This is a genomic window from Chryseobacterium formosense (genome assembly GCF_900116415.1).
Lineage (GTDB): Bacteria > Bacteroidota > Bacteroidia > Flavobacteriales > Weeksellaceae > Chryseobacterium > Chryseobacterium formosense.
Genome location: NZ_FPAP01000002.1, coordinates 749730 through 980415 on the forward strand (window position 1 = coordinate 749730; position 230686 = coordinate 980415).

At 35.2% G+C, this 230686-nt stretch carries 209 protein-coding genes, 20 tRNA genes and 1 pseudogene (2 of these 230 only partly in view); 134 read left to right on the plus strand and 96 right to left on the minus strand.

Features of this window, described 5'->3' with window-relative positions:
* From BM371_RS09700 to BM371_RS09715, 4 genes are all read right to left on the minus strand, one after another.
* Positions 1-794 carry the 5' portion of an HAEPLYID family protein gene (locus BM371_RS09700; protein ID WP_034673826.1) on the minus strand. The gene continues 16 nt to the left of window position 1, outside the view, so the window shows 794 of its 810 coding nt (coding positions 1-794); it begins with the start codon at positions 792-794; its stop codon lies off the left edge, out of view.
* A gap of 325 nt (positions 795-1119) precedes the next feature.
* Positions 1120-2397 (minus strand): sensor histidine kinase, encoded by a 1278-nt coding sequence (locus BM371_RS09705; RefSeq protein ID WP_034673828.1) that lies wholly within the window; start codon positions 2395-2397, stop codon positions 1120-1122.
* Positions 2394-3071 carry a response regulator transcription factor gene (locus BM371_RS09710; RefSeq protein WP_034673830.1) on the minus strand — a complete coding sequence of 226 codons (678 nt, stop codon included), beginning with the start codon at positions 3069-3071 and terminating at the stop codon, positions 2394-2396. The genes BM371_RS09705 and BM371_RS09710 overlap by 4 nt, the downstream gene beginning before the upstream one ends.
* A 120-nt stretch (positions 3072-3191) precedes the next feature.
* Positions 3192-3680, minus strand: coding sequence for a hypothetical protein (locus BM371_RS09715; protein WP_034673832.1), 489 nt, complete (start codon positions 3678-3680; stop codon positions 3192-3194).
* A gap of 134 nt (positions 3681-3814) precedes the next feature.
* On the opposite strand from BM371_RS09715, the gene BM371_RS09720 reads away from it, so the two are divergent.
* Positions 3815-4993: a DUF4861 family protein gene (locus BM371_RS09720; protein ID WP_034673833.1), complete on the plus strand. Its 1179-nt coding sequence runs from the start codon at positions 3815-3817 to the stop codon at positions 4991-4993.
* 9 nt (positions 4994-5002) lie between these two features.
* Complete coding sequence (gene pelA, locus BM371_RS09725) at positions 5003-6025, plus strand: pectate lyase (protein ID WP_228376706.1); 1023 nt, start codon at positions 5003-5005, stop codon at positions 6023-6025.
* 240 nt (positions 6026-6265) lie between these two features.
* On the opposite strand, the gene BM371_RS09730 is transcribed toward pelA, so the two are convergent.
* From BM371_RS09730 to BM371_RS09800, 15 genes are all read right to left on the minus strand, one after another.
* Positions 6266-6520: a hypothetical protein gene (locus BM371_RS09730; RefSeq protein ID WP_034673835.1), complete on the minus strand. Its 255-nt coding sequence runs from the start codon at positions 6518-6520 to the stop codon at positions 6266-6268.
* A 50-nt stretch (positions 6521-6570) separates the two neighbouring features.
* Complete coding sequence (locus BM371_RS09735) at positions 6571-9045, minus strand: glycoside hydrolase family 95 protein (protein WP_034673837.1); 2475 nt, start codon at positions 9043-9045, stop codon at positions 6571-6573.
* A gap of 222 nt (positions 9046-9267) precedes the next feature.
* A complete protein-coding gene (locus BM371_RS09740; protein ID WP_034673839.1) occupies positions 9268-10173 on the minus strand; it encodes an alpha/beta hydrolase in 906 nt (301 codons plus the stop codon).
* Positions 10174-10316: 143 nt separating this feature from the next.
* Positions 10317-11216, minus strand: coding sequence for an alpha/beta hydrolase (locus tag BM371_RS09745; RefSeq protein WP_034673842.1), 900 nt, complete (start codon positions 11214-11216; stop codon positions 10317-10319).
* Positions 11217-11277: 61 nt separating this feature from the next.
* Positions 11278-11619: a cupin domain-containing protein gene (locus BM371_RS09750; protein ID WP_034673844.1), complete on the minus strand. Its 342-nt coding sequence runs from the start codon at positions 11617-11619 to the stop codon at positions 11278-11280.
* Positions 11620-11829: 210 nt separating this feature from the next.
* Positions 11830-12567 (minus strand): rhamnogalacturonan acetylesterase, encoded by a 738-nt coding sequence (locus tag BM371_RS09755; RefSeq protein WP_034673846.1) that lies wholly within the window; start codon positions 12565-12567, stop codon positions 11830-11832.
* A gap of 106 nt (positions 12568-12673) precedes the next feature.
* Positions 12674-13648: a pectinesterase family protein gene (locus BM371_RS09760; RefSeq protein WP_034673849.1), complete on the minus strand. Its 975-nt coding sequence runs from the start codon at positions 13646-13648 to the stop codon at positions 12674-12676.
* A 303-nt stretch (positions 13649-13951) separates the two neighbouring features.
* Entirely contained in the window at positions 13952-14851 is a 900-nt protein-coding gene (locus tag BM371_RS09765) for an alpha/beta hydrolase (protein WP_034673851.1), read from the minus strand.
* Positions 14852-15252: 401 nt separating this feature from the next.
* A complete protein-coding gene (locus tag BM371_RS09770; RefSeq protein ID WP_034677053.1) occupies positions 15253-16914 on the minus strand; it encodes a glycoside hydrolase family 28 protein in 1662 nt (553 codons plus the stop codon).
* A gap of 108 nt (positions 16915-17022) precedes the next feature.
* Entirely contained in the window at positions 17023-18669 is a 1647-nt protein-coding gene (locus BM371_RS09775) for a glycoside hydrolase family 43 protein (protein WP_034673853.1), read from the minus strand.
* 282 nt (positions 18670-18951) lie between these two features.
* Positions 18952-20211 carry a glycoside hydrolase family 88/105 protein gene (locus BM371_RS09780; protein WP_034673856.1) on the minus strand — a complete coding sequence of 420 codons (1260 nt, stop codon included), beginning with the start codon at positions 20209-20211 and terminating at the stop codon, positions 18952-18954.
* Between the two features lie 55 nt (positions 20212-20266).
* On the minus strand, positions 20267-21712 hold the full coding sequence (locus tag BM371_RS09785; RefSeq protein ID WP_074958669.1) for a polysaccharide lyase domain-containing protein: 1446 nt from the start codon (positions 21710-21712) through the stop codon (positions 20267-20269).
* A gap of 16 nt (positions 21713-21728) precedes the next feature.
* Positions 21729-22754: a pectinesterase family protein gene (locus tag BM371_RS09790; protein WP_034673858.1), complete on the minus strand. Its 1026-nt coding sequence runs from the start codon at positions 22752-22754 to the stop codon at positions 21729-21731.
* A gap of 93 nt (positions 22755-22847) precedes the next feature.
* Positions 22848-24677 (minus strand): RagB/SusD family nutrient uptake outer membrane protein, encoded by a 1830-nt coding sequence (locus BM371_RS09795; RefSeq protein ID WP_034673861.1) that lies wholly within the window; start codon positions 24675-24677, stop codon positions 22848-22850.
* An 11-nt stretch (positions 24678-24688) separates the two neighbouring features.
* On the minus strand, positions 24689-27697 hold the full coding sequence (locus tag BM371_RS09800) for a SusC/RagA family TonB-linked outer membrane protein (RefSeq protein WP_034673862.1): 3009 nt from the start codon (positions 27695-27697) through the stop codon (positions 24689-24691).
* Between the two features lie 872 nt (positions 27698-28569).
* Here BM371_RS09800 and kduI point away from each other — a divergent pair.
* The 8 genes from kduI to BM371_RS09840 all read left to right on the plus strand — a co-directional run bounded on the left by kduI (position 28570) and on the right by BM371_RS09840 (position 38803).
* Positions 28570-29406: a 5-dehydro-4-deoxy-D-glucuronate isomerase gene (kduI, locus tag BM371_RS09805; protein ID WP_034673864.1), complete on the plus strand. Its 837-nt coding sequence runs from the start codon at positions 28570-28572 to the stop codon at positions 29404-29406.
* An 8-nt stretch (positions 29407-29414) separates the two neighbouring features.
* Positions 29415-30197: a gluconate 5-dehydrogenase gene (locus BM371_RS09810; protein WP_034673865.1), complete on the plus strand. Its 783-nt coding sequence runs from the start codon at positions 29415-29417 to the stop codon at positions 30195-30197.
* A gap of 18 nt (positions 30198-30215) precedes the next feature.
* Complete coding sequence (gene uxaC, locus BM371_RS09815) at positions 30216-31613, plus strand: glucuronate isomerase (RefSeq protein WP_034673869.1); 1398 nt, start codon at positions 30216-30218, stop codon at positions 31611-31613.
* A 323-nt stretch (positions 31614-31936) separates the two neighbouring features.
* Positions 31937-32941, plus strand: coding sequence for a sugar kinase (locus BM371_RS09820; RefSeq protein WP_034673870.1), 1005 nt, complete (start codon positions 31937-31939; stop codon positions 32939-32941).
* 232 nt (positions 32942-33173) lie between these two features.
* A complete protein-coding gene (locus BM371_RS09825; protein ID WP_034673871.1) occupies positions 33174-33833 on the plus strand; it encodes a beta/alpha barrel domain-containing protein in 660 nt (219 codons plus the stop codon).
* A 151-nt stretch (positions 33834-33984) separates the two neighbouring features.
* Positions 33985-35520 carry an MFS transporter gene (locus BM371_RS09830; protein WP_034673872.1) on the plus strand — a complete coding sequence of 512 codons (1536 nt, stop codon included), beginning with the start codon at positions 33985-33987 and terminating at the stop codon, positions 35518-35520.
* 193 nt (positions 35521-35713) lie between these two features.
* Complete coding sequence (locus BM371_RS09835; RefSeq protein ID WP_034673874.1) at positions 35714-37177, plus strand: tagaturonate reductase; 1464 nt, start codon at positions 35714-35716, stop codon at positions 37175-37177.
* A 6-nt stretch (positions 37178-37183) separates the two neighbouring features.
* On the plus strand, positions 37184-38803 hold the full coding sequence (locus BM371_RS09840) for a UxaA family hydrolase (protein ID WP_034673877.1): 1620 nt from the start codon (positions 37184-37186) through the stop codon (positions 38801-38803).
* Between the two features lie 286 nt (positions 38804-39089).
* Here the strand turns inward: BM371_RS09840 and BM371_RS09845 are convergent, their stop codons facing one another.
* From BM371_RS09845 to BM371_RS09890, 11 genes and pseudogenes are all read right to left on the minus strand, one after another.
* The gene (locus tag BM371_RS09845; protein WP_074958672.1) at positions 39090-39434 is read right to left on the minus strand and encodes a hypothetical protein; all 345 of its coding nucleotides are present in this window, start codon (positions 39432-39434) and stop codon (positions 39090-39092) included.
* A gap of 6 nt (positions 39435-39440) precedes the next feature.
* A complete protein-coding gene (locus BM371_RS21000) occupies positions 39441-39707 on the minus strand; it encodes a DUF6705 family protein (RefSeq protein ID WP_394334188.1) in 267 nt (88 codons plus the stop codon).
* On the minus strand, positions 39707-40381 hold the full coding sequence (locus BM371_RS09850; RefSeq protein ID WP_316931457.1) for a DUF6705 family protein: 675 nt from the start codon (positions 40379-40381) through the stop codon (positions 39707-39709). The genes BM371_RS21000 and BM371_RS09850 overlap by 1 nt, the downstream gene beginning before the upstream one ends.
* Positions 40318-40974 carry a hypothetical protein gene (locus BM371_RS09855; protein WP_131430882.1) on the minus strand — a complete coding sequence of 219 codons (657 nt, stop codon included), beginning with the start codon at positions 40972-40974 and terminating at the stop codon, positions 40318-40320. Before BM371_RS09855 ends, BM371_RS09850 begins: the two co-directional genes overlap by 64 nt.
* Before the next feature lie 338 nt (positions 40975-41312).
* Complete coding sequence (locus tag BM371_RS09860) at positions 41313-41732, minus strand: hypothetical protein (RefSeq protein WP_131430884.1); 420 nt, start codon at positions 41730-41732, stop codon at positions 41313-41315.
* A 74-nt stretch (positions 41733-41806) separates the two neighbouring features.
* Positions 41807-42136: pseudogene (locus BM371_RS09865) on the minus strand (DUF6705 family protein); the annotation flags it as partial.
* Positions 42115-42381 (minus strand): DUF6705 family protein, encoded by a 267-nt coding sequence (locus tag BM371_RS21005; RefSeq protein ID WP_034673891.1) that lies wholly within the window; start codon positions 42379-42381, stop codon positions 42115-42117. The pseudogene BM371_RS09865 and the gene BM371_RS21005, both read right to left, overlap by 22 nt.
* Positions 42382-42398: 17 nt before the next feature.
* A complete protein-coding gene (locus BM371_RS09875; RefSeq protein ID WP_131430886.1) occupies positions 42399-43169 on the minus strand; it encodes a hypothetical protein in 771 nt (256 codons plus the stop codon).
* Between the two features lie 253 nt (positions 43170-43422).
* Positions 43423-44040, minus strand: a complete 618-nt coding sequence (locus tag BM371_RS09880) for a DUF6705 family protein (protein ID WP_034673894.1) — start codon at positions 44038-44040, stop codon at positions 43423-43425.
* Between the two features lies 1 nt (position 44041).
* Positions 44042-44662: a DUF6705 family protein gene (locus BM371_RS09885; protein ID WP_316931458.1), complete on the minus strand. Its 621-nt coding sequence runs from the start codon at positions 44660-44662 to the stop codon at positions 44042-44044.
* Positions 44663-44674: 12 nt separating this feature from the next.
* On the minus strand, positions 44675-46219 hold the full coding sequence (locus BM371_RS09890) for a hypothetical protein (protein WP_034673897.1): 1545 nt from the start codon (positions 46217-46219) through the stop codon (positions 44675-44677).
* Positions 46220-46336: 117 nt separating this feature from the next.
* On the opposite strand from BM371_RS09890, the gene BM371_RS09895 reads away from it, so the two are divergent.
* Positions 46337-46573: a helix-turn-helix domain-containing protein gene (locus BM371_RS09895; protein ID WP_051882598.1), complete on the plus strand. Its 237-nt coding sequence runs from the start codon at positions 46337-46339 to the stop codon at positions 46571-46573.
* On the opposite strand, the gene BM371_RS20540 is transcribed toward BM371_RS09895, so the two are convergent.
* Positions 46557-46706 (minus strand): hypothetical protein, encoded by a 150-nt coding sequence (locus BM371_RS20540; protein WP_165571765.1) that lies wholly within the window; start codon positions 46704-46706, stop codon positions 46557-46559. The genes BM371_RS09895 and BM371_RS20540 overlap by 17 nt on opposite strands.
* A gap of 355 nt (positions 46707-47061) precedes the next feature.
* Positions 47062-47547, minus strand: coding sequence for a hypothetical protein (locus BM371_RS09900; protein WP_034677057.1), 486 nt, complete (start codon positions 47545-47547; stop codon positions 47062-47064).
* A 255-nt stretch (positions 47548-47802) separates the two neighbouring features.
* Here BM371_RS09900 and BM371_RS09905 point away from each other — a divergent pair, with 255 nt between their 5' ends.
* Positions 47803-48597 carry a hypothetical protein gene (locus tag BM371_RS09905; RefSeq protein WP_131430890.1) on the plus strand — a complete coding sequence of 265 codons (795 nt, stop codon included), beginning with the start codon at positions 47803-47805 and terminating at the stop codon, positions 48595-48597.
* A gap of 336 nt (positions 48598-48933) precedes the next feature.
* Here BM371_RS09905 and BM371_RS09910 read toward each other — a convergent pair whose 3' ends face one another.
* Positions 48934-49251 (minus strand): nuclear transport factor 2 family protein, encoded by a 318-nt coding sequence (locus BM371_RS09910; RefSeq protein WP_034673901.1) that lies wholly within the window; start codon positions 49249-49251, stop codon positions 48934-48936.
* A gap of 21 nt (positions 49252-49272) precedes the next feature.
* On the minus strand, positions 49273-50064 hold the full coding sequence (locus BM371_RS09915) for an SDR family oxidoreductase (protein WP_034673902.1): 792 nt from the start codon (positions 50062-50064) through the stop codon (positions 49273-49275).
* A gap of 131 nt (positions 50065-50195) precedes the next feature.
* Here BM371_RS09915 and BM371_RS09920 point away from each other — a divergent pair, with 131 nt between their 5' ends.
* Positions 50196-50582 (plus strand): winged helix-turn-helix transcriptional regulator, encoded by a 387-nt coding sequence (locus BM371_RS09920; RefSeq protein WP_034673904.1) that lies wholly within the window; start codon positions 50196-50198, stop codon positions 50580-50582.
* 134 nt (positions 50583-50716) lie between these two features.
* Here the strand turns inward: BM371_RS09920 and BM371_RS09925 are convergent, their stop codons facing one another.
* Positions 50717-51745, minus strand: coding sequence for a LacI family DNA-binding transcriptional regulator (locus BM371_RS09925; RefSeq protein ID WP_034673905.1), 1029 nt, complete (start codon positions 51743-51745; stop codon positions 50717-50719).
* Between the two features lie 351 nt (positions 51746-52096).
* On the opposite strand from BM371_RS09925, the gene BM371_RS09930 reads away from it, so the two are divergent.
* Complete coding sequence (locus BM371_RS09930) at positions 52097-52705, plus strand: hypothetical protein (RefSeq protein WP_034673908.1); 609 nt, start codon at positions 52097-52099, stop codon at positions 52703-52705.
* On the opposite strand, the gene BM371_RS09935 is transcribed toward BM371_RS09930, so the two are convergent.
* The 4 genes from BM371_RS09935 to BM371_RS09950 all read right to left on the minus strand — a co-directional run bounded on the left by BM371_RS09935 (position 52700) and on the right by BM371_RS09950 (position 57799).
* Positions 52700-52945, minus strand: a complete 246-nt coding sequence (locus tag BM371_RS09935) for a hypothetical protein (RefSeq protein WP_034673910.1) — start codon at positions 52943-52945, stop codon at positions 52700-52702. The genes BM371_RS09930 and BM371_RS09935 overlap by 6 nt on opposite strands.
* Positions 52946-53112: 167 nt before the next feature.
* Positions 53113-54534, minus strand: coding sequence for a D-xylose transporter XylE (xylE, locus tag BM371_RS09940; protein ID WP_074958677.1), 1422 nt, complete (start codon positions 54532-54534; stop codon positions 53113-53115).
* 188 nt (positions 54535-54722) lie between these two features.
* Positions 54723-56051, minus strand: coding sequence for a xylose isomerase (gene xylA, locus BM371_RS09945; protein WP_034673912.1), 1329 nt, complete (start codon positions 56049-56051; stop codon positions 54723-54725).
* A 260-nt stretch (positions 56052-56311) separates the two neighbouring features.
* Entirely contained in the window at positions 56312-57799 is a 1488-nt protein-coding gene (locus tag BM371_RS09950; protein WP_034673915.1) for a xylulokinase, read from the minus strand.
* 299 nt (positions 57800-58098) lie between these two features.
* Between BM371_RS09950 and BM371_RS09955 the strand changes: the two genes are divergently transcribed.
* From BM371_RS09955 to BM371_RS09970, 4 genes are all read left to right on the plus strand, one after another.
* Positions 58099-58854 (plus strand): DUF434 domain-containing protein, encoded by a 756-nt coding sequence (locus BM371_RS09955; RefSeq protein WP_051882600.1) that lies wholly within the window; start codon positions 58099-58101, stop codon positions 58852-58854.
* An 80-nt stretch (positions 58855-58934) separates the two neighbouring features.
* Positions 58935-59585, plus strand: a complete 651-nt coding sequence (locus BM371_RS09960; protein ID WP_034673917.1) for a hypothetical protein — start codon at positions 58935-58937, stop codon at positions 59583-59585.
* A gap of 80 nt (positions 59586-59665) precedes the next feature.
* Positions 59666-59983, plus strand: coding sequence for a hypothetical protein (locus BM371_RS09965; protein ID WP_034673919.1), 318 nt, complete (start codon positions 59666-59668; stop codon positions 59981-59983).
* Entirely contained in the window at positions 59980-60765 is a 786-nt protein-coding gene (locus BM371_RS09970; RefSeq protein WP_034673921.1) for a TatD family hydrolase, read from the plus strand. The genes BM371_RS09965 and BM371_RS09970 overlap by 4 nt, the downstream gene beginning before the upstream one ends.
* Positions 60766-60820: 55 nt before the next feature.
* Here BM371_RS09970 and deoD read toward each other — a convergent pair whose 3' ends face one another.
* A complete protein-coding gene (gene deoD, locus BM371_RS09975; protein WP_034673923.1) occupies positions 60821-61531 on the minus strand; it encodes a purine-nucleoside phosphorylase in 711 nt (236 codons plus the stop codon).
* Between the two features lie 354 nt (positions 61532-61885).
* Between deoD and BM371_RS09980 the strand changes: the two genes are divergently transcribed.
* The 29 genes from BM371_RS09980 (at position 61886) to BM371_RS10110 (ending at position 78421) form a co-directional block, all read left to right on the plus strand.
* Positions 61886-62527, plus strand: coding sequence for a hypothetical protein (locus BM371_RS09980; RefSeq protein ID WP_228423579.1), 642 nt, complete (start codon positions 61886-61888; stop codon positions 62525-62527).
* A gap of 118 nt (positions 62528-62645) precedes the next feature.
* Positions 62646-63779, plus strand: coding sequence for an AAA family ATPase (locus tag BM371_RS09985; RefSeq protein WP_034673924.1), 1134 nt, complete (start codon positions 62646-62648; stop codon positions 63777-63779).
* Entirely contained in the window at positions 63752-64495 is a 744-nt protein-coding gene (locus BM371_RS09990) for a hypothetical protein (protein ID WP_034673926.1), read from the plus strand. The genes BM371_RS09985 and BM371_RS09990 overlap by 28 nt, the downstream gene beginning before the upstream one ends.
* The gene (locus tag BM371_RS09995) at positions 64486-66879 is read left to right on the plus strand and encodes a hypothetical protein (RefSeq protein ID WP_034673927.1); all 2394 of its coding nucleotides are present in this window, start codon (positions 64486-64488) and stop codon (positions 66877-66879) included. The genes BM371_RS09990 and BM371_RS09995 overlap by 10 nt, the downstream gene beginning before the upstream one ends.
* A complete protein-coding gene (locus tag BM371_RS10000) occupies positions 66869-68581 on the plus strand; it encodes a hypothetical protein (protein ID WP_034673928.1) in 1713 nt (570 codons plus the stop codon). The genes BM371_RS09995 and BM371_RS10000 overlap by 11 nt, the downstream gene beginning before the upstream one ends.
* The gene (locus BM371_RS10005; protein WP_034673930.1) at positions 68574-69590 is read left to right on the plus strand and encodes a tetratricopeptide repeat protein; all 1017 of its coding nucleotides are present in this window, start codon (positions 68574-68576) and stop codon (positions 69588-69590) included. Before BM371_RS10000 ends, BM371_RS10005 begins: the two co-directional genes overlap by 8 nt.
* An 872-nt stretch (positions 69591-70462) precedes the next feature.
* Positions 70463-70530 (plus strand) — tRNA-His (locus BM371_RS10015).
* Positions 70531-70620: 90 nt separating this feature from the next.
* Positions 70621-70694 (plus strand) — tRNA-Ile (locus BM371_RS10020).
* Between the two features lie 9 nt (positions 70695-70703).
* A tRNA-Arg gene (locus BM371_RS10025) sits at positions 70704-70777 on the plus strand.
* 8 nt (positions 70778-70785) lie between these two features.
* A tRNA-Lys gene (locus tag BM371_RS10030) sits at positions 70786-70862 on the plus strand.
* 1 nt (position 70863) lies between these two features.
* Positions 70864-70937, plus strand: a tRNA-Arg gene (locus BM371_RS10035).
* Positions 70938-71135: 198 nt separating this feature from the next.
* Positions 71136-71207 (plus strand) — tRNA-Pro (locus BM371_RS20545).
* Positions 71208-71213: 6 nt separating this feature from the next.
* Positions 71214-71286 (plus strand) — tRNA-Glu (locus BM371_RS10040).
* A gap of 5 nt (positions 71287-71291) precedes the next feature.
* A tRNA-Met gene (locus BM371_RS10045) sits at positions 71292-71365 on the plus strand.
* Between the two features lie 6 nt (positions 71366-71371).
* Positions 71372-71443, plus strand: a tRNA-Asn gene (locus tag BM371_RS10050).
* Positions 71444-71757: 314 nt separating this feature from the next.
* Positions 71758-71839: transfer RNA gene (locus BM371_RS20550), tRNA-Cys, on the plus strand.
* 174 nt (positions 71840-72013) lie between these two features.
* Positions 72014-72100: transfer RNA gene (locus tag BM371_RS10055), tRNA-Tyr, on the plus strand.
* A gap of 84 nt (positions 72101-72184) precedes the next feature.
* A tRNA-Glu gene (locus BM371_RS10060) sits at positions 72185-72257 on the plus strand.
* A 237-nt stretch (positions 72258-72494) separates the two neighbouring features.
* A tRNA-Leu gene (locus BM371_RS10065) sits at positions 72495-72568 on the plus strand.
* Positions 72569-72636: 68 nt separating this feature from the next.
* A tRNA-Phe gene (locus BM371_RS10070) sits at positions 72637-72709 on the plus strand.
* 6 nt (positions 72710-72715) lie between these two features.
* Positions 72716-72788 (plus strand) — tRNA-Gln (locus tag BM371_RS10075).
* Between the two features lie 146 nt (positions 72789-72934).
* A complete protein-coding gene (locus BM371_RS10080; protein ID WP_034673932.1) occupies positions 72935-73420 on the plus strand; it encodes a ribonuclease H-like YkuK family protein in 486 nt (161 codons plus the stop codon).
* Between the two features lie 93 nt (positions 73421-73513).
* The gene (locus BM371_RS10085) at positions 73514-73885 is read left to right on the plus strand and encodes a cyclic-phosphate processing receiver domain-containing protein (protein WP_074958682.1); all 372 of its coding nucleotides are present in this window, start codon (positions 73514-73516) and stop codon (positions 73883-73885) included.
* Positions 73885-74457, plus strand: a complete 573-nt coding sequence (locus BM371_RS10090) for a DinB family protein (RefSeq protein WP_034673934.1) — start codon at positions 73885-73887, stop codon at positions 74455-74457. Before BM371_RS10085 ends, BM371_RS10090 begins: the two co-directional genes overlap by 1 nt.
* A 161-nt stretch (positions 74458-74618) precedes the next feature.
* Positions 74619-75017, plus strand: a complete 399-nt coding sequence (locus BM371_RS10095) for a phosphoesterase (RefSeq protein WP_394334186.1) — start codon at positions 74619-74621, stop codon at positions 75015-75017.
* A gap of 97 nt (positions 75018-75114) precedes the next feature.
* The gene (locus tag BM371_RS10100) at positions 75115-75660 is read left to right on the plus strand and encodes a 3'-5' exonuclease (protein ID WP_034673936.1); all 546 of its coding nucleotides are present in this window, start codon (positions 75115-75117) and stop codon (positions 75658-75660) included.
* Between the two features lie 107 nt (positions 75661-75767).
* Positions 75768-76316, plus strand: coding sequence for a 3'-5' exonuclease (locus BM371_RS10105; protein WP_034677068.1), 549 nt, complete (start codon positions 75768-75770; stop codon positions 76314-76316).
* Between the two features lie 429 nt (positions 76317-76745).
* Positions 76746-76805, plus strand: a tRNA-OTHER gene (locus BM371_RS20555).
* A 518-nt stretch (positions 76806-77323) separates the two neighbouring features.
* The gene (locus BM371_RS10110; protein ID WP_034673938.1) at positions 77324-78421 is read left to right on the plus strand and encodes a slipin family protein; all 1098 of its coding nucleotides are present in this window, start codon (positions 77324-77326) and stop codon (positions 78419-78421) included.
* A 53-nt stretch (positions 78422-78474) separates the two neighbouring features.
* On the opposite strand, the gene BM371_RS10115 is transcribed toward BM371_RS10110, so the two are convergent.
* Entirely contained in the window at positions 78475-78921 is a 447-nt protein-coding gene (locus BM371_RS10115) for a VOC family protein (RefSeq protein ID WP_034673940.1), read from the minus strand.
* Positions 78922-79285: 364 nt separating this feature from the next.
* Between BM371_RS10115 and BM371_RS10120 the strand changes: the two genes are divergently transcribed.
* The 3 genes from BM371_RS10120 (at position 79286) to BM371_RS10135 (ending at position 83490) form a co-directional block, all read left to right on the plus strand.
* Positions 79286-80803 (plus strand): TROVE domain-containing protein, encoded by a 1518-nt coding sequence (locus BM371_RS10120; protein WP_034673941.1) that lies wholly within the window; start codon positions 79286-79288, stop codon positions 80801-80803.
* A gap of 150 nt (positions 80804-80953) precedes the next feature.
* Complete coding sequence (locus BM371_RS10125; RefSeq protein ID WP_034673943.1) at positions 80954-81610, plus strand: hypothetical protein; 657 nt, start codon at positions 80954-80956, stop codon at positions 81608-81610.
* A gap of 1688 nt (positions 81611-83298) precedes the next feature.
* Positions 83299-83490: a hypothetical protein gene (locus BM371_RS10135; RefSeq protein ID WP_034673947.1), complete on the plus strand. Its 192-nt coding sequence runs from the start codon at positions 83299-83301 to the stop codon at positions 83488-83490.
* Between the two features lie 9 nt (positions 83491-83499).
* Here BM371_RS10135 and BM371_RS10140 read toward each other — a convergent pair whose 3' ends face one another.
* A complete protein-coding gene (locus tag BM371_RS10140; protein ID WP_051882602.1) occupies positions 83500-84111 on the minus strand; it encodes a helix-turn-helix domain-containing protein in 612 nt (203 codons plus the stop codon).
* Between the two features lie 204 nt (positions 84112-84315).
* On the opposite strand from BM371_RS10140, the gene BM371_RS10145 reads away from it, so the two are divergent.
* The 3 genes from BM371_RS10145 to BM371_RS10155 all read left to right on the plus strand — a co-directional run bounded on the left by BM371_RS10145 (position 84316) and on the right by BM371_RS10155 (position 92436).
* Positions 84316-84963 (plus strand): hypothetical protein, encoded by a 648-nt coding sequence (locus BM371_RS10145; protein WP_034673949.1) that lies wholly within the window; start codon positions 84316-84318, stop codon positions 84961-84963.
* Between the two features lie 274 nt (positions 84964-85237).
* Positions 85238-87247, plus strand: a complete 2010-nt coding sequence (locus tag BM371_RS10150) for a flotillin family protein (RefSeq protein WP_034673950.1) — start codon at positions 85238-85240, stop codon at positions 87245-87247.
* 377 nt (positions 87248-87624) lie between these two features.
* A complete protein-coding gene (locus BM371_RS10155; RefSeq protein ID WP_034673951.1) occupies positions 87625-92436 on the plus strand; it encodes a DNA repair ATPase in 4812 nt (1603 codons plus the stop codon).
* A gap of 38 nt (positions 92437-92474) precedes the next feature.
* Here the strand turns inward: BM371_RS10155 and BM371_RS10160 are convergent, their stop codons facing one another.
* Together BM371_RS10160 and BM371_RS10165 are read right to left on the minus strand one after the other, a co-directional pair.
* Positions 92475-92804 carry a hypothetical protein gene (locus BM371_RS10160; protein ID WP_034673953.1) on the minus strand — a complete coding sequence of 110 codons (330 nt, stop codon included), beginning with the start codon at positions 92802-92804 and terminating at the stop codon, positions 92475-92477.
* Between the two features lie 20 nt (positions 92805-92824).
* Positions 92825-93244 carry a transposase gene (locus BM371_RS10165; protein ID WP_034673954.1) on the minus strand — a complete coding sequence of 140 codons (420 nt, stop codon included), beginning with the start codon at positions 93242-93244 and terminating at the stop codon, positions 92825-92827.
* A 744-nt stretch (positions 93245-93988) separates the two neighbouring features.
* Here BM371_RS10165 and BM371_RS10170 point away from each other — a divergent pair.
* Positions 93989-95524, plus strand: a complete 1536-nt coding sequence (locus tag BM371_RS10170) for a SulP family inorganic anion transporter (RefSeq protein WP_034673956.1) — start codon at positions 93989-93991, stop codon at positions 95522-95524.
* A gap of 295 nt (positions 95525-95819) precedes the next feature.
* Here BM371_RS10170 and fusA read toward each other — a convergent pair whose 3' ends face one another.
* A complete protein-coding gene (gene fusA, locus BM371_RS10175) occupies positions 95820-97886 on the minus strand; it encodes an elongation factor G (RefSeq protein ID WP_034673958.1) in 2067 nt (688 codons plus the stop codon).
* Positions 97887-98474: 588 nt separating this feature from the next.
* Here fusA and BM371_RS10180 point away from each other — a divergent pair.
* The 7 genes from BM371_RS10180 to BM371_RS10210 all read left to right on the plus strand — a co-directional run bounded on the left by BM371_RS10180 (position 98475) and on the right by BM371_RS10210 (position 104646).
* A complete protein-coding gene (locus BM371_RS10180; protein ID WP_034673959.1) occupies positions 98475-99149 on the plus strand; it encodes an HAD family hydrolase in 675 nt (224 codons plus the stop codon).
* A gap of 2 nt (positions 99150-99151) precedes the next feature.
* A complete protein-coding gene (locus tag BM371_RS10185) occupies positions 99152-99976 on the plus strand; it encodes a phosphoribosyltransferase family protein (RefSeq protein WP_034673961.1) in 825 nt (274 codons plus the stop codon).
* Positions 99966-100520 (plus strand): TerD family protein, encoded by a 555-nt coding sequence (locus BM371_RS10190; protein WP_034673963.1) that lies wholly within the window; start codon positions 99966-99968, stop codon positions 100518-100520. The genes BM371_RS10185 and BM371_RS10190 overlap by 11 nt, the downstream gene beginning before the upstream one ends.
* Before the next feature lie 8 nt (positions 100521-100528).
* Positions 100529-101698, plus strand: coding sequence for a toxic anion resistance protein (locus BM371_RS10195; protein WP_081874526.1), 1170 nt, complete (start codon positions 100529-100531; stop codon positions 101696-101698).
* A gap of 39 nt (positions 101699-101737) precedes the next feature.
* Positions 101738-102661, plus strand: a complete 924-nt coding sequence (locus tag BM371_RS10200; protein ID WP_034673965.1) for a hypothetical protein — start codon at positions 101738-101740, stop codon at positions 102659-102661.
* 215 nt (positions 102662-102876) lie between these two features.
* Complete coding sequence (locus BM371_RS10205; RefSeq protein ID WP_034673966.1) at positions 102877-103488, plus strand: TerD family protein; 612 nt, start codon at positions 102877-102879, stop codon at positions 103486-103488.
* A gap of 108 nt (positions 103489-103596) precedes the next feature.
* The gene (locus BM371_RS10210; RefSeq protein WP_034673969.1) at positions 103597-104646 is read left to right on the plus strand and encodes a TerC/Alx family metal homeostasis membrane protein; all 1050 of its coding nucleotides are present in this window, start codon (positions 103597-103599) and stop codon (positions 104644-104646) included.
* Positions 104647-104766: 120 nt separating this feature from the next.
* Here BM371_RS10210 and BM371_RS10215 read toward each other — a convergent pair whose 3' ends face one another.
* The gene (locus BM371_RS10215) at positions 104767-105768 is read right to left on the minus strand and encodes a catalase family protein (protein WP_034673970.1); all 1002 of its coding nucleotides are present in this window, start codon (positions 105766-105768) and stop codon (positions 104767-104769) included.
* A gap of 76 nt (positions 105769-105844) precedes the next feature.
* On the opposite strand from BM371_RS10215, the gene BM371_RS10220 reads away from it, so the two are divergent.
* From BM371_RS10220 to BM371_RS10245, 6 genes are all read left to right on the plus strand, one after another.
* Positions 105845-106375 (plus strand): FKBP-type peptidyl-prolyl cis-trans isomerase, encoded by a 531-nt coding sequence (locus BM371_RS10220; protein ID WP_228376707.1) that lies wholly within the window; start codon positions 105845-105847, stop codon positions 106373-106375.
* Positions 106376-106465: 90 nt separating this feature from the next.
* Positions 106466-107416 carry a hypothetical protein gene (locus BM371_RS10225; RefSeq protein ID WP_034673972.1) on the plus strand — a complete coding sequence of 317 codons (951 nt, stop codon included), beginning with the start codon at positions 106466-106468 and terminating at the stop codon, positions 107414-107416.
* A 120-nt stretch (positions 107417-107536) separates the two neighbouring features.
* Complete coding sequence (locus tag BM371_RS10230) at positions 107537-108109, plus strand: helix-turn-helix domain-containing protein (RefSeq protein ID WP_034673974.1); 573 nt, start codon at positions 107537-107539, stop codon at positions 108107-108109.
* An 86-nt stretch (positions 108110-108195) separates the two neighbouring features.
* A complete protein-coding gene (locus tag BM371_RS10235) occupies positions 108196-109662 on the plus strand; it encodes a serine hydrolase (protein WP_051882604.1) in 1467 nt (488 codons plus the stop codon).
* A gap of 69 nt (positions 109663-109731) precedes the next feature.
* The gene (locus BM371_RS10240) at positions 109732-110142 is read left to right on the plus strand and encodes an Rrf2 family transcriptional regulator (protein WP_034673976.1); all 411 of its coding nucleotides are present in this window, start codon (positions 109732-109734) and stop codon (positions 110140-110142) included.
* Positions 110143-110254: 112 nt separating this feature from the next.
* Positions 110255-110908, plus strand: a complete 654-nt coding sequence (locus BM371_RS10245) for an NAD(P)-dependent oxidoreductase (RefSeq protein ID WP_034673978.1) — start codon at positions 110255-110257, stop codon at positions 110906-110908.
* A gap of 152 nt (positions 110909-111060) precedes the next feature.
* Here the strand turns inward: BM371_RS10245 and BM371_RS10250 are convergent, their stop codons facing one another.
* Entirely contained in the window at positions 111061-112077 is a 1017-nt protein-coding gene (locus BM371_RS10250) for a M23 family metallopeptidase (RefSeq protein WP_051882606.1), read from the minus strand.
* Positions 112078-112298: 221 nt separating this feature from the next.
* On the opposite strand from BM371_RS10250, the gene BM371_RS10255 reads away from it, so the two are divergent.
* From BM371_RS10255 to BM371_RS10280, 6 genes are all read left to right on the plus strand, one after another.
* Positions 112299-113339: an NAD(P)H-dependent glycerol-3-phosphate dehydrogenase gene (locus BM371_RS10255; protein ID WP_034673980.1), complete on the plus strand. Its 1041-nt coding sequence runs from the start codon at positions 112299-112301 to the stop codon at positions 113337-113339.
* Between the two features lie 168 nt (positions 113340-113507).
* The gene (gene mqo, locus BM371_RS10260; protein ID WP_051882607.1) at positions 113508-115013 is read left to right on the plus strand and encodes a malate dehydrogenase (quinone); all 1506 of its coding nucleotides are present in this window, start codon (positions 113508-113510) and stop codon (positions 115011-115013) included.
* 87 nt (positions 115014-115100) lie between these two features.
* Positions 115101-115496, plus strand: coding sequence for a hypothetical protein (locus BM371_RS10265; RefSeq protein ID WP_034673983.1), 396 nt, complete (start codon positions 115101-115103; stop codon positions 115494-115496).
* An 18-nt stretch (positions 115497-115514) separates the two neighbouring features.
* On the plus strand, positions 115515-116159 hold the full coding sequence (locus BM371_RS10270) for a DUF1684 domain-containing protein (protein WP_034673986.1): 645 nt from the start codon (positions 115515-115517) through the stop codon (positions 116157-116159).
* A gap of 2 nt (positions 116160-116161) precedes the next feature.
* On the plus strand, positions 116162-116647 hold the full coding sequence (locus BM371_RS10275) for a GNAT family N-acetyltransferase (protein WP_034673988.1): 486 nt from the start codon (positions 116162-116164) through the stop codon (positions 116645-116647).
* Between the two features lie 67 nt (positions 116648-116714).
* On the plus strand, positions 116715-117524 hold the full coding sequence (locus tag BM371_RS10280; RefSeq protein ID WP_034673992.1) for a glucose 1-dehydrogenase: 810 nt from the start codon (positions 116715-116717) through the stop codon (positions 117522-117524).
* Position 117525: 1 nt separating this feature from the next.
* On the opposite strand, the gene recO is transcribed toward BM371_RS10280, so the two are convergent.
* From recO to BM371_RS10300, 4 genes are read right to left on the minus strand one after another with little or no spacing between them, the layout of a single operon-like run.
* A complete protein-coding gene (recO, locus tag BM371_RS10285) occupies positions 117526-118212 on the minus strand; it encodes a DNA repair protein RecO (RefSeq protein WP_034673994.1) in 687 nt (228 codons plus the stop codon).
* Positions 118212-120461: a type IX secretion system anionic LPS delivery protein PorZ gene (porZ, locus tag BM371_RS10290; RefSeq protein ID WP_034673996.1), complete on the minus strand. Its 2250-nt coding sequence runs from the start codon at positions 120459-120461 to the stop codon at positions 118212-118214. The genes recO and porZ overlap by 1 nt, the downstream gene beginning before the upstream one ends.
* 3 nt (positions 120462-120464) lie before the next feature.
* Positions 120465-121415 (minus strand): bifunctional metallophosphatase/5'-nucleotidase, encoded by a 951-nt coding sequence (locus tag BM371_RS10295; protein ID WP_034673999.1) that lies wholly within the window; start codon positions 121413-121415, stop codon positions 120465-120467.
* Positions 121415-122170 (minus strand): 5'-nucleotidase C-terminal domain-containing protein, encoded by a 756-nt coding sequence (locus BM371_RS10300; protein WP_034674000.1) that lies wholly within the window; start codon positions 122168-122170, stop codon positions 121415-121417. The genes BM371_RS10295 and BM371_RS10300 overlap by 1 nt, the downstream gene beginning before the upstream one ends.
* 107 nt (positions 122171-122277) lie before the next feature.
* Between BM371_RS10300 and dapA the strand changes: the two genes are divergently transcribed.
* The 4 genes from dapA (at position 122278) to BM371_RS10320 (ending at position 124483) form a co-directional block, all read left to right on the plus strand.
* Positions 122278-123150 (plus strand): 4-hydroxy-tetrahydrodipicolinate synthase, encoded by an 873-nt coding sequence (gene dapA / locus BM371_RS10305; RefSeq protein ID WP_034674002.1) that lies wholly within the window; start codon positions 122278-122280, stop codon positions 123148-123150.
* Between the two features lie 277 nt (positions 123151-123427).
* Positions 123428-123925: a GNAT family N-acetyltransferase gene (locus BM371_RS10310; RefSeq protein ID WP_034674004.1), complete on the plus strand. Its 498-nt coding sequence runs from the start codon at positions 123428-123430 to the stop codon at positions 123923-123925.
* 52 nt (positions 123926-123977) lie between these two features.
* Positions 123978-124202 (plus strand): lysine N(6)-hydroxylase/L-ornithine N(5)-oxygenase family protein, encoded by a 225-nt coding sequence (locus BM371_RS10315; protein WP_228376708.1) that lies wholly within the window; start codon positions 123978-123980, stop codon positions 124200-124202.
* Entirely contained in the window at positions 124184-124483 is a 300-nt protein-coding gene (locus BM371_RS10320) for a type II toxin-antitoxin system RelE/ParE family toxin (protein WP_034674009.1), read from the plus strand. The genes BM371_RS10315 and BM371_RS10320 overlap by 19 nt, the downstream gene beginning before the upstream one ends.
* A 28-nt stretch (positions 124484-124511) precedes the next feature.
* On the opposite strand, the gene recG is transcribed toward BM371_RS10320, so the two are convergent.
* The 6 genes from recG to BM371_RS10350 all read right to left on the minus strand — a co-directional run bounded on the left by recG (position 124512) and on the right by BM371_RS10350 (position 133272).
* Entirely contained in the window at positions 124512-126596 is a 2085-nt protein-coding gene (gene recG / locus BM371_RS10325) for an ATP-dependent DNA helicase RecG (RefSeq protein ID WP_034677083.1), read from the minus strand.
* Positions 126597-126808: 212 nt separating this feature from the next.
* The gene (locus BM371_RS10330; protein ID WP_051882611.1) at positions 126809-127342 is read right to left on the minus strand and encodes a thioredoxin family protein; all 534 of its coding nucleotides are present in this window, start codon (positions 127340-127342) and stop codon (positions 126809-126811) included.
* A 21-nt stretch (positions 127343-127363) separates the two neighbouring features.
* Entirely contained in the window at positions 127364-128875 is a 1512-nt protein-coding gene (locus BM371_RS10335; protein ID WP_034674011.1) for a peptide MFS transporter, read from the minus strand.
* Positions 128876-128914: 39 nt separating this feature from the next.
* Entirely contained in the window at positions 128915-129910 is a 996-nt protein-coding gene (locus BM371_RS10340; protein ID WP_034674013.1) for a PDDEXK nuclease domain-containing protein, read from the minus strand.
* A 67-nt stretch (positions 129911-129977) separates the two neighbouring features.
* The gene (locus tag BM371_RS10345; protein WP_034674015.1) at positions 129978-131486 is read right to left on the minus strand and encodes a peptide MFS transporter; all 1509 of its coding nucleotides are present in this window, start codon (positions 131484-131486) and stop codon (positions 129978-129980) included.
* Between the two features lie 133 nt (positions 131487-131619).
* Positions 131620-133272: a peptide MFS transporter gene (locus BM371_RS10350; protein ID WP_034674017.1), complete on the minus strand. Its 1653-nt coding sequence runs from the start codon at positions 133270-133272 to the stop codon at positions 131620-131622.
* Between the two features lie 84 nt (positions 133273-133356).
* Between BM371_RS10350 and BM371_RS10355 the strand changes: the two genes are divergently transcribed.
* The gene (locus BM371_RS10355; RefSeq protein WP_051882612.1) at positions 133357-133617 is read left to right on the plus strand and encodes a DUF2281 domain-containing protein; all 261 of its coding nucleotides are present in this window, start codon (positions 133357-133359) and stop codon (positions 133615-133617) included.
* 348 nt (positions 133618-133965) lie between these two features.
* Here BM371_RS10355 and BM371_RS10360 read toward each other — a convergent pair whose 3' ends face one another.
* Complete coding sequence (locus BM371_RS10360) at positions 133966-136095, minus strand: S9 family peptidase (RefSeq protein WP_034674018.1); 2130 nt, start codon at positions 136093-136095, stop codon at positions 133966-133968.
* Between the two features lie 116 nt (positions 136096-136211).
* Here BM371_RS10360 and BM371_RS10365 point away from each other — a divergent pair, with 116 nt between their 5' ends.
* Together BM371_RS10365 and BM371_RS10370 are read left to right on the plus strand one after the other, a co-directional pair.
* Positions 136212-136685, plus strand: a complete 474-nt coding sequence (locus tag BM371_RS10365) for an SGNH/GDSL hydrolase family protein (RefSeq protein WP_034674019.1) — start codon at positions 136212-136214, stop codon at positions 136683-136685.
* An 11-nt stretch (positions 136686-136696) separates the two neighbouring features.
* The gene (locus tag BM371_RS10370) at positions 136697-136888 is read left to right on the plus strand and encodes a DUF6496 domain-containing protein (protein WP_034674020.1); all 192 of its coding nucleotides are present in this window, start codon (positions 136697-136699) and stop codon (positions 136886-136888) included.
* Positions 136889-136962: 74 nt separating this feature from the next.
* On the opposite strand, the gene glgP is transcribed toward BM371_RS10370, so the two are convergent.
* Entirely contained in the window at positions 136963-138627 is a 1665-nt protein-coding gene (glgP, locus tag BM371_RS10375; RefSeq protein WP_034674021.1) for an alpha-glucan family phosphorylase, read from the minus strand.
* Between the two features lie 326 nt (positions 138628-138953).
* On the opposite strand from glgP, the gene BM371_RS10380 reads away from it, so the two are divergent.
* Together BM371_RS10380 and BM371_RS10385 are read left to right on the plus strand one after the other, a co-directional pair.
* Positions 138954-139751 (plus strand): hypothetical protein, encoded by a 798-nt coding sequence (locus tag BM371_RS10380; protein WP_034674022.1) that lies wholly within the window; start codon positions 138954-138956, stop codon positions 139749-139751.
* Between the two features lie 135 nt (positions 139752-139886).
* Positions 139887-141986, plus strand: coding sequence for a T9SS type B sorting domain-containing protein (locus BM371_RS10385; RefSeq protein WP_034674023.1), 2100 nt, complete (start codon positions 139887-139889; stop codon positions 141984-141986).
* A 50-nt stretch (positions 141987-142036) separates the two neighbouring features.
* Here the strand turns inward: BM371_RS10385 and BM371_RS10390 are convergent, their stop codons facing one another.
* The gene (locus BM371_RS10390) at positions 142037-142396 is read right to left on the minus strand and encodes a nuclear transport factor 2 family protein (protein WP_034674024.1); all 360 of its coding nucleotides are present in this window, start codon (positions 142394-142396) and stop codon (positions 142037-142039) included.
* 58 nt (positions 142397-142454) lie between these two features.
* Here BM371_RS10390 and BM371_RS10395 point away from each other — a divergent pair, with 58 nt between their 5' ends.
* From BM371_RS10395 to BM371_RS10405, 3 genes are all read left to right on the plus strand, one after another.
* On the plus strand, positions 142455-143045 hold the full coding sequence (locus tag BM371_RS10395; RefSeq protein WP_034674025.1) for a DUF1572 domain-containing protein: 591 nt from the start codon (positions 142455-142457) through the stop codon (positions 143043-143045).
* A gap of 66 nt (positions 143046-143111) precedes the next feature.
* Positions 143112-144458, plus strand: a complete 1347-nt coding sequence (gene mtaB / locus BM371_RS10400) for a tRNA (N(6)-L-threonylcarbamoyladenosine(37)-C(2))-methylthiotransferase MtaB (RefSeq protein ID WP_034674028.1) — start codon at positions 143112-143114, stop codon at positions 144456-144458.
* 57 nt (positions 144459-144515) lie between these two features.
* Positions 144516-146018 (plus strand): FMN-binding glutamate synthase family protein, encoded by a 1503-nt coding sequence (locus tag BM371_RS10405; protein WP_034674030.1) that lies wholly within the window; start codon positions 144516-144518, stop codon positions 146016-146018.
* A 53-nt stretch (positions 146019-146071) separates the two neighbouring features.
* Here BM371_RS10405 and BM371_RS10410 read toward each other — a convergent pair whose 3' ends face one another.
* Entirely contained in the window at positions 146072-146803 is a 732-nt protein-coding gene (locus BM371_RS10410; RefSeq protein ID WP_034674032.1) for a hypothetical protein, read from the minus strand.
* A gap of 55 nt (positions 146804-146858) precedes the next feature.
* Between BM371_RS10410 and BM371_RS10415 the strand changes: the two genes are divergently transcribed.
* Positions 146859-147302, plus strand: coding sequence for an RNA-binding S4 domain-containing protein (locus BM371_RS10415; protein ID WP_034674035.1), 444 nt, complete (start codon positions 146859-146861; stop codon positions 147300-147302).
* A gap of 22 nt (positions 147303-147324) precedes the next feature.
* Here BM371_RS10415 and BM371_RS10420 read toward each other — a convergent pair whose 3' ends face one another.
* A complete protein-coding gene (locus tag BM371_RS10420; RefSeq protein WP_034674037.1) occupies positions 147325-147840 on the minus strand; it encodes a shikimate kinase in 516 nt (171 codons plus the stop codon).
* 116 nt (positions 147841-147956) lie between these two features.
* Between BM371_RS10420 and BM371_RS10425 the strand changes: the two genes are divergently transcribed.
* From BM371_RS10425 to BM371_RS10435, 3 genes are all read left to right on the plus strand, one after another.
* Positions 147957-148029: transfer RNA gene (locus tag BM371_RS10425), tRNA-Lys, on the plus strand.
* Positions 148030-148064: 35 nt separating this feature from the next.
* Positions 148065-148147: transfer RNA gene (locus BM371_RS10430), tRNA-Leu, on the plus strand.
* A gap of 81 nt (positions 148148-148228) precedes the next feature.
* A tRNA-Lys gene (locus BM371_RS10435) sits at positions 148229-148301 on the plus strand.
* Between the two features lie 89 nt (positions 148302-148390).
* Here the strand turns inward: BM371_RS10435 and panC are convergent.
* A complete protein-coding gene (gene panC, locus BM371_RS10440; RefSeq protein WP_034674039.1) occupies positions 148391-149239 on the minus strand; it encodes a pantoate--beta-alanine ligase in 849 nt (282 codons plus the stop codon).
* A gap of 167 nt (positions 149240-149406) precedes the next feature.
* On the opposite strand from panC, the gene BM371_RS10445 reads away from it, so the two are divergent.
* The 8 genes from BM371_RS10445 (at position 149407) to BM371_RS10480 (ending at position 159600) form a co-directional block, all read left to right on the plus strand.
* Positions 149407-150177 (plus strand): glycogen/starch synthase, encoded by a 771-nt coding sequence (locus BM371_RS10445; protein ID WP_034674040.1) that lies wholly within the window; start codon positions 149407-149409, stop codon positions 150175-150177.
* An 11-nt stretch (positions 150178-150188) separates the two neighbouring features.
* On the plus strand, positions 150189-151757 hold the full coding sequence (locus tag BM371_RS10450) for a DUF4270 family protein (protein ID WP_034674042.1): 1569 nt from the start codon (positions 150189-150191) through the stop codon (positions 151755-151757).
* Positions 151758-151784: 27 nt separating this feature from the next.
* Entirely contained in the window at positions 151785-153638 is a 1854-nt protein-coding gene (gene glmS / locus BM371_RS10455) for a glutamine--fructose-6-phosphate transaminase (isomerizing) (protein WP_034674044.1), read from the plus strand.
* 108 nt (positions 153639-153746) lie between these two features.
* Positions 153747-155159 (plus strand): T9SS ring complex lipoprotein PorK/GldK, encoded by a 1413-nt coding sequence (porK, locus tag BM371_RS10460; protein ID WP_034674046.1) that lies wholly within the window; start codon positions 153747-153749, stop codon positions 155157-155159.
* Positions 155160-155217: 58 nt separating this feature from the next.
* Positions 155218-155910, plus strand: a complete 693-nt coding sequence (gene porL / locus BM371_RS10465; protein WP_034674048.1) for a type IX secretion system motor protein PorL/GldL — start codon at positions 155218-155220, stop codon at positions 155908-155910.
* Positions 155911-155950: 40 nt separating this feature from the next.
* The gene (gene porM / locus BM371_RS10470) at positions 155951-157540 is read left to right on the plus strand and encodes a type IX secretion system motor protein PorM/GldM (RefSeq protein ID WP_034674050.1); all 1590 of its coding nucleotides are present in this window, start codon (positions 155951-155953) and stop codon (positions 157538-157540) included.
* 17 nt (positions 157541-157557) lie between these two features.
* Positions 157558-158496: a type IX secretion system ring subunit PorN/GldN gene (gene porN, locus BM371_RS10475; RefSeq protein WP_034674052.1), complete on the plus strand. Its 939-nt coding sequence runs from the start codon at positions 157558-157560 to the stop codon at positions 158494-158496.
* A 54-nt stretch (positions 158497-158550) separates the two neighbouring features.
* Positions 158551-159600: an NAD(P)/FAD-dependent oxidoreductase gene (locus tag BM371_RS10480; RefSeq protein WP_034674054.1), complete on the plus strand. Its 1050-nt coding sequence runs from the start codon at positions 158551-158553 to the stop codon at positions 159598-159600.
* A gap of 15 nt (positions 159601-159615) precedes the next feature.
* On the opposite strand, the gene BM371_RS10485 is transcribed toward BM371_RS10480, so the two are convergent.
* The gene (locus BM371_RS10485) at positions 159616-160008 is read right to left on the minus strand and encodes a hypothetical protein (protein WP_034674056.1); all 393 of its coding nucleotides are present in this window, start codon (positions 160006-160008) and stop codon (positions 159616-159618) included.
* A 294-nt stretch (positions 160009-160302) separates the two neighbouring features.
* Between BM371_RS10485 and BM371_RS10490 the strand changes: the two genes are divergently transcribed.
* The 7 genes from BM371_RS10490 to BM371_RS10520 all read left to right on the plus strand — a co-directional run bounded on the left by BM371_RS10490 (position 160303) and on the right by BM371_RS10520 (position 169739).
* A complete protein-coding gene (locus BM371_RS10490; protein WP_034674057.1) occupies positions 160303-160692 on the plus strand; it encodes a hypothetical protein in 390 nt (129 codons plus the stop codon).
* A gap of 189 nt (positions 160693-160881) precedes the next feature.
* The gene (locus tag BM371_RS10495; protein ID WP_034674058.1) at positions 160882-161964 is read left to right on the plus strand and encodes an efflux RND transporter periplasmic adaptor subunit; all 1083 of its coding nucleotides are present in this window, start codon (positions 160882-160884) and stop codon (positions 161962-161964) included.
* Positions 161965-162055: 91 nt separating this feature from the next.
* The gene (locus tag BM371_RS10500; RefSeq protein ID WP_034674060.1) at positions 162056-165250 is read left to right on the plus strand and encodes an efflux RND transporter permease subunit; all 3195 of its coding nucleotides are present in this window, start codon (positions 162056-162058) and stop codon (positions 165248-165250) included.
* Complete coding sequence (locus BM371_RS10505) at positions 165237-166679, plus strand: TolC family protein (RefSeq protein WP_034674062.1); 1443 nt, start codon at positions 165237-165239, stop codon at positions 166677-166679. Before BM371_RS10500 ends, BM371_RS10505 begins: the two co-directional genes overlap by 14 nt.
* A 392-nt stretch (positions 166680-167071) precedes the next feature.
* A complete protein-coding gene (locus BM371_RS10510; protein ID WP_034674064.1) occupies positions 167072-167770 on the plus strand; it encodes a hypothetical protein in 699 nt (232 codons plus the stop codon).
* Positions 167771-168442: 672 nt separating this feature from the next.
* Positions 168443-168628: a hypothetical protein gene (locus BM371_RS10515; RefSeq protein ID WP_034674066.1), complete on the plus strand. Its 186-nt coding sequence runs from the start codon at positions 168443-168445 to the stop codon at positions 168626-168628.
* 10 nt (positions 168629-168638) lie between these two features.
* Entirely contained in the window at positions 168639-169739 is a 1101-nt protein-coding gene (locus BM371_RS10520) for a glycine-rich protein (protein ID WP_051882614.1), read from the plus strand.
* 240 nt (positions 169740-169979) lie between these two features.
* Here BM371_RS10520 and BM371_RS10525 read toward each other — a convergent pair.
* Together BM371_RS10525 and BM371_RS10530 are read right to left on the minus strand one after the other, a co-directional pair.
* A tRNA-Ser gene (locus BM371_RS10525) sits at positions 169980-170066 on the minus strand.
* Positions 170067-170126: 60 nt separating this feature from the next.
* The gene (locus tag BM371_RS10530) at positions 170127-171143 is read right to left on the minus strand and encodes an asparaginase (protein ID WP_034674067.1); all 1017 of its coding nucleotides are present in this window, start codon (positions 171141-171143) and stop codon (positions 170127-170129) included.
* A 55-nt stretch (positions 171144-171198) separates the two neighbouring features.
* Here BM371_RS10530 and BM371_RS10535 point away from each other — a divergent pair, with 55 nt between their 5' ends.
* Both BM371_RS10535 and BM371_RS10540 read left to right on the plus strand, forming a co-directional pair.
* On the plus strand, positions 171199-171870 hold the full coding sequence (locus BM371_RS10535) for a TrmH family RNA methyltransferase (RefSeq protein ID WP_034674069.1): 672 nt from the start codon (positions 171199-171201) through the stop codon (positions 171868-171870).
* A gap of 27 nt (positions 171871-171897) precedes the next feature.
* A complete protein-coding gene (locus BM371_RS10540; RefSeq protein WP_034674071.1) occupies positions 171898-172434 on the plus strand; it encodes a hypothetical protein in 537 nt (178 codons plus the stop codon).
* Here BM371_RS10540 and BM371_RS10545 read toward each other — a convergent pair.
* The 3 genes from BM371_RS10545 to tsaD are packed head-to-tail and all read right to left on the minus strand — an operon-like array spanning position 172431 to position 174611.
* Complete coding sequence (locus BM371_RS10545) at positions 172431-173126, minus strand: RsmE family RNA methyltransferase (protein WP_034674073.1); 696 nt, start codon at positions 173124-173126, stop codon at positions 172431-172433. The two genes, BM371_RS10540 and BM371_RS10545, sit on opposite strands and share 4 nt — an antisense overlap.
* Positions 173127-173184: 58 nt before the next feature.
* A complete protein-coding gene (locus BM371_RS10550) occupies positions 173185-173595 on the minus strand; it encodes a hypothetical protein (protein ID WP_034674075.1) in 411 nt (136 codons plus the stop codon).
* Entirely contained in the window at positions 173595-174611 is a 1017-nt protein-coding gene (gene tsaD, locus BM371_RS10555) for a tRNA (adenosine(37)-N6)-threonylcarbamoyltransferase complex transferase subunit TsaD (RefSeq protein ID WP_034674077.1), read from the minus strand. The genes BM371_RS10550 and tsaD overlap by 1 nt, the downstream gene beginning before the upstream one ends.
* Before the next feature lie 4 nt (positions 174612-174615).
* On the opposite strand from tsaD, the gene BM371_RS10560 reads away from it, so the two are divergent.
* The 5 genes from BM371_RS10560 to BM371_RS10580 all read left to right on the plus strand — a co-directional run bounded on the left by BM371_RS10560 (position 174616) and on the right by BM371_RS10580 (position 181655).
* Complete coding sequence (locus BM371_RS10560; RefSeq protein WP_034674080.1) at positions 174616-179406, plus strand: translocation/assembly module TamB domain-containing protein; 4791 nt, start codon at positions 174616-174618, stop codon at positions 179404-179406.
* A gap of 135 nt (positions 179407-179541) precedes the next feature.
* Positions 179542-180012: an Lrp/AsnC family transcriptional regulator gene (locus BM371_RS10565; RefSeq protein ID WP_034674082.1), complete on the plus strand. Its 471-nt coding sequence runs from the start codon at positions 179542-179544 to the stop codon at positions 180010-180012.
* 68 nt (positions 180013-180080) lie between these two features.
* Positions 180081-180470, plus strand: coding sequence for a hypothetical protein (locus BM371_RS10570; RefSeq protein WP_034674083.1), 390 nt, complete (start codon positions 180081-180083; stop codon positions 180468-180470).
* A 236-nt stretch (positions 180471-180706) separates the two neighbouring features.
* Entirely contained in the window at positions 180707-181234 is a 528-nt protein-coding gene (locus tag BM371_RS10575; protein WP_034674085.1) for a TetR/AcrR family transcriptional regulator, read from the plus strand.
* 4 nt (positions 181235-181238) lie between these two features.
* Positions 181239-181655: a nuclear transport factor 2 family protein gene (locus tag BM371_RS10580; RefSeq protein ID WP_034674087.1), complete on the plus strand. Its 417-nt coding sequence runs from the start codon at positions 181239-181241 to the stop codon at positions 181653-181655.
* Positions 181656-181849: 194 nt separating this feature from the next.
* Here BM371_RS10580 and BM371_RS10585 read toward each other — a convergent pair whose 3' ends face one another.
* The 13 genes from BM371_RS10585 to BM371_RS10645 form a co-directional block, all read right to left on the minus strand.
* Positions 181850-182794: a transketolase family protein gene (locus tag BM371_RS10585; protein ID WP_034674088.1), complete on the minus strand. Its 945-nt coding sequence runs from the start codon at positions 182792-182794 to the stop codon at positions 181850-181852.
* 85 nt (positions 182795-182879) lie between these two features.
* Positions 182880-183731, minus strand: coding sequence for a transketolase (locus BM371_RS10590; RefSeq protein ID WP_034674090.1), 852 nt, complete (start codon positions 183729-183731; stop codon positions 182880-182882).
* A 221-nt stretch (positions 183732-183952) separates the two neighbouring features.
* On the minus strand, positions 183953-185527 hold the full coding sequence (locus tag BM371_RS10595; protein WP_034674092.1) for a sodium:solute symporter: 1575 nt from the start codon (positions 185525-185527) through the stop codon (positions 183953-183955).
* 451 nt (positions 185528-185978) lie between these two features.
* Positions 185979-186260, minus strand: coding sequence for a GNAT family N-acetyltransferase (locus tag BM371_RS10600; protein WP_074958685.1), 282 nt, complete (start codon positions 186258-186260; stop codon positions 185979-185981).
* Between the two features lies 1 nt (position 186261).
* Positions 186262-186660, minus strand: coding sequence for an OsmC family protein (locus BM371_RS10605; RefSeq protein WP_034674093.1), 399 nt, complete (start codon positions 186658-186660; stop codon positions 186262-186264).
* Positions 186660-186878 (minus strand): (4Fe-4S)-binding protein, encoded by a 219-nt coding sequence (locus BM371_RS10610; protein ID WP_228376709.1) that lies wholly within the window; start codon positions 186876-186878, stop codon positions 186660-186662. The genes BM371_RS10605 and BM371_RS10610 overlap by 1 nt, the downstream gene beginning before the upstream one ends.
* Before the next feature lie 5 nt (positions 186879-186883).
* On the minus strand, positions 186884-187417 hold the full coding sequence (locus BM371_RS10615; protein ID WP_034674095.1) for an NADPH-dependent FMN reductase: 534 nt from the start codon (positions 187415-187417) through the stop codon (positions 186884-186886).
* Between the two features lie 2 nt (positions 187418-187419).
* Positions 187420-188292 (minus strand): subclass B3 metallo-beta-lactamase, encoded by an 873-nt coding sequence (bla, locus tag BM371_RS10620; RefSeq protein WP_051882616.1) that lies wholly within the window; start codon positions 188290-188292, stop codon positions 187420-187422.
* Between the two features lie 19 nt (positions 188293-188311).
* Positions 188312-189211 carry a pirin family protein gene (locus BM371_RS10625; protein WP_034674096.1) on the minus strand — a complete coding sequence of 300 codons (900 nt, stop codon included), beginning with the start codon at positions 189209-189211 and terminating at the stop codon, positions 188312-188314.
* A 100-nt stretch (positions 189212-189311) separates the two neighbouring features.
* Positions 189312-189629, minus strand: a complete 318-nt coding sequence (locus BM371_RS10630) for a GNAT family N-acetyltransferase (protein ID WP_034674097.1) — start codon at positions 189627-189629, stop codon at positions 189312-189314.
* 227 nt (positions 189630-189856) lie between these two features.
* Positions 189857-190732: a pirin family protein gene (locus tag BM371_RS10635; RefSeq protein WP_034674100.1), complete on the minus strand. Its 876-nt coding sequence runs from the start codon at positions 190730-190732 to the stop codon at positions 189857-189859.
* A gap of 172 nt (positions 190733-190904) precedes the next feature.
* Positions 190905-192308 (minus strand): MFS transporter, encoded by a 1404-nt coding sequence (locus BM371_RS10640; RefSeq protein WP_034674102.1) that lies wholly within the window; start codon positions 192306-192308, stop codon positions 190905-190907.
* Between the two features lie 81 nt (positions 192309-192389).
* Positions 192390-192824, minus strand: a complete 435-nt coding sequence (locus tag BM371_RS10645) for a GNAT family N-acetyltransferase (RefSeq protein WP_034674104.1) — start codon at positions 192822-192824, stop codon at positions 192390-192392.
* Positions 192825-192916: 92 nt separating this feature from the next.
* Here BM371_RS10645 and BM371_RS10650 point away from each other — a divergent pair, with 92 nt between their 5' ends.
* Positions 192917-193792: an aldo/keto reductase gene (locus tag BM371_RS10650; RefSeq protein ID WP_034674106.1), complete on the plus strand. Its 876-nt coding sequence runs from the start codon at positions 192917-192919 to the stop codon at positions 193790-193792.
* A 95-nt stretch (positions 193793-193887) separates the two neighbouring features.
* On the opposite strand, the gene BM371_RS10655 is transcribed toward BM371_RS10650, so the two are convergent.
* Genes BM371_RS10655 through BM371_RS10670 form a run of 4 tightly spaced genes read right to left on the minus strand, consistent with a single transcriptional unit; the run spans position 193888 to position 197143 of the window.
* Positions 193888-195225 carry a UDP-N-acetylmuramate--L-alanine ligase gene (locus BM371_RS10655; RefSeq protein ID WP_034674108.1) on the minus strand — a complete coding sequence of 446 codons (1338 nt, stop codon included), beginning with the start codon at positions 195223-195225 and terminating at the stop codon, positions 193888-193890.
* Between the two features lie 9 nt (positions 195226-195234).
* Positions 195235-195669, minus strand: a complete 435-nt coding sequence (locus BM371_RS10660) for a hypothetical protein (RefSeq protein ID WP_034674110.1) — start codon at positions 195667-195669, stop codon at positions 195235-195237.
* Between the two features lie 9 nt (positions 195670-195678).
* Positions 195679-196485, minus strand: coding sequence for a lysophospholipid acyltransferase family protein (locus BM371_RS10665; protein WP_034674112.1), 807 nt, complete (start codon positions 196483-196485; stop codon positions 195679-195681).
* Between the two features lie 28 nt (positions 196486-196513).
* A complete protein-coding gene (locus BM371_RS10670) occupies positions 196514-197143 on the minus strand; it encodes an NUDIX hydrolase (protein ID WP_034674114.1) in 630 nt (209 codons plus the stop codon).
* 253 nt (positions 197144-197396) lie between these two features.
* On the opposite strand from BM371_RS10670, the gene BM371_RS10675 reads away from it, so the two are divergent.
* The 6 genes from BM371_RS10675 to BM371_RS10700 all read left to right on the plus strand — a co-directional run bounded on the left by BM371_RS10675 (position 197397) and on the right by BM371_RS10700 (position 202865).
* Positions 197397-198215 carry a hypothetical protein gene (locus BM371_RS10675; RefSeq protein WP_034674116.1) on the plus strand — a complete coding sequence of 273 codons (819 nt, stop codon included), beginning with the start codon at positions 197397-197399 and terminating at the stop codon, positions 198213-198215.
* Between the two features lie 171 nt (positions 198216-198386).
* Complete coding sequence (locus BM371_RS10680; RefSeq protein ID WP_034674118.1) at positions 198387-198788, plus strand: hypothetical protein; 402 nt, start codon at positions 198387-198389, stop codon at positions 198786-198788.
* A gap of 11 nt (positions 198789-198799) precedes the next feature.
* A complete protein-coding gene (gene csgH / locus BM371_RS10685; RefSeq protein ID WP_034674119.1) occupies positions 198800-199531 on the plus strand; it encodes a curli-like amyloid fiber formation chaperone CsgH in 732 nt (243 codons plus the stop codon).
* Between the two features lie 12 nt (positions 199532-199543).
* Positions 199544-199954, plus strand: a complete 411-nt coding sequence (locus BM371_RS10690) for a curli production assembly/transport component CsgF (protein ID WP_034674122.1) — start codon at positions 199544-199546, stop codon at positions 199952-199954.
* 26 nt (positions 199955-199980) lie between these two features.
* On the plus strand, positions 199981-201348 hold the full coding sequence (locus BM371_RS10695) for a CsgG/HfaB family protein (RefSeq protein WP_034674123.1): 1368 nt from the start codon (positions 199981-199983) through the stop codon (positions 201346-201348).
* Between the two features lie 11 nt (positions 201349-201359).
* On the plus strand, positions 201360-202865 hold the full coding sequence (locus BM371_RS10700) for a carboxypeptidase-like regulatory domain-containing protein (RefSeq protein WP_034674124.1): 1506 nt from the start codon (positions 201360-201362) through the stop codon (positions 202863-202865).
* A gap of 207 nt (positions 202866-203072) precedes the next feature.
* Here the strand turns inward: BM371_RS10700 and BM371_RS10705 are convergent, their stop codons facing one another.
* The 4 genes from BM371_RS10705 to BM371_RS10720 form a co-directional block, all read right to left on the minus strand.
* Positions 203073-203720 (minus strand): response regulator transcription factor, encoded by a 648-nt coding sequence (locus BM371_RS10705; RefSeq protein ID WP_034677096.1) that lies wholly within the window; start codon positions 203718-203720, stop codon positions 203073-203075.
* 437 nt (positions 203721-204157) lie between these two features.
* Positions 204158-205717 (minus strand): Rne/Rng family ribonuclease, encoded by a 1560-nt coding sequence (locus BM371_RS10710; protein ID WP_034674125.1) that lies wholly within the window; start codon positions 205715-205717, stop codon positions 204158-204160.
* Positions 205718-206008: 291 nt separating this feature from the next.
* Complete coding sequence (locus tag BM371_RS10715) at positions 206009-206299, minus strand: HU family DNA-binding protein (RefSeq protein ID WP_034674127.1); 291 nt, start codon at positions 206297-206299, stop codon at positions 206009-206011.
* 142 nt (positions 206300-206441) lie between these two features.
* The gene (locus tag BM371_RS10720) at positions 206442-207113 is read right to left on the minus strand and encodes a response regulator transcription factor (protein WP_034674128.1); all 672 of its coding nucleotides are present in this window, start codon (positions 207111-207113) and stop codon (positions 206442-206444) included.
* Positions 207114-207291: 178 nt separating this feature from the next.
* On the opposite strand from BM371_RS10720, the gene tssO (BM371_RS10725) reads away from it, so the two are divergent.
* The 8 genes from tssO (BM371_RS10725) (at position 207292) to BM371_RS10760 (ending at position 217276) form a co-directional block, all read left to right on the plus strand.
* Positions 207292-207822: a type VI secretion system TssO gene (gene tssO, locus BM371_RS10725; protein WP_034674130.1), complete on the plus strand. Its 531-nt coding sequence runs from the start codon at positions 207292-207294 to the stop codon at positions 207820-207822.
* Between the two features lie 24 nt (positions 207823-207846).
* Positions 207847-208365, plus strand: a complete 519-nt coding sequence (gene tssO / locus BM371_RS10730) for a type VI secretion system TssO (protein WP_034674132.1) — start codon at positions 207847-207849, stop codon at positions 208363-208365.
* A gap of 36 nt (positions 208366-208401) precedes the next feature.
* Positions 208402-209313 (plus strand): PKD domain-containing protein, encoded by a 912-nt coding sequence (locus BM371_RS10735; protein WP_034674134.1) that lies wholly within the window; start codon positions 208402-208404, stop codon positions 209311-209313.
* Between the two features lie 49 nt (positions 209314-209362).
* On the plus strand, positions 209363-211762 hold the full coding sequence (tssR, locus tag BM371_RS10740; protein WP_034674136.1) for a type VI secretion system protein TssR domain-containing protein: 2400 nt from the start codon (positions 209363-209365) through the stop codon (positions 211760-211762).
* A gap of 96 nt (positions 211763-211858) precedes the next feature.
* Positions 211859-212362 carry a DUF4280 domain-containing protein gene (locus BM371_RS10745; RefSeq protein ID WP_034674138.1) on the plus strand — a complete coding sequence of 168 codons (504 nt, stop codon included), beginning with the start codon at positions 211859-211861 and terminating at the stop codon, positions 212360-212362.
* A 17-nt stretch (positions 212363-212379) separates the two neighbouring features.
* Positions 212380-215406 (plus strand): M23 family metallopeptidase, encoded by a 3027-nt coding sequence (locus BM371_RS10750; RefSeq protein WP_051882618.1) that lies wholly within the window; start codon positions 212380-212382, stop codon positions 215404-215406.
* A gap of 27 nt (positions 215407-215433) precedes the next feature.
* Positions 215434-216234: a hypothetical protein gene (locus BM371_RS10755; protein ID WP_131430892.1), complete on the plus strand. Its 801-nt coding sequence runs from the start codon at positions 215434-215436 to the stop codon at positions 216232-216234.
* A gap of 88 nt (positions 216235-216322) precedes the next feature.
* A complete protein-coding gene (locus tag BM371_RS10760; protein WP_131430894.1) occupies positions 216323-217276 on the plus strand; it encodes a hypothetical protein in 954 nt (317 codons plus the stop codon).
* A gap of 77 nt (positions 217277-217353) precedes the next feature.
* Here the strand turns inward: BM371_RS10760 and BM371_RS10765 are convergent, their stop codons facing one another.
* The gene (locus BM371_RS10765; RefSeq protein ID WP_034674142.1) at positions 217354-219147 is read right to left on the minus strand and encodes an endonuclease; all 1794 of its coding nucleotides are present in this window, start codon (positions 219145-219147) and stop codon (positions 217354-217356) included.
* Between the two features lie 275 nt (positions 219148-219422).
* Here BM371_RS10765 and BM371_RS10770 point away from each other — a divergent pair, with 275 nt between their 5' ends.
* Positions 219423-220223 (plus strand): T9SS type A sorting domain-containing protein, encoded by an 801-nt coding sequence (locus BM371_RS10770; RefSeq protein ID WP_034674145.1) that lies wholly within the window; start codon positions 219423-219425, stop codon positions 220221-220223.
* Positions 220224-220317: 94 nt separating this feature from the next.
* Here BM371_RS10770 and BM371_RS10775 read toward each other — a convergent pair whose 3' ends face one another.
* Positions 220318-220845, minus strand: a complete 528-nt coding sequence (locus BM371_RS10775; RefSeq protein WP_034674148.1) for a DUF4136 domain-containing protein — start codon at positions 220843-220845, stop codon at positions 220318-220320.
* A 1-nt stretch (position 220846) separates the two neighbouring features.
* Positions 220847-221029 (minus strand): DUF5522 domain-containing protein, encoded by a 183-nt coding sequence (locus BM371_RS10780; RefSeq protein WP_034674149.1) that lies wholly within the window; start codon positions 221027-221029, stop codon positions 220847-220849.
* 31 nt (positions 221030-221060) lie between these two features.
* Here BM371_RS10780 and BM371_RS20740 point away from each other — a divergent pair, with 31 nt between their 5' ends.
* The 7 genes from BM371_RS20740 (at position 221061) to BM371_RS10815 (ending at position 227968) form a co-directional block, all read left to right on the plus strand.
* Positions 221061-221390, plus strand: coding sequence for a hypothetical protein (locus BM371_RS20740; RefSeq protein ID WP_034674151.1), 330 nt, complete (start codon positions 221061-221063; stop codon positions 221388-221390).
* Positions 221391-221451: 61 nt separating this feature from the next.
* On the plus strand, positions 221452-222357 hold the full coding sequence (locus BM371_RS10790; RefSeq protein ID WP_034674153.1) for a 1-aminocyclopropane-1-carboxylate deaminase/D-cysteine desulfhydrase: 906 nt from the start codon (positions 221452-221454) through the stop codon (positions 222355-222357).
* 62 nt (positions 222358-222419) lie between these two features.
* Positions 222420-223475, plus strand: a complete 1056-nt coding sequence (locus BM371_RS10795; RefSeq protein ID WP_034674155.1) for a glucosaminidase domain-containing protein — start codon at positions 222420-222422, stop codon at positions 223473-223475.
* An 89-nt stretch (positions 223476-223564) separates the two neighbouring features.
* A complete protein-coding gene (hemL, locus tag BM371_RS10800; RefSeq protein ID WP_034674157.1) occupies positions 223565-224848 on the plus strand; it encodes a glutamate-1-semialdehyde 2,1-aminomutase in 1284 nt (427 codons plus the stop codon).
* A gap of 288 nt (positions 224849-225136) precedes the next feature.
* Positions 225137-226381: an amidohydrolase gene (locus BM371_RS10805; protein WP_394334189.1), complete on the plus strand. Its 1245-nt coding sequence runs from the start codon at positions 225137-225139 to the stop codon at positions 226379-226381.
* Positions 226382-226397: 16 nt separating this feature from the next.
* Positions 226398-227051 (plus strand): ankyrin repeat domain-containing protein, encoded by a 654-nt coding sequence (locus BM371_RS10810; protein WP_034674161.1) that lies wholly within the window; start codon positions 226398-226400, stop codon positions 227049-227051.
* A 71-nt stretch (positions 227052-227122) separates the two neighbouring features.
* Positions 227123-227968 carry a helix-turn-helix domain-containing protein gene (locus BM371_RS10815; protein ID WP_034674163.1) on the plus strand — a complete coding sequence of 282 codons (846 nt, stop codon included), beginning with the start codon at positions 227123-227125 and terminating at the stop codon, positions 227966-227968.
* A gap of 63 nt (positions 227969-228031) precedes the next feature.
* On the opposite strand, the gene BM371_RS10820 is transcribed toward BM371_RS10815, so the two are convergent.
* From BM371_RS10820 to BM371_RS10830, 3 genes are all read right to left on the minus strand, one after another.
* The gene (locus tag BM371_RS10820) at positions 228032-229204 is read right to left on the minus strand and encodes a hypothetical protein (RefSeq protein WP_034677101.1); all 1173 of its coding nucleotides are present in this window, start codon (positions 229202-229204) and stop codon (positions 228032-228034) included.
* 214 nt (positions 229205-229418) lie between these two features.
* Positions 229419-230456: a hypothetical protein gene (locus tag BM371_RS10825; protein ID WP_034674165.1), complete on the minus strand. Its 1038-nt coding sequence runs from the start codon at positions 230454-230456 to the stop codon at positions 229419-229421.
* An 87-nt stretch (positions 230457-230543) separates the two neighbouring features.
* A protein-coding gene (locus BM371_RS10830; protein WP_034674167.1) for a hypothetical protein crosses the window boundary here: on the minus strand, positions 230544-230686 show its 3' portion. The gene runs 1039 nt beyond the window's last position; the window shows 143 of its 1182 coding nt (coding positions 1040-1182); its start codon lies off the right edge, out of view; the stop codon is at positions 230544-230546.

The window sequence follows — 230686 nt, forward strand, 5'->3', positions numbered from 1 at the left end:
AATCTAAAGAAAGAAGAAATACCTTCATCCTGATGTGAAAGCGGAATTCCAGTAACGATGCCTACAGCAAAATGAGAATCCAGTTTAATTTTAGCCTGTGGACGAAGCGTGACTAACATTTTCCCGTGACTGATTTCCTTGTTAACTTCCATTCCGATAAAATGACCTGAATTGGGTAAAGAATACATCACTGAGCTATTGATTTCCCAATCTACAGGAGTTCCGCTTTCGCCAAATTCATGCTGAATTTTTGGATAGGTATAAACCAATGTATGAATATTTGAACCCCACTTTTTTGCTGCCACAAAAAACGGACTGTACACCAAACCTGTAATGAATTTTCCTTTTCCGTAATTTTTAAAATCATTGAATTCTACTACTTGTGTATAGCCAATTGCCATCGAAGTTTTAGCCTTTTCTGAAACGAAAAATGTGTATTGTGCCGAAAATCTGATTCCATCCAAACGGTTTCCAGGGATTTGCTCTTTAGAAGAACCTTTTTTTGGACTGAAAAACGAAAAATCTGTTTCTACCTCAAGACCTAATCTATTGATAGGAGCGAATTCGTATTCTGCTAAAAATCCGTTTTCTCTGTAATTTTTTCCGCCTGAAAAATCGGCTCCCAAATTGAATTCTTTTTCACCTTTTCTGGCTCCGAGATCTCTCACCAAATCCTGAAAAATGGGTTCAGCATGAGAAACTTTTACAGGGTTTGACTGGGTTTGAGCCACTGCTGAAAAATTTCCTAAAAAGGTAATAATTCCTGCTAATAAGATTCGTTTCGTTGTTTTCATACTGCAAATCAACAGTACGAATCGGGAAAATTTTTGGAAGAAATCTGGAAAGAAACGGGAATTTTCTTTAAAGTAAAAAGTAAAAGTAAAAAGTAAAAAGTAAAAAGTAAAAAGTAAAAAGTAAAAAGTAAGTTTTTGATAAACTCAAAACTGAGTTACAGATTAAAAAAAATTTATCTGCGTAATTTGAAAAATCTGCGAGAAAAATCTTAAACAAGTTGCTCCAAAAGAATAATATCTGTGTAGAAAGACATTATTAAAAAAGTTTCGCTTCGGAGGAGCGCTATCTTTAAAGGTTTTCAAATTAAAAAATAATTAATGATCATTAAAAATTCACTGAAAATTTGTGCATTCCGTTTTTAAAATCATACCAAACCGAAAAATCATATAATTCTGCAATCGCTTTTACAATCGCCAATCCTAAACCGCTTCCTGATTGATGTTCTTCAGATTTTTGAAATCGCGTGAAAATTTTCTCTTGATTTAAAGATTTTTCAGCTCCAGTATTGAGAACGCTCAATTTTTTTGAATCAACGATAATCTCCACTTTTCCGGATTTTATATTATGAAAAATCGCATTTCGCAACAGATTGGAGATCACAATATTCATTAATGCAGTATCGGCATTTACTGAAAGCTCATTATTTTCGGTGAAATGAATTTCAACTTGTTTAAAATCTGCAATATCTTGTAAATCGTCTATGTTTTTTCGGACAATATCATTCACTTTAACTTCCTGGTTGTCAAAAAACTGTTTATTTTCAATTTTAGTGAGAAGAAGAAGAGATTTATTAAGACGAACCAACCGTTCAATAATTTCCATGATCTCGGCAATTTTTTCGGCTTGATTTTCTGTGAAATCTTCTTTTTCAATTAATAATTCCAATTTATTGATAGCAATTGCTAAAGGTGTCTGAAGTTCATGGGAAGCATTTCCAATAAACTCCTTTTGCTGTTCGTAGCTTTTCTCGCTGTATTGTAGAAGAGTTGTTACCGCATCCTGTAAATCGCTGAATTCTTTAGTTTTGGTTTCCACTTTAGGGAAAGTTTTGCTGATTCCCAAACGGTAATTTTTCAATTCGTGCAGAAGTTCGTAAAATGGTTTCCAAAGTCTCTGTAATACCAAATTATTTAGAATCAAAATACTGAAAATCAGAAGAACGTACAATCCTGCTGCATCCCAAAGAAGTTCTTTAACTAGGTCATCTTCCTCGACCATATTATTGAAAATTTTCAATTCATAAAAATTTCCATTCTGCTCAAAAACGGTAGTAAGAATTCTTACCGGTTCAAGCTCAGGAGCTTCGTCGTCGGCATCCTGAGCATAAATTTCAGTGTCTTCGTACGTATCTTTAAAATTGAGTGCTTCTTTTTTGCTGATGGGATTCACAGAGAAAAATCCTTCATCAAAAGTCTTCTGTTGGAGAATTGATGGGTCTTTTTCAGCCTTAAAAACAATCTGACGTTTGTAATTTTCCAGTTCTTCATCTACACTATCCTTGATTTCATCGAGCATATTAAAATAAAAAATGACTGACCAAAAACTGACGATCAGTAAAAGGTAGCCCATCAGATGAAGGATAGATTTGTTGAGCAGCTTCATTTTTCAATTAATTTATAGCCGATTCCGTAGACCGCCTCTATTTCTATGTCAGCGTTGGATTGCTGAAGTTTTTTTCTTAAGTTTTTGATCTGATAATAGATGAAATCAAAATTATCTGCCTGATCAATGTGGTCGCCCCAAACGTGTTCTGCCAAAGCGGTTTTTGTGACCAGTCTTTTTTTGTTGAGGAGAAAAAAATGAAGAATGTCAAACTCTTTCCGGTTCAGCGTGATTTTTTCTCCATCGACGAAAAAGATTCTTTCGGTTAAGTCCAGTTCAGTATTGGCCAGTTCAATGCTGTTTTTACCATCCTGATTTTTTCTTCGTAAAACCGCTTTTATTCTAGCGTTAAGTTCGGCATTATGAAAGGGTTTCGTTAAATAATCGTCGGCTCCGAGTTCCAATCCTGTTAGTTTATCATCCAGAGAATCTTTTGCGGAAATAATGATAACATTTTCCGATTTTCCCATGTCTTTTAATTGTTGGAGAAGTTGCAGACCATTTCCGCCGGGGAGCATGATATCCAGTAAAATACAGTCGTACGAATACACCGCAATTTTTTCGCTGGCTGACTGATAGTTTTCTGCAGTTTCGATAAGAAACTGCTCCTGAATCAGAGAATCATGAATTGATTTTAAAAGTTCTTTTTCGTCTTCTACAACAAGGATCTTCATACAACAAAGGTAGAAAATGATTCTGGAAAGAGTTGGGAATTTAAAAACACCACTATTATACTGTTAAATTTTAGTTTGTAATATAATAGTAAAAATCATCATTTATATTTACAAAATTCATCATCTTTGGATATTATTGATTTTCTCTAAAAAAAACCTAATCTCTTCATATTTCTGCGTTCCAATCAATAATTTTTTACTGTCTTTAAAGACGAGCTGAAGTCCGATATTTCCTGAAATGTTGTACGCTTTTCCTTTTCCAAATAATCCGATTCTTAATCCCCAACCTCCATATTCGCCGATTGGAGAATATTCTCTAATGTACGCTTTCTGAATAGTTTTCCATGGAAAATATTTAAACTGTAAATGAAACGGAAAAAGTCGCACTCTGATTCCAAGTTCGTCGATTTTTGTTTCAAGTTTAATGATGAAAAATAAAATAAATACAATTGCTGTCACAGCAAATGAAGCAATCAACTCACCAGAGGAAAAATACTGTTTATTTTCAATGTAATTATAAACGGTAAATCCGATGGCGAAAATGATAATCAGCCAAAGCCACCATTGTCTGAATCTTTGTTTTTCATAGAATACAGAGCTCTCTTTCATAGGAATAATTTTAGATAAAATTAAATAATTTCTCCGAGTTGGTTCGTTATTTTTCTTTTAAGAAAGATTTAAGGTTTAAAAATGAAATTATAAGAAGAATATTTTTACTTTTGAGAAAATAACATTTCATGTTTATGAATAAAATGTCAATAGCAGGATTAAGTTGTGCAATCGTTTGCATTAGTGCGAGTTTTTTGAATGCACAGACTTCAATTCAGGTGAAAAATACTCAGGATTTTGCAAGAAATGAGATTGTTTCTCTTTCAAAAGTGCAGCTGAAATCGTTTTTGGGAAAAAATAAAGCGGAAGATTTAAGAATTAAAGATGCTCAAAATAATAACCTTGTCATTCAGTGGGTCGATAATGACGGCGACGGAAAAAATGATGAACTTCTTTTTCAGGCAAAAGTAGATGCAAAAAAGACCAATTCTTACACCATCATTGCTGATTCAAATACACCAATTCCTGAAAGTAAATTAACAACATATTCAAGGCTTGTTCCGGAAAGAGTAGATGATTACACCTGGGAAAATGATAAAATTGCGTTCAGAGTGTATGGTCCAAAAGGTCAGGCTGAAGCTTTAGCCGGAGTGAAAGGTAGTACACTTTCGAGTGGTATCGATATTTGGTTTAAAAGAACCGAAAAATCGGTCATTAATGAATGGTACAAAGGGTATTTGACTGATCCGATGTATTATCACAAAGACACGAGAGGCGAAGGTTACGATCCTTATCACGTTGGAGATAGCCGTGGAACAGGGGGGATCGGAATCTGGAAAGACGAAAAACTGCAGGTTTCTAAAAATTTTACAAGCTCTAAAACGATGGCTGAAGGTCCGTTAAGAACTGTTTTTGAACTGACGTATGCACCGTGGAGTGAATTTGGAGTGAAAGAAACCAAAAGAATTTCTCTTGATTTGGGTTCGAATTTTTCTAAGTTTGAATCGACTTTTGAAGCTGAAAAGCCAGTTCCCAATTATACGGTCGGAATTACTTTACATAAAAATGAAGGCGAAACCAAGCTGAATGATAAAGGCGGATATTATCTGCATTGGGAAAAAATTGATGATGCATTTGTAGGAGAAGGAATTGTAATCGATCCAAAAATTGTGCAGAAATCTGTTGCCCATAAATCTGAAACTCCCGACCAAAGTAATTTGCTGGTTGTTACGAAACCTCAGAAAAAACTGACCTATTACGCAGGTTTTGCATGGCAGAAAAGCGGACAGATTCAAACTCAGAAAGATTGGGAGAACATCTTGGAGAAACAGGCAAAAATTGTTGCCAATCCTTTACTCATTATCGTTAAATAAGTTTTAAAAATGATTAAATCAAAACTTTCAATTGCCGTATTTTGTCTGATATTTTCAGGAATTTCGGCGCAGGTAAAAGATACTTTGGCCGAAAAAATGCTGGTTTACCAGCTTCCGAACGGAGGTTGGGGGAAACATACAAGCGATAAGCAAAACGTGGATTACACAAAAAAAATAGATCCTAAGCTTTTAAAAATAATAAAAGCCACAGATAATGATTTTGCTACGATTGATAATAGTGCAACTTCAAAGGAAATCAATGGCTTAATTAAAGCCTATCAAACGACTAAAAATCCGGCATATTTAAAATCAGCAGAAAAAGGAATTGAATATTTGCTGTCAATGCAGTATGAAAACGGTGGTTTCCCACAATATTTTCCGAACTCTGCGATTTACAGAAAGCAAGTAACGTATAATGATAATGCGATGATTAATGCATTAAATATTCTGTACAATATTGCGGAAGGAAAAGAAGGGTTTGATGTGGTTGATTTAAAATTGAAGGAAAAATCAAAAATAGCCGTTCAGAAAGGTCTTCAATGTATTCTTAAAACTCAGGTTATCCAAAATGGTAAACTCTCAATCTGGGCAGATCAATACAATGAAAAGACTTTAAAGCCTGAAAAAGCGAGAGCTTTCGAACCTGTTTCCTTAGCAACCGGAGAATCGGTGCACATTATTTTGTTCTTAATGAAACAAAATTTAACGCCTGAAATTGAAAAATCAATAAGAGCTGCGGTAAAGTGGTTTGATGAAAGCAGAATTAAAGGTTATACTTATGCCGTCTCACGAGAAAGCGGAAAAGCCATCCGTACTTTGAGTAAAAAAGAAGGTTCGTCAGTTTGGGCGAGGTTTTATGATATTCCGACCAATAAACCAATTTTTGGTGATCGTGACGGAAGTGTGAAATTCAATTATGAAGAAGTTTCCGAAGAGCGTAGAATGGGCTACAGCTGGTACAATGAAGCGGGAACAAAATTGATAGAAAGTGATTTCCAGAAGTGGCTGAAGAAAAATAAATTGCCACAATAAAATATTAAACCTCATAGGTTTTTAAAACCTATGAGGTTTAAGTGAAAAGTAATCCTGATATTATTAGCATCAGGATTTTTTTGTCTACCACAGATGGAACAGATTTACACAGATTTTTATGCTCAGTCATCTCTAAATATTCGTGCATTTGTGGCAAAAGTTTATTTCAGCCACTTCCGACGTTTAGCCCAATCTAAAAGAATCTGTGGGAAATATTATTTCACGTCAAACTCTTTTTTGTTATTTTTTTGAAAAATCGGTCACAGCAAAATAAATGACGTAAAGCCAGCCCAAAATTCCATGAATTATTGCCCAAAGTAAAGATTTGTTTCTATCCCAAGAGGTTACCACAGCAATCACAGAACCCAGACTGATTCCTGTCTGGGTAACGGTGTTTGTCACTTGGTTTGTAGATTCTAAATCTGTAGATGTCTGTGCTGTAATAAAGCAAAATGTTATTAGGAGGAATGTGAATGAAAAGATTTTTTTTGTCATTAATAATGAATTTAAAAGAACAAAAATAATTATTTGAGATTATTTAAAAACTACTTTACCTCAAAAGTATAAACTCCACCTTTTTTCGTTTCAAAATCAAAAACCTGAGTTTCCGGAACCGGATAACCTTTCAGTTCTGCTTTTTCTGAAATTAACGGCGTTTTAATTAAACTTACCTGATAGTATTCATTCGGGTTTTCACCATTCGCCTCAGTTAAATTACTTTTAGATTTAAATTGGATGTCCTTCGCCGTTCTGATTCTGGCATTTCCTCCCAAAGTTGATTTTACTACTAGTTTTGTCAGCTTGGAATTTTTCCAGTCCATATCGATTTCAAAACCGCCTCTGGCTTTCAAACCTTTTACAGATCCGGTTGGTAAAGCATCAGGAAGTGCAGGCAAAAGATAAAGATAACCGTCATAACTTTGCAAAAGCATCTCTGCAATTCCTGAAGTACAGCCAAAATTTCCGTCGATCTGGAAAGGCGGATGTGCATCCAGAAGATTAGGATACGTTCCGCCGGATTCCCCTTTATTATCGGTAGGAGCAGGTGATAATTGATCTGAAATTAATTTAAAAGCACGGTTCCCGTCAAGTAATCTTGCCCACCAATTCACTTTCCATCCCATCGACCAACCTGTTGATTTGTCACCACGATAAGTCATTGAATTTTTTGCAGCTTCCGTTAAATCAGGATTTCTGAACGGCGAAATCTGTCCTGAAGGAAACAGTCCGTACAAATGTGAAATATGTCTGTGCTTATCGTTAGTCTTGTCCATATCTTTCAGCCATTCCTGCAACTGAGCGTATTGCCCGATCTGCATCGGTGGAAGTTTAGACAAAGCTGTTTTCACATCATCAGAAAGGTTTTTATCTTCATTTAAAATTTTGGAAGCATTAATAAAATTATTGAACACATCAAAAACCAACTGGTTATCCATTGTGGTTCCTGCAGTAATTCCAACACTTTTTTGATATGTATTTTCCGGTGACATCGATGGCGAAACTATCAAGTAATTCCCCGAAGAATCAGGCTGAAGAACATCTAAGTAAAATAGTGTGCAACCTTTTAAAATCTGATAATTTTTCTTTAAAAATTCCTTGTCTCCGGTGTATAAATAATGGTTCCAAACATGTTGCGTCAACCAGGCTCCACCCATCGGCCACATTCCATAAAAGCCGCCGTCAACAATTCCGGTAATTCTCCACAAATCGGTGTTGTGATGCATATTCCAGCCTCTTGCGTGATACATTTCTTTGGCAGATTCTTGTCCTGTTACCGATAAATCCTGAATCATATCAAACAAAGGCTCGTGCATTTCGCTGAGGTTGGTATTTTCTGCAGGCCAATAGTTCATTTCTGTATTAATATTGACCGTGTATTTGCTATCCCAAGACGGATTCAGCTGATAATTCCAGATTCCCTGAAGATTCGCGGGCTGAGTTCCCTGTTGCGACGAAGAAATCAAAAGATAACGCCCAAACTGGAAATACAGAGCCACCAAATCCGGATCGCTTGAGCTTCCGAATTCTTTGATTCGTAGATCGGTTGTTTTTTGCGCCTGATCTGTCGTTCCTAAATTTAAACTGACACGGTTGAAATATTTCTGGTAATTTTCAACATGGCTTTTTAGCTCATCATTATATTTTTTGTTTAAGGCTTTATTTAAATGTTCCGTAACTCTTGTATCCTGATTTCCCGAAAGATCATTGTATTTTTTGAAATTGGTTGCAATCGAAACATAGATCACAACTTCATCGGCTCCCGAGATATGCAGCTGATCCTTTGTTGAGGTTAATTCTCCGCCTTTTAAAACTGGAAATGCGACGGTTTTAAAATTAATTTTTCCAATCTTATTGTCCACCGAACCGCTTGTTCCATTAATAACCAGTTGATTTTTATCTGTAAAAATTGAATTGATTTTGTGTGGAGTAGAGGCATTAATAGAAAAATTCAGGCTTCCTTTTTTGCTCGACGACAATTTAATCATGACCACATTATTAGCAAACGATGAGAAAATTTCACGCTTGTAAGTCACACCATTTACCTCGTAAGAGACTGTGCTTACCGCTTTTTCGATATCTAACGACCTTTTATAATTTTTAAAATTTTCGTGCCCTTTAAAATCTAAAAACAAATCGCCCATCGTCTGATACGGCATTCCGTAGTTGAGATCTTTTGGAGCAGCTCTGGGATAGGTTCTGTTGGATAGATTTTGGGCTTCTTCGAACTGACCGTCATTCAATAATTTTCTTATTTTCTGTATGCTGTCGAATGTGTTTTTCGGAACATTATTTCCCGGTTCTCCTGCCCAAATTGTTTCTTCATTCAGCTGAAGATGTTCCTGAATCGCACCCCCAAAAACCATTGCTCCCAATCTTCCGTTTCCGATGGGTAAAGCTTCATTCCAGTTTTCCGCGGGTTTATTATAAGTTAATTTTAAATTTTGCTGAGCATACGATGAAACAGAAATAACCGTTCCGCAGGCCAGTAAAAAGATTTTATATTGAATATTCTTTAGCATTTTTTATTTTTTTTGAGTTTTTTTAACCACAAAAGCATCAGAAGATTTTTTAATGTTTTTAGTAGTTCAAACGTTGGCAAAACGATTAGTAAAATTTTACATTTTGTAAACTTTTGAATTTTCTATTTTTATTAGAAATTTCTTTTGAATCTTTTGTGGTAAATATATTTTTAGATTTAAATAAAAATCTTTACGTGATATTTTAATATGACTCATTACCAATTACTTATTGCTAATAGTTTTAAGCCAGTCTGCACAAATCTTTTTCCAGTTATCTGTCAGTTCAGTTTTGTTGGAAATTCCGATACTGTGTTCTCCTTTTGGAAAAATAAACAGAGCACCTTTTACTTTATTTTTAATCATCGATTCATAATACAAAATACTGTTGATGACTGGAACGGAATTATCGTTTTGAGCATGGAATAAAATTGTAGGCGGCGTTTTTTCTGTCACCCGATTCTGCATGGAATATTCTTTGATTTTTTCTGCAGAAGCATTTTCTCCCAATAGATTATCCCGGCTTCCTTTATGCGCAAATTCACCCAAGTCAATGACCGGGGAAACTAAAATTGCAAAATTTGGCACTGTGGAAATTGTTTGCCAATCGCCTTTTAATTCAGTATAATCGGTGGAAATATTACTTGCCATTGCGGCTAGATGTCCGCCTGCAGAAGTTCCCAAAACCCCGATTTGGTCGGGCGAAATCCCATATTGAGAAGCATTTTTTCTGATTAATTTTATGGCAGCCTGAATATCCTGTAACGGACCGATTTCTCTTTGTTTTAAATCCGGAGAAGTAGGCAAACGGTAATTCAGGACAAAAGCTGAAATTCCTAAAGTATTGAGCCATTTTGCGTAAGAATATCCACCCAAATCATAAGTCAAATGTCTGTAACCCCCGCCGGGAATCACAATGATTGCCATCGGTTTTCGTTCTTCTTTTGCCGGAAGAAACGCAAACAGTTCCGCTTCCTGAATCTGAGTGATTCGGCCTTCTTTTTCTTCAATGGTGTTTAGTTTTAAACCTTTAGAATTGGGCATTTCACCTTTCGGCCAGACGGTTATTTTTTGCTGGGCAGAAATTTGAATTCCAAGAAATATAGATAAAATTAGGATGAAATTTTTCATTGATTTAACAATTTGGTTGCTGTTGTTTTTTTGTTAATCGCAATGGCGCAATCTTTTTAGATAAAATATTGTTCTTGAGGTGCAAAATACTTCGACAAGCCCAGTGTGACATACTTAAAGCATTTAAAATTACTCATTACCGATTACTTATTACTAATGGTTTCAAGCCAGTCTGCACACAGCTTTTTCCAGTTTTCGCTCAGCGCATCTTTATCAGTAACAAAAAAACGGTGTCCGCCTTTCGGAAAAATGAATAATGAACCTTTCACTTTATTTTTCGTCATGGCTTTATAATACAGAATGCTGTTCATCGGTGGAACGGCAGTATCATCCTGATTATGAAACAAAATCGTGGGCGGTGTTTTTTCAGTCACCCGGTTTTGCATCGAATATTCCGTGATTTTTTCTGTGGAAGCATTTTCTCCAAGCAAACTTTCACGACTTCCTTTGTGAGCATATTCGCCAAAATCAATCACCGGACAAAACAAAACCGCAAAATCTGGAATCGTAGAAATGCTTTTCCAATCGCCTTCTAATTCTGTATAATCTTTCGTAATATTGCTGACGCTTGTTGCTAAATGTCCACCCGCTGAAGTTCCGACAACACCCAGAAGATTTGAAGAAATCTGCCATTCTTCAGCATTTTTTCTAATGTATTTAATCGCAGCCTGAATATCCTGTAACGGAGCAATTTCTCTTTGAATTAAATCGGTAGAGGTTGGCAATCTATAGTTTAAAACGAATGCAGAAATTCCCTGAGTATTCATCCATTTGGCAATCTGAAAAGCGCCTTCATCGTAAGTCAGTTTTGAATATCCGCCACCTGGAATGATAATAACTGACATCTGTTTTCTTTCTTTTATGGGAGGAAGAAATGCGAAAAGTTCGGGTTCTTTCAGTTCTGCAAGGATTTTCTTTTTCTTGGTTTTTGAAGCTAATATTTTTGAATTGGGCATTTCACCTTTCGGCCAGAACATCAGCTTTTCCTGTGCGGAAAATTCACTGAAAAGGAAGATGATGAGTGAAAAAAATACTTTTTTCATTGGTGGCTAAATTATAAACCTCATAGGTTTTTAAAACCTGTGAGGTTTGATTTTGTAAATTTTAATCTTTCAAAAAATCTTCCCTAAACGGTGTAAAAGCATCAATCAATTTTCCTGCTTCTAAACATTTTACACCATGAAAAATATTTGGCTGGGCAAAAAATCCGTCGCCTTGTTGTAAAATTTTAACCTCTCTATCAACGGTTACTTCAAATTTTCCTTCCGCTACATATGTAATTTGTGAATGAAAATGTTGGTGTAATGTTCCGATAGCATCTTTTTCAAATTTTACAATGACCATCATTACCTGAGAATTGTATCCGACAAACTGTCTGGAAACACCGTCTCCTAAATCTTCCCACTCGGAATTGCCGTCGAAAAATGGTTCTTTTTTGAAATTCATTTTTATGTTTTTTGAATTTTAATAATTACTTAAATAAAACGTACACTTTGTCATTCCGGAGGAATCTAAGCATTGGAATATCGCTTAGATTCTACGCTACACTTCGTTTCGCTCTGAATGACAAACTTTGTGTTACTTATCTCTTGAAAATTTAAGATTACAGATTTTTTTAAAATTCACTTGTGGAAATCTGTGCGATCTGTAGGAAATTTATTTAATATATTTCTCCAGACCTGTCTTCAGATTTTTTAAAGATTTTGTTGCCAGTTTTGCAACTGTTTCTGCTCCTAATTTTGATAAATGGGTATCATCAGCTTTGTCCTTATCATAATACGGGTTTTCGCCGGCTTTAAAGTGAAGATGCAACAGTTTCGATTTTTCCGGACCAGCTGCAATTTCCATTTGTTCGGTCAGTAACTGCATATCAACAAAAGCAACTTTCATGTCGTCTGCAACCATTCTTACCACTAATGGATAATCTGTGTGAGTATCAATTAAAACACCGTTTTCGTTGAAGTTTCTTCTTGTAATGGAAGTCATCAAAATCGGTGTTGCGCCTTTTGCTCTTGTTTCATTCACGTATCTTTCCAGATTGGCTCTGTACTGCGTATGTGGATTGGTAAATTTGGTAGAATCTTTTAATTTCTGATCGTTATGCCCAAACTGAATGATAACAAAATCCCCTTTTTTCAATTGTTTTTCTACTTTGTCCCATCTTCCTTCTGTTCTGAAACTCTTTGAACTTCTGCCGTTCATAGCGTGGTTCTGAATTTCAATTCCGGTGGTCATAAACTGTCCTAATACCTGTCCCCAACCGTGTTCAGGATTTCTGTCAGGATTGTCTTTATTCGACATTGTGGAGTCACCAATCAGGAATAAGGTTGATTTTTTTTGTGCAAATGTGAATGTTGAAATTACAATGCTTAGAATTAAAAGTATTTTTTTCATTTTAAAATTAATTTGTTTGGAGATGCTTCGACAGGCTCAGCATGACATCGCTAATATTAACTGCTATATTTAAATAGTTTTGAGATTATTAATTACTCATTACCAATTACTTATTACTCATCTCCGGTTTCCAGTCACCTAAAATATTTTTAATGGTATATTTTTTTGCTTCTTTTTTTGTGAGCTGATGTGACCACGCTACACGGTTTTCTGTTTTTCCACCTTCACCTTTACTTCCGAACTCTGCATAATAAGCGGTTTTGTCTTTATCAGGAAACATTTTATCGCCTTTCCACGGATTCCAGCCTTCGGGAACGATGTGATTTCCCATTTCGGTATTGATAAAAACTGTTTTTGCATATGGTCGCCAAGGTCTGCCCAAAAATACTTTGTTGATGCCTTCTTTGGCGATCAATTTACAATCGAAAAATACATATCCGAATTCTTTGCTTTGGTCTGTGGATGCAGCAGTGATATAAGAATTGGCTAAACTTTTAATTGTGCAGTTTTTAAACACAACGGTTGCCGAACCAAAAAGGAAGTCGGTTGTTCCTTCTATATAACAGTTTTCGTAGAATTGTCTGCTGTGATTTCCGCCTGTGTAAACCGTATCCTGACAACCCAAAATATTGGAATTTTTGACGATAAAACGATCACCTTCCACATGAAGCGCAACAGCCTGTCCCTGATTGCATGAAGCATTTTTTATGGTCAGATTTGAAATTTTAACATCATCTGACATCACCAAAAGTGTGTAGGAATTGAATGTGGTCATTTTTTCATTCAAAGCATCCGTCTTACCGGAATAATCATCGTTGGTAATGATGGTGTTTTCCTTGTTTTCCCCTTGTAAAGTGATTTTATGTTTTGAGGATGGAATAACTATTTTTTCGTTGTACGTTCCGGTTTTTATTTTAATTAAAGCTTCGCCCGGTCCCAAATCTCTGATGGAAGTAATGGCTTTTTGAATGGAGGTGAATTGCGCGCTTCCGTCTTTTGCAACGGTAACAGTGATGTATGGGTTTTGCGCCAATATAAAATTGGTAGCAGAAATGAGAAGTATTAAAAATAGTTTTTTCATAAAAAATTAATTTGATTTTAATGTTCTTTTGTCTTAAAACAAAAGAACCAAAAGTTCAAGGCTGGATTTTTCCACTAAAAATTTAAAATAAATCCTAAAATTTCCAAATTTACTCTATACTTTCGTCGAACCACTTCGCTAGGTTTCGGGCGGAGAATACAATTAGAAATATTAAGAATATTTTTTGCCGCCACTCAAACAGTGAAAATTTTTTAACGGATTTAATTTAAATTTTCTTAACGTTCCAAACTCCTAAGCCAGTTAAATGGTGCAACTAACCTAAACCTTTGCCTCAATCTCACATTACTTCAACGTTTTATCCAAAAAATCTACTGTCAGATTCAAAGTTTCTGTGAACCAAGGTTCAGCAGACCAGAATGAATGAGGTGTATCTTTGATCTCGTGAAATTCTGTGAACGTTCCATAGCTTTTCAGTTTTTTCATCATGTCATCTCTTCCCGCGTGAAAACGGGGTTGTGAAGAATTAATAAATAGAGTAGGAGGCGTATTTTTGTCCACAAATTCTAATGGTGAGGCTTCATTCCAGTTTTTAAGATTTACATTTCTGTCGCCACCCAACCAAAAAGAAGCATACGTACTTTCCTCAGCTTCGGGATGGATGAACGAAACAATTCCGTCTACATTCACGATCGCTTTTATTTTTCCTTTTGATTTCACACCTACCAAAGTTGCAATCTGTGCACCTGCTGATTCGCCCAAGATTCCAATTTTCTTGGTATCAACAGCATATTTTCTGTTTTTCTTTAAAAACTCAATAGCATTATTCACATCATCAATCGCTGCAGGATATTTTGCGACTTCACTTAAACGGTAGCCGACAGCAATCGCCACATAACCTTTTGAAGCCAATTCCTGAGCCATATATTTCTCATTCTCTTTACTTCCTGAAATCCAACCTCCACCATGAATCAAAGCGATTCCCGGATATTTTTTGGTTTGATCTTTAGGATAATAAATATCTGCTTTTAATGATAATCCGTTCACATTGGCGTACTCCACATCTTTTTCAACGGTAATATTTGTTGGCGTTGCACGGTTGAGTGGTGTGACAAAAGGATATTTCTTTTTAAATTTCTCGTATGTTGCTTCATTTGTGTAAGGAGTAGCATTCGGCTTTGTCTGACCGAATGCTTTTGCTCCTACAAAAAAAACAAAAAGAAAATATAGTTTGTAAAAACTCATTTTTAAATTTTTTATTAACCACAAAAGTCACAAAAGATTTTTGCAGTTTTTAAGTTTAAAACTTTTAAAATATTTAGTTCAAAAAAGCTTGTGCTCTAATTTTTAACCGAAAAGTTTTTGACACATTAGAAACCTTGAAGTTTTCCTGCTTTGAAAAAATTTAGAACACATAGTTGAAAAATTAAAATTTTTCCTGTGTGCTGAATTCTCTTCAAAATTTCAATCTAATATTCTTAATCTTGATAGGATTGCATCCTATCCTTTAGAAAATCGTCCCTTTGGGACTTTGATTCCAAAGCTTCGAATTTATTCTGAGCTCCTCAAATCCCAAAACCCGAAACGCGTATCCCGTAAGTGAATCCCGCATCACGAATCTCAAATCTCAAACTTCAAATCTCAAATTACTTCACTGCATTTTTCGCAATCTCTTTCGAAATGCTCAATTGCTCGCCTTTTACATCTTTAGGAAGTTTTACGGCTGTGGTTTTCGCTCCCAAAACTTTGATGGTTGGTTTTTGATCTGATTCTAGTTTCAAGGTAGAAAGATCTATATTTTTACTGTTCAAGATGGTTGTTCCTGTTCCTTCAGTGTATTTTAATTTTACATTCTTCAACTGAATTCCGTCTGCGTCTACAATGGTTAAGCCTTTTTTGGTGTCAAACTGAGAATCTTCAATCACAATATTCTTCAGATTCATTTCTGCCAAACCGAAAAGCGTAATGGCTTCATCAGAATTGGTTGCGGTAATATTTTTAAAATAAATATTTCTGAAAACCGGAGTTTCTTCTGTTACAGGATACACTTTTTCCGGAGCTTTGTTGCCCTCTGCTTTTTGTCCGTCTTCCAAAACCGGAGAAGCTCCTTCGTAGAACATATTGAAACCAATCGTCTGCGTAGGAATGTTAATCATGTCAATATTTTTGATATAAATATTTTCAACAACACCGCCTCTTCCACGAGTCGTTTTGAAACGAAGTCCGATATCAGTTCCGATAAAAGTACAGTCTGAAACGTGCATATTTCTCGCTCCACCCGACATTTCGCTTCCGATTACGAAACCTCCGTGACCGTGATAAACAACGTTATTTTTAATGATAACGTTTTCAGTAGGCATTCCTCTTTTTCTTCCATCTTCATTTTTTCCTGATTTAATGCAAATGGCATCGTCTCCAACGTCAAAAGTATTGTCATAAATCAGAACATTTTTACAAGATTCCAAATCTACACCGTCACCGTTTTGAGAATACCAAGGATTTCGAACCGTAAGATTTCTTAAAATTAAATTAGAAGTCATCAAAGGATGAAGATTCCAGGCCGGAGAATTCTGGAAAGTAGGGCCATCCAATAAAACCTGGTCGCAACCCACGATGCTTACCATTACCGGACGAAGGAAATCTTTCACAGATTCCAGTTCAGATTTGTTGATTTTGTCAGGAACATTGAAACTTGAGCTGCTCTCAAATCCTTTTTTATAGCTTTCTGAAGGATACCAAGTTTTTCCGTCTTTAGAAACAATTCCTCCTGAAGCGACGAATTTTTTCCATTCAGTTTCAGATAATTTTCCTTTTTTTACGGCTCTCCAAGCATCACCGCTTCCGTCGATTACCCCTTTTCCTGTGATGGCGATGTTTTTAGCATTTCTAGCAGAAATCGGAGACTGACAACGAATTGTATTTAATCCTTCAAAACTTACGTCTATCAAAGGATAATCACTTTTGTCTTTGCTGAAAACAATCATCGCGCCTTCTTCTACGTGAAGATTGATGTTGCTTTTTAATTCAATTGGTCCAGTCAGCCACATTCCTCTCGGAACAACCAATTTACCACCACCTTTTTTTACTAAGGCATCGATTGCTTTTTTGAAGGCTTCTGTGTTTTTGGTTTTTCCGTCTGCAACTCCGCCGAAATCTTTGATGGAAACCGTATTGGCTGCGAAAGAAGTTTCTACGACTTTCGGCATAGTAAATTCAATTCCTTTGTAAATATCTGTATTTTGAGCGTAGAACTGGCCGGAAAACAACATTGCCGCAACAAGACCTACGATTTTAAATGACTTCTTCATAATGATATCCTTAATTTTTTTTGTTTTTAACCTCCCACAGATTTCACCGATTTTTTTTAAAATTAAGTGCAATCATCTCCGAAAATCTGTGCTGTCTGTGGGAATATTTTAATTTTTTGTTACTCTAAAATATTCAAAATCTGCGTAGCCACCGCGATTGGCTTTCTGTGTACTTACAGAATATAAACCGACTTTAGCACCAATCCATTTTCCGGGTTTTGCCTGAAACGGTTCGCCAACGTTGATGAAATTTTTTCCGTTTTCGCTGTAACTGAATGTGCAGATTCCGTTGGGTTCATTTACGTTTACTTTAAGATAAGCTTCGTTTGATGATTTTAATTTAGTTTCAAATAAAATCTTTTCTTCACCACCTTTTTCAGCCTTTTCGGCTTTTCTCAACTGAATATAATATCCATCGGTTTTATTCGTGATGACAATAGATGCGTGATCCATTCCCATTACTAAAAGCCCCGCAGTTTTTCCTTCTTTGGCATCTTCGGGAGTTAATTTAACTTTTGTTGAAGCCGCAAAACTTGGAGCCGGAAATTTTTGAGTTAAAAGATTCGGAACATTCCAAAGATTTTTATCGTTTTCACCCATTTTCATGGAGAATAATCTCAGGAATTTCTGTCCGGGAAGCTTCGATGACCAAACAATGTTCTCATTAGCGCTCCATTGCCATTGTAACCCTAATTTTTCGCCATCAAACTCATCCGTTTCTGCTGGAGTTATCACAGGATAGGTTTTCCCAACGTTTGGTCTTTTATATGTTAAAACCGGCTCACCGATTCCGTTTTTATCGTTATCGATCCCCATTACAGGCCAGTCTTTTTCCCATTTCATCGGCTGCAAATGCACGATTCTTCCTCCTGCATCCACATCCTGAAAATGATAGAACCAATCTTCTCCTGAAGGCGTATCTACCCAAGCTCCCTGATGCGGACCGTTTATTTTTGTTTTACCTTGTTCAAGAACGATTTTCTCTTCATAAGGACCATAAATATTTTTTGATCTTAAAACCAATTGCCAACCTGTCGCCACACCTCCCGCCGGAGCGAAAACGTAGTAATAGCCGTTTCTTTTGTACATTTTTGGACCTTCAACCGTTGGATGAGCATCATGACCATCAAAAATATGAACGCCTTTATCCAAAACTTTTGTACCTTCAGGATTCATTTTATTGATGGAGAGCAAACTTTTTACTCCGGCGCGGCTTCCTGCCCAACCGTGAACTAAATAGGCCTGTCCGTCTTCGTCCCAAAAAGGACAAGAATCAATCAAACCTTTTCCTTCCATCACCAAAACCGGTTCGTCCCATTTTCCAAGCGGATCTTTAGTTTTTACCATATAAATTCCGTAATCGGGATCTCCCCAATAAATGTAGAATTCTCCTTTGTGGAAACGGATACTTGGTGCCCAGACTGCATCTCCACGTCTTGGAACTGAAAAATGTTCTTTAGGTAAAACATCCTGAATGGCGTAGTTTACCAATTTCCAGTTGACCATATCTTTTGAGTGAAGAATCGGTAATCCCGGAGCTTCGTTGAAACTTGAAGCGGTCATGTAATAATCTTCTCCAACACGGATTGCATCTGGATCTGAATAATCTGCGTATAAAATCGGGTTCTTATAATTTTTTCCCTGATCGGCAGACCAAACTTCGGAAACGTATGGTTTTTCCTGTGCATTCAGATAAGTTGAAGCAATAGAAAATGCTGTGATGGAGAGTATATTTAAAATTTTGTTTGTCGTCATAAAATCAGATTCATTTCGTTTTAACGCTAAGAGCGCAAAGATTTTTTAATGGCTTACTGCATATTTTTTGGTCGCAAAGGCAGAACTACGTTCGTAAACCTGCAGTTTATACTCAGCAAAGGCTAAATGTTTTTAGTTGAACTTTGAGTTTTAAACCATTAAGAATTTATTAAGAAGTTTAGGAAATTTAAGTTGAGCTTCGCTTTAAGCTGCATGCTTAATAAAATCTATGATTTTAATCTTAAAAAATCTTACCCCTTTAATTCTCTTAATGTTTCAAATTTATTTTTCAAATTCTAAACTTGCCAAGATAAACGGCCCTGTTCCTTTTCCGTCATTTGAACGGATTTGCTCGTTTACGTAATATTCGTAAGAGCCGTCTCTGTAAGGTTTTCCTCCCAAACCTGCAACAGCACAACATTTATTTAAATTTACAACTCCGTTTTCATCAACTGTAATCAGATTTTTGATGATTCCATCGTAGCCTTTTTTAGCAGCAGCTTTATATGATTTTGGCAGGTAACCTTTGTTCACAGATTTAATCATCGTGTAGACAAACATCGCTGAAGCAGTCGCTTCTTCATAATTTCCGTTTGCCAAAGGTTTATCTAAAACCTGGTACCAAAGTCCTGATTTTTTATCCTGATATTTGATAACAGCGTCTGAATACGACTTGATGTAAGAAATAATTCTCGCTCTTCCCGGATGATTTTCAGGTAAATAATCAAGAACATCTACCATCGCCATTCCGTACCAACCCATTGCTCTTCCCCAAAAATTCGGTGAAAGTCCTGTTTCTTTATTTGCCCAGGCCTGTTCTTTGCTTTCGTCCCAAGCGTGATACAATAGACCTGTTTTTTTATCTAAAAGATTTTTCTGAACCGAGTCAAACTGCATCACAATATCGTCATACGCTTTCTGAGCGTCTGCACCTTTTGTGAAATCTTTTGTGTAATGTGTGTAGAAAGGCATTCCCATATACAATCCGTCTAACCAAACCTGATAAGGGTAGATTTTTTTGTGCCAGAAAGATCCTTCATTGGTTCTTGGCTGTCCGTCGATTTGTAAACGTAAAGTCTGAAGTGCTTTCAGGTATTTGTCTTTTTTCTCTTTTTCATAAAGATAAAGAAGAACATTTCCGCTGTTCAGCATATCGATATTGTACTTATCTAAATCATAGGTAAGAATTGTCCCATCTTCTTTAATTAAAGTTTCACCAAAACCGCTGATGTAATCGTAATATTCTTTTTTACCGGTTTTCATGTAGAGTTGTTCTGCGCCGTCTAAAACGATTGCAGAAGGATAGGTCCATTTCGGGCTTTTGCTGAAATCCAGCATCCATGCTTCAGGGAATCTCTGCATTTCGGAAAGCATCATCCTTTCAGACCATTTTAAGTTGGTTGGAACTACTTTTCCTGCTTGCGAAGTTTGTTTTGCCGGCTTTGTTGCTGCTACAGTTTTAGTCTGGGCACAAGCCAGAAATATTCCTGATCCTAAAGCAGCAAATGCCAATACTTTAATTTTATGGTTAATGAAATTCATTTTATATATTTTAAAGTTATTTTTCTGTTTTAATTTAATTTTAGTAAAAATACTATTATTGTTTTTTGATAATATCCTGCACAATACTGTGGGTGTAAACCTCGATATTATCGTAGTTTTTGTCTAAATCTCTTCCGTTGGCATTTGCTTTTTTAGGATCAAGATGATGCTTGGTTTCCCATTCATCAGGCATTCCGTCATTATCTGAATCGGGAAGCGCTTTTCCAGGTTTTAAATCCGGAAATCCACCGACATCTTTTTGAGAATCGATGATTCCGTTTTTGCTTCCCAGCGAACCTTCATAAGTGAATGTTCCGTTTTTTACATCTTTTAAAACTCTCAAATCGACTGCATCTCTCGCGAAACTCGAGCCACCGATCTGCAGTATTTTTTCATAAGCATCTTTCGGAGAATCTGTTTTTACATTATTCTGAATATCGTGTGGCTGATTGATTTTAATTGAATTTTTATCTGCATCTGTAAGATTATAGGCTTTATTCATCTGGTTGAAAACTCCTTTTTCCCAATTGTCTGCGGTTACTTCAGGATTGCCTTCAGAAATATTTCCGCTGATATAATATTTTCCCCAAATGTTGTATACTTCAGCTTCAGGTTTTGTATTTTTATCGATAGCAACGATTCTTTTCTTGGTTAAAGTTGCAGGCCCAGGTTTGTAGTAGTTATTAACAATGTTGACGTTCATTCCTTCTCCGCCATAAACATTGTTGTGTCCCCAATTGTAAATGACATTATTTCTGAAATCCGTTAAATCGGTTAAGGCAAATTTACTTCCTGCATACTCTCCCAATCTTGGATTACGGCTATCGTGATTCGCATAAATATTATGATGAAAAGATGCGAATTTTCCACCTGCGATTCCACCATATCCGTGAGCGCCTTTCTGGTGGGCAGAATTTCTTAAGCTTTCTGTAATCACACACCATTGAAGCGTCGTGTTTTCATTGACGTAAATAGAAACCGTCTCATCGGTAGACCAGCTCATCGAACAATGATCTACCATTAAACCTTTCATAAATCTTGCCCCTAAAGCATCACCTTCAAACTTTTTCTGATCTCCCATTCTGAATCTCATAAAACGGATAATCACATTGTCTGCTGCAACGAAAGTTTCATAGTTTGCAACCGTGATTCCGTCTCCGGGAGCGGTTTGTCCGGCAATGGTAACGTTGCCTTCTTTTATTCTTAAAGGAGATTCCAGATAAATGGTTCCCGATATTTTAAAAACAATATATCTTGCGCCTTTTTGTTCTACAGCATATCTTAAAGTACCTTCAGAGCCATCATCTGTTAATTTGGTTACGAATAAAACTTTTCCGCCTCTTCCTCCGGTTGTAAATCTGCCAAAACCTTCTGCTCCGGGAAAGCTGATTGTTTTTCCTGAAATCACGGTTTCGTTCTTATCTGACGGAGCAGACTGAGCAGTACAGTTTTGTAAGGTGAAAATTGCAAATATTGAAGCTATAATAAAAGCTGTTTTCATAATTCTTTGATTTGGCTTATTTTAAAGCTTTTTTGAAATTCCAGTTATCTTTTCCGGAAAGAATATTTTTTGAAGAATATTTTTTACTTTGCTCCTTTGTCAGCTGATTTGACCATGAAGCTCTTTTTGAAACATTGGCTCCGGCACCTTTAGAACTGTATTCTGCATAGAAAGTAGTCTTCTCAGCATCGGGTTTTGCCCAGTTGTGCCATCCTTCTTTTTTTATTGTGGAATCGATTGCGCAGTTGACGTAAACTGTTTTTGCAAATGGCCTCCAAGGCCGTCCCAAATATACAGAATTTGGTTCAGCATCTCCTGTTACATTACAGTTAATAAATACATAACCGAATTCGTTTCCTTCAATTGTAGAAGCTGCAGTAACGTAAGAAGCATTTTTTTTAGAATAAATGATGCAGTTTTCAAAAACAGCAGTTCCGGCTCCGAAAATATAGTCGGTAGTTCCTTCAATATAGCAGTCTTTAAAATAATTTCTTGAAATTTTAGTTTTATCTAAAGCATCTTGTGCACCTTTTGTATAAAGTGTATCCTGAAATCCTAAGAATTTACAATTTTCAAAAGCAATTCTGTCACCTGTTGTTAAAACGGCAACGGCTTGTCCGACCGGACCTGCATCGTTTTGAAACGTAATATTCTTTGCCGAAAAATCATTAGAAAAGATAAAAAGACTCGATGAACCTGTAGTTCCTATGTTTTTACCTTCTGCATTTTGTTTTGAAGCATGATCTCCGTAAACAAGAATGGTGTTTTCAGGATTTTCTCCAATTAGTATGATCGGGTTTTTTGTATCTGAAACAGTGATTTTTTCTCTGTATGTTCCCGGTTTTACAATAATTTTTGTTCTTACCGATGTTCCTTCGCCAACAGCGTCAATTGCCTGTTGAACCGTCGTAAAATTGCCTTTTCCGTCTTTCGAAACGATGATGGTTTTTTCATCTTTCATCTTGAAAGAAAGAAGACTGATAATGACTGCGGAGAAAATAGATAAGAATGTGATTTTATTTTTTAAACCTGAAATCTGCATATCTCTGAATTTTTCTTTGAAGAAAAGTACAGACCTTCTCCCGGAAGGAGCAAGTCTGTACTGAAAATTAATTAATATGAATGTATATTTTTACTAATAACCATAATCTTGTGTAAGAGCAGGATTATTCTGTATAAATTCGAAATAAATTGGCAGAAGTTCTCTCTTATTTGCCTGGAAATATTGTGCATAACCGGCAGAAGGATCATTTACATACGTTGGTAAAACTCCTGATCTCCAAGCAATTTTCTTATATCCTGCAGGTATTGTGGTAGATTGGCTTGGTACATAGAATACATCAGCTTTTGCTACTCCGGTATTTGTAAATACGTCAATAGTGGTAATATTTTGCTGAGCTGTTTTTGTAGGATCGAATGCGGAAGTTTTATAGTAAATATCCAAAGGAACATTTGCATAAGCACCGACTCCGTTGATAAAATCAGTCAATTTCTGTTTTGTTTCGGCAATTTTAGTTGCTAACAAGTTCCATCTGATTAAGTCGTATTTTCTGATTCCCTCAGAACCTAATTCCAGCATTCTTTCTTTAACGATATAATTAAAGAAGCCAACTTTATCTGTAGGAATTGTTCCTACCTGTCCCAGATTTCCTGCATACGCTCTGTTTCTTACCGCTTTTACTGCATTAATTGCATCAGCAGAAGGAGCACCGTGGATTTCATTATCAGCTTCAGCGAACATCAGCATGACATCAGAAAGTCTTAGTAAAGGCCAGTCAACCGCCAATGTCTGGGAAGGACCTGTAATGTTTGTCCATGATTTTCTGTATTTAGAATCTGTGAATGAGTTTGCAGCTACCAATTCAGCCTGATTTGAAGCATTCACAGTGAAGATTCCTACATTCATGTCTCTTCTTAAATCATATTTTGTAAACTCGTAGAAGTAGGTTGGTAATGCATTGATTCCGCCGCCGCCTTTCCAGCTTGAGTTATCATGATGTTTAAGACCGTTGTAATATCCGATTTTAGAGTCTGTTCTTGTACCTCCTCCGAAAGCTCCGACAGCAAAAATAACTTCGTTGGTAGCGTCCTGAGAATTGGTGTGAAGTGCTCTGAATACGCTTTCATAACTAGGATTCAATGCATGTTCTCCTGTATGATTCATAATATCTTTGCACTCGTCATAAGCGATCTGATAATATTTTTGAGGATTAGAACCCTGCATCATCTGTTGTGGGCTTCTTCTTAAAGACCATCCTGCTCTTGCCAAAGAAATTCTTGCTCTTAGTCCTTTTACAAATCCTTTTGAAATTCTGTTACTTGTCGTTCCGCCTTCAGATCTCCATGGTACTAGCGTTGAAGCCTTTGCCAAATCTTCTATAAGCTGATCATAAATAATATCGCGATCTGTTTTTGGCTGGTTTTGTTCAGCTACATCAGATGCAGGAACAAGATAAAAAGGAACGTCGCCCCAGTTTCTGATCAGTTCATAATAATACTGAGCTCTAAGAGTCAATGCTTCACCCAAATATCTATCCATTAATTTTTTATCATCTACAGATCCTGTCTGGTAAACAGGTGATAATGGGATGTTCTTAATCACTAAATTGGCACGTTCTATTCCTGTATATAATTTTCCGAAAGGATTATTAAGTTCCGTATTTGTAGTACATGCTCCGAAAGTGGCAACTCCTCTTCTGTCATTACAGTTGTAGCTTCCGGATGTTCTGAAATCGTCACCGGACTGAGGAATAATTAATGATAATCTTTGCCCATAACCATCATCACCCCCAAGCTGGGAATAAACTCCCACTAAAGCTGAAAATGTATCTGCAGTACTGTCAAATTGCTGCGCTTCAGAAATACTTGAAAGATTTTCAGGATTAAGAAAATCACTGCAGGAATTCGTAAAGAAAAGTGTTCCCGCAAGACAAGATAAAATAAATATTGATTTGCTTTTTTTCATTTTTAAATTTTTTAGAAAGTGATATCTACACCTGTTACAAAGAAACGGCTTCTCGGGTATGCTGCGTAATCTACACCCGGAGTCAAAGGATTTCTTCTTGTACTTGCTTCAGGGTCATAGCCTGAGTACCCGGTAATTACGAATAAGTTGTTTACCGTTGCATATAATCTGAAGTTTTTCACACCAATCATTTCTAAAGATCCTTTTGGTAATGTGTATCCTAAAGTTACGTTGTTTAATCTTAAGAATGATCCGTCTTCAATTCCGTAAGAATGAAGAATGTATTGTCCTGTTGGCGGAGTCCACATCGTTGTGTTAGCATTTAAAGCGGCTAATTGGGTCGGGTCTGTAACTTTCACACCGTCGTTATCAAACCATCTCCATCGGTCTGCAACAGCAGCATCCATATTGTTATCTCTATAAAGATATTGAGTAGTATTTTCGATTTTGTTGGCGTTGTACACTTTATTTCCTACTGAGAAATTAAAGAATAAACTCATATCGAAATTTTTATATCTGAATGTCTGGTTGAAACCTCCGTAGAATTTTGGAAGTGCGCTTCCTAATTCCTGTCTGTCTGCGTCGGTAATCTGTCCGTCTCCATTCAAATCTCTTAATTTAAGATCTCCCGGTTGTACAGCTTTTGCTCCCAAAGCAATTGCGCTGCTGCTCGGAACTCCTGCTTTTAATGTATAAACCTTGGTTGATGCATTGTAATCGAAATCAGAAATTTCATATCTTCCTTCAGTTACATATCCGTAATAAGTTCCTACTGAGCTTCCTACTTTAGCAATAAAGTCGAAACCTCCGATTCCTCCTGACTGAACTAAGTAATAATCCTGGCCTGCAGCTGTACCGCTACCTAAACTTAAAATGGTATTTTTATTGGTAGAAATGTTGGCATCTATTTTCCAACCAAAATTTTCCTTATCTATAACAGATCCTCCCACGGTAAATTCAAGACCTTTATTTCTGGTTTTTCCTGAGTTTTGAAACTGGTTTGCATATCCCGGGAATGGAACTTTTGCCAACACCAATAGATCTTTGGTATCTGTGATATATCCGTCTACGCTACCATAAAGTCTTCCTTTGAAAAATTCAAAATCAATACCTGCGTTTTTAGAAACAGTAGCTTCCCATTTCACATTAGGATTGGTTTGGGTTGTAGAAACTGCAGCACCCGGTGTAACGGATGTTCCGAATACATACCCGTTGTTTGCGTTGATATTATAGAAGTTTGCCCAAAGATAAGAGGTAATTCTATTATTCCCCGATAGACCATAGCCTACACGAAGTTTTAATTCATTTAGCCAGTCAACATCTTTCAGGAATTTTTCTTCTTTAACTTTCCATGCCAATGAAGCAGCAGGGAAGTATCCCCATTGATTTCCTTTCATGAAAACATTCGATCCATCAGCTCTTACTGATGCGGTAAAGATGTATTTATTGGCGAAAATGTAATTTACACGGCCAAAGAATGATGCTAAACGGTCTGGAGCAATTACAGCAGTTCTTGCTGCATCCTGAATCAATCCCGGAGGTGGCGTTGCCGCTGCAATATTGGCAAATGCCTCATTAGGAAGGATCGATTTTGGAAACCATTTTACATAATTGGTACTCGATTCTCCATCGGTTTGTATAATTTCCTGACCTAAGAGAACATCCAGTTTATGCTGACCAAATTTCTTGGTATAATTTAATGTATTGGTATTGGTAATTCTTCTTGTCTGAGATCGGTCAAGCTGTACAATCGGCATATCGGCATTTGCTCTTGCCTGTGCAGTCACAGTACCCCAAAACTGATTAGTAGAAATATCTCTTTGTACATAACCTACAACACTTCTGAACGTCAAATCTTTCGTAATGTTATAGTTAAGATAAGCATTCAATAATAAGTCATTGATTCTGTGATCTCTTACCTCGTTATCATTTAAAAGAAGAGGGTTTACCAAGTTGGTGTTGGTGGCATAGCTTGGATCAAAATCATCAACAGGAACCGTAGAACCTCCTTCAAAAGGTTGGTATCTTACAGAGTTTCTCAATCTGTTATTACTCTGAGAGCCGCTGCTGGAAGTTCCCACACCGTTCGTTAAAGATCTTCCGTATCTTGCGTTGATTCCGAATTTAAGTTTTTTACTGATGTCATAGTCATACTTAAAGTTGGCCATGCTTCTTTTGAAGCCAGAACCAAGCATAATACCATCTTCATCCACATGATTTAAAGTAAAAGAGAATGCAGACTTTTCAGACCCTCCGTTTACGCTAAGATTATGAGTGAAGTTAAATGCTTCATTGCCAAATAATTCATCCTGCCAATCTCTCCTCTGAACCGATTTGTATTTTTCTAATTCCTTATAGGTACTACCATATCTGGTATTAAAAGCAATATCATCAGCATCACCTATAACGCCATTCTTTTTGTATAATTCATATTGATACAGTACAAACTCGTAAGGATCTAATACATCAAGTGTATTCATGATTTTTCTTACTCCGGTAAAACCATTGTAATTAATGGTGGTAATTGCTTTTTTACGACCACTTTTAGTAGTAATTAGAACAACCCCGTTTGCACCTCGCGAACCATAGATAGAAGTAGAAGAAGCATCTTTTAACACTTCGATAGATTCAATTTCTTTTGGGGAGAGAATAGTCATGGCGTTATCCATTTGGATGCCGTCAACGATATATAATGGAGCGTTACTTCCGGTAATGGATGTTCCGCCACGGATGGTAATATCTACATCTCCGCCGGGTTTTCCTTCACTAGCCTGAACCTGAACTCCGGCAAGTCTTCCTTGGATCGCTTCAGCGGCCGAGTTTACCGGCATATCTTTTAAGGCTTCTCCTTTTACAGATGAAACGGCATTGGTAACATCTTTTTTCGATACTTTATTGTACCCTACCAAAACCACCTCGTCGATTTTGGTTTCTTTCTCTTTTTCCTGAGCCATAGCGAGTACAGGAATAAGGAAAGCAGTTAAATATAACCACTTTATTGATTGTACTTTTTTATCCATTTACGTATCCTTATATAGTTTAATTTTGGGTTGAGAAATGTGTTGTTTCTCTTTAGTTTTTGTGGATTTTTAAGTAATTCTGTTTTTCAGCAAATATTTTAAACTTTCTACGCTGTTTAGAGTGCAATCGATTGCGTAATTTTTTACAATAAAATATCTTGGCTTCTAAACTAATATTATTTTTGATTACGCAAAGAAAAAAATGTTATTTTTTTATTAATTTGATTATTTAATTTGTTAAGAATAGCAAAATATTACTTGATGATTTTAATTTATGTTGTTGATAATCAGGATTTTATTTATGTTATTAAATGCTTTAAATAGAAGCTAAAAAAGATTGTAAATTATAATGTTTAAGTTTCGAAAATCTATTTTTTTTGTTTAATTTTCATTTTTTTTATTCGAAAAAATTCCCAAAAACTATAACCAAAAACTAAATTTGTATTAAAAGTGTGATTTTTATCATCTTTTTTGTAGCTTAAAACTTGTGTATTTTATAAATGATAAAAAAATAGCTAAAACGTCAAACTATTTTCATTTTATATTATATATGATTATATAAATGATATTTGGGACAGTCAGAGTCAAATTATTGGCATGATTTTATTTTAATGGATGCTTTGCACTAAATTTAGGTGAAAATATGCTGCAATTTCTACTTGTAAAGTATAAGTTATAAAAATATTTTTAATTTTATTAATCTGTAAATCAATGTTTTGTAAATTTAAATTAAATTTTTGTTAACAGGTTAAATATAATTTCTATATTAGACCACAAGTATTTCTGTAAAATTTTAGTGTAATTTTATGCAATCGATTACGCAATGTTTAACAGGTTTTTTAAAACCATAATTTAAGTTTAAAATCTAAAGTATGACAAAATCAGAATTTCGATACGCCCATCATCCGGAAGATGTAAAAAAATATACAACTGAAGACTTGAGAAGGGAGTTTTTGATGGATGGTTTATTTAATGAAGATCAGATCAATGTAGTATATTCTATGTATGATAGAATGATTGTTGGTGGTGTAATGCCTGTAAAAAGTGCATTAAAGCTGGAACCGACAGATGATCTAAAAGCTGAAAATTTCTTAGACAGAAGAGAATTGGGAATCATCAATGTAGGGGCAGCCGGAAAGGTGACCGTTGATGGTGAAGTTTTCGAACTGGGAAATAAGGAAGCTTTATATATCGGAAAAGGAGCAAAAGATGTTGTTTTTGAAAACGGAAATGAAGGTCAGACTTTATTTTATTTCAATTCTGCGCCGGCTCATCATTCTTATCCTACAAAGAAAATTACCAAGAACGAAGCTGAAATTGTAGAATTGGGCGAAACAAAATACGCAAATAGAAGAACAATCAATAAACTAATTGTAAATAGCGTATTAGAAACTTGCCAGCTGCAAATGGGTATGACCGAATTGCACGAAGGAAGTGTTTGGAACACGATGCCTTCTCATACGCACACCAGAAGAATGGAGGCTTATTTCTATTTTGATCTGGAGGAAGGTCAGGCGGTAAGTCATTTTTTGGGACAACCGAACGAAACCCGTCATATTTTTATGAAAAACAATGAAGCGGTATTGTCTCCGGAATGGTCGATTCACTCAGGGGTTGGAACTTCCAACTACACATTTATCTGGGGAATGGCAGGAGAAAATATGGATTATGGCGACATGGACGCTGTTAAAACTAACGAACTAAAGTAATTTTCTACATGAATTTATTCGATTTATCCGGTAAAGTTGCCGTTGTTACAGGCGGAACTCACGGATTAGGAATGGCAATGGCAGAAGGTCTTGCCGCTGCAGGTGCTGAACTGGCAATCACAAGTACAACACCGTCAAAATTAGACGAAGCGCTGGAATATTATCATTCTAAAGGATACAAAGCAACTGGCTATATTTTTGACGTAACCGACGAACTGGAAGCCGCTCAGAAGGTAGCCCTAATGGAAGCTACTCATGGAAAAATAGACATCCTTGTCAACAATGCAGGAATCATCAAACGTATTCCGGCGGTTGATATGGAAGTGGAAGACTTTAGAAAAGTAATCGATGTAGATCTTACCGGGCCTTTCATCATGTCCAAATTAATTGGAAAGCACATGATCAAAAGAAAAGCTGGGAAAATCATCAATATTTGCTCAATGATGAGTGAGCTGGGTCGTGATAATGTAGTAGCGTACGCTTCTGCAAAAGGCGGACTGAAAATGCTTACCAAAAATTTAGCAACAGAGTGGGCGAAACACAATATTCAGGTAAACGGAATCGGTCCCGGATATTTTGCAACGTCTCAAACAGAACCAATAAGAGTGGACGGAAATCCGTTCAACGATTTTATCATCAGCAGAACTCCGGAAGGGAGATGGGGTAATCCTGAAGATCTTGCAGGAACGGCTATTTTCTTAGCTTCAGACGCAAGTAAGTTCATCAACGGACAGATTATTTACGTTGATGGCGGGATTTTAGCAACCATCGGCAAGCCTTCAAACGAGTAACGCAAGAATTTTACAAAAATGAAATCTTTTATTACAGATAACTTTTTATTACAGAATAAATACGCTGAAGAATTATACTTCAACTACGCAGAAAAGCAGCCGATTATTGATTATCACAATCATTTGATTCCTAAAGATATTGCAGAAAACACAGTTTTTGAAAATATTTCAAAGGTTTGGATTGCTGGTGACCACTACAAATGGAGAGCAATGCGTACCATGGGCGTGAACGAAAAATTTATTACCGGAGATGCTTCAGATAAAGAAAAATTCGAGGCTTGGGCTAAAACAGTTCCGTATACGTTGAGAAATCCGTTGTATCACTGGACGCATTTAGAACTAAAAAGATATTTCGGAATTGATGAATTGTTAAATGAAAACAACGCTTCAGAAATTTACGACAACATCAGCGCTCAGCTTCAGACTCCGGAAAAATCGACAAGAGGTTTATTGGAAATGATGAATGTAGAATCTCTGTGCACGACGGAAGATCCTACCGATATTCTGAATTACCATCAGGATTTGGCAAAAAGCGACTGGAAAGTAAAAGTAAGCACAGCATTTCGTCCCGATAAGGCGATTTTAATTGAGAACCACAACTTCGCAGATTATATTGCTAAATTAGGCGAATCGGCAGGAATTGAAATCAATTCTTACCAGACTTTATGCGATGCTTTGCTGAAAAGAATCGAATATTTCCACGAAAACGGATGCAGATTGTGCGACCACGGATTAAACAATATTTCTTTCGAAGAGGCTACCGAAGCAGAAGTTTCAACAATTTTTGCTGATAAATTAGCTGGAAAAGTTATTGCTGAGAAGCAAGTAAATCAATTTAAAACAGCCATTCTTTTATTCTTAGGAGAAGCTTACCACAAATTTGGTTGGGTACAGCAGTTCCACTTGGGAGCGTTGAGAAACAACAACGAAAGAATGCACAGAATTTTGGGGCCGGATACGGGTTGGGATTCTATCGGTGACTTCGTTCAGGCTGAAACTTTGTCTAAATTATTAAACGCTTTAGACGGAAAAGATAAATTAACGAAGACCATTTTATACAACTTAAATCCTGCCGACAACGAAATTTTCGCAACCATGATTGGGAATTTCAATGATGGAAGTATCAAAGGAAAAGTACAGTTCGGTTCAGGATGGTGGTTTTTAGACCAGAAAGACGGGATGATCAAGCAGATGAATGCCCTTTCAAACATGGGATTAATCAGCTGTTTCGTTGGGATGTTAACAGATTCCAGAAGTTTCTTATCTTTCCCGAGACACGAATATTTCAGAAGAGTGCTTTGTAATTTATTCGGAGAAGAAATGAAAAACGGTGAATTACCGGACGATATGGAACTTATTGGAAAAACAATTTCCGATATCTGTTACAATAATGCTAAAAATTATTTCGATTTTTAAATTTAAATAAAATTAATCTCTCGCAGATTGAGTAAATTTTGCAGATTTAAAATGATCTGCGTCATCAGCTAAATCTGCGAGAGATTCAAAATATTTTTAAACCATTAAGGAAATTAAATTATTAAGTTTAAGTCTAAGATTTAGTAAGCATCATGCTTAAAGCATAGCTCAACTTAAAAAATCTTCAAATCTTCAAAACCTTAATGGTTTAAAAAATTCAAAAAAAAGATTATTTTTAACTTAAACTTATTGATCTTTAATTTTCAATATATTCAACTTCAAATCTTTTGTGCCTTTTGTGGTTTAAAAGTGAACTAAAAGTTATGGGTAAAATACTTACTTTCGGTGAAATCATCATGCGACTTTCGCCTCCCGGAAACAGAACCATGAAGCAAAGCCATGAAATGGAATTTTTCTTCGGCGGAACTGAGCTCAATGTCGCTTCTTCATTGGCAACAATGGGTTGCGAAGTGAAACACGTAAGCTCTGTTTCAGATGATTTTGTTGGAGAATCGGCGCTTTCTTTTGTAAAAAGTTTCGGAATTGACACCAATTTTATTTCTAAAAATGAGCATCCTTTAGGGTTGTACTTTTTAGAAGTGGGATCATCGGTTCGGGCAAGCAGAATTGCTTACAACAGACTGAACGGTTCTTTTGCCAACATCGAATCAGAGAAAATCGACTGGAAAAAAGCTTTGGAAAGTTGTGATTATTTTCACTGGACAGGAATCAGCCCAGGAATTTCAGAATCAGCTTACGAAACTTTAAAAGAAGGTTTATTGACCGCCCGTGAAATGGGAATTGAAGTGACCACCGATCCGGCTTACCGTTCCAATCTTTGGAAATATGGCAAAAATGGAAACGAAGTTTTGAAAGAATTGGTTTCTTTATCAACCATTTTCATCGGTGGTGTAAATGAAATCAACGAAATCTTAGGAACACAGTTTTCATCAGATAAAAATGGATTTTTGGAAGCTTGTAAAGAGTTAAAAAATCAATGTACATCAATCCACAAAATTTTCGACAAAATAAGAATTGGTGTTACGGCGAGTTCTCAACAAACTCAGGGAAGAGCTTTAGTCAACGGAAATTATTTTGAAACTAAATTTTTAGAAATTGACAATGTAGTTGACAGAATCGGAACGGGTGACGCTTTTGCAGCAGGTTTAATTTATGGTTTAAAAAATTTCGACGACGAAAAAGCATTAAACTTCGCCAACGTAGCTTGCGCCATTAAACACACTATTTTAGGCGATATCAACTATTGCAGCGCACAAGACATCCTCGAAGTAATGGCCGGAAATTCCGGAGGAAGAATAAAAAGGTAGTTGGTTTGGCTAATGGCTTTTAATAACTAAAATAAACTAAAAACGTTTGTGTTTTTGGCTGAGTGAAACGCCTTTGCGAACTTAAAAATATATATCAAGGTTTAAAAAGGAAATCTTTGCGGACTTTGCGTTAAAAACAGAAGATTAATATAAAAGTCTTTAAAGGAACAGCACACTAAAGGATGCATTTCATCCCATCAAAAATTATTTTTAAACGAGATAATTCGACAAAATGACAAAAATTCAAACCGTTACCAACGCCATCATCAATCAGGGGATTTTACCCCTGTATTACAATGCTGATGAAACGGTAACTATAGACATATTGAAATCGCTTTACAAAGCAGGAATTCGTGCGGTGGAATACACAAGCCGTGGTGAAGCTGCATTAAGTAATTTCACAAAAATGGTAGAAATCCGTAATGCGGAAATGCCGGAAATGCTTTTAGGAATCGGAACGATTAAAAATCTACAACAGGCTGAAGAATATTACAAAGTTGGGGCAGATTTCTTTATCAGTCCCGGTTTTGTGGCGGAAGTTGCAGAATTTTTAATTCCAAAAGATGTATTGTACAGTCCGGGTTGTATGACACCGACTGAAATTATCACAGCTGAAGCCGCAGGAGTAACGTTTATCAAATTATTCCCTGGAAATGCTTTGGGTGCAGGATTTATGAGTGCGATTAAAGATGTTTTCCCAAATCTGAAATTTATGCCAACTGGCGGAGTAGATACAACGAAAGAAAGCATCGAAAGCTGGTTCAAAGCAGGAGTTTCGGCAGTGGGAATGGGAAGCAAATTGGTGAGTAAAGATTTGATGGCTGCCAAAGATTACACAACCATTGAAAATGAAACGAAGAAAGTTCTGGAAATTATCCAAGCTTTAAAATAATAATGAAGAAGTTATAACGCAAATAAAAAGACTTTGAGAGCTTAGCTGAGTGAAACGCCTTTGCGAACTTAAAAACAGTTAGTAGTCAAAAAATCTTTGCAAACTTTGCGTTAAAAATATTTTTAAACAAATAACTAAATTCTAAACAAGTATGAGTTCGGTTAAGTCTCTTAAACCAAGTACATTCAGATGGACGATATGTTCGTTACTGTTCATTGCCACGACCATCAATTATTTGGATCGTCAGGTTTTATCATTAACGTGGAAAGATTTTATTGCTCCGGAATTTCACTGGAACAATAATGATTACGGAAATATTACCGCATTATTTTCCATTTTCTATGCAGTAGGAATGCTTTTCGCAGGAAAATTCGTAGACTGGATGGATACCAAAAAAGGTTTCCTTTGGGCAATCGGAGTTTGGTCTGTAGGTGCTGTTTTACATGCATTTTGCGGAATTGCAACCGCTGGAATCCTTACCGGAGACTGGTTTGCAGGTTTCCACGGTTCTAAAGAATTAATTGGAACGGTTTCTAATACAGGTGCAATTATCAGCACGAGTGTAACACTGTTCATATTTGCACGTTTTGTGTTGGCAATTGGGGAAGCTGGAAATTTCCCGGCAGCGATTAAAACCACCGCTGAATATTTTCCTAAAAAAGACAGAGCTTTATCCACAAGTATCTGGAATGCAGGAGCTACGGTTGGAGCTTTGGCAGCACCAATTACAATTCCATTCATTGCAAAATCAATGGGTTGGGAATGGGCGTTCATCATCATCGGAGCGTTAGGATTTGTTTGGATGGGACTTTGGGTTTTCTATTACAAAAAACCCCACGAGCATCATAAAGTAAACGAACATGAGCTGACTTATATCAATCAAGATCAGGAAGATGCGGTTGTCGAAGAAAATGCTGTTCAGACGGAAGAAAAAAAATTCACGTTCAAAGAATGTTTTAGCTACAGACAGACTTGGGCATTTGCTTTTGGGAAATTCATGACAGACGGTGTTTGGTGGTTCTTTTTATTCTGGACTCCGGCTTATTTAAGCTCCGTTTACGGAATGGATTCCACACAAAGCGCATTGCCGTTATTCGTATTGTACATGATAACTCTACTTTCGATTATTGGAGGCTGGCTTCCAAAATATTTTGTAGAAAAGAAAGGAATGAACGCGTATTCAGGAAGAATGAAAGCTATGTTGATTTTCGCATTTTTTCCATTACTGGCTTTATTGGCACAACCTTTAGGTTCAGCAACCTATTGGATTCCGGTTTTAATCATCGGAATTGCAGGGGCAGCACACCAAGCTTGGTCGGCAAATATATTCTCAACCGTAGGCGATATGTTCCCGAAAAAAGCCATCGCAACCATCACCGGAATTGGCGGAATGGCAGGAGGAATCGGATCGTTTATCATTAATAAATCTTCAGGAGTTTTATTCGATCATGCTCACAAAGCTTGGTCAACAGTTGACGGAGTTCCTTTGTTGGAAAAATATCCTCAATACATCAATGAAAGATTACCGGACGGATTCTTCGAACAATTGGAAAAATCAGGAGCTGTAGTTGTAGACGGAATTGACAAAGGATACATGATTATTTTTTCAGTCTGTGCAGTTGCTTATCTTATTGCGTGGGTTGTAATGAAATCATTGGTTCCTAAATATAAGGTGATCAATAAATAGAATTTAAATTTTAAAAAAATCATTCTTAAAGGTTTTTTAGAAAATAAAATTTTAAACAGACTAAAATAGATAAAAAGCAAACTGGTTTTATATTGCTCTTAGCTGAGTGAAACGCCTTTGCGAACGAAAAGTATACAGCATTTTGTCCAAAAAACCTTTGCGGACTTTGCATTAAAAAATCATCAACAAGAAGATGGAAAATCAGACAAAACAACAATTAAACCGCCAAAACAGCGGACTCAATACAAAATTACCAATCAAAATCGTACAGTTCGGAGGAGGAAACTTCATGCGAGGATTTACAGATTATGTGATTGATAAATTAAACAAAGAAGCAGATTTCACCGCAGGAATTGTCAACATACAGCCTACACCAAACGGTTCGGTTCACAAACTGGAAGAACAGGGAAATTTGTACACTTTATTCTCAAGAGGAATTAAAAAAGGTGAAATCGTTGATGAAAAATGTGTGATTTCGGCAATTCAGAAATCAATTAATCCTTATACAGATTATAACAGCTTTTTGGATTTGGCTAAAGAAGAGGAACTCGAATTTGTATTTTCAAATACAACCGAAACCGGAATTGCTTACGACGAAACTGAAAATACCTACGAAGGTTCGCACAAAAATTTCCCAGCGAAAGTAGCGGTTTTACTTCATGAAAGATACAAGCATTTCAACGGAGCAGCAGATAAAGGGTTAAGAATTATTCCTTGTGAACTGATTGAAGATAATGCTTTTGTTTTAAAAGGTATTATTTTAAAATATGCAAAACTTTGGAATTTAGAAGAAGATTTTGTGCAATGGATTGAACAAAGTAATTACTTTCATAACACGTTGGTAGACAGAATTGTTCCGGGTTATCCAAAAGATGACGCTGCGACGTATGAAGATCAGTTGGATTATGAAGATCCGATGATGGTGGTTTCTGAAACATTCCTTTTATGGGTGATTCAGGGAGGTGAAGATTTAAAGCAGAGAATCCCTTTCGATCAAATCAACGAACAGATCTTGGTGGTGGATGATATTCAGCCATACCGTTTGAGAAAAGTGAGAATTCTGAATGGCGGACATACATTGATGTTGGCTCCGGCCATTTTAGCAGGAAAAGAAATCGTAAAAGAAGCAATCGATGACCAGTTTATCGGAACTTTTTTAAGCGAATCTATATTTAATGAAGTCAATCAGACTTTAGGTTTAGATGAAACTGAACTGAAAGAGTTTGCGGAAGAAGTTTTCGACCGATTCAGAAATCCTTTCATCAAGCATCATCTGGCAAGCATCGCTTTATATTTTGTTTCTAAATTTAAAGTAAGAGTGGTTCCGAGTTTGTTGACGTATGTTGAAAGAAATAACAAACTGCCACTGAATTTAACATTCTCGCTGGCAAGTTTAATCAGATTCTATCAGGGAAGTTTTGGTGAAAAATCTCTTCCTCTGAATGACGAAGAAGCCATCGTAAACAGATTCAGAGAAATCTGGAAAAACGAAGATTACGAAGTTGTTTCAGAACAAGCGTTGAGCGAAAAACTGTTCTGGGATACCGACCTTACACAGGTTGAAGGCCTGAAAGCCGCAGTAGCAAAAGCATTGTACGAAATCGATCACAATGACATGGAAACTGCCTACAAAAATTTTATTCAATTTTATTCTTAAAAAATCATGCAAAAGAAAGTACTGAAAGTAAATCCTAAAGACAACGTTATTGTAGCGTTGATGGATTTGCCTGCCGGAGAATCGGTGCACTTAGACGGTACAGATTATACGATTCTTAAAGATATTAAAGCAAAACATAAATTCGCTGCCGTAGATTTTGAGGATGGCGACCATATCATCATGTATGGCGTGATCGTTGGAAAAGCCAACCAATCCATCAGACAGGGCGAAGTAATTACCACCGAAAACGTAAAGCACCAAAGTGCAAAAGTAGTCGGCAAAACCGAAACTTTAGGCTGGACACCACCTAACGTGGACAAGTGGAAAGACCGTACCTTCATGGGGTATCACCGTGAAGACGGACAGGTAGGAACAGAAAATGTATGGTTATTTTTCCCTTTGGTATTCTGTGAAAACAAGAATATCGAAACACTGAAGGATATTTTCGAAAAAGAACTGCTTCACGATAAAGCCAGCAAACATCAATTGTTACTGCGTTCGTTACTGAATGGCGGTGCCACTGCTGATGTTGCGGTGGAAGAGGAAGAACCGGATACAAGAGTATTTAAAAATATAGACGTTAGATTCATCACGCACCAAGGTGGCTGTGGCGGAATTCGTCAGGATGCTGAAGCATTGGGAAGACTGTTCGCAGGATATGTCAACAACCCGAATGTTGCGGGAGCTACGGTTCTTAGCTTAGGCTGCCAGAATCTTCAGGTGCAGATTTTCATGGATGCACTTCACGCTTTGGCTCCGAATAACAAAAAACCGATTGTCGTTTACGAACAGCAAAAATCAGGAACGATTGATGAAATGCTGACTGGCGTTATCAAAGATTCTTATGAAGGCATTAAACAAGCTAACAATATTGAAAGAAAACCTGCACCCATCACAAAACTGAACATTGGTTTAGAATGTGGTGGTTCAGACGGTTTCTCAGGAATTTCTGCCAACCCAGTTTTAGGCGAAGTTTCTGATATTATGGCGGCAGTGGGCGGAACAACCATGTTGGCCGAATTCCCTGAATTGTGTGGAGTAGAGCAAGAACTGGTGAACCGTTGCATCAACGATGAAGACGGTGTAAAATTCCTGAAGCTGATGAAAGATTTTGAAGCCTCTGTGGTTGCGGCAGGATCAGGATTTGATATGAATCCGTCTCCCGGAAACATCAAAGACGGTTTAATTACCGATGCCATGAAATCTGCAGGAGCTGCCAAAAAAGGCGGGGCTGCACCAATTGTAGAAGTTCTCGATTTTACAGAATATGCCACAAAACCAGGTCTGAATCTTTTGTGTACTCCCGGAAATGATGCCGAATGTACAACGGCTTTAGTTGGTTCAGGTGCAACAGTTGTACTTTTCACTACAGGTCTTGGAACTCCGATGGGAAATCCTATTTCGCCGGTTGTGAAGATTTCTTCCAACACGGTTTTGGCAGAAAAAATGTCAGACATTATTGATTTTAATGCAGGTACCGTAATCAGCGGAGAAAAAACAATTCCCGAAGCCGCAGATGAACTTCTGGAACTCATCATCAACGTAGCCAGCGGCAAAGTAAAAACCAAGGCTGACGTTCTGAATCAGAATGATTTCATTCCATGGAGACGAGGAGTCTCTCTGTAATGGGTTAATTATATTAAATATTAGGGTTGAAAATGCTTCTTGCTTCGGTGAGGGGCATTTTCTTTTGTTGATAATAATAAAAATTAAAAAAATCCGCTTCATTTGTGAGACGGATTAATTTACTAATTCAACCTTATTGGGAATCTCAAAATGTAGTTTTCCGACATAAAAACTAGCATGATTTCCTTTAAAAGAATTTAATCCGTTCTAGTATATTTTTATTGTGGGTGTTTCTTCTTGACTCCAAAATTGATATTCTCTTTCTAATTGTATATTTAAAAAAGTTTTAATCATCAATGTGATACCGAGAAAGCTCAATTTCATTAGGCAGTAAACATAATGGTTCATTTTCCATGGCAGAATGTTTACAAGAAAAATAAATTTTGTTCAATTTAATTTTTATTTTATCATCAATATTGTTATAATAAATATCTGCATAAAAATATTTCAGATTAGTATCTCTCAATTGTCCTCCTAAAGAATTTTCATCTGCTCCCATCATAAAACTCCCATATTGATCCTTTTCTTTTTTATCTTTTTGGTAAAATGTATTGATAGGCGGAGCATTTAGGTTATCAATAAGAACAATATTATCTTTTATTATTTTAAAAGTAGAAATCATTCTATCCATATACCATCAATAGTAGCTTTTATTATCTTCTGATGTGAAAAGAAATTGAACTTTCTGAAGTTTTAATATAAAAAACAAGTCATTTTCTTTATAATACCAAGTTCCAATATATGGATTATATTTACCTTCTCTATCTTCAAAATAATCCCCTCTCTTTAAATCTTTATTTATATACCATTTACTATATTCAAAAACCCTTTTTATAGGAAATTTTTTGTCCAGTAATACAACTGTAAAAGAAAATAAATAATAAGAAAATATTTTTTTGCATATTACTGTTTTGTAAGAATCATCTCCATCGGGAACGTACTTCCTCCTTGTGGCATTTCAGCAGGAACCTGTACACCTGTCTTTTTATAGATTATTATACTGTGTTCCCTTTCATACATATTCATTTTGATTTGGGTTGAGGACAGACTTTCCAAGATCACCTCAAAACTTTTGTATTTTTTGTAATCTTCAAAGGCAATAGATGCTATTTGAGAGTGACAGTTTAATATAAACATAACTTTCATTCCATAATCACTTGATAAATTGTTATCAGAAGAAGTATCAGCTATTATAATCCCGTTTTCTTTATAAATATAATACCCCACTAAACGATCTCGATAATAATCATTATTTCCGATTTCATGGTAATGATGTTTTACCTGTTTTATCAATGTTAGGAGGAATTCTTTATTTCCACTTGTCCATTTCCAAGTCCCTACGTAGTTATCCATAATGTTATTAAGATCCTTTCTATAATAGTCTCCTGAGCTACGGTCAAAGTAAGAATCACAATCTGTAGAATTTACAATATGGCTTTGTGCTTTGCATTGCACAGACAAAAATATAATAGTTGATAATAAGAATATTTTTTTCATAAGAATTGTTTTAAATATTAAGGTTGAGGACATGGAATTTTCTGTATGGTTCCGTCTGGATTTAGTGTTAATTTCTTCCATTGACTGTTTTCATACTGATACAAAAATACTGAATTTCCACTGCCAAAGTCTTTAGTGTTGAGTACTTTCATCAGCATCTTTTCTGCCATATCTGCGGTATAGTTTTGCTTTGTATTGAGTTTCCCCTCTGTTTCATATATTTCTAAAACGGTTTTCTCTGCTAATGCTACTCCTTGCTTAGTGTCTAAATCTAATCCGTAAAAAAGGGTATCTAATGCCGTGAGATCCTGCATCCTTAACGCATAAGATGTACCATTGTAATTAAACAAAAACATAGAGAACTCATTCTTACGGAAAGGCTCTAAAAGTTTATAGTGTTTGTAGAAAGTAACCATATCCGGATAAGAAAAAATAGGAAGACCTGAAGGATGATTGTGCATTCCCGCTATATCATAGCTGCCTATAGGATTTTCGCTTCTCATGGTGCCATCAGCCTGATAGTTTGGCGAGCTTTGGGTAATGGAATATGATATTTTCCCCTTGAATTTCTCTACAATTACACTTGTTTCGTGTACATCATGGTCTATGGTTACCCTCTTTTTAATACTGTCCATTTTATGTTTAATTGCAGGATCATCGGTTTTTTCTTTCAACCTTTCGCAATCTGTTTTAGGTTCTTCTATAGGTACATTCGGCAAGGTAGGCAAGCCAATAGCACACCCATTTTCGTCAACCATTCCTGATGAGGGTTGTGTAGGGTCTGTAGGTATTTGTACAAACTGTTCGGGAGTGTAGCCTATTCCTAAGCAAAAAACCTCTTTTCAGAGGTTTAATACTTCTTATGGCTTTGTTAGAATAATTTCTTCAGGTAAAGGCTGCGGAATTCCTGTATCATAATATGGGCAATTTACTGTTTCTATTTCATTATGAAAATAATATTCTAAATTCTATATTGTTTCGATATTATTTGTGAAGTTAATTTACTCAATTTTTAATCGTCCAGTTCTTCTATTTTTACTCTCCCGGCTTGATAAATTAGTTTAGCTGCATGGTAAAAATACTTTTTATGATTATATTTATCCATTTTAGAAAAACAATAGGCAAAATAATTTTCCTTTTTATTATTTCTAAAAATAGTAATTGAAGTACCATCTCCATCCAAACAAGTTGTCACTAAAGTATCTTTGGCATTATCTGAGAGTGGATATAAAACTTTTGAATCAATCTTTAAAACGGCATCTTTTATAGTTTCATATTCTCTTCTTGACAGTTTTCGGTTGTAATATTCATTTTTACTTTCCACAGCCACTCTCATTTTTGAATTCTTAATCTTTTTTATAGGTTGAATGGTTATTCTAATTGTATTACCAATTATTATTGAATTAGAGTGTACAAGCTCAATCCTTTCCAAATGATTTTGAGAAAAACAATATGTGTAAGTGAACAGACACAAAAAAAATAATGTATTTACAATTTTCATATTCATTACTGCTTAGTAAAAACCATATCCAACGGAAAAGTAGAGCCTGTATATAAAGTTCTCGGTTTTGTAGGGCTTACATAAGAACTGTGTTGATCTATCTTACCTTTAAATCTCATCTGGGTTGGGGAAAGTTTTTCCAGCCTTACGGTGATCATTTTTTCCTTTTTAACGTCTATAAACATTGCTGTTCCTACTAATTGAGTGTCACATTCAGTACTAAATGAAACATTTAGACCAAAATCACTTTGAAGATCATCCCCCGATGTATCCGCTATCACCACTCCATTTTCTTTATAAATATAATATCCTACTAATCGATCTTTATAATAGTTATAAGTATGTTGTAATGAAACTTTGTCTGTTTAATTAAAACTAAAGTCATTTCTTTGTTTCCAGAAAACCATTTCCAAGTACCAACATATTGAGGGTAGATATTGCTAATATCTTTTAGGTATGTATTTCCATCTGAATCATTATAATCTGTATAATTACATCTTTCAACTAAATCGATAATATTTGTTTGTCCTTTACAAGATAAAGTGAAAACTGTTATTATTAATAAAACTATCTTATTCATAATGTTAATTTTTGAATTTATAAAGGACAATCATCTTGTCCAACTGTTCCATCAAGGTTTAATTTAAGTTTTGCCCAACGCTTAGTGGTTTTATCTTTACGATACAAATGTACACCGTTTCCACTTCCAATTTTAGGATCATTAAGGACTTTCATTAGTATTTTTAAAGCTTCAACTTCTGTATAATCTTTATATTTATCAAATCCTTTTTTTTCATATATTTCATACAATAAATCATTAGCTTTTTTTTCTTGTTCTGTTGTAGGATCCGCCTCCGTACCCTGATTAAGACCTGCAAACAAAGCATCTAATGCTGTAGTGTCACTCATTCTAAACGCATATTCTATACCATTAAAATTGACCACATAGTTAATATAAGCATTTTTTCTTGCCGGAGCAGAAATTTTATATCCGACATAGAACGTAAGAATATCTCCAAACTGTGGTACCGGGAAAAAACCTTCATAGTGATTATGTGCTGCAAGAATATCCCAAGTTTGAAGTGCTATTTCTACTGCAACAGCCCCTGCAATACCCGTCTCTTTAGGTTGGGTAAAAACCTTATGTTTTAGTGCTGCGCCTCTCTTCGCTATAGTAATTCCTGTCTCATGATGATCCCTATTCGGTGTTGATAAGGCTACACGGCTTTTAAGACTATCAAGCTTAGTTTGAATGTATGGAGTTTCCGAATTTTCCTTCAGTACTTCGCATGGTGTTCTCTCGTCTATATCAATTGGGTTATTCGGTAAAGTAGGCAAACCAATAGCACACCCATTTTCGTCAACCATTCCTGTTGAGGGATTTGTAGGGACTTGTACGCATGGTGCAGGAATGAAGTAATTTCCCAATTCCTAAACAAAAAAACCTCTTTTCAGAGGTTTATGTTCTTATTGCTTTATCAACTCTACTTTATTAGGCAATTCAAAAGTAGGTTTCCCTACATAGAAACTATCAGGATTTCCTTTCGTTGAAATCATTCTGTTGTAATGAAATTTTTATTTGGGTGTTAATTTATAGAACTTTTAAAACGATAAACACATACTAATTATCACTTTTATACCGAGAAAGCTCAATTTCATTAGGTATTAAACATAATGGCTCATTTTGCATTGCAGAATATTTACAAGAAGAAATTTTGTTCAATTTAATTTTTATCTTATCATCAATGTTGTTATAATAAATATAGGCATAAAAATATTTCAGGTTGGTATCTCTCAATTGTCCTCCTAAAGAATTTTCATCTACTCCCATCATAAAACTACCATATTGATCCTTTTCTTTTTTATCTTTTTGGTAAGATGTGTTGATAGCCGGAGCATTTAGGTTATCAATAAGAACAATATTATCTTTTATTATTTTAAAAGTAGAAACCATTCTATCCATATACCACCAATAGTAGCTTTTATTATCTTTTGATGCGAAAAGAAATTGAACCTTCTGAAGTTTTAATATAAAAACCAAGTCATTTTCTTTATAATACCAAGTTCCAATATATGGATTGTATTTACCTTTTTTATCTTTAAAATAATCTCCTCTCTTTAAATCTTTTCCTTTAATTATATACCATTTACTATAATCAAAAGTTCTTTTTATAGGAAATTTTTGTCCTGCAATGTAACTGTAGAAAAAGATGAATAATATAAAAATATTCTTTTGCATATTATTGCTTTATCAACTCTACTTTGTTAGGTAATTCAAAAGTAGGTTTTCCTACATAGAAACTATCAGGATTTCCTCTGGTTGAAATCATTCCGTTGTAATATATTTTTATTGTATTGAAAGTTCCATTAACAGGATTTACAGGGTGTATCTCTGCATTAGTGGTTATATTCAATGGAATATCCTTTATTGAGCCTGTTAAATATAGTTCATTCATAAAATACGTAAGACTGAATGTTCCGTATTTTTTAGCATCGATACTACTTATATTCTCAAAACTTGTAATTATAGGCGCATTAAGGTTATCTACTATAACCGTCCCGTTTTTAATATATTTATAGGTGATTAAAAGCTCATCCGAATATGCTTTTCTTATATTCTCATAAAACATTGGTACTTTTTGAATCTTTAGAATCAAAGTTTTTTCACTTCCTTCATATTTCCAAGTGCCTATATAAGGATTAAGTTGATTATAGCTATCTTTTACATAATCTCCTTTTTGACGAAAATAATCTTCATTAAAGGTATCCTGAAATGTCAAAGTTCTTAAAATGGATTGTTGCTGTGCTTTGCACGAATAATTCATAAGTATCAGTGTAAATATTACGATATATCTTTTCATAGTTTTAATTTTTTAAATGCAGTTTGAAGTTTTTAAATCATCATTTTCATCGAGATAATGCTTCTTCCAATTCTTGAAATTCGCATCACTTTCATACAGATCAATTCCTGCTCCAACACCTGAATCTTTTATTAATTTTAATAAACCTTTTATTTGCTGTTTTTTAGTCATATTATATTTTATATCTTTTTCGAAAATAATATTAACATATTCTTCATTATTCTTTATATAATTAGCAAAATCAATAATAGCCTGTTTATTGGTAAGCTTTATGGCAAATGTACCTCTTTCGGAGGTTACATACATACCTAGTTCGTGAGTGGGTGCTGTTGAATTTTCTACCAATTGAGCTAAAGCATAAAAATCTGTCATAGAAAATACGCTAAGCGTTCTTAACGATGGAATACTCATTATATTAAGATGACAATGCATGAATCCTGTTATATTAGGCGCTCTATTCCAATCAAAATCTAATTTTACAAAAGAATTTCCATTAGAATCTACACCTCCAAAGGTCTTATTTCCATAATTAGGATTATCATTATACATCGTAATCCCAGCTTCAGCAAGACCATTTGCATCTTGTTTTAATTCCAGCATTTTGCTTTGAAATTCTGTATTTTCCCCCTTTATTGTAAGATCACCACATGGAGTTTGCGGTTTCACATTCGGCAAAGTAGGCAAGCCAATAGCACATCCGTTTTCGTCAACCATTCCCGATGAGGGCTGTGTAGGGTCTGTAGGTATCTGTATACAGGGTTGTGGGGTATTGTTTTCTGGTGGACAATCTGAGCATTCACCCCCTCCGCCGGTACTACCGCCTCCGCCAATAGGACCCGGGATTTGCTCGATCGTTTCATCTTTTACATCTGCGCAGGTGTAGCTGGATATGGTATAAGCCGAAGGCGGTGTGCCTCCCGGATTGGTAAGGTATTCGCAACTGTGAAAATTAGACCCGTCATGTGCACCCGAGCTGCAGGCAATCCAAATTGTTTCTGTTGTCCACCCGCAAGATAATCTTGCAAGCTGCCCATTCCCGTTAAAAGTTCCTGCCGTAAGCTCGGTAATGGTAGTATAGTCTCCGGAATAAAAATAATATCCTTTGCTGATGTTTTCCTTTTCCTGCGGGGTGAGATGATAGGTTACCAAAAACTCCCGGTAAGTACCATTAGCAAAAGGAACCAGTAAAAGATTTTCCAGAGGAGCATCTGCAGGTGCATTCTCTTTTTTAATATTAAAAGTGTAGGTATGAAAGTTTGGCCCGTTCTCTATGTAGATCACACTTTCTGTGTCTATGGAAACTCCGTTTCCATAATCTACCACTCTTCCGTTAACAAGGGATTTAGAGTTTTTGAAAGCTGTTTTTGCCTTTTCAAGTTCCGGAACTAAGATGCTTCTGTGCTTACTTTCATTTAAGGAAATCCTCTTCGAGGTAAGCTGAAATTTTGAGCTGTTGTTAAAAGTTTCCTTTTCTGGGAACTGGTCAGTTCTGCAGGAATACGTCGAGAGAGCGACCAAAAATATCAGGCAGAGCCTGAGAAATAGATTTCTTTTCATAAACATTTGATGTTTTTAAGTGGTTAAATATATAAATAATTCACAAACATATAAAATATCTTTAATTATGGCAAATAAGCCACAATCATTTTTTTATAAATTCTCAACCTTTGCTTTGTGAAAGCAAGCATAGACAAACATTTTATCATATTATTTGGACAAAATCTTAGGAAAATAAGAGAATCCAAAAAAATAAGTATGCAAAATCTTGCTGATGCTATCAATGTAGAATATTCACAAATTAGTAGAATAGAAAGAGGGCTTATAAATACTTCTATTGGAGTTGCTTTCGCCATCTCTCAAGCGTTGGAAATAGATATCAAAGAGCTTTTCGATTTTAAAACGGAAAAATAAAAATATATTCTTTTTTACATTCTTTGTCCCAAATTCCACGTTCCCAACCCCAACCGACACGTCCAAAACCGATCCTGACACGTTTCGAAGAAGTCCCGCCACGTCCCATAAAGCTTCCGATACGTTGCACCACCTCTCAAGATACGTTTATCAGAAGTCCGTCGGGGTTCCAAAAGTCTCCGATGTGGTTCAAGATACATCAGGAAACGTTACTCAACCTATCCCGACAGGTAAAAGATAGGTTGGGAGAGGTGTTTTACCTATCCCGACCTATATTGAAAGTATCCCGATGAGTCAACAACCGCTCCCGATCCTTAATGAACGTCTCCGGTTGGGTGAAAGACGTCTCCTAAGCTATCCGAGACGTATCTGAAGGAGTAAAGAACCTATCCCGAGTATTCAAGAACGTATCGAATATATTAAAAGACGGTTTGAAAGCATAAAAATACCCCTCCGTTTCAATGGGAGGGGTGGCTGGTTGTTGCTTTTTATTTTTTCTCCTCGGGTGGAACCGTAGAGGTTGAATTTTTCACAAAGAACTGTTTCAGATCTTTGTACTTGTCTTCAAATCCCGTCGCTGACGTTCCTGCTTTGTAAGTCGTGAAAGAATAATCTACCAACGCCGACTGATAGTTGTCGTAATCATGAAGTGTTTTGGCATTATTAAGTCTTGTAATCACGCTTTCGAGCCTGCTGATCATGGCTTCCATGTTGTTTCGGGAGGTGTGATCTCTGTTGAATTCTTCCCAGTCGACTTCGGGAGAACTCAGGTTCGCCTGACTGTTGTTGTAGTCGTAGACCTTATTGACAAAGAGTTTGTTTTGCTCGTTGATGCTTCCGTATTTTTTACGGTCTTCAGGTGAAAGGTTGACTGTAATTTCAGCAAGAGCTGTTTCCAATGCCGCGATGGCATCCTGTGCCGCAGTGATCTTTGCACTGCTCAAATGGGTGGAGTTCAAATTTGTTAATCCCATCATTTTTGATTTTAAAGGTTAATACTATATGAATAAAATCGTGTGTTTTTTATTTGGGAGAACTAAGATATAAAAAAACAACAAGTGAAGAGGGGAAATATTGAAAAGATTTTGATAGTCAGTGGTTTGTGTTATGAGGAGTATTGTATGTAACCTTTACTGCAGATAGGGTTATTTATTTTCATGATATATTCTTATTTTTAAAAATTAAAAACCAGAAAATTGAAAAACCTTTTTTGTATACTGACATTTCTTATGATGTTTAGTTGGGGTAATGCTCAAATATTTAAGCTGAAAAGAGACGCATCTTTTATTGAAAATTATCAGATAGAGATTACTGCTAAAAAGAATTACATGTTTATTTCTAATAATGGTTTGGTAGAATTGCCTTTTGGTGAAATTAAGGAGATCTCCAAGATAAGGATTGTTGATCTTGATAAAGATGCTGTATATGATTTATATTCTGAAGAACTGAAAATTAAGGAAAACGAATTGCATTTTTCATCAGGAAAGCAGATTGAGGAAGTTGTAGTTTCAGGTAAGAAAAATGAGACCGTTATTGGGATTGATGCGAAAGGAGGATTGATGAAATTATTCAGCTTACCAAACTCCAGTAAAATTGTAGAAATTCCTGAAGTAGGCAATTATTATGAAGGCAAGAAAATTAAGAAAATAAGGTATTATTTTACAGGTGGAAATAATACGCTTTATAATGTTAAAACCGATAAGATGGATACCCGTATTATTCCAATTTTATATACTTGTTTGTCAGTTAGCTGTAAAGATAAAAGGCTGTTAATCCCCGAAATGGAAGTTGGCTTTACTGAAAACAGCAAATATCTTGAGATCAATCTTAGTCATCATCATATTTTCATTGATGAAAGCTTTAAAAATCTATACATAGGATATATTGCTCTTGATTATCATGTTGTAAAACAAAAAAAGGTAGAAAAAATCGGTCACAATAAGTGTTACAATAATTTCCCAGAATTAAATTCCATCAAAGAAATAACATATCGATGTCCTGTGATTTCTGTTGTTATAGAGTGATGATTTCCTCTTCGAGGATTTCCTGATATGAATTTGGTGAAAGAACTATCTTTTTTTCAACCGAAACTCCGGTAGAATCCTATAGCGCAGATTTGTAATCCCTGCTTTTTTGCAATATGTTTTATAATTAATGGAAGATAATAGCAGCTGACATAGTATTCATATTTTGTGTTGTCACGTATTGCAAATCCGGTACATCAGGATATGCCACGGTTTGGACAATATGGTGAAATTTCAATTTGATATATCATTATAAAACATGATCAATTCAAAAAAAGGGACTGACATTTCAACTTCAGTCCCACATAAAAAAAATTGGTTTTTGAGGTATGAGCATTATTCTGTTACTTTTAAGCTCTGGATTTTTCCGTCAGCCATTGTAAAGTGGAATTTTAATACAAGCGGACTGCCCGGAAATGTTCCTGCAATTTTTGCCGACAAAATATATTCTTTTTCATCGTAAGCTACCGGCTCCATCGTTGCTTTATAGTCTCTGTTGGATTTATCGATCCACTTTTCGATTTCTGCTTTTCCGATATGGGTTTTGCCTTCATCAAACACTTGCGCATCTTCAGCGAAACAGTTGGCATAAGCTGAACTGTCAAATTCGTTTTGGGTCTTTACTAATTCTTCTATTACTTTAGGTAAGTTCATCGTATTATATTTTTAAGGTTATTAAATAGTTGGTACGGTCCCGCCGTCGATCACGTATTCGGTTCCGGTTAAATAGTTTGCTCTTGGTGACACAAGAAAACCTACAAATTCAGCGACCTCTTTTGGTTCGGCAGGTCTGCCAAAAGGAATTCCGCCCAGCGCATCCATTACGCCTTGTTGCGCTTCTTCTAGGGTACTGTTGGCATTTCTTGCAATTTCGCCCAACCAGGCTTCTGATGCCGAAGTATTGATCCATCCCGGTGAAACCGTCAATACCCGAATGCCTTTTGGAGTTACTTCGTTTGAAAGACTCTTGCTATAATTTCTCAAGGCTGCTTTGGAAGCGGCGTATGGCAAAGTAGAATCATACAAAGGAAGTTTACCCTGAATAGAAGCAATGTGGATGATCACGCCACTTTTTCTTTCAATCATTTGAGGTAGAAATCCCCTGTCTAACCGCACGGGAGCAAGTAAATTAGCCTTAAAGGTAGATTCCCAGTCTTCATCCGATAATGCATTAAAGCCACCGGCAGGTGTTGTTGAAGAACCGAGGTTGTTAATCAGAATATCCAGTCGGCCATACGCAGACATTATTTCACTGATTACTTTCTGTGTTCCTTCAGCAGTACTCAAATCAGCAGCAATGAAATGCAGATTTCTGTTTTCTTCTTCCGGTGCATTTCTTGCGGAAATGATCACTGTTGCGCCCGCTTGCAAAAGTCTTTCTGCAATAGCTTTTCCGGCTCCTTTTGTACCTCCTGTTACCAAAGCAATTTGGCCTGATAACTCATTGTTGAAATTAAACTGTTCCATTTTTTAAAATTATTTATAGGACAAAATTGGGGTATAAAAACAGTTTGTACAAGTACGGATTTACGATTCAGATAGGGATAAATTATTCCCCTATTGTACAAATCGGAACATAGGTTTACATTTGCTTTATTATGTATGAGCGAAAAATAATACCCAACTTAAATTGCGGACTTGACCTGATCGGTGAAGTTCTTTACGGTAAGTGGAAGATCCGTCTGCTCTGGTTTATTGATCAGGGACATCAGAGACCGAGTGAACTGCAGCGCAAAATTCCCGATGCTACACGGCGGGTTTTAAATATTCAGTTAAAAGAACTTGAAGATCATGAATTGATTACCAAGAAAATCTATCCTGTCGTACCCCCAAAAGTGGAGTACAGTCTTACCGAATTGGGAAAGAGTGTTATTCCAGTCATTTTGCAGCTGGGAATGTGGGGTGACCAGAACGAAACGCATTTGCGTACGGTTATTCTAAAGCGTCTGAACTCAGAAAGTGAATCTCTTCGTCTGGAGGAATGAGTATATATTGATAGCGCTTCGTGAATTATGTGATAATGCCGTATTAAATTGAATGCAGAATTCTTCTCATTTGGAATGGAATTTTACTAATGGAAGAAGGAATGATTTCTGGGTGTAATAAATATGATAATGAACTACTCCCTTTTTGAAGACTTCCTTATACAGATTTTCGGAGCCAATACTACTTTCTTTTCGATTGAAACACCAGAAGAATTATCTTTAATATGATCAATAAAAACCTGCCCTGCTTTATTCCCCATGATAAGCGGAGTCTGATCCATCGAGCTCATCGGAAGCTCCATAAACTGGGTGAAGGGCTCATTTGAAAAACCTATAACAGCCACTTCCTGCGGAATTTTTATTTTACGTTTCTTCAATTCCTGACAAGCGCCGAGTGCTGCAAAATCACTCGCAGAAAATATAGCATCAGGAATCGATTTTCTTTTCCATAATGTTTTGATGGCTTCAATTCCTGCATCGATGGAGCTTCCTGTAGAAATAATATTTTCTTCTTTTACAGCTAAGTTATGGTCAATAAGTGCCTGTTTGTAACCATTCAGACGGTTTTGATAGATCTCAAGATTAAGGTCTCCCGCAAAATGACAGATGTTTTTATAGCCTTCAGAAATAAGATGTTCCGTAGCTTCATAGCCGCCGCGGTAATCATCGATTGTTACGGTACTGATTCCCGGAATATCTTTTTTACGGTCAAAAAATATGATAGGCGTTCTTGAAGTATTCAGAATATGCTCAATATGTTCTGTATCTACAGTCGTTCTCGAAACTGACATGAAAATTCCATCCACCTGAGCATTTAGTAAAGTATTCAAATGTTTTTTTTCAATATTCACATCTTCATGGCTCTGACAGATGATCACATGGTACCCAAATGGAGAAAGTTCTTCTTCAATTCCCCGAATAACGGACGAAAAGAAATTGGTATTTATAAATGGTACGATGATTCCTACGTTTTTTGTTTCACCGCTTTTAAGGGCTTTAGCAAGATTATTCTGTTTGTAGTTCATTTCCTTGGCGGTTTTCACTACAAGTTCTTTGGTTGCCTGGCTAATTCTCGGGTGGTTGTTCAGCGCTCTTGAAACAGTAGCCACACTTACGTTCAGCTTCTTCGAAATATCATAAATGGTGGCGTTTTTTTTTGTCATAGGTATTCTGGAATAATGTTAAAATTCCCTTTGATAATCCTTTGCAGAATGCTTGTAAATTTAATCAAATTCAGCAAACCGGAAACTTTAAAACTATTTTTTATGAATTATTTATGAATTTATCAATAAAAACCGATAGGCTTTTGATAAAACGGTAGAATTGTGAGGTGAATTCGTAGAATTACTGAAAATTTTTAGATTTTCGTATAAAACTGTAAAATCTATTTGAAGAGGTTCTATCTTTGAGATTTAAAAATCAGAACAAAATATTAACGAATTAAAATTTACGGATCATGGCAACAAATTTTAAAGTATTCTAATAACAAAGTTTATCAAATAACAATATGCAATATGAAAAAATTGACACTCTACCTTATCTTATTACTCCTCTTTACAGGATCTTGTTTATATTCTCAAAAGGCTGTCAGTAAAGACAATTTTACCTTTCAGGTACAAAAAGAAGAAGGCGATCTCAACAACGATAAAATCGATGATAAAATTATGCTGGAAATGGATCTGGATGACGAAACCAGACCGTTGAGATTACAGATATTCCTGTCCCAACCGGATAAGAAACTTAAACTTGTGGTTTCCTCTACAAAAATCATTGAAAGTCAGTATCCGGTGAATAAAAAAGGAGAACATAACGGCAATACGATTCCGGATTTTTTTATTGAAGAGGGTGTCTTAAAAATGCTTACTGACATTAATGATAGAAAAAGCAGTTATGAATTCAGACTGAAGCAAAATAATTTTGAGCTGGTTAAAATATCAAGGGTATTATGGGATGGAAAAGAGACCACCTCCGAAACAGAAATAGATTTAATAAAAGGAACTAAAAGTGAATATGATAGAGATTTTAGCCCAAACAAAAAAAATATAAGAAACACTCAATTAAAACCAATCAAAACTTTGCCAAAAATACAGGACTTGAGTTTTTCTGATCTAGAAAAATTATAAAACCTGAAGATCCTTAAACACATTAAAAACAGCCTCAATAAGTCCTTTTTCTACAACAGAATCTGAAGAGAAATCTGGAAGGATCGCCCGTAATTCACCTTCATCGTCCCGTTCGAAAATGATTTCATGACCATTGATATCTACATAAAATTTGTAGCCGTAGGTAAAAGTGGCAAGTCTTCCGTTGAAAAGGTATTCTTGACCCTTATATGTTACCGGTAATTCAAATTGATGTTCCATTAATTTTCGTTTCTATTCTCTTAAATTCTGAGCAAAGTTCGGTATTTAAACAGAGATTCTTACAACAAATTAAAACAGAATTTTTTATAATCTATTTCATTATTAAAATAAAAGAGCACCGAAAAAATCGATGCTCTGAACAAATTAATTATAAGACTAGAGTATATTTATTTTTCCCAAACCTTCTCGATTTCTTCGAGAGATTTGCCTTTCGTTTCAGGAACCCATTTCCAGACGAAAATTAGTGAAAGAACACTCATGATACCATAAAAACCGTACGTGAATGCTCCGCTGAATTCCATCATAAAAGGATAGGTTGATGAAATAAAATAATTTGCTGCCCATTGTGCAGCAACAGCCACGGCAATCGCACTTCCTCTGATTTTATTAGGGAAAATTTCAGAGATCAAAACCCAACAAATCGGCCCCCAAGACATCATAAACGATGCTGTGTAGATGATGATGAAAACCAGAGTTGCAAAGCTTATAATTTCAAGATATGAGAAAATGGCAATGGCAAACATTCCGATCGCCATCCCTACAGAACCTACAATTAATAAAGGTTTTCTTCCCCATTTATCGACCGTATAAATAGCGATGACCGTAAAAATTACATTCACCAATCCCATCACAACGGTCTGTAGCATCGAAGCATCTTTGTGAACGCCCATACTTTCAAAAATTCTTGGGGCATAATATAATGCTACGTTAATTCCCACGAATTGCTGGAAAACAGAAAGTAAAATCCCGATAACGATCACCGTTTTTCCGAAAGCGAAAATCTCACTTTTATGTTCGGCAACAGTGCTTTTAATTTCGTTAAAAATTTCTCTTCCACGGGCTTCACCATTGATTTTAGTTAGTATTTTAAGGGCTTCTTCATCTTTATTGATTAAAGTTAAATATCGTGGAGTTTCAGGAACCAAGAACAGCAAAATTCCAAATAAAGCAGAAGGAATGGTTAAAGATAAAAACATATATCTCCATCCGATTTCATTGATCCACTCTACGGTTTGTCCGCTTGCAATTCCCCAGTTTACAAAGTACACCACGAGCATCCCGAAAATTATGGCAAACTGATTCAGAGAAACCAGTTTACCACGTATTTCGGCAGGTGCAATCTCGCCAATGTACATCGGGCAGACCGCTGAAGCAAGTCCTACACCGATCCCACCAATGATCCTATAAAAATTAAATGCCAGCAAAACACCCATTGAGTGTTCGCCGTGTTTGAAAAATAAAAATTCGGGATACGCTGCTCCTAAAGCACTAATGAAAAATAAGAATGCAGAAAGCATCAGCGATTTTTTTCTTCCCAGTTTTGTTGAGATAAATCCGGATATTGCGCCACCGATGATACAGCCGATCAAAGCACTGGAAATCGTTGCTCCATGTGCTAAAGAGCTCAATCCTAAAGGAATAATTAAATATTCCTGAATCGATTTTTCAGCTCCCGAAATTACTGCGGTGTCATATCCAAACAAAAGTCCGCCCAAAGTGGCAACCAAAGTCAGTACGGTCACATACATCATGTTGATTTTGGCTTTTGTATTCGAAGAATACTGCGGACCGGAATCTATTATTTGCATAGTTTGATTTAGTTTTTAATTGTTGTTATTTTGGGTTTTACGCAAAGGCGCAAAGATTTATGCTTTAGGGCGCAAAGGTTTTATCTTCGATAAAATTTAAGATATTTCCTTGCTGAAAATCTATGATTTTCTTGCGCCTTAAAATATTTTCAAAGTAAAAAAACTTGCGCCTTTCCAATTAACCAATATTATAAATACTGATTGATTAAGCTTTCAAGATATTCCTGCTTACCGCTTTCTCTACCTACTTCTCCAAGTCCGTTTGCGTGAGATGCCAAATCAGTTAAAGAAAGTTTTCCGTCTTCGAAATCTTTTCCTTTTCCGGAATCGAATGAAGAATATCTGTTGGCTCTGATTTCTGTATATTTAGATTTTTCTAAAATAGCATCTGCAGCTAAAAATGCTCTTGCAAAATTGTCCATTCCGCTGATGTGAGCAATGAAAATATCTTCCAGATCGGTTGAATTTCTTCTGATTTTAGCATCGAAATTCACACCTCCACCTTGGAAACCTCCAGCCTGAATAATAACCAGCATCGCCTGAGTCATTTCATACAGATCAACCGGGAATTGGTCGGTATCCCAACCGTTTTGGTAATCTCCTCTGTTGGCGTCAATACTTCCTAAGACATTGTTATCAGCCGCAACCTGAAGTTCGTGCTCGAAAGTGTGTTGTGCTAAAGTAGCGTGGTTGACTTCAAGATTTAATTTAAAATCGTTTAGAAGATCATACTGACGAAGGAAATTCAAACACGTTGCAGCATCAAAATCATACTGATGTTTTGTAGGCTCCATTGGTTTTGGCTCGATGAAGAAAGTTCCCTTGAAACCTTGAGAACGCGCGTAATCTTTTGCTAGGTGTAAGAATTTTGCCATGTGCTCCTGCTCACGTTTCATATCGGTATTTAATAAAGACATATAACCTTCACGGCCACCCCAGAATACATAGTTTTCTCCACCTAATTTAATCGTCGCATCCAAAGCATTTTTTACCTGACCTCCTGCATATGCCAAAACATCAAAAGAAGGATTCGTTGCCGCCCCATTCATAAATCTTGCATTTGAGAAGCAGTTTGAAGTTCCCCACAATAATTTTACACCAGAAGCCGCCTGCTTTTCTTTAGCATAATCGGTGATGAATTCCAGTCTTTTCGTTGATTCTGTGAAATTATCTGCTTCATCAATCAAATCATAGTCATGGAAACAGTAGTAAGGAACGCCTAATTTTGTGAAAAATTCGAAAGCAGCATCCATTTTTTCAGTTGCTCTTTGTTTTGCATCGGAAGCAGTTAGCCAATCAAATTGCTGTGTTCCAACTCCGAATGGATCGCCACCTGTTGCGCAGAAGGTATGCCAGTAAGCCGTTGCAAACTTGAAATATTCTTTCATTGCTTTTCCACGAACCACTCTGTTTTCATCATAAAATTTGAATGCTAAAGGATTATCTGATTCTCTTCCTTCAAACTTTATTTTTTCAATTCCTTTGAAATATTCTTTGTTTCCTAATGTAACTGACATATTGATATATTTTAATTTTTCTTGATTTTTTTTGAATTTATCCTTGTGTTTTATTTAGGTAGCTTTTGACTACGCCGAAAGCAATTTTATTTTTTATGGCAGCTTTTCCGCCTTCCACTCCCGCTTTTTTCTGAAAAAACCAGCGCATCCCCCATCCTTTTTTTCAGAAAAAGAGCTCCGTTCAAGTCGGGCTGCGATTTGTGATCGTTAAAATGAATCACTAATAATTGAATCTAAAGCTAAAAGCCAATTGCCATTCGCTAATAGCTATAGATTACTTGCTCCAATTTATTTTTCCATTTTCCATAGCTTTCTCTATACTGATCCATGTTTTTAAAATCAGGAATGTACGTTGTGGTAATATCTTTTTCCGTTAAAATATCGGTCAATGTATCAAATGCTCCCGCACCAATTGCCGCTGCTCTTGCTGCTCCGGTAGAACCTGTTGTATCGAAAATTCTAATTTCGGTGTCCAGTAGCGTTGCAATCGATTGCGCAAACAATGATGAACGAAATAAATTATCCCCTCCGGCTTTGATGATTCCTTTTTGCAATCCGTCGTTCATTAAAATTTCAGTTCCGTAAACGAAAGAATAGGCGATACCTTCCAAACCAGCTCTGAACAAATGAACACTTTTATGACGGTTGAAATTCACATTATAGGTAGAAGATCCAATGTCTTTATTTCTTAAAACTCTTTCAGCACCATTTCCGAATGGTAAAACGATAATTCCGTCAGATCCGATTGGAACTTGTGAAGCCAAATCATTCAGTTCCTGATAAGAATGTCTCTTCTGATCCACCTGATGACGCAGCCAGCTGTATTGAATTCCTGCACCGTTTAAGCAAAGCATTTTTCCGATTCTGGGTTGTTCTTTTGTGTGATTGATGTGCGCAAAATTGTTGACTCTCACCGATTCTTTCGAATGAATATTATTGGTCACCCCATAAACAACTCCTGAAGTTCCTCCTGTTGCAGCGATTTCTCCCGGATTCATTACGTTTAAAGATAGTGCATTATTCGGTTGGTCTCCCGCTCTGTATAAAATAGGAATTCCTTCTGGCAATCCGCTTTCTTCTGCTCCCTGTTTTGAAACAACGCATTGCACACTGAAATTATCAACAACCTTTGAAACCAAAGATTCGTCAATTCCCCAATGATTCAAAAGAGTTTTTGAAGGCTGATGTTTTTGAAAATCCCAAAGCACTCCTTCAGATAATCCTGTAACAGTCGTTGTTGCTTCTCCGCTTAATTTTAAAGCGATAAAATCTCCGGGAAGCATAAATTTCCAAACCTTTTCGTAAACTTCAGGTTCATTTTCCTTTACCCATTTCAGTTTTGAAGCGGTAAAATTTCCTGGGGAATTAAGAAGTTTATTCATACAAACTTCTTCGCCCAAATCGTTAAAAGCATTATCTCCGGTTTCTACAGCACGACTGTCGCACCAGATAATCGATGGGCGCAAAACTTCTTTATCTTTCCCTACCAAAACCAAACCGTGCATCTGGTAAGAAATACCGATTCCTTTGATTTGATTTTTGTCGATGTGGCTTTCTGCAATAATCTTTTGAGTCAGAATTCTCAGATTTTGCCACCAAGCTTCCGGATCTTGTTCTGCCCAACCGATTTTTGGTGAATCTATCGGCATTTCTGTTTCCGGATATTTGGCGTGAGCAATTACTTTACCCTGCTCATCAACAATCGAAGCTTTTAGAGAAGAACTTCCAACATCGTATCCTATAAACATTTTTTTGATTTAATATTTGTTCGTTGCTAAATGTAATAATTTTATAATATAAATGATACTTTATTTTAAAATTCATAATTTTTTATGATAATTATAATGCGTAAATATTTGTTTTAAAGGTGTTTCAGATAAATGGTGTTATCTTATTATTTATGATAAGATAATTTACTTTTCATAATTTTTACGTTAAGAATCTTCCCGAAAAGGATGGGTAAACGATAGATTAGGTTAATCGATTGCTCAAAATGATATATTAAAATAAATTCTATCAGATAAAATGGAAAATATTATTTTTGAGTATGAACAACAGGAATCGCGGCAAAAACACAGGTGACGATACTTTATTCGAATCTGAGAAGCAGATTGAGAAATTGAAGTATGCTCTTCAGGATATGCAGTATTTATTGAGCCGAAATTATGCGGAAAAAGCTTCTTCAGAATTGGTAGGAAATCATTATCGTTTGAAAACCCGACAAATTCAGGCCTTACGTGGAGCTTCTGCTTCGGGAATTCAAATGCAGTACAGAAAATCTAAGGAACTTAAAATTTTAGATTTGATAGATAGAACTGTTTATCTTGATGGCTTCAATGTTTTGATTTTACTGGAAAGTTTGCTTTCCGAAGCTTATATTTTTAAAGGATCAGACGGTTGTTTTCGGGATCTTTCAGGTGTGCATGGAACATATAAAAGAGTCAATCAGACTCAAAAAGCAATTGAATTGATTGCCGTATTTTTTCAAAAATCTCAGGTAGAAAAACTGATCTGGATTTTTGATAAGCCAGTTTCCAACAGTGGTAGAATTAAACAAATTATTTTAGATTTTGCTGGGGAAAAGAATTTGAGTTGGGAAGTAGAACTTCAATTCAATCCCGATAAATTTTTAGTAGAAAATGCAGAAATTGTAGTTTCTTCCGATGCATGGATTTTAGATCATTGCAAGAATTGGTTTAATCTTGTCGGGTATTTAATTAAGGAAGAAAATCTTTCTGTTAATCTTATAAATTTAAACACAAACGGCACAAATGATTTCACCAATAATACAAATAAGATATGATTATATTTTTTGAGAATAGTAATTTCATTAATATAAAAAATCGTGGAGATTGTTGTCATTAGTGTTTTAAAATAAAAATCATGAAATTATTTCAAAAATTCCTTCCATTATTTTCAGAACAATGGCGGGAAAAATATCAGGCGATTTTAGCTGAGGAACATTTACAAAATCTAAATGAAAATATTAAAAAGTTTAAAGAGCAAACTTTAGATTGGGATCTACCTTTTTTTATTGAAGAAATAAAAATTGACCGTGGTGAAAGTTTCGGCTTATTCATCAATATTTTAGAATCTGAAAATTCGGATGAGGTCAAAGCAAAACAATTAGAAGAAATTCCTTTTGAACATTGGCTGAATATTTTAGGGCAACGATTAACTTCGGCAAGTCTGCGTGATGAAAATGGGATTCCACCATTGAAAAGTTTACTGATTGAAGCTTGTGAAAAACCTTTTAACAACGAGATAACTATTGCCCAAAGAGCCTGGGAAAAGCATGTCGGAAGATTAGACGATCAGTTTTGGGGTGAAGCAAAAGGAAATAATCAGCAGAAACAAAAGGCTCTTATGGAAAAGATTAATTATATTTTAGATCATAAAACCTGGTGGAATATTTTCTTTCACTATAAACACGAGTTAGTTTTTGAAGTCCGAGAAAAAGAAGGTTATGGGATTCGTTGGAGTCATGGCGGAAAAAACTTGATTGGTTTTTTGGAGGGTTTTATTAATGAGTAATTTACTACGTAAAAAGATTGCGTACCATGTTGGTAATTTTGAACCCAAATTTCAGCTAATCATCTTAAATATTTGCTAACATGAAAAACACTTACAACAAAGGAACTTTCAGAAGCTTCGAATACGGTAAAATCGGACCTTATTTAAAAAAACATGGAAATAAAAAATGGAGGAGAACTGAAAAATCTGAAATCGAAAATCAGCTTAGTGAAAACTTTAAATTTTTTAAAAAAAGAAAGAAAAGGCGGAAATTAATTTGGGCTAAAATCACAAAGGAAATCTATGGCAAAACACATTCAGAATACAAAAGTTTTTATTCTGAAAAATCTTTTAAAGATTCAATAAAAAGAGCGAGTGTAACAAGATATTTTTTAATACATAAAACAAATAAAAAATGAACACATTTATCGATATTGGTATCAACTTAACCAATAAACAATTTTGCAACGAACACGAAGAAATCATCAACCGAGCCCTCGATAATGGAGTCGAACAAATGATTCTCACAGGAACAAGCGTTCGAGGAAGCAAAGAGTCGGCTGAAATCGCAGAACATTATCACGATGTTCTCTTCTCAACAGCAGGAATTCATCCACACGATGCAAAATCTTTTAATAACGAAAGCATTAATGAATTAAGAAAATTATTGAAACAAGAACACGTAATTTCCGTTGGAGAATGTGGATTGGATTTTGACAGAGATTTTTCACCAAGACTCATTCAGGAAAAATGTTATCGTGCCCAACTGGAATTAGCAATCGAAATTAGTAAACCACTTTTTCTTCACGAAAGATCAGCTTTCAAAAGATTTAACGAAATCACCGACGAATATTTATCCAAACTTCCGAAAGCAGTGGTTCATTGTTTTACCGGAACTTTAGATGAAGCAAAAATTTATTTAGATAAGGGATTTTACTTAGGATTCACCGGAGCAATAAGCGACACCAACAGATTTAAACATTTGGAAGAAGTCATCAAATATGCTCCGCTAGAAAGAATGATGATTGAAACAGATGCTCCTTTTATGCTTCCGAAAAATATGCCGAGAATACAAAGCCGAAGAAACGAGCCGAAATTTTTGCCTTTTGTTGCCCAAACCATTGCCCATCTCAAAAAAATAAGTATTTCTGAGGTTGCAAATGAAACTACAGAAGTCGCAAGAAATTTTTTCAGAATATAAAAAAGAGCTCTACTCACAAAGTAAAGCTCTTTTTATTTATAATAATTGATTCTTATTAAATCACTTTCAAAGCAGCTTCCAAAGCCAGTTCAATCATTGGTTTCAACGCTTTTTCTCTTTCGTCTGCCGATATAAATTCTTTGGTTGGAATGATATCAGAAACGGTAAGAATAGTCGCTGCATTTTTACCTAAATGTTTTGCATTGGCAAATAATCCGAACGCTTCCATTTCTACAGCCGGACAATTGTATTTCGTAGCAATTGCAGGAATTGCAGGATCTTTTCTGTAAAAAATATCGCTGCTGTGAATGTTGGTTGCCTTAACATTTAAAGATAATTCTTTCGCTGTTTCATTAATAATGTCAAAAATATTTCCCTGATGCGAAAATATTTCTTCTTCAAATCCCCAAGCATATTTTGCATAGGTACTTTCGCTGGCTGCATTTTCCACATTCAGAATGTCAAAAAGTTTTACATCGCTGGAATATCCGCCGCAGGTTCCGATCCTGATAATCGTATCAACTTCATACTCTGTGTACAGTTCAAAAGAATAAATTCCGATGCTTGGAAATCCCATTCCGCTCGCTCCCACAGAGATTTCTTTGCCTTTGTAAGTTCCGGTGTAGTAAAAAATACCTCTGGTCTGGCTCACTAATCTTGCATTTTCAAGAAAGTTTTCAGCGATATATTTTGCACGAAGCGGATCTCCGGGCTGCAAAACAACTTTTGCGATCTCTCCTTTTTTGGCACTGATGTGTACACTCATATTTTTGATTTAAATTTTAGCAAAGATAAAAATTTTGACCGTCACAGAAAGAAACATTAGAATCTGCATTCAGTTTGTCGAGATAGAATCAACCAAATGATTATACCTTATTTTCTTTGTTTTTAGGAGATGTTTCCTGCTCTCCGTACTCGCTATTTTCTAGAATCGGCGGCGGCAAAGCCGCCGCCGATTCTAGAAAATGAGCTCAGACAAATACTTCGATCAGGGCTATGAACAATCGGTCTGGTCATTTACTATTAGTCTTAGAAAAAAATTGTTTTTTCTTCAGAATATTTTGAAAAAATCACGTTTAAATTCATAAATACATAAAGAAAATAATTTTATTTTTGTTAGATGATGAAAACCAACTCCCCACTTTTAGATACTTTATTTTTGCTTAGAAAGGAAGAGTGCATTACGATTTTCACAGACATTCAGGAAATCTCACAAAAGGAAGAACAGGATGCTGCCGATTATTTTGAATCCGAATTCGAGAAGGAACGTTTAGAATTTTTATCCGATCAGATCAACTGTGACCACAAAACGGCGGTTTGGGCGGCAAAAGTTCTGTATCATAGTGCGCAATTATATTTGATAAGAGAAAATACGGCGAAAGATTTAAACAAATTAATTCCATCATTTAAAGGAAAAAGAGATGTTTCGGCGATATTGTCTGCTGATTTATTATTAAGATTTTTACCGCAGATTATTTCTGTTTTGCAAAATGCAGATCCCGAAGATACTTTGATAAAAATGCTTGAAAATATTTTAAGACAGTTTCATTATTCAGGAATTGGTTTTGATCTGGATTTGGAAAATATAAATTGGGAAGAAGAGCTGAAAGACAAAACCTACCGAAAATTATATCTTGAAAGAATTGTGGAAAACAAAGCCTACAAGCTTGCAGAAATTCCATACATCAACCAACTGCTGATTGCAGAATTTGGAATGTATAAAGAAATTTTTTGGAAAGAACTAAAAATAATAAGCAATTAAGTTTTTTTATTTCTTAGCTGAGTGAAATCGAAGATTTGACAAAGTCAAACGCCTTTGCGACCTTAAAAAACAGTTAGCCGTTAAAAAATAAGAAGCCACAAGTAAAAAACAATAATTAATGACTCAACATATAGAAAAATTAAACACGGTTCTTACCTACGTTAAAGACACTTTTGTCGGAAAAAATGATGTGATAGATTTATTGGGAATCTGCCTTTTAGCAAGAGAAAACGCCTTTTTGTACGGACCTCCGGGAACCGCAAAATCTGCCATCGTAAGAACGTTGGCAAAAACCGTAAAAGACGGAAAAAATTTCGAATATTTGTTGACACGTTTCACAGAACCGAATGAGATTTTCGGACCTTTTGATATCAGAAAATTAAAAGAAGGTGAATTGTTGACCAACACAGAAGGAATGATGCCTGAAGCGTCAATGGTCTTTCTGGATGAGATTTTCAATGCCAATTCAGCAATTCTGAATTCCCTTTTGATGGCTTTAAATGAAAAGATTTTCAAAAGAGGAAAAGAAACAAAAAATCTTCCTGCGTTGATGTTCGTGGGAGCGAGTAACGTCCTGCCCGAAGACGAAGCGTTAAACGCTTTGTTCGACCGTTTTCTGATTAGAATTAATGTTGATTATGTGCATCCCGATCTTCTTCAACAGGTGCTTTTGGCCGGAAGAAAGTTGGAAAATAACATCGAAACAGAAAATCCCGAAATCCTTTCAAACGAAATCAGAGAGCTTCAGAATTTGTGTAAAACGATTGACTTAAAACCGATTTATGAAGTATATTTAAATACAATTATCAATCTTAGAAATACTGGAATTGCTATTTCCGACCGTCGAGCCGTTAAACTTCAAAATCTTATCGCTGCGAGTGCTTTAATTTGTGGCAGAAATGAAGCGATTCTTTCGGATTTATGGGTATTGAAACATATTTGGGATACAGAAGAACAGATCGAAATTTTAGAAGGAATTATCAACAGAACGATTGAAAAAGATGACAATCCTAAATCGCATCCACAAGCGTTGCAAAACAAAACTCCGAATCCGGAAGAAGTAATGAAAGACGTAAAAATTCTGGTTGAAAAATGGGATAATGAAGCCTTGAGTTTTGAAGAGCAAAATGTCATCAAAGATAAATTGAGATACCTTCAAACCCGTTGCGATTGGATCAGAAATCCTGAGCAGAAACAATATATTCAACAAGAAATCGAAAGTCTATGGCAAAAGATTCTCCAAACGGTATAAAAGAATTTTGGGCGGAAATTCCCCGAATTGACGAAGATTTTTTAGGCTCGATTCGTGATTGGAAAAATGTTCAGATTGCTTTGGAAGAAGACGTAATCTGGCTGAAAGGTTTTACCGATGAACAAGCTGTTTCTTCAGAAATTCAACAGTTACCGAATTTTTTGCTGTATGAATTAAGAGAAGGTCTTTTATTTCGAAAAGATGCTTTGGTTCCAAGTAAGAAAGTGAGAACGGCTTTGCTTTGGACACCGATTGATAAAGCTTTGCGATTAACTTTTCCACCATCAAATCAGAATTTTTTCGGAATTGATGAAAAGATTGAACTTCATTTAAAACCAAGTGAAGAAGAGCAGCCTGCAACGGCTTTATTAAGTTCAATGGCTGAAATTAAAGAAACGATTATCGCTTTACCAAAATTCAAATTAGAAAAATTGGATTGGATTGTTATTAATGATAAAGCATTATTTATAGGAAATCCTTTATTGAGCTTTCCGGGAAAAACATATTGGACGAAAGACGGACATCTTTTACCGACAGGTTTTGATTTTGAGTTTAAAAATTTGAGTTCTTTATTACAAAGAAAATATAATGCAGGACAGGATCAATGGCTTTTATGGAATGAAAACGGAAGTGTTTTAAATCTTAACAAAGATGATTTCCGGAAATTGTCTGTAAGCTCATTTCGTCTGACTGAAAAAGCAAAAGAATGGATGTAAAAGATTATTTCCAATCATACGAAGATTATTTCTGGGAGTGGACAACTGATGAGGATATTCCTGATGTTTCCAGATATAATGAAAATAACCTTATTTCAATTCCGAATGTAGGGGCGATTGCTTACAGACCTTATGTGATGGAAATTTTAAAAGAATTGAAAGATCAGGGATTTCCGCCTTTTGGTTCATTACTTCTTGTTTTGTATGCAATTCAGGATGGATATTTAAACCTTGATGGAGTTTTTTTTTATTTGAATAGACAAAAAAATGTATCACCGGAAATAGCTTTAGATATTGAGCATACGATTAAATTTTTAGAAAATTTAAGTCAGCTGGGAAGTTCATTTAAAAAAGGACAGAATAAAATTATCCTTCTGCGGACTATTTTTGGAGATTGTCATAATAAGGTTTCCGCGATAAATTCCGGGTTAATTTTAAAAATATTTGATACAAAGCCTCATATAATTGCTGAAGCTGCAAATAAAAAAGATTTAACTCCGGTTGCTATTAGCAGGGATATTAAAACTTTAGCTTTACTTCAACATAAATTCCCAACGAGAGAATCTATCATTAACGCAATGAAAGGCTTCATTGATATTCCCGAACTGGAAGATGAAGTTGTAAAAGAAGAAACCAACGTCGAAACCGATAAAGATTTTATTCAGGAATTAATTGAAGAACCGAAAACTTTCCAGATAGGAAGTTTGATTAAAAGAATCTGGAGTGGTCTGAAAATCCCGATGCGTCATCTTTCTCCTGGCGAACAGCCGATCGGAGGAATTTCTGATATGACCAACAAAAGCGATTTCAACAGAATGCTTTTGTCGGAATTTGCCAATGAAGATGAAGTTTTCATGAATCGTGTTGCAAATAATGAAGCATTATATATTCAACGGGAAATTCCACCTGAAGAAAATATTTTTGAAAGAATTATTTTGATTGATACTTCCATAAAAAATTGGGGAACTCCGAAAGTTTTGGCGTTTGCATCGGCGATTGCAGTGATTAAGCATCCGAAAGCGAATTCGGAATGTAAAGTTTTTGCGTTGGGACAAACGAATATCCCGATTTCGTTGGATAAAGTAGATGAGGTCGTTGAAAATCTGAATCAGGTGAGTCCGGTTCTGGAAGTTTCTTATGCGCTCGAAAAGTTTTTTAATGAAGAATATACAGAAAAGGATCTTGAAGTTTTTTTTATCACTCATCAGGAAAATTTGGTCAATCCAAATCTTCAAAAAGTTATTCATGAAAACAGAGACCGACTGAAATTTTTGGTGACAACTTCTTCGGATGGCGAACTGAATTTTTATAAACATCATAAAGGAACAAGAAAACATATTCAAAAAATAGTTCTTCCGTTACAGGAATTATGGGTAAATCCACCGCAAAGAAGACAAAAAAGAGAAAATAATTCATCAAAAAATTGGAAAAGGACAGATGTTCCAATGAATTATCCGATTCTATTTCCGACCCCAGTTAATAAAATTGCGACATTTTTATATGAAGGAGAGTTTTATATTTTAAGCAATAAAAAACAATTATTAAGAACATATCTGTCGGATAATTATTACAATAAAAATTATTACGATCATTATAAGATCCATCGTGGCTGCGAAGTTTTATTTGAAGATATTTCTGTAAAGCCAAAGGGTCAGTTTGCTTTGGCGAAAAACAGACAACAGCAATTTATTCTGTGTCAGTATCATCCAGATAAAAGAGTGATCTCGAAGTTGAATTTGAATACAAAGGAATATTCTGAACTGTACTTAGCGGGATACGAGATTTCATATCATTATAAATTAATATATTTTGACAAGGAATTTTATTTGCATCACAAATACATTTCTCATAATTATAGAATAAATATTGATGGTAATATTTCTTTAGAAAAGGCTTTTGATGGTGATGGTAATATAGATAAAAATACACCAAAAGTTGAAGCCGAACTTTATAAACTCGAGAATAATGGCATTAAGATTTTAAACAATTTCAGCAATATAGGAATCAATGCAGAAAAAAATCTGGTGATTTCAAATAATGAATTGAATAAATTACACGACGATTCATTGACGTTATACAGAAATAGGCATCAGATAAAGATTTTTGCGAATCAGAATAAAAACAGGTTTACTTTTTCTGATGGAAGCGAGGTTATCACAGATTCTCGCGGAATGCTGACTTTCAAAAGCAGCAACAAAAACATCCCGGAATTCTATATTCCATCGACGGAATATGGGTTTTTGGCGTTGGCAACGCATACGGAATTCGGAGGTTCAGAATATTATCTGCCGCAAAGCACATTATTAAAAATGAAAAAAATGGAAGATATGTATGCTGAATGTTTAAAAAGATTTATCGATCAAATTTGGGAATATGGAGCTTAGAATAAAACCTTTTCCGAAAAATAATTTTCCTAAAAAAGGACTTTTAATAAAAGGTTCTTCATCTTTGACCTGGCTTCATGAGATGGAAATTTTAGAGGTAGATTTAGGCCAGGTTCGATCTTTTCCGATTCCTTCTCATGAACCCAATGTTTTATATGGTTGCTTTTTAATTTTTCAAAATAATGCTCCCAATGAAGTCGGGAGAAATTCTTATTTTCAATGCATTGATCATCAATTTTTTATTCCTGAAAACACCACTTTTTATCCAAAAATAAATCCTGAAGACTGGCAAAATGTTGATGCTGAGTTTCTGATCATGCATCCTGAGTTCGGATTGGTAAAATTAAATGAAGAAATCGACTGGATTCCATTAATTCAAAATCCGAAACAATCTGAAGATAAAATCCAAAAGCCATCTAACGGTGTAAAAATTCCTCAGAAAATTGAGAGTTACACGGTTGAAATGGATGATGAAAAAGTTTTGGAAGCACTTCAAAAGCCACAAACTGAAGAAGAATGGATGAAAGATCTTCCTTTCGATATGAAAAAGGTGATGGCTGGAAACAAAAAAGAGATTGAAAAATACTTAAGTTATATCGAAAAATATCCTGACAGAGTAGTAGATCTTGGAGTTCCAGTTGATGTAATGGGGACTTCCAGAGGTGATGGTTTTGCAAAATTTAAGTTTGAAAATACCTGGTTCGGAAAATTATTCGGTGGAGATTCTGAAGATGGTACAAACTCGACCTATTCTCAAAAATACCGATGGATATTTTGGGTGTTTTTGATTGCCATTGGATTAGTGAGATTATTCATGTTTTTTAATAAAGAAGAACCTGTACAAAATGCTCCAATAGCTTCATCAGAAAAGGTTTCCGAAATAGATAAAAATGAAATAGCTCCTGTTATGGGTTATCAATCAGGTGTTACAGATATTGATATGAAGATCGATTCGATGTATGGAAAAAAAAGGAGAGAGCTTTTTGATGAGCATATCGTAGCATCTACATTTATGATGAGTTCTAACGGAGAAAATTATAAAGATTATCTGAAAAAAGGAGGAAGACCTTTGCATGAAGTTCAGAAAGAAATTTTAAATATTAATAAAAGGGTTGATTTTGCAAAAGATTCTCTAAAAACAGTGTACAACAAAAAAATTGTAAAATATTTAGCTCAAAGCGAAGAAAAATACAAGAAAATAATTACAGATTCTCTTAAAAAAGTAAGTTCAGGAAAACCAGCCGATCAAGGAATTGTCAAAACGATCCTGAAAAAGAAACAGGTATTGATTGAAGATTCATTAGGACGACTTTACGGAACAAAAGAATATATCGAACCGCCAATTGATCCTAATAAAGCAAAAAAAGTGGAAACACTTGAAAAGGAAAAGCCTTACTCAAAACATAACATCTCTTTTTCGGAAATTATTTGGTTAATCATTTTCATGACGGGCGTTGTCGGGCTGTATAATTTCATCGTAAAAAGAAGATCTTTGAATATCGGAGGGAATAATGTTCCAAGTGGGATTAAAATTTTTCTCGTCATTGTACTTGTTGCGATGCTGGCGTATATTTTCTATCCTTTGATCGAAATGTTCGGCTACAACTGGTTTGTTTGGATTCTCATTATCGGTGTTGTGTTGCTTCTTTACCGTCTTTTTAGTGAAGACAAAACCATTTTAAAAACAGATAAAGATGAATAGGCAGAAGTTTACAGACAAATTCATGGCGGCGTTTTTTATTCTGGTAATTATCAAGATTATTGGGATTTTTGCGCAGCTGTTTCATCAGAGTTTTTGGAGTGTTCTAGGTACTTTGGCGATTTTTGCTATCGTTGCTTTCATCATTTTTATAGTGCTTCTTCGTTTGGAAGACAAAGAAAAAACCGGGAATCCGCTTGGAAGAAAAGGTCGCGGTGGAAGTTCTTATGTTGAGACCTCACTTTTCGATAGGATCAGAAATAAATACGAAGATCTTGCCCAAAAATATCTCGATGAAAAGGATTATAAAAAGGCAGCAAAAGTATATATGAATCTTCTTCGTGATAATTATCGTGGTGCAAAAACTCTGGAAGAAGGAGGTTTTTATAATGAAGCCGCTGTGATTTATCTTAAGAAATTGAAAAATAAGTCTGAAGCGGCAAACTGTTATGAAAAAGCAAAACAATACAGAAAAGCAATTGATTTGTATAAAGAGCTCGAACAAAAAGAAAAAGTAGGAGATCTGTACAGACAAATCAATGACATAAAAAATGCAAATACTTATTATCAAATGGTTGTAGACGATTATGTAAATAACAATCAAATGGTAAAAGGTTCTTTGATTTATCGTAAAAAAATGGAAATGCCGGACGAAGCACAGAAAATTTTATTGAAAGGCTGGGAAGAAGATCGCGATGCATTCAATTGTCTGAACAATTATTTCGCTAATATTTTTGAGATTAAAAAACTCGATCAGCAAATTCAGGAATTGTACAAGAAAACACCTTCGGATAAGAAGATTACCTACCTTGAAGCGATAAAATATGAGTTTAAAAAAGATCCGAAACTTCAAAATACAACAAGAAATATCGCCTACGAAATCATCGCAGAAAAAGTTGCCACCCGTTCGGAGATTGTTAACGAATTGAAACATTTCAATCCCGATGATGAGGTGATTTTGAAAGATATTTCGAGGTATAAAACAGGACGGAATAGAATGTTTAGGAATTAGAAGTAAAAAAATACGCTTCTGTCATTGCGAACCGAAGGTGAAGCAATCTAAATTAAATAAACCCATTTTATGCTCAAGATTGCTTCCTAGCTTTACTTCTCGCAATGACAAAATTAACAACTATTAAGAAAAACATTTATCTTTGCACCAATAAAATTATGACAATACAAAGAGCACATATCAGTTTGAATCTATGCGATCGCCCTGTACTAAAGGGATCGTTTGGATATGAATGGATGATATCGGATGAGGCGAAATGTGCTTGCTTTGAAAATTATTTACTGTAAACTCGTAAAAATTTAATCAAAATACTGCAGAAACGCCTCGATGATCGGGGCGTTTTTTGTGTTTTTAGGGCAGAAATTATTTAGAATGAAAAAAAATAACCATAAAAGTGAAAATTATTTAAACAAAAATGAACAATTAATAAGAAAATAGAGCGTGATCAATAACCCGATGAGAGACAGTCATTTAGGTATTTAAGACATCTGCAAAATATTGCGGACGGAAATTCTCTATTCTAAATTTAAATGATAATTAATTGATTTTCAAATAGTTGATTGAAAAATAAATTTGTGAGTTAAAAAATTTCATCCTTACTTTGCAACCGAAAATTAAAAGCAACACGTTTTTAATCTTTTCAAAAAAACAATTTTAAACAACAAGAATAAAATGAAACAATTACATAACATATCTAATTTATCTTCAAGACAGCGCGGTGTAGAGCCGATGGGACAAGGATATGCTTGTATTATTCTTCTTGATAGTGAATTTGTGGATAAAAGGTGCTTATATAAATGGGTCAGCTAATATAGCGACACGTCAAAAAATATAAAGCGCCTCCCAAAAAGAGGCGCTTTTTTTATGGTTTCTTTAGCTTATTTGGTAAAGCGTCGGTTTGTGGCACCGGAGAACAGGGTTCGATCCCCGGAGATACCCAAAAAAGTGAATGGTGAATAGTGAATATTGTTTCACAAGTGAATTAAAAATTGACAAGCAAAGCGAATTGACGCTTCACCATTCACTAAATAATCTCATAGCTCAATGGGTTGGAGCGTCGACCTGATACGTCGAAGGTTGAAGGTTCGAGTCCTTCTGGGATTACAAAGATAAAATCTCATGGCTCAATTGGATAGAGCGTTGGTTTACGACACCAAAGGTTGAAGGTTCGAATCCTTCTGAGATTACAAAATACAATCTCATGGCTCAAATGGTTAGAGCACCGGTCTTTTAAATCGGGGGGTGAAAGTTCGAATCTTTCTGGGATTACCAAGGTTCCGTAGCTCAATTGGATAGAGCATGGGTTTTCTAAACCCAGGGTTACAGGTTCGAGTCCTGTCGGAATCACAAAAATGGTCTATTGAGGTAATGGCTAACCTGCCTGACTGTCTCTCGGGCACTGCGAGTTCGAAATGCAAAGCATTCGTGAATTCAAAAGAAAAAATATATGTGATGATGAACAATCTCGCATAGACCGCAAAGGTTCACGGAAAAATTCCGACCCGACTGTCTCTCGGAAAAGAATTTTGAAGTGAATCTGCAAAACTGGAAAGATAACGGTGGTTGTTTACCCGCCTTGGACGCGGGAGGTCATAGGTTCGAACCCTATTTTCCAGACAATTTGCTCCATTCGTCTAATGGTTTAGGACGGCTGCCTTTCGAGCAGTAAATAAGGGTTCGATTCCCTTATGGAGTACAAACGATTTCGTAGCTCAATAGGTTAGAGTATCGGTTTCATAAGCCGAAGGTTGAAGGTTCGAGTCCTTCCGAAATTACAAAATGATTCTGTAGCTCAATGGTAGAGCACCGGTCTGTTAAACCGGAAGTTGAAAGTTCGAGCCTTTCCGGAATCGCAAAAAAACTAAATGTTAATTGTTTCAAAGAGAGAGAAAAAGTTTGTCGAGAGCAGAAGATCTTTACGCCAAAAACACAATATAGACAGGCTTTTTCTTAACTCAAAAAATGAAAGGTTGGAAGATGGATGAAGGATAGAAGTTTAAACATAATATAAATTTTTAGGTAAAATAAAGTTTGTCAAAGCGTAGAAGTTCTTATATCAATAAAAAAATTAAGACAGGCTTTATTTTTTAATTAAAATTTAAATGATAAAGAATAATCATAAAGGTGGAAAATTATTCATTGACCATTACTGATTACTCATAAAAACGATGGTTCGCCGAAGTGGAAGAGTCGGGGCGGTCTGCAAAACCGTTGTGAAAACTGAGTGGGTTTGAATCCCATAACCATCTCAAATAACTAAAATGAGATTAGTTCCGAAGAAAAAATAAAAGTTTGTCGAGCGTAGAAGTTCTTATATCAAACTAAAAATTAAAGACAGGCTTTGTTTTTCTTCACAAATTAAAAATTAAAAAGTTAGTTGGGAAATATTACTCTTTACCAATTACTTATTACTCATGAAAAAGGGAAGTACGCCGAAGTTGGAGAGTCGGGGCAGACTGTAAATCTGTTGTTTCATTGCTGAGTAGGTTCGAATCCTACTACTTCCACCAACACCGCTGATAATGTAATGGCAGCATGCAGGAAATGTACTCTTGTTGTTCAGGTTCGACTCCTGGTTGGTGGTTTTATAAAATGCTCTATTCGTCTAACGGTTCAGGACGCCTGCCTTTCGAGCAGAAAACAAGGGTTCGATTCCCTTATAGAGTACAGAAAAGTGAATAAGTGAATCGTGAATTTTGCTGCGCAAGTGAATTTTAAAAATTGAGAGCAAAGCGATTGTCCATTCACAATTCACAAAAGAATAGGTTAAATGGAAAAGAGAAAAGTTTATCGAGCGCAGAAGATCTTTACGAATATAACAGGCATAGTTTATAAATATAGACAGGCTTTTCTCAGACCTAATTTTATAAATGATAGTTGATCAATTATCATCTATAAAAATTCGCGGGAATGGTGGAAATGGTAGACACACTTGATTTAGGCTCAAGGTTTTGGGGGTTCGAGTCCCTCTTTCCGTACAAAAAGAATAATTGATAAAAACGGCAATAGTATCATTTATAACTTATCAATTATCATTCATAAACTTGGAAGAGTGGTGTAGAAGGTCTGCACGTTAGTCTGAAAAACTAAAGGTACAGGTTCGATTCCTGTCTGTTCCACAAAACTGATTCATAGTGTAATTGGTCAGCACACAAGACTTTGACTCTTGTTGTTCAGGTTCGAGTCCTGATGAATCAACAAAAAGCTGTATTAAAAAACTTGTTTTCTTAGCAGAGTGAAACGCCTTTGCGAGCCATAAAAACAGTTAGTAGTAAAAAAAACTTTGCGCACTTTGCGTTAAAAACAATATTTAAACAAAAACAAATTTAAAACATGTAGAAAAAATGGAAACGCAACAACAAACATGGCAAAATATGACTGGGAAAATTTTCCAACACTCTATCACACAGCTGGTAGAAGAAGCCATCATCCGCGAACAGGCAAATGGACACCGACTGAAAGTGTGTGTGGGTTCAGACTCCCACGTTTATGGTGATGCCATTAATTATGCTACGGCAGTTGTCGTTATTCGTGAGGGAAAAGGAGCGTTTACCTTTATCAGAAAAGAAAGAGAAATACAGAATATCAGTATCAAAGAGCGAATGTTGAACGAGGTCAACAAATCTGTAGAAATCGCCTACGCCATTTGCTCTATTCTGGAAAATTATGATGTGGAAATGGAGGTACACGCAGACATTAACACCGACCCGGATTTTAAATCCAATGTCGCTTTGAAAGACGCAATGGGATATATTCTGGGAATGGGTTATATATTTAAAGCAAAACCTTACGCATTTGCAAGTTCAAATTGTGCTGATATGATGGTGTAATGAAGTGTGAAGCGGGATGAGGGGAGATGGAAGGCTAAAAACTTTCCAATTATTTCTATCTTCCCAACTCCATCCAAAAAAATAAATAAAGCAATGGAAATAACAAAAAGATTACTATTTCTGGATGATATAAGATATCCGATTGAGGCGTATCAATATACAAAACAGGATATTTTCCTCAGAAAAGACTGGCATATCGTTCGAAATTATGAGCAATTTGTCAACAGGATTTTGGAAAAAGGACTTCCGGAAATGATTTCTTTTGACCACGACCTTGCTGATGAACATTATTTGGAACCAGATTCTCAAGAATTTGTTGAAAAAACAGGTTACGATTGTGCAAAATGGTTGGTAGAATATTGTATGGATAACTATTTAGACTTACCAAAATTCTCCTGCCACTCAATGAACCCTGTTGGAAAGGCAAATATTGAAGGTCTTTTAAACAATTTTAAAAAATTGTAATGGATATTTTTAGATTAATTCAGGATATAAAAAGGCATTTGAAACTCAGTTTTGATGAGGTCGACAGATGGTTTGATAAAGATAAAGAAACGTTGAACTTTCAGCCTTCAAATGGAGGTTGGACGATTCAGCAGATTTTAGAACACATTTATCTGACGAACTTTTATTTGTTGATTCTTATTGAAAAAGGTTCAAAAAAAGCAATACGTAATTATCAAAATCTTGATTTAAATATTGAAATAAAAAATTACAGTTTCGATCAAAAAAAGTTTGAAAAAGTAGGTGAATACGGAGCTTTTGAGTGGATCAGACCGGAACACATGGAGCCGAAAGGAGAATTAAATTTAAATGAAATCAGAAGTTTAATTTCACAGCAATATGATCAATGTTTAGATTATTTAGACTTGATGAAAAACGGAGAAGGTCTCCTCTGCAAAACAACCATGACAGTGAATGAATTGGGAAAAATCAATGTGTATGAATACATTTATTTCCTTTCACTTCACGCCCAAAGACATGTTACTCAGATGAAGAATAACGAATTAGAAACAATTAAAAATTTAAAAAAATGAAACCAAATATATTTTTCACAGCAGACCATCATTTTGGTCATGAAAACATTATAAAATTTTCCGAAAGACCTTTTGAGTCTTTGGAACACATGAACGAAGAACTCATCAAAAGATGAAATGAGAAAATCGGAGAGAATGATATTGTCTACCATTTAGGCGATGTGAGTTTAGGAAAACCGGATGTTACAAAGGATATTTTAGATCGATTGAATGGCAAAATCCATTTGATAAAAGGCAATCACGAATATTCTGCACTTAGGGTTTCGGATAGATTCGAATGGATTAAAGATTATCACGAACTTTCCATAGAAGATGAAGAAGCAACTCAAGGCAAACAGAAAATTATTCTTTTCCATTACGCCATGCGAACCTGGAATGGCTCACACCGTGGAATTTGGCAACTCTACGGTCATTCCCACGGAACATTGCCGGATGACGAAAAGGCATTAAGCATTGACGTTGGAGTCGATTGTCATAATTTTTATCCGATTTCTTACGAAGAAGTCAAGGAATTGATGAAAACAAAAACATGGACGCCACCGTTTGCTCCGAGAAATTAATAAGCTGGAAGTCTGAAGCTGGAGGCTGGAGGTATTTTCGTGCGGTAGAAAACTTCCATCCTCTAACTTCCTGCTTCCATCCTTTAAACCAAAAAACATGAAAACAACAAATCAAATATTAATCGTCGACTTAGAAGCCACTTGCTGGGAAAACGACAGAATTCCCGTCGGACAAAAAGTCGATATTATAGAAATAGGAATTTGCGAATTAAACAGAACAACAAAAGCAATTTCCAAGAAACAAAGCATTTACGTCATTCCGGAAAGGTCTAAAATCAATAAATTTTGTACGGATCTTACAGGAATAACTCCAAAACTGATAGAAGAAAAAGGAATTCATTTCGAAGAAGCCTGCGAGAAAATACGGGATGAATATGACTCAACCTCGTTTACATGGGCAGGTTTTGGAAATTTTGATAAAGAGCAGATCATGGAACAGTGTGATTATCTCGGCATCGAAAATCCTTTTTCAGAAAATTATATTAACATTATGCATCAGTTCAAAGCCTATAATGGACTTTACAAAATGATGGGTTTAAAAAGAGCTCTTAAAGCTATGAATATGGATTTTGAAGGAAATCATCACAGCGGAGCAGACGATGCGTATAATGCAGCCAGGATTTTAAGAAAGATTTTGGAATAATAATTTTGGTAGGGAAGATGGATGATAGAAGCGGGAAGTTTTTGCAGTACGTAATTTACTTCCAGCCTCCAACTTCAAACTTCCAACCATTTAAACCATTTAAAAAAGTGAAAACAACAGACAACATATTAATTATAGACCTCGAAGCCACGTGTTGGGATGACCGCCCGCCGAGAGGTCAGGAAAGTGAAATCATAGAAATCGGTGTTTGTATCATGGATGCAAAAACCGGTAAGATTTCACAAAATGAAGGAATCTTAGTGAAACCTCAATACTCAAAAGTGAGTCCGTTTTGTACAGAACTGACTTCCATTACACAGAAAATGCTTGATGAAGAAGGCATTTTACTCGAAGATGCATTAGATATTCTACGAGCAGAATACGATTCTGAAGACTTGACTTGGGCAAGTTATGGAAACTATGATCTGAATATGCTTCAGAATCAGGCAAGAAGATTCAATGTCGATTATCCTTTGAGTGATGATCATATTAATGTGAAAACATTATTCGGAGAACTGCATCCGACCGTCAGAAAAAGTGTCGGAATGGCAAGAGCTTTAGGCGAACTGAATTTTAAGCTTGAAGGTACCCATCACAGAGGTGTGGATGATGCTAAAAATATTGCAAAGATTTTACATTGGTGCTTGCAACAATAGTAATGTAACAATTTAACAATATAGAAATATAACAATGGCTTCCTTGGATAGAGGGAGCTTTTTTTATAGTTATCCTGTCATTGCGAGAAGCGAAGCGACGAAGCAATCTCAATAAATAACAATGGATTGCTTTACTTTCAGTTCGCAATGACAAAAAAATCACATTAAAATTTTCTACGCAAAAACACTGCGTAATAACCTTCTTACTTTGCATCATCAAAATGAGAGAACACTAAAATTTTGAAAAACAAATTTTAGTCAAAATATCAGGCAAGTCTTGTTGAGTGTTTCTGTATAGCACCATTGCAGGAGATTTTGTTAAGTAACATTATTTTTTTCTGTTCAACTTGACTTGAAGGTTTCGGAATTTTCCAAAAAATTTCACATCGCTCTATAGGTTGAAGGTTCGAGTCCTTCTATTTCCAAAATGGAAATATAGTTCAATTGGTAGAACAATAGATTTTAGCACAGGTTCGAATCCTGTCTTCACTTCGGGTGAAGTAGCTCAGTCTGGTTAGAGCACTACACTATTAATGTAGGTTGAAAATAGACTTAAAATCTATTTTTTATTAGAGTTTGAATGTCTCGTTAAAAATATTCACCATGGGAAAATTGGAGTTTTTTTCAGTTGTTGAATCAACGTTTTGAAAGAGCTTGTAAGAAAATATTTTTTCTGAAAATAAAATTCAGTTGAAGAATAGTCAATAATTGGACTGAATTTTCTAAGAAGGACGATTTTCCGCGTGAGCGATGGTAACGGATACCCCGCAGTGAAGAGCCGAAAGGCAATGAACGAGGAGTAGAAGTGAACGTAGCGACCCAAGTTGTTGCTTTCAGCGATGGCAAGGGACACGCCCAAGATCTGATTCATTAGAAAATAAGTTTAAAATGCTATTCTGAAATGAATGGAATTTTGTGAAAAACTTTTCTTCCGCCATTTTTGGAAGAGAAAATCTCAGTTTTTCCTTTTTTTAATTAAAATTAATAACCTTTAAAATATAAAAACGATGATAAAGAATGTACAAATTAAAGCATATCAGATTGGTTTGGTTTTCAAAAACCGAAACTTAATTGAGATCTTAAAAGAAGGAAATTACTGGCTTTTCGGTAATAAATCTGTAGAAATTTTTGAAACAAAAGATCAGTTTAAAACGGGAAATGATCTTAATCTTTTACTGAAAAATGAAAACCTCAAAAACTTACTTGAAGTTATTGAAGTAAAGGACGGTGAAATTGTTTTAGTAAAGGAAAACGGAATCTTCAAAGAAGTGTTGAACGTTGGTCAATATGCTTTTTGGAAAGGAATTGTGAATAGAGAATTTCAAAAAATAGATTTGACAAAAGTTGAAATCACAGAGAAAATTTCTAAAACAATTCTGGAAAATATGAAGTTGAAAAACTACACAAGAAAGTTTGTTGTGACGAATCAATATAAAGGATTATTGTTAATTGACGGAAAATTATCCAAAGTTCTGGAAGCCGGAACTTACTATTTCTGGAACAACGAAATTTCTGTTGAAGTAAAAGCCATCGATATGCGTATGCAGCAAATGGAAATTGCTGGTCAGGAACTTTTGACCAAAGATAAAGCGATGCTGCGTATTAATTTCTATGTGCGTTTTCAGGTAGAAAACATCGAGAAAGCGTTGATGGAAAATAAAGAATACGATAAGCAATTATATATTTTGATGCAATTGGCTTTGCGTGAGTTTGTTGGAGCTTTGACGTTGGATGAATTACTGTTGAAAAAAGATTCTGTAGGAAAAGAAATTCTTGAAAATCTTGGAAACAAAGCCGAAGATCTAGGTCTGAAAGCTTCTGATGCCGGAATCCGTGATGTGATCTTAACCGGAGAAATGAAAGAAATCATGAATCAGGTTTTGATCGCCGAGAAAAAAGCTCAGGCCAACAGCATCATGCGTCGTGAAGAAACAGCTTCCACAAGAAGTTTGCTGAACACCGCAAAATTGATGGAAGAAAACGAAGTCCTGTGGAAACTGAAAGAAATGGAATATATGGAGAAAATCGCCGACAAAATTGGAGATATCACCGTTTCCGGAAACAGCAATATTCTTTCTCAGCTGAAAGAGATTTTTGCGAAATAAAACTAATAACCATTATTATAAAGGCAGGTTTTGAGAAATCAGAATCTGCTTTTTTATTTCTTCTCCAGCCATTCCTCATAAGAAAGCACGCCCAATTCCGGTTTTCCGTCACCTTCCAAAATCGAAATAAACTCCAGTTGATTTCCATCCGGATCATTAAAATAAATCGCCAAAGCCGGCATCCATGCAAAAACCATTGGCTCATCAATTCCGTCTTTTAAAAAATTGTAAGGTTTTAAATTTTTATTTTTTAAAAACTCAATAGAATAATTCAAAATATCTTCTTTATCCACAGAAAAAGCAAAGTGCCTTGTCTGCAAATTTTCTTTTTGCTCCCACAAACCAAGCATGGCTTCTTTATTTTTTCCAATCCATAAAAATGCAATCGGACGGTTTCCATCATGATGAGCAAATTCCAAACCTAAAACTTCAGTATAAAATTTTATTGAGTTTTCTAAATTACTTACCTGTACGTGAGTTTCATATAATCCTTTTATCATAGTTTTATTTTAATAAGACAAAGCTAAACAACGGATTTCCAAAAACTTCAAATTAGCAATTCCTTTATGTAAAATGAATGATAGATATATTTTATTCATTACATACTCAACAGCATCTTTGTCATTCCGTAGAAATCTCAACAATACTTTTAATAATGAAACCGAGATTCCTACGGAATGACAAACTTTATGGTATTGTGATGTTTGAAAACTATTAAGCGATTAATTAATCAAAAAAATTAAAACTTTTTCACAAATATTTTAACTACGCAAAAACACTGCGCAATACTATTCTTACTTTGCATAAGAAATCAGAGAGGAAGTGATAATCCTCCAAAAATGTTTAACAAAAAAAACAGTAACCATGAAATTTAATTTTTTAAGAAAAGAGAATAAAGTAGTCATGAACTACGAAGGTGCAAAAGCTTATACAATGACACCTGCAGAAGAACTATACAGTGCTGTTGTTACAACTGGATTATCAAACGCAACCTATGAAAAGGGAAATGACAGATTGGCGAGAATCCAGTCTCTGATTCAGAAAAACGATCCTGAATTCGTTGCAAAATTGGCGGTCTATGCAAGAAAAGATATGTATTTGCGTTCGATTCCATTGGTTTTGACGACTGAACTGGCGAAACAAGCTTCAGGTACAGACTTGGTAAGCAAAACAGTTAACGGCGTTATCCAAAGAGCTGATGAAATCACAGAATTGCTGGCTTATTACCAATTGGCAAACGAAAGAACAGAAACAAAAAAGCTGAACAAACTTTCAAAACAAATTCAAAAAGGTTTGGTAAAATCTTTCAACAAATTTGATGAATACCAGTTCGCAAAATATAATAGAAAAGCTGAAGTTACTTTGAAGGATGCCTTATTTCTGGTTCACCCAAAAGCAAAAGACGAAAATCAACAGGCAATTTTCAACAAAATCGTAAACGATTCGTTGGAAACTCCATACACTTGGGAAGTTGAACTTTCAGTGTTGGGTCAGACAAAATTTGCAGATGAAACAGAAAGAAAATTAGCTTTCAAAAACAAATGGGAAGAATTGATTTTCAGCAACAAATTGGGTTATATGGCAACGTTGAGAAACTTGCGAAACATCTTAGAAGCCAAAGTTTCATCAGATGCGATGTATAAAGTGTGCAACTATTTGTCGGATGAAAAAGCGGTGAGAAATTCAAAACAATTGCCATTTAGATTTTTGGCGGCGTATAGAGAATTGAAAACGATCGATTCACCTTACTTGTCGTCAATCTTGGAAGCATTGGAAGATGCGGTAATGGTGAGTGCAAAAAACATCAAAGGTTTTGGTTTCGATACTTCGGTGGTGATTGCGGCAGACGTTTCCGGATCGATGCAACAACCTGTTTCTCCGAAATCTAAGGTGTTGTTGTACGATATCGGTTTGTTGATGTCGATGATGTTGCAGTCACAGTGCAAAAACGTGATTTCAGGTATGTTTGGTGATACTTGGAAAAGAGTTCCGATGCCTAAAAACGGTATCTTGAGAAACGTTGATGCTTTCTACAAGCGAGAAGGTGAGGTTGGTTACTCCACAAACGGTTATTTGGTGATCGAAGATTTGCTAAACAGACGTGAAAAAGTGGATAAAGTAATGTTGTTCACCGATGCTCAGCTTTGGGATAGCAACGGAGGTAGAAATTCTTTTGAAAACTCATGGAATCAATACAAAAGTTTCAACCCAAATGCAAAATTGTATATTTTTGATTTGGCGGGTTACGGAAAACAGCCGTTGGATGTCAGAAAAAATGATGTATACCTTATCGCAGGTTGGTCCGACAAAATTTTCGATGTATTGAACGCTTTGGAAGACCGAAAATCAGCAGTAGAAATGATAAAAAAAGTAGTGCTGTAAAAGGCACTGCTTTTAAAAATAAAAACTAATAACCAATTTTTTTAGGAGCTATTTCCCGCTTTCCACTATATCTTTTTCGCCAACGCTTTTTTCAAGCCATATCAGAAAAAGGATGTCGTTGCAATCGGGGCTAATAAATGTAAGATAATTATGATAAAACTCATTAACACAATAGAAGTTAGCCCATTAAAATATTCTAAAGAAGAATATGAACTGCCTGAAGCCTCTGATTATCCAGATGCAGACGATTGGTATAGAAAATGGGAGGAAGTGATTTCTAAATTAGACCTTGGTTTTCATACTATAAAAAAAGATTCTTATTTAGTTGACATAAAAACCATAGATGAAGAAAATTTACAAATGATTTTAGAAACAAATCTTCAGGAAATTGATTTAGAGAAGTTCGAGGATGAAGTTCCTATTTTTGATGGAGGCATTGTTTTGACACAGAATGATAAAATACTTATTGAACCAAGTTGCTGTGGAGATATAGGAAATATAGATGAGTGGCAAAGAATTTTAGATAATAAAACTTCCGATTGGTCAGATTTATGGATAGGTCACCCTTGGATTTTTTATAGAAAGCAAAACGGAAAAGTTCAATTTTCAGATTATTCAGATTTAAACTTAAAAGAATTTACAGATATAAAAGTAATATTCGAAGTTGATGAATTCGAATTGAAAAATGAATTAGATAAAATGAAAAAACACCAAATAAAATTTAAACATAGAATTACAGAAATTCTAAAAAAGATGAAAATTGATAATGCGGAAAAAATTTCAGAATTAATGACAGGAGTAAAATAACCGACATAGGAAATGTAGGCGTTAAGAAAATAAGCTATGCGAACGTTAAGAAAATTCTACTGTTTAAAGCGCAACACAAATTTAGAATTGAAAAATAAATATTGAATTCGCGCAAGTTTTAGAATTTTTAGAGAGTATAGATTATTTTTAGCCGGAGTTTCCAAGTCTTGAATTTTTGGTTCTTTTGCTTCAAGGCAAAACGAACAAATATAAATAAAGAGTTTTGAGATTGCTGCAATGACCTAAAAATAAACCGATGCCGTAAGAAAAGAAATCCTTCGACTTCCAATTGAAAATGAGTCTTTTCGCTAGATTGCTCGGTTTTATAACCAATGTCGTACAATAAGAGTTCCATCGTCAAACTTAAAATTTGAACAACATTCAAAAACTCTTATAACTTGTTACTTGTTTTTTTTAATTTAAAATAAAATATTAACTGCGTAAAAAGAATGCGTACTAATGCAATAATTTTGCTCCAACAAAAAACAATAGCCATAAAAATTTAAAAATGTAAGTGTTGTAAAATAGAATTTCTTCGTTTAGGGACAGCAATACAGGTTCAAATCCTGTTTCCGAAATTCGGGATGGCGTAATTGGTAACGCTCTGTCAGTAAGTCTCTGTTTGATTTTTTACCTTACTTTAAAAAATTATCGATGCCGTAAGAAAGAGTTCCTTCGAATCCAAATTGAAAAAAGTCTCTTTTAAATTTTTGCTCGATTTTAAAATTATTAAAAATCAAGTGTCGTTTTAGAATCATACTTCGAGATTGAATAAACATTGGGTCGCAGGTTCGAGTCCTGCCTGTTCCACGAAGGAAGAGTAGCTCAGTTGGTAGAGCAAATGAACTGAAAAGGATTCTATAATTTTACCTTGATTAAAAAACAAAGAGTGCCGTAGAAAAGGCTTACTTCGATTAAAATTTAGACCTCAAAATCTATACAAAAGTGCAATTTCCTGAATAACAGTAAGGATCAGATGCATGTCTGTCTTTTCGCCTTTTGCCTCTTTTTTTAACAAATTATAAATCATATCAAGTGTCGTAGTATAGAAATACTTCGTTCCAGGCTTAAGATATAAGTTCAAGTCCTGTCTGTGAAAACGGTCGTCTAATGGTAGGACGTAAGCGTAAAGTGTCTGTATGAAATTTACCTTGGTAAAAATAAAGAGTGTCGTAGAGAAAACTTACTTCGGTAAATCTTATGATCTTGGTTCAACTCCAAAATAAACCTGAAAACGGTTTATGTAGTTTTCTTGCCCTTTATCTCTTTTTTTATTTTTAAATAAAAACAAGTGCCGTAGAATAGTGTTACTTCGCTCATCACGACGGGGTCGCGGGTTCGAATCCCGCCTCTTCCACATTTTCAAAACACAAAAATTATATAGGAAGAGTAGCTCAGTTGGTTAGAGCACGACAATACGCTTTTTGATTGTTGCCTTGTTTTAAAATATAAAAGTGTCGTAGAGAAAGGTTACTTCGTCCACATAGGGGAGGAATAGCGAAGTCGGTTATTCCGGCAAGGCTATCCGGTTCGATTCCGGTATGACATACCCCGCTCTTTTCTCGTTTTTTACCTTTTATTAATCTTATCCTTTCTAAAATTTGGAAAGGATTTTTTATAAAAAGAAATGATGTTTTGTGTTTTTTTAGTCATAAGTTTGTGAGATAAAAAAATAAAATAATAACATTATGGAAAATAAAAAAAGTGGCACCTTCTTCTTTGCCATTATCGCTATTATTGTAGGAATTGCTCTGTGGAAGCAATTTGATTTCAAAACAATGACTTTTGAAAATGTAGGATTAGGGATTGTTTATCTTATTACTTTCTTATTCTCAATCTTTTTTCTGATTAGAAATACTTCGAAAAAAGAAAGTAAATAGTTTTTGTATTTATTTAACTCTTCGCTCAAGAACTTCAATCCTTTCCAAAATATTGGAGAGGATATTTTTTTGGTCAAATGAGAGATATCCTGCTATTTTATAAATCTCTTTTTCTGAACTAAATTCTTCCTGAATTGCCGAAAAATACTTTAAATTTCCATTTTCTTTGAGGAGCAAGGTCTCAGAATTTTCTTCTCTAATATTCGCTTTCACCAAAAATAGATAGTCGCCAATGTTGTAATTCGATAAAAGCAATGTATTTTCGGTGAATTCATAGATTAAATCGATATTTGCTAATGCTTTTTGCAGTGAATTATATTTGGTGTTGTTTTCAATATTATTTTCCTGATAAGGTAATTCTGTGTTAAAAGACAATTGAAATTTTTCAAAGTTTTCAGGCTTGTTTAAATCATCAACAGTTAAAGGAACGGTTAAGAATTTATCTAAATCAAGATTAAAGTAATGAACTACAGTGAGTAGTGTTGATATTTTAGGTTCGGAACGCCCTTCTTCATAGGCTCCGATAACTCCTCTGTTCAACTCAAATAAATCTGCGAAAGCTTGTTGGCTTAAACCTTTTGCCTGTCTTATTGTTTTAATATTAGCTCCAAAAAAACTCATGGGTTCTAATCTTTTTTGCAAATGTAAGATAAATTTTAATTAAATTGCTAATAATATTTGCAATTATAAATAATTTTATTATATTTGTGTACAATCGAAAATGATTAGCTATAAAAATTTATTATTTAGATTGATTTGTAATAGATATTTAATCTAAAATGGATATTCATTACTAATAATTAAAACTTTAAAAACACATCACGTATGACCTTTCAGGAATTTTTAACAACAGCTTTTTCGCCGGTCAACACCGTTTTAAGTGTGCTGCTTATATTGGCGGTTATTTATTGGCTTTTTACGATTATTACAGGTTTGGATATTGATATCGGACTTGATGCTGATTTAGATATTGACACAAGCGCGCCTGATGGTCACGTTCATATTCCTGATGATCCTTCTGCATGGATTCAGTTCTTGAAATTCCTGAACCTCGATATTGTTCCGATTACGTATTTTCTCACCATATCACTTTTTCTCACCTGGCTGGGTTCAATTTATCTCGAAGTTTTTACTTCTTTTGAAATCTGGGTTTCAGCACTCTTGGTTATTCCGATGTTTGTAATAAGTATGGTGTTAACGAAATGGATTTTAAAACCACTTAATCCTTTTTTCAGAGAAATCAATCATAAAGGTGAGACTTCGCATGACTTTTTAGGAAGACAGGGCAGAATGAAATCAACAATTCATGGAAGTAAAATAGGAATTCTCGAAGTTTTTATCGGAAGCGATCCAATGACTTTAATGGTAAAAAGTAAAGGCGGCGAAAGAATCGAACACGGAACAACAGTATATATCGTTGACGAAGCGGCTGGAAGAAAATATTATTATGTAGCAAAGGAAATTAAATTTTAAAAATAAAATCACAAATAAGATTTCAACTATTATTCTGTAACAGAGTGTTTGTCATTCCGCAGGAATCTCAGCATATCGAAAGTTAATTATTTAGATTCCTACGGAATGACAAAGCAAGTGGTAAGAAAGTAATCCTTTTGCTGAGTGAAATCGAAGATTCGACGCAGTCAAACGCCTTTGCGAACGAAAATATACAGAGTAATAATAAAAAATCTTTATGGACTCTGCGTTAAAAAATTAAACACAAAAATTAAAATAAATAAACTATAAAAATATGAATACACCTTTAATTGTAGGAATCGTTGTCATTGTGGTGGCGACCATCGGGTTAATTTTCTGGATTTTATCAATGTATAAAAAAACCGTTCAGGGAATTGTTGTTTTGAGAACAGGTTATGGAGGTACGAAAGTTTTCTTCAATGCGGGAATTGTGATCCCGGTTATTCACAGAATGGAATCAATGGATATCTCTGTTAAAAAACTGGAAATTGCCAGAGAAGGTAGAGCGGGATTGATTTGTAAAGATAATATGAGAGCCGACATTCAGGTAGCTTTTTTTATCAGGGTTAATAAATCGGTGGATGATATTGTGAATGTTGGCCAGACGATCGGTTGTCAGAGAGCTTCGGATATCAATACTCTGAGAGAATTATTTGAGGCTAAATTTTCGGAAGCATTGAAAACAGTCGGTAAAAAATTTGAATTTATAGAACTGTACGAAGCGAGAAGCGAATTCCGTCAGGAAATTCTGGATATCATCGGAACTGATCTGAATGGATACGTTTTGGATGACTGTGCGATCGATTATTTAGAGCAGACGAAAATTGAGAATTTAGATAAAGATAATATCCTGGATTCTGAAGGGATTAAAAAAATTACTGAATTAACGGCAACGCAAAATATTAAAGCCAATCAGGTTCGAAGAGACGAGGAAAAAACAATCACAAAGCAGAATGTTGAAGCCCGTGAAGCGATTTTAGAATTGGAAAAGCAGTTGGCTGAAAAAGAAGAATCTCAAAAAAGAGAAGTTGCCAATATCAGAGCCCGTGAAAATGCTGAAATTCTGAAAGTTGATGAAGAAGAACGTTTGAAATACGAAACTGTTCGAATTGCAACCGAAGAAAAACTTCAGATTGCAGAAGAAAATAAGCAAAGACAGGTTGTTATTGCTGCTAAAAATAAAGAACGTGCCGATTTGGTGGAAACGGAAAGAGTGCAGAAAGACAAAATGTTGGAAGCGACCGAAAGAGAAAGAATAGTTTCTCTGGCTCAGATTGAAAAAGAAAAAGCAATAGAATTAGAAAAGAAAAATATTCAGGATGCGATCCGTGAGCGTTTGACCATGGAAAAAACAGTGGTTGAGGAGCAACAAGTGATTAAAGACTTGGAGGCTTTCAAAACTGCCGACAGAACAAAGCAGGTGGAAATCACTTTAGCCACTCAGGAAGCTGAAAAAAAATTGATTCAGGAAACCAAAGCTGCAGAAGCAAGAAAATTAGCTGCTGAAAAAGATGCTCAGAAATATGTTATCGAAGCTCAGGCGAAAAGAGATGCTGCTGAAAAAGAAGCTGAAGCAAGAAAAATTATTGCTGACGCAAAAGCAAAAGAAGAAGCAACGGTTGGCTTATCTGAAGCTCAGGTTCTTCATGCAAAAGCTGATGCAGCAGAAAGACAGGGAATTGTGGAAGCGGTTGTTATCGAGAAAAAAGCAGATGCAGTAAAGAAAGAAGGAATTGCTCAGGCAGAAGTTATCAAAGAAAAGGCATTGGCAGAAGCAGCCGGAATTACCGAAAAAGCAGAAGCAATGAAGAAACTGAATGATGCAGGAAAAGACCACGAAGAGTTCAGATTGACTTTAGCAAAAGAGAAAGAAGTGGAGTTGGCTCAAATCTCAATTCAGAAAGATATTGCACAGGCTCAGGCCGGAGTTTTAGCGGAAGCATTCAAATCTGCAAAAATTGATATTGTTGGTGGAGATAACACATTCTTTGATAATGTCGTTCGTCAGGTCTCTGCTGGTAAAGGTTTAGATAAATTCATCAGTCACAGTGAAAACGCAACATTGGTCAAAGAAAATCTTTTGGGTGATGGCGAAAACATCATCGGGAAAGTAATGGGAATGGTTGATAAATACAATATTTCTTTCGAAGATATTAAAAACATGAGCATAGCAAGTCTTATTTTCAAATTAAACGGAGTTGCCAATCAGCAGGAAAGAGGTCTTCTCGATAGAGCAATGGATATGGCAAGAAATTTAGGCATCGACCAAAAGCCAATCAGATAATTGAAAGTTGTACGAAGTCCCGAAGGAACAGCCTTTTAAAGAATAGGATGAAATTCTATTAAATTATATTGCTAAAACTCTCATTGTGTGATTTTCAATGATGCTTTGAGAATTTTTTAATCTAAAGGTAATTTAGATTTACAATAAATTCAATAGGAACGGGCTTTAGCCCGTTCACAAAAAAGGTTAATTCATTTGGCTTTAGCCAAAACTTATTTTCAACAACTTAATCAAAGCCTTTGCTGATTGAAATCGAAGATTCGACGTAGTCAAACGCCTTTGCGAACGAAAAATTACATACAATATTTTAAAAAAAATCTTTGCGAACTTTGCGTTAAAAATAAATCATCTCAAAGAATAACATCAAACAAAAAAATATGTCAGGACAATTAAATTCAGGGACATACGAAATCATACAGAACCGTCTGAATGAGCAGAAAAACGACCTCACTCAAAGGCTTCACAAGCTGAACGAAAACCGTAAAGAGATTTTCGGCGGCGTAGATTTTTCACTCATCGCTAACGAAAGAATCTCTACGGAGCATAATTGCGTTGCTAAAGATATTTTTTCACTGAAAGATATTTTGATTTTCGGATCTAATGCGCATTTGGGTTTGCAGACAGAGATTAATATCACTGATGTTTTTTCAATCTATGAAATCAATAACGACCGTTTTGAACCACAGGATTCTTCCTTAATCGGAGATGAAATTTTTATTGAGGAATTTAAAAACCTGTATAAATATTACAGAAACACCTTTTTTGCACGCTTTCATTTTACCGAAAACTATTTGTACATGGTTTTCCAGTTGTCTGAAAGTCCATCGGATATTAAAGCATTCAAATGGCTGATTAAAGACAATCGGCTGACTTATGTTGATTCGAGAAGTGCTTCGGAAGTAACGTATCCGCCGCAACATGGTTTTGCATGGACAAAAGCAACCAGAGATATGCAGCGAAGCGGAAAATTTCCTCACGTTTCTTTGGCTGATAAAGTTTTTGTGGAATCCATTGGTGGAGATTTAACCATAAAAATCGAAGATAATACCGATACCGGAAAGGGAATTTATTCTGAAGATGTCATTCATAAAGATCAGAATCTTGATGATGCGGAAATTCATTTTTGTGACCTTGATAATTTGGTTTTATTTAAAATCAAACCTTATCAGGAAACCGAAAGATATTTTATTTACAATCACAAAGAGAAAACGGTTTCAAGAGTTGATACTTTAAAACATTCAGCAGTATTGCTCCCGGAAAATCAAGGCGTCTTGTTCTCAAACGGTTATGCTTTGCAGACGGGAGGTTTAAAGGTGATCTCTCAGGATGTAAACCGACTACATTATCTGAAAACGATTCAGGAGCCGAATGGTGAAAATTTCATGTATGTTTTCTACGATGATAAAACAAATAATTATCAGCTGATTTCGTATAATATTATTACCCAAACGATTGAAACACCGATTCGTTGTAGCGGATATTCCGTTTTAAATGACGGAAAATTGGTCTATTTAAGAGAAAGTGTAGAAACGACGAAGCATCATTTAGCCCAAATCTGGCAGACTCCCTATTCTAAAGAGTTGCTTCCGAATACGGAAAAATCAGACACGCTTCTTTACAAAATCGGGAATAAAGATATTGTGAGAGTCATGGCGGAGAGTCAGGAACTGATTACGCTTTTAAATAAAAAAGATTCTTACAGCGGACTGTACGATGATATCGTTAAACTTTCCACGACCATTTTAGATGCATATTATTTTCTTGGAGATGATGAGGTTGAAAATCTCGATCAGCCTTTAAAAGAAATCCGAAATATTGCTCATTCAGCAATCAATGAATATGAAAAAGTTGTTGAACAGAAGAAAAATACAGGGGAAGCCGTTGAAAAAATCAAAACAGCCTGTGAGAAAATTTTAGAGGATACCAAAAGAATCAACTATTCTCAATTAACGGAATATATCGACATGCTCTCCCAAATCAGGGCTTTGCGTGGTGAAATTACCGGAGCAAGGGATTTAAAATATGTAGATGTAGTCGTTCTCGATTCTTTGGAAAAATCATTGGCTGAAAGATCTGAAGAACTTTCGAATGCCTGTGTAAACTTTCTGCTTCAGGATGATGCGCTGCTTCCTTATCAAAACAGAGCACAGCAGATTTCTGAAAATATTATCAATTTACAGAAAGCGATTGATGCAAAACCAATTGAGGAGGAAATCAATAATCTATCCGGACAGCTCGAACTTTTGGTGGATATTGTCAACAATTTACAAATTGAAGACACTTCACAATCAACGCAGATTATTGAAAATATTTCGGTAATTTTTGCGAGATTAAATCAGGAACGATTAGAACTTTCAAAAAGGAAAAGAGAAATTTCCGGAAAAGAATTGTCTGCTGATTTTCAGGCGCAGATGACTTTGTTTGATCAATCGGTGATTAATTTTCTCGAACTGTCTCAAACTCCAGAAAAATGTGATGAATATTTGACTAAACTTTCCATTCAACTGGAAGAAATGGAAACAAAGTTCGTTGATTTTGATGAGTTTATCCAGAATATTGGCGAAAAGCGAGAAGAAGTTTACGGTCATTTTCAAAATAAAAGAGTTCAGTTAACGGAATCCAGAAATAAACGTACTCAAAGTTTATACGATTCTGCACAACGAATTTTAAAATCTGTACAGACAAAATCTGAATCTTTTGATTCAGAAAACGAAATCAACGGATATTTTGCAACCGATTTAATGGTTGAAAAAGTCCGTGATATTTCCAGACAGTTGATGGAAATGGAGGATTCTGCAAAAGCGGAAGAAATTCAGACTTTACTTAAAACTTCACAGCAGGAATCGGTCAGAAAGCTTAAAGATAAAAAGGAAATCTATGCAGACGGAGACAATGTGATTGCTTTGGGTGATTATAAATTTGCGGTCAACCGTCAAAAATTAGATCTGACTTTGGTGATGAGAAATGCCCGGTATTATTATCATTTAACAGGAACTGGATTTTATGAGCCGTTAAATTTTGAAGCCATTTCAGAGTACAAAGAAGTCTGGAATCAGGAATATGTTTCCGAAAATCAACATGTAAAAAGGTTTGAATATTTGGCTTGGAATGTTTTTTCGCAAAATAAAAATATCAATACCGAAGAGCAAAACCGAAATGCAATTCAGCAGTTTATGACTGAGCATTTTGGAGAAGGTCTGGTGAAAGGAATTCATGACGAGGATGCGTTGATGATTGTTTCGAAACTTCAGCAGATGCACAATGAATTGGGATTGATGCAGTTTACGCCATCCGAAAGAGCTTTGGCGCAGTTGTTTTGGTATTTTCTGAATCAGGGAAAAAAAGAATATTATCAAAAGCAGTTTGAAGCAGCGAATTTAATTTCAAAATCATTTACAACGGATAAAGGTTTTCAGTTTCTCAACGAAGAATTATCAAATGAAATAAAATTGTTTGCTCAAAACAATCATCTTTTTGCTGACGTAAATTATTTGAATGTCGCCATTTATCTTAAAAGAGAAAATAAATCAGCGTTTCTGGTTTCTGAAAAAGCAGGTTTGCTGTATGAATCATTTTTAAAAGATTTAAAGGAAAAAGGAAAAGATTTAGAATTTATTGACCAGCTGAATGCTTTAAAGCAGTATCCTGCAGCTTGTTTTTCCATTGCGGAAAGTGCTTTGAATGCATTTTTATTTAATTCAGAATCAAAATTTGAAGATGATGTTAAAAAAGAAACAGCAGTATTTTTCGTAACGCAGACTTTTGATGCTAAAAATATTCTTCATATCGCTTATGAAACTTTTTTAAAGGGTTTAAAATCATTAGAAAAAAATGTAGATTATGCTTTGAATTATTATGAATTCAGTTTCCGTTTATCCAATTTCAATGAAGTGGTGGTTCCAAAATACAAACAGCTTCAGGAATTAAAAGCAAAATGGGTCAATGACAAGAAGAAAGCCCTGAAAATCGATACTTTCAAATCTCAGGTTTTAAGTTCGTTTGTAAGAAACAGACTAATCAATTATGTTTATTTTCCTTTAATCGGAGCTAATTTAGCCAAGCAATTGGGAACAGTCGGCAACGACAAACGTACCGACAGAATGGGAATGTTGCTTTTGGTTTCTCCTCCGGGTTATGGAAAAACTACGTTAATGGAATATATGGCAGACCGAATGGGATTGGTTTTTATGAAAATCAATGGTCCGTCAATCGGTCACGATATTGTCTCTACAGATCCGAATGAAGCGAAAAATGCAGGAGCAAAACAGGAGCTCGAAAAACTGAACTTGGCTCTGGAAATGGGCGACAACGTCATGTTGTATCTTGATGATATTCAGCATTGTAATGCTGAGTTTTTGCAGAAATTCATTTCTTTAGCCGACGGACAAAGAAAAATTGAAGGAATTTACAACGGTGAAAGCAAAACTTATGATTTAAGGTCAAAAAGATTCTGTTTGGTGATGGCCGGAAATCCATACACGGAAAGTGGCGAAAAATTCAAAATTCCGGATATGTTGGCAAACCGTTCCGATACGTATAATTTGGGAGAAATTTCGGGCAGTAAAACTGAATTGTTTGATTTAAGTTTAATTGAAAACGCTTTAATGTCTAACGATTATCTTACTCGCCTGACTCATTTCGGGATGGAGAATCTTTACGATCTTTACTACAGTATTCAATCCAATTCGCCGAATGTAAATCTGGCGGGAAATTTCAGTTCAAATGAAATTTCAGATTTCAGAAAGGTTTTAGAAAACACGTTGAAAGTGAGAGATGTTGTTTTAAAAGTAAATAAACAGTACATCGCTTCCGCTGCAATGTCTGATGAATACAGAAATGAACCGTCTTTCAAACTGCAGGGATCATACCGAAATATGAATAAGCTGATCACGCAGATACAGCCCATTTTAAAAGATGAAGAAGTGACTCAGATTGTTTTAAATCATTATCAGAATGAGTCTCAGACTTTAACAACCGGAGCCGAATCGAATATGCTGAAACTAAAAGAATTGATGAATCTGATTTCCGAAGATGAAAAGCAAAGATGGGAAGAAATTAAAAAAACTTTTGCCAAAAATAAAATGATAAAAGGTCTCGGTGATAATGACAGAATGACGCAAGTGATTGCTTTATTGGCTCAGTTCAGTGAAGGTCTTGACGGTATAAAAGACGTTCTCCGTCGGGATTAATCAAAAAAAACACTGCAAAAATGCAGTGTTTTTTTATTTTAATTAGCCAATTCTTTTTCAAGAATTTTTTTCCATTTAGAAAATGTTGTGCGGCTAATGTTGTATTTTCTAGACATAAAACTTGTAGAAAGATTGTGTTTTTTCTGATAATTCAGAAGTTTCAGCATGGTTTTCTTGTCATAAGTTTTAAGTTGCTGATTGGTTTTCGCGGTCTCTTTACATTGCTTGAAAAGACGCTCGTTCAGCTTTAAAACCTCTTCTGTAGAATCAAGTTTCTGTAGTTGTTCGCGCACTTTCGGGCATTCCAGCTTTTCGGGATGATTCATTTTCAGGAGATCCTGATAAATTCTGTTGTAATTAGGTCTCATAAAATATAATGTTTTGGTGGTTATCTTTTCTTTTGAATCCAGCGATGCAGAGTGCTTTTTGGGATCGAATATTCTTTGATCACTTCAGCTTGAGTCATTTCTCCGGATTCAATTCTGTTCAGGATAAAATCTTTGATTTCCTGAGTGTAGATGTTTTTTCTGAATTGTGGGGTGGTATCACTCTTGGGGGTGGTGTTTTTATTTGCTGCAGCCGGTGGAGCATATAAAATGAGATGCGAACTGTATAATCTGAAAAAATCATATTCGAGCAATTTGCTCCATCGCAGTAAAATGTCAGTTCCTATAGACTGACTTTCATATACATTTTCAACGAACTCTTCATCTTTACCAAGAAAATTGCAGATTCTTTCGATCGGTATATTTTTGTGATCTACCATTTCCTTAATGTACTTTCCTATATGTATATTTTTATATAACATTTACTAATAATAACTTATTTTTAAATTAATCGTATTTAAAGAGTAATAGATAGTTTGCAGAGCCGGAAAAGAAATATTTGGGAATTATTTCTTTTTTGTTTTGAAAATGCTCAAAGTTCAGGCTGTCTCACTACTTTACAATGTTAAATTATTTATTAACTGTAAAAATATGATTTTCAGCAATTTGTGTTTTTGTGATTGGTGGGTGAAACAAGTCCGTATATTTAGTTATTGTCTCAAATAATGTTTTTAAAGTTGTATTAATACTCAAAATAGTGATTTAATACGTACTTATCCAAGATTTACAATATTAAAATACTACTTTAGCGTAATAATCAATTATTTAACATAATATTTTTACTCAAAATTCAAATATGCATTAATATTTGCCTTGTTTGTGTTTCAAAATTAAGAAAAAATAATCAATAAATCACTATTAAAGTTTTTTATTAATATTAATAATATTTAATTTATTTTGAAAAGAGTCTGTTAAAATGCCCTGAATGAAAGAAAATAGTAATCCATATATTGTGTTTCTTGTAGATTTCCAATGACATACAATTCATTCTTTGATGAAAATTGTACTTCATGAATTGATAAGTAAATCGTAAGCAGTATTTTTGTCGAATAGAAAATTTAGGATTAAATTATACTCTCTGAAAAATGAATGATGGTTTATAAATGTACTTTATTTTATTTTAATAAGTAATTTCTATTTTTCTTGTCAATATTATAATATTAAAAATGGGTGTATTGTCTTTATTCGACTTTTCGAAGAAAATTAATTATAAAAATGAACTTCTTGCCGGTCTTACCGTCGCAATGACGATGATCCCCGAGTCGCTTTCATTTGCAATTTTAGCTGGTCTTTCTCCATTGACAGGTTTGTACGCCGCCTTCATGATGGGATTGGTCACCGCAATCTTAGGCGGACGACCAGGAATGGTTTCTGGTGGAGCAGGAGCAACCATTGTCGTTCTGATTGCTTTAATTAAAACTCACGGAATAGAATATCTCTTCGCAACAGTCATTCTTGCGGGTATTTTCCAAATGTTGGTTGGAATTTTCAAGCTGGGAAAATTTGTAAGATTAATTCCGCAGCCAGTTATGTATGGCTTTTTAAACGGTTTGGCGGTCATTATTTTTATGGCGCAGGTCGAACAATTTAAAATTATCGATACAAACGGAGCGGTAAGCTGGCTTCAGGGTTCTTCCTTATATATAATGTCGGGATTGGTTGTATTAACGATTGCGATTGTCTATTTTTTTCCAAAAATAACCAAAGTCATTCCGGCTTCTTTAGTTGCTATTTTAGTTGTTTTCGGAGTCGTTTTAGGTTTTGGAATCAATACGAAAACCGTTGCAGACATCGCTCACATCAGTGGTAGTTTACCCAATTTTCATATTCCAAGCATTCCATTTTCATTAGAAACTTTACAAATTATTTTTCCTTATGCCTTAATTATGGCAGGAGTTGGTTTAATTGAATCCTTATTAACACTATCAATGGTTGACGAAATCACCAATTCAAAAGGAAGTGCAAATAAGGAATCAGTTGCTCAGGGTTTAGCCAATATTACCAACGGTTTTTTCGGCGGAATGGGTGGTTGTGCAATGGTTGCACAGACTTTGGTGAACTTAAATGCCGGCTCAAGAGCCAGACTTTCCGGAATTATTGCATCAATTACTATTCTAATTATCATTTTAGTCGGAGCTCCGTTTATCGAAAAAATTCCGATGGCGGCTTTGGTTGGAGTAATGATGATGGTTGCGATCAGTACTTTTCAATGGGTTTCGATTCGTATTGTCAATAAAATGCCAAAATCCGATATTTTTGTCGGAATGACTGTTGCTCTAATTACCATTATTCTTCATAATTTAGCTTTGGCAGTTTTGGTTGGTGTCATTATTTCAGCCCTGGTTTTTGCATGGGATAACGCAAAAAGAATTCGTGCCAGAAAGTATATTGACGAAAATGGAATTAAGTACTACGAAATTTTCGGACCTCTATTTTTCGGTTCTGTCACTACTTTTACAGATAAATTTGAACCCACAAACGATCCCGAACAAGTCGTTATCGATTTCAAAGAAAGCCGAATAGTCGATATGAGCGCAATTGATGCAGTGAATAAGCTTTCAAAAAAATATGCAGAACAGGGAAAGAAATTACATTTGAAACACTTAAGCGAAGATTCAATCAAAATGCTAAAAAACGCTGAAGCTGTAATCGAGGTAAACATTCAGGAAGACCCGACGTATAAAGTAATGCCTGAGAAGTAGGCTTATTGTAGAGTGGGAGTATTTGAGAGTTTATTTGGGTTTGGTGTTGGATTAAGTAAACTTAGAAGAGTATTGCAAAAATATTCGTGAAAATTAGTGAAATTCGTGGCAAATAATTTTGCTGGATGTTGGAAGCTGAATGATAAAAGTTTAAAATTACCACGCAAACATCTGTTAAAATCCGAGCAATCTGTGGGAAACAAAAAATATCTGCGCACTCTGCAAAATCCGAGAGAGAAAAGATAACATTATAAACCAAACAAGGACTGCAAAATAAATTTACAGCCCTCGTTTTTTAGGTTACTAATGTATTCGCAATGAAATCGGGCACCAAAGCATAGTGCGACAACTTCATGCTGATCGAAGCTCTACCGCTCGTCAACGTTCTCAGATCAGAAATATATCCAAAAGTAGAAGCCAAAGGAACTTCTGCAGTGAAAATTTTTCTTCCTGATTTTTCGTCAATCGAAGTGATCATTCCTCTTCGTTTATTGATGTCGGCGGTCACGACTCCGGTATATTCTTCAATACTTTGAATTTCAACCTGCATAATGGGTTCTAAAAGTTTAGGCTTGCAACTTTTTGCAACCCCTTTGAAGCCATCTCTGGCAGCAAGCTCAAAATCAAGAGCTTTGGAATCTTCAGAGTGAGTCGACCCGTCCAGAAGCGTAATTTTCATGCTTTCCAAAGGGTTTCCGCTTAAAGTACCATGTTCCATCGCTTCTCTGAACCCTTTTTCAATCGACGGAATATATTCACTCGGAATAACACCGCCTTTTATCTGATTAATAAATTCCAAACCGGTTTCATTATCATCTCTAGGTCCGATTTCAAATGTAATGTCTGCAAATTGTCCGCTTCCACCAGTTTGTTTAACCAATTTTTCCCTGTGTTTTTTGGTCTCAGTTAAAATTTCCTTGTACGAAACTTTAGGTTTTCCTTGGTTAATTTCAATGCCGTGATTCAACCGTATCTTTTCTAAAGTAACCTCAAGATGTAATTCACCCAAACCGCTCAACAAAGTTTCTCCCGTTTGTTTGTCTCTTTCAACAACCAACGACGGATCTTCTTCCTGAATTTTCGATAAAACCAAGCCGAAAGATTTCTCATCAGCATTTGTTTTAGGTTCAATCGAAACCCGAATTACTGGAGTGGGAATCGTAATGGATTCAAGCAAGATAGGTTTTTCAAGACCTGATAAAGAATCTCCGGTTTTCGCATCTTTTATTCCGGTTAAAGCCACGATGTCACCTGCTTTTCCTTCTTCAATCGTTGTGGTTTTGTCCGACTGCATCTGCAAAATCCTTGAAATCCTGAAATGTTCATCCGTTCTCACATTCTGAACTGTATCACCCGATTTTATACTTCCTGAATAAATTCTCAGCATCGCCAATTTGCCCATGTGTTTATCAATCACGACTTTGAAAACCAATCCTGAAAAAGTTTCTTCTTCATTTCTTTCAAGCTCGATTGTTTCTTCCGTTTTCGCATCTTTTCCTTTGATAGAAGGTAATTGATTCGGAGCAGGAAGATAACTTGCGATCGCATCAAGCAAAGGCTGAACTCCTTTATTTTTAAAAGCAGAACCACATAAAACAGGAACTACAGCTCTTGACTGACAGGCTCTTTTTATCGCTTCAAAAATCATTTCTTCAGAAATTATCGTTTCAGAATCCATGAAATTTTCAAAGAAATTTTCATCAAATTCGGCTAAAGTTTCCATTAATTTGAGTCTGAATTCATCAGCTTCCGCTTTATGATTTTCAGGAATTTCCTTCTCAATAATGGTTTCTCCGTTTTCATCGATCCAATACAACGCTTTTTGTTTTATTAAATCGATGACGCCTTCAAATTGGTCTTCTGCATCGATTGGAATTTGTAAAGCCAAAGGAACTGCATTCAATTTAGTTTTTATTTCATTTAAAACAGCAAAAAAATCAGCTCCGATTCTGTCCATTTTATTAATGAAACAAATCTTGGAAATTCCATGTTTTTCCGCTTGGAACCAGACGTTTTCCGTTTGTGGCTGAACTCCCGAAGAAGCGCAGAAAACCGCAACAACGCTGTCCAAAACTCTTAAAGAACGCTCAACTTCTACCGCAAAATCAATGTGACCCGGAGTGTCAATAATGTTGATATTGAAAACATTCTGATCTTTTTTCCATTGAGTAGAAATTGCAGCCGATGAAATGGTAATTCCTCGGTTTTTCTCCTGAATGTCTTTATCCATCGTAGTATTTCCTTCATCTACGTTTCCTATTTTGTGGATCATTCCGGTATAATAAAGTAATCTTTCAGTTAATGTCGTTTTGCCGGCGTCGACGTGTGCTATAATCCCTATATTTCGTGTATTGTATTTCATTTTGTTAAATTTAAATTTTTGATTTTTAAACTTCTAAAATAATGTTGATTGATGTTTTTTTTGAATTTTTTGACGCAAAGATTTAGTTCTAATAAAACCTTGAGTTTAAAAGAAAATTTTCAAAACTTTATCACCGAACAACAGAAGTTTTTAGAATGTAAAAGCTGAAATAGGGTAGCGAAAAAGACCTATCTGAACAGATAGGCCTTCGTTATATTTTTGTTTTTATAAGGACGATCGTTATTCAGATAAATATTCAGTGCTACCAAAGTACACAGCTCTGATAGGATTGCTTAAAGTTATAATATTTATCATTTTTGTTGACATTGTTGATTGTTAATCGGTTGCGAAATTAGAAAAAAAATTTAAAAGGCAAAGAATTTTTAAAAAAATATTTTCAAAAGTAAAAATAAGATCTTAATCGTCTTTAATAAAAATCTTAAAAAATCTTAAAAAAAATCAAGATTGAATGAAAAATTTTATCTTTGAATTTAATTGAATTTAAAACACAAAACGATGATTAAAAACAGTGTAACATTTAAACAAAATCTTTTTCAATAAAAGCTAAATCTCTTAACTTAAATTATTTTGAAAACAGATATCGACATTCAGAACCATGATCATTTTTCTTTTGATCTTTGGCTTACTCTCATCAAATCTCATCCCGAATTCAAAGCAAAAAGAGTTGAGCTTTTTTCTTCATTTTTTGACGTGAAAAAACCGATAGATGAAGTTGCGAAAACGGTAAAATATTATGATGATCTTTGTAATTCGATTAATGAACTAATTGGCGGTAACGTTGATACTTTTGAGATTTATTTATTGATTTTAGCTTCGTTGAAGGTTGATTTAAAACAAATAAACAAAGAGATTTTAAACGAATTTTATCAGAAAAGTGAAGACTTATTTTTAGAATATAAACCTGTTGTGATTTTTGAAAATATTCATCAGTTTTTTGATGAAATTAAAAATCAGGGAAAAACAATTAATATTCTCAGCAACACAGGTTTCATCAAAGGAATCACGATGCGCAAATTTCTGATGAATGAAAATCTTGATCAGTATATTGATTTCCATATTTATTCGGATGAAATCAACTGCTCAAAACCCAATCCGATGATCTTTCAGGAAGTAAGAAACTTAATGAAAAACAAGGATTTGGAATTGGAAAAGATTTTGCATATCGGTGATAATCCGATTGCTGATTACAAAGGCGCAAAAGATTTCGGATTCAGTGCACACCTACTCAAACACAAAATATAATTATGAACAAACGTTATAGTTTACATAAAATAGATTCTGCAGATCAGTTTACTTTCTCGCCTGCAGAATACAGCTATTTCAAATATGGCGATAAGTTTTATGCGGAAAAGTTTGCAAAAGAACTTTTTGATGGTTTCATTGCGCATCATCCTGAAATTTTAGAGACAGACAAAGAAATTGTGGTGTTGCCAAGTCCGTACATGGCTATCCCGACCGCTTCCAATTTCCTGTGTTTTTATTTCAAAAAACACCTCGATTTCTATCTTTTTCAGAAAGGAAAAAAGTCGAGCATTATTTCAAAAATCAACAGAAATCATACGTACACGACAGATTACGGAACTTTAAGTTTTGAAGATCGTAAGAGTTTGATTGCTAATGATACTTATTATCTGGATAAAGATTTTTTAAGAGGTAAACTCTGCATTTTTATCGATGATATTAAAATCACGGGAAGTCATGAATATACGGTGAATAAAATCCTTAATCAATACTCGGTGAATGCTGATTTTCTTTTCATGTATTATGCCGAACTGATTAATCTGGAAATTGACCCGAAAATTGAAAATTTCTTCAATTATTATACGGTGAAAAATGTTCAGGATGTGGTGGATGTGATGTCTAAAGAAAGTTTTCAGTTCAATACGAGAATTGTAAAGTATATTTTAGGCTTAAATTCCGAAAATTTTGAGTATCTTACCTCAAATGTAAAAAAACAACATGCTGATGATCTGATAGAGCTTGCAATAAGCAACAATTATCATTTAATAAAAGAATACGAAAATAACATAAACACTTTAACACAAACAGAAATCTATTATGGCAATTAACTTACAGAAAGGACAAAGAGAAAATATAAACGCACCAAAATTTACGATTGGTTTAGGATGGGACGTCAACAATACTTCTACAGGTGGGGCTTTCGACCTTGATGCATCACTTTTTTTATTGGGTGACAACAAAAGACTGGTTTCAGACAATCACTTTATTTTTTACAATAATTTAGAATCTCCGGATAAAGCCGTGATTCACTCTGGTGATAACCTTACAGGTGACGGTGACGGTGATGATGAGCAAATAAAAATTGATTTAACTAAAATCGATGCAGCTGTAAAAGAAATTTCTGTGGTAGTAACGATTCACGATGCAGATACGAGAAGACAGAATTTCGGACAGGTAAGAAATTCTTTCATCCGAATTTTTAATACAGATACCAACGAAGAAATTTTGAAATATGAATTGGATGAAGATTTCTCTATCGAAACTGCCGTAGAATTCGGAAGAGTCTACAACAGAAACGGAGAATGGAAATTTGAAGCTGTAGGAAGCGGGCAAAGAGAAGGTCTTGAGAAATTTGTATCAATGTATCAATAATTAATGTTATGGATAATCAGCAGAATAACCCAAACGATCCGTTAGGATCAATTGAGCCTTTAAAAAGTTTTGATCCAACGCCTTCAACAAATCAGTCGCTACAGCCTGATCCTGCAGCTCCCGCAGTTTTGATCGACCGTGATGGAAATGTAAACTTAAATCAGATGCAGGAACAGGATCGTGCAAAGTACGAACTTGTTGCCAATTCTATTGACGAAACAAATCCGGGATCTATTGTAAATTTCGGGTCAGAATTACAAAAAACGCTTGCCAACCAAAGTGATAGCTTTTTAGGAAATGTAAGACGTTCGAATTCTGGAGAAGTAGGAGAATTAATTAATAACTTGTTGATTGAATTAAATTACGTTGACGTAGATGAAATTAACAACGGCGGAGTAAAAGGTTTTTTAAGTAAAATTCCATTTATGAAAAAAATGCTGACTCAAGTTGATAATCTTTTTGCTAAATATGATAAAATTACAAGCAATATCGACCAGATTTCGCATAAAGTAAACGCCGGAATTATTACTTCAACGAAAGATAATGCGGTTTTACAGACAATTTTCGACAGCAATGTGAATTCAATTAAAGCCATTGAAGATCTGGTAATTGCTGGAAATTTAAGAATGGAAAAAGCTGCTTTGGAATTGGCTCAAATGGAAGCGAATGTTCAGAATTTTGCCGATTATCAGATTGCTGACAAAAGAGATTTTATCAACAGATTAGACAGAAGATTGGCAGATTTGAAGGTTGTACGTTTGATTATGATGCAGTCTCTTCCGCAAATCAGATTGGTACAGAATAACAACGTTTCGATTGCTGAAAAAGCGCAAACCATTTTAACAACGACTCTGCCGGTTTGGAAAAATCAGCTTTCTTTGGCAGTTGCGATGCACAGACAACAGCAGAATATAGAAATTCAACAGAAAGTTTCGCAAACAACTGAAGATATTCTAAGAAAAAACGCGGAGCGTCTTGGTCAGAATTCAAGAAATGTAGCGAGAGCAAACGAACAGACTATTGTTTCAGCTGAAACGTTGAAAGAAACAACGGCTATGCTGATTAATACATTGAATGAAGTAAAACAGATTCAGAAACAGGGTACAGAAAGCAGAAGAAAACTGGATCAGGATCTTCAGACTCTGGAACACGAATTAAAAGCAAACATCAGAGGTTAATAAGAGGATAAAAAGGTGAATGAGGAGGTTACAATCATAATGTCTCAAAGCAAAAGAAGATTAACAAGGCTTAAACTTCTGGCTAATTTCTTTGAAAATGTTGATATTATTGCGATTTACATCAAAACGGATATCATTCATAATTTATTTAATGAAAATCAGACATTAGATTACAACAAACTTGAACTTTTTCATCTGCAATACACCGACAGTCTGATAGAATTGTTAACCAAGATAAAAAAGAAAAAGGAAAACGATTCGCTGGCTGTTATCAACGAGATTAATATCAATAACCGATATATTGAGGCTTTCGAAGAAAAAAAGAACGACAGTTTTGAAACCGACAGAAAAATCTACAGCGGAATTTTTTCTGAACATCTGAAAAATCTTTACAAAGATCTTACAGAAGACAGAGCCATGCTGAACTGGAATGATGTGTTGTATTTTCATAAGAAATATGCTGCAGAATTTTACAGAACAGAGTTTGATGAAGAGAAACTGAAGCCTAATTCTGTTCCGTTTTACCAATATCAGGATTACTGTATTGAAAGAAAACTGTTGGGTAAACTCAATATTCAGAATTTTAAAGTTCGTTTTGTATGCGGTTATCGTGTGGAAAGAGATGAGTATGAGTTATTTAAAATCTTTCAGTCTGATGAGCATTTCGTTTTCAATGTAGAAGAAAAAAAGATGTACTTAATTGATGATGAGGATTTAGAATCATTAAATACCAATGAAAATGAATCCAATCAGATTTCAATTATCAATCAGCTGAAAAGAAAGAACGAAGATTTGGAAGAAACTATGGAGTTTAAGAAAAAATCACTCTCTGAAGACGTTGAATTGGTACTGAAAGATTATCTCAGAAATCTCGAAAGCATTGATATTATGAGCAAAATATTTGATGTAAACGAAGAAACGAATATTCTTCGGGCAATGCTCAATTTGAATATAAATAATTAAAAAGTGAATGGTCAATTGTGAGATGTGAATTTTACAATCATTCCTTTAAATTAAAACAAAAAACAAAAAATTTAAATATGCAATTTCCTTTGCTGAGTAGAACGCCTTTGCGAACGGAAAATATGCAGAACAAATTTTAAAAAATTTTTGCGGACTTTGCGTTTAAATTTAACATTTAAGTAAAGATTCAAAAACAAATAAAACAAAATATAATAATGGCTATTAACTTACAAAAAGGACAAAGAATAAACCTTACCAAAGAAAACGGAACGACACTTTCCCAAGCTTGTGTAGGAATAAACTGGGGTGCAATCGAAAAGAAAAGTTTCTTCGGTGGAACTTCAAAAGAAGCAGTAGACTTAGATGGAAGCTGCATTTTGTATGATTCAAACAAGAATGCAACAGAAGTAATCTATTTCGGGAATTTAAAATCTAGAAACGGATCTGTAAAACACAGTGGTGATGATTTAACAGGTGATGTAAACGGTGATGACGGATTGGATAATGAAGTAATCACAGTAGATTTTTCAAACTTAGATCCTGCAGTGGAGCACGTTGCAATGGTTTTGCACAGCTACAGAGGTCAGGATTTCGGAACGATTCCTTTTGCATCGATCAGAATTTATGAAGGAACTCCAACAAATGTAAGAGAAGTTTTTGCTAAATATGATATTGCAAACGATAAATCTTTCAGCGGTCACGTTTCAATGGTGATGGGAGTATTTTATAAGAGAAACGGTGAATGGAAATTCAACGCAATCGGAGATGCTACTTCAGATAAAAAATTAGAACAGACGGTTCAGACTGTTCAGCAAAAATATTTGTAAGAATATTAAAAATTTATCTGAAATTATATTATTTTAGACAAATCATAATGAGCAATAGCTGTATATTTCATAGCTATTGCTTTTATCATATAATAAACAAAATTAAAAGTGGAACAACATCAAAGTATTTTAGAACTGCATCCCGGGTTGGTCTGGGGATTTGCGATAACGGTTGTTATCATGTTACTTCTCGATTTAGGAGTTTTCAACAAGAAAAGTCATGAGGTTTCTTCCAAAGAGGCAACCATTTGGTCAATTGTCTGGATCTCGCTGTCAATGGTTTTTTCCGGAGTGGTTTACTGGGTTTTCAACACCGATGGATCTCCCCAAAGTCACGCTTTGGCTGTGGAAAAATTCACGCAGTATCAAGCGGCATATTGGATTGAGAAAGCACTATCGGTAGATAATCTCTTCGTATTTATCCTCGTTTTCGGGTTCTTTAAAGTGCCTAAATTCTTACATCACAAAGTTTTATTCTGGGGAATTATAGGGGCACTTATTTTCAGAGCAATCTTTATTTTTGCTGGAGTTGAATTAATTGATTTGACGTATTTGCCGGAGATGAATGTTTTTGGTCATGCAGTAAGAATCAATGTTGTAATGACACTTTTTGGGTTGTTTCTTATTTATGCAGGAATCAAATCTTGGGGTGACGGCGGAGACGATGACGATGAAGATTACAGCGATACAGCAGGTGCAAAACTGATCAAAAGTTTCTGGAAAGTTTCAGATAATTATGATGGTGACAAGTTTTTTACTGTTCAAAACGGAATCAAAATGGCAACACCACTTTTGGTCGTTGTAGCAGTAATCGAATTTACCGATGTACTTTTTGCTGTAGATTCTATTCCTGCGATTTTTGCGATATCCAATGACCCATTCATCCTTTATACATCAAATATTTTTGCAATTTTAGGATTAAGATCATTGTATTTCTTGTTGGCCAACTTCATTCACATGTTTAGCAAGCTTCCATATGGCCTGGCTATTATTTTGGCGTTTATCGGGGTTAAGATGCTTATTGCTCCATGGTATCATATCACATCTCCGGTTTCATTAGGAATTGTGGGCGGAGTGTTGGTGCTTTCGGTGCTTATTTCAATCATGTTCCCTGACAAGAAAGATGATGAAGAAAAAGAAAAATTAGAAGAAAATTAATAAACTGAAAGGCTTTACACATCGTAAAGCCTTTTTTATTTGGTTATTGTGAAATTCACCATTCACTTGCGAGGCAAAAATTCACCATTAAAAATTCCAGCAACTAATAACCACCAACCATTATTTATACTTCAACAGCTTATTAATCTTCTTCCTCGTTTGCAAAGAAACTTTATACGCTTCATCTCTCAGTTTCTGTATTTTCCCGACCGGCTGAAAAATTTCCGCACTTTCATACGGATTGAATGATAAAAGTTCATTCTCACATCCTTTTGGGTTGAGCAATGAGTTTTTTTCGATTTTAATTTCTCCTATTTTAATGGATGGCGAGTTTTTCCATTCTACATTGAGTTTGTTGATCGGCTGATCTTTTAAATCATAGCAAAACTGAATGAAAACATCTGCCAGATAATCATTAGAAATGCAATAGTTTTCGACCGACTGCTTTACTTTTGATCTTTTTCCGAAGTTTTTCTGAACATTTTTTGGGCATACTTTAATCTTAATCATTTTATCATCAAAACGATAAGCTCCAACTGAATGATAATCAAATGAAAGTATAAAGTTGTTCTTGTTTAAAACAAACTTCCAGACATTTTTCAGAAATGAAGGATTCAAGGTTGACGGAATGATCTTATAAATCTGTTTTAAAATAGAAAACCAATTGCTCCATTTTTTCAGAAAAAACCGATTGACAGAAGTGAAAAGCTTTAAAAATACCGAAACAGAATCGATAGGAAACAAAGGAAAATTTACCAATGGGTAATTGGAAATCGTTCTTCCCGATTCATCTTTTATCTTGATCGAAAAACCATAAGCAGGAATATCTTTTCCACTTTTTTTAATTTTTAAATGAGCATTAGACAATCGTGCAATAATTTCGTACTTCTCGCTGTCGAACACATGTTTCAAATCTTGTGGAATATCTTTGCTGATTATAAATTCACCTTTTAAGACAGCATAGGTTTTTGCATGAGCATTTCTGGTTGCATAATTGACATCACTGATTAAAGATGAGTGTTCTACAAAATCGGCAATGCTCTTTTTGGCTTCTTCAAGGAGTTGTTTTTCTTCATAGCTGAGTTTTTCAAAGTTCTTATTATATCGTAGCGGATTTGGCATATATTTTAAAAACTCAATGATAACGCCAAGTTTTTAATTCTACGTTACGAGAATATTAAACATTTTTTAATGTTCTATGTATTTTAAACAGAGGCATTGGGAAGACTCAAAATTACTTCTGACTTCCATCATCCTGCTTCCAGCCATAAACCCTATCTTTGTAAAAAAAATTATGGGAGTAGCAGATATGTTATTTAAACGTAAAAAAGAATTGGCAGAAAAAAACCTGAAAGACGGTCAGGAATATATGGCTGAATATGGGAAAAGAGAAACCGTTGTACAGTTGCCGAGTGGATTACAATACGAAATCATCACAGAAGGAGAAGGAGCAAAACCAGGTCCGAAATCAACAGTAAAATGCCATTATCACGGAACTACAATTACCGGAAAAGTTTTCGACAGTTCTGTAAAGCGAGGAACTCCGGCTTCATTTCCTTTGAACAGAGTTATTAAAGGGTGGACGGAAGCATTGCAATTAATGCCCGTTGGAAGCAAATGGAAACTGATAATTCCACCGCATTTGGCGTACGGAGATCAGCAGATCAGCAAAGAAATCGGGCCGAATTCTACACTGGTTTTTCAGGTGGAATTATTAGAGATCAAATAATTTAGCTTAAAAATAAATTAAAAAATCACCTGATTTCAGGTGATTTTTTTTATTTGTGCTATCTTAGTAATATGATGAAACTCGACTGAAATGAAAAAAATATACTGTTTATTTGCTGCTTTTATTCTGATGACTTCGTGTGTTTCAAAGAAAAATCAGACCATCAAACAAAATATTTTGACGTTGAGAGACAGCTATTGTAAAGCACCTTTCAAGTATAATTATGAAGAAAAATTGCCTTCATACAATTCAGATTCTATTATTTCGGCTAATCAACAACTAAAAACTATTTTTTCTGATCAGAGTATTTTGGTTTTAAATGCTTTGGATAATTTGGATGAAGTGAATGAAATCATGAAGCTTAAAAAAGATTCTTCATTAACTTCTCAGGTTAAAGTTCTGCAATTGAAAATGAAAATAAACAGCAAAATTACCATTGCTCTGACAGAATTGGATGCAGTTGCAGCCGAATTTGATTGTGAAGGAGAACGTGTTGCACAAATCGGAAATTATGTAGATAATCTGAATGATTCCAGAAATAATAAGCTTATTTTATACTCTATCGCAGCCGGAGCTGTTGCGTCAATTGCAGGCGGAATTGTGAAAGATGATGCTTGGAGCAGTGCAATTGATATTTCCGGTGGTGCTTTGGGAGCTGGTTTTGGTCTGGCAACTTTAAATCCTAAAGGTAAAAAAGTAGAATTTATTCATCAGAGAAATTTGTTGAGAGACATTTGGCATGAAAAACTTGAATCTCCCAATTTCCCACCTTTTATTTGGTATATGTACAGCGAGAAAAGGTTTTCGAATAAAGAAAAACATTCCATTATTTCGAGTATGAAAGAAAGATGGCTGCATTACCAGTTTGACGATGATAAAAATGCGGCAGATCAATCGGTAATTTTCAAAGATGGAGGTCTCTACAGAGCAGATGACCTTCATAATCGGGCTGCAATGCTCAATCAAATGCAGTCGGCAACTCGTACCATTAATCAGATTATTAATTACCTGCTTTTAGATTTAGATAAATTGATTTTATAATTTTGAAGATCATTTTCTAAACTTCAAATTTTCGTTTGAAAATTTTAAACTATTAAATTTTTAAGCATATTGATTAATAGAGATTTGAATCTGTAATTTTGCTTTAATCTATTTTAAAGAATGTCGGAATTAAAAAAAATCAGAGAACAACAAAATCTGACTCAGGAAGAATTAGCTGAAAAATCTGGAATTTCTGTAAGAACGATTCAAAGAATTGAAGCTGGAACAGAGCCGAAAGGTTATACACTGAAAACTTTAGCCGCAACGCTTGGTATTTCTGAGAAAGATTTATTGATTCCGGAAATTATAATTGAAGAAGATGTCATTGAAGAAGAAATAGTTTCCATAGAAAATAAAGAAGTTTCCAACTTTACACTTACTAAAATTATCAATATCTCTTCGCTTCCTTTTTCGTGGCTTCCGATTGCTAATTTTTTGCCTCCAATCCTTATCATGTTATTTACAAAAGAAAGAAACCCGATCGTAAAACAAATTATTTCTCTTCAGATATTTCTGGCGGTAATCTGTCCGATTATTTTTATGATTGTTGCTTTTTTAAAACTAGGTAAAACTTCAGTTCTTGTCACAATGATTGTTTTAGCGCTCATCAATGTATTTATTATCCTGAGAAATGCTTACGAAATAGATAATAAGAAATGTCTTTATTTTAAGCTGAATTTCAATTTATTATAAATTTGAATTGCGATTGTCGGGTAATTGTCGGGTTCATTTTCTTACTTAAAATTAATTAATTCTGAATCTTTGCCAAAAATTTTAAAATGATAAAGCAGTTCAGATTTTTTTTATTGATCGTATCCTTTTTCATCATTAATCTAAATGCGCAGATCGATAAAAACTCACCTCTATTTATTGAATTAAAAAACCAGGACAGCCTGTTTTTCGAGCGAGGATTTAATAATTGCGATATAGCTTATCTGGAAAAGCATGTTGATGATCAGCTTAAATTTTATCACGATAACGGTGGTTTTCAGGATAAAAAATTATTTCTTGAAAGAACAAGACAAAATATCTGCTCAAATCCTGTTCAAAAACCTATCCGAAAAGTTATTGAGAGCAGTTTGGAAGTTTTCCCCTTGTACAATAATGGAGAATTGTATGGTGCAATTCAGACAGGAGAGCATCAGTTTTTTATCCGTGAAAAAAATAAAGAGGATGTTTTGGGAGGTCAGGCAAAATTTACAACGGTTTGGACGAAACAAAATAGCGATTGGGTCATGAGTGATATTCTCAGTTATGATCATGGTGAACCGGGTAAAAAACAGTTTACGGATAATTTCGAGCAATTACTGAAAGACAATCGTATCCAAACTTTAGGTTTAGGAATTATCGAAGATGGAAAACTGACGGAAATTAAAGTTTATGGAAAATTAAACGATAAAACTTCAGCCTCTTACAATAGTCTTTTTAATGTCGCTTCATTAACAAAACCAGTGACTGCAATAACAATTTTGCGATTGGTAAGTCTGGGCAAATGGAATCTTGATGAGCCTCTTGATAAATATTTTGTTGATCCTGATATTGTAAAAGATCCGAGACATAAAAAGTTAACGACGAGATCGATTTTGAGTCATCAGACAGGTTTTCCAAATTGGAGATCGATGAATAAAGATAACAAACTTTATTTCGATTTTGAACCCGGAACAAAATACCAATATTCCGGTGAGGGATTCGAATATTTAAGAAAAGCTGTTGAAAACAAACTTCACAAAAGTATTGAAGAACTGGCAAAAGAAATTATTTTTCAGCCTTTAGAAATGAAAGATACAAGTTACATTTGGAATGAAAAAAAGTTTTCCGAAAGAATGATTGTCGGTTATGACAAAAACGGAAAGCCTTATGATATTGTAAAAAATAAAACTTCAAATGCAGCCGATGATTTAATCACAACAGTAGAAGATTACGGGAAGTTTTTGACAGCTGTGATGAACAATGACCTATTGACTTCAAGTATTTTTGAACAAATGAAAACCGGGCAAGTAGAAACTAAAAAAAATAAATCTTTCGGTCTGGGCTTTGAAATTTACAATCTAGGAAACGGCGAAACAGCTTTGTGTCACGGTGGTTCTGATCAAGGAGTTAATACCATTTTTTTTCTTCTGCCAAAAACAAAGAAAGGGCTTATAATCTTTACAAATGTTGAAAACGGTTATAAAATATACGAACCGATTGTTAATCATTACTTAGGAAATGCGGGTAAAAAGATTGTTGATATTGAAACAAGATAATTAAATGAAATTTAATTGTAATTAATTTTGTTACATTTAAAATATTTGTATCTTTGCTGAATAATTACAATGAACAATACAAGGTTTGCTACGGCAATACATATGATGACCTTATTGGCAGAAAGTCCGCTAGAGTGGCTCACTTCCGAATGGATGGCGGGGAGTATTAATATTAATCCGGTAATTGTTCGTAAAGAAATAGGAGTTTTAAAAGAAGCGGGCCTAATTGTAAGCAGACAAGGGAAAGTAGGAGGATCTCAGTTATCCAAAAGTGCAGATTTAATAAGCATTTCTGATATTTACTTAGCCGTAAAGAATACTGAGGTTTTAGGGAAGAAAAATAATAATCCGAATCCTGTCTGCGCTGTTGGAAGAGAAATAAATACTCATCTTAATAATTTATTTTCGGAGACAGATCAATTGGTTTTACAGTTTTTAGGAAATAAATCGTTGAAAGAATTCAGCGAACAATTCAAATAAAATTTTTTTAACCATAATTGTAACAAAATTTATTACATTTTAGTTTAAATATAAAATAATATCAAATGAAACCGAAAGGTTCGTGAATTCCTTTAAAAATAAATAAAAAAGTATGAACAAAAAAGTAGCAGTAATCGGAGCAACAGGTTTCGTAGGAACGCAGGTCGTAAAAGAACTTTCAAACAGAGGTTATGAGGTTGAAGCTATTGTAAGAGATGCATCAAAAGTAAACGAAACTGAAAAAGTAAGAGCAAAAAGCATCGACGTAAATAATGTTGAAGATTTAGCGGAAGCTTTAAAAGGAAATGATGCCGTAATTAATACGTTCAACGCAGGATGGACGAATCCTAATCTTTATGATGACTTCCTGAACGGATCAATCAATATCGAAAAAGCAGTTGAAAAATCGGGGGTAAAAAGATTTATTACCGTTGGTGGAGCAGGAAGTTTGTTCATCGACGGAAATCAGTTGGTTGATGGGCTGGATTTTCCTGCAGATATAAAACCGGGAGCAACGGCAGCAAGAGATTATTTAAATAAAATCAAAGAAAATAAAACATTAGACTGGACTTTCTTCAGTCCCGCAATCGAAATGCATCAGGGAACAGCAGGAATAAGAACCGGAAAATACAGAACCGCTCTTGAGAATCCTGTTTTCAATGAAGAGGGTAGAAGTGTGCTTTCTGTAGAAGATGTTGCAGTCGTTTTGGTAGATGAATTGGAGCAAAACAATCACATTCGTGAAAGGTTCACTGCAGCTTATTAATTAAAAATTTTGCTTTAGAGTTTAAGAAAAGAGCCACGAAGTGGCGACTTTCTAAAGCATCGGGTAAAACCCGATGAATAAATATGACAATCAGAAACAGTTTCGGCGGTACCAAAGGTGCCGCCGAAACTTATACTAACAATAAATAAAAATTATAAATTCATAAATAATTTAGGATTTACAGGGGCATTGTTTTTATGCACTTCATAATGCAAATGTGGGCCTGTAGAACGTCCTGAATTTCCGGATTTAGCAATAACCTGCCCTACTTTCACTTTATCATTTGTTTTTGCTACCAGTTGCGAAAGATGCCCGTAAAGTGTTGCCAAACCATTTCCGTGGGATACAATTATGCAATTTCCGTAACCGCCTTTTTGCCCTGCGAAAATCACTTTTCCTGCTGCTGTAGCCATAACATCAGATCCGAAAGGAACAGCGATATCCAAACCTTTGTGAAACTGCATTTGGTCGGCTTCTGCAGGAGCATTGTTTTTTTCAGCCGGAACTTTAGAAGCAACGGTATTTTTTCCCATTGAATTTGTCGAAGAAGAACTTGGCGCACTTGGAGTTTTCATAGTAACCATTACTTTGACTTCTCTTTTATTTCCGTAGCTGTCAGTCAATTCTACGATTTTTTCTACCGGTTCAGCTTTTACTTCGGGCTTTGGAGTTGTTGTTGCAACTTTTGAAGCTGATTCTGCAACAGGTTTTACAGAAGCATAGACTGTTTTAAAAGGGATCGGGTTTTTTCTGATTCCGAAATTTGATGAAATATAGCCTTCGGTCGGCATTCCCAAAGGAACCTGCATTAGTTTTTGCTGAAGATCCATCAGATATTGGCTATATCTGTTTGATTGTTTTGCCAGATAAATTGAATTTGAGATACTGTCGTTATCAAGAACCATCAGTTTTTCGTTCTTAATGTCTTTTGATTTCAGAAAAGAGTTTAGTTGGGAAACCGTTTGATCTACCAGGCTGAGATCGGTCTTCATTTTCAGATAATCAACGCTGTCTTTCTCTGTATTGATCTTTACCAAATTTACTTCATAATTTTTGTCGTCTTTCTCCGAAAACAATTTGGCAATGAAAATACTTTGTGCAAAAACGATAAATAAAAGTCCTCCAATAAGAACGGTTACTTTCTTTTTGCTTCCTAAAAATTTCTTCATTTTTCTTTCTCTTAGAATTAAAAAGGTTTTAAGGGTGCAAATTTAGTTAAAAATAAACTTTGGTCATTATTCTTAACAAAAATTTATAAATACTTGTAATAAACGGATTTTTATATATTTAATTGTGTGCGAATGTTAAAATTTATAAAATAGGATATAATTCTGTGGCATAATTTCTGATATTTCACGGTTTTAATATATTTGCAGTTCACATCTCAATTATGGCGAAAAAGAAAACCAACTCAGACTCCGCATCATCGAAAAAAACAAAAAATGACGTTGCAGTTGGCGTTGTAGGAAGCGGAAGTTTTGCAACAGCAATCGTAAAAATGCTTGTTGAAAACTGTAAAACTGTGCATTGGTGCGTAAGAAATGAATTTGTAAAAGGAGCGATTGAGCTTAGAGGTCACAACCCTACTTATCTTACGGCGGTTAATTTTAACCTTAAAAATTTAAAGCTTACAACCGATGTCAATGAACTCGTTTCGGCTTGTGATGTTGTAGTTTTGGCGACACCATCGATTTATCTTTCAGATACTTTGGATAAGATGAATTGCGAATACAAGGATAAAATCTTCGTTTCCGCAATCAAAGGAATTATTCCGAAAGTGAATGATGTGGTTGCACATTATCTGAAAGAAGAATTCCAGATCGGCTTCAGAAATCAGGCGGTTATTGCAGGACCTTGTCACGCAGAAGAGGTTGCCATGGAAAGACTTTCTTATCTTACGGTAGCTACGGTAGAAGACGAAACTTCACAAAAATTGGTTGATATTTTCAATTCAGATTTTATAAAAGTTCATTCGAGTAAAGATATTTTAGGGAATGAATACAGTGCGATTCTTAAGAATATTTTTGCCATCGGAGCCGGAATTGCAAGCGGTTTAGGCTACGGAGACAACTTTACGGCAGTTTTTGTTTCAAACGCAATCCGTGAAATGGAAATTTTCCTTGAAGCGATTTATGAAGCACCAAGAGATGTTAACGAAAGTGCTTATCTTGGCGATTTACTTGTTACGGCTTATTCATTATTCTCAAGAAACAGAAACTTAGGAAATCTTATCGGAAAAGGATATACGGTGAAATCTGCGATACAATCAATGAACATGGTTGCTGAAGGATATTATGCTGCAGATTCTATTTATAAAACTTCAAAGGATAAGGGTCTTAAACTTCCAATTATTGATACAATCTACGGAATTCTGTATGAAGGCAAAAATGCTGAAAAACAGTTTAAAAAATTGACGACAAAGCTGAATTAAAATCTTAAATTTAAAAATATACAAACATCAGTACATCATACTGGTGTTTTTTTTATGAATACAATTAAATTTTCATTGATTTTTTCTAAAAATAAATCATGGTAAAAATCATCGTTTATAGGGTTTAATCTAAAAACTTTTCCCGAAATTCGTAGTAAATTTCACAGAATGCCACATAGAATTACGAACAGAACTCCGAAGCCTAAGTACGATGTTGTGCTTATCGGAGGCGGAATTATGAGTGCCACTTTAGCCACTTTACTTCATGAATTTGATCCTAATTTAGAGATCGCCATTTTCGAAAGGCTCGGAAGGTTTGCTAAAGAAAGCACCGCTGCCTGGAATAATGCAGGAACGGGTCACTCCGCGTTTTGTGAGCTTAACTATACTCCGGAAAATGAAGACGGAACAATCGATATTTCAAAAGCCGAAAAAATTGCTGAACAGTTTGAGGTTTCAAAACAGTTCTGGTCTTATCTGATTGATAAAAATTATATTGAAAAACCACAGGAGTTTATCAATTCTTGTGCGCATATGAGTCTGGTTTTTGGTGAAAAAGATACGGAATATCTTCGCAAGAGACACGAAGCTATGAAAGGTTCACCCTTATTTTCAGATATGGAATTTTCTACCGATCACCACAAACTCAGAGAATGGATTCCTCTGGTCATGAGCAAAAGAAATCAATCTGAAGTTTTGGCAGCTACCAAAATGGATTTAGGAACTGATGTGAATTTCGGAAGCCTAACAAGAAAAATGGGGCGTCATCTTCTCGAAGATTCTCATGTGGAAGTTTTTCTTTATCACGAGGTAAAAGATGTCGATCCGCGAGAAGACGGGAAATGGGAAATGAAAGTGAAAGACCGTATCAACAGACATAAACAGGAAGTTGTTGCTGATTTTGTTTTCATCGGAGCAGGAGGGTATGCATTGCCGCTACTCGACAGTTCAGATATTAAAGAAAGCGAAGGTTACGGTGGTTTTCCGGTTTCAGGGCAATGGCTCGTCACGCATAATCCGGAATTGGTAGAAAAACATCAGGCAAAAGTTTATACTCAGGCTACTGTTGATGCACCGCCAATGTCTGTTCCGCACTTGGATTTAAGGATTATTGATGGTAAAAAAGCTTTGCTTTTTGGTCCGTTTGCGGGATTTTCTACTAAATTTTTAAAAGAAGGAAGCTATCTTGATTTACCGGAAAGTGTTAATACTAAAAATCTCCGTTCGTTATTCGGGGCTTGGTGGCACAATATTCCTCTTACAAAATATTTGGTGCAGCAGGTAGCAATGACCAAAGCCCAGAGAATACAGCATTTAAGAGAATTTGTAAAAGATGCTAAAGAAGAAGACTGGGAACTGAAAGTTGCCGGACAACGCGTGCAGATTATCAAAAAAGATGATCGATATGGCGGAAAGCTGGAATTTGGAACCGAGGTTGTTGTCAATGATAAAGGAACAATTGCTTCTCTTTTAGGTGCTTCTCCCGGAGCTTCAACGGCGGTATATGCAATGCTGAATGTTTTGGAAAAATGCTTCCCTGAAAAACTTCATGGCGAATGGAAAGATAAATTATTAGAAATGATCCCGTCATACGGACAAAAACTATCCGAAAATCCGGAACTGACAAAGCAAGTCAGAGCATACAGCAAGGAGAAATTAGAATTAAAACATTAAAACATAGGTAATCAGTAATGAGCAATAAGTAATTTTGCAGTTCGTTATTGCTCATTCCAATTACTCATTACTTATTATCAATAAATCATGGCAGAAGTTATTGTAAAACCAATTATTTCAAAAGAATTGCTGGAGTCTCTTCAGACAAAAATTGAAGAAGAGAAGCAGGTGATTGTGCACTGTTGTTTTCCTGCATCGCCATTTTTGGGAAATCTAATCAGGATTTGGAATACAACCGTTCTCATCGACCAGAATTCTTCCCACAAAAGTAAACTGATACACGCAGAAAATATCAGTATTTTTCCAAACTGGACGCCCGTTCCGTTTATGAAAGATTTTTGGTTCACTTTGGTTTTTTCCGGATTGCCAAAAGATTGTACAAGTTTTGATTTTAAAGAAGAAATTCCCGAAGAGGGAGGTTTTTTTGTGAAGTCAATTAAGCGAAATTCATCAGATATTTACAGGATAAAAATTTCTGAATAGATTTAAATTAAAACTAAAATGAAGAAGATTATATTCATTCTTTTTGCTGTTTTTCCGTTATTAATGTTTTCTCAGAATAAGAAAAGCACTGATTCATCAAAAAATAATTCAAAAGAAATTAAAGAAATCAAAAAATTCCAAACTGATTTAAATAAAGAATATCTCGACAAAAAAGAAACACCTTTGCGTGGAGATAATTATACCAATTTTAAGCAACATCCGTTTTTTCCAATCGATCTGAAATATCGTGTTAGCGCAAAATTTGTAAAGAATGAAAAACCTGAACCCTTTGACTTACCAACTTCTTCGGGAAAAACAAAACCTTATCAGGAGTTTGGGAAGGCAACGTTCGATCTTGACGGAAAATCATATACTCTTACAATTTACCAAAGTTTAGATCTTATGAAAATGGAAAAATATAAAGACCATCTTTTTCTTCCTTTTCGGGATGCTACAAATAATAAAGAAACATACGGCGGCGGAAAATATATGGATTTAACAATACCGAAAGGAAATACAATTGTCCTGGATTTTAATCAGTCATATCAACCTTTCTGCGCTTATAATGCCTACGATTACAATTGCCCGATTGTCCCTGAGGAAAACAAACTCTCTGTAGAAATTAGGGCAGGAGTGATGTACAACGATATTTATCATCATTAATTATGGTTGAGTTAAAGTTTTTTGAACCAAAAAATCTTTCTGAGCTTGATTATGAGCTTGATGAAATTCAGTCGCAGTTTTCTGCATTGCCAAAGCAGGCTTTAGAAAGAATTGAAGCCAGAAACCAGAATGAAGATTTTTTCGCTTATCCTGTTACTATTTTTTATGATGAAAAAATTGCGGGTTTTTGTGTCTTAGATTTTGGAGATGATAAATTTGAAATGACTGATAATCCTGATTCGGTTTTGCTTCGTGCATTATCAGTAAACCCCGAATTTCAGGGCAAAGGAATTGGTCAGTCGATGATGGCAATACTCGACGATTTTATAAAAGAACATGACAGAGATTGTAATGAAATCGTTTTGTCGGTTAATGAAACGAATAATTTAGCCTTTCAAATTTACCTGAAAACAGGATATGTATTTAATGGTAAAAGAATCAACGGAAGAAGCGGACCCCAACTGGTGATGTCTAAAGTTTTAGATTAAATTAAAAACCAAACAAAGAGTTTGGCGTGATACTTTCAATTGATTTTAAACATTATTAAATCACATTATGGAAGTTTCATTAAGAAATCAGGTTGCTGTCATTACCGGAGCATCCAGCGGAATCGGAACCGGAATCGCAAAATCGATTGCTTCAGCCGGAGCAGTGGTAATTATCAATCATTCATCTGAAAAATCTAAAGATGAAGCCCAAAAAGTTTTAGACGAAATTCAGGAAACCGGCGGAGAAGGAATGATCTATCAGTGTGATGTTTCTAAAGAAGATGAGGTGGTGAAAATGTTTTCTGATGTCATATCAACCTATGGAACTGTTGATATTTTAATTAATAATGCAGGAATTCAAAAAGACGCAAAGTTTATCGATATGACGCTTGAAGATTGGGATACGGTAATGGGAGTAAATCTTCGTGGGCAGTTTCTTTGTTCAAGAGAAGCTATCAAAGAATTTCTAAGACGAGGAATCGATAAAACCCGTTCAGTTGCCTGCGGAAAAATTATTCATATCAGCTCGGTTCACGAAATTATTCCTTTGGCAGGTCATGCCAATTATGCTGCAAGTAAGGGTGCGATAAAAATGCTGATGCAGACTTTGGCTCAGGAACATGGTGCGGATAAAATTCGTGTAAATTCTATTTGTCCCGGAGCAATTCAGACTCCGATTAATAAGGAAGCCTGGGAAACTCCTGAAGCGATGAATGATTTATTAAAATTAATTCCATACAACAGAATCGGTCAGCCTGAAGATGTGGGAAATATGGCCGCTTTTTTGGCGAGCGATCTGGCAGATTATATTTCGGGAACAAGTATTTTTATTGATGGTGGGATGACAAGCCTTGAAAGCTTCTCAAGCGGCGGATAATTTATTCAAAAATCTGCTGAATAATCTCAAGTGAATTGGGTGTTTTGAAATCGGTAATATGGTAATGGTAATATACCAGAATACTGTCTAAAAAGTTTTTCCTCAGAGCTTGTGGAATTTTAATCTCATAAGGATTTTGTGCGGATAAAATTAGCTTCCAAAGCAACGAGCTTTCACTGTCGAAAAAATGATGAGTCCCGATAGGTGAAAAAGTTCCGGTTTCGGGATCAAGGTAATTGTCTTTTCCTAAAAGCGGTGAAACACCCTGAATTTTTAAAATTTTAATTAAAAAAATAAGATGTGAACGATAGTTTTGCTGACCAAGCTGATGAATAAATTCGTCAACTGCACTAAAAAGCAATGGATTTTTATGCTCATTTCTTAAAATCTGATTCAGAAAATCGGCTATAAAAAAAATGACAGTATTGGCTTTAATATCAGTATAGATATCACTTACTTCGGTCATTTCAAATTTTGAAACAGTCTGAATACCTGTATTTCTTCCTGTATTAATGGAAAAATTAAGCTTATTCAATGGAAGTAAAAATGCTTTTTTCTTGTTTTTTTTGCTGTAAATTCCTTTTAGAAAATAAGTCTGAAAACCATCTTCTTCAGTGAAGCAATGGAGAACAGCATCGTTTTCTCCATATTTTATGAATGAAAGTAGAAATCCGTTCTGAGAAGTCATTAATTTACTACGGCTATTTTCGCTGTAGCTTTGTCTGAACCGTCTTCGTTGGTCATCAGAACAAAATAAATTCCGGAAGCCACTCTTTTTCCTTTTAGATTATTAAGATTCCATTCATAATATCCTGTTCTTGCTACTGCAGAATGTACCAGATTTCCGGCAGCATCAGTAATTCTGATGTTTGTTTTCTCTGCTAAACCTTTGATTGTTACATTTCCTTTAAACTGGGAATAAACTACAGGGTTTGGATAAACCAAAACATTACCGAAATTTGAAGTGACATCTGCAACATTTCCCTGATACGTTACAATTCCGTCAAAAGTAACAAAATAAACTTTTCCTGTTTTTTTGTCAACCTTAATATCTGTTACGGTATTGGTAGGGAGTGGAGAATTGTCTTTGGTAAAATGCATGATGGTCTGTTCTCCTGAAGCCGATAAATAATAAACGCCACCATCTTCTACAGATATCCATTTTTGGTTCCCGCCGTCAACCTCTACCTGTAAAATCGTTGAATCTCTGAAAAGCTCTTCAGCAAGTCCGTTTTGTTCGATAACAATGGCTTCCAGTTGCGGATCATTTTTCGCTTCTGAAACTGCATTCGGAAGAATTCTTAAGCCTAATTCTGTTCCGATCCATGCATCACCGGATTTATCCATCGCAAAAGAAACTGTGTTTGCAGGAATATTATTGGTTTGGTCTAAATAATATTGAGTATCATCTGAGAAAGTTGCTGTTTTTTTGGTGTCATAAACCAAGAAATTGGCTGACCTTGGAATGGGAATCCACAATAGATCATTGTTGAATACAGGGTATTGAATCCCTGCACTCGTGTTCAGGTCTTTTACTAAAAAGTCGTCTGTCGCTCGGTCATAAAAAGCTAAACCTGATCCCGGACCGGAAAACGCCAGTGTAGAAAATATATTATTCTGATCATCTGCTGTAAAACCAACAGGTCTTCGACCGTATCCGCTGTCTGAACCCATTGTATAGCGTTTTACAAATTCAAAATCTTTGGAAGATGAATTGTATTTCATTTTATAAACGCCATAGCTTGGATTAAATGTATAGTTCGAAAAGAACACATCTCCGGGATTCGCAGGATCTGCAAAAGCATCAACCACATTAAAAGGTCCCGTATTATTTATAAAATAGGATGAATATACCCACTCTGTTCCTGTGTAATAATAAAAACCGGGATTTCTTGGGTTGTCTTGTGGCTCATTGTAACCATTCGCTCTGATTCCCGTGGAAACCAAAAGCTGATTATCATTAAATAATCTTATTTTGTAAGCATAATTAAAGTATGGTCCATCTGGTTTATATACGATGTTATCTTCAGTTTTAACACCCGATAAAACTGTTCCTGCAAATATTTTTGAACCAATTGTAGTAGCAGTATTACAGTCTTCACCGACAGTTGTATTTCCCGTAGGAGCTCCGTTGGTATTGTAGGTGTAAATTCTTGCTCCGTCAGTTACAATAATATTGTTTGCCGTTAAAACAACATCTTTTACGCCCCCGAAATTCTGAACGATGGGTGTTGCAGTTCCGTTATTGTAAACGTAAGTTGTATTTGCAGATGAGAATGCTAAAGCAGACTCCGAATCGATATCTATGAAATTTCCCGGCATTTCTGTTGTCCACGTGGAGAAAACAGGAAATGTTGTGTTTAATTCATGCGTTTTTAGCCCTGTATTGGTCACAGAAAAAACTTTATTTCCGAATATGGTTGCTTCGTTACTTGCTTCAAAAACGCCTCCGGTTATAAAGAATGCAGAATCGTTGAATTCTTTCTTTTTGAGATCAAAAATAGAAACTCCGTATCCGACAGAAATTACAGCTCTGTCGCCGGTTATTGAAATATGATTGATTTTTTTGCTCGCATTATATCCTGTCGCAATCGGAATATCTACAACATACGTTACACCTTGTGGAGTAATAACATCTAAAGATCCGTTTTGATAACCCACTAAACCTATTTTGGTTTCCGGATTATAATCGAATGCAGAAATTTTCACATCGTGAAGGCCGTTTGCTTTAGAAAGCTTAGTGATTTCTCCTGTGGAAATCGTATAATAAAAAATCCCGTTTTCTGTGGCGGCAACGATTTTTCCGTTATCTTCCTTTATCGACAGAACATTATTGTAAGAGAACATGTCTGCCCATTTTTTTGAAGAAATATTCTGCGCTTTTACAAACTGTAATGCTGCGAAAATACCAAAAGAAAGTAGTGAGATTTTTTTCATATACTATGCTATTATACTGCTGTCTATTGCCTGATTGTTCCAGGAAATTTGTTTTACGTTTTTATTTTGATCAAAAAAGAAATCGAGCCTGCCTAGAAGAAGTCCGGCCCAACCAACCTGGTTGACCAAAACCTTTTTACCTTGTCTGTTGGTGAAGGTTTCAGGTTCAGGAAAGAAAGTATGGGTATGACCGCCTAAAATTAAGTCAATATTCTCGGTTTGTGCGGCTAAAATTTTGTCACAAAGTTTTTCGGGCTCTCCTTTGTAAGCATATCCGATATGTGAAAGGCAGATTACCAAATCACATTTCTGCTCATTTTTCAGATAATTTGAATAATGTTGCGCAACATCAATAGGATTATTCCAGATGGTTTCGCCGTACTGTTTTTTTCCAACCAGACCTTCGAGCTGAATTCCCACTCCGAAAATTCCTACTTTGATTCCGTTTTTGTTGAAAATTTTATACGGTGAAGTTTTTCCGTCTAAAATGGTGTTTTTAAAGTCGTAATTCGAACAGATAAATGGAAATTTAGCATTAGGTAAAACCTTTAGAAATCCATCTAAACCATTGTCGAAGTCATGATTTCCCATGGTGGAAGCATCATATTTCATCATCGACATCAGTTTAAATTCCAGTTCGCCTCCGAAAAAATTAAAGTAAGGCGTTCCCTGAAAAATATCTCCCGAATCCAGCAATAAAACATTGCTTTCCTCATTTCTGATTTTCTGAATTAAAGTTGCTCTTCTCGCAAAACCACCCTGATTAGGATTTTTTGTATAGCTTGAGTCGAAAGGTTCGATTCTGCTGTGCTGGTCGTTAGTATGAAGAATCGTCAGTTTTTTGGCTTCTTTGAATGGATTTAAATCTAAACTTTCCGCCATCATCAAATTTGGAGCTAAAGACATTGCTAAAGTTCCGCCACCTACTGTTTTTAAAAAACGCTTTCTATCCATTATTTCTTCCCGATAAAATTTAAACGAACCTCTTCTTTCGGATTGATCTGCTGATTTTTTTTAAAGTAGTCAATAAATAAATCTCTCAGCTTAATTCCTGTCGGAATTGATTCTCCTTTGCTGAAAAACTTCATATTATCACCACCTAAAGCTAAATAATCAGAGGTTGCCACATAATAATCCTGATTCGGATTTACCGGCTTTCCATTGATTAAAGTTTTAGCAACCTGCTTGTTTTGAGTTTCAATATATAAATGAGAAACCGGATTATTGGTTTCATTTTGAGCATAATAATCAAAAAGCCCCTGCAAATCTGAACCTTTGAATTTTACAATAATCACTTCATTTTCGAAAGGCATTACTTCAAAAACATTTTTCAGCATGATATCGCCTTTCCCAATTGTCGTTCTAATTCCTCCGATATTGATCAGAGCAGCATCTACATTTTTGTTCAGATTGGCTTTCGCCCAAACATCAGCTCCATCAAATGTAAAATCGGCTAAAAGATTTCCCAAATTACTGTTGTCACCCTCTTTTGTAAGATCAACTGCTGTGTAAGAGATTTTCTGATTCATCTCTTTATTGAGTTTTTCAGTATAAGGCGCGATAAATTTGGCAAATTCCTCGTCATTCTTCAGCTCATTATTAATGGAAATGTTTTTCTGAGTTTCAACATTGGCTACCTGTAACGAAGTCGTTTTGCAGGCAGTAAGCGAAACCAAAGCAATTCCTAGTAATAAGAATTTATTTTGCATAATATCTTTTAGTATATGCAAATATAATTATATGTATAATAAAACATCAGTAATTATTCTAAATTCTTATCTTAAATTATTAAATTTGGAGAAAATAATTTTAACAGATGAGCATTTTAAAAGGAGTTGGTGTAGCATTAGTTACACCCTTTAATGAAGATTTATCCGTTGATTTTGACAGCTTGACAAAACTTGTTGAGTACAATATCGAAAACGGAACCAATTATTTAGTTGTTTTGGGAACTACAGCAGAAGCTGCAACGCTTTCAGCTGAAGAGAAGAAACAGGTGGTAGATCACATCATTAAGGTAAACAGTAAACGTCTTCCGCTGGTTTTGGGAATCGGTGGCAATAATACGCTTGAAGTTAAAAAACAGATTGAAGAAACAGATCTTTCAGATTTTACGGCTGTTTTATCGGTTTCTCCATATTACAACAAACCTAATCAGGAAGGGCTTTATCAGCATTATAAAGCGTTAGCTTCTACAGGGAAAAATATTATCATTTATAACGTTCCGTCAAGAACAGGACAAAATTTAGAAGCTGAAACAACGTTACGTTTGGCAAATGAATTCCCAAATTTATTCTTAATTAAAGAAGCTGCACCCAATATTCTTCAATATTTTGATATTTTGAGAAAAAAACCAGAAGGTTTCAATTTGGTTTCCGGGGATGACGAATTTACACTTCCTGTAACTTTAGCGGGCGGTGCAGGAGTGATTTCTGTAATTGCACAAGGTTATCCGAAAGAATTTTCAGCGATGGTTCAGTTGGCTTTTGATAAAAAAGTAGACGAGGCTTATGAGATTCACAACAAGTTGGTTGAAATTACAAGACTGATTTTCGCAGAAGGAAACCCTTGCGGAATTAAAGCGGTTTTAGCAGAAAAGGGAATTGTTAAAAATTATCTAAGACTTCCTTTGGTGCCTGCTTCAGAAGGACTTTATGCTAAAATTAAAGCTGAAATGGCGAAAATTTAAGAAAGTCAATTGTCAATATGTCAATTGTGAATTTTTAAATTTATAATAAAATTAAAGTGAAAAGTTTAATGCTTTTCACTTTTTTAATCTTAATTCTAAAATATTAAACCACAAAAGTCACAAAAGTTCATAGAGTTTTAATTAATTATCACTTAAAGTTCAAAAAGCGTTATGTTTTTTAAAGTTAGCTATCCGTTTTGTGAACTTTTAAAAGGAAATCGTTACAACTTAAATATTTAAAAAAAAACTTTTGTGACTTTTGTGGTAAAAAAATAAAATGAAATTAATCAAAGCAACCGAAGAAAATATTCCTTTAATTCAGGATTTAGCCAAAAGATCCTGGGAAAATGCCTATGCCGAAATTCTTTCAAAAGAACAGATGAATTATATGCTTGAAACCATGTATTCAGAAACTGAAATTTCAGAACATTTAAAAAATCCTCATTACCATTATTATCTTGTTTTTGATGAAAATTCAAATGAGTACGACGGATTCCTAGGCTTTGAAAATCATTATGAAGAAAACACGACAAAACTGCATCGAATTTATTTAGTTCCGGAAAGCAAAGGAAAAGGTTTAGGAAAGAAAACGCTTGATTTTCTAAACGAAAAAGTAAAAGAAAGTGGTGATAATCGAATTATTTTAAATGTAAATAAATACAATTCAGCGCAAAAATTCTACGAATCCCAAGGCTATAAAATCTATGACGAAGGCGTTTTTGATATCGGAAATGGTTATGTAATGGATGATTATTTGATGGAGAAAATATTGTAAATGTTTGATTATCTTATGCTAAAAGTTGTAAATTTGAATTAAATATATTGAAATGAATGCTGCAGAAATAAAATTAGATTTGATTAACAGAATTGCAAATTTGAAAGATTCAAAACTCATAGAAGAAATTAAAAATCTTTTAGATTTCGAGCAAGATAATACTGTTTTTCAATTAAATGAAGAGCAAAAGTCAAGGCTTTTAGATGCTCAGAAAGATGAAATCCTAGACGAAGATGAAGCAAATAATGAAATTGAAAAATGGCTTCAAGAAAAATAAATTGGACGAAAGAAGCCAATATTGAAAGAAAAGATATTCTTGAGTTTTGGATAAATCACAATAAATCTAAGACATATAGTATTAAACTAAATAAGCTCTTCATTAAAGTTCTCAAACAACTTGCAGATAACCCGATGATCGGTCGCGAAACAGATTTTCAAAATGTAAGGGTGAAAATTATTAGAAATTATCTGATTTTTTATGAATTTTCAGAAGTTCAGATTAAAGTTTTGTCAGTTTGGGATGGTAGAAGAGATGACAAGAACCAAAGAAACTTTTAAGCTGTTTATTGAGTATAAAGGTTTGGTCTTACGAAATCTTACTCCACTTATTTTTTCCTTTATAATTCTGCAGATAATAATTCTTAATAATCATATTTTCAGGTCTTGAAAGATGAGGGTCGGCTTCCAAAATTTTTTCAACCATTTTTTTTGTGGCTTTAATAATGGGCGCATCATTCACCAGATCAAGTCTTTTAAAATCAACGACACCGCTCTGTTGAGTTCCCAAAATATCTCCCGGACCCCGCAATTGCATATCGACTTCAGAAATTTTAAAGCCGTCATTCGTTTCAACCATTGTTTTAATTCTGGTTCGGCTGTCGCTCGATAACTTATCGGAAGTCATTAGAATGCAATAGCTTTGTTCAGCACCTCTTCCAACTCTTCCACGAAGCTGATGAAGTTGCGAAAGTCCGAATCTCTCAGAACTTTCAATAACCATTACCGAAGCATTGGGAACATTAACTCCAACTTCAATTACGGTTGTTGCAACCATAATCTGAGACTTTCCTGATGCGAAATAATTCATTGCGGCATCTTTTTCATCAGGTTTCATCTTCCCGTGAAGCATCGTCACATTGTAGTTTGAAAAATTATCCATCACATTTTCCAAACCTTCCATCAGATTTTTATAATCTAACGTTTCAGATTCTTCAATCAGTGGATACACAAAATAAATTTGTCTGCCTTTTCGAATCTCTTCATGACAAAAATGATAGACATAAGCCTGGTCTTTTTCTCGTCGATGAGCCGTAATAATTGGTTTTCTTCCGATTGGCAATTCATCAATTACCGAAACATCAAGATCAGAATAAAAACTCATCGCCAAAGTTCTCGGAATCGGAGTAGCGGTCATCACCAAAATATGAGGCGGAATTTTATTTTTAGCCCAAAGTTTAGCTCTTTGAGCAACGCCAAACCGGTGCTGTTCGTCAATAATTGCCAGTCCAAGATTTTTAAACTTCACCTTATCTTCCAGAACCGCATGTGTTCCTACCAAAATAGAAAGTTCACCATTCTCAAGCTCTTCATGAAGTATTTTTCTAGCGGAAGCTTTCACAGAACCCGTCAAAAGACTGACTTTAACTTCCGTATCTTTTAATAAATCTTTTATTCCGTTGTAATGTTGTTGTGCAAGAATTTCTGTCGGTGCCATTAAACAGCTTTGAAATCCATTATCTAAAGCAATCAGCATCGTTAACAAAGCCACCATTGTTTTTCCCGAACCAACATCGCCCTGCAAAAGTCGGTTCATCTGAATCGGCTTTTTCATGTCTATTCTGATTTCCTTCAATACTCTTTTTTGTGCATTGGTCAGTTCAAAAGGAAGATGATTTTCGTAAAATCCGGTAAAATAATCGCCCACAATCGGGAAAGGATTTCCAATGGATTGTGTTTTATGATGAAGTTTTTTTAAAGCATAACCCAACTGAAAAAAGAATGATTCTTCAAATCGCAATCGGTTGTCTGCTTTTTCAAAATGTTGTTGGTCTTTCGGAAAATGAATGTTCAGAAAGGTATGTTGCCTCGATAAAAATTGATAGTGACGAATCATGTATTCCGGAAGGTTTTCCTGAATCAGATTCGGTATTTCTTTGCAAATATTCCTTAAAATGTTTTGAAAGAATTTCTGGTTTAAACCTCTTTTGCTCAGTTTTTCAGAGCTTGGATAAATGGGTTTTAATCTTGTTTCGGTTTCTTTATTTTCCTCCGCTTCAATTTCCGGATGCGGCATCGAAAACTGATTGTTAAAAACATTGATTTTCCCGAAAATATAAACTTCCCGATTAATGGGAATCTGTTCTTTCAGCCATTTTGAATACTGAAACCAAACCAGATCCATCGTTCCGGTATGATCATTGAATTTTGCTGAAAGCCTTTTTGTTTTTCCGGTCTGAATTTCCTGAACAGAAGTAATTTTTCCTTTTAACTGAACTTCAATAGTGCTTTCCTGAAGAGTAGAAACTGTAAAAATTTTACTTTTATCTAAATATCGGATCGGATAAAAATTTAGAAAATCTTCTACGATAGAAATTCCCAACACATTTTTAATGAGTTTGGCGCGATCGGAACCGATTCCTTTGACAAATTCTATGGGAGTTTCTAAAGTCAGAAAATAATTTTTGAAGCACGAATTTCGTGAAATTTCAGGAATAAAAAAAGCTTTCAGATGTGAAAGCCTTGTTTTTGTTTTGCTCTCGCTGATTATGCGGATGCAGCATATTTTATTGATTAATCTGCCACGAATACACAAAATAATTAAGAAAAGGATTCGTGCATTCGGGGCTGTACCAATTTAAAGCTAAAAGCTATCAGCCAAAAAAATTAGTCTTTTATCTTTGATTTGAATTTCTTCTGATAATCTTCCCATTCTTCACGGGTTTTAATTTTTTTATACAGATCACCGGAAATCAATGAAAGATAGGGTTCTAATTCTTTTGCAGATAATTCGCCCTGCAAAATTGTAATAGGGCTTCCGTTTTCATCAAGAAAAACCGTACTTGGGACGGCATTTACATTCATATATTGAGTAAACTCATGAAGCGAATTTCTTCCTTTCTTATGAGTTGTATTTTCATTGGAGAACTTTCTACCGAAAATTTCGATGGTTCTTTTATCTTCGGCATCAAATTTTACAGGATAATAATTTTCATTTAAAAATTCAGCAATAATGGCATGTCCGTATGTTTTTTTATCCATTATTTTGCATGGGCCGCACCAATCAGCATAAAAATCAATCAGTATTTTCTTGGGCTGAGTTTTCTGTGCGTTTAATGCTTCTTCAATCGTCATCCATTTTACTTGTGAAAAGGCAAAAAAAGATTGGATGATAAAGATGAATGCGAATATTTTTTTCATAATTGTTTTAATATTAATTCATTAGCGAACTTCCTGCATGAGTTTTTTCACCCACGGTGCAATCAAAATTAATACCACACCGGCAATTACCGCGTAAAGTCCGAGTTGTTTGTAACCTTCAGTATAGGTCATTAGAGCGTCATAGTTTGTTGAACCTTCTTTTGCATCAGCCAAGCCGGCTCCGATAATTCCCGCAACGTATTGCCCGTAAGCTGAAGCGAGAAACCACATTCCCATCATCATTCCCTGAAGATTTTTTGTGGAAAGTTTAGTCATAATAGACAATCCGATAGGAGAGAGGCATAATTCCCCCAAAGTGATGACCAATAAAGCCAATGTGAAGAAATTTAATGAAGTAATTCCCTGTAAATCGGCAAATAATCTTGTGGCAAATAAAACGTAATATCCTAATCCTAAAAAGATGAAACCAAGACCAAATTTGATGATTGTATTCGGTTCAATTTTTCTTTTACTCATCCAGATCCATAATAACCCAAGTAACGGAGCGAGGAAAATAATGAAAAATGCCCCCCCTGAATTATTGACTCCATTCGGATCTAATCCGAAAAGGTCTTTATTTAAATTTTTGGCTGCGAAAATACTTAATGAACCCCCACTTTGCTCATAGATTCCCCAAAATAAAATAGAGAATATGATAAAAATCAAAGCTGCCCAAAGTTTGTTTCTTTCAGCGGTCGTTACTTTTGACATTTCAAAGAAGAGATAAATCAAAGTTAATGGCCCTACTGTCCACATGAAGTAGTCTGTATATTGTGGAACAGAAACCATTTTCATAATAATCGGAACAAAAATCAGGGATAAAATATAAACTCCATATTCTTTCCATTTTGGCATCGGCGCAGATTTTACTTCTTGTAACGGATGTCCCGGCTGAAGCCCGATTGTTCCTAAGGTTCTTTGAGTGAAAACGAAATTAATTAAGCTAATGACCATTACAATTGCCGCTAATCCGAAGGCGATATTCCATCTTATTCCTTCTGAAATAATGCTTCCAAAAAGTTCTCCTTTACCGATAGCAATGCATAAATATCCGCCTAGTAATGCACCGAGATTGATTCCGGCATAAAACAGCGAAAATCCTGCATCTGCTCTTGAATCATTGGTCTTATAAAGCTGACCTACCATTGAGGAAATATTTGGCTTGAAAAAACCGGTTCCTACCACGGTAAATGCAATTCCTAAAAAGAAAAATTGGTGTGGATCTGCAGCGAGAATTAAACTTCCGACAATCATTAATAATCCGCCCCAAAAGAGTGATTTTCTAAATCCTAAAATTTTATCAGCAAAAAGCCCGCCTACAAAAGTGAAGGCATAAACAAATGCCTGTGTTGCACCATATTGAAGATTGGCTTCTTTTTCATGGAAATTTAATTGGGAAATCATGAAGAAAACGAGCATTCCGCGCATTCCGTAGAAGCAGAACCGTTCCCACATTTCGGAGAAAAATAATGACCAGATTTGTTTTGGATATTTTCCTTTGAAGTTTTGTATTTCGTCGAGCGTTAAGTTCATGAGTGAAAAGTAATTTATAATGAGTAAATGAGAATAATTTTATAATTCTGAGTTTTTGTCTTGTTGATCGAGTTCAAAACGTATTCTATCCTGATCAATAATTTGTTTCAATTCTTCTTCTTTTGGAAGATAAAGCAAATATTTGCTTGCAAAAAGATTATTTTGATCGTTGAGCACAGAGTATTTTACAATCGTTTCATCTTTTTCTGAACATAAAAGAATTCCTATGGTTGGATTGTCACCTTCGCCTCTCTTCAAATCATCATACATTCTTACGTACATATCAATTTGACCAATGTCCTGATGCGAAAGTTCTCCTGTCTTCAAATCAATGATAACAAAACATTTAAGAATGTAATTGTAAAATACCAAATCAATATAAAAGTCTGATGTATCTGTGGAAATATGCTGCTGTCTTGCAACAAAAGCGAAACCTTTTCCGAATTCTAAAAGGAACTTTTGAATGTGATCTATAATTCCTGTTTCAATTTCTTTTTCAGAAATTTTTTCACTGGGTTTTAATCCTAAAAATTCAAAAATGTAAGGGTCTTTTAAAACGCTTTGAATAGTTTCTGTAGAAGTTTTTTTATGTTCTAAAACTCTTTCGTAAGCTAATGAATTAATTTGTCTTTTTAAATCTCTGTAATTCCAGTTGTTTTGTATGGATTCATTAATATAATAATTCATTTTGTCTGAATTATCTAATTTTATTAATAGCCTATAATGTGTCCAACTCAATTGTTGACGCAATGCGTCAACAATTGGAAATGCGGTATAAAACTTTCGCATATTGGAGAGATTCGTATAATCAAAACCTTTTCCGAATTCTAAAGTAAGTTTCTTAGAGAGATTTTTAAGGATAAATTTTCCATATTCAGCCCGTTCTTTGCCTTTTTGTTCGTTTTCAATAATGAGTTGTCCGATTTGCCAGTAAGTGAGCAGTAGAGTAGAGTTCGCAATCCGAAAAACCTTTTCGCGCGACTGAATAATAATTTCCTTTATGGATTGAAATAAAATATCTTCGGAAATTTCCATCTTACGAATGTAAAAAAAAACCTCTGAAAAAATCAGAGGTTTAATTATTATTTTGAAATAATGTTATTTATTTTATTCCGTGCATTTTCTTTTCAAGCCATCTGCTGATAACGAAAAGGATTAAAGCAGCTACACCACACATAATAACGAAAACGATGAAGAAATCGAATAAATCTGTGATCTGGAATCCCATGAAAGATGTTGTTTTTGGAGCTTCTCCGCTTTCTCCACCTCCGGGAATTAATGCTGATAATGTTCCTGCAAATTTGTTTGCCGCAGCATTTGCCAAAAACCATGTTCCCATTAATAAAGATGAGAATCTTACAGGTGATAGTTTAGAAACCATCGAAAGACCAATTGGTGAAAGACAAAGTTCTCCCATTGTATGGATTACATAAAGACCAATTAGCCAGAACATGGAAACTTTATCCATCATTCCTAATCCGTAAACTGCATAAGCAATTACCAAATATCCAAAAGATATTAAAGCTAAACCATAAGCCATTTTCTTTGGTGATGAAGGCTCTTTACCTCTGTTACCCAATCTCAACCAGATAGATGAAAATAAAGGAGCTAAAAGTAAAATCGCCAATGCGTTTACCGACTGGAAATAACTTGCAGGCATCTCCCATCCGAAAAGATTTCGGTCTGTTTGTCTGTCTGCGAAAATCGTTAGTGATGCACCAGCTTGCTCAAAAGCTCCCCAGAAGAAAATTACGAAGAATGCCAAGATGAAAATTACGATAATTCTGTCTTTTTCGTCTTTTGTAAGGCTTTTATCAGTTAAAACAATCAGTGGCATAAGAATCATCGCTCCGTAAATGAGGTAGCCGATGACATCCAAATCACTGTTGAACATTGTTTTAAAGTTCATTAAAAAGAAAATTAAACCAATAGATCCAATTACCATTCCCCATTGTGCGATTCCGAATTTGTTTGTAGGCAATCCGATTGGTTTGTTGTCAGCATCTACAAGGACTTTGTTTTTAGAGATAATAAAAGTAACAAGACCGATCAACATACCGATTCCTGCTGCCAAAAATCCCCATTTAAAATCAACTTTTTCAGCTAAAGTACCACAAATAAGCGGTGACATAAATGCTCCAAGGTTGATACCCATATAGAAAATCGTGAACGCAGAATCTACACGACGATCTCCTTGAGGATAAAGCTGCCCAACCATTGTCGAAATATTTGGTTTAAAGAAACCATTTCCAATAATCAACATTGTTAATCCCATCCACATCAAGGTTACAGCACTTGCTCCGGTTGCCGAAGCACTGAAAAATAGGATGAACTGACCAATTGCCATTAATATTCCGCCAATTTCAATACTTCTTCTGTTTCCTAAGTATCGATCTGCCAAATATCCTCCCAATAATGGAGTTAAATAAACGAGACCGGTATAACTTCCATAGATTTCGGAAGCTTCTGCATCTCCCATCAAAAGCATTTTAGTCATGTATAGAACGAAAATAGCTCTCATTCCATAATATGAGAAACGTTCCCACATTTCAGTCATAAACAAAAGGTAGAGTCCTTTAGGGTGACCTTTTGCTGTTTTTGCTGTATCCATATGTAATTGTTAAATTTCTGTTAAGACCCACAAATATAGTTTTTTTTGGGTTTTTGGCAAGATTTTAATTTTATTTTTAAAATAAAAAAGCCACAGAATTATCTGCGGCTTACTATTTCGAATTTTTAGAAGTTTAATTTACTCCCTTTTCTTTCATAATTTTATTCAATCTTTTTAGGATTGAGAGTCCAAGTAAGGTAGCTAAAAGTAATAACCCAAAGTTCACGATAAAGAAATTAGCTTTGTTGTCATAATCATACCAGAAGCTTGCTAAAACACCCGAAAGTTTGTTTCCAATTGACGTTGAAAGGAAAAATCCACCCATCATCAATGCTGTTAATCTTGGCGGTGAAAGTTTAGAGACTAAAGATAATCCCATCGGAGAAAGACATAATTCGCCGACTGTAATAACTCCATACGCTGCAACCAGCCACAAAGCTGAAACTTTTACCCAACCATTTTGTCCTGCATAAACTGCTCCGACCATTACTAAGCACGATAAAGCCGAGATAAATAGTCCCAAAACGATTTTCGACGGTGTACTTGGCTCTTTTCCTTTTTTGCGAAGCATCATGAAAAATGCAACAACAACAGGAGTCAATAAAATCACCCAACCCGGATTAATCGACTGGAATAGTTCTGTATTGTAAAGATTCACTGTTTGTGAAGGATTTGCTTCTAATTTCGTTTTGTCAGATTCAGAAACATTTCTGAAATAAATATCTTTTCCTTGCTCTTTTTGAGGTTTTCCGGAAGCATCTTTTACTGTTTGATACTGATCGTCGTAAACCGAAACTTCTTTATCCTGATAATCCTTTTTATCAACTAAGAAAATTGCTTCTAAAGGTTTTTCTACTGCTGCAGGAACAGTTCTTTCGGTATAATAATTTGCCCAACGTGTTAAAGCGGTTCCGTTTTGTTTGAAAACAGCCCAAAACATTAAGCTTACTGCAAAAATTGCCAATAATGCGCCAATTGGCTTTTTATCATCCGCATTTGCTTTTACATAAAGCATGACGTAAAAGTAAATTACAGGAATACAAGCGAAAATAAAGGCATCTGTGCTATCACTACCAAAAATATTATTTGGAATAAACCATCCGATCAATCCAAAAATTACAGCCGGTAAAAATACTTTTACCAAAACATCAGAAATTTTAGTATCACCCTCCTGTGCAGGCTTTAAAATATTTGCCTGAATGATATGTCTTTTTCCAATCGTGAAAACTAAAAGACCGACAAACATTCCTACTCCGGCAGTCATGAAAGCAGGTCCCCATCCGTATTTATTTCTCATAAAGGCAGCGATAATGTTGCAGACAAAAGCCCCAATATTAATTCCCATATAGAAAATATTGTAACCTGCATCTTTATTGGCTTTGTAAGGTTCTTCGTTGTATAAATTCCCTAAAAGTGTAGAAATACTTGGTTTGAAAAATCCGTTTCCGATTATGATTAAAGCTAAAGAAGCGTAAAACAGAGGTAGTTCTTTAAAAAAACCAATTCCGAGATAACCTAATCCCATCAAGAATCCGCCAATGTAGATTGCTTTGATGTATCCTAAAACTCTGTCGGCTAAAAATCCACCTAAAAATGGTGTTAAATAAGTTAATGCGATAAAAGTTCCGAAAATATCATCAGCGCTTTTATCATCAAAAGCCAATCCGCCTTTTTCACTGTCGATCATGTACAGCACAAAAATTCCGAGAATCAGATAATAGCCGAAACGCTCCCACATTTCTGTAAAAAATAGATAGGGAAGCCCTTTAGGATGTTTGGTTTTCATGTATAAGATTTTTACAATTTCACAAATATAAAATTTTAAAAACAATATTTGAATTTTATTAACTTTGAGTAAAATTTAAATGAGATGGAAATTAGCATTAAAGAGATAGAGCAAAATTTAAAATCTCTCCCGAAAGAATTTTTAGGACAGGTGAATGATTATATTGAATTTTTGAAGTCAAAATATTCAGAAGCGAAAACAGAAAGAGATTGGGCTGATAATTTAACGGATTCTCAAAAGCAATCAATTAACAAAGGATTTGATGATATAAAAAATGAGAAAACCTATTCTCATGAAGAAGCAAAGGAAAAAATTAAACAATATCTTTTAGAAAAATCAAAATAACATGGAAGTTGTTTGGTCTGAAGAGAGTTTGCAATATTACTTTCGTATTTTGGATTATTTACTTGAAAAATGGTCTTTATGAGAGATTGAAAATTTTGAAAGTAGATTTGAAGATTTAATTTTGAGATTAAAGAATCATAAAGAAATTTGTCCTAAGTCATTACTTTTGAATTATAGAAGGTGTTTGATTGATAAAAACAATTCGCTTATTTATCAGGAAGTTAATAATGTGATTTTTTTGGTTGCTATCATTGATAATAAAAGTTCACACAGTTACTAAATAAAAAAATCACTCAAATTCTGAGTGATTTTTTACTTCCAGCGTCCGTCTTCCAACTTCCACCATTATTAAAGGTTTTCCAAAATAAAATCAGTCATTTTCTGATAAAGCTGCGGTCTCGTCTGTCCACCGTAAATTCCGTGGTTTTTATCAGGATAAGCCATAAATTCAAACTGTTTTTTGTTCTGAATCAACGCTTCAGAAAATTCCATGGAATTCTGAAAATGTACGTTATCATCGGCAGTTCCGTGAATTAATAAGAATTTCCCTTTTAATAAATTCGCATAAGTTGTTGGTGAATTTTCATCATATCCTGCAGGGTTTTCCTGTGGGGTCAACAAAAACCTTTCAGTGTAAACAGAATCATAATATCTCCAGTTCGTAACCGGTGCAACGGCTATTCCTGTTTTAAAAACATCCGCACCTTTTGTCATTGCTAAACTCGCCATATAACCTCCGAAGCTCCATCCGAAAATTCCGATTCTTGTTTTATCAATATATTTTTGATTACCCAACCATTTTGCAGCTGCAATCTGATCTTCAATTTCGTATTTTCCTAAGTTTTTATAAGTAACTTTTTTGAATTTCGCTCCTTTAAAGCCCGTTCCACGACCATCTACACAAGCAATAATGTACCCTTTTTGAGCTAACATTTCAAACCAAAGCGCATTTCCGTTATCCCAGGAATTGGCAACCTGTTGAGAACCCGGTCCTGAATATTGATACATGAATAAAGGGTATTTCTTATTCTGGTCAAAGTTTTTAGGCTTAATAATCCATGCATTCATCTGATCTCCTGCTGCATTTGGAATGGTGATAAATTCTTTTACAGAGAAATTGTCTGCCTGTAATTTTTTAAGCTGATCATCGTTGTTTTGAAGTTCTTTCAGTTGCTTTCCATTACCATCTTTTAAAATATAAGTGTAAGGTTTTGCAGCCGTAGAAGAAGTTTCGATGAAATAATTATAGTTTTTGCTGAAATTTGCAGAGTTATTTCCGTCTGCATTTGAAATCAGCTGAGATTTTCCGTTTTGAATATTAATTTTTGAAACCACTTTATTAATGCTTCCTTTCTCTGTGGTCTGAACGAAAATTTCCTGAGATTTCGGATTGTAACCGTAATATTCTGTTACTTCCCAGTTGCCTTTTGTAACCTGTTTTTTCAGCTTTCCGTCTTTGTCGTACCAGTATAAATGACGAAAACCATCTCTTTCAGAAGCCCAAAGGAAAGAATTGTCTTCCAGAAATTCTAAAGTCACATTATCAGTATCAATCCATTTGTCGTCACTCTCCGTGAATAATTTTGTTGCCTGACCTGTTTTTGTATTTACTTTTAAAACATCAGAAGCATTTTGCGTTCTTTGTGAAGTAATTAAAACAATCTCATCCGGATTTGCCGTTTGGAAAACATTTGGAATGTAATAGTTTTTAAAATTATCCAGATTAACTTTTGATTTTTTACCGTCTGCCAAATGATAAATGTACGCTGAAGCTACAGAGTTTTTTTCTCCTGCTTTCGGATATTTGTAGCGCATTTCATTCGGATAAAGCGATTTCCCGTAAATTGGAATGTAAATTTCCGGAACATCGGTTTCAACCAGTTTTACGAATAAAATATCTGCGGAATTTTTTGTCCATTCATATAATCTTGCATGACCGAATTCTTCTTCATACACCCAGTCTGCCAAACCGTTCAAAACTTTGTTTTTTACCCCGTGCTCCGTAATCTGCGTGATTTTTCCTGAATTTAAATCCTGATAAAACAAATTATTATCTACAATGAAAGAAATTTTGGTCGCATCCGGAGAAAATCTTGGTTCCTGAACAGGTTTTCCATCGTTTAAACTTAAATTTTTCCCCGATTTTAAATCTTTTACATCATAAACACCCAAAAAAGAATGTCTGTAGATCGGCTGACTCTCTTTTAACAAAAGAATCTTCGATTCGTCATCAGAAAATTCATAGCTTTCGAAACTTCCGTCAACTAAATTTCCTTCTTTCTGAGAGGTTTTATAAGAATATTTTGCAATACCTGTTGGCTCGATCACAAGATAATTTTCACCGTTTTTCATAGACGTAATTCCGGCAATGCCTTTTCCACGGTAGTATCCTGAATATATTTTATCTAAAGTAATTTCCTGCGCAGAGACATTCTGAAATGCCGCAAGAACAGTTAAAGTAAGTAAGAATTTTTTCATTTCTAGTTTTAAGGAAACCCAAAGATAATAATTTTATTAAACCGAATTTAAAAAGCAATATTGTAAGTGTTTTGGCAAAAAAATTGAATAGGTTATAGGTAATAAAGAAGATAATTATGGAAACTAAGGAAAACAAAAGAAAACTCAACCGTTATGATCTAGATGATCAGACCGTATTTACAGGATTTGCAAATTTTGCAGATGCTGAAAACTATACACAGCATGAAGGTGGTAAACTTGTAGAAGTGGCTTTTAAAGACGGAAACGACAATCCTTATATTACAGATGAAGCTGGATTGATTGATAAGAAATTACATTATTATGTAGATGCGGGAGATGAATATAAATTTATTCATTCTACAGATCCAGGATTCAGAAAATATGCAGACGAGCTGCAAAAGATTAAAGCTAAACTTACCCAATCTCCACCGGATGAAAGATATTTGGCAAATTTTGAGATTGAGAATGCAGAAGACCCGATTATTGTTTTGAAAAATGACCAATTCGAATCGGTAACTTCCAGAGAGCGCTCAAAATATTTGAAGCACGCAAAAGTGTATGAAATCGGTGTATCAGTATCAAAATCTTAATATTTAAAATCATGAGCAAGACAAAATACTCAGAAAAAGCTCAGAAAAAAGTTGGGAAAGTGATGAAGGAATTTAAAGAAGGTAAATTAAAATCTTCTTCCGGTGACAAAGTTACAAACAAAAAACAAGCAGTTGCCATCGGTATTTCTGAAGCAAAAGAAGCCGGACTGAAAGTTCCCAAACAGAAAAAGAAAAAAGATTAATTCAATAAAAAATCAGCCTGAAATTTTCAGGCTGATTTTTATTTTGTAGAACTGTGAAATGTTAACCAAAAATATTACACCTTATGATTATACAAAAGATTGTAATACTCATCTGCCATTCGGTCACTATTGAAATTTTCTTTCACATCTTTCATCGAATTATGCTGAATTTTTCTCCATTTGTCATGTTGGTCATAATAGGTAGGAAGAATTTCATTTTCTAAAATTTCATATAATTTATTTAAATCATAATTATCCTGCTCGTAAATACTCATGTTCAAATAGTCTGCTTTTGGAACAACGAAAGAGTTTTCTCCAGGTTTTGCAAACTCAGGAATCCAGCCGTCATCAGTAGAGAGGTTTATAGAACCGTTCATTGCTGCAGTCATTCCTGAAGTTCCTGAAGCTTCTCTAGGAACTCTCGGATTATTCAGCCATAAATCTGAACCTTGCTTCAAAGATTTACTTAAAGAAAGTTCATAACCTGTAAGAACCGCCATGTTTTTGTGGTTTTTGCTTTCTTCCACCAAAACATTAAACATAGAAATTGAAGAATAATCCATCGGATAAGGTTTTCCGGCCCAAATAATCTGTACAGGATATTTCGGATTGTTCAGTAGCTTTCTGAATCTTTCTTTATCATGCAAAAGCAAATCTGCCCTTTTGTAACCTGCAAATCTTCTTGCCCAAACGATTGTGAAAACATTCGGATCGAATAAATTTCCGGTCTGGTCGGCTACAATCCTGAATAATCTTTTCTTTAAAATTTTCTTTCGGTAATCGAAAAGCGTATCGTTGTTTTCATCTTTAGCAATATAAAGTTCTTTATCACCCCAATATTTAAATTCCTGAGCGTTGGTAATCGATTTTATTTCGCAGATTCCGGGATATTTGCTCCACATAGCTCTCGAAACTTCACCGTGAAGTTTAGAAACTCCGTTGGCCACTCTGGCCATTTTCAGTGCACACAGCGAGTGATTAAATAAATCACCATCTGAGCCTTCGATTTTTTTTGCCTCTTCCATGCTTAAGCCTGAAAAATAAGACATATCGTAGCATAATCTTAGATTGTGCTTCTCGTTTCCTGCTTCTTCGGGAGTATGGGTTGTGAAGACCAGTTTTTCTTTTACTTTTTGAATGTCTCCGTTGTATTTTTTTAATAAATGAAATGCAGCGGGAAGTCCGTGAGCTTCGTTTAGATGATAAACATCTCTTTCGAGATTCATTTCATCTAAAAGTTTTGCACCACCTTTTCCAAGCAAAATATATTGGGCAAGTTTTGTGGATTCGTTGGCGTCATACAATCTGTGACAAATGGTTTTTGAGACATGATCGTTTTCCGGAACATCCGTTGAAAGTAAAAACATCGGAGCGGTATTGAAGATCTCCGGATCAAGATACCATACTTTTACCCAAACCGGCGCACTGTGAATCTCAATCTGAAACTTTATACCTGTATCTTCAAGAAAACTGTACATTTTCTTTGTCCAGGTTGGCTGTAAAGTCTGGTCATGATTTCTCGCCTGATCATAATATCCGAATTTCCATAGAATTCCGATTCCGATAAGATCCTGATTAAGGTTGTACGCGCTTCTCATATGAGAACCTGCTAAAAATCCCAATCCTCCTGAATATATTTTCAAAACCTGCTCAATGGCAAATTCCATTGAAAAATAAGCGACTCTTTTTGAGTATTTTGGGTTGATGCTGAACGGCATCTGAAAATTTCTGAAATCCATTAAATGTGTATTTTGTTAAATATAATTTGATTGATTAATGTGATGGTGAAAACAGTATTGGAAAAACTGTGCCTAAAATTTAAAATTGTAGTTTTTATCAAGATCTATTTCTTTTATTTTGTACTCATTTTTACTTTTTAGTAAGATAGTTTATTCAAAGATAAAAATTCGGATGAAGAATTAAATATTAAATGAAATTTAAATTTTCTGATTTTTCATAAACGTATTCTATAATTTCATATATTTAATTCATAAATTTTTGATAATCAAAAGTTTTGGGCTAACCGTGAAAACCATGTGTTGTTATTAATTTTAAAAAAGACCACATGAAAAAGGCGTTTTCGGATGAAGATTTAATTAAAAATCTCAGCTTATATTATCTCAACCGGCATTTGAAAAAAAAGCCGATGGAAAAGTATCATCGTAAAATTGATGAATCTAAACTTCACGACCGCGAAAAATACAAGAAAAAAGCAGAGATTTTACTGCTCAATTCTTTTATGCATCATTTTCCCGATGTAACTTTTGAAAATTTCACCTGTGAAAGCCCTGATTTTATTGCAAAATTTAATGATAAAAAAATAGGAATCGAGCTAACGGAAGTGATCAATCATCTTGAAATGAAAAAGGTTGAAAGCTGCTTAAACAAGATTTTCCGTCAGGCTGAAATATTATTGGAACAAGAAGACACTACGAAATATCGTGGTGTTTATTTTTTAGAATTTCACACAAACATTAAGTTTGATTCGCTCGAAGGTCAACAGGAAATTGTTCTTAATATTTATAAAAGCATTAAAAGAGGAAAGCCTTTAGGCTGTGTAAAATCGCTTCGAAAGTCTTTCCATCGCAGAAATGTTTTTATTACCTATGAGTATAACATGAATCTTTTTGATGAACTGTGCTCTGAAAAGATTTTAGAATTAATCGAAAAAAAGAATGAGAAGTTTCCTTATTATGATACTTCGGTAGATGAATGCTGGCTGATTATTGTTTCAGATATGAATTCGATTGCATCACGATATACTTTCATTCAGGACAAGGAACATCTAAACGAAGTAAAAAGCCCGTTTCATAAGATTTTCCACCTTGAAAACCTTTGTGGGAATATTACGAGTATCAAGTGATTTTTGTGTTTTAATGCATAAAATTCAATCGATTAATATTTTTTTTATTAAATATTTTGTTTTTGTCAATATTTGGTGATTTTAATTAAATTTTATTATATTTGATTCACTTTTAACCTTATAACCAAATTAGACATGAAAAAAACTCTACTTTTTATTCTATTTTGTATTTCTCAGACTTTTTATTCGCAGGCAGATTGCTCTACCGCTTTAGCAGTTTGTGGTAACTCGAATATTACATACAGCCCTACAGGAATAGGCTTGGTCAATGAGACTTTAGGCGATTGTCTCAGTACCGGAGAGCACAATTCTATCTGGTATAAACTTACCATTGCAACCAGCGGAACTCTTACTTTCAATTTGGTTCCAAATGATCCCGATGCAGATTATGACTGGGCGGTTTACGGCCCGAATGTTACGTGTGGCGCCTTAGGTTTCCCGATCCGATGTAATGCGGCAACGGTTTTATTCGGAGCTGGTGCATCAACAGGATTAAACATGACAAGTACCATAACAAGTGCGGCGGGAGGATCTCTTACTCCATATTGTAAATATTTGGATGTTGTGGCCGGACAGACTTATTATCTGTATATAGATAATTGGGTTGGTGCAGGAAGCTCAACAACGGCTCCTTTTTCCTTAACCTGGGGCGGAACGGCAACCTTGGCTTCTCCGTTTACAGATCCTGCGCTACAGCCGAATCCGTTTGTTCCACCGGGAGTTGCCGGAGCTAATCCTGGCGACCCTCGTGAAATTCTTATTTGTTCAAGCCCGGCTTTGTTTGATTTTACTTCGCTTTCAGCAGGTATTCTAAACAGCAACCCAAATTTTACGATTTCGTACCACACTTCACAAAATGATGCGCTTTCAGGAGCAAGCCCGATTACAACGCCTATCATTGTAAATACGACAACTACTTACTATTACAGTATTCATTATAGCGATCCTACAAACCCGAACAGTGCGCTCAATTCTTGCAGGCAGATTGGTGCATTTAAGTTTAAATTAGGAAATATTACGGCAAATGATACTACAATTTATGCGTGTAATAATAATAAAAGCGGGCAGGCTACATTTAATTTAACTCTTGCTAATGTTTTCAGCGGACCAAATGTGACTATAACATATTATCCTACCTTGGCTGCATTAAACGCAGGAACCGGACAAATTTCTAATCCAATCATCCATTTGTCGGCGGAAGGAACGGTGTATGCTGATGTGAAAACAAACGATGGATGTTCTGATTATGCTGTTATAACACTGAAGTTTTATCCGGAAGTAATCGTGAATGATGCTAAAATCAGAGCCTGTACCTATGATGTTAAGCTAAAAACAGCCTCTTTTGATCTTAATATAGCTTCTGTGACAGGTCAGTCTGGTGTTACCAAGAAATTTTATCCTTCTCTTACAGATGCTACGAATGGTACAAACGAAATAATACCTTCGAACAATTTTATTTCCCCAAATGCTGTAGTCTATGTAAAAGTAATTGATGAAAAAGGTTGTTACGGAATTGCCAAGATTACCTTAGAAGTAATTCCTCCGGTATATTCTTCTGTGCTGAAAGACAAAACAATTTGTATGGAAGACAGAACAACGCTTGATGCAGGAGCCGGATTTGACGGCTACGAATGGAGTACAGGTGCAACAACACAAACCATTACTGATGTTGGTGTCGGAAGCTATTGGGTAGAGCTGAAAACGGGCGACTGTATTGTTCTTCAGCCTGTAAATGTATATTCTTCCGAACAGCCGGTTATTACAAGTGTTGATATTTCTAACACTACGGTTACAGTAAATGTAAATGGCGGAACAGCTCCGTATCAATATTCTATGGATAATATTGCTTGGCAGGATTCTAATGTGTTTGCGAATATTAAAAGAGGTGATCACAAAATTTATGTAAAAGACGCTTATGATTGTGAGCCTATCGAAATCGGAATTGTTGTTCCCAATCTCGTGAATGTAATCACACCAAACGGAGACGGCATAAATGACATCATCGATTATTCTGCTTTGGCAAATAAAAGAAATTTAATATTCAATGTGTTCGACCGATACGGAAATAAAATTTTCCAGGCAGATAAAATGAATAATTATAAATGGGACGGAACGACAGGAAACAAAAAAGTTCCTACCGGAAATTACTGGTATTCTGTATCCTGGAATGAAAATGATAAAAAAGGTACTCCAATTAAATATACCGGTTGGGTATTAGTGAAAAATAGAGAATAATTAACGATTATTTATAAAAACAAAATCCATCTCCCAAAAGATGGATTTTGTTATTTAAAAACTTTTGTATCTTTAAAGTAATCAGAGAGATAAACTATTTTTCCGCATTCCGAAAACTGTACGACGGTGCAGATTTCGTTCTTATACATTCCCTTTCCTGTCATATTTCCAATGGATGATGTCTGGTAAAAATATTTGTTGTTTCCCAAATGAAAAATCTCGGCAACATTCCATTGTATTTTTTCATAGCGTCTGAAAATTGCTCGAAATAATGCCAAGATTCTGCTTTTTCCGGAAATTTCTTTTGCAGGCGGGATCCATATCACAGTTTCATCTGTAAACCATTTTTCAAGCTTCTCAATATTTAAGGAATTTAAATCCTGCATAAAATGGCTGATCTTACAATTCATAGGCTGTAATTTACTTTTATATACGCAAAAAAAGCTAACTTGGTTTTAAAATTATTATATGACTGAATTATTCATAAAACGTTTTGAGTATTACAAAATGCTTGGTGACAAATCATTTGGGCAGCTTTCGGATGAGCAGATTTTCTGGCAGTTTAATGAAGAAAGCAATTCGATTGCAATTATTGTAAAACATATTGCAGGAAATATGCTGTCGAGATGGACGAACTTTCTGGCTGAAGACGGAGAAAAATCTTGGCGAAACCGGGATGAAGAATTTATCAATACTTTTAAAACAAAAGATGAGGTTTTAGCCTATTGGGAAAAAGGCTGGAAATGCCTCTTTGATGCTTTAAAGCAAATTACTAATGAAAATTTACACTCAACCATTTATATCAGAAACGAGCCGCATTCGGTAATCGATGCGGTTTTCCGTCAGTTGGCGCATTATCCTTATCATATCGGTCAGATTGTTTTTATTGCTAAAATGCTTAGAAATGAAGACTGGAAAACACTTTCCATAGCAAGAAATAAGTCAGATGAATTTAATTCAGATATGAAAACTCAATTTTCTGAGAATAATTCGGGTTTGAATTCTTCTCCGGTTTGCTATCAAAACAGCCCGGAAATTCGTGATGAATACAAACAATAGATTCAATCGATTTAGAATTCATATTAAATTGATTATCTTTGCACCCACAAAATTCAGTATCAATAAATGTCTCAATTTCACAGAACTGCCGCATTTCATACCCTTGGCTGCAAATTAAATTTTGCGGAAACATCTACCATTGCCCGTCAATTAACAGATGCTGGTTATGATAAAGTAAGTTTTGATGAAAAGGCTAATGTGTATGTTATCAATACCTGTTCAGTAACTGAAAACGCCGACCGTGAGTGTAAACTTCACGTAAAAAGAGCCATGAAAGCCAATCCGGAAGGTTTGGTAGTGATTGTTGGATGTTATGCACAGTTGAAACCTGAAGAAATTTCACAAATTGAAGGAGTAGATTTGGTTCTTGGAGCTAAAGAAAAATTCAATATTCTGAGTTATCTAGATGATCTGGAGAAATCTGAAAGTGAAGGAATTGTTCATTCTTGCGAAATTGAAGAAACTGATTTCTTTATCGGAAGTTATTCCATCGGAGACAGGACGAGAGCTTTTCTGAAAGTTCAGGACGGTTGCGATTATAAATGTACCTATTGTACAATTCCTTTGGCAAGAGGAATTTCGCGTTCGGACACCATTGAGAATGTATTGAATAATGCTAAAGAAATCGCTGCAAAAGACATCAAAGAAATTGTTCTGACGGGTGTAAATATCGGTGATTACGGAAAAGGTGAATTCGGAAACAAAAGACACGAGCATACTTTTCTGGATTTGATTTCTGAACTGGATCAGGTTGAAGGCATTGAAAGAATCCGTATTTCTTCTATTGAACCCAATCTTTTGAAAGATGAAAGCATCGAGCTGGTTTCTAAAAGCAAAAGTTTTGTACCGCATTTTCACATTCCTTTGCAATCGGGAAGTGATGATCTTTTGAAAAAAATGAAACGCCGCTATTTAACGAAATTGTACAACGACAGAGTTAATAAAATTCGTGAAGTAATGCCTCATGCTGCAATCGGTGTGGATGTTATTGTGGGTTTTCCGGGTGAAACTGAAGAAAGATTTATGGAAACGTATCATTTCCTGAACGAACTTCCGATTACCTATCTTCACGTTTTCACCTATTCTGAAAGAGAAAACACCGAAGCTGTCGGAATGGAGGGAGTTGTGCCAATTCCTGAAAGAAAAAAGCGTAATAAAATGCTTAGAATATTATCCGAAAAGAAAAAGATGGCATTTTATCAAACCCAGCTTGGAAAGACTCTTCCTGTACTTTGGGAACACGAAAATAAAGATGGTAAAATGTTCGGTTTCACAGAAAATTATGTGAGAGTTCAGAAAGATTTTGATCTGGCCTCCGTTAACCAAATAGAATTTCTGAATTTAGAAAAAATCCTGTCAGATGGCACGGTTTCTGTGCAATCGTCTTACGAAAGTTTTTTAGCAAAAGTTTAGTCTGTTTGCTTTATTTCTATTAAATTTATTCTTTAACATTTTTAAATCTACATTCTTATGAGAGATAAGTTTTTATCTTGGGGAATTGTATTGGTAATTGCTACATGGGTGATAGCATTGCTGATCAGAGCACATTATTGGATTCCAACTTTTTTGACAGCGGTTTATATTTTAGGTGTTTATAATACATATCAAACCAAGCACGCTATTTTAAGAAACTTCCCTGTATTAGGATACTTCAGGTATTTTTTCGAAAGTATTTCGCCCGAAATGCAGCAATATTTTATCGAACGAGAAACAGACGGAAAACCTTTTCCGAGAAATCAGCGTTCTGCTGTGTACAGACGTTCAAAAAACCTTAGCGATACCGTTCCTTTCGGAACTCAATTAGAGGTGAATCACAGAAAATACGAAGGAATAAAACATTCTATTTATGCAAAGTCTCCCAAAGAAGAACTTCCTCGGGTTTGGGTGGGTGGAGAGCAGTGTTCTCAGCCTTATCATGCTTCATTATTTAATATTTCGGCAATGAGTTTCGGGGCATTAAGTGATAGAGCACAGATTTCGTTAAACAGAGGGGCAAAAAAAGGAAACTTTTATCATAACACAGGAGAAGGAGGGATTTCTCCACATCATCTGGAAGGAGGAGATCTCTGTTGGCAAATCGGGACGGGATATTTTGGCTGTAGAGATGATGAAGGTAAATTTAATCCTGAATTGTTTACAAAATATTCTACACTTCCGAATGTGAAAATGGTTGAAATTAAATTATCTCAAGGCGCAAAACCAGGTCATGGCGGAGTTTTACCCGGAGTAAAAAATACGCCTGAGATTGCAAAAATTCGTCACGTCACACCGGGAATGACAATCATATCACCACCTTCCCATTCATCTTTTTCTAATGCAGCAGGATTATTAAATTTTGTAAAACAGCTGAGAGAGCTTTCCGGTGGAAAACCTATTGGATTTAAATTGTGTATTGGTGATACTAAAGAATTTGAAGACATTTGCGTTCAGATGAATGTTTTAAAAATCTATCCTGATTTTATTACGATTGATGGGGCAGAAGGTGGAACAGGAGCTGCCCCACCCGAATTTTCAGACGGAGTAGGAATGCCTTTGGAACCGGCTTTGATTTTCGTAAACAGAACACTGAAAAATTATAATTTAAGAGATAAACTAAGAGTGATTGCAAGCGGAAAAGTTCTCACCAGTTTAGATATTCTGAGAGCTGTTGCGATGGGAGCGGATATGTGTAACAATGCAAGAGGATTTATGTTTTCTCTGGGATGCATTCAGGCTTTGAGGTGCAATAATAATAACTGTCCCACCGGTGTGGCAACTCAGGATAAAATGTTGATCAAAGGACTTGATGTAACCGACAAAGCAGAAAGAGTATATCATTTCCATAAAAATACGCTTCATACTTGTAATGAACTGATTGCCGCGGCAGGAAGAAGCTCTTACGAAGAAGTTGATGCCTCAATGTTTATGCGAGGTGATGAATTTGAACATCTTTCAGATAAATATTTCCCTGATATTTTAGGAAATGTAAGATAGAACCAAACAAAAAACGCTTCAGATGTCTGAAGCGTTTTTTATAAGTTTTAGTTTTATTGCTGATCTGCAGGTCTTGTCTGTGCATTATAAATTTGGAAATTGAAAACAAAAGTAATGTTTTTAAGACCGTAATAATTGTCGTTTCTTGCGAAAGCCGCTTTTGACGGAACAATAATCACACCTTGCAGGTTGGGAAGTTCACTATTAGGAAGATTGTTATATCCTTGAAAGTATTTTAAGCCCTCTTTAAACCCTGGAATTTCATAATAACTACGAGGTTTCGTATCTGATAGAAGACTTTTCTTAGCATAATAAAATGTAGGATCTGTATAAGGCGAACCGCTTCCGTCCAAAGTATTCAGTAAGCTTCCGTAATACGTTAGTGCTACATTTCCGTCTGCATCTGTTGCAAGATAATAGTTGGCTCTCATCATTGTTTTAATAAGAGTTGCATCGGTAGATGATGAATCGGTATTCAAAGTCACTCCCGGGTTGGGCTGAGCCCCGTCTCTTTTAATATAGATAACTCCGGAAGGAAGCGTTTGTGGGCTTAATTGAGAAAGCTTTTTCTCATTATCATCAGATGCGTCTGTGCTGCTGAAAGCTTTTATATTTCCCTGAGAATCCAGATAGTTGTTATCCATGAATTTCTGTATAGCCTGCTCATCGTATGAGTTTCTTACATTAATGTCTTCGGGTTCTACAAAAGTTTCCACTTCATCATCCTTTTTACAAGCCGCGAAACACAATGATCCTGCAAGGATATACAAAAATATTTTTTTCATTTCAAAAAACTTTAATTACTTTACAAATAATATAACGACAAAAGTATAAAAAAATATGAGAATAGATAAATTTTTATGGAGTATTCGATTTTATAAGACCAGAACCATCTCTACCGACGAAATAAAGAAGAACAGGGTTTCTATAGGTGAGTCTGTGGTGAAGTCTTCGAAGGAGGTGAAAGAAGGCGATGTGATTAAGATCCGTAAAAATCAAATCGACTATAAGATTAAAGTCATTCAGATTCCTAAAAGCAGACTTGGAGCTAAGTTGGTTCCGCTTCATATCAAAGATGTTACCGACAAAGAACAATATGAATTATTGAAAATGCGTAAAATGTCTCAGGATTATTACCGAAACAGAGGTGAAGGGCGTCCTACTAAAAAAGACAGACGTGATATGGATGATTATGTGGAAAATGATGTGGCAGCAGATTTTACAGATTGGGACGATTTCTTCGGAGAAACAGGTGATGATTCAGAATCTGAAAACGACAATTAATTATACTTAAAAAGAAAAAGCTCTAGAGATAGAGCTTTTCTGTTATTTCTTTTACAATGTCTTCGGGAGTTTTGTTATCTGTACTAATGCTAAACTGAGCTTTACTGTAAAAAATATTTCTTTCAAACAAATGCTTTGCAATAAACTCGGGAAGATCTTCATCCGTTATTTTGGCAATCAAAGGTCTTTTCTCCTTCTGTTTCGAAAGTCTTTCAACCAGTGTAGAGATAGAAGCTCTCAGAAAAATGCTTTTAGAATTATGGTTAATAATTTCCATGTTATTATAATAAGCCGGAGTTCCTCCTCCAAGACTCAAAACAATGTTTTCCTGGGTTGCCAGAATTTCTTCCAGCGTCTCTCTTTCCAGCTTTCTAAAGTAGATCTCGCCCTTTTTCTCGAAAATTTCAGGGATGGTTAATTTATTTCGCCAGGAAATTTCTTTATCGAGGTCAATTAGTTTAAAATTTATTTTGTCGCTTAATATTTTGGAAATGTGAGATTTGCCACTTCCCATGTATCCAATCAGTGAAATTACCATGAATTTATTTTAAACAAATTTGCGAAAAAGTTTTGAGATAATGAAAAAAGTCCTATCTTTGCACCACTAAAAACAAGGGACATTACTTAACAATGAAACTTGATAATAAAGTGGCCGACTCGGTAGCTCAGCTGGTAGAGCAATACACTTTTAATGTATGGGTCCTGGGTTCGAATCCCAGCCGGGTCACTAGCAAAAAATATTACAAATCAAGTAATTTTTTTGCCTGCGTGGTGAAATTGGTAGACACGCCATCTTGAGGGGGTGGTTTCCTAAGGATGTGCTGGTTCGAGTCCAGTCGCAGGCACTGCAGAAAAAAATATTTAATTAATAATTGATATTATGTAAAATAAATTTTTATATTTGTCAACGTTAATTTTATGTGGCCGACTCGGTAGCTCAGCTGGTAGAGCAATACACTTTTAATGTATGGGTCCTGGGTTCGAATCCCAGCCGGGTCACAAGTTTACTGAAAAGTAAATTTTTTTCATATTAATATTTTGTGATTTGGTGTTCAAAGGCTTCCTTCAGGAAGCCTTTGATTTTTGTATTAACCTACATGCATATTGTCGATTAGGCGTACTCCGTCTACATTCACTACTATAAATGCTCTGTACGATTTTGAATCTTCAACAGTTTCGGTTTCTTTTAAAGTATTCTCATCTGCAATCATAAAATATTCCAATTCCATTCCGGATTGTGTACTGAGAATTTCTTTCACTTTTTCTTTGATTTCTGCGATTGATTTTAACTTGAACCAACGGTTCACACTAACCAGAATTTCATAGATGATTTTTGAGTCTTCTCTTCTCTCTTCACTGAGGCGTTGGTTTCTAGAGCTTAATGCCAAGCCGCTTTCTGCTCTGTAAATAGAAACGCCTGTTATTTTTACAGGAAGCTGTTTTTTCTCAACCATTTTTCGGATGATGGCCAATTGCTGAAAATCTTTCTCCCCGAAATAAGCATTGTCCGGCGTTACCTGTCTGAAAAGTTCTTCAACAACTGTTCCAACCCCGTCGAAATGTCCGGGTCTTGATTTCCCTTCCATCTCATTTTCCAGTCCGTCGTAATCATAATGCTGGCTTTCTGTTTTTTCAGGATAAATGTCTTCAACCTGCGGGATGTAAACAGCATCTACTAATCCTGAATTTTCAAGAATTAATATATCGCGTTCCACATCTCTCGGATATTTTTCCAGATCTTCAGCATTGTTAAACTGTGTTGGATTAACAAAAATTGAAGAAATTACAAGATCGTTTTCTTTTCTTGCAGCTTCGTACAGCGAAAGATGGCCTTTGTGTAAAGCACCCATTGTCGGAGCAAAACCAATTCTTTTACCCATTTCTTTCTGTCTTTCAACGAAATCCTGAAGCGTTTTTCTGTTTTTTAGAATTTCCATAGTTTATTTTAATAACAATTCAAAAATACTAAATATTGAGGGATTCAATTTTAGTTTTAATACAATAATACCTACAACTATCGTAAAAAAATGTTAATTACAATAATGTTGAATGTTTTTTCGTAATTTTGCACATTAAAGCATTATTCAAAATTAGATAAAATTATATGCCCAATCAGAAAATACTGTACATTACCACAGAGATGTACCCTTATCAGGAAGATACAAATTTAGCAGCGGTGGTAAACAAAATGGCACTTAAAATGCACCAAGAAGGCAATGATGTAAGAGTTTTTATGCCAAGATTCGGACAGATAAGTGAAAGGAAATTTCAGCTTCATGAGGTGATTCGCCTTTCGGGAATGAATATTATTATTAACGATTTAGATCAGCCTTTAATTATTAAAGTAGCTTCTTTGCCGGGGGAAAGACTTCAGGTTTATTTCATCGATAACGAAGAATACTTCAAAAGAAAACAATACTATTTCGATGACGAAGGTGTAGCATTTGAGGATAACGACGAAAGAGCCATCTTCTTTGCACGCGGTGTGATTGAAACTATTAAAAAACTAAACTGGGTTCCGGATGTTATTCATCTTAACGGGTGGATGTCTTCATTCGTGCCTGTATACCTTAAAACTTACTACAAATCTGATTCTTACTTCAAAGATGCCAAAATTGTCCTTTCATTATATAATGAAAAGGATGCGCCTTTGGCTTCAAACGTAGGAGAAAAACTGAAGTTTGATAATATTTCAGATTTAAATGCATTAAATAATCCTAGCTTTCAAAGTTTCGTGATCGAAAGTATGAACTATGTGGATGAAGTGGTAAAAGGAGATGAATTCTTAGACGGAGAACTGGACAAAGCATTCAACGAAACTTCTACATCAAAATCTGAATACCTGGATGTAGATTCTATCAGTAAATTATATTAATATACATTTTGATGATTTATAATATTAGAAAAATTTTCACCATCCTTTCTTTAATGATTTTAGGTGGTGTATTGGTTTATAATTGTGAGCCGGAACCGGATTCTCTTGGTGAGCAGCTGTTTTTGGATGGTGCGGCAAACGGAAAAGAAGTTCCTTATGATATTACTGCTTATAATATAAGTAATAATGATACCATCAGAGCAGATGCAAATACACTGTATAATCTTTTGGGTTCTACAGCCAATACTTCTGCTACAGGTGTTTTGGGTGCTTTTAATGAAAGTCAGTTTGGGATGCAGAAAGCGACCTACTTTACCCAGTTGAGATTACCTGCAAATGATCCCGACTTCGGAACAAATGCGGTGGTGGATTCTGTAGTTTTGGTTCTTAAGCCTATTTATCGTTCAGATTCAATTACTACAACCACGGATGAAAATTATGTCTATCCGGATGGTAATGTCGATGCTAAAAAAGTTGTCAATACTTATCCAGCTGTAAAATACGGTAAGGCTAAGAAAAAAATGAACATTCAAGTACAGGAAGTAACCGAATTTATGAATGGTTATAATGATCCTGTTTATTCAAATAAAGACTTTGCTGCAAGTTCAACAGTTTTAGGATCAAAAGAATTTTCGGGTAACGTAAATGCGATTACGATTACTAAAGATTCTGATGGTTCTTCACTATTTTCCTCTGCAGCTGGTTTCAGAATTCCTTTATCTCCTACTTTTTTCCAGTCTAAAATTATCGCTAAAAAAGGTCAGCCGGAATTGAAAGATGTTTCTAACTTCATCAGATATTTCAGAGGATTGAAAATTTCTGTAGAGGAAAGTGATGGTTACCTTTTCCAGTTCTATCCAAATGATATGGAACTGATCATGTATTATAAGAATGATAAAGTGGAAAATGGTCAGAACACAAGACCTCAGTTAAAATATTCATTCTCTATCGGAAGTGCAAACGCACATTCAGGATATTATCAGTATGACAGAAGTGGTGCGGCAGTAGCAAACTTCACACCGGATATGGAAAATGGGGATAAAAAGCTTTTTGCCCAAGGTATGGGAGGAAATTCTATCGGAATAAAGCTACCTGTTCTTACAATTAATGAGCTTAAAAAAATGTATCAGGATCAAAAAGCTGCAATTATCAGTGCAAAAATCAGATTGTATATCGATGATGCTGTTTGGTCGAATCCTTATGCAAAACCTTCTGCCTTTACAATCCTTCAGGGAGATAAAGACACAAATGGAAAAACAGTTTTTGATTATACAACAGATTACAGTGTTTTGGGAAGTGCATCTACATTTGTTCCTTTTAGAACTTATGATACAACAGAAGGATACTATTATGAATTCACTGTTACACAATCTTTAAAAGATATTGTTGAATCTGGGAAAGATTATAAAGACAAATTTTATAAAATTGATCTTGCACAGTTTATCTCTACTTCAGCGGGTAGTCTTGCAGGGTTCAAATATACATCAAGACCTTTCTCTATGGGAAGAACCGTTTTCGTAGGGACGGATCCTTCAAATGTTAAAAATGCTAAGTTAAGAGTAACTTACGGTACAAAATAATATTTTAAAAATACACTTGATTTAATTATGTGCGGAATAGTTGGTTATACAGGTTTTCAGGATGCCTATGATATTGTTATCAATGGTCTTAGAAGATTAGAATACAGAGGCTACGACAGTGCCGGAATTGTTTTAGAAAATACAGCCAACAGCTTTAGTGTAGAAAAAACTAAAGGTAAAGTTGATGACCTTGTAAATATTTCAAATAATTTAAAAGGAACGGCGAAAATAGGAATGGGACACACGCGTTGGGCAACTCACGGAGTTCCAAGTGACAGAAATTCCCATCCTCATGTTTCTAATAACGGAAAAATTGCAATTGTTCATAATGGTATCATCGAAAACTATGATACAATTAAAACAATGCTTATTGATAAAGGATTTTCATTCAAATCTGAAACCGATACGGAAGTTTTGGTTAATTTGATCCAGTATTTTACTGATTTAAATACTGAAACAGATTTTCCTACAGCGGTAAGATATGCGCTGAACGAAGTTTACGGAGCTTATGCAATTACAGTAATGCACGAAGATTATCCTGGACTTTTGGTGGTTGCAAGATTAGGTTCGCCTTTAGCAATCGGAATTGGCGAAAAAGAATATTTCATTGCATCAGATGCATCTCCTTTCGTTGAATTTACTAAGGAAGCTATTTATCTTGAAGAAGGTCATATGGCGACAATATCTTTAGAATCAGGTGTTGACATCAGAACTATTCAGGATAACTCTAAAATTATTCCTGAAATTCAGGAGCTTAAATTAAGTTTAGAGCAAATCGAAAAAGGAGGATTTGAGCATTTCATGCTAAAAGAAATTTTCGAACAACCAAAATCGATCCACGATACAATGAGAGGAAGACTTATTGTAAATGAAGGAGTCATTAAAATGGCAGGAATCTGGGATCACGTTGAAAGGTTTAAAAATGCCAACAGAATTATTATTATCGCTTGCGGTACTTCTTGGCATGCTGGTCTCATCGGTGAATATCTAATTGAGGAATTTGCCAGAATTCCTGTTGAAGTAGAGTATGCTTCAGAATTCAGATACAGAAATCCTATTATTACCGATAAAGATGTTGTTATCGCAATTTCTCAGTCAGGAGAAACGGCAGATACAATGGCTGCTTTGAAATTGGCTAAAGAGAGAGGTGCATTTATATATGGTATCTGTAATGTTGTAGATTCTTCGATTGCAAGAATTACAGATGCGGGATCTTATACGCACGCAGGACCGGAAATTGGTGTGGCTTCTACAAAAGCATTTACGGCTCAATTGACTATTCTTTCTTTAATTGCATTAAAATTAGGAAAACATAATGGAAACTTAGGAAATGCAGAATTCATGAGTCTTATCTCTGAATTGGATGCAATACCTAAAAAAATTGAAGAAGTATTAGAAGGAACTCACGAGCTTAGTCAAAATATTGCTAAAGACTTTATAAACGCAACAAACTTCCTTTATTTAGGAAGAGGCTATAATTATCCTGCTGCTTTGGAAGGAGCCTTAAAATTGAAAGAAATCTCTTACATTCACGCCGAAGGATATCCTGCTGCAGAAATGAAGCATGGTCCGATTGCATTGATCGATGAAAACATGCCGATTGTTATCATTGCTCCTAAAAAAGGACATTATGATAAGATTGTGAGCAATGTACAGGAAATTAAAGCAAGAAAAGGAAAAGTGATCGCTGTAGTAAACAAGGGAGATACTCAGGTAAGCGCGATGGCAGATTATGTGATCGAAATCCCTGAAACATCAGAATGTTTCTCTCCGATTGTTGCTTCAGTACCACTACAACTTCTGGCTTATTATATAGCAGTATACAGAGGAGCGAATGTCGATCAGCCAAGGAATCTTGCAAAATCGGTAACAGTAGAGTAAAATGTACTTGGAAATAAAATAAATTTAGATTTTTTTCGTTATTCCAAAAAAAATCTTAAAAGTTTCTTAAAAAAATTATATATTTACGGCTTAATTATAAAAATTAACATGAAAAGGATATTTCTTTTATTATTGTCTGCGTCGGTAGCATCGGTATCTTGTTCAGGTGGGGGAGCCTCTTCGGTAGGTAAACCGGGAACAAAAGGAGAATTGATACCAAGAGAAAAAACAAAATCATTTGTTGCAGAAAGACCTTATGGTATGGTGGCAATTCCTGGCGGTTCCTTTATTGCAGGTATGGCTGATGAATCATTTACCAATAATGGCGAAACTGCACCATTGAAAACGGTAACTGTAGCTCCTTTCTTTATGGATGAAGCTGAAACTACAAATGCAGAATACAGAGTTTTCATTAATTATGTAAGAGATTCTATCGCTAGAACAATGCTTGCTGAAGCTGCGGGTGAAGGAGGTGATGGTCGTGGTAGAGGACAAAGCATCGGAGACTATGCTTATCTTGCTAAAAAAGAAGAAAATTTAACACCATATCAGGAATATTTAGAAGGAGCAGGAGGTAGAGAAGATTATGATGATACAAAGAGATTAGACTGGAAAATTCCATTGCATTGGAGCACGTCTAAATATCCGGATGTTGAATATGCTGAAGTTTTAGAGTCTATGTATTTACCGGCTTCTTCGAGAGTTGGAAGCGAAAGACTTATTGACGTAAGCAAATTAAAATATAATTACAAGTGGGGAGATATGGATGCAGCAATCGCTGATAACGAAAGAGGTGTAAACTTCCTGAGAAGCGAAAGTATTGCAATCTATCCAGATACAACAGTTTGGGTAAACGATTTCCATTTTACCTATAATGAGCCGTTATTCGAGCAGTATTTCTGGCACAAAGCTTATAAAGATTATCCTGTCGTAGGGGTAACTTGGGATCAGGCTAGAGCTTACTGTAATTTCAGATCAAAATTAAAATCTGATTATAACGAAAGCTTAAAAAGAAAAAAACAAAGACCTTTAGTATTCCGTTTACCAAATGAAATGGAATGGGAGTATGCAGCAAGAGGCGGTAAGCAAAATGCTACTTATCCTTGGGGTGGTCCTTATCTAATGGATGACAGAGGTTGTTATTTGGCTAACTTCAAACCGAAAAGAGGTAGCTATATGGAAGACGAGAAAAAAGGAACTTATACATATACTGCTCCAGTGAAGAAATTCAAAAAGAATTCTTTCGGATTATTTGATATGGCAGGTAACGTATCTGAGTGGACTGTTTCAGGATATGATAATTCTTCTTACACTTTCTCTTCTACTTTAAACCCTTCTACAAAATCCAAAACAGACACTAAGAAATCCGTAAGAGGAGGGTCTTGGAAAGATGTTGGTTATATGTTGATGACAGGAGCAAGAGACTGGGAATACAAAGACTCTGCGAGAAGTTATATCGGTTTCAGAACAGTACAAGATATTCCTGAAGCTGCTGTTAAAGCGAAAAGAGTTAACAGATAATATTCTCAAATTATTTTATTATCAATTTATTTTAAAACTTTAAAAAAAACTAACTTATATGTTTAAGACTAAAGATGCTTGGATGAATTTCTTTTATTCATTCGGTGCTGCAATTGTAATTCTTGGAGCTTGGCTTAAAATTACTCACATTACCTTGGGACCAATTAACGGAAACATCGCTCTTACAGTAGGGCTTGTAACTGAGGCAATTATCTTTATCATTTTTGCATTCGACCCTCCTGTTGCTGAAGAGTCGTACCACTGGGAAAATGTTTATCCTGAATTGTTGGATAAGCATGCAAATCCAAATCCTCTACATTCAAATATTTCTACAAAGAACACGGTTGATCATTTTGCGGAATTAGAAAACTCTCTTTCAGGGAAGTTAGATAAAATGCTTCAGGATGCTAAGCTTGATGTACAATTGTTTGATAGACTAAGAACAGGGATTGACAAATTTTCAAGCTCAGTAGATCAAATTAACCAAACTGTTGACGTATCTGCTTCTACACACAAATATAATGACCAGTTAAACAAAGCTGCTCAACACATGGAAAGCATGAATGCTCTTTATGCTATGCAGTTGGAAAATGGTCAGAAACAATCTGATTTTGCTAAGAAGTATGTTGAAGATATGCAGAAATCAGCAGAACAATCTGAGAAATTTAATCAAGAATTACAAGGTTTAACAACTAACTTAAACAGCTTAAACAGAGTTTATGGTGGTATGTTAACTGCTATGAAGTCATAATCCTTAACCATTAATTTAAACAAAAACTAAAGAAAAGAGAATGGCAAAAGGAAAACAGACCCCACGTCAGAAGATGATCAACCTTATGTATTTGGTGTTCATCGCGATGATGGCCCTAAATATTGATGTCGAAATTATCAGATCATATTATGATTCTACAAGATCATTAAATGCAACAAGACTTTTAACAGAAGAGAAAAACGAAGATATTTTCGAGAAAACTCTTGAAGCGAAAGCTCAACAGGTACCCGATACTTATGCTCAACCATGGGAACAGTATAAGGTACTTAAGGAAAAGATTAATGTCTTGGTAAAATTTGCTCAGGATAGTAAAGATGTTGTTAAGAAAAATTCAGATTTCCATGATAAAGACCCGAAAACCGGTAAAGACATGGATATCAGCGAGAATTTCTCTGCTTTGAACAATAACGAAGCTACCACTGAATATTTCTTCAAGGAAGGTGATGAAAATACTCCTTCTGCGAATGCTTTGGAATTGAAAAAGAAAATGGATGATGTTAAAAATTACATTAATTCTACATTTGGAAACAATCCTCAGTTACAGAAATTAGTTGACAGAGCAAATGCTTCTCTAAGCGCAGAATATGCAAACGGAAAATCTCCGAACGGTAAAACCTGGTTTCAGAATAAATTCTACCACCAACCACTTATCGCTGCAATTTCTAACTTAGAGATTATTCAGAATGATGCAAGAAACGTACAGTCAGATGCATTGGCGTTGATGCTTCAGGAGAAAGTAGATGCAAGCATCAAGTTTACAAGCTATGAAGCAATTGTTTCTGCTCCTACAGATGTTCAGGCTGGTAAAAAAGCTGAAGCTGTTATCATGTTAGGGAATTATTCAAACAGTAACAAGATTAGCATTAGCGGAGTAAGTAGACAAGAAAATGGTAAAGGTTATCTTCCTTTAAATACAGGAGGTATTGGAGAGAAAAAGATCGGTGGTGTAATTACGTTAACAGATGCTACAGGAAAAGCCCAGCAATTCCCGTTCACACATACTTATAATGTAATCGCTGGTCCTCAACAGGTAAAACTTGAGCAAGGATTATTACTTTCTGCTGATAAGATGAATGTAATGTATAGAGGATTACAAAACCCTGTTTCAGGATCTATTCTTGGTGCAGATAACGCTCAACTATCATTAACAGCTTCAAGCGGAAGTGTATCTAGTGCAGGTAAAGGTAAGTGGAATATAAAACCAACAACTGGTAATACAATTAACTTGACCCTTTCTGGTACTGATCCTACAGGTAAGAGAGTTTCACAAGTATTTGAATACAGAATTAAAAACGTACCACCGCCACAAGGGCAGATGAGAGGGCAAAATTCTCTTACTATGCCGGCAACTTCAATCAAGAATCAGACTGTACAAGCAGCTATTCCTGACTTTGATTTCCCAGTATCGTTTACTGTTACAGAATTCATGGTGAAAGTTCCTGGTAAAGCAGCAATGCTTGTTAAAGGTAATACGCTTGATGCAGCTGAAGGTTTATTGAAAAATGTAAGACCAGGTGATGTTGTTTCAATTATTGAAATTAAAGCGACAGCTCAAGGATTAGAGGGTCCTGTGAAGAGAATTACTCCAATCGTTATTAATGTTCCATAAGATTAAATAGAATTATTATGAAAAAATATATTAGCAGTCTTTTAGTTTTAGCTTCTGGATTTGCATTTTCTCAAAGCATTCTAAATGCTTCTTCTCCGGAAGAATTCAGACAGATGAGAGCTGAAAATATGAAGAAAGTGGGGGATACTGTTATTAGCAATAAGATTACTCCTCTAGAATATGGTTTTGTGGATGAGAAAGATGTCTTGAAAAGTATGATGGTATGGGAAGTAATTGATCTTAATGATAAGATTAATCAGCCTTTCTACTATGATAATCCTAACGGGCTTCTATCTAAAACGACAAGATCTTTATACCAGATATTATTAGATGCTGCTTTGAGTGGACAAATTGAGGAAGTTTATGATGATGAAAATTTTTCAATCAAATTAACTCCGGATGCCATTAAAGCTAGACTTGAAAAGGTTGTTTTAAACGATGCAGCTGTTGATATTATGGCTACAGGAAGACAACTTACAGAGCAGGAGAGAAAAGAATATACAGATATTTTCCAAACGACTACTGAAAAAGTAAAAGTTTTGAAAATTATGGGTATGTGGTTTATTGACAAGAGAGATGGTCAGATGAAATACAGACCTCTTGGTATTGCTGCAATGGGACCAGATCCTGCTGTTCAGGGTGTTTACGATGCAGAAGGGAAGCCAATTGCAGGTAAAGACGAACTTATTGATCTGTTCTGGGTATATTATCCAAAAGCAAGAGAAATCTTAGCAAACAATTATGTATTCAACAGAGCAAATTCTTCAGCGGATTTATCTTTTGATGATATCATCAATGCTAGAAGATTCTCTTCAATCATCTACAAGTCTTCAAACGGTCTTGGTGATGGTACAATTAAGGATTATGTTCCTCAGAATGCTGAAGAGCAATTGGCTGAAAGTCAAAGAATCAAAGATCAGATTCTTCAAATGGAGAACGATATGTGGAATTACTAAATTTCACTTGATATTTATAAAAAACCTGAGTACTTTTACTCAGGTTTTTTTATTATGAAAAATGTCGATTACATTATTGTTGGTGATGGTTATGCAGCATTGTTTTTTGCACATCAGCTAATTTTAAATAACAAATCATTTGTTGTATTTTCCGAACAAAAGAAAAGTGCGTCACAAATTTCAGCGGGAATTGTCAATCCTGTTGTGCTGAAAAAATTTACCACATTCTGGAAAGCTCAGGAGCAAATTGATTTTTTGAAAAAGTCTTTAAAGGAGATAGAAACTTATACAGGTGAAAATTATTTAATAGATTCACCTATTCACAGAATTTTCCATGACGAAAATGAACAGAAGCTTTGGGTGAAAAAAGCCGAAAATACTGAATTGAAAAACTTTTTAGACAAAAAATTTGATCATTTAAACGTAGTAAAAAACGACTTTCTCACAGGAAAGGTAAATCAGTCAGCTCGTCTTAATGTTAAGGGTTTTTTCAATGGAGTAATGAGTTTTTTGGAAAGCAACGGTCATTTGATCAAAGAAAAATTGAATTATTCAGAAATAAATATTTCAGATTCCATATATAAAGACTTTCATTTTAAAAATATTCTGTTTTGTGAAGGGATGGGCGTGAAAGAAAATCCGTATTTTTCGGATATTGCGGTAATTCCTAACAAAGGACATCACATCCGTGTAAAACTTTCTGAATTACTTCCGCAGGATATTACCATTAAAAAGAAACATTTTTTGTTTCCTTTGGAAAGCGGACTTCATTTTTATGGCGGAACTTACGATCGTGAACAGTTGCATCACGATATAGACGATTCTGCAGTTGAACAGCTGCAAAGAGGTCTGTCGGAATTTTATCCTCACAATTTCGAAATTAAAGAAGTTCATTTTGGCTTCAGACCTACAGTAAAAGACAGAAGACCAATCATAGGGCATCATCCGGAATATAAAAATTTCTTTGTTTTCAACGGTTTAGGAGCAAGGGGGATTCTAAATGGTTGCTTTTTCTCAAAATCACTATTTGATTATATCGAAAATAATCTTCCTTTACCTGAAGAAATATCACTCGAAAGGTTCAATAAAAAAGACGCTGTTTAAAAGCGTCTTTATTTTTTATTGTGAAGCCAATTTTGTGGCGGCTTGATCTCTTTTCCCATGAAATAAAACCATATCTGCATCTTTTTTCAGAAAGGTGACTTCATGCTTAGTTTCAGTGTATGAATATTTGTTATCTGTAGTAGAAAAACCGGGATTTTCAAAATTTTTATGAAGCTCATAAGATTGCCCGTTTAAACGTACAATCACACTATTTTTAGTCTTATTGGTAATAATTTCCATTTCATCACCGTGACGATCCGTAATTGTTTCCTTTACAATTTCATCATTAGTGATCGTGGAAGTTGGGGTAGCTGCTGCATTAAGATCAGGATCTTTTGCAGAATGTTTACATGCTGTTACTGATAAGGTACAAAGACCTGAAAATAAAATGACTACTACTTTTTTCATAATAATTGTTGTTTTGAAAATTCATGAAAATGGTGTTTAATATTGATTGTAAAATTACAATTTTTTTTAACAATATATGTTAAATTTTGATAAAATAACTGAATTAATTTATTTTCCACCCAATTTATTTGTAGTTTGTCTATTGTAAGCAAATTTTATACCGAGTATATAGATTTTTGCTTAATTTTTTTTAATATAAATGCATTTAATCGCTTTTAGCTAATTTAAATTACAGTTAAATTTTGTTAATTGATTTTAAGTTTAATAAAACTCGGCTTACATTTGTGGCTTCAAATGAAAAACGCAATAATTTATTTTCTTACCGCTTTATTTCTGCTATTCGTAGTAGAAAGCAGGCTTAATACAAATACATTGCGTAATGACTATGTAGGTCATACTTCTCAAAATCTTCCGAAAAGAATAAATCGTCTCAATCAGACCTTAGAAAAAATTTCTGTGCAGCAGCAGATCGATAATGTAGATGCTGCTTCATTGGAGTTGGATGAAGCTAGTTTTCAGATTTCAGACGTTGCAAAAACAATTATTGTATTTGCCAGTGTTTTCGGGCTGATTTATTTGTTTGGTTTAAAATATCAGAAAAGATTTAAACCAAATATCCATCACTTTATTACAGATATTCTTTCTGTAAAAAGATTCATTTTTATTCGGTCAATCAGAATATAAAAATTTTCTGGCTCAAATAATATTTTGTCTTGTCTAAAGACAGAATAATTCTGTGTGTCTAAAACACATCTATCATTCAAATTTTATCATTTACGATTTATCCCTCAATAGTTATGAGATCACGATACTTGGTATTCCGCCAATAAATGGTGATTTCGTAGGTCAATTTTAATTCAAACAAATATACTTATGAAAAGAGTAGCATCTTTGGTCGCTCTCGGCACATTACTGTTGTTATCAAGCTGTAACAACAAACACGAAGAAAAGCAGGAAGATTCTGTGTATCCGGTAACAACACCCGTAAAAATGGATACGATTATTAATAAAGATTTCGTCGCCCAGATTCAATCCGTTAAAAATATTGAAGTCCGTGCTCAGGAAAAAGGTTTCCTTGAAAAAATATATGTAGACGAAGGTCAGTATGTGAAACAGGGGCAAACTTTGTTCAGAATAATGCCTCAGTTGTATCAGGCTGAATTGTTAAAAGCCAAAGCTGAAGTAGAGCAGGCTTCCATCGAACTGAGAAATGCAAGTACATTATCCGACAATAATATTGTTTCTAAAAACGAAAGATTGATGGCTAAAGCTAAATTGGATGCCGCAAATGCAGAAATGAAATTGGCACAAATTCACCTATCATTTACAGATATAAAAGCTCCATTTTCAGGAGTTATCGACAGAATTCCTTTGAAATTGGGAAGTTTGGTAGATGAAGGAGAGCTTTTAACAACTCTTTCAGACAATACAAACATTTATACATATTTCAATGTTTCGGAACCTGAATATTTAAATTATCAGACTCACATTGCAGATCGCGGAAACCAAAATGTCAATTTAATGATGGCGAATGGTGAAATGTTTAATCAAACCGGAGAAATTCAAACCATTGAAGGTCAGTTTGATAACGAAACCGGAAATATCGCTTTCAGAGCTAAGTTTCCAAATCCTCAAAAACTATTGAGAAACGGAGAAACAGGGAAGATCAGAATGACAATGCCATTGAAAAACGCTTTGATTATTCCACAAAAAGCAACCTACGAAATTCAGGATCAGAAATATGTTTTTGTGATTGATAAAAACGGTGTTGCCAAATCTAAGAATATCAAAGTTGCGTATGAACTTCCTGATTTGTACGTAGTCGCTTCAGGATTATCAGAAACCGATAAAATCTTGTTGGATGGTGTTCAGAAAGTAAAAGATGACCAAAAAGTAAAAGTGAAATTACAAGATCCGAAGAAAGTCCTTCAGTCTTTAAAATTAAAAGCAGAGTAAATATAAATGATAATAGATGATTGATAAATGATTTTACAAGTGTTCAGCATATCAAACATCCGTCATCTAACATCTAACACCCAACATTTTTATGTTTAAAAAATTCATACGCAGACCTGTTCTGTCGATTGTAATCTCGCTGATTATTGTATTTATGGGAGTTTTATCGTTAATGAAACTTCCGATTACACAGTTTCCTGCGATTTCTCCGCCAAAAGTAAATATTACCGCAACCTATCCCGGAGCGAACAACGAATTGCTGGTTAAAGCCGTTGTGATTCCTTTGGAACGTTCATTAAACGGTGTTCCTGGAATGAAATACATGACTTCAGACGCCGGAAACGACGGTGAAACTTCCATTCAGGTGGTTTTCGATCTGGGAACAGACCCGAACGTTGCAGCAGTAAATGTTCAAAACCGTGTTTCTTCTGCCGTCAATAAACTTCCGCCTTTGGTTGTGCGTGAAGGGGTAAAAATTACCCGTGAAGAACCGAATATGTTGATGTACATTAACCTGTACAGTGACGATCCGAAAGCTGACCAGAAATTCCTTTTCAACTATGCCGATATCAACGTAATGTCTGAACTGAGAAGGGTAAGCGGAGTAGGTTTTGCCGATATTTTGGGAACGAGAGAATATGCAATGCGTATTTGGCTGAAACCAGATCGATTGACAGCTTATAATATTTCAGCAGATGAAGTAATGGAAGCTTTGAACCAGCAAAGTTTAGAAGCTTCTCCCGGGAAAACTGGTGAGAGTTCAGGAAAACGTTCTCAGTCTTTTGAGTACATTCTAAAATATTCCGGACGTTTTAATAATGAAAAAGATTACGGAAATATTATTCTTAAAGCTAAATCTGCCGGAGAATTTGTTAGGTTAAAAGATGTTGCCGATATTGAGTTTGGTTCTTCGATGTACGATATTTATTCTACATTAAACGGAAAACCATCTGCCGCAATCACTGTTAAACAGTCGTATGGTTCGAATGCAAGTGACGTTATCAAAAATGTAAAAACGTTGATGGCGCAATTGGAGAAAACCAACTTCCCGAAAGGAATGCATTATGATATCAGTTATGACGTTTCAAGATTTTTGGATGCTTCGATTGAAAAAGTAGTTCACACTTTATTTGAAGCCTTTATTTTGGTGGCAATTGTGGTGTTTTTATTCTTGGGAGATTGGCGTTCTACTTTGATTCCGGCAATTGCAGTTCCGGTTTCTTTGGTAGGAACTTTTGCAGTAATGTCCGCTTTTGGAATTACTTTAAATATGATTTCACTTTTCGCTTTGGTAATGGCAATCGGGGTCGTCGTCGATGATGCGATTGTAGTGATTGAAGCTGTCCATGCCAAGATGGAAGAGAAAGGACTTTCTGCATTAAAGGCAACTGAAGAAGCAATGCATGAAATCAGTGGAGCAATTATCGCCATCACTTTGGTTATGGCAGCGGTATTTATTCCGGTGGCATTTATGTCGGGTCCGGTTGGAGTTTTCTACCGTCAGTTTTCGATTACAATGGCTTCGTCAATCATTCTTTCGGGAGTTGTGGCATTAACTTTAACTCCGGCTTTATGTGCTTTAATTCTTAAAAATAACCACGGAAAAGCTAAGAAGAAAAGTCCGATTACGATTCTTTTAGATAAATTCAACAACGTATTCAATAAAGGAGCTGGAAAATATGAAAAGTTATTGAACAAAACAGTAACTAAAAAATTCATTACGCTTCCTTTATTGCTGATTTTCTGTGCGTGTACTTACTTTTTAAGCAACTCACTGCCTTCAGGATTTATTCCGAGTGAAGACCAGGGAATGATTTATGCGATTATTCAGACGCCGCCGGGTTCTACTTTAGAACGAACAAATCAGATTGCAAGAGAATTATTGAAAGAATCTGAAGATATTGACGGAGTACAGTCTGTTTCATCTCTTGCGGGTTACGAAATCCTGACGGAAGGAACAGGTTCAAACTCAGGAACATGTTTGATTAACCTTAAAAGTTGGGAAGAACGTTCAGAATCTGCCGCCGAAATCATTGAAAAGCTTGAAGAAAAAGCCAAAAATATTCCGGGAGCCAATATTGAATTCTTCCAGCCGCCGTCAATTCCAGGCTATGGTGCTGCAGGAGGATTTGAATTAAGACTTCTCGATAAAGCAGGAAGTGGAGATTATCAGAAAATGGAGCAGGTAAGTACTGATTTTGTGAAAGAATTGAAGAAACGTCCGGAATTAGGTTCTGCATTTACATTCTATTCCGCGAGTTTCCCTCAATATATGCTTAAAATTGATAATGATTTAGCCGAACAGAAAGGCGTGAGTATCGAAAAAGCAATGGATAATTTATCAACTTTAATCGGTTCAAATTACGAAACCAGTTTCATCCGTTTCGACAGACCTTATAAAGTAATTGTTCAGGCAGGTCCGCAATATAGAGCTTTACCGAGTGATTTAATGAAATTGTATGTGAAAAATGATAAAGACCAAATGGTTCCGTATTCAGACTTCATGCACATGGAAAAAGTGTACGGACTTTCAGAAATCACACGTCACAATATGTACAATTCTTCGGAAGTAAGCGGAACTCCGGCTCCGGGTTACAGTTCCGGACAGGCGATTAAAGCGATCCAGGAAGTTGCGGATAAAACGTTACCGAGAGGTTTCGGAATCGACTGGGCAGGAATTTCTAAAGATGAAGTTGGTCGTGGAAACGAAGCTGTTTACATTTTCTTAATCTGTTTAGGATTTGTTTATTTAATTCTTTCGGCGCAGTATGAAAGCTTTATTCTTCCTTTACCTGTAATTCTTTCATTACCAACAGGGATTTTCGGAGCTTTTTTATGTTTAAAACTTTTAGGTTTAGAAAACAACATTTACGCACAGGTTGCTATGGTCATGCTTATCGGACTTTTAGGTAAAAATGCCGTATTGATTATCGAATTTGCGGTTCAGAAAAAAGCCGAAGAAGGAATTTCGGTTGCAAAAGCAGCTATTGAAGGAGCTGCAGTGCGTTTCAGACCAATTTTGATGACTTCATTTGCCTTTGTTGCGGGGTTAATTCCATTAGTACTAGCAACCGGACCGGGAGCGGTAGGAAACAGAACGATTGGTACTGCTGCAGCGGGTGGAATGCTCTTAGGAACCGTTTTCGGACTAATGATTATTCCTGGATTGTATTACATTTTCGGAACGATTGCAGACAAAACCAGACTGGCAAAATATGAAGAGGAAAATCCATTAACAGAACAAACAGAACCTTATCAACACGATGATAAACATGAAGATTTATAATAAATATATTGCAGCCATTTCCATCTCGCTTTTTTTGGCGAGTTGTAAAGCTCCGATGGCAACTGTGATTCAGGACGAAGTAAAAAATAATATTCCTGAAAATTTTAATCAGAATGAGCAGCAGGATGCAAACAGTAATAGCGGAACAACACCGTGGAGACAGTTTTTTACAGATCCGAATTTAGTGGCATTAATTGAAACTTCCCTGAAAAATAATCAGGAATTAATGATTACGCTCCAGGAAATTGAAATTGCCAAAAGCGGAATCGCTGCTAAAAAAGGAAAGCTTTCGCCAACAGTAAGTGCAGGATTGGGAGCCGGAGTGAAAAAAGCGGGTCGTTACACAAGTGAAGGAGCAGGAGATGCAACCACAGAAATCGAGCCCGGAAAAGAAATGCCCGATCCGCTTGGTAATTTCGAAGCTGGTTTAATGGCAAACTGGGAAATCGACATCTGGAAAAAGCTTAGAAATGAAAAAGATGCTGCAGTAGCTCATTATTTGTCAACAGTAGAAGGAAAGAATTTTGTCCTTTCAAATCTGATTGAGGAAGTAGCAGATAATTATTACGAATTATTAGCATTAGATAATCAGTTGGATATTATTCAACAATACATTAAGTTGCAGACAAGGGCTTTGGAGATTTCAAAAATCCAAAAACAGGCGGCTGCAGCAACGGAATTGGCAGTGAAAAAGTTTGAGGCTGAACTGGCAAAATCTAAAGCAACTGAATATACAATCCGTCAACAGATTACAGAAAAAGAAAATCAGATCAATGCGCTTTGTGGTCGTTATCCGCAACCGATTGTGAGAACAAAAGAAAGCTTTATGTCAACTATTCCACAAACGGTTTATACAGGAATTCCGTCACAGTTATTGGCAAACCGTCCCGATATCAAACAGGCTGAATTAGAATTAAAAGCTGCTAAATTAGACGTTGAAGCGGCAAGAAAAGAATTTTATCCTACATTGGAAATCTCTGCAACTTTAGGATTGGAAGCTTTTAAACCTTCTTATTTAGTTAAAATGCCGGAATCCATTGCTTACAATTTGGTGGGCGAACTGGCAGGTCCGCTGATTAATAAAAGTGCGATTAAAGCAAATTTTCAGACCGCCGATGCAAAACAGATTCAGGCTTTGTATGAATATGACAAAACGATTCTGAATGCCTATCTGGATATTTCAAACCTGATGTCGAAAGTGAAAAATATCGATCAGTATTATCAGCTGAAGTCACAGGAAACCCAGGCTTTAGATCAGTCTATTGATATTGCGAATCAGCTTTTCAAAAACTCAAGAGCAGATTATCTGGAAGTTTTACTCAACCAAAGAGATGCTCTGGATGCAAAAATGGAGCTCATTGAAGCTAAAGAAAAACAGTTAAGCACCGTTGTCGACATTTATAAAAGCTTAGGCGGCGGCTGGAAATAAGTTTTTTTATATCATATATCATTATTTCAATCGTGAAGTCCGGTTCTGTTTTCGGAGCCGGACTTTTTTAATTCAAATAGATCATTATTTGCAAAACAATCTTGTTTGTAATCTCCTGTGTACTGCGAAAGTTTAAAACAACACTGTTTGTGACCAACTGCGAACGCAGGAAGTTCCCCGCAACTTGTTGGGAACTTCCGGAGAGTGCAGCAAGTCTCCCGCAACTTGCAGGGAACCTTCGACGAACGACGGATGTCTCCAACACTTTGTTTGTAACCAAACAACTTTCTCAGCTGAAAAACTATTTTTCTATAAATATTTATCGTAAAGTAAAACACGTCAAGTTTTGACGCTTTACGCCATTAGCTTTGCCATATAAAATATAAAGAGCTATGGAAATCCCGTTTTATTTAAGTTTCAGAGAATTCGAAAAGCAATATTATAATAATCTTGAAAAATGGTTTGAAAATGATCAGAATACCAGTGAAACAGACTTCCTGCTTCATCTGAAAGAAATGTACAAACCATATTTGTGTTATAATTTTTCTGAAGATAGATTGCAAGCGGATGCGGTTATTGAAATAAAAAACAACTTCTTTCCGTATCATGAAAATTTTGGAATTTCATTCAATATGAATCACGCCAACGCAAAAAACTTCAAAACAGGAATTAATAATGTTTCCGAGATGAAAACCATTACGATGATGGAATATGCACAGCATATTTTAGACAGAATTCATCACTATTTTCAGAAGAATAAGCTTTCAGTGAGAGAAAATGAGACGATTCTGGATTATATCAACCATTATGAAATTATCACGGCAAAAGAAAAAACTGGTTTTTGTCCGGATTACGATTTGCATCAGAAAAAAATACCATTTTTAAAGGCCTTTCTTCCTTCTTTTGGTAATACGGTCGATATTTCGCTGTACAGAAACTTTTATTTTTCTGTTGTAAGAATTGCAGATTTTATCGACTATAAACTAAAAGGTGTAGAAGCTTTTCAGCAAAGTATTTACAGCGAACTGCGCTCAGAAGCGATGATGAAGGTTCATATGAGAAACCAGACTTTTCTTACGGTTTGTAATTAGTTTTTTAGGAGCTTAATCCCGCTTTCCACACTCGCTATTTTTCTTGTTTCAGCGGCGCGGCGAAGCCGCGCCGCTGAAACAAGAAAAATGAGCTCAAATAATTGCTGCAATGGGCTATGAAAGAAGACCATCATTAAAATACCAAACATTCATACATCATTATATTGTCGAAATGTATTTTATCAAAGTGTATTTCAAGCAAGAATCCAGATCAATTGATCTGGATTTTGTTTTACAGAGAGGAAGGTTGCTGGTATAAATGTTCAGAATAAGCTTATAGTTATCATGATTTTCACAGTAAAAGAGAATATATGAAGTTTATCTGTTTTATTAAATATTTCGTATTATTTATTTTCATATATTTAATTTTTAATTATATATGATGTATATGTTTATTAATTCAATATTTTAACATTTAAATATGATAGCCTATGAAACAACATCTTTACAACATTACAAATCCTTTTTTCTTTAATTCAACCTAAAATCAATAGCAAAAATAATCTAGTAAAAACACATTTATTTAAACGAATAATGAATTTAATGTTTGATTAATAATAATTATGTAAATGTGAAAAACCTATTTATTTTTTTCTAGCCATTTAACTATCAATACAAAGTTTTGGGTTGCACCATGAGTATGATGGTAGTGCTCATTATACAAATAATACGATGTTATTTACAAGTGAGACAACTTCCAATTTCAGACAATGGATATATTCTCCGTCTGATTTTACTGCTGTATATCCGTCAGGAAATATAGTGGCTGTTTATATGAAAGCCTCAAGCGCGAACCAAATCGCCAATTTAACGGTGAAAATGGGAGCAATTGGTTTAAAGAATATGTTTACACATTAAAATTAAAATCATGAAAAAAATTACACAAGAATCGAAACTTAAAATATGGGGATTAAAAACTAAAGCCTCTTTTTTAATATTATTTGGTGCTATTTTGTCTGTTACTCAAATACAGGCACAGACTTTCTCTTATACAGGAACGGTACAATCGGTAACCCTTGCCGCAGGTTCATATCAGATAGAAATGTGGGGAGCTGATGGAGGTGATGCACTTAGGGGAACAGGCGGTAAAGGTGGATATAGTACAGGAACTTTACTGGTTACTAGTTCCACAACTTATTATATTTATGTTGGAGGTAAAGGAAGTACGGCAACGAGTTCAACACCAGGTGGATGGAATGGCGGTGGAGGCTGTTTAGGCACGTACAGTACGGGTTATAACGGTGGAACTGGCGGTGGTGGAACTGATATCAGGACTACTCAAAATACTACCTATGCAGACAGAATAATTGTTGCTGGCGGTGGTGGCGGCGGTACTGGTTATAGTACTTATACTGGAAATGGAGGTGACGGAGGCGGTGCTGCAGGAAGTAATGGAGGAAGTAGTCGCGGAGTAACTTATGCAGGTGGTGGTGGAAGCCAAACCGCAGGAGGTACATCTGCAACTGGAGGGATACCCTCTTATTCTTTAGCTGGAGCATTAGGAACTGGTGGGAACTATACAGGGACTTTGGGTGGTACTGCTGGTGGCGGTGGATATTATGGTGGTGGTAGCGGTCACTGGGGAGGAGCCGGTGGCGGTGGTTCTTCCTATGTTGGCGGTGTAACGGGTGGTGCAACTATACAGTATGGTCAATCCGGTTTTGTTTCTAATCCTGATACTTCGGGTAACGGGAGGGTTACTATTGTTGCTGCTTCTTTGTCAACATCTGAGGTAAGTACAAAGAATGATATAAATATTTATCCCAACCCAGCGACAGATTTCTTAAAAGTAACAAAAGTTTCAGATAAAGCATTATATAAAATTTATAACGTTGCGGGGCAGTTAGTAAGTAAGGGATATATGAATGGAGGAATAATTAACGTTTCAGCATTGACAAAAGGTACTTATGTGATTGCTATTGAAGATAAAGGAAAAGATTTGCTTAAATCTAAGTTTATTAAGAAGTAATCAACTATTAAATTTTGGAATCTGTTATCTATATTTCTTAATGGAATTTAAGTAATTGATATTCAAAATGGTTTTACTTTGGTTAGAAAAAATTCATTAAAGAATAAATTATTTAATGAATTTTTTAAATAAATAAGCTCTCAGAAATGAGAGTTTATTTTTTGTAAACACTTTAAAGATTTTTAAACGAATAATATTCGAAATAAAATACAAAAAAAGCGTTGAAAATCAACGCTTTTGCAGAGAGGAAGGGATTCGAACCCTCGATACAGTTACCCGCATACTACCTTTCCAGGGTAGCTCCTTCAACCACTCGGACACCTCTCTATGTTTTGAAGACTGCAAAAATAGGCTATTTTATTGAATTAGCAAATTCTTAATTTAAAATTACTCACTTATTTCTCCACAAAGATTCCATGAGAAATTATCGGCAAAACTTCCCTTGTAATTAGGATTGTCAATCAAATGCATCGCTTTGGTAATGGCCGCTTCCGCGGTCATATCTCTTCCGCTAATGGCTCCGATTCTTGCAAAAATATTAGAGTTTTCATATTTACCAAAAGAAATTCCACCTGAAATACACTGGCTTACCACTACGATTTCAGTTCCGTTATTTCTGATTTGTTGTAAAGTTTCCAACGTTTTTTCGCTGCTGAAAATTGTTCCCGAACCGAAAACCTGCAAGATTAGCACTTTCATTTTGGGAATTTCCTGAAAATGATTAAGCTTCATACCCGGGAAAATTCTCCAGAAAAGAACGTTTTCAGAAATATGATGATCTACATGAAATTCAATTCTCGGATCCGGTCTGAACAAATTATCTTTCTCAATTTTCAAATGAACCCCGGATTGCCCAAGAATAGGGTAGTTCGGACTTGCATACGCATCAAAATACTCTGCGGAATACTTTAAAGTACGATTTCCACGCAATAATTTATATTCAAAATAAATTGCAACCTCCTGAATAACCGCATCATTGTGTTCGTAAAGACTTGCGTAATACAAACTCGTCAGAAGATTTTCTTTCGCATCGGTTCTTAAATCTCCGATGGGAAGCTGTGATCCGGTTAAAATAACCGGTTTCGTAAGACCTTTTAACATGAAACTCAATGCCGAAGCGGTGTAAGACATCGTATCCGTTCCGTGGAGGATTAAAAAACCATCATATTTTTTGTAGTTATCAAAAATCAGATTGGCAATCATTCGCCATTCTTCAGGTCCCATATCTGATGAATCGAGTGGTTTTGCGAAAGGATGGACGAAAACTTCACATTCCATAAGCTTCATTTCGGGCATTTTTTCAAAAATGTTTCCAAAATCAAACGCACGGAGACTTCCGGTTTCGTAATCTTTTTCCATACCAATCGTTCCACCGGTATAAATCAACAGGACTTTTCTTTTCATGTAAACTTTTCTTAGAATTTCAAAATTACGTTAATTTGCAAAGATTTGAAAGAAGATGAAAGATTTAGAGAAAACTTACGAGTATTTGCAGCAGTTTTTAACGGAAGAAAGATTAAGAAAGATAGAACATTTCGCCCCTGAAAGTTCAGATTTTATCCTTCCCGTGATCGAAGATATTTATCAGTTCAGAAATGCTGCAGCAATTGTACGTTCTGTTGAAGCCTGCGGTTTTCATAAGGTGGTGGCTTTGCAGGAAGAATACAGTTTTGAACCTAATTTAAGAGTAACGAAAGGTGCCGATACATGGGTTGAAGTCGAAAAACTTCCAAGAAATATGGATTCTTTTCAGCAAATTAAAGACAGAGGTTATAAAATGGTTGCCGTTTCATTAGAAAAGAATGCAAAGTTTTTACCTGAATACGAAATTACCCAACCAATCGCTTTGGTTTTCGGAACTGAAATGCAAGGTGTTTCTGAAGAAATTTTAGATTTTGCAGATGAAACTCTGGCGATTCCGATGTATGGTTTTACGAGAAGTTTTAATGTATCTGTGGCGGCCTCAATTTGTATGTATGAATTGAAACAAAAACTTCTAAAATCTAATATTGATTACAAACTGAATGAAGAAAAACTGCTGAGAATGAAAATCCGTTGGGCAGTAAACTCAATGCGAAGCGGGGAACAGATTTTTGAAAAATTCCTAAGAGACAATAATTTCAGCTTTTAAAAGTTATTATTAAAATTTTAAATCATCATGTCGAGATTATTTCCTTTTTTGTTTTTGCTTTTATCAGGAAGTTTGTTTTCACAATTGAAATTTGATACATTATCTCATAGAAGATTTCAAACCATAACTACTCCTGCAATATTAATCGGTTATCATTATGCAGGTGATGCAAAAGATAATACCGAAACATTCAGAGCATCACAAATGCACATTATTGAAGTTGTTTTTGCCAGAATCATTGAGTATGGAGGAAATCACGGTGCTGCAAGAGTTTTGTATGCAGGAAGTGACTTTATTATTAATAACCGCCATGGTTTTTTTATGGCTCCTAAAATTGGTGTGAGTTCCAGCGCAGGAATAGCTTTAGGAGCCGAAGTTCAGTTTCAGACCAATTTTGAAAAAGTAATCCCACGAATTATGCCTTACTTTGGTTTTGGCGGCGGTGGTGGGAAGCTTACTGTCGGATATAATTTTAGACTGCTGAAAGTTGAGAATTTTCCAATCAATACCCTTCAGATTGGAATAACTTGGCCAATAAAAAGATTTAAAGAAAAGACTACTTAAATCATTGTATTATAATTCCATGCTGCCACAAAAACTCCGGCTGTCTCTGTTCTTAAGCGTTGATTTCCAAGAGAGACGGCCTTAATTCCTTTTTCAGCTAAAAACATGATTTCCTTATCCGAAAAATCTCCTTCCGGACCAATTAGAAAAGTGTAGTTTTCTAATGCTGGAATTTTATTTAAATTAATTCTTTCTAAATTTTCGTTGCAGTGTGCTACAAAAGTTGTTTCAGAATCAATATTTTTTAGAAAGTCAGGTAATTTAATCAAATCATTAATAATCGGAAAATGAAATCTCAAACTTTGCTTGGATGCTGCAATTGCCTGTTTCCTGATTTTGTCAATATTAATATTCTTGCGTTCCGTTTTTTCTGTCTGAAGAATCGTAATCTCAGAAATTCCCATTTCTACAGCTTTTTCAACAAAAAACTCAATTCTGTCAATGTTTTTTGTGGGAGCAATCGCAATATGAAGTTTCGGATTAAAATCAGTTGTTTCAGTTTTGATTTCGGTAATATCAATTCCTGCTTTTTTTCCTTCAATAATTAATGTTCCGGAAGCCAAATTTCCTTTCCCGTCAGTCACAAAAATTTCTTCTCCATCTTTCATGCGAAGAACTTTTACGATGTGCTGTTGCTCTTCATCATTAATAATTGCTTTTCCGTTATTGATTTCTCCAAAAAAAAGTTTCATAAAATGGAATATTTAGAATCTGGCTTATTTTTAATAAAGTAAAATGACGTAAAATCTTTTAGAAAAATATCTCATTTTCGCTTATAAATGCCACTCCGGTTTTTATTGTTGTATAAATATCTCCTTCACAATCACGATATGAGCACATATAGATTTCTTCAATCCAAGCATTATTCATGAAAATTAGATTTAAATATTCCTTTTTCCTTAAATTATTTTTGATGGATAAATAATCTCCTTCTTTTGGTTCAAAGTCAAAATTGAAAACATTTTCAGCATTAATTTTCTCAATAATTTCTTCTTTTATATTTTGAATAAATCCTGTTTCTGAACTTACCATTAGATAATCATCTTCTTCAGTCTGTTCTTTTGCTTCATTTTTTCCGGTAACCGTTTCCAAAACCCAATAATACTTTGAATTCTTTTTGGATTGTGTGCCGAGTATTTTTTCTTCTAATAATATTTTCATTATAAATCGTATTTTGAGGTTGCTGTAGTTCTCAAATCTGTAAATTCGCCTCTTTCAAATTTCAATTGTGCCACCATTGCAATCATCGCTGCATTATCAGTCGTGTATTCAAATTTAGGGATGTAAATATTCCAGCCTAATTTTTCGTGATTGTCCTGCATTACTTTTCTCAACGCAGAATTGGCAGAAACTCCACCCGCAATCGCAACTTCTTTAATGTCTAAATCTTTAGCAGCTTTTTCCAGTTTATTCATCAAAATTTCAATGATGCATTTCTGTACCGAAGCGCATAAATCATTCATATTTTCTTTTATGAAATCAGGGTTTTTCTTTACTTCTTTCTGAATAAAATAGAGAACCGAAGTTTTAATTCCGCTGAAAGAATAATCGTAATTGTCTAATTTAGGCTTATTAAATTTAAAAGCATCGGGATTTCCTTCTTTCGCCAATCGGTCAATAATCGGGCCTGCAGGATAATCTAAATCGAAAATTTTCCCGATTTTATCGAATGCTTCACCGGCTGCATCATCGATTGTTTTTCCGATAATTTCCATATCAAAATAATCTTTCACCAAAACAATCATGGTATGACCACCACTTACGGTAAGACATAAAAACGGGAATTTGGGCGGCATAGGATTTGCATCGTCGATGAAGTGCGCTAAAATATGCGCCTGAAGGTGATTCACTTCTATTAAAGGAACATCTAAACTCATGGCGAGCGACTTGGCAAAAGACGTTCCTACAAGCAGCGAGCCCAAAAGTCCGGGACCTCTTGTAAAGCCTATGGCGGAGATTGCATTTTGTTGTATATTTGCTTTGAGTATAGATTTTTCAACAACGGGAATAATATTCTGCTGATGAGCACGGGAAGCTAGTTCGGGAACAACTCCACCATATTCTTTGTGGATTTCCTGATTGGCTGCAATGTTTGAAAGAATAGAATTTCCTTTGATAATAGCTGCTGAAGTGTCATCGCAAGATGACTCGATACCTAAAATTATAGAGTCGCTCATAATAATGGCAAAGTTAGAGAATAATAACGAAAATGAGAACAAAAAATCGGTAGCTGAAAACCTGGGAAATCAGGTGCAAAAGACCGTAGAAAATGTTCAGGAGACTGTGAAAGAAGCTTCTGAACTGGCTTCCGACGCTATACAACATCCGATAGATACTGCTCAGGAATTTGGTAAACAGGCCGCAAAAGATGTTGTCAGCTATTCTTGGTGGGCAAAATTATTATTGATTCTCTTCTGGACACTTCTTTCAATCGTTGTACTTGTTTTTATTGCGATCAATCTGCCGGTTACCAAAAGATGGGCTGCAGATCAGGCTCTGCAGATCGTCAACAAAGATTTTAAAGCTAAAATGTCTACCGAAAGTGTAGAAGTAGACTTTTTCGGAGATGTTACCATTAAAGGTTTAAGAATAAAAGATTACAAAGATTTAGATTTTATAAAAGTAAGAGAATTTAAAGCCAATTCCGACTGGTTTTCTTTAGCTACCAATATTGGCAAAAATAATTCTTTAAGCTTTAACGGGTTAACGCTTAATGATGCAGATATAAAGGTTATTACCTATAAAGGCGACAGTATTTCCAATTTTATCAGATTTACACAGCTTTTCGATAGCGGTAAAAAGCGAGATCCCCAAAAACCGCCCTTTCAATTGAATGCAAGACTTGAAATTTTAAATTCTAAAGTCTCTATCGTCAATCAAAACTCACCGGGTGAACCCGGTAAATGGCTTACTGCAGACAATGTCAATCTAATAGCTCCAAAAGTTAAAGTCAACGGAGCTGACATCAATGCAAGGATTGATAACTTCACTTTTGTTACCAAAAGATGGGGGAAATCTCATTTTGTAGAAACTTTTTCAACCGATTTTTCAATGACGGAAGATTTTCTTGCGTTGGGAGATCTTACTTTAAATACAGACCATTCTCTTCTTCAGGGAGATATAAAATTTAATTTAAATAAAGGTTCGTGGGCTGATTTTACCAATAAGGTGAAATGGGACATGAATATGAAACTGGGAAGCCAGATAAGCGGCTATGACATTTCTTATTTCGTGACGAATTGGGATAATTTTATTCCGTTTAATGCGAGCGGAAAAATGACCGGGCCTCTGAATAATTTCACTTTAGAAAATTTCCTGATCAGAAATCCGAGTGTAAATATTGCGACAAAAAAACTGAAAGCTAAAGATTTGTTGAAAGGTAATTTCAATATCGAAACCAATGATCTTTCAGCAGATTTTACGTATAAAGATCTGAAAGCAATGATGCCAAAATTCATTTCTTCAAAGATGAAAAACTTTGCAGATGATTTTGGTAAGCTAAAATATAACGGAACGGCAAGAGTCACTCCAAAACAGGTTTATGTTTCATCAGGAAATTTAATGACGGGAATAGGGCAGACAAAAATTTCTAATTTTTCTCTAACCGATTATAGTTCTACTTTGCCTAAATATAAAGGTTATGCAGAAGTCAACGATCTGAATACTTCGGTAATTACTAAAAGTAAAGCAGTTGGTTTGATTTCCGGTAAATTTAATTTAGACGGACAAAGCTTTGATGTCAATACCATGCGTCTAAGCACAAAATCTCAGATTTCAAGTATTGAAATCATGAATAAAGAAATCAATAATGTAGTTCTCGACGGTCTTTTGGATCACAGAAAATATAACGGTTTGATCACAGTAAATGACGAGCAGGCAAAAGCTACGGTAAAAGGTTTAATCGATTTCAGTACATCAAGAATTTCTGCCGATGTCAATGCTGATGTCAATTATCTAAACATGAATTATTTTACGGGTAAAGCCGGAAGTCAGGTTGTCAGTGGTAATGTGACCGGGAAAATGGCGATGTCAAACATCAATGATTTGAATTTGGATGTTGAGGCTTCTAATGTAAATTTTGCTGCAGCTGATCAGAAATATCATATTCCGAATGCGAAACTTAAAACGTTTGTCGAAAACGGAGAACGTTCTATTTTGGTAGATGCACCGGGTGCTGTTAACGGAAAGATTTCTGGGAAATACAATCTTGCCGATTTAGCAGGAATGGTTGAAAATGGTCTAGGAAAGATTCTTGTTGGTCCTGAACCTCGAAAATTATATCGCGGACAGGCTTTTGCAATGAATTTTGATATTGAACAAGGGCTAGTTGCTTATTTTTTACCAGATTTGAAGCTTCCTCAAGGCGCTAAAGTGGAAGGGGAATATGATGGGAACTCTAATAATTTAATTCTGAATCTCGACGCTTCCGCCTTAAAATATGTAATGACCAAGAAAGAGGAAATCACTGATGCTGATCGAGCTTTGGCTGAAGCGAATCCTTACTATAAGCTTGATGACCGAATTATGGTCACCCGCGACAGTGCCATGGTTGACAGTGTCATGGTAAGAATTAATACCGCAAACACAGACCAGCAGCTTTATGCAAAAATCAGCCGTCTCGAATACAATAAGAATATTCTTAAAAACATTACGCTTACCGGTAAAAATGAGAATAATAGCATTTTAAGAATCGCGACAAATTTCCAACATGGAAGTCCTGATGATGAGGTTAACGATAATATGAAGAATTATGCGATTAACTTCAATCAGTCAACCAATCCTGCTGGAGACTATGTTTTTAGATTTGAACCGACTGAAGTTAATTTTAATAATGTAAAATGGGCGGTCGATACTAATCCTGCACTTGATCATTATATAAGTTATCGCAAAGGCACAAGTGATTTTGAAATTCATAATCTGAGGATTTTTTCCGATGACAGTTCGTTATTAATTAATGAGTCTACATTTAAATCTGCTAAAGATTTTTATGTTGACGCAGAAGTTCAGAATTTTCAGATTGAAAAGATTCTCGAAATGCAATCCGGCGGAAACCCGATGGATATTAAAGGTCTCGCAAATGGTAATGTGAAGATTAAAATGGATAAAAGTACGTTGCAGCCATTGGTAGATCTTACTGTTGACGATATTATGATGAATGGGAATGATATGGGTGATCTTTCAATTTCTGCAGTGAATGGTTTTTCTCTGAATGTTTACGATGTTGACGTAAAAGTTTCTTCGGCAGGAGTAATTGGTAATAATAATCTTCATTTAACGGGAACCGTCAATAACAATACTCCTTCACCGACCATCGATTTTGTAACTGAGCTTAGAGATTTTGATCTTGCATTTACACAACAGTTTGTACAGAGTGTTTTTGGAAATTTAAGAGGAAAGGCAACGGGTGATCTCAGAATCAACGGGACGCTTAAAAATCTTGATTACAGTGGAGATATTGCTTTAAAAGAGTTTGGTTTGAAGCTTCTGTTTACCGGAGTTGATTATTCTTTTGATGATACGGTAATTCCGCTTTCGAAAGGTCTTGCGATTTTGAACAATATTGCGGTTCACGACGGAAGATCAAATTCACAGGGAACAATTTCCGGGGCGATACAGTTTGAAACATTATCTTCAATGGGAGTCAACCTAGTTATGAGAGCCGATAATTTATTAATGCTGAATACCACTCAGAAAGATTATGATTTATTCTGGGGAAGGGTTTATGGGCAGGGTGATCTTTATGTTGACGGACCGGTTTCTGCTTTAAATCTTTCTACACCGAATATGAAAGCACTGAACGGAAGTACATTTACTTTTAATTCAGGCTCAACCTCAAATGTGGAAGAATTCAAAATGCTGAGGTTCTTAAAAGAAGGAAAAGACGGTCTGGTAACTCTCGAAGATAAAAAACGTACCGGAGCCAATATGAATATTGATTTCAATCTTGATGTTGATAAAGGAACGACGGTGAATGTTTTGGTGGGAGATGATGTTGGAAATATTTCTGTGAAGGGAATGGCGAATAATCTGCGTTTCCAGATGAATCGCCAAGGGAATATTGCCATGAACGGAACATATATGGTGGATAGCGGAACTTTTGTATCTAAAGCAATTCTGAACAGAACGTTCCAGATTCAGAAAAACAGCAGCATCAGATGGGATGGTAATGCAATGGAACCCAATTTGGATATTTCAGCCAATTATGTAAGAATGGTTTCCAATGCCGGTCAATATTTAAATATGGGACAACTGCAGCCTATAAGTGTTATGTTGCAGGCTAATATTACCAATACTTTAACAGATCCGAAAATTGCTCTTAATGTTACCGCTCTGGATGTTTCTAGTCAAGTAAAAGAAACTCTGGCAGCAAAAATTAACCAAACCGAAGGGGAAAACGTTCTGCAGTTCAGTTCTATACTTCTTTTGAATATGTTTAACGTTACAAATACCGGAGGTTTAGTTTTTGATGCGGCAGGTGTTGCGGAATCTTCGGGTTATAACATGATTTTGAAACAGGTTGGTTCAGTACTAAATACGTTGAGTAGCGAATTCCAGATTGACCTTAATTATGTAAAAGGTAATGATCAGTTTTCAAATAATGGTGACAGAGCGAATGCAGGAGTTAGCTTTGATTTATCACCGAGAGTTACAGTAAAAACAGGTTTAGGAATTCCTCTTTCCAAGACGGATAACACAAACAACAATTATCTTTCCGGTGAAGGTACTATTGAATATGATATTTCTAAGAAAAACGATGGTACGCTTCTCCTACGAGGATATTCTAAACCAACCAATATCGGAATGGGTGTAGGAACGGTAGGAACGAATGGTTCTGCAAATCAAGCTTATGGAGGTGGTATCGTTTGGAGTAAAAGCTTCAATTCTTTGTTCAAAAAGAAGAAAAACAGAAAAAAAGAATTGGACGACGATGACGAAATAAAAACAGATTCTGTAAAATCAGGCGGTAAATAGTTCGGAATTTTTAATGATTTTTATCATCCATGTTAATTATTGTTAATATTTGATATTATTTTTTTAGTTTAATTATTTTTTTTAATTTTGTAAAAAATTTATACATTTTTTAAGAAAAATATAATTTCACTATATATGAACTATCAACTGGACGAAATAGACAAGAAAATTCTTGATTTCTTAGTAGAAAATACAAGAATGCCTTTTACAGAAATTGCTAAGCAGATGGATGTTTCTGCGGGTACAATTCACGTAAGAGTGAAGAAAATGGAAGATGCAGGTATTATTTTAGGATCATCTCTTAATCTTGATTATGGTAAACTAGATTACCATTTCACAGCTTTTATCGGAATTCTTTTAACAAAATCAAACCGTACACAAGAGGTCTTGAAAGAGTTATCAAGTATTCCAAACGTTATTGAAGCTAGCGTTATCTCAGGAAAATACAACATTTTCTGTAAGGTTAGAGCTAAAAATACTAACGACGCTAAAAGAATTATCTACCAAATTGACGACATTCAGGACGTAATGAGAACTGAAAGTATGATCTCTATGGAAGAATATCTTAGCGACAAAAACAGATTGATCAACGCAATCTCGATTTAATCAAATTTTAGACGATATAAATACCGAAGAACTTATGAAATCATTCATAAGTTCTTTATTTTTGTACTATGGAAAAAGAATACAAAGAATACAGTTATTTTGATGAAGATCCGAAGAAAGGATGGGGTTTTATATTAGCATTGGCTTCTTTGCTATTGTTTACTTTTATGGGAATCGGGCTCGATTTTGACGAATATTTGCAGCATAAAGAACTCAATATTCCCAACGGATATTTTTATATTATTTTTTCTGTTGATGCCTTGATGATTTTAGGAATTGTACTGATGTATTTCTACCGAAAAATCGGTATTGTATTATTTCCTGTAATGCTTCTGATGCACTTCTTTATGCACAACTATTATCTTTCAACATTCCTGTACTCTGATGTTACCAATCTGTTCTTATTTACCGGATTTGGGATGTTGGCAATTATTCCGAAATGGAAGTTTTTCAGATAGTTTATTTTAAAAAAGCAGAGATAATCTAATAAATTTTAAAATCAATAGGAGCGGACTTTAGTCCGCTTTTCTTATTATATATTGCTGATAAATATGTTCTAGTTTAAAATTAAACTTAAAAGTTTATAATGTTTACCAAAGATATTATTGATAAATCTTTATTATAATTATAGACAGAATAGTCTGTCTGTTTTTGTGATTTTGATCTATCTTTGACTTGTTAAAAATAATTAAACATGTCAACTCCAAAAGAAAGAATTATTGCAACCACTTTCGAACTGTTTGCCAAACAAGGATATAATTCTACCGGGATTAATCAGATTGTAGCTGAAGCGAATGTAGCAAAGGCAAGCTTTTATCAGTATTTTAAATCGAAAGAAGATCTGTGTGTCGAGTTTCTGAATGTCAGACATGATTATTGGTTTAATGAACTCAACCGCTTTGTATCGAAAGAAAAAGACATGAAATTAAAACTCATTTCTTGCTTCGATTTTTTAATTGAAATGAATCAAAAAGAAAATTTCAGAGGCTGTAGTTTTCTGAATATTTTATCTGAAATACCAATGGATAATGTGAAAATCCTGAGCGTTATACAAAATCATAAAAAAGATCTTAGAAATTACTTTTCTGAACTGATAAAAGATTCAGGTCTTTCAGATCACATTTATTTACTTTTTGAAAGCAGTATTATTGAAAGTCAGCTTTTCAGATCCAATGAATTAATAGAAAAATCAAAAAAAATTATTATCAATTTAATTAAATAAAAAAATGGAACAGAAACATCCACTTCCGCCGTTCACCTTAGAAACGGCTATTGAGAAAATCCAGTTGGCAGAAGATGCCTGGAACAGCCAAGATCCGGAAAGAGTTTCCAAAGCTTATACGGTAGACAGCGAATGGAGAAACAGAGATCAGTTTGTGAATGGCAGAGAAGAGATTGTAAAATTTCTCAGCGGTAAATGGGAAAGGGAACTGAATTATAAGCTGAAAAAAGAATATTGGGCACATACCGAAAATCGCATCGCTGTTCGTTTTGAGTATGAATACCAAACAAAAGAAGGCAATTGGGTAAGAGCTTACGGAAATGAAAACTGGGAATTTGATGAGAATGGCTTAATGGCAAAAAGATATGCGAGCATTAATGATTTGGCGATAAAAGAAGAAGACAGAAAGTTTAGATCTTAAATAAGAGAAAAATTTTTGTTGAAAAATCGCAAGGCTAAAGTATTTTTAATTTTAATATTGCTTTAAGGCGAAAGAAAATAAGATTTTTGTTTTATGCATAAAAGTTCTTTACATCTTTGCGAAAATCTAATAAGAAGCAGAAAATAAAAAAGCATCCAAATCTGGATGCTTTTCAATGTATATTGAAAAAAATATTATGCTAAAATTCTTTTTACCGCTTCTTTCACCGCAGCAGCATCGATTTTATATTTCTTCATCAATTCAGCAGGAGTAGCAGATTCTCCAAAAGTATCGTTTACTGCAACAAATTCCTGTCTTGTAGGTCTTCTTCTTGCCAACATTCCGGCGATAGATTCTCCCATTCCGCCAAGATAATTGTGCTCTTCAGCGGTTACAATCTTACCTGTTTTTTCAACTGATTTCAAAATAATCTCTTCGTCCAGAGGTTTGATCGTGTGAATATTGATGACTTCACAAGAAATTCCTTCTTTTTCAAGCTCGTCTGCAGCAACCAAAGATTCCCAAACCAAGTGGCCTGTTGCAACAATCGTTACATCAGTTCCTTCCTGAAGCATAATTCCTTTTCCGATTTCGAAAGGCATATCTTCCGGAATGAAAACGGGTACAGTCGGTCTTCCGAATCTTAAATAAACCGGTCCGTGGTGATCCGCAATGGCAAGCGTTGCAGCTTTTGTCTGGTTGTAGTCACACGGATTGATTACCGTCATTCCAGGAAGCATTTTCATCATACCGATGTCTTCCAAAACCTGGTGTGTTGCACCATCTTCCCCTAAAGTAAGACCTGCGTGAGAAGCACAGATTTTTACGTTTTTATCTGAATAAGCGATCGACTGACGAATCTGATCATACACTCTTGAAGTAGAAAAATTAGCAAAAGTTCCCGTAAAAGGAATTTTTCCTGTGATGCTTAAACCTGCAGCAAGACCCATCATGTTTGCTTCTGCAATACCAACCTGGTAAAATCTTTCAGGAGCTTTCTCGATGAATTTTTCCATTTTCAAAGAGCCGATAAGATCTGCACAAAGGGCAACAACATTTGGGTTTTTATCTGCCAGTTCAGCTAAACCAGCTCCGAAACCTGAACGTGTATCTTTTTTTTCTGTATATGTATATTTCATTTCTGTAAATTTTAGATAATTGATTATTGATGTTCGATAATTGATCTAAGATAAATCGTTTATCATTCATCAATCATCATTCATATTAATAATCCGCTGGAGCTTCTAAGTATAATTGTTTAAAGGCTGTATCTAATTGTTCATCATTCGGAGCTTTTCCGTGCCATGCGTGAGTTCCCATCATATAATCAACACCATTACCCATTATGGTATGAAGAATAATGACAACAGGTTTTCCTTTTCCTGTTTCTGTTTTTGCTCTCTCAAGGATCGCAATGACAGCTTCAAGGTCATTTCCGTTTTTTTCTTCTAAAACTGTCCATCCAAATGCTTCCAGTTTTGCATGAAGATTTCCTAATGAAAGTACATTTTCTGTGCTTCCGTCGATTTGTTGTCCGTTATAATCGATAGTGGAGATAATATTATCAACTTTTTTCCCGGCTGCATACATAAAAGCTTCCCAAACCTGACCTTCCTGCAATTCTCCATCTCCGTGAAGCGTATAAACCAAAGAATTATCACCATCTAATTTTTTTCCCTGAGCAACACCTAAAGCAACGGAAAGTCCCTGTCCTAAAGAACCTGAAGCAATTCGGATTCCCGGCAAACCTTCGTGAGTTGTCGGGTGACCCTGTAATCTAGAATCCAGTTTTCTGAATGTTTTTAATTCGTCTACCGGGAAAAAGCCAAATCTAGCCAAAGTAGAATAGAAAACCGGAGAAATATGTCCGTTTGAAAGATAGAAATGATCCTCGTTTTTACCTTCCATGGTGAACGGAAGTTTATAGTTCATTATTTTACCGTAAAGTGCTGTGAAGTACTCTGTACAGCCTAAACTTCCACCCGGGTGTCCTGAATTTACAGCGTGAACCATTCTTAAAATGTCTCTTCTGATCTGTGTTGTAAGAGATTTCAGCTCTTCAATACTTTTACTCATCCTTTTTGATTTATTTGCACACAAATCTACAATTTTTTGTCGGCTTACGGAAATGCAAAAATCCGGGACTTTACTCCGGATTTTGATTTATTACTTTGTCAAAGTTGTAAATCTTTGACAAAGTTTTATGTATTTTAATCACAGCCCAACTTGAGCGGAACTCTTTTTTGTAAAACAAAAAAAGCGGAAGCGGAAGGTGGTTAATAGCTGCCCAAATAAATTTAAACTACTTTCAGATAATTCTTATTCTTCACGAGCCACAACCCAATAAACGTCAGCAATCCATTTAAAATAATTAATTCTACACCAATTCTGTAATCTGTTGTTTCTGTTACCAAATAATTGATTAAATAGGTTAAAACCGGGGCTAAAAGTGTCACGAAAAGAATAGAATATTTTTTTGAAATCTGAAATTTGGTAAAAATTCCGAAGGCAAAAAGTCCTAAAAGCGGTCCGTAAGTGTAGCCTGCGATTTCCATGATGAGGTAAACAATAGATTTGTCATTCATCGCTTTAAACACCATAATTAAAATAAAGAAAACAACTGTAAATGTCAAATGAACTTTCATTCGGAGACGTTTTTTCTCCTTTTCGGTCTTGTTTTTATCTTCATTAAGATTTAAAAGATCCACACAATACGAACTTGTTACTGCCGTTAAAGCCCCATCTGCAGAAGGAAATAAAGCCGAGATCAAGCCGATGATGAAAATCACGGAAATAATCATCGGAAAATGCCCTTGAAGTGAAAGAGCAGGGAATAAATCATCGCCCATGATGTTTACAATTTTTCCGGAAGCATCTTTAAATCCAAAAATATTAGAAACGACTTCTTTACCGTCTACAATATTTGTAATTTGAGAATAACCTGCACCGTTTTGTATGGCAAAAAGATAAAGCAATCCACCTAAAAACAGGAATGCAAGATTCACAAAAAGTAGAGTTCCAGCGAAAGTGAGCATATTTTTTTTTGAATTCTGAAGATTATCAACCGATATATTTTTCTGCATCATTTCCTGATCCAATCCGGTCATGGCAATGGTGATAAAAATTCCGCCTAAAATCGTTTTCAGGAAAAATGTTTTTGAATTGGGGTCGAAATTGATAAAATGCGTATAATTTTTCTGTTCTAAAATAGTGTACGCTTCTCCGAAAGATAAATTTAAGTTAGACAAAATATAAATGATACAAGCAATCAAACTGATAATCATAAATGAAGTCTGTAAAGTATCTGTAATGACAATCGTTTTTACACCGCCTTCAAAAGTGTATAAAAGCACCATTAACAAAAGCACCAACGCTGTTACCCAAAAAGGAACTCCTAAACTTTCCAATAAAAAAATCTGTAAAACATTTACGACCAAATATAATCTCGCTGTTGCACCAATTGCTCTGGAAACGATGAAAAAAACAGAACCGATTTTGTGAGCCTCAACGTTGAATCTTTTTCCTAAATACGTGTAAATTGAGGTAAGATTCATTTTATAATAGAGTGGAAGAAGGATTGCAGCAACAATGAAATAACCGATGAAAAACCCTATCACCATCATGTAATATTCAAAACCGCCGAAAATATATTCGCTTCCGGTCATTTTTCCGACCGTTCCAGGAACGGAAATAAAAGTAACGCCACTTAAGCTGGTTCCAATCATTCCGAAGGCAACGAGCCACCATTTGCTTTTTTTGTTACCGATAAAGAAAGACTGGTTGTCAGAATTTCGGCTTGTGAAATAAGAAATCACCAAAAGTCCCACGAAATAAACAAAAACAAATAATAGAAGTGTCGTTCCCGGATTCATGCTTACAAATTAATTTCAGCAAATATAGTTTTTTTTGGGAAGTGGAGATGTAGGATGTTGGAAGCTGGATGATGGAAGTTTTGATTGGGTTATAATTTAAATGGATCTACTTTTGGTTTAAAACAAAAAATCCGTAAAGAAAGGATTTTAAGATGAATTAAAATTCTTTCTTCACAGATTGGAATTTATTTGTCACGAATGCACGAATATTTTTTCAATGAGAATCGAATTCACTTATTCGTGGCTGTTTTTTTATCTCCCACAGATAACAGAGATTTCCACAGATTTTATTGTAGCAGCTAAAAAATGCCACGAATGCACATTTTTTAAAATAAAATAGAAAATATTCGTGTATTCGTGGCAATTATATCAGATTTTATTCTCAATCATCTGTGAGAATCTGCGTTATCTGTGGGAGTAACTTCCAGCATCAAGCATCCATCACCCAACTTTACAAAACATCCTGCAAATCCTCATTTTTTTGGAATGTCGCTTTTGCAAACGGGCAAAGAGGGATGATTTTTTTATTGTTTTGTCTTGCAAACTCTACAGCTTTGATCAGCATTTCTTTCCCGACACCTTTTCCGTTGTAGGCTTCTTCAACTTCAGTATGATCGATGATGAAGCGGTCTTCACCTGCCCAGGTATAAGTCATTAATCCGGCTCTGTTTCCGTCAATTATGGCTTCAAAGCTTCCGTGTTTTTCGTCGTTGTTTTGTTTTACGTCTATCATTTTATGAAAATTTGGTTTGAATTTGTATTTCGTTAAGTAATATTTTGTGTACCGGACAAGCATCTGCAATCGTGTGAAGTCTTTTCAGTTGTTCTTCGCTTAAATCGGCTCCTTCAAAACTAATGTTTCTTTTAAAAATTGCCAATTTCGTAAGCGGGAAATTTTCGAGTTCGACTTCTACGTCTATTTTTTCAACGTTCCATTCTTTCCTGTCGATGTACATTCTTAATGTTGCTGCGGTACAGCTGGCCAAAGATGTTGCGAGAATTTCAAAAGGATTGAATCCTTTATTCTGACCACCTTTGTCAACGGGTTCATCGGTTATTAATGTATTTTCACCGGCAACAACTTCTGTGTAATATTTTGTAGTTCCTAAACTTGCTTTTACGGTTACGGCCATTATTTTTCAGTATTTAATTCAAATGTTAGTGCTCCTGAAGGGCATTGTCTGATCTGATTTTTCAGTTCATCAGAACTTGCATTTTCAGCTTTAATCCATGGTCTTGATTTCGGATTGTAAACGTTCGGCAGCATTTTTACACAAACTCCTGCATGAATGCACTTCTGAGGTTGCCAGATTACATTGAGGTCACCGTTAGAATATTTATGTATTTCCATGATTTTTAAGATTTAGTTTGATTTTTAAAACTTTCAATTTTTTGATTCAAATCTTTCAGCATTTCCGGATTGATAACACCACTTTCAAGGTCAAAGTTTTCATAAAATTTAGATAGTGAAAACGTTTCTTTGATGTCTGCTCCAAAGTTCGGAAGGAACGTTTTTGCCGTATTCATCACATTCCCGCCACCATAACCTCCCGGAGAAGTCGACATAAGAAGCATCGGTTTATTCTGAAAAACTTTTACATTGATTCTCGAAGCCCAATCGAAAACATTTTTAAAAGCAGCCGAATAAGAACGGTTGTGCTCTGCTAAAGAACAGATAATGACATCACATTCTTCAATCACTTTTAGAAACCGGTGCGCTTCATCAGGAAAGCCCCTCTTTTCTCTGTCTACCGAGAAAACAGGCATATCAAAATCATTCAGATCAATTAAATTAATTTCATCATCCTGAAAACTTTTCAAAACAAATTTTACCAGTTCCCTGTTGATCGATGTGGAAGAGGTGCTTCCTGCAAATGCTAATATTTTCATGTTTATTTTTTTGATGAATCCTGTTTTACTTTATCAAGATAGTCCTGTTCCAGAACCTGCAATCTTTTAAAATAATTTTCTTTATCCATAAATAATTGGGGATTATAAGAATCTCCCTCTTTTCTCTTTTTATGAAGATCAAACTGACTTGCATGTGAAGCCACCCAAAGATCGAAATTGATGTTCTTCATTGCTTTCAGTGTTTCTGCATAATCATTTTGTATGGATGGATATTTTTTTACTTCAGAAAACGCTCCGTCAATAATGATTGAAGGCAAATTTGCAATCAGCACCTTATAAGTCTTGTTCTGATCTTTTGTTTCAAACAAAAAACTGCAAGAACCCTTTGTGTGACCGGGATGATGAAGCAAAGTAAGCGTCGTATTTCCTAGTTTTATTTTATCATTATTTTTTAAAAGATAATCTGGCTTTACAGGTTTGAAAGTCACGCCATATTTCCCAAGTTCATAATCGGTTTTCCCGCCGCTTTTTAGTTCTTCTGCATCTTTTGCATCCACATAGAGTTTAGCTCCGGTTTCTTTTTTTATATCTGCCATTGCGCCCATGTGATCGAAGTGAGCCTGAGTCAGGGTAAGAATTTTAATATCCTTATAATTAAAACCAAGCTTCTTAATATTGTTTTTAATGGTTGGAAGTGAATCTGCCAATCCGGTATTGATTAAAATATTTCCTCTATCGGTAACAATCAGATAAGAGGCAAGATCGTAAGTTCCTACGTAGTATAAATTCCCTGCAATTCTGAAAGGTTCATACAATTTTGACCATTCTTCAGGATTATTTTTAGGTTCAGAGACAACTTGTGCTTTGTAGAGGAAGGCAAAAGCCAGCATCAGTATTAATGCGATTTTTTTCATAGGAACTTAGAATTTATTTTTATTTTCTGTTTAAAATTGCTTTTGGAAGCGGTACATATTCCTGATCATCTCCCGGAATTAGCGGGAATGCATCATGATTTTGATCCTTCCAATTTACCTTTGCTTCTTCGATCTTTTCTTTGTCTGAATTTACAAAATTCCAGAAAATGTGTCTTTCTTCAGGGAAAGCTTCACCTCCGAAAAGATAAACAGTGCTGTTTTCATTAATTTCGAACTCACAAAGAGAAGCATTTTTCGCAATCATAAGCTGTTTAGTTCCGTATTCGTTGCCTTCGATGTTTACAGTGCCTTCCAAAACATACATTCCGACCTCACCGAAAAGATGGTGACCGATGTTGAGCTTTTGTTTGGTTTTGCTTTTAATTTCAACAAAATAAAGCGGACTGTGAACAGGAACAGCTGATTTCTTTCCGAAAGCTTCTCCGGCAATCAGTTTATAATCAACATCTCCTTCAGTCCAAGACGGAATTTCTTCAGCTTCAATATGGAAAAACGATGGTTCAGTCTGCTCCAAATCCTTAGGAAGTGCTACCCAAATCTGGAAACCGTGCAAAAATTGTGGTGAATTTTTCAGATATTCGGGAGTTCTTTCAGAATGTACAACGCCTTTTCCGGAAGTCATCCAGTTTACTGCTCCGGGTTTGATCTCCGTAGCAGAACCCAAACTGTCTCTGTGAAAAATAGAACCTTCAAATAAGTACGTAAGCGTTGAAAGTCCAATATGTGGGTGTGGCGGAACATCAAAATTCTGGTGCTCTTTCAAACAGGTTGGTCCCATATGATCAATAAAAATGAATGGGCCAACGGAACGTTTTTCTCTGAACGGTAAAAGTCTTCCTACCAGGAAATTGCCTATATCTGCAGCTCTTTCTTCCACAATAAGGCCTATATTTGACATCATAATTCTTTAGTTTTAGGATTTTAAATTTAGTTATTCTTTTTTAAAAGGGATAAAAATCTTTCAGTTTAAATCTCTTATAAAAGGTGGGAAATCTTTTTTAAAGTTTGTCGTAACCTTCAAATCTTTGGTCTACAATACGTTTCCAGTCCGGATTTTTTTTAATGAATGCAAAAACATACGGACAGTAGGGAAGAAGTTTTTTTCCGCTTTCTTCAATATACACTAAAGTTTTTTCTACAACGGCAGCTGCCGCTCCGGTTCCTGCCAATTCAGGTTCGGCTTCAGTATGAATTAGAGCAATTTGCTTACTTGTTTCTTTATAATTGATAAATGCGAAATGACCGTTCAGTTCGATTTCAAATCTCTTTTTGTCTTCATTTTTTACTAATGGAATGTTTTCAAATTCTGGTTTCATGATGTTTATATTTAAATATTTGTTTTGTAATTGAAAAGATAGTTTTAACGCAAGGTGCACAAAGATTTTTAAAAATTTCTTTGATATTACCGTTCGCAAAGGGACTTCGTTCAGCGAATGACAGCAGTAAACCTTAGCTGAGTAAAAACGCCTTTGTTAGCGAAAAATATTCTCATATAGAGTAGTATACCTTGCGAACATTGCGATTAAAAATCAATTATCCTAAATTAATCTTCCAAATACCCGAATTTTCCGGTATTGAAATCTTCAAAAGCCTGCATGATTTCTTCTTGAGTATTCATTACAAAAGGACCATGCGGAACGATAGGCTCATTCAGAGGTTCACCGCTGAGAAGTAATATTACCGAATCTTCGGTTGCTTCAATGGTGAAACTCTCGCCTTCATTTCTAAACAGGACAAAATGATTCGTCGGAACTTTTTCTCCGCCGTTTACCAAAATGCTTCCTTCAACAACCAAAGCGGCGGTATTAAAATTCGCAGGAAAATTAAATTCTGCCTTTCCACCTGATTTTAATTTAGCATTCATCAGATTAACCGGGCTGAAAGTAGATGCAGAACCTTTTATTCCCTTATATTCTCCGGCAATAACTTCTACAAAGCCGTTTTTGCCTAAATCAACTTTTTGTATCTCTGTATTTTTAATGGTTTGATATTTTGGCTTGCTCATCTTATCTTTCGCAGGAAGATTTACCCAAAGCTGCACCATTTGAAAAATTCCGCCCTCTTTCGACCATTCTTTTTCGTGATATTCTTTGTGCAAAATACCTCTTGCAGCAGTCATCCATTGTACATCGCCTTCACCAATGATTCCACCGCCTCCTGAACTGTCGTGATGCTCTACTTTTCCTTGATAGGCAATTGTTACCGTTTCAAAACCTCTGTGTGGATGAACACCGACTCCGCGCGGAACTTCTGAACCCTTAAAATGAAATTTTGCATTGTAATCGAGTATCAGGAACGGATCCATTCTTTTCATCGTTAAAGGATGTGCACCCGGTATAAAATTATGCACTCTAAAACCGTCACCCACAAAATGTGCAGGCTTTGGCGAAACTACGATTTCTATATTTTTAGTTGCCATAATATTGTTTGTTTTAATTTTTAACAAATGTATGACCGCCTGTTTTCTCTCACATTGATGTGTGGTAATTTGTGTTGGAGTGTGTTTTGAGTTGGAGCGTTTGAGGGTTTGAGGGTTGGAGTATTTATGTTTCGAACTCTAACACTCTCAAACCCTAATACTCTCACACATCTTATTCTCCGGATTTCATATTTCTGCCGTCGGAAACATGCAATCTCCTGAAAACCAATGATGATAAAATAGTGAGAGCTCCTACTGTAAGAAAAGTGTATCTGAAAGCATTGTGAACTTCGTTTTGAATTAATGCTGTATTGTTTTCGTAAATTTTTAAAACAATCAGTCCAAAAGCAATCCCGAAGCCAATCGCAAGCTGTTGATTTACGGACAGCAAAGAATTTCCGCTGCTGGTCTGGAAGTTTCTTAAATCGGCGATAGAAATCGTATTCATCGAAGTAAACTGAATCGAATTGAAAAATCCCAAAATCGCAATCACAGGAATAAACCAGAAAATAGATGTGTGAATATCCGGAATTGCCAGACAACAGATCAAAGTTCCGATAACGATCGTGTTGAGCATCAATGTTCTTTTGTAACCGTATTTATTTAAAATTTTAATAACATAAGATTTTCCGAACATTGCCGTTAAAGCCATCGGCGCAATAATCCATCCTGAAATAACTGCAGACTGCCCATAAGCAATCTGAATCATTAAAGGAAGCAACAACGGAACCGAGCTGATTCCTAATCTTGTAGCAAGATTTCCGACAATACCCACTCTAAAAGTTCTTACCTGGAACAGACTTAAAGGAAAAATAGGATTTCCGCCTCTTTTGGCGTGATGGTAGTAGTAATACAGGAATAAAAATCCTAAAATAAAAATAATCAAAACCGGAGTAATATTCTGCATATCGCCAAAAAGTTCGAGCGATACGGATAGTAAAAGTGATGCGGCTGCAAAAATTAAAAAACCTTTCAGATCAAAATCGGTATCTCTTGAATTGTAATTAGGCATAAATTTTAGACCCAAAACAATTCCTAAAATCCCAATCGGAATATTAATGAGAAAAATCCAATGCCACGAAAGATAATCAACCATATATCCGCCAACTAAAGGACCGAGAACGGGGCCAATCAATGCCGGAATAATTGCAAAATTCATTGCTTTTAATAATTCATTCCGGTCAAAAGTTTTTATTAAAGCTAATTTTCCTACAGGCGTCATGAGACTTCCGCCAACTCCCTGAATGACCCTTGAAATCACCAAATGCGTCAGATTTTGAGAAATCGCACAAAACAAGGATCCCAAACTAAACAGCACTAAAGAGAAAACAAAAACTTTTCTCGTCCCGAATCGATCTGCTAAAAATCCACTTGCGGGCATAAAAACAGCCAAAGTCAGAACATAACTGATGATAGCATTCTGCATATTCAGTGGTGATTCATCCAAATCTTTTGCAATTGATGGTAAAGATGTGTTTAGAATCGTAGAATCAAGCATCTGCATAAAAATGGCTGTCGCAAGAATCAGCGGCAGAACTTTTTTTACGGTTTGGCGAGGAGAAGTTGTTGTGGGCATTTATTTTTTAATTGGCTGTGTTTTGGCTAAACCAATTTACAAAAAATAGACCGAACAGCTTGCGATTTGCTTATGAATAATCTATAAACTCATATGAATGATCGGATAATCTTTTCCTGAGCCTTCTTTCTCTGACCGTCCGATTTTTTGAAATCCAAGCTTCTCATAAAATTTGATTGCTTGAAGATTCTCTTCATTCACATCAACTTTCGAAAAACCTGTTTTCTCCTTTAGAAACATGCATAAAACTTTACCCAACCCTTTTCCACGGGAATCATTGTGAATAAAAAGCATTTGGAGCATATCATCAGAAACAGATCCGAATCCTTTGATGTCATTGTTTTCTGAAATCAGATAAACCTCAAGATTCGGAAGATAGTCTATTGGAATTATCTTTTTAAAATACTCAAAATCTGCTTCAGATAAAAAATCATGGGTACTTTTTACTGCCGATTCCCAAATTTTCATAATTTTAGGATAATCTTCGGAAGTGGCAATTCTTATGGATTGAGACATGTTTTAATTTTAAATAAAAATAAAAAAATCAATCCTTACAATTTAAAACTTTATCCGAAATTTGAATAACATTAAAATCAAAACAAAATAGTATGAAGCAAAAGACTTACGTAGGGCAACCTGTGATTACATTGAATAACGGAACATACATTCCGGCTTTAGGTTTCGGAGTTTGGCAAATGGAAAATCTTGAAGAATGCGAAAAAGCAGTTATTAAAGCTATTGAAGTCGGTTACAGAATGATTGATACAGCTGCAATTTACCAAAACGAAACGGCAGTAGGAAAAGCAATCAAGAATAGCGGAATCGATCGTGAGGATTTATTTGTAACTTCAAAACTCTGGGTACAGGATCACGGTTATGAAAAGGCAAAATCTGCTTTTCAGAGAACATTGAACAGATTACAGCTTGACTATCTCGATATGTATCTTATTCATTGGCCTTTCGGAGATTTTTTGGGAGCATGGAAAGCGATGGAAGAACTATATGAGGAAGGGAAAATAAAAGCGATCGGTGTCTGTAATTTTACCATTGAAAAATTAGAAGAATTAAAGCCTCACTCTACGGTTTCTCCGGTGATTAATCAGGTAGAGCTGCATCCCATTTTCCAGCAAAAAGAACTTAGAGCTTATAATCAGGAAAACAATATTATTACCCAACCCTGGAGTCCGCTTGGAAACGGAAATGCTGAACTTTTAGAAAGTCCGGTACTTAAAAAGATAGCATTTAATCATAATAAATCAACAGCGCAGATTATTCTGAGATGGCATTTGCAGGAAGGTTTCTGTGTGATTCCGAAATCAGTGACGCCTTCCAGAATCGAGCAGAATTTTAATGTATTTGATTTTGAACTGACAGAAAGCGAAATGAATATGATAAGATCATTAGACACCGGAAAAAGATTGTTTTTCGATCCTAAAGATCCGGCTTGGGAAGAAAAAATGCTGAATGCTGTAGCGGATATTTAAACACTAAAAACTTAAGGCAACAAATAAAAAATAGCTTTCAAAATTTTGAAAGCTATTTTTTTTAATAGTATGATATTGTTGTTACTCTTAATAACTTATTTTGCTAAATCCAATCCTCCGAAATTTCCGGAACTCATCATCATGTAAACTCCCTGGGTTTTATCAAGCAAATCCCAATAGGTATGAAGTTCTTCAGCGTTGGTAAAGACCTTCAGGTTTTCATTTTTGAATTTCTCTTTGATTAATTCAGGAGAAATAGGTTCCATTCTTTTGATTTTTAAGGCATCTTCAGAATAGAAAACAATGGCTTCATCCAGTCCGTCCATTGCGTGATCATATTGTTCAAGGAAAACAGGATTTAAACTAGAATAGGTATGAAGTTCCAGAAAACCGTACTTCTTTTCGTTTTTAAATTGTTCACAGAAAGCTTTTACAGCAGCTTTTACTTTGCTTGGAGCGTGCGCAAAATCTTTATAAAGAATACCTTTATCTTCTCGTTCTACTTTTTCGAGGCGTTTTGAAGCACCTTTAAAGCTCATGATCGCATCATAGAAATCTTCATCCATAATTCCCAAAGTGTGGCAAATATGTCTTGCTCCTTCAAGATTTAATAAATTGTGTGCACCGAAAACAGAAAGCGGAATATCGCCCATTTCGGTTTTCAGAAACACTTTTCCGTTGCTGATTTCGTATTCCGGAGTTCTGTACGGCATTTTTCTGAAGTAATTTTCAGCATTTTCTACCACTTTTACCACTTCTGCATCTTCTTCGTTGTAAACCAAAACTCCACCCGGCGTAATGCTTGCCACAAATTTTCTGAACTGCTCGATATAATCATCAAAAGTTTTGAAAACATTGATGTGATCCCATGCAATTCCGCTCATCAAAGCAATATTCGGTTGATATAAGAGGAACTTTGATCGCAAATCGATAGGAGAAGAAAGATATTCGTCACCTTCCAAAACCATGAAATCGTTGTCTTCCGTCAGTTTCACCATACAGTCAAAACCTTCCAATTGTGCTCCGACCATATAATCAACATCTTTCTGGTGAAAATTCAGAACATGAAGAATCATTGAGGTAATGGTTGTTTTTCCGTGTGAACCGGCGATGACAACTCTGGTTTTACTTTTTGACTGTTCGTAAAGAAACTCAGGATAAGAATATATTTTTAAACCTAATTCTTTTGCTTTTGCCAATTCAGGATTGTCTTGGTGAGCATGCATTCCCAAGATTACAGCATCAATATCAGACGTAATTTTTTCAGGAAACCATCCCATTTCTTCGGGAAGAATTCCTTTTTTTTCAAGTCTTGATTTTGAAGGTTCAAAAATAGCATCATCCGAACCTGTCACCTGATATCCTTTATCTTTAAGTGCAATCGCAAGGTTGTGCATTGCGCTTCCGCCAATAGCAATGAAATGAGTTCTCAACTTATTTTCTTAGTTTTTTACGTTGTTATTAATGATTTCCTGAAAACCGGCTGTAATGTTTTCCCAATTGGTTTTAAAATTTGGCATAATCATGCTGCCATCATTTTTACTGCCTTCGTTTACGCCTTTTTTAACGCTGATTGATGTTGTTATATTATCGTAAACTTTTTTATGATCTTCCTGAATTCTTTTGAAATTATTTTTTGAAAGCGTTTCGTCTAATTTTTTCAGATCTTCATTGGATATTTTAAAGCTCTTTTTGATTTTTTTGCCTTGTCCTTCAAAAGAATAATGAACATCATTTCCTTTGATCAAAAGGTTCTCGTAAGATGGAGCGTAGCCACCACTTTTTGAGTAGCTGATGTCGAAATCAGAATATATCTTCTGACTGTTGCATGAAACTGCTATTAAAATAATTAAAAATACCCCTAAAATCTTCTTCATTGTTATTTTTTAGTTTTGTTGATTGTTCTGTTCAGTCTTTTTTGCTTTGATTTCTTCATCATAGGTGTGCAATACATTGAAATCTTCTGTCTGCTCAATTGCGGTCATAATTTTGTGAAGAATCTGTTGTGCATTTTCTTCGTCGTAATCGATGTCTAAAGCTTTTTTAAATTCCATTGTAGGCTTTACTCCCGTTACTTTTACACGAAGTCCTTTTTTGTCAAACGCTCTTCTGAAACCGTTTATTTTGATAGGAATAACAATCGGTCTTTGATTTTTGATCAGCTTGGCCGTTCCTTTTCTTCCCTGAGCGAAAGCAGCCGTTGTACCTTGCGGAAATGTGGCTACCCAACCGTTATCCAGAGCCTTCATAATGTTGTCGATCTCACTCAGATCAACCAACCTGTTGACATTTTTTCCTTCTGCTCTCCATGTTCTTTTTACGGTAACTGCACCTGCAATTTTAAAAATTTTAGGAAGGATACCTTTATTCATGGTTTCTTCAGCGGCAACGTAGTAAAAATCAATCTTAGGATTGAGAAGATAAATCGGATTTTTAATCGTATTTAAATAACCATTGTTTACGGCACAGAATGCATGATACATTGCAGCAACGTCGGCAAAATAAGTCTGATGATTTGATACGAAAAGCACATTAGAATCAGGCAGATCTACCAAATGTTCTGTTCCTGTGATTTTAAGCTTGTTGAAACCGTTGAATCTTCTGTAGGAAACAATTCCCAGAATAAAAATGATTAATCTTTTTAAGAAATAAGGTGTTCCGAACGAATCGGTAAAAATGTTCTTCTTCGCCATTTTTCAATTAAACATAATAGTTGCAAAGTTACATTTTTTTAATCAACTGGCTGAATTCGCTCAGGATCATGGCTGTAGCGCCCCAGATAATATATCCGTTGAAATTAATGACAGGAACCTCATGACCTCCTGCTCCGGGAAGTGCCATGATTTCCGGGCTGTCCGGTAAATTTAGAAATGAAGTGATCGGAAATTCTATAACTTCTACGGCTTCACTTTGCTGCAGAATAAATTCCGGATTCTTTTTAGTGTATGAAATATAGGGATAAACATAAAAATTACTCGGCGGAATGTATATGGGAGACAATTCACGGATGATTCTTACATAATGTTTTTCAAGCCCTATTTCTTCAGAAGTTTCACGGATGGCAGTTTCGGTAAAATCTTGATCCATTTCTTCGCGTTTTCCGCCCGGAAGAGAGATTTGCCCGCTATGTCGGTCTCTTTCATTTTCAGATCTTACAATCAAAGGAAAGTGCCATTCGTTATCCTTTAAATATAAAACAATATTGACGGCGGCAAATTTCGGATTTTTTTCTAAAACCTCATCATAAGTGAATATAGGGCGAGATGGCGGCGAGAAAATTCCATGCGCATTTGCACCTGCCAGTTCCGCGTTTTTTATTTTGCGTAAAAGATCTTTTCCAAAACTTTCCATAGCTCAAATTTACTAATATATCTTTTAGAAAGGAAGTCAGAAAATGTTAATTATAGATAATTTTAAGATTAAAATTCTTATAGTAATTCTACGGATACATTTTGTAACGTATAACCGTTAGAACCAAAAACTGGAAACGGTTACAATAAAAACGGTGTCCCGTGATTTTTGAAATTTACACTTTTGCGGTGGTTTTTCCTACGATCTGCGCTTCTATCTTTGTCTCACTATTAACCAACAAATTTTTATTAAAATGAAAAATTTAATTTCATGTGTTTTAACACTAGCAACAATGGGTCTTACTTTCGCTCAATCTAACAGCGATACTTCTACCCAAAATGGAAACTTAAACGTAGCAACTGTGAATCAAACAGGATTGATGAATGAAAATTCACTTTTGCAGGACGGGAATCGTAACAACGCTACAATCGATCAAGTTGGAAGCGGAAACTCTAACGAAGTGGTAAGTGATGGTAACAGAAACAACGTAGACGTAGATCAAAGCGGAATCTGGAACTCTAACGTAACTGAGCAATTGGGTAACAGAAACTCTGCACAAACTTGGCAATTAGGTCTTTTAAACTCTGTTGAGCAAATGCAGGACGGAAACAGAAATGAAGTTACTGCTGTTCAGGTAGGTGCTTTCAATTCTATCTGGCAAAATCAGGTGGGTAACGACAACGTTGCAATGGCTGGTCAGTTAGGTGATTCAAACCTTATTCAGCAATATCAGGAAGGTGACGAAAACACTGCTGTTGCTGGACAAGCGGGAGATAACAACTACATCGGACAAGGACAATGGGGTGACGGAAACTCTGCAGCTCACGGACAAGTAGGTGACGGAAACATCGCATTGTCTCTTCAGGGAGGAACTGATAACTCTACAGTGGGGCTGCAAATTGGTGACGGTAACAGTTTATATCAAACTCAGATCGGAACTTCAAATTCAGCAATCAATGTTCAAATGGGAGATGATAACTTAGCTACAATTACTCAAAGTGGTGGTTCTCATAGCCATGTTGGAATGCAAACTGGTAACAACAATACTTTAACTGTAAATCAATCTAACTAATAATTAGAATACATTTTAGTAAAAAGGGGAGAAGCTGCGGCTTCTCCTTTTTTATTTGATGATCGTCCGTAAAAATACTATATGATATACCAGATTGTAGTGATTTTGTCTTCGTAACGGGAAGGTGTGTTTTGTAACGCACTGTAATGGAGTACCTTTAAATCAAAAAAAATGAAAACTGTAATAAAATTAATATCAAGTGTTGCGCTGCTCGCATTTTTCTTTGCGAAATCGCAACAGATCGACTGGAATAAAATCAACAGTAATACAATTATGGATGTGATTTCTATTCAAAATACTACCCAAAACAATTCATCAGTTGTTGCGCAGATCGGAAACATGAATAATACGGAACTTAATGTAAGTTCAAAAACCAATATCATTGTCCAGCAGCTTGGAGACCAAAACAGCATATATTTTAATAATGCTTTTACCGAAAAAGAAACAAAAGCGGCTGTCACCGTTCAGGGTTACAATAATATTGTGGATGTTACAGGAAGTAACAGTATATCAAACGGAATGGAGATCAATGTAAAAGGAGATAATAAAACGGTTTTTGTAAGAAATTATTAGAAAAATGAGTTATGAAAAGTTTCAACCTGTTAATGATTTTCATATTTATTGTTCTCTTGTCCGGATTAATGTATGGTCAAGAAGATAAAAAAATTGTTGCGAAAATTGAAAGTGAAACAGTTGAGAAACAGCTTAAAATAAAAGGAACGGTAACAAATAATACTCCCACTTACGAAGAACTCAATTATCTTTTGGTAAGCATAAAAAGAGGCGGAAACGGAAACCTCTCAAACAACAGACAGAGCGGAAAATTCTCCATCAACCCCGGCGAAACAAAATTGCTGTCTGAAATAAATGTAGGCTTAGAAAACAAAGATGCCCTTAAAGCATTCTTGTACATCAGAGACGAGCAGACTCAAAAGCTCATATCCAAAGACAGTCTGGAAATCAATCAGGATTTTTTTAAAAAGAAAATCAGTCAGGTCGAGAAAGAAGAAGCATTCGAACTGAAGGGGCTTACGATCGATGAAACCAAAACAAAGGTCGGAAGAGATTTCTATGATATGTTTTACATTCAGTACAGTCAGATTCCGGACAAAAGCTCCTCCAGTATAAAAATTTCGGAGCTTCCGACAAGAGGTACAAGTGGACAAATAAACATCGAGATCGATGATAAAATCGTGTACAGCTTTATCACCAATCCCAGCGATGATTATCTGAAAGAACAGCTTGTAAATACCTTAAGGTACATTAAAGAATTTAATGCCAGAAAAAATCTCATCAAAAACGAATTCATTTACTAAAAACCAAATACCATGAAAATTTTAACCGTTGCAATGATATTTTTTGCAGGAATTTTTCTCGCAAAATCTCAGCAACTGGTATATAAACCTATCAATCCTGCATTTGGGGGCGATACCTTTAATTATCAGTGGCTTCTGAGTTCAGCCAATGCTCAGAATCAGTTTGATGAAAAAGCGAATAATAGCAGTTTGCTGGGTGGCCTTAATTCCTTAGACAGTTTTACTCAGAGTCTGAACAGGCAGGTTTTAAGCCAGCTTTCAAATAAATTATTCAACGAGCAGTTTGGTGAAGGAGGAGTAAAGCCCGGAAATTATATGTTTGGCTCACTTTACCTTCAGATAACTTCTACAGCTCAAGGGCTGCTTATCAATATTTTGGATACCGTTTCCGGTGATCAGTCGGAAATTGTAGTCCCGAAATAATAAAAAAACTAAAACTAAAAACTATCATGAGAATTTATATTAATATCAGAATCTTATTCTGTGTAATGCTCCTGTGCATTTTATACGGATGTGGTTCGATGGTCGGGCTTCCTTCTTCAAAAGAAAAATCCACGATCGGAGAGATTACACCTTATACTACAGAACTAAGAAGTTTGCCGCTTCCTAAAGAAAAAATAGTGATTGGCGTCTATAAATTTCGCGATCAGACCGGGCAATACAAACCTGCAGAAAACGGAAACAACTGGAGTACCGCAGTTCCGCAGGGAACCACCACAATTCTTATTAAAGCTCTTGAAGACAGCCGTTGGTTTGTTCCGATCGAAAGAGAAAACATTGCCAATCTTCTTAATGAAAGACAGATCATTCGTTCCACCAGACAAGAATACCTGAAAGATGCCGACAAAAACAGCAATCAGGGATTACCTCCGCTTTTGTACGCCGGAATCCTTCTTGAAGGCGGTGTGATTTCTTATGACAGCAATATTATGACTGGTGGAATTGGCGCCCGTTATTTCGGAATTGGCGCTTCGTCACAATACAGACAGGATCGAATTACCATTTATCTGAGAGCTGTTTCTACTTTGAACGGTGAAATATTAAAAACAGTTTACGTTTCCAAAACCATTCTTTCTACCAGTGTAAACGGAAGTTTCTTCAGATATGTTGATACGGAAAGACTTCTGGAAGCCGAGGTTGGAATGACTCAGAACGAACCTATTCAATTAGCTGTTACGGATGCTATCGAAAAAGCGGTTAAATCTTTAGTCATCGAAGGTATTCGCGATAAAATCTGGGGAAAATCGGTTGATTCAACGGTTAATTATCAAAGAATTATTGATGAATACAATACCGAACACGCAAATAACAACAACAGACTGGTTGGTAATAAATATCCGAATGACGACAGACAAAACCTTTCAATTTTCGGAAATGTTGAGACACAACAGGTGAAAGACGATTATGTAAATCCTGCTACCAATATCGGTGGGAAATTGGGAATAAAATACTTTTTAAGCAAAAATTTTAATCTCGAAGTAAATGCCAATTATTTTAAAATTCAAAACGATAAAATAATGTCCCGTTCATTTTTTGTAACCGAAGTTAATCTTGAATTTCTTTTAATTCCGCAATATAAGCTTACTCCTTTTGTTTATGGCGGAGTTGCTACTATGTTTTCACAGGATAAAACAAGATACAAAGCACAATTTGGTGGCGGACTGGAATATCTGGTTCAAAAAAATATCGGTTTAAGACTTTCCTCACAGTATGATATGGGATTCAGTGACGATTGGGAAGATTTTGCAAGCGGAAAAAGAAATGATCAGGCAATAAGGTTTGGTCTTGGAATCAATTTTTATATCGGAAAAAACTAAAAAACTAAACTATGAAAACTCTTCTAAAAATATTTGCCCTTTTCATTCTGCTTTTTTCCTTAGGATCTTGCAGTGAAGAATTGGTAGAACAGGCACAAACCGGTACGCTGAAAGGTAAAGTCGTAAAACGGGGAACCAACGAACCGATACAGAATGCAAAAATTTATACCGCACCGAGTACACAAACGGTGTTTAGTGATAAAGACGGAATGTTTGAGATAAAAGATCTTCCGGTTGGTAATTATTCTGTGAAATCTGAGCTTACGGGCTATTTAACCACTTTTCAGGCGGTCAATATTCAAAATCAGGGGCAAATGGTGACAATTGTTTTTGAAATGGATGATGATGATTCATTAAATTCTCCACCCACAACTCCGGAATTATTAAGCCCGATTGATAATGCGGTAAACCAGCCGCTGACAGCTGAATTGAAATGGAATTCTACAGATCCAGATAGTACGGATGTTCTGAAATACCGATTGATAGTGAAAAATAATATCAATACCAATGTTGTTGAGGTCAATGATCTTACTGAAAAGCATTACACACTCGATAATCTGCAGTTCGGAGTCAGTTATTTTTGGCAGGTGGGAGTTTCAGACGGAATTCATCCTGAAGTTTTGAGTGCTGTATTTAAATTTACAACAAACACAGTTCCCGCAAACCGTTATCATTATGCGAGAAAAATAAGCGGTAATTTTGTGATTATGTCAAGTGACAGTCAGGGAAATAATTTCCAATATACTGCATCAATGTATAATAGTTGGCGTCCGAGAAAAAATAATAATGCGGGACTCATTGCATTTTTAAGAACTGAAGGCGGCGGAACTCATATTTACACAGCAAATCCTGATGGTTCAAATCCTTTTAAAGTAACACAGATTCCGGTTTCCGGTTTTAATAATTATGAAATGGATTTTGCATGGAGTACCAATGGAAGCACTTTCATCTATTCTAATTTTGATAAATTATACAAGATCAATAAAGACGGTAGCGGACAACAGCTTTTGTACACCACACCGGATGGAAGCCTGATTACAGAATGCGACTGGAGCTATGATAACAATAAAATTGCTTTGAAGACCAATAATTTTAACGGCTACAATGTGAAAGTTTACATCATTGATATGCTTGGAAATGTTTTGAAAAATATTATAAGCAGCGGTTCCGGAGCAGCAGGTGGATTGAATTTTTCCGTAGACGGACAAAAACTACTGTACACGAGAGATGTTTCCGGATATCAGGATTCTAATTACCGACAGCTTGATTCAAGAATTTTTATTTATAATTTAACCAATGACACAATTCTGGATGTATCTGCCGAAAGTGAGAAACCTGTCGGAACCAATGATCTTGATCCGAGATTTTCACCAAACGATTCTCAGGTTATTCTGATGAATACATCCAACGATAATATTTCTCAGAAAAATATTGTGGTAATTGATCTCAACAGTACGATGACTGATTTTACCAGATCCACACTCTTCACAAATGCCGAAATGCCGGATTATGAGTAATGAATAAAAAAACTCCTGCAGATTATTTTGATTAAAAAGTTTTAAATAATAATCTACCCATTTTCAAAATAATCTGCTAAAACCAAATTAACACATCGATATATTCATATTAATTTTGTACGCTTTTCTTTTCTGTTAAAAAGTAAAAGCAAAAAAAAATCTAAACTTTTTGAGTTTAGATTTTTTTTTGTTTCAAAGCGGAGATCTTCAGCTGAAAATCTTATTCTCTATCGCATATTTCACTACGCCTACAGAATTTTTTACATTCAGCTTCAGCAGGATTCTTTTTCTGTGCGTTTCCACAGTATTGATGCTGATGAAAAGCAGTTCGCTGATGTCTTTACTGCTCAATCCGTTGCAGATGTGTTTCAGGATTTCCATCTCACGTTTAGTCAAGGGATCTTTAATGTGAGAATTTTGCTTTTCCTGTTCATGGCTGATGTAGTTGATCATCATTTCTTTTGCATATTCGCAAATGTAGATTTCATTAGACATCAGAGCCTGGATTGATTTCAGAAATTCATCATAAGAACTGTTTCTGTCGAGATAGCTTTTAATTCCTTTATTGAAAAGTTTTCTGATTGTTGCGACATCAAACGATTTTCCTATGACAATGATCTTCGTATTTTTATTCTTGATGATAATGTTTTCTATGCAAGAATACATTTCAGTAAGAACCAAATTACCAGAGCTGATCATTAAAAATTCTGGCGGATTTTGTTCGATGTGTTCAGAAAGATTTTCATAAGAATTACAAATTTCGATTGAGCTAAAAATCTTGGCTTGAACGAGTAATTTTGACAAACCTTCGGCATAAAGCAAAGGCTCATCATAGATGGTTAACTTAGGTTTCATCATGGTCTAGTTTTCAGTATATAAATATAATGAAAAAATGCCAATATTTGCTATGATTTTACCAATATTTTGCGTTTTTTGAGTAAAATAATCTGTTTTTTTTAGGAAAACGATAATTTAAAATGATTTATTTCACTTCATTATGATTAAAATTTATTTTGTAACTTTTCTGAATGCTTAAAATGCTTATTAACAGAGGGTTTTGTTCTTTTATTCTGATGTTTTATAGTGTGAAATTTATTCAAGTAGGGAAATGTACAAATGTGAAAGAAAAGGATGATTTTTTTAAATAATTGAACTTCTGGTATCTGTTTTTTAAAGTACGAAAATTGATTAATTAGAAGTCAGAATTTTTCTTAAATAATATTTTGAAAATGTTAAATCAGGAAAAAATACAAAGAAAAAGCCTCCAAATTTGGAGGCTGTAAAAATGTTTTTTAATTAGAATATCCGCTCAATTCTTCTTTATTAGAATTGTAGATTTTGTATTCTAAATACTTAAAAGAATCCCTCGGAATGATGGTTACCCATTTTTTGTACTTCAAAAACCATTTCATCTGAATGCTTTTAATTCCTTTGGTAAGGTAAGCTTCCACGAAAGGATGCACATGAAGGAATAGTTTTCCTTTTTCCTTCTGCATAATGTTTCTGATGGTTTCACCCATTCTTTCCACAATAACAATCGGAGCTACAATTTCTCCGTCTTTGTTAGGGTTTTCTTCTTTGGTGTCGATCTGTTTTTCCGGACGGTTTCTTTGTCTTGTGATTTGTATCAGACCAAATTTACTTGGCGGTAAAATCTTATGACGGGCTTTGTCACGGCTCATTTCGGTTCTGAAATGTTCGTACAGGTCTTTTCTGTGTTCAGGGTTGGTCATGTCGATAAAATCTACGACGATGATTCCGCCCATGTCTCGAAGACGAAGCTGTCTTGCTATTTCTGTGGCTGCCATTTTGTTCACGTTCAGTGCGTGTTCTTTATTGGCTGTGTTTCCGGCAGTAATGTTATTTCCGGAATTCACGTCGATTACGTGAAGTGCTTCTGTGTGTTCTATCACCAGATAAGCACCTTTTGAACTTGGAATATTTACGTGTTTTCCGAAGCTTTGTTTAAGCTGTTTTTCAACGTTATAATATTCGAGGAGAGGAATGTGGGAGTTGTAAAACTGAACGATATTTTTTCGTTCCGGAGCTATTACTTCCAGATAATTTTTCATTTCTTCTACCATTTGCTCGTCATCGCAAAAGACATTCACAAAATCCTGATTGAAGTTATCTCTTAAAATAGACGATGCTTTGTCATCCTCACTTAGAACTTTGGAAGGTACTTTATTCTTCTGAATATTCTTGAAAGTATTCTCCCATTTTTGGATGAGCTGATTCATATCGTTATGAAGATCAGCTACTTTCTTTCCTTCTGCAACCGTTCTGATGATCACGCCAAAGCCTTCCGGTTTTATGCTGTCGATCAGGGTGCGAAGTCTTACTTTTTCTTCAGAACTGCTTATTTTTTTTGAAATGGAAACCTTGTTGTCGAAAGGTATCAAGACCAAAAAACGTCCTGTTAAAGAAATTTGTGTAGAAATCCTGGGTCCTTTTGTGGAGATGGGCTCCTTGGTAATTTGTAATAAAACGATATCATCTTTGGCGATGATCTTATCTACTGTCCCGTTTTTGTCGATTTCAGGCTGAATTTCAAAATTTTTCAGACCTGAAGAAGTCTGTTTTTTAGAAACCGAATCTTTTAGAAATTTCCGGTAGGTAAGGTATTGCGGTCCCAAATCCTGATAGTGCAGAAAAGCATCTTTATCATAGCCGATGTTTACAAATACGGCATTAAGATTGGGGGCAAGTTTTTTTACTTTTCCTATAAACAGATCTCCGACTACAAAATCATTCTTGTCTTCTTCCTCATGAAGTTCACATAGTCTGCCATCCTCCAGCAAAGCAATCTTTGTAAGATCATCTTCATGCGAAACTATTAGTTCTTTCTTCATTTTAAAATTAAAGATAAAAAGATTGATAATGAAATTTGAGAATCGAACAGCTGTATCTTATCTCAATTTCTGCTTATTTTACATAACAAAATATAGTCGGTGAATATTAATAACTTAAAAACACCAACTATATTATTATATTGAAAAATCCCGTAAGAGATTATTTTTTCTTATGTCTGTTCGCTCTTCTTCTTTTCTTTCTTTTGTGTGTTGCAACCTTGTGTCTTTTTCTTTTCTTTCCGCTTGGCATAATGTTAAATTTTTTAGTAACTAGTTAATATTAATTATTCTTTATTTTACTGCAACTTTAGTTTTCACTTTCTCCACAAAAGATTTTGATGGCTTGAAAGCAGGAATATTGTGTGCAGGAATTTCGATTGCAGTGTTCTTAGAGATGTTTCTCCCCGTTTTTGCTGCTCTTGTTTTCACGATGAAAGATCCAAAACCTCTTAAGTAAACATTGTCTCCATTGTACATAGAAGTTCTGATCTCCTGCATAAAAGCTTCTACAACTTTCTGTGTTTCATTCTTTTCGGTCCCCAATTTATTTGAGATGGTGTTTACCAATTCTGCCTTTGTCATTTCCTTTGTAAATTTTAAATTTTAGGTGTGCAAATTTAGTTAAAAAAAATGAATAGTAGCAAATTCAGGCGAAAAATATTTCAACATAAATAGCTGACAATTTTATGTTTAGTATAGTATACGTCCGAAAAGAAGAGATTTTTTACATACTCGAATTGTAATATCCGTTTTCTACACAGAATCTGATGAGGTGGAGTTTGGTCTTTAAACCGAGCTTTTCTGTAAGTCTGTTGATGTACGTATCGATGGTTCTGGTGCTTAGATTAAGCTGTTCGCCGATCTCTTTATTACTGAATCCTTCATAGCAGAATTTCATCAGCTGGATCTCTGTTGGTGACAGTTCTTCCTGACTCATTTTCTGTCTGTTCATATATTCCTGTACAGCGAGTGGCTGTTGTTGCCAGGATTCATAATAGGCATCGTAGTCAAAATCTTTGGATGAGATCTGTCCTTTTACAATGTCTTTTATCGTATTGCTGTTTTTCTGACAGTAATAGATGTTTGGGATTTTACCTAAAATCTCTGCAATATCTTCCTGAAAAGTTCCCGAATAAGTGATAATGGGAGTTTCGTTGTTGTTTTTTCTGATGAATTTGATGGCTTCAATACCGCTGAGAACAGGCATGAAAAGTTCTATAATGAAAACATCTTCCTGTCTTCGGTATGTTCTGTTGATAAGCTCATGACCATTGTTGCAATCGTTGAGAAGCATATTGAAAGGGTTTTCCAGAAGCGTTTTGATCATTATTTTTTTAAAATAAAAATCGCTGTCTGCAATAGAAAAACGTACTGTATTGGTCAGTAACTTGCTCATTCTTTTTCGTGATTTGGTAGGTAGAAGTAAAATTCTGATGACTAAAATATGAAAATCTTTCGGATCTGAAAATTAAACTTTACATTAAAAAATTGTAAATAGTATTGTATGCATTGAATTTAATTTTGTGCATAACTGTTTTTTTTGTTATTTTCACATTCCAAACCAAATTACAGATATGTCTTCTAACAGAGAAAAAAAATTAAATAAATCTGACGTCAGATCGGGAATATGGAAATTCATATTTTCGTTTGTCATTTTATCTGCTGTTTCATTTACCAGCGTCTTTTTCTTTTTCAAAAGCTATGATACTCAGCTTAAGGGAGTTGATGATGAAGTGGGTCGCTATCGTGACTTGCTGAACAGGGATAATCTTTTGCGTACCCATGTAGACAGTATTTACGCAAGAATGGAGCTTTTAGATTCTGATAAAGCTTATAACGATAATTTTTTACGCACCTATATTCTCGATAATGTTCGGGAAGCACAGGATATTATGGGAGCCGATAGCGCTAATAATTTCAAGCATTATGCTGTTTTAATGCAGAAAATAAAGCCAATGCTCAATCTGAAAAGTCAGATAATCAGTGTTTCTTTCAAACAACAGATTGCGATACGCAACGTTCAGGAATGTCAGGGAAAATCTAATCAGATCAACAATAAAATGAAAATAGATCCTACCAGAAAGTTTACAGGTAGAAGAAGATAGCCATTATTTTAAAGTAAAGAAATTATGCAGGGCCAGATCACACTATCAAAAAAAGAAAAACAATATCAGTTTTTATATCTGATTTTAATGCTTGTTGTTGCGCTTTTGTTTTTAGGAATTATTTTTCTTAAAAGTTTTGCATCTCCTTTTTCAGAAGCAGATACCAATTCGCTACAGATTCTTGAGCAGAAAGTAAAATTCAACCAGCAGCAGAAAGTCGGGCTGGTTTTAATAGACACTGCTTCAGCAAGAGTAAACAGATTGTCTGTAGAAATTCAGCAGCCGGTAGAAAGAAATGAGGCGGAATTTGCTATACAGGATTTAGCCAATACGTTTCAGAATGTTGTTGTTAACGATCCACGTAAACAGGCATTTCCGCAGATCGGAAAATTTTTCAAAATGAATATGATCGATAAAGACAGAATTATGAAAATGAATGAAACAACAAAAACATTTGAAAAGCAGTTTGAAGACTGCCAGTTAGGATACAAAGAAAAAAGCCAGAGTCTCCGCGATAGGAATAACGCTTTAAACGCAAGATAACACCACAAATTATAATACACATCACAAAAAACTACTATGAACTATTTTCAAAAGAACAGGAAAAACATCATCATCGGTGTTATAGCCACATTACTTATCGCCGCACTCGTCGCATTGTGGCTTCAGAAGAAGGTCATCCATTCGGCAGATGATATCAAAGGAGTGGTTTTCCCGTCTTCGCTTTTAGTAAGAGATACCTTAACGTTTCAGGATAAAACCGAGTTTGCCAAATTCAAAAGATGGGATTTTGGTGATGGCACTACTTCCGATAAAAGCAACGGAATTCACTTTTATGATAAGCCGGGTTACTACAACGTAACTTTGATTATTGACAATAAATACACAAAATCTTTCCCGATTCTCGTTTCGGCAAGAGGAATTCCAAAACCTAAAGACAGTGCATCTTCAGTTACGAAAATTGATGCGCAAACGCAGGCAATGCAGTACGAAAATGTGCAGTTCCGTGCCCTTTCTGATGCTTCTCAATTTACATGGAGATTTGGGGAAACGGGTAAAATTGATGCTAAAGATAAATTGGCGATTTATGCTTTCCAAAAACCGGGAGATTATGTGGTTACATTGTATACCGATAAAGATATTGAGCCTATTCAGCATCATATTAAAATTCTTCAGGCTTACAATTCTATGGAAGATGAAGAGCCTACATTGGATGAACTGTATGCTAAAAAGGATAATGATTTTAAATATCACCTGCAGCAGATCGCAAACGGAAACAGCTTTAATATGCATTACAACTATCTCCTGAAAACTTATCTGTGCAACAACGAAAATGCAATCGTAAAAGTTTCAGACAGCAAGGTTAATAATTTTTATCTGTACTGTGCAGGTCTTCAGTTTGATAAAAATATGGTAATACAATCTGTAAAACTCAATTTTGACGACGGTATGACCTGTGTAACCAAAGTAGATATCAACCAAAGTAAATAATTTATGCTCCAGTTTTTAGGGCATTGCACCAATCATAAAGAAAAATAAGATGAAAAATAAATTTCCTCTAGCGGCATATTATGTGGGATTATCGGTTTTACTTACCAGTTGTCAGGTAAAATTACCGTCGAGAAAAACCCCTGAGCCACAAAAATACGGGCAGATTGACAACGCTTCAGTAATTAATGGGTATCCTAAAAAATCAGTACCATGGATCGCTATTTCAGACCGTTCCAGAAACACTGCTTATCTAGATAAAAATGATGAAAAATCGTATAAGGAAGTTAAGTTTTTAGAGCCTTTAATGGTTCTGAAAAGCCGGGACGGAATGGTAAAAGTGGCAGAATATATTCCTGATGCATTGATGAAAAAAGTTTCATCAAAACAAATAAAAACTTATGGGTGGATTCCGGAATCTGATCTTTTGCTTTGGAGCAATTCGTTAAAAAATGAAAAAAATGGTTATCCGGTAAGAGTCGCAGTCGTACCAAACAGCCCAAACGTGATCAAAAGTGCTGAAAGGTATTATAAAAATGACTCGATTATGGTTTTTAACTCACCAAGTCTGATCGAAATGGCTGATGTGAAAATTCCAAACGGACAAATGGTTTATGTTTACAAACAGGCTGAAAACAACAAACGCTTTTTAGTAGGGAAAAAACCGACCATCGACATCGATAGCATCAGTACAGGTCTGTACGGATGGGTAAGTTCTGATGTAATTTCTACTTGGGGCGAACGTTCCGCAGTGAAAATGAAAAATACGACGGGCGTAAAAGAAACCACGCTGGGAATTCATGAAGGTGCTCCCGGAGGTGCGGATGCGGATAAACGAACCGCAGTTTTACTTACAGATGTTGATAAAAGACCGCCTCTTGAAAATATTTTTCCGGTAACTTTAGCTTTAAATGAAGAAGCGAAACCAGATACGAGAACAAAATATTTTACCAATGTTTTAGATTACAGTAAAAACTTTGTTAAAAATGTTTTGGGAGAGGCTATTTATTTTGACCGTTACAGAGAAATAATTGATAAGAATAAAAAGGCAAATATTGTATTTGTTTTGGATGTAAGCGCATCAAATACACCATATATTCCGATTGTTGGGTCGCTTTTACAGGATCTTCAGCTCAAATTTGAAAAACCTACCTATTTTAATTCAATTAAATATGGTGTAGTTCTTTACAAAAACAATTCTTGTGGGGAGAATGTAGCTCCATCAGTTTTGAGCCAGGATTACAATAAAGTAATTAAATTTATAGAGGATAAAGTAAATGAAATGAATTGTCCTAGTAATGTCGGAAATCAGCCTCTGAATGAAGGTTTGATAGCTGCAGGGAATTTACTTTCTAATGTTCCGGATGAAACCAATATTGTGATCACAATTGGTACTTCTGCCAACAGAAACGGGAGTATGTCTAGTGTAATTGGTTCACTTACACAAGCTCAGGCAAAGCTGATTATGTTCCAGACGAATGCTCGTTCTTCTGATACGTATAACGATTTTGTTTTGATGTCGGAAAATATTGTTACCAATACGGCGAAGAATGTTGCTGAATTAAAGAAACAAAAAATCATCAAGCAGAGTGATGTCTTAACGAAGAATAATTTTAATCTGATAGAAAGTGACGCAGGTTTCTTTTCATTAGATTTTCCTAAACAGAGCATGGCTCAAGGCTTTGTTATTTTTCCTAAAAAAGGAGACATTACCGCTCCTGGTTTGTTGGTGAAATCCGTCGATAGTCTTATTGCTCAGGTTACTTACGATAACGAAATGATTGATAAATCTTTGAATGAGCGTTTTCATTCTTCGGTAGGTGCAGATAAAACGGAGGTTGATTTCAAATACAAATATCTATATCCGGGATTAACGAATCCTGTTCCTTCGGGAATTGCAGCCCAGCTGATCAATTACGGGAATCCGTTTTTGGCAAAAGGTTATATTCCTAAAGAATTAATGGATTATAAGCAGGGAATGGAAAAAGGAATTTTGATTTCAGAAACTGAATATGATCAGTTGAAAGCTTTCTACAGAGAAGTTTATGAAAATACCGGAGCTGCAAGAACCGATTTTAAACAAGGAAGAGCTGTGAAAGAATATATTAAACTTCTGAAAAAATATAACCCGACCTTGCAATTTTTAGATAAAGGTGAGCTCTACAAACAGCCAATGTCTTATGCTGTAGCGGTAAGCACAGGTTTTGATAATTCTGAGGAAGAAAAAATGTCAAAATATATGCTGAGAGGTTGGACGAAATCAAATATTATTACTAACGAGGAAGCTAGAAGCTACTTTAAATATTATAAAGATTTAGCAGACAGAATGCTTACGCATCGAAATAATCCTGCGGTAAAAATTAAGCAAAACGGTCAGGAATTTTACTGGCTTAGTGAATATTTTATGCCGACAATGCTTCCGGTAGAAGAGCCGGAATACACTAAGCATTAATTGTTTACTGCATAACAAAAAAACGGAAAATTAATTTTCCGTTTTTTTTATGTTAAATTACTTTTTGTTATCTTTGAGATACCAAATATCACAAATATGTCTACTCAAGCATCATCTCATGATGGCAAACACTTTGTCGTTCAAAAGGGAACATGTCAATGTGATCAGGGAGATCAGTTTCCTAAACATATCGTAAGTACACACAACAAACATTTCTGGAATGATTCTGCAGGAAGTGCAGATTATCTGGCTGTCACAGAAGACGACCTACAGTTTGATCCACCCGGTCCAAGTTTTGGAAAATGTAAACTAAAACCAAGCTCAGGCGGTTACCTTCCCTGCGCATATGCACCTGCGGGAAAATGGCAGAAAACTTATGAAAAAGTTTTGGTAATGGATAAAAAATGTGTGACTGAAGTTTCTGAACTTCAATGTACAACTGGTGGCAAAATCACCATTAAAGATCACGGGCAGCGTGGTGAGATGAGCAAACAGAATGTGAAAAATGCAGATGAGAAAATCATCAGACACATGAATCCTCTGGTAAATGTCGATGACTTCAAAGAAACAGCGATGGAAAGCGAAATAGATGCTTATTAATTTTAAAAATTTCTGAGATGTCAAAAAGAGGAGTTTCAAAAATATCCGGTAATACTTCTCCTAAAGTAGGGGAGGCGACGAATTACACTATTGCAGACTGGTATCCTGCGACACCACAAAACCAGCGTAATGCAGCAGGTGTTACTTGGGAATTGTTCAAAAAAAGATCCGACGGCAGATTTACAACAACCAACATAAAAAAAACAGGTACAGGAACTTTTACTTTTGGTGAAGTTGCACAAAAGCATACCTATCGCCTTGAAGCTTATCTTTTCGAACCGGAAGGAAGTGGAGCTTCTACCATTGAAATCACTCCGCAACCTGCAGCAGTTCCGAAAATTAAAAAAGTAGAACTGCAATATGTAGATGATTCTCCCGGAACTGAATTTAGTTTTACGGAAAAAATGAGAGCTCGTGCACACTGCGTTAATTTGGCGGGTAAAAAATTGAAATTTTCTCTTTGGGAAGATGATCAGACTGGGGAAGGTCATGATGTCAAAAATCTTTTAATTGAAACGAAAGAAGCGTCTGTAAATGCAAGTGGCGTTGCTGTAGCAGAATTTACTTTAACAAGGGCATTGATGCAAAAAGCAATGCAGGGCGAAACAGATCCCGAAAAGCTTGAATTTTATGTTACCGTAGAATATTTTTCGCATACGAAACATGCAACGGATAATGTTAATGTAAATAATCCGCTTCATGCTCCGACTCCGGTAACCAGACCGCAACCAAGACCACAGCAAACAAATAATAATTCTTCATCGCAGACAACACCTCCTGCTCAGACAACACCTCCTCCGAGAGCTCAAAACTCTCCTGCGGCTGCAAAACCTCAATCTCAAAAGGAAGAAAAAGGAATCGTCGACAGAGTTACAGATTGGTGGAACAAACTTGAACTTTGGGATTACAAAGAAGCTCCGGGAAAAATTACAGCCCAGAAAACACCGACTCCACAAGCCGGCGGCGGGAAAACAGTGAGTATTGTTCAGGATTCTTCTGTTGAGAATTTAACGGATGCTTATTTTGCTAAAAAAGAATACACAAAACTTACAGGTGAAGCAGATGGAAATCATGTGTATACATTTGGCGGAAGAAAAGCCAACAACAAAACTTCTACTGCCGATGAAAAAGCAAAAGTAGCCGATACTGTTCTTAAAAGAATCGCAGGCGAATTAAAAGCTGCAAAAAAATATACGACAAAAGAAACCATTATTCAGGCACTTACTGCCAATGAATATGGTACTGATACGGAAAATAACAAAACCGTTACAATTCCTGTTTTTAAATTGGGGGCAGAATTCAAAAAGATAGAGAAAGCACCTTTAGATTCTAAAGTTTATCTTGTTGCTCGTGCCGCAGGTTTGAACGGAAAACAGGCAACCATTATCATTAAAGAAAAAGATGGTTTCCTAAAAGGTTCTGCAGGAGCAGTTTTACCTGTTCTTGAAATTACGGAAGCTCAGATGGAGCAACCTGCACAGGCAGGAACAGAAGTTCAGGGCACAGAGAAAACAGAATTTAAAGCCACTATAGAAAATGGAATAGCTAAAGTTCCTGTCCATCTGAGACCTAAGTCTAATGATGATTTTAAGCAATGGAGAGAAAAATTAGCAAAAGGAAAAGAAGATGGTGAATATACTTATAAATTCGGTGGAGATACTGCCATCGCAAATGATAATGATAAGCGAAGAATTGCTGATATTATTTTAACCAATGCCAAAAAAGGCAATGCCAACAATCCGAAAATTGCCGATGACAAAACAGCTTTCATTGCCGATATTGAAAGTATTTTAGAGGTGAAAACCTATAAGCAAAATGATACGGTAAAGTTTAAATTGTACAAAAAACAATCTGAGCTGTTGTATCTTCAGGTAAAAGCACAGGGAGAAAAACAGCATGAAAAAGACTTCCTGAAAACGGATGGCGCCTATTTCCAATTAACGAAAACAAAACCGGTGATTTTCCCACTCAAAGTAAAACCGGAAAATGATCTTGGCAAAACCTGGGGACAAAATTATTATTGGGCGGCAAGTCAGGGTAATAATATGACGACTTTCAATTCAAACAGAAGCAAAGGAACCAGAAAGCATGCAGGCCGAGATCTTTACACGCAGCCGGAAACCGAAATTGTTGCCATGGCAGATGGTGTAGTTCTAAAAACAGCACCTTTCTATGCCGGAACCGATTATATTGCCGTACATCATAAAACCAACGACGGACGTGAGTTTATCATCAATTACGGTGAAGTTGCGCCAAGCAAGAAAGAAGTAAAAGAGGGAGATCAGGTTGTACAGGGACAAAAACTTGGAGTTACCGGTTATCTTCACGGGATTACAGTGATCAGCGGACATACTATTTATATGATTCACTTCGAGCATTATACAGGAACTGAAGGTTTTGATTTAGATAAAAATCATATCTTGTCGGGCGACAACAAATATAAGCGAAGAAGCGATCTTGTAGATCCGCTGGAAATTTTGAGAGAAGGATATAAAAATACTTTCAATGATGATACAGGTGATGACGAACTATTCACAGAAGAAGACGGTAAACAAGCTATTACCGATCTGTATAACCGATATAAAAACCAAACTTGGAAATGGAAATGGGAAGGTTCAGAAGAAGAAGTTGAGGTTACAGGCAAACAGTTGGTTACCATTGTAGAAAAAATGTACCGATTAGAGACTTCTCATTTTAAATCAAAACAATATCAGCATTGCGGAACAGGAGGTATGGAAGCGTTTGGAGAACCACCTTATTATGGTTGGGATTCTTCACTTTTCATCGAGCAGCCAACAGGAACATGGAGTGCATTTGAAGGTAAAGGTCTGAGTGGAGCAGGAGGAAATGCACAGATTACCGATAAGCAGAAAGAGTTTGTAAAATTACCTTCTGTACTTGCCGGAATGGAATACAAAGCAAAATACATCATCAAATACAACGGAAATTATGCAAGATGGTTTAATGCGAAAGATACAACCGCACAAACGGCTTATCAGGATTCTTTAAAGAATATCAGAGCCAGATTTATAGAAGCCTTGTAGTTTATATTTAAATTTATGATTAAAAAAATGAAGCAAAGCGCAATACTATTTTTTGTTTTATTCATGTTTGGATGCCAGAAGGCGTCCAATAAAGCAGAACCGATTGCTGAAGTAAAAAGTGCAGAAGTTGTTCAGCCAAAAACTGTTGAGCAAAATTCAGAGATCGATTGTGAAGAGTTTTTCCGACAGCTTGTTTTGTCCAGCAATCTTCCGGCGGTAAAAAATTACAAGGATGTTTTTATCAGAATTGAAAGCAGTTCTGATGATAAAATTGTTTTGGAATTATATGTAAAAAACAATCTTTCAGAATCTTCACAGAATAAACAGGTAGTAGAAAATGCAGTTGCGTGGCTCAACTTTGTACCCGGTTCAGAAAAACTTTTTGATATTACGGCTGATCCAGAAGAACCTGTGGAAATTAGTTTCAAAAAAGAACTTCTTACTCAATATGATTTCAGAAAAGTTTGTGGTATTACAACCAGAAAAAATGAAAAATCAATAGCCAATATTGCTAAAACTAATTGTAAGGAGCTTACTGGTGAGATGATGTCGGGTGAGGAATGTATCATTTCTTCCAATTCGCTCGAAGATGTTTATCAGGAAATTATTAATCAGTCGTTGGTAAGAGATTCGGAATTTCTGCTTAAAAAGCTTCCGAAAACCAATACTTCTGAAAAGGTAAATAAAAATGGAATCGTTGAAATTTCTTATAAGATCAATAAAAATTCGGTCATCATTGAAATGCTCTATGAAGGCGGAGTCACAGATATAGAATTGTATAACCAGAATCAGTCTGTCAGGAGAAAAATTGTTTATAATGCCGATTAATTTTAAAGATTTTTTGAAAAGAAAATAATTATAAACCTTTACGATAATCTGAAATCGCAATTTTCTAAATGAAGCTCTAAAATTTATGATGATTCACTTTATACTTCCCGGAGATACACTGGAAAACATTGCAGAAAAAATTAAGCTTGAAAATCCTGTATACGTTAAAGAATTTCACAATACCTACTGCAGACATGAAGATTTTATCGAAAAAGAGCTCGTCCCCGGAAAGAAGCTTCTTTTACCTGATTTAAAGAAAATAAATGATTACAACGCAAGAAATGATGCGCCCTTCAAAAGTTTAGAAAGAAATCCGGAAATTATATTTGATCCTGTTGGGTTTTTGAATGATTTTAAAGTTAAAATTAAAGAATCAACCGATGACGGTGGTAAAATAATCGAGAACGCATTCTCTTATGTCGCATCTTTACAATGGATTAAAAACGAATTCAATGAACATCTTTTTCATTTTTCAAAAGATCAGTTTTCGAATCTTCATGATACCAAAATGAGCTATCTTGCTGTCGAAAGCATGAATTGTTTAGGTTCAGTCGAGGTTTATGCTAATTCTAAAGGAGAATTAGTTAGAACTGCTGTAAAAAAGCAGATTTTGAATGATTTGAATGGGATAATGGCAAAATTGTATGATCTGTTTCCTGACAAATATGCTGCAATTTATCTTGAAGAATTTAAATATGTCGTTCAGAACCCTGTACTTTTTGATCAGAAAATGAAGCAGGATTACTTCTTGAAAACGTATTTTTCCTCATTCCGAAATCCTTTTAGAAACGGAAAATCTTTTTTTGAAATAAATTTCAATTCTGATTCGTTACCTATTCAGCAAACAGTAAATTCATTGGAAAATCAAAACGAAATTTCTCTTGTTCAGTCTTTAGCTGATGATATTCAAAATAATCTTAGCTTTACAGGAAATCTTACTGTTTCAAAAAATAATGGATTGATTAAAAATATGGATGTCCGCCAATCATACAAACAATATGATATAAAATATACGACCGACTTTAGCTTTGAAGCTGTCTGATTAAATCGTCAATTTATAAAAATGCTGTCCGGAAATTCAGGACAGCATTTTTATTGCTTAGTGATAATAATTACAAATTATTTTACGATAAATTTTAAGGCTGATTCGTCAAGTTTTAAAATGTAAGTTCCCTGTAATAAGCTTTTAATTCTAATTGAATTTTCCTTTTTGAAAGGATGATCAAAAGTCTGCATTACTTTCCCTTGAAGGTTATAGATCTCCGCTTTTTTGATGCTTTCAGTTTCACCTTTTACAAAAATTTCATTATTCACAATTGGATTAGGATAGATTTTTAATTCTTTTGCTTCCGCATTAAAACTTGGGGTCTTTGCTTGTCTTGAAGCTGTATTATGACAAGTCCAGCTTAAATTATCAATCGCTACTCTGTTACTGGCAGAATTATTAACTAAAGTTATCACTACATTTCCGGAAACATTGATGTTGTTAATGGTTGTAGTCGTTGCAGTTGTGCTGTAAGGTACGGTTCCGACCGTTACACCATTTATCTGAACATTAAAAGTACCATTGCTTCCACTGAATTTCAGTTGAGTTGTAACGGTTAATGAGCCAATTCCGTTTGCTGAGCTGTTTGATTTTAATGATCCGTCTCTTATGGTTATGGCTTTATTTGTAATGGTTTGATCGGTTCTGGAATCAGTTGCAGTCCATGTAATTCCGTTGCTCGTCCATGTCCTTGTAGAATACGATGATGAGCTTGCCGATGGAATGGTCTCGAAATTTTCACTTACACAACCTGTCGGGTTAGGATTGGTTGTTCCAGCATTTGTTGTTGCCGAAACAGTTGAGCTGTTTGCAGAAACATTTCCTGCTGCATCTTTCGCTTTTACATAAAAATTATACGTTGTAGAAGGGTTTAATCCAGAAACGGTTGTAGAAGTTGACGCAACATTTGTTTTTAAGCTACCATTCATATAAACATCGTAAGATGATACCCCTACATTATCGGTGGAAGCATTCCATGTTAAAGAAACTGTATTGGTTGTTTTACCGGAAACCGTTAAGTTAGTAACAGTTGACGGAGTCTGTGTGTCTGTTGTTGGAGCTTGTCCGCCCCAGATTTGATTCACATAACTTGGGTTATCAATAAACGGGTTTCTGTTTCCCTGAAAAGTATAAGAAGCATTATTTCTGTTAATTTCAGCCTGAGAAACCGGATCCTGATTGTGCCAAGCTAAAAGTACATTCAGTTCCCACGTTTGAAGTCCCGGAAATGCCGAAGATCCAAGCATGTTTCCTGTAGAGAATGTAGAAAGTTTACTTTGGTATCTCGTGACAAAATAAAAAACCATTCTGGCTACGTCACCTTTAAATTCATCAATCGGTTCAAAAACTGTCCCTGAAAATCCTGCAGAAGAAGAGCTTCCAAGCTTAGAACCATTTAAAGAAGTAAAGCTTGCACTCCCGACTTTCCCGAAAGGATAATTGGAACGCATTCCGTTTACCTTTCCGTCGGTTGCTCTGATGAAATGGACGTCAGATTTCATAGGAGAAGCTTCACTGAAGAGACTTTGAGGAACGATGTGTTCACGGTTGTAGCAATTTCCTTCGGTAGAATACGTTCCGCATTGATTATTTCCGGGAGTATATTTATAAGGATCTGCAGAACTTGGTCTTTCGGAATAAATGTCGAGAATAGAGCCGTCATTTTCGTAATTTTTATCAATATCGGTTGTCTTGTAAGCGGTCCAAAGTCCGTTGTAGCCTTTGTCCTGATGTCCGTTAGTGATGATATTGCTTAATGCAGTTTTAAGCTGAGCTCCTGATAATCCGTTGGCTGAGTTGTAATATCCTGCAGGAGCCTGTGCAAGAGCCAGCTGCGAGAATGTAAAGAATAAAAATAGTTTTTTCATAAAAATATAATTTGCGGTAAGATTAATACAATTTGGTGAATGTAAAATTACATTATTATTAAAAGTAAGACTCACTAATATTAAATTTTACAACGTTATGCACAATATTTATTGTTTGATTTTGAAACAGTGGTATTTGTAAATTTTATATTCTTTTATTAAAATTAATTAAGTTTAATATAAAGTATGAATGAATTTTTAATTGATATAAATCATAATTATTTATAAAATGGCAATAGAATTTATATTTATTTTTGTGATTAAATTTATTTAGAATGATTAAAAACAATTTTCTTTTTGCAGGTCTTATTACTGCATCTGTCGGTTCATTTTTGAATGCCCAGTGTAATGCAGTATCTGAATTTTCTGAAAATTTTGATACGCTGTCATGCTGTAACATGGGAGTAGTTCCTTCTTGCTGGAATAGTATTCTTACAGCAGGTGGCGGAAATCAGATTATTTCAAGCACTTCTCCTGCATCCAGCCCGAGTAATGTTTATCAGACAGGATATAATAAAGTTTCCATTGTCGTCATGCCGTCACTTACCAATATCAATGCGGGAACGCACCACTTTAAATTTAAGGTAAGAGTAAATTCAGGATCGGGACTTTTAGATTTTGGATATATTACGGACGTCGATGATGCAACAACTTTTGTAACACTGCAATCGATTACAATTACAAATAGCACATATGATAGTACTTCAGAAAGAATTTTTGATGTGCCTACGACAGTTCCTGCAAATGCAAGACTGGCCATCAGAAATCCCGGAACAACCTGGGCTGGTCACTATTGGGATGATGCAGTCTGGGAACCGAAAACGGCATTATCTACCAGCGATTTAAAATTAAATGATTTCAAAATCTATCCAAATCCTTTTACTGATGTGATTACCCTTTCTGACACAAAAGAAATAAAACAATTAAAAGTCACAGATGTTTCCGGAAGACTGATCAGAATGATAGAAAAACCATCTTCAAAAATAAATCTAAGCGATTTGAAAGCAGGAATTTATTTCATGACGATAGAATTTAAAGACGGAAAATCACAGACTGTTAAAACCATCAAAGAATAATTATTTTTAAAAACCCATATTTTTAACGTGTAATCAAAAAAAGTCAACACAAATTTTGTGTTGACTTTTTATATAATTTAAATTGAAAATTTTATTATTTCTTCATTCCCGGAGGATAGTTAGCCATAATTTCACCTACGATCTGAGGAATCTGTTTCTGCTTAGCTTTTGGTCGGTCTACAGAAATTCCGCTTCCAATTCCCTGCCAAACCAGCTTTTGAGATCTTGCATCAACCATATCAACGATTATTGCTCCTTCATTGTAATTGCTGCTCCAGGTTCTGTTCATTCCGATTCCCCATCCGAAACCGCCGCCCCACCCCCACATTCCGCCAGGATTGGATGTCGTAATATCAGTAATTTTTTTGTGATTTGCTTTCACATTAACGATCAAATCAGGGTTTTCTCCAGACTGGAGGCCTTTCATCTGCAATTGCTTAGAAAGCTCGTTCAAAACTCTGTCTTTATCAATATCGTTCAGCTTCAGATCATCGATTCTGATTTTATACGTTTTGTATGACGAGAAATTAGCTGTCTGCGCGTAATCTGAACGCACTTTGAAAGGGCTGCATGATGACAAACCTAAACTTGCAGCAAGCAAAATAAAAATATATTTCTTCATTTTATTTATTTTTTTTATTGGTTTTTATAAATGTGTCTGTCTTTTTATCATATCCGTACGGACAGTGTCTGCATCCGCTTTTACAGCAATGTCCACGTTTCAGATGAAATTTTTCTGTAAAAACCTTATAGCCCTGCTCGTTATAGTAAAAGTCTTCACCTTCTTTGATTTGAAAAAGTGCCATAAGTTAAATCAAAACTTTTATATTTGTTATTATGATAATTGTATGCCAAAGGCTCCTCAAAAATACAAAAATAAACGGCATTACACTCTTTCCTTTTATTTTCATCAAGAATCCTGAAGATAAGAAGAATAGAGTATTGATTAATCATGAAAAAATTCATATCAGACAGCAATTAGAACTGTTGATCATATTTTTTTATATTCTTTATATGGTAGAATATTATTATCATTTTTTCAGGTTGAAAAATGCTTATCAGGCTTATAAATCAATATCTTTTGAAAGGGAAGCGTATGCGATGGAACATGATTTAAATTATCTCAAAAAAAGAAAATTTTGGAGTTTCACAAAGTTTATGAAATGAAAATTAAAATATTATTAAAATAATTAAAAATCTTAATTTTGTAGTGTAGTTTTAAGCTGTAATGTTAAAAATTCTATCAGAGAAAATTCCGATTCAGGAAATTCCCGTTCAGAAAAATGTTAAACTCTTTATCAAAAGGGAAGATTTAATACATCCTCAAATCTCAGGGAATAAATACTGGAAACTTTTTTTTAACATTAATAATTATCTTGAGACTCAGCCTAAAAACCCTCTCATCATAACTTTTGGCGGAGCATTTTCAAATCATATTTCAGCTGTTTCAGCAACAGGAAATTTGGCTAAGGTTAAAACTTTAGGAATTATTCGTGGAGAAGAATTAGAAAATAAATGGACGCATAATCCGACCTTGGTGTTTGCTAAAAGAAACGGAATGAATCTAAAATTCGTTACCCGTGAAGAATACCGCCATAAAGATAAACTCACCGAATTTTTACAGCAGGAATTTCCTGAAGCGTTGATTATTCCTGAAGGCGGAACGAATATAAATGCGGTTCAGGGCATAAAAATGATGCTCAATAACGATACAAAAGATTTTGATTATCTTTGCACAGCAGTTGGAACCGGCGGAACATTGGCGGGGATTTCAGAGTTTTGTGAAGAAAATCAGAAAGTTATAGGATTTAAGGTTGTTGATGATTCTTCTTTGGAAAACAAGACTTCTGAACTAACTTCAAAACAAAATTTTCATCTAACCGATGCAGCTTTTGGCGGTTATGGTAAAATAAATGATGAAAATGTGCGTTTTATTAATGATTTTAAAATGAAGTTTGATATTCCGTTAGAGCCTATCTATACAGGAAAAATGATGCAGAAAGTTTTTGAAATGATTTATGCGGATTATTTCCCGGAAGGAAGCAAAATTCTCTGTTTTCACACTGGTGGTTTGCAGGGAATTGAGGGAGCTAATCTGATGCTGGAGAAACAGAACAGAGATTTAATACTATAAATGTAAAAGTAAAACACTCTTATTAGTTATTCGAAGTGTTTATTTATTCAAAAAAATAAAAAATGAAAAGACTTTTCTTACTAATTAGCCTTTTAGTTTTATCAAAATTCTCAGCTCAGACCTGGGCAACAGAAGATCAGTACATCCAAAGATTTGCACAATATGCTGTTGAAGAAATGGAAAAATACAAAATTCCGGCTTCAATTACGCTTGCACAAGGACTTTTGGAAACAGGTGGCGGACAAAGCCGTTTGGCTCAGGAAGGAAAAAATCACTTCGGCATAAAATGTAAAGAAGACTGGACCGGAAAAACCATGAAGCATACCGATGATGCTCCGAATGAATGTTTCCGTGTGTATGATGATCCAAAACAATCTTACGAAGACCACTCAATATTTTTGGCAACCAGAAAATATTACACCAAACTTTTTGACCTTGATATGAAGGATTACAAAGCTTGGGCACATGGTTTGAAAAAAGCAGGTTATGCAACAAATCCCCGTTATGCATCGATTCTAATCGGGAAAATTGAGAAATATAAATTGTATGAATTTGATGATGTCAATTCTAAAGAAGTTCTTTATGCAGTACTAAAAAAATACCCGGGATTGCAGGAAGACAGACAGTTTATGGCTCAGCTGGAACCTGTTAAGGAAAAGAAGAAAACCATCGCTCCGACTCCTAAAACTCAATCTCAGCCTAAGGTTTATGCTTTAGCTCCTGAGAAAAAAGAAAGAGTAAAGACCAGAACGGAGATTTTAAATTCAATTTTAATTAAAAGTCATCCGAATGGTGGTTTAAAATATATCGTCATTCCTGAAGATACAGATATACAGTTTATTGCTAAAAAATTCAAGATCAGCGAAAGCAAACTTATAAAATGGAACGAGCTTGAAGGAAATGCACTGGCAAAAAATGAAATTGTATTTCTAGAATCTAAAAACTCGGCAGGAAATACAGCAACGTACAAAGCAGAATATGGTGAAGATATGTACGATATTGCCCAAAAATTCGGAATTAAACTCAATAAATTATACGCAAAAAACAGAATGGATGAAGGTCAAAAACCTTCTTCCGGGCAGCTGATTTATTTGATCGATAAAAAACCTAGAAACTAAAATTGGTTGTTGGGTTTGGGTTGATGGTTGTTTGTTTTATAACAGCAAATCTATCAACGATCAACAACTGACAACTGTCAACTAAAAAAATGAAATACCAAAGAAGTTCGGCTTTATTTGAAGAAGCTTACAAATACATTCCCGGTGGTGTAAACTCTCCGGTTCGTGCCTTTAAATCAGTGGGGGGAGTTCCCGTTTTTATGAAATCGGCGAAAGGTGCTTATCTTACCGATGCGGATGATAATACGTATATAGATTACATCAACTCTTGGGGACCTGCCATTTTAGGGCATACGCATCCTGAAGTTTTGGAAGAATTAAAAATTCAGGCGGAAAAAGGTTTTTCTTTCGGTGCACCCACTGAATTAGAAACTGAAATTGCAAAGTTTATTACAGAAAATGTTCCTAATATCGACCAAATCAGAATGGTTTCTTCGGGAACGGAAGCCTGTATGAGTGCGATCAGACTGGCAAGAGGTTTTACCGGGAGAGACAAGTTTATAAAATTTGAAGGTTGTTATCATGGTCACTCAGATTCGTTTTTGATTAAAGCAGGAAGTGGTGCAGCAACTTTTGGGAACCCGAATTCTCCGGGAGTAACTCAAGGGACGGCTAAAGATACTTTGTTGGCAAGGTATAATGATTTTGAACAAGTTCAGGATTTGTTCAGGCATAATCACGGTGAAATTGCTGCGGTAATTATCGAGCCTGTTGCAGGAAATATGGGTTGCGTTTTGCCAGAAAATGATTTCTTACAAAACCTGAGAAGAATCTGTGACGAAAACGGGGCTTTATTGATTTTTGATGAAGTGATGACTGGTTTCAGACTGGCTTTTGGGGGTGCGCAGGAATTATTTAATGTGAAAGCTGATTTGGTAACGTACGGAAAAGTTATCGGAGGCGGACTTCCGGTTGGAGCTTTTGCAGGTAGAAACGAAATTATGGATCATCTTGCACCAAAAGGTGGTGTTTATCAAGCAGGTACACTGAGCGGAAATCCGTTGGCGATGAGAGCAGGTTTAAAAACTTTGCAAATCATTAAAAATGATCCTGAATTTTTCAACAGATTAGAAAAAACAACAGCAACTTTAGATTTTGAAATCGGAAAAATTTTAAATGAAAAAGGAATTGAGCACAGAATCAACAGAAAAGGTTCGATGATGTCGGTATTCTTTCATATCAATGCGGTTTCTAATTTTGATGAGGCGCAAAATGCCAATCATGCACTGTTCAATAACTTCTTTCACCAGATGTTAACCAACGGAATTTATCTTCCGCCAAGTGGGTATGAAACCTATTTCATCAGTGATGCGATTAAAGACAGAGAAATCGATATGACTCTGGAAGCGGTAAGAAAATTTGAATATTTTTAGATATAAAAATAAATATTTTAAAAGGATGAGGTTAAGCTTCATCCTTTTTGTTTTATTTAAACATAAACTTTACAAATTTCGAGACTAATAATAACAAATATCTTTTGTAATCTGTTAATAAATAATTCATACAAGCAATGTAATAAAATATACAATTATAAAAATTTACCAGTTCATAATTTTGTACCATAGAAATGTGTAATGGAAAGATCTGGTAATATTTCACGAAAAGATTTTCTTAAAAATTCTGCTTTAGCAATGGCAGGAATAGGTTTGTCACCTGTAATGATGAATGCAGAAACAGTTTCTAAAAATAAAGCTTTGCCACATAACGGAAAATTAATTTTAAAAAACGTCCGTCTTGAAACTGGTTTTGAATATGAAGAAGGTGAAGTAATTGCTACTAAAACAGATTTGTTTTTAGTTGAAACCGAAAACGAAAAAATCACAAAAATCAGCAAGAATGATCCTAAAGCAAAAGCGGCGGATGCAAAAGGATTTTTAATGCTTCCTGCATTCAGAGATATGCATATTCATCTGGATAAAACTTTTTTTGGAGATAAATGGCAGGCTGTAAGAAAAAGAAAAGGCGGCGTGAAAGGAATGATTGAACTTGAAGAACAGATCATGCCCGAAATTCTCAAAAATTCTACTTATAAAGCAGAAAAAATGATTGAGTTGCTACAGTCAAAAGGAACTGCTTTTGCAAGAAGCCATGTGAATATCGAGCCAACTTCCAAATTAGATTCCCTGAAAAACCTTCAGAAAGCTTTAGACAACAAAAAGAAAAGTTTTGGTGCTGAGATTGTGGCTTTTCCGCAGCATGGCGTTTTCTACAAAAATTCTGTTCCTTATCTGAAAGAAGCTGCAAAGATGAATATAGATTTCATCGGTGGAGTCGATCCTTACACAATCGACGGAGCAATTGAAAAGACGATGGATTTTACCGTTCAATTGGCTCTGGATCATCAAAAAGGAATTGATATCCACTTACATGAAACCGGAGAATTGGGTTTGAAAACGGTGGAATATTTAATTGATAAAGTAAATGAAAATCCTGCACTGAAAGGAAAAACTTTCTTAAGTCACTGTTTTGTTTTAGGAAAATTAGAAAAGATAAAACAGGAAGAAATTGCCGAAAAATTAGGAAACACACAAATTGGTGTAATCTCTACAATACCAATCGGGAACCTCATCATGCCTCTGCCACTTTTAAAAAATCACAATGTAATCGTTTATACTGGAAATGACAGTATTGTCGATCATTGGAATACATACGGAACAGGAAGTGTTTTGGAAAAAGCAAATCTTTATGCTCAGCTTTATGGGCAGTCGACTGAATTTTTACTTTCAAGAAGTCTGAAACTTGCAACGGCTGATCTTCTTCCTTTAGATGATAAAGGAGTTCAACAGTGGCCAAAGAATGGTGACGATGCAGATTTTGTATTGGTAAATGCAAGTTGTTCTGCAGAAGCGGTATCAAGAATTTCAAACGTGGAATCTCTCATATATAAAGGAAATATTGTTTATTAATTAAAATAACAAACTGATGAAAGCTTTAATTTTCTTATTATTTCTTGTAATTGAAATGTGCTTTTCTCAGTCTGTAAAGAAAGAAATGGTCATAGATAAAAGTATAATTGAACTTGTAAAAAGTAATGATGCAGAGGGCGTAAGAGCAGCTTTGGAAAGTGGGATTGATGTGAACACAAAAGATTCGAGGGGACGTTCTTTGCTATTACTTGCTGCGGTAGGAAAAAAGATCAAAATTTCAAAACTGCTTGTAGAATATGGTGCAGATGTCAATTTGCAAGATCAGCAGTTAGATAGTCCATTTTTGTATGCAGGAGCAAACGGACAAACAGAATTGGTGAAATTATTTCTTCAGAATGGTGCAAGATTCGATATTTTCAACCGGTACAACGGAACTGCTTTAATTCCTGCCTGTGAAAGAGGTCATGTAGAAACGGTGAAATTTTTGGCTTACACAAAAGATTTTCCGATCAATCATGTGAACAGGTTGGGTTGGACTGCTTTAATGGAAGCCGTGATTCTCGGTGATGGTAGTCTTAAATATCAGCAGATTGTTCAGTTTTTAAAAAACGGAGGGGCAAAAGATATTGCAGATAAAGACGGTGTTACTGCTTTGGAACATGCGTACAGATTGGGATTCAGTCAGATTGCTAAAATATTGGAATCGTAATCCTTAAAAATAATAATGTTAAAAATGATTTCTTTATTAAATTTTTTTAATTTTAAAAGCAAATCATTTGGATGCATCATCAGTCTGATCACTTTCCGGTTTTGGGAATTGAGGATTTCCGAAAAGACCCGTCGTTGGACAGTAATTTACTGTTCAATGAGCTGTATGGTGAGCGTTCAATTGATCATCCGCACAAGCATGATTTTTTTGTAATTAATATTTTTGATCGGGGAAAAGGCAGCCACACGATCGATTTTGTAGATTATGAAATCAAAAATAAACAAGTTCATCTGGTTTTTCCTGATCAGGTACATCAATGGAAAATTGAACCCGGAACTGTAGGGTATCAGTTGATGATCAGCCGAAATTGGTTCGAAACGTTAGTTCCCAATTTGAGATTTTCCCAGTCTTTATACCAGAATCATCCGGTGATTGATCTTTCTGATGATGCATTTACATCGATCATTTATGAATTTAAGGCAATCAAAAAATTACTGGATGAAGAAAATATTTTTTGGGAGATGATCAGGAAGAGAAATGAGGTAATTGGGTTGCTACTAAGCAAGGCCGTTGAGCTTACATTTAACAATGATGATCAGAATCATTACAATCCTATTTTTTCAAAATTCTTACCTCTTATTGACGAGTATTTCAAAGAAGAGCGATTGGTTTCATTTTATGCTGAAAAGCTTAATATTTCGCCAAATTATTTGAATGTCATCTGCAAAAAAAGTATCAATTCTTCGGCTTCATCATTGATTCAGGATCGAATTTTGCTTGAAGCCAAACGTCTTCTCAAAGTGAGTGAAATGTCTGTGAAAGACATTGTTTTTGATCTGGGATTTTATGATCAGGCAAGTTTTTCAAAATTTTTCAAATCACAGACGGGGATGACGCCTTCTCAGTTTAAAGGATGATATGTAATAAAAAAATCCTCAGAAAAAATTTCCAAGGAATCAATTATTAATTTGAATCTAATATTATTGTAATCCGGACCATCCGATTGCCCACGTTGGGGTATTTTCTCCGTTTCCGGCTCCATTTGCATCGGTTTTATCGGTATAAGTATTTGCTACAATAGTTACTGCTGTTCCTGCGCTTGAAGTTGCCGATGCTTTTGTTGTAACATTTGCATTAAACAGAATGTCCTTTATTTTGCTCTGACCATTGAAATAAGTCACTGTCGCATCACTTTCAAGATTAAAGCCTGTTTTCCAGCTAGAGATGACAAAGTTCTCGACAGTTGCCTGAGCTCCTGAAGATAATCTTACAGCATTGGTTTCACCGGTATCGTTACCTCCTATTATTGTTGCATTTTTAATGGTTGGGTTTGATCGGGGAGAAGCATCGGGATTTGTAGCGTTGTTGATGCCTTTGATTCCGTTGTTTCCTGTGCCGTCGGTTCTTCTTTTAGTGAAAATATTAGAGGCAGTACCTACCCATCCGTCTTTAAAGCTGAAAGCATTATTTGTATTGCCGATAGAAACAATATTAGCAACAGCTACTGTTCCGCCATAAATTTCGATTCCGTCATCGGCTGTATTAAATAAAGCTACATTTTCAACTCTTGTTCCGCTTCCTACTCCAAACAGAGAAAGCCCGTTGAATTTTTTATCGGTTCCGAAAGGAGCACCTGCATTTTCGATTTTTACATAATTCAGAATACCAGAATTATCGACCGCATCTGTTCCTCCATAAGGTGAATTTCCTATTTCTGAAGTTCCGGAAGCACCTGTATTGATGGGTGCTTTACCACAAATAATCAATCCGCCCCAGTTTCCTGGCGCTGCCGTTGCTGACATCAACATTACCGGAGATCCTGCTGTTCCGTTGGCAAATATTTGTCCGCCCTGTTCTACGAGAATATAAGAATCTGCTCCTGCTGTAGCAACAATCCTTATACCTGCCGGAATCACAAGTTTTCCACCGTTTTTTACTTTTACCGAACCGTTCATCACATATACCTTTGTAGGATCAAGAGTTACGACTTCGCCATTGGTAACCTCACCTTTGAAATTGTTCGGATCCTGAGCAATCCCTGTCGGAATGATAGAATTGATGGTTTCTTCGTCTGTACTGCAAGACTGAATACCCAACGATACAGAACCTATAATAAAAGCAGCTATGATTAATTTGAAATAATTTTTCTTCATAATATTTTGAATTTCTTCCTGTAAAAATTCTTCGCAGAAATCTCTTTTGTTTGAAAAGACCAAATTACCATTTTCTCTTTACTCTGCCAACGGAAAATACAAATGAATATTTGAAATTTAATATAAATAATTTTGAGCTTAATAAAAAAACAAACACGCCCGGAAAGAATCTTCCCGAGCGTGTTTTTTAATTTGATATGAAGAAACTAATTACCTATTTTATCAACACTTGACGTGATTTCTCATTAGATCTTAAAATATATTTCCCTGAACCTAATTGAGATTTAACTTTTACAAAATCTGTGTCTTCTGATGTTGTTTTTAATTTTTTAAGCAAATTACCGTTCATATCATAAACATCAACATCAACTTGATCTGTGATATTTGCCATTTTACCATGATAACCTGCTGCTAATAATTTTATGTTATCATTTTCATTTGTTTCCGGAATTAAATTATCTTTATCTAAATGAAAGGCAATTCCTATAAAACTATTTGAACCAAAATCTGCAATAGTTGTTTCAGTTTCTACTATTGCACTGTTTTGAGTTTGTCCAATATTTAAATATTGAGTCTTTACAGCTTTAGGAGAAACACTCGGATAAGTTCCTTGTAAGGCATCATATTGAGATAAATCGAATCTCAAATTATTTATAGCGGCATTACCTGTTTTAGTTACTGTAACTAAAAATTTATAACTGGCGTTTTTTTGCAACTGTGGTCCTCCGTTGCTGCTTGTATTAGAATCAAAAATTTTAATTCCGCTTGAGCTACTGTAAACTTGAAAAGTTGTGATTGTTAAGTTTGGAGTTGTAGTTGGAGCAGTATATCCTAATGTTTTTGTTAATTCCGGAATTAATATGCTACCATCATCATTATAGACAGGCCAAGTTTTAATAACCAAAATATATTTCACCGCATTTTTCACTTTGGAATAATCATCCCATATTAAGTTCCAAGTATCAATAGTAGTTGATGTGGGATAGTAAATTGGATCATAATTGGAATCATCGAAAACAGAATTAGTGAAAATTCGAGTATTGTTTGATACTACATTATAGTACATTGCTAAATTATAGCCTCTGTACTTGCCTTGTACGTCATAATTATAATGTATATATTGATCAGAGCCTACATAAGAAACTTTGAAATTAGAAAAATCAGCTTGTGTATTAAAATCTTGAGAAAATACAAGTTGGCTGATGAAAATAAAAATAAACGTTATTTTATTGAATAATAAATTTAGTTTCATGATATTAAGTTTTAATGATTTGGTTGATTTTAAAAAGACCGTTCAAATTTTATAAATCTGAACGGTCTTGTATAGTTGTTAGTATTATTATAATCCGGCCCAACCTGTAGCCCAAGTTGGAGTGTTAACACCATTTCCTGCACCTGTAGCAGAAGCATTTTCAGTATAAGTGTTTGCTAAAATAGTAACAGTCGGTCCTGATAAAGGTCCTGAACCATCTGGATCGTTAC

What these genes read in the sequence shown, in the direction of transcription:
- BM371_RS20740 (WP_034674151.1), top strand. Translation starts at nt 221,061, where the DNA reads ATGATAATTGTATGCCAAAGGCTCCTCAAAAATACAAAAATAAACGGC.
- BM371_RS10560 (WP_034674080.1), top strand. Translation starts at nt 174,616, where the DNA reads ATGGCAAAGTTAGAGAATAATAACGAAAATGAGAACAAAAAATCGGTA.
- BM371_RS10395 (WP_034674025.1), top strand. Translation starts at nt 142,455, where the DNA reads ATGACTGAATTATTCATAAAACGTTTTGAGTATTACAAAATGCTTGGT.
- BM371_RS09720 (WP_034673833.1), top strand. Translation starts at nt 3,815, where the DNA reads ATGAATAAAATGTCAATAGCAGGATTAAGTTGTGCAATCGTTTGCATT.
- BM371_RS10315 (WP_228376708.1), top strand. Translation starts at nt 123,978, where the DNA reads ATGAATGCTGCAGAAATAAAATTAGATTTGATTAACAGAATTGCAAAT.
- BM371_RS10185 (WP_034673961.1), top strand. Translation starts at nt 99,152, where the DNA reads ATGAACAAACGTTATAGTTTACATAAAATAGATTCTGCAGATCAGTTT.
- BM371_RS10670 (WP_034674114.1), bottom strand. Translation starts at nt 197,143, where the DNA reads ATGGAAAGTTTTGGAAAAGATCTTTTACGCAAAATAAAAAACGCGGAA.
- BM371_RS10675 (WP_034674116.1), top strand. Translation starts at nt 197,397, where the DNA reads ATGAAAAATTTAATTTCATGTGTTTTAACACTAGCAACAATGGGTCTT.
- BM371_RS10170 (WP_034673956.1), top strand. Translation starts at nt 93,989, where the DNA reads ATGGGTGTATTGTCTTTATTCGACTTTTCGAAGAAAATTAATTATAAA.
- BM371_RS10280 (WP_034673992.1), top strand. Translation starts at nt 116,715, where the DNA reads ATGGAAGTTTCATTAAGAAATCAGGTTGCTGTCATTACCGGAGCATCC.
- BM371_RS10405 (WP_034674030.1), top strand. Translation starts at nt 144,516, where the DNA reads ATGAGAGATAAGTTTTTATCTTGGGGAATTGTATTGGTAATTGCTACA.
- BM371_RS10195 (WP_081874526.1), top strand. Translation starts at nt 100,529, where the DNA reads ATGGATAATCAGCAGAATAACCCAAACGATCCGTTAGGATCAATTGAG.
- dapA (WP_034674002.1), top strand. Translation starts at nt 122,278, where the DNA reads ATGAGCATTTTAAAAGGAGTTGGTGTAGCATTAGTTACACCCTTTAAT.
- BM371_RS09850 (WP_316931457.1), bottom strand. Translation starts at nt 40,381, where the DNA reads ATGGAAGAAATTAACACTAAATCCAGACGGAACCATACAGAAAATTCC.
- kduI (WP_034673864.1), top strand. Translation starts at nt 28,570, where the DNA reads ATGACAAAATCAGAATTTCGATACGCCCATCATCCGGAAGATGTAAAA.
- BM371_RS10165 (WP_034673954.1), bottom strand. Translation starts at nt 93,244, where the DNA reads ATGTTATATAAAAATATACATATAGGAAAGTACATTAAGGAAATGGTA.
- BM371_RS10385 (WP_034674023.1), top strand. Translation starts at nt 139,887, where the DNA reads ATGAAAAAAACTCTACTTTTTATTCTATTTTGTATTTCTCAGACTTTT.
- BM371_RS10700 (WP_034674124.1), top strand. Translation starts at nt 201,360, where the DNA reads ATGAAAACTCTTCTAAAAATATTTGCCCTTTTCATTCTGCTTTTTTCC.
- BM371_RS09820 (WP_034673870.1), top strand. Translation starts at nt 31,937, where the DNA reads ATGGGTAAAATACTTACTTTCGGTGAAATCATCATGCGACTTTCGCCT.
- porZ (WP_034673996.1), bottom strand. Translation starts at nt 120,461, where the DNA reads ATGAAAAAAATCTCACTACTTTCTTTTGGTATTTTCGCAGCATTACAG.
- porM (WP_034674050.1), top strand. Translation starts at nt 155,951, where the DNA reads ATGGCAAAAGGAAAACAGACCCCACGTCAGAAGATGATCAACCTTATG.
- BM371_RS10605 (WP_034674093.1), bottom strand. Translation starts at nt 186,660, where the DNA reads ATGGCCGTAACCGTAAAAGCAAGTTTAGGAACTACAAAATATTACACA.
- BM371_RS10635 (WP_034674100.1), bottom strand. Translation starts at nt 190,732, where the DNA reads ATGGCAACTAAAAATATAGAAATCGTAGTTTCGCCAAAGCCTGCACAT.
- pelA (WP_228376706.1), top strand. Translation starts at nt 5,003, where the DNA reads ATGATTAAATCAAAACTTTCAATTGCCGTATTTTGTCTGATATTTTCA.
- BM371_RS09880 (WP_034673894.1), bottom strand. Translation starts at nt 44,040, where the DNA reads ATGCAAAAGAATATTTTTATATTATTCATCTTTTTCTACAGTTACATT.
- xylA (WP_034673912.1), bottom strand. Translation starts at nt 56,051, where the DNA reads ATGTCAGTTACATTAGGAAACAAAGAATATTTCAAAGGAATTGAAAAA.
- BM371_RS10370 (WP_034674020.1), top strand. Translation starts at nt 136,697, where the DNA reads ATGAGCAAGACAAAATACTCAGAAAAAGCTCAGAAAAAAGTTGGGAAA.
- BM371_RS10630 (WP_034674097.1), bottom strand. Translation starts at nt 189,629, where the DNA reads ATGAAACCAGAATTTGAAAACATTCCATTAGTAAAAAATGAAGACAAA.
- BM371_RS10220 (WP_228376707.1), top strand. Translation starts at nt 105,845, where the DNA reads ATGTATTTTAAACAGAGGCATTGGGAAGACTCAAAATTACTTCTGACT.
- BM371_RS10230 (WP_034673974.1), top strand. Translation starts at nt 107,537, where the DNA reads ATGTCGGAATTAAAAAAAATCAGAGAACAACAAAATCTGACTCAGGAA.
- BM371_RS09785 (WP_074958669.1), bottom strand. Translation starts at nt 21,712, where the DNA reads ATGAAAACAGCTTTTATTATAGCTTCAATATTTGCAATTTTCACCTTA.
- BM371_RS09965 (WP_034673919.1), top strand. Translation starts at nt 59,666, where the DNA reads ATGAAAAACACTTACAACAAAGGAACTTTCAGAAGCTTCGAATACGGT.
- BM371_RS10810 (WP_034674161.1), top strand. Translation starts at nt 226,398, where the DNA reads ATGAAAGCTTTAATTTTCTTATTATTTCTTGTAATTGAAATGTGCTTT.
- BM371_RS10320 (WP_034674009.1), top strand. Translation starts at nt 124,184, where the DNA reads ATGGCTTCAAGAAAAATAAATTGGACGAAAGAAGCCAATATTGAAAGA.
- BM371_RS10510 (WP_034674064.1), top strand. Translation starts at nt 167,072, where the DNA reads ATGGAAATCCCGTTTTATTTAAGTTTCAGAGAATTCGAAAAGCAATAT.
- BM371_RS10420 (WP_034674037.1), bottom strand. Translation starts at nt 147,840, where the DNA reads ATGGTAATTTCACTGATTGGATACATGGGAAGTGGCAAATCTCACATT.
- BM371_RS09840 (WP_034673877.1), top strand. Translation starts at nt 37,184, where the DNA reads ATGCAAAAGAAAGTACTGAAAGTAAATCCTAAAGACAACGTTATTGTA.
- BM371_RS09935 (WP_034673910.1), bottom strand. Translation starts at nt 52,945, where the DNA reads ATGGAACATCAATTTGAATTACCGGTAACATATAAGGGTCAAGAATAC.
- BM371_RS09745 (WP_034673842.1), bottom strand. Translation starts at nt 11,216, where the DNA reads ATGAAAAAAGTATTTTTTTCACTCATCATCTTCCTTTTCAGTGAATTT.
- BM371_RS10695 (WP_034674123.1), top strand. Translation starts at nt 199,981, where the DNA reads ATGAGAATTTATATTAATATCAGAATCTTATTCTGTGTAATGCTCCTG.
- BM371_RS10295 (WP_034673999.1), bottom strand. Translation starts at nt 121,415, where the DNA reads ATGGATAGAAAGCGTTTTTTAAAAACAGTAGGTGGCGGAACTTTAGCA.
- BM371_RS10550 (WP_034674075.1), bottom strand. Translation starts at nt 173,595, where the DNA reads ATGAAAATATTATTAGAAGAAAAAATACTCGGCACACAATCCAAAAAG.
- BM371_RS10145 (WP_034673949.1), top strand. Translation starts at nt 84,316, where the DNA reads ATGACCTTTCAGGAATTTTTAACAACAGCTTTTTCGCCGGTCAACACC.
- BM371_RS10240 (WP_034673976.1), top strand. Translation starts at nt 109,732, where the DNA reads ATGAACAATACAAGGTTTGCTACGGCAATACATATGATGACCTTATTG.
- BM371_RS10585 (WP_034674088.1), bottom strand. Translation starts at nt 182,794, where the DNA reads ATGAAATATACATATACAGAAAAAAAAGATACACGTTCAGGTTTCGGA.
- BM371_RS10760 (WP_131430894.1), top strand. Translation starts at nt 216,323, where the DNA reads ATGATTCACTTTATACTTCCCGGAGATACACTGGAAAACATTGCAGAA.
- BM371_RS10090 (WP_034673934.1), top strand. Translation starts at nt 73,885, where the DNA reads ATGGATATTTTTAGATTAATTCAGGATATAAAAAGGCATTTGAAACTC.
- BM371_RS10350 (WP_034674017.1), bottom strand. Translation starts at nt 133,272, where the DNA reads ATGAAAACCAAACATCCTAAAGGGCTTCCCTATCTATTTTTTACAGAA.
- mqo (WP_051882607.1), top strand. Translation starts at nt 113,508, where the DNA reads ATGCCACATAGAATTACGAACAGAACTCCGAAGCCTAAGTACGATGTT.
- BM371_RS10705 (WP_034677096.1), bottom strand. Translation starts at nt 203,720, where the DNA reads ATGAAACCTAAGTTAACCATCTATGATGAGCCTTTGCTTTATGCCGAA.
- BM371_RS09875 (WP_131430886.1), bottom strand. Translation starts at nt 43,169, where the DNA reads ATGGTTGACGAAAATGGGTGTGCTATTGGTTTGCCTACTTTACCGAAT.
- BM371_RS10545 (WP_034674073.1), bottom strand. Translation starts at nt 173,126, where the DNA reads ATGAAACTTTTTTTTGGAGAAATCAATAACGGAAAAGCAATTATTAAT.
- BM371_RS09780 (WP_034673856.1), bottom strand. Translation starts at nt 20,211, where the DNA reads ATGAATTTCATTAACCATAAAATTAAAGTATTGGCATTTGCTGCTTTA.
- BM371_RS10770 (WP_034674145.1), top strand. Translation starts at nt 219,423, where the DNA reads ATGATTAAAAACAATTTTCTTTTTGCAGGTCTTATTACTGCATCTGTC.
- BM371_RS10780 (WP_034674149.1), bottom strand. Translation starts at nt 221,029, where the DNA reads ATGGCACTTTTTCAAATCAAAGAAGGTGAAGACTTTTACTATAACGAG.
- BM371_RS09910 (WP_034673901.1), bottom strand. Translation starts at nt 49,251, where the DNA reads ATGAACTTACCTAAAGTAATAGAAGAATTAGTAAAGACCCAAAACGAA.
- tsaD (WP_034674077.1), bottom strand. Translation starts at nt 174,611, where the DNA reads ATGAGCGACTCTATAATTTTAGGTATCGAGTCATCTTGCGATGACACT.
- BM371_RS10135 (WP_034673947.1), top strand. Translation starts at nt 83,299, where the DNA reads ATGGAAAATAAAAAAAGTGGCACCTTCTTCTTTGCCATTATCGCTATT.
- BM371_RS10270 (WP_034673986.1), top strand. Translation starts at nt 115,515, where the DNA reads ATGAAGAAGATTATATTCATTCTTTTTGCTGTTTTTCCGTTATTAATG.
- BM371_RS10625 (WP_034674096.1), bottom strand. Translation starts at nt 189,211, where the DNA reads ATGTCAAATATAGGCCTTATTGTGGAAGAAAGAGCTGCAGATATAGGC.
- BM371_RS10795 (WP_034674155.1), top strand. Translation starts at nt 222,420, where the DNA reads ATGAAAAGACTTTTCTTACTAATTAGCCTTTTAGTTTTATCAAAATTC.
- BM371_RS09900 (WP_034677057.1), bottom strand. Translation starts at nt 47,547, where the DNA reads ATGGGATTAACAAATTTGAACTCCACCCATTTGAGCAGTGCAAAGATC.
- BM371_RS09800 (WP_034673862.1), bottom strand. Translation starts at nt 27,697, where the DNA reads ATGGATAAAAAAGTACAATCAATAAAGTGGTTATATTTAACTGCTTTC.
- BM371_RS10300 (WP_034674000.1), bottom strand. Translation starts at nt 122,170, where the DNA reads ATGCAAAATAAATTCTTATTACTAGGAATTGCTTTGGTTTCGCTTACT.
- BM371_RS10340 (WP_034674013.1), bottom strand. Translation starts at nt 129,910, where the DNA reads ATGGAAATTTCCGAAGATATTTTATTTCAATCCATAAAGGAAATTATT.
- BM371_RS10245 (WP_034673978.1), top strand. Translation starts at nt 110,255, where the DNA reads ATGAACAAAAAAGTAGCAGTAATCGGAGCAACAGGTTTCGTAGGAACG.
- BM371_RS10265 (WP_034673983.1), top strand. Translation starts at nt 115,101, where the DNA reads ATGGCAGAAGTTATTGTAAAACCAATTATTTCAAAAGAATTGCTGGAG.
- BM371_RS09955 (WP_051882600.1), top strand. Translation starts at nt 58,099, where the DNA reads ATGAACAACAGGAATCGCGGCAAAAACACAGGTGACGATACTTTATTC.
- BM371_RS09825 (WP_034673871.1), top strand. Translation starts at nt 33,174, where the DNA reads ATGACAAAAATTCAAACCGTTACCAACGCCATCATCAATCAGGGGATT.
- BM371_RS10745 (WP_034674138.1), top strand. Translation starts at nt 211,859, where the DNA reads ATGTCTACTCAAGCATCATCTCATGATGGCAAACACTTTGTCGTTCAA.
- BM371_RS09740 (WP_034673839.1), bottom strand. Translation starts at nt 10,173, where the DNA reads ATGAAAAATTTCATCCTAATTTTATCTATATTTCTTGGAATTCAAATT.
- BM371_RS10200 (WP_034673965.1), top strand. Translation starts at nt 101,738, where the DNA reads ATGTCTCAAAGCAAAAGAAGATTAACAAGGCTTAAACTTCTGGCTAAT.
- BM371_RS10720 (WP_034674128.1), bottom strand. Translation starts at nt 207,113, where the DNA reads ATGAGCAAGTTACTGACCAATACAGTACGTTTTTCTATTGCAGACAGC.
- glmS (WP_034674044.1), top strand. Translation starts at nt 151,785, where the DNA reads ATGTGCGGAATAGTTGGTTATACAGGTTTTCAGGATGCCTATGATATT.
- BM371_RS09845 (WP_074958672.1), bottom strand. Translation starts at nt 39,434, where the DNA reads ATGGATAGAATGATTTCTACTTTTAAAATAATAAAAGATAATATTGTT.
- BM371_RS10690 (WP_034674122.1), top strand. Translation starts at nt 199,544, where the DNA reads ATGAAAATTTTAACCGTTGCAATGATATTTTTTGCAGGAATTTTTCTC.
- BM371_RS10735 (WP_034674134.1), top strand. Translation starts at nt 208,402, where the DNA reads ATGAACTATTTTCAAAAGAACAGGAAAAACATCATCATCGGTGTTATA.
- BM371_RS10110 (WP_034673938.1), top strand. Translation starts at nt 77,324, where the DNA reads ATGATAAAGAATGTACAAATTAAAGCATATCAGATTGGTTTGGTTTTC.
- BM371_RS09810 (WP_034673865.1), top strand. Translation starts at nt 29,415, where the DNA reads ATGAATTTATTCGATTTATCCGGTAAAGTTGCCGTTGTTACAGGCGGA.
- BM371_RS10680 (WP_034674118.1), top strand. Translation starts at nt 198,387, where the DNA reads ATGAAAACTGTAATAAAATTAATATCAAGTGTTGCGCTGCTCGCATTT.
- BM371_RS09705 (WP_034673828.1), bottom strand. Translation starts at nt 2,397, where the DNA reads ATGAAGCTGCTCAACAAATCTATCCTTCATCTGATGGGCTACCTTTTA.
- BM371_RS10410 (WP_034674032.1), bottom strand. Translation starts at nt 146,803, where the DNA reads ATGAAAAAAATATTTTTGTATATCCTTGCAGGATCATTGTGTTTCGCG.
- BM371_RS09905 (WP_131430890.1), top strand. Translation starts at nt 47,803, where the DNA reads ATGATGTTTAGTTGGGGTAATGCTCAAATATTTAAGCTGAAAAGAGAC.
- BM371_RS10540 (WP_034674071.1), top strand. Translation starts at nt 171,898, where the DNA reads ATGTCGAGATTATTTCCTTTTTTGTTTTTGCTTTTATCAGGAAGTTTG.
- tssO (WP_034674130.1), top strand. Translation starts at nt 207,292, where the DNA reads ATGTCTTCTAACAGAGAAAAAAAATTAAATAAATCTGACGTCAGATCG.
- BM371_RS10495 (WP_034674058.1), top strand. Translation starts at nt 160,882, where the DNA reads ATGAAAAGAGTAGCATCTTTGGTCGCTCTCGGCACATTACTGTTGTTA.
- BM371_RS10365 (WP_034674019.1), top strand. Translation starts at nt 136,212, where the DNA reads ATGGAAACTAAGGAAAACAAAAGAAAACTCAACCGTTATGATCTAGAT.
- BM371_RS10580 (WP_034674087.1), top strand. Translation starts at nt 181,239, where the DNA reads ATGGAACAGAAACATCCACTTCCGCCGTTCACCTTAGAAACGGCTATT.
- fusA (WP_034673958.1), bottom strand. Translation starts at nt 97,886, where the DNA reads ATGAAATACAATACACGAAATATAGGGATTATAGCACACGTCGACGCC.
- BM371_RS10750 (WP_051882618.1), top strand. Translation starts at nt 212,380, where the DNA reads ATGTCAAAAAGAGGAGTTTCAAAAATATCCGGTAATACTTCTCCTAAA.
- bla (WP_051882616.1), bottom strand. Translation starts at nt 188,292, where the DNA reads ATGAAAAAAATCGCATTAATACTGATGCTGGCTTTTGCCTTCCTCTAC.
- BM371_RS10250 (WP_051882606.1), bottom strand. Translation starts at nt 112,077, where the DNA reads ATGAAGAAATTTTTAGGAAGCAAAAAGAAAGTAACCGTTCTTATTGGA.
- BM371_RS10815 (WP_034674163.1), top strand. Translation starts at nt 227,123, where the DNA reads ATGCATCATCAGTCTGATCACTTTCCGGTTTTGGGAATTGAGGATTTC.
- BM371_RS10225 (WP_034673972.1), top strand. Translation starts at nt 106,466, where the DNA reads ATGAAAAAAATATACTGTTTATTTGCTGCTTTTATTCTGATGACTTCG.
- BM371_RS10600 (WP_074958685.1), bottom strand. Translation starts at nt 186,260, where the DNA reads ATGATAGACGTAAAACAAAACAACGACGAAAAACACGGAAGCTTTGAA.
- BM371_RS10530 (WP_034674067.1), bottom strand. Translation starts at nt 171,143, where the DNA reads ATGAAAAGAAAAGTCCTGTTGATTTATACCGGTGGAACGATTGGTATG.
- BM371_RS09765 (WP_034673851.1), bottom strand. Translation starts at nt 14,851, where the DNA reads ATGAGTTTTTACAAACTATATTTTCTTTTTGTTTTTTTTGTAGGAGCA.
- BM371_RS10310 (WP_034674004.1), top strand. Translation starts at nt 123,428, where the DNA reads ATGAAATTAATCAAAGCAACCGAAGAAAATATTCCTTTAATTCAGGAT.
- BM371_RS10080 (WP_034673932.1), top strand. Translation starts at nt 72,935, where the DNA reads ATGGAAACGCAACAACAAACATGGCAAAATATGACTGGGAAAATTTTC.
- BM371_RS10205 (WP_034673966.1), top strand. Translation starts at nt 102,877, where the DNA reads ATGGCTATTAACTTACAAAAAGGACAAAGAATAAACCTTACCAAAGAA.
- BM371_RS10515 (WP_034674066.1), top strand. Translation starts at nt 168,443, where the DNA reads ATGTTATTTACAAGTGAGACAACTTCCAATTTCAGACAATGGATATAT.
- BM371_RS09995 (WP_034673927.1), top strand. Translation starts at nt 64,486, where the DNA reads ATGGATGTAAAAGATTATTTCCAATCATACGAAGATTATTTCTGGGAG.
- BM371_RS10565 (WP_034674082.1), top strand. Translation starts at nt 179,542, where the DNA reads ATGAACTATCAACTGGACGAAATAGACAAGAAAATTCTTGATTTCTTA.
- mtaB (WP_034674028.1), top strand. Translation starts at nt 143,112, where the DNA reads ATGTCTCAATTTCACAGAACTGCCGCATTTCATACCCTTGGCTGCAAA.
- BM371_RS10155 (WP_034673951.1), top strand. Translation starts at nt 87,625, where the DNA reads ATGTCAGGACAATTAAATTCAGGGACATACGAAATCATACAGAACCGT.
- BM371_RS10275 (WP_034673988.1), top strand. Translation starts at nt 116,162, where the DNA reads ATGGTTGAGTTAAAGTTTTTTGAACCAAAAAATCTTTCTGAGCTTGAT.
- porK (WP_034674046.1), top strand. Translation starts at nt 153,747, where the DNA reads ATGAAAAGGATATTTCTTTTATTATTGTCTGCGTCGGTAGCATCGGTA.
- porL (WP_034674048.1), top strand. Translation starts at nt 155,218, where the DNA reads ATGTTTAAGACTAAAGATGCTTGGATGAATTTCTTTTATTCATTCGGT.
- BM371_RS10480 (WP_034674054.1), top strand. Translation starts at nt 158,551, where the DNA reads ATGAAAAATGTCGATTACATTATTGTTGGTGATGGTTATGCAGCATTG.
- BM371_RS10355 (WP_051882612.1), top strand. Translation starts at nt 133,357, where the DNA reads ATGGAAATTAGCATTAAAGAGATAGAGCAAAATTTAAAATCTCTCCCG.
- BM371_RS09715 (WP_034673832.1), bottom strand. Translation starts at nt 3,680, where the DNA reads ATGAAAGAGAGCTCTGTATTCTATGAAAAACAAAGATTCAGACAATGG.
- BM371_RS09775 (WP_034673853.1), bottom strand. Translation starts at nt 18,669, where the DNA reads ATGACGACAAACAAAATTTTAAATATACTCTCCATCACAGCATTTTCT.
- BM371_RS09930 (WP_034673908.1), top strand. Translation starts at nt 52,097, where the DNA reads ATGAAAAAATTGACACTCTACCTTATCTTATTACTCCTCTTTACAGGA.
- BM371_RS10085 (WP_074958682.1), top strand. Translation starts at nt 73,514, where the DNA reads ATGGAAATAACAAAAAGATTACTATTTCTGGATGATATAAGATATCCG.
- BM371_RS10640 (WP_034674102.1), bottom strand. Translation starts at nt 192,308, where the DNA reads ATGCCCACAACAACTTCTCCTCGCCAAACCGTAAAAAAAGTTCTGCCG.
- BM371_RS10140 (WP_051882602.1), bottom strand. Translation starts at nt 84,111, where the DNA reads ATGAGTTTTTTTGGAGCTAATATTAAAACAATAAGACAGGCAAAAGGT.
- BM371_RS09730 (WP_034673835.1), bottom strand. Translation starts at nt 6,520, where the DNA reads ATGACAAAAAAAATCTTTTCATTCACATTCCTCCTAATAACATTTTGC.
- BM371_RS10570 (WP_034674083.1), top strand. Translation starts at nt 180,081, where the DNA reads ATGGAAAAAGAATACAAAGAATACAGTTATTTTGATGAAGATCCGAAG.
- BM371_RS09760 (WP_034673849.1), bottom strand. Translation starts at nt 13,648, where the DNA reads ATGAAAAAACTATTTTTAATACTTCTCATTTCTGCTACCAATTTTATA.
- BM371_RS10650 (WP_034674106.1), top strand. Translation starts at nt 192,917, where the DNA reads ATGAAGCAAAAGACTTACGTAGGGCAACCTGTGATTACATTGAATAAC.
- hemL (WP_034674157.1), top strand. Translation starts at nt 223,565, where the DNA reads ATGAAATACCAAAGAAGTTCGGCTTTATTTGAAGAAGCTTACAAATAC.
- BM371_RS10345 (WP_034674015.1), bottom strand. Translation starts at nt 131,486, where the DNA reads ATGGATACAGCAAAAACAGCAAAAGGTCACCCTAAAGGACTCTACCTT.
- uxaC (WP_034673869.1), top strand. Translation starts at nt 30,216, where the DNA reads ATGAAATCTTTTATTACAGATAACTTTTTATTACAGAATAAATACGCT.
- xylE (WP_074958677.1), bottom strand. Translation starts at nt 54,534, where the DNA reads ATGCAAATAATAGATTCCGGTCCGCAGTATTCTTCGAATACAAAAGCC.
- BM371_RS09830 (WP_034673872.1), top strand. Translation starts at nt 33,985, where the DNA reads ATGAGTTCGGTTAAGTCTCTTAAACCAAGTACATTCAGATGGACGATA.
- BM371_RS09915 (WP_034673902.1), bottom strand. Translation starts at nt 50,064, where the DNA reads ATGGAACAGTTTAATTTCAACAATGAGTTATCAGGCCAAATTGCTTTG.
- BM371_RS10115 (WP_034673940.1), bottom strand. Translation starts at nt 78,921, where the DNA reads ATGATAAAAGGATTATATGAAACTCACGTACAGGTAAGTAATTTAGAA.
- BM371_RS10590 (WP_034674090.1), bottom strand. Translation starts at nt 183,731, where the DNA reads ATGAGTAAAAGTATTGAAGAGCTGAAATCTCTTACAACACAGATCAGA.
- BM371_RS09735 (WP_034673837.1), bottom strand. Translation starts at nt 9,045, where the DNA reads ATGCTAAAGAATATTCAATATAAAATCTTTTTACTGGCCTGCGGAACG.
- glgP (WP_034674021.1), bottom strand. Translation starts at nt 138,627, where the DNA reads ATGGATTTCAGAAATTTTCAGATGCCGTTCAGCATCAACCCAAAATAC.
- BM371_RS10505 (WP_034674062.1), top strand. Translation starts at nt 165,237, where the DNA reads ATGAAGATTTATAATAAATATATTGCAGCCATTTCCATCTCGCTTTTT.
- panC (WP_034674039.1), bottom strand. Translation starts at nt 149,239, where the DNA reads ATGGAAATTCTAAAAAACAGAAAAACGCTTCAGGATTTCGTTGAAAGA.
- BM371_RS10415 (WP_034674035.1), top strand. Translation starts at nt 146,859, where the DNA reads ATGAGAATAGATAAATTTTTATGGAGTATTCGATTTTATAAGACCAGA.
- BM371_RS10665 (WP_034674112.1), bottom strand. Translation starts at nt 196,485, where the DNA reads ATGGCGAAGAAGAACATTTTTACCGATTCGTTCGGAACACCTTATTTC.
- BM371_RS09985 (WP_034673924.1), top strand. Translation starts at nt 62,646, where the DNA reads ATGACTCAACATATAGAAAAATTAAACACGGTTCTTACCTACGTTAAA.
- BM371_RS10330 (WP_051882611.1), bottom strand. Translation starts at nt 127,342, where the DNA reads ATGAAAAAAATATTCGCATTCATCTTTATCATCCAATCTTTTTTTGCC.
- deoD (WP_034673923.1), bottom strand. Translation starts at nt 61,531, where the DNA reads ATGAGTGTACACATCAGTGCCAAAAAAGGAGAGATCGCAAAAGTTGTT.
- tssO (WP_034674132.1), top strand. Translation starts at nt 207,847, where the DNA reads ATGCAGGGCCAGATCACACTATCAAAAAAAGAAAAACAATATCAGTTT.
- BM371_RS10150 (WP_034673950.1), top strand. Translation starts at nt 85,238, where the DNA reads ATGAATACACCTTTAATTGTAGGAATCGTTGTCATTGTGGTGGCGACC.
- BM371_RS09890 (WP_034673897.1), bottom strand. Translation starts at nt 46,219, where the DNA reads ATGAAAAGAAATCTATTTCTCAGGCTCTGCCTGATATTTTTGGTCGCT.
- BM371_RS09950 (WP_034673915.1), bottom strand. Translation starts at nt 57,799, where the DNA reads ATGTTTATAGGATACGATGTTGGAAGTTCTTCTCTAAAAGCTTCGATT.
- BM371_RS10755 (WP_131430892.1), top strand. Translation starts at nt 215,434, where the DNA reads ATGAAGCAAAGCGCAATACTATTTTTTGTTTTATTCATGTTTGGATGC.
- BM371_RS10215 (WP_034673970.1), bottom strand. Translation starts at nt 105,768, where the DNA reads ATGCCAAATCCGCTACGATATAATAAGAACTTTGAAAAACTCAGCTAT.
- BM371_RS10335 (WP_034674011.1), bottom strand. Translation starts at nt 128,875, where the DNA reads ATGAACTTAACGCTCGACGAAATACAAAACTTCAAAGGAAAATATCCA.
- BM371_RS10500 (WP_034674060.1), top strand. Translation starts at nt 162,056, where the DNA reads ATGTTTAAAAAATTCATACGCAGACCTGTTCTGTCGATTGTAATCTCG.
- BM371_RS10820 (WP_034677101.1), bottom strand. Translation starts at nt 229,204, where the DNA reads ATGAAGAAAAATTATTTCAAATTAATCATAGCTGCTTTTATTATAGGT.
- BM371_RS10595 (WP_034674092.1), bottom strand. Translation starts at nt 185,527, where the DNA reads ATGAATCCGGGAACGACACTTCTATTATTTGTTTTTGTTTATTTCGTG.
- BM371_RS09750 (WP_034673844.1), bottom strand. Translation starts at nt 11,619, where the DNA reads ATGAATTTCAAAAAAGAACCATTTTTCGACGGCAATTCCGAGTGGGAA.
- BM371_RS10710 (WP_034674125.1), bottom strand. Translation starts at nt 205,717, where the DNA reads ATGAAGAAAGAACTAATAGTTTCGCATGAAGATGATCTTACAAAGATT.
- BM371_RS10535 (WP_034674069.1), top strand. Translation starts at nt 171,199, where the DNA reads ATGAAAGATTTAGAGAAAACTTACGAGTATTTGCAGCAGTTTTTAACG.
- BM371_RS10380 (WP_034674022.1), top strand. Translation starts at nt 138,954, where the DNA reads ATGAAAAAGGCGTTTTCGGATGAAGATTTAATTAAAAATCTCAGCTTA.
- BM371_RS21005 (WP_034673891.1), bottom strand. Translation starts at nt 42,381, where the DNA reads ATGAATAAGATAGTTTTATTAATAATAACAGTTTTCACTTTATCTTGT.
- BM371_RS10100 (WP_034673936.1), top strand. Translation starts at nt 75,115, where the DNA reads ATGAAAACAACAAATCAAATATTAATCGTCGACTTAGAAGCCACTTGC.
- BM371_RS10445 (WP_034674040.1), top strand. Translation starts at nt 149,407, where the DNA reads ATGCCCAATCAGAAAATACTGTACATTACCACAGAGATGTACCCTTAT.
- porN (WP_034674052.1), top strand. Translation starts at nt 157,558, where the DNA reads ATGAAAAAATATATTAGCAGTCTTTTAGTTTTAGCTTCTGGATTTGCA.
- BM371_RS10575 (WP_034674085.1), top strand. Translation starts at nt 180,707, where the DNA reads ATGTCAACTCCAAAAGAAAGAATTATTGCAACCACTTTCGAACTGTTT.
- BM371_RS10160 (WP_034673953.1), bottom strand. Translation starts at nt 92,804, where the DNA reads ATGAGACCTAATTACAACAGAATTTATCAGGATCTCCTGAAAATGAAT.
- BM371_RS10765 (WP_034674142.1), bottom strand. Translation starts at nt 219,147, where the DNA reads ATGAAAAAACTATTTTTATTCTTTACATTCTCGCAGCTGGCTCTTGCA.
- BM371_RS10000 (WP_034673928.1), top strand. Translation starts at nt 66,869, where the DNA reads ATGGAGCTTAGAATAAAACCTTTTCCGAAAAATAATTTTCCTAAAAAA.
- BM371_RS09960 (WP_034673917.1), top strand. Translation starts at nt 58,935, where the DNA reads ATGAAATTATTTCAAAAATTCCTTCCATTATTTTCAGAACAATGGCGG.
- BM371_RS10775 (WP_034674148.1), bottom strand. Translation starts at nt 220,845, where the DNA reads ATGAAGAAATATATTTTTATTTTGCTTGCTGCAAGTTTAGGTTTGTCA.
- recO (WP_034673994.1), bottom strand. Translation starts at nt 118,212, where the DNA reads ATGACTTCTCAGAACGGATTTCTACTTTCATTCATAAAATATGGAGAA.
- BM371_RS09770 (WP_034677053.1), bottom strand. Translation starts at nt 16,914, where the DNA reads ATGAAGAAGTCATTTAAAATCGTAGGTCTTGTTGCGGCAATGTTGTTT.
- BM371_RS10235 (WP_051882604.1), top strand. Translation starts at nt 108,196, where the DNA reads ATGATAAAGCAGTTCAGATTTTTTTTATTGATCGTATCCTTTTTCATC.
- tssR (WP_034674136.1), top strand. Translation starts at nt 209,363, where the DNA reads ATGAAAAATAAATTTCCTCTAGCGGCATATTATGTGGGATTATCGGTT.
- BM371_RS10490 (WP_034674057.1), top strand. Translation starts at nt 160,303, where the DNA reads ATGAAAAACGCAATAATTTATTTTCTTACCGCTTTATTTCTGCTATTC.
- BM371_RS09970 (WP_034673921.1), top strand. Translation starts at nt 59,980, where the DNA reads ATGAACACATTTATCGATATTGGTATCAACTTAACCAATAAACAATTT.
- BM371_RS10520 (WP_051882614.1), top strand. Translation starts at nt 168,639, where the DNA reads ATGAAAAAAATTACACAAGAATCGAAACTTAAAATATGGGGATTAAAA.
- csgH (WP_034674119.1), top strand. Translation starts at nt 198,800, where the DNA reads ATGAAAAGTTTCAACCTGTTAATGATTTTCATATTTATTGTTCTCTTG.
- BM371_RS09790 (WP_034673858.1), bottom strand. Translation starts at nt 22,754, where the DNA reads ATGCAGATTTCAGGTTTAAAAAATAAAATCACATTCTTATCTATTTTC.
- BM371_RS09920 (WP_034673904.1), top strand. Translation starts at nt 50,196, where the DNA reads ATGTATGAGCGAAAAATAATACCCAACTTAAATTGCGGACTTGACCTG.
- BM371_RS10360 (WP_034674018.1), bottom strand. Translation starts at nt 136,095, where the DNA reads ATGAAAAAATTCTTACTTACTTTAACTGTTCTTGCGGCATTTCAGAAT.
- BM371_RS09795 (WP_034673861.1), bottom strand. Translation starts at nt 24,677, where the DNA reads ATGAAAAAAAGCAAATCAATATTTATTTTATCTTGTCTTGCGGGAACA.
- BM371_RS09990 (WP_034673926.1), top strand. Translation starts at nt 63,752, where the DNA reads ATGGCAAAAGATTCTCCAAACGGTATAAAAGAATTTTGGGCGGAAATT.
- BM371_RS10485 (WP_034674056.1), bottom strand. Translation starts at nt 160,008, where the DNA reads ATGAAAAAAGTAGTAGTCATTTTATTTTCAGGTCTTTGTACCTTATCA.
- BM371_RS09755 (WP_034673846.1), bottom strand. Translation starts at nt 12,567, where the DNA reads ATGAAAAAAATACTTTTAATTCTAAGCATTGTAATTTCAACATTCACA.
- BM371_RS09710 (WP_034673830.1), bottom strand. Translation starts at nt 3,071, where the DNA reads ATGAAGATCCTTGTTGTAGAAGACGAAAAAGAACTTTTAAAATCAATT.
- BM371_RS10450 (WP_034674042.1), top strand. Translation starts at nt 150,189, where the DNA reads ATGATTTATAATATTAGAAAAATTTTCACCATCCTTTCTTTAATGATT.
- BM371_RS10190 (WP_034673963.1), top strand. Translation starts at nt 99,966, where the DNA reads ATGGCAATTAACTTACAGAAAGGACAAAGAGAAAATATAAACGCACCA.
- BM371_RS09885 (WP_316931458.1), bottom strand. Translation starts at nt 44,662, where the DNA reads ATGAAAAGATATATCGTAATATTTACACTGATACTTATGAATTATTCG.
- BM371_RS10715 (WP_034674127.1), bottom strand. Translation starts at nt 206,299, where the DNA reads ATGACAAAGGCAGAATTGGTAAACACCATCTCAAATAAATTGGGGACC.
- BM371_RS10660 (WP_034674110.1), bottom strand. Translation starts at nt 195,669, where the DNA reads ATGAAGAAGATTTTAGGGGTATTTTTAATTATTTTAATAGCAGTTTCA.
- BM371_RS10255 (WP_034673980.1), top strand. Translation starts at nt 112,299, where the DNA reads ATGGCGAAAAAGAAAACCAACTCAGACTCCGCATCATCGAAAAAAACA.
- BM371_RS10390 (WP_034674024.1), bottom strand. Translation starts at nt 142,396, where the DNA reads ATGAATTGTAAGATCAGCCATTTTATGCAGGATTTAAATTCCTTAAAT.
- BM371_RS10805 (WP_394334189.1), top strand. Translation starts at nt 225,137, where the DNA reads ATGAATGCAGAAACAGTTTCTAAAAATAAAGCTTTGCCACATAACGGA.
- BM371_RS10125 (WP_034673943.1), top strand. Translation starts at nt 80,954, where the DNA reads ATGATAAAACTCATTAACACAATAGAAGTTAGCCCATTAAAATATTCT.
- BM371_RS10610 (WP_228376709.1), bottom strand. Translation starts at nt 186,878, where the DNA reads ATGGAAATACATAAATATTCTAACGGTGACCTCAATGTAATCTGGCAA.
- BM371_RS09835 (WP_034673874.1), top strand. Translation starts at nt 35,714, where the DNA reads ATGGAAAATCAGACAAAACAACAATTAAACCGCCAAAACAGCGGACTC.
- BM371_RS10790 (WP_034674153.1), top strand. Translation starts at nt 221,452, where the DNA reads ATGTTAAAAATTCTATCAGAGAAAATTCCGATTCAGGAAATTCCCGTT.
- BM371_RS10120 (WP_034673941.1), top strand. Translation starts at nt 79,286, where the DNA reads ATGAAATTTAATTTTTTAAGAAAAGAGAATAAAGTAGTCATGAACTAC.
- BM371_RS09925 (WP_034673905.1), bottom strand. Translation starts at nt 51,745, where the DNA reads ATGACAAAAAAAAACGCCACCATTTATGATATTTCGAAGAAGCTGAAC.
- BM371_RS10645 (WP_034674104.1), bottom strand. Translation starts at nt 192,824, where the DNA reads ATGTCTCAATCCATAAGAATTGCCACTTCCGAAGATTATCCTAAAATT.
- BM371_RS10615 (WP_034674095.1), bottom strand. Translation starts at nt 187,417, where the DNA reads ATGAAAATATTAGCATTTGCAGGAAGCACCTCTTCCACATCGATCAAC.
- BM371_RS09980 (WP_228423579.1), top strand. Translation starts at nt 61,886, where the DNA reads ATGATGAAAACCAACTCCCCACTTTTAGATACTTTATTTTTGCTTAGA.
- BM371_RS10825 (WP_034674165.1), bottom strand. Translation starts at nt 230,456, where the DNA reads ATGAAACTAAATTTATTATTCAATAAAATAACGTTTATTTTTATTTTC.
- BM371_RS10005 (WP_034673930.1), top strand. Translation starts at nt 68,574, where the DNA reads ATGAATAGGCAGAAGTTTACAGACAAATTCATGGCGGCGTTTTTTATT.